The organism is Duganella margarita, from assembly GCF_009857535.1.
Taxonomy (GTDB): Bacteria; Pseudomonadota; Gammaproteobacteria; order Burkholderiales; family Burkholderiaceae_D; genus Rugamonas; species Rugamonas margarita.
In genome coordinates, this window is the sequence record NZ_WWCS01000003.1 from 1 (window position 1) to 227,343 (window position 227,343).

At 63.7% G+C, this 227,343-nt stretch carries 214 protein-coding genes, 1 pseudogene and 1 riboswitch (1 of these 216 only partly in view); of the genes and pseudogenes, 123 read left to right on the forward strand and 92 right to left on the reverse strand.

What is annotated here, in order from left to right:
- Window positions 1–194: 194 nt before the first annotated feature.
- The 6 genes from tal to zwf all read right to left on the reverse strand — a co-directional run bounded on the left by tal (window position 195) and on the right by zwf (window position 6,309).
- A complete protein-coding gene (gene tal, locus GTP55_RS04840; protein WP_161043852.1) occupies window positions 195–1,130 on the reverse strand; it encodes a transaldolase in 936 nt (311 codons plus the stop codon).
- Between the two features lie 72 nt (window positions 1,131–1,202).
- Window positions 1,203–2,066, reverse strand: coding sequence for an EamA family transporter (locus GTP55_RS04845; protein ID WP_161043853.1), 864 nt, complete (start codon window positions 2,064–2,066; stop codon window positions 1,203–1,205).
- Between the two features lie 3 nt (window positions 2,067–2,069).
- A complete protein-coding gene (locus GTP55_RS04850) occupies window positions 2,070–2,468 on the reverse strand; it encodes a response regulator (protein WP_229257750.1) in 399 nt (132 codons plus the stop codon).
- A 9-nt stretch (window positions 2,469–2,477) separates the two neighbouring features.
- Complete coding sequence (locus GTP55_RS04855) at window positions 2,478–3,914, reverse strand: ATPase domain-containing protein (RefSeq protein ID WP_229257751.1); 1,437 nt, start codon at window positions 3,912–3,914, stop codon at window positions 2,478–2,480.
- 62 nt (window positions 3,915–3,976) lie between these two features.
- Window positions 3,977–4,831 (reverse strand): SIS domain-containing protein, encoded by an 855-nt coding sequence (locus GTP55_RS04860; protein WP_110844686.1) that lies wholly within the window; start codon window positions 4,829–4,831, stop codon window positions 3,977–3,979.
- A gap of 5 nt (window positions 4,832–4,836) precedes the next feature.
- On the reverse strand, window positions 4,837–6,309 hold the full coding sequence (gene zwf, locus GTP55_RS04865; RefSeq protein ID WP_161043855.1) for a glucose-6-phosphate dehydrogenase: 1,473 nt from the start codon (window positions 6,307–6,309) through the stop codon (window positions 4,837–4,839).
- A gap of 411 nt (window positions 6,310–6,720) precedes the next feature.
- Here zwf and GTP55_RS04870 point away from each other — a divergent pair, with 411 nt between their 5' ends.
- Window positions 6,721–8,163 carry a methyl-accepting chemotaxis protein gene (locus tag GTP55_RS04870; protein ID WP_161043856.1) on the forward strand — a complete coding sequence of 481 codons (1,443 nt, stop codon included), beginning with the start codon at window positions 6,721–6,723 and terminating at the stop codon, window positions 8,161–8,163.
- A gap of 60 nt (window positions 8,164–8,223) precedes the next feature.
- On the opposite strand, the gene GTP55_RS04875 is transcribed toward GTP55_RS04870, so the two are convergent.
- A complete protein-coding gene (locus GTP55_RS04875) occupies window positions 8,224–9,120 on the reverse strand; it encodes an SMP-30/gluconolactonase/LRE family protein (RefSeq protein WP_161043857.1) in 897 nt (298 codons plus the stop codon).
- A 108-nt stretch (window positions 9,121–9,228) separates the two neighbouring features.
- On the reverse strand, window positions 9,229–10,881 hold the full coding sequence (gene pgi / locus GTP55_RS04880; protein WP_161043858.1) for a glucose-6-phosphate isomerase: 1,653 nt from the start codon (window positions 10,879–10,881) through the stop codon (window positions 9,229–9,231).
- Window positions 10,882–11,106: 225 nt separating this feature from the next.
- Between pgi and edd the strand changes: the two genes are divergently transcribed.
- Complete coding sequence (edd, locus tag GTP55_RS04885; protein ID WP_161043859.1) at window positions 11,107–13,032, forward strand: phosphogluconate dehydratase; 1,926 nt, start codon at window positions 11,107–11,109, stop codon at window positions 13,030–13,032.
- A gap of 2 nt (window positions 13,033–13,034) precedes the next feature.
- Window positions 13,035–13,658: a bifunctional 4-hydroxy-2-oxoglutarate aldolase/2-dehydro-3-deoxy-phosphogluconate aldolase gene (gene eda, locus GTP55_RS04890; protein WP_110844671.1), complete on the forward strand. Its 624-nt coding sequence runs from the start codon at window positions 13,035–13,037 to the stop codon at window positions 13,656–13,658.
- Window positions 13,659–13,715: 57 nt separating this feature from the next.
- On the opposite strand, the gene GTP55_RS04895 is transcribed toward eda, so the two are convergent.
- The 4 genes from GTP55_RS04895 to GTP55_RS04910 all read right to left on the reverse strand — a co-directional run bounded on the left by GTP55_RS04895 (window position 13,716) and on the right by GTP55_RS04910 (window position 16,042).
- Complete coding sequence (locus GTP55_RS04895; RefSeq protein WP_161043860.1) at window positions 13,716–14,027, reverse strand: hypothetical protein; 312 nt, start codon at window positions 14,025–14,027, stop codon at window positions 13,716–13,718.
- Between the two features lie 68 nt (window positions 14,028–14,095).
- The gene (locus tag GTP55_RS04900) at window positions 14,096–14,314 is read right to left on the reverse strand and encodes a BrnA antitoxin family protein (protein ID WP_161043861.1); all 219 of its coding nucleotides are present in this window, start codon (window positions 14,312–14,314) and stop codon (window positions 14,096–14,098) included.
- The gene (locus GTP55_RS04905; protein WP_161043862.1) at window positions 14,298–14,588 is read right to left on the reverse strand and encodes a BrnT family toxin; all 291 of its coding nucleotides are present in this window, start codon (window positions 14,586–14,588) and stop codon (window positions 14,298–14,300) included. The genes GTP55_RS04900 and GTP55_RS04905 overlap by 17 nt, the downstream gene beginning before the upstream one ends.
- A gap of 44 nt (window positions 14,589–14,632) precedes the next feature.
- A complete protein-coding gene (locus GTP55_RS04910; RefSeq protein ID WP_161043863.1) occupies window positions 14,633–16,042 on the reverse strand; it encodes a cytochrome P450 in 1,410 nt (469 codons plus the stop codon).
- A gap of 95 nt (window positions 16,043–16,137) precedes the next feature.
- Here GTP55_RS04910 and GTP55_RS04915 point away from each other — a divergent pair, with 95 nt between their 5' ends.
- Window positions 16,138–16,971 carry a helix-turn-helix domain-containing protein gene (locus GTP55_RS04915; RefSeq protein ID WP_229257752.1) on the forward strand — a complete coding sequence of 278 codons (834 nt, stop codon included), beginning with the start codon at window positions 16,138–16,140 and terminating at the stop codon, window positions 16,969–16,971.
- Here GTP55_RS04915 and GTP55_RS04920 read toward each other — a convergent pair.
- Genes GTP55_RS04920 through GTP55_RS04930 form a run of 3 tightly spaced genes read right to left on the reverse strand, consistent with a single transcriptional unit; the run spans window position 16,968 to window position 18,912 of the window.
- Entirely contained in the window at window positions 16,968–17,909 is a 942-nt protein-coding gene (locus tag GTP55_RS04920; RefSeq protein WP_161043864.1) for a sensor domain-containing diguanylate cyclase, read from the reverse strand. The two genes, GTP55_RS04915 and GTP55_RS04920, sit on opposite strands and share 4 nt — an antisense overlap.
- Window positions 17,906–18,538, reverse strand: a complete 633-nt coding sequence (locus GTP55_RS04925; protein WP_161043865.1) for a chemotaxis protein CheC — start codon at window positions 18,536–18,538, stop codon at window positions 17,906–17,908. The genes GTP55_RS04920 and GTP55_RS04925 overlap by 4 nt, the downstream gene beginning before the upstream one ends.
- A 2-nt stretch (window positions 18,539–18,540) precedes the next feature.
- On the reverse strand, window positions 18,541–18,912 hold the full coding sequence (locus tag GTP55_RS04930) for a response regulator (protein WP_161043866.1): 372 nt from the start codon (window positions 18,910–18,912) through the stop codon (window positions 18,541–18,543).
- A 187-nt stretch (window positions 18,913–19,099) separates the two neighbouring features.
- On the opposite strand from GTP55_RS04930, the gene rpiA reads away from it, so the two are divergent.
- The gene (gene rpiA / locus GTP55_RS04935) at window positions 19,100–19,777 is read left to right on the forward strand and encodes a ribose-5-phosphate isomerase RpiA (RefSeq protein ID WP_161043867.1); all 678 of its coding nucleotides are present in this window, start codon (window positions 19,100–19,102) and stop codon (window positions 19,775–19,777) included.
- A gap of 87 nt (window positions 19,778–19,864) precedes the next feature.
- Here the strand turns inward: rpiA and GTP55_RS04940 are convergent, their stop codons facing one another.
- Together GTP55_RS04940 and argA are read right to left on the reverse strand one after the other, a co-directional pair.
- Window positions 19,865–20,137 carry an oxidative damage protection protein gene (locus GTP55_RS04940; protein WP_161043868.1) on the reverse strand — a complete coding sequence of 91 codons (273 nt, stop codon included), beginning with the start codon at window positions 20,135–20,137 and terminating at the stop codon, window positions 19,865–19,867.
- 35 nt (window positions 20,138–20,172) lie between these two features.
- Window positions 20,173–21,483 (reverse strand): amino-acid N-acetyltransferase, encoded by a 1,311-nt coding sequence (gene argA / locus GTP55_RS04945; RefSeq protein WP_161043869.1) that lies wholly within the window; start codon window positions 21,481–21,483, stop codon window positions 20,173–20,175.
- Between the two features lie 56 nt (window positions 21,484–21,539).
- Here argA and hrpA point away from each other — a divergent pair, with 56 nt between their 5' ends.
- On the forward strand, window positions 21,540–25,688 hold the full coding sequence (gene hrpA, locus GTP55_RS04950) for an ATP-dependent RNA helicase HrpA (RefSeq protein WP_161043870.1): 4,149 nt from the start codon (window positions 21,540–21,542) through the stop codon (window positions 25,686–25,688).
- A gap of 64 nt (window positions 25,689–25,752) precedes the next feature.
- Window positions 25,753–26,877 (forward strand): extracellular catalytic domain type 1 short-chain-length polyhydroxyalkanoate depolymerase, encoded by a 1,125-nt coding sequence (locus tag GTP55_RS04955; RefSeq protein WP_202423562.1) that lies wholly within the window; start codon window positions 25,753–25,755, stop codon window positions 26,875–26,877.
- A 7-nt stretch (window positions 26,878–26,884) separates the two neighbouring features.
- On the opposite strand, the gene GTP55_RS04960 is transcribed toward GTP55_RS04955, so the two are convergent.
- Window positions 26,885–28,138 (reverse strand): putative Na+/H+ antiporter, encoded by a 1,254-nt coding sequence (locus GTP55_RS04960; protein WP_161043871.1) that lies wholly within the window; start codon window positions 28,136–28,138, stop codon window positions 26,885–26,887.
- A 116-nt stretch (window positions 28,139–28,254) separates the two neighbouring features.
- Here GTP55_RS04960 and imuA point away from each other — a divergent pair, with 116 nt between their 5' ends.
- From imuA to GTP55_RS04980, 4 genes are read left to right on the forward strand one after another with little or no spacing between them, the layout of a single operon-like run.
- Window positions 28,255–28,947 (forward strand): translesion DNA synthesis-associated protein ImuA, encoded by a 693-nt coding sequence (gene imuA / locus GTP55_RS04965; RefSeq protein WP_161043872.1) that lies wholly within the window; start codon window positions 28,255–28,257, stop codon window positions 28,945–28,947.
- Entirely contained in the window at window positions 28,877–30,355 is a 1,479-nt protein-coding gene (locus tag GTP55_RS04970) for a Y-family DNA polymerase (RefSeq protein ID WP_161043873.1), read from the forward strand. Before imuA ends, GTP55_RS04970 begins: the two co-directional genes overlap by 71 nt.
- Window positions 30,356–30,394: 39 nt before the next feature.
- Window positions 30,395–31,216: a TlpA disulfide reductase family protein gene (locus GTP55_RS04975; RefSeq protein ID WP_161043874.1), complete on the forward strand. Its 822-nt coding sequence runs from the start codon at window positions 30,395–30,397 to the stop codon at window positions 31,214–31,216.
- Between the two features lie 27 nt (window positions 31,217–31,243).
- Window positions 31,244–32,002: an alpha/beta hydrolase family protein gene (locus tag GTP55_RS04980; RefSeq protein WP_161043875.1), complete on the forward strand. Its 759-nt coding sequence runs from the start codon at window positions 31,244–31,246 to the stop codon at window positions 32,000–32,002.
- On the opposite strand, the gene GTP55_RS04985 is transcribed toward GTP55_RS04980, so the two are convergent.
- From GTP55_RS04985 to GTP55_RS04995, 3 genes are all read right to left on the reverse strand, one after another.
- Window positions 31,999–32,337, reverse strand: a complete 339-nt coding sequence (locus GTP55_RS04985) for a hypothetical protein (RefSeq protein WP_161043876.1) — start codon at window positions 32,335–32,337, stop codon at window positions 31,999–32,001. The two genes, GTP55_RS04980 and GTP55_RS04985, sit on opposite strands and share 4 nt — an antisense overlap.
- Before the next feature lie 27 nt (window positions 32,338–32,364).
- On the reverse strand, window positions 32,365–33,003 hold the full coding sequence (locus GTP55_RS04990; RefSeq protein ID WP_161043877.1) for a glutathione S-transferase family protein: 639 nt from the start codon (window positions 33,001–33,003) through the stop codon (window positions 32,365–32,367).
- An 82-nt stretch (window positions 33,004–33,085) separates the two neighbouring features.
- Entirely contained in the window at window positions 33,086–34,960 is a 1,875-nt protein-coding gene (locus GTP55_RS04995) for a M61 family metallopeptidase (protein ID WP_161043878.1), read from the reverse strand.
- 225 nt (window positions 34,961–35,185) lie between these two features.
- Between GTP55_RS04995 and GTP55_RS05000 the strand changes: the two genes are divergently transcribed.
- From GTP55_RS05000 to coaD, 5 genes are all read left to right on the forward strand, one after another.
- On the forward strand, window positions 35,186–35,641 hold the full coding sequence (locus tag GTP55_RS05000) for an Hsp20 family protein (RefSeq protein WP_161043879.1): 456 nt from the start codon (window positions 35,186–35,188) through the stop codon (window positions 35,639–35,641).
- 152 nt (window positions 35,642–35,793) lie between these two features.
- Window positions 35,794–37,287 (forward strand): Do family serine endopeptidase, encoded by a 1,494-nt coding sequence (locus tag GTP55_RS05005; RefSeq protein ID WP_161043880.1) that lies wholly within the window; start codon window positions 35,794–35,796, stop codon window positions 37,285–37,287.
- A gap of 49 nt (window positions 37,288–37,336) precedes the next feature.
- Window positions 37,337–37,996: a response regulator gene (locus GTP55_RS05010; protein ID WP_154359790.1), complete on the forward strand. Its 660-nt coding sequence runs from the start codon at window positions 37,337–37,339 to the stop codon at window positions 37,994–37,996.
- Window positions 37,997–38,004: 8 nt separating this feature from the next.
- Complete coding sequence (locus GTP55_RS05015; protein ID WP_229257754.1) at window positions 38,005–39,381, forward strand: ATP-binding protein; 1,377 nt, start codon at window positions 38,005–38,007, stop codon at window positions 39,379–39,381.
- Between the two features lie 32 nt (window positions 39,382–39,413).
- The gene (gene coaD, locus GTP55_RS05020; RefSeq protein WP_161043882.1) at window positions 39,414–40,562 is read left to right on the forward strand and encodes a pantetheine-phosphate adenylyltransferase; all 1,149 of its coding nucleotides are present in this window, start codon (window positions 39,414–39,416) and stop codon (window positions 40,560–40,562) included.
- Here the strand turns inward: coaD and GTP55_RS05025 are convergent, their stop codons facing one another.
- The 8 genes from GTP55_RS05025 to GTP55_RS05060 form a co-directional block, all read right to left on the reverse strand.
- Window positions 40,563–41,072 (reverse strand): hemerythrin domain-containing protein, encoded by a 510-nt coding sequence (locus GTP55_RS05025; protein WP_161043883.1) that lies wholly within the window; start codon window positions 41,070–41,072, stop codon window positions 40,563–40,565.
- Window positions 41,073–41,181: 109 nt separating this feature from the next.
- A complete protein-coding gene (locus GTP55_RS05030) occupies window positions 41,182–41,907 on the reverse strand; it encodes a tetratricopeptide repeat protein (protein WP_161043884.1) in 726 nt (241 codons plus the stop codon).
- A gap of 14 nt (window positions 41,908–41,921) precedes the next feature.
- A complete protein-coding gene (locus GTP55_RS05035) occupies window positions 41,922–44,039 on the reverse strand; it encodes a bifunctional 2',3'-cyclic-nucleotide 2'-phosphodiesterase/3'-nucleotidase (protein ID WP_161043885.1) in 2,118 nt (705 codons plus the stop codon).
- A 74-nt stretch (window positions 44,040–44,113) separates the two neighbouring features.
- Entirely contained in the window at window positions 44,114–45,826 is a 1,713-nt protein-coding gene (locus GTP55_RS05040; protein WP_161043886.1) for a DUF3443 family protein, read from the reverse strand.
- A 10-nt stretch (window positions 45,827–45,836) separates the two neighbouring features.
- Window positions 45,837–46,322 (reverse strand): DUF2844 domain-containing protein, encoded by a 486-nt coding sequence (locus tag GTP55_RS05045; RefSeq protein ID WP_161043887.1) that lies wholly within the window; start codon window positions 46,320–46,322, stop codon window positions 45,837–45,839.
- A gap of 83 nt (window positions 46,323–46,405) precedes the next feature.
- Window positions 46,406–46,768, reverse strand: coding sequence for a hypothetical protein (locus GTP55_RS05050; protein WP_161043888.1), 363 nt, complete (start codon window positions 46,766–46,768; stop codon window positions 46,406–46,408).
- A gap of 55 nt (window positions 46,769–46,823) precedes the next feature.
- Entirely contained in the window at window positions 46,824–49,220 is a 2,397-nt protein-coding gene (locus GTP55_RS05055; protein ID WP_371868285.1) for a TonB-dependent receptor plug domain-containing protein, read from the reverse strand.
- Between the two features lie 131 nt (window positions 49,221–49,351).
- Window positions 49,352–50,140, reverse strand: a complete 789-nt coding sequence (locus tag GTP55_RS05060) for a PhzF family phenazine biosynthesis protein (RefSeq protein WP_161043890.1) — start codon at window positions 50,138–50,140, stop codon at window positions 49,352–49,354.
- A gap of 89 nt (window positions 50,141–50,229) precedes the next feature.
- Between GTP55_RS05060 and GTP55_RS05065 the strand changes: the two genes are divergently transcribed.
- A complete protein-coding gene (locus GTP55_RS05065) occupies window positions 50,230–51,030 on the forward strand; it encodes an alpha/beta fold hydrolase (RefSeq protein ID WP_161043891.1) in 801 nt (266 codons plus the stop codon).
- A 56-nt stretch (window positions 51,031–51,086) separates the two neighbouring features.
- On the forward strand, window positions 51,087–54,242 hold the full coding sequence (locus GTP55_RS05070; RefSeq protein ID WP_161044233.1) for an error-prone DNA polymerase: 3,156 nt from the start codon (window positions 51,087–51,089) through the stop codon (window positions 54,240–54,242).
- Here GTP55_RS05070 and GTP55_RS05075 read toward each other — a convergent pair whose 3' ends face one another.
- Window positions 54,243–54,419 (reverse strand): hypothetical protein, encoded by a 177-nt coding sequence (locus GTP55_RS05075; RefSeq protein ID WP_161043892.1) that lies wholly within the window; start codon window positions 54,417–54,419, stop codon window positions 54,243–54,245.
- Entirely contained in the window at window positions 54,419–54,838 is a 420-nt protein-coding gene (locus GTP55_RS05080; RefSeq protein WP_161044234.1) for a PRC-barrel domain-containing protein, read from the reverse strand. The genes GTP55_RS05075 and GTP55_RS05080 overlap by 1 nt, the downstream gene beginning before the upstream one ends.
- Before the next feature lie 144 nt (window positions 54,839–54,982).
- Between GTP55_RS05080 and pyrG the strand changes: the two genes are divergently transcribed.
- From pyrG to GTP55_RS05135, 11 genes are all read left to right on the forward strand, one after another.
- Window positions 54,983–56,632, forward strand: a complete 1,650-nt coding sequence (pyrG, locus tag GTP55_RS05085; protein WP_161043893.1) for a CTP synthase — start codon at window positions 54,983–54,985, stop codon at window positions 56,630–56,632.
- Window positions 56,629–57,483, forward strand: a complete 855-nt coding sequence (gene kdsA / locus GTP55_RS05090) for a 3-deoxy-8-phosphooctulonate synthase (protein ID WP_110844633.1) — start codon at window positions 56,629–56,631, stop codon at window positions 57,481–57,483. Before pyrG ends, kdsA begins: the two co-directional genes overlap by 4 nt.
- Before the next feature lie 210 nt (window positions 57,484–57,693).
- Window positions 57,694–58,977, forward strand: a complete 1,284-nt coding sequence (gene eno, locus GTP55_RS05095; protein ID WP_161043894.1) for a phosphopyruvate hydratase — start codon at window positions 57,694–57,696, stop codon at window positions 58,975–58,977.
- Window positions 58,978–59,019: 42 nt separating this feature from the next.
- Window positions 59,020–59,355, forward strand: a complete 336-nt coding sequence (ftsB, locus tag GTP55_RS05100) for a cell division protein FtsB (protein WP_161043895.1) — start codon at window positions 59,020–59,022, stop codon at window positions 59,353–59,355.
- Between the two features lie 32 nt (window positions 59,356–59,387).
- On the forward strand, window positions 59,388–60,176 hold the full coding sequence (locus GTP55_RS05105; protein WP_229257755.1) for a transporter substrate-binding domain-containing protein: 789 nt from the start codon (window positions 59,388–59,390) through the stop codon (window positions 60,174–60,176).
- A gap of 3 nt (window positions 60,177–60,179) precedes the next feature.
- A complete protein-coding gene (locus GTP55_RS05110; protein WP_161043897.1) occupies window positions 60,180–60,560 on the forward strand; it encodes a VOC family protein in 381 nt (126 codons plus the stop codon).
- Between the two features lie 51 nt (window positions 60,561–60,611).
- Window positions 60,612–61,580, forward strand: a complete 969-nt coding sequence (locus GTP55_RS05115; RefSeq protein WP_229257756.1) for a L,D-transpeptidase family protein — start codon at window positions 60,612–60,614, stop codon at window positions 61,578–61,580.
- 30 nt (window positions 61,581–61,610) lie between these two features.
- Window positions 61,611–62,309: an aspartate/glutamate racemase family protein gene (locus tag GTP55_RS05120; RefSeq protein WP_161043898.1), complete on the forward strand. Its 699-nt coding sequence runs from the start codon at window positions 61,611–61,613 to the stop codon at window positions 62,307–62,309.
- A 63-nt stretch (window positions 62,310–62,372) separates the two neighbouring features.
- A complete protein-coding gene (locus tag GTP55_RS05125) occupies window positions 62,373–63,005 on the forward strand; it encodes a glutathione S-transferase (protein ID WP_161043899.1) in 633 nt (210 codons plus the stop codon).
- Between the two features lie 48 nt (window positions 63,006–63,053).
- A complete protein-coding gene (locus GTP55_RS05130) occupies window positions 63,054–63,836 on the forward strand; it encodes a transporter substrate-binding domain-containing protein (RefSeq protein ID WP_161043900.1) in 783 nt (260 codons plus the stop codon).
- A gap of 11 nt (window positions 63,837–63,847) precedes the next feature.
- Window positions 63,848–64,378: a gamma carbonic anhydrase family protein gene (locus tag GTP55_RS05135; protein ID WP_161043901.1), complete on the forward strand. Its 531-nt coding sequence runs from the start codon at window positions 63,848–63,850 to the stop codon at window positions 64,376–64,378.
- Here the strand turns inward: GTP55_RS05135 and GTP55_RS05140 are convergent, their stop codons facing one another.
- Entirely contained in the window at window positions 64,379–64,831 is a 453-nt protein-coding gene (locus GTP55_RS05140) for a hypothetical protein (protein WP_161043902.1), read from the reverse strand.
- A 137-nt stretch (window positions 64,832–64,968) separates the two neighbouring features.
- On the opposite strand from GTP55_RS05140, the gene GTP55_RS05145 reads away from it, so the two are divergent.
- Both GTP55_RS05145 and GTP55_RS05150 read left to right on the forward strand, forming a co-directional pair.
- A complete protein-coding gene (locus GTP55_RS05145; protein WP_161043903.1) occupies window positions 64,969–67,287 on the forward strand; it encodes a TonB-dependent hemoglobin/transferrin/lactoferrin family receptor in 2,319 nt (772 codons plus the stop codon).
- 10 nt (window positions 67,288–67,297) lie between these two features.
- A complete protein-coding gene (locus GTP55_RS05150) occupies window positions 67,298–68,467 on the forward strand; it encodes a hemin-degrading factor (protein ID WP_161043904.1) in 1,170 nt (389 codons plus the stop codon).
- Between the two features lie 17 nt (window positions 68,468–68,484).
- Here GTP55_RS05150 and GTP55_RS05155 read toward each other — a convergent pair whose 3' ends face one another.
- Window positions 68,485–69,687: a glycerophosphodiester phosphodiesterase gene (locus GTP55_RS05155; RefSeq protein ID WP_161043905.1), complete on the reverse strand. Its 1,203-nt coding sequence runs from the start codon at window positions 69,685–69,687 to the stop codon at window positions 68,485–68,487.
- Window positions 69,687–72,077 (reverse strand): TonB-dependent receptor, encoded by a 2,391-nt coding sequence (locus GTP55_RS05160; RefSeq protein ID WP_161043906.1) that lies wholly within the window; start codon window positions 72,075–72,077, stop codon window positions 69,687–69,689. Before GTP55_RS05160 ends, GTP55_RS05155 begins: the two co-directional genes overlap by 1 nt.
- A gap of 114 nt (window positions 72,078–72,191) precedes the next feature.
- On the opposite strand from GTP55_RS05160, the gene GTP55_RS05165 reads away from it, so the two are divergent.
- On the forward strand, window positions 72,192–72,503 hold the full coding sequence (locus tag GTP55_RS05165; RefSeq protein WP_161043907.1) for a hypothetical protein: 312 nt from the start codon (window positions 72,192–72,194) through the stop codon (window positions 72,501–72,503).
- Complete coding sequence (locus GTP55_RS05170; protein WP_161044236.1) at window positions 72,503–73,468, forward strand: bile acid:sodium symporter family protein; 966 nt, start codon at window positions 72,503–72,505, stop codon at window positions 73,466–73,468. The genes GTP55_RS05165 and GTP55_RS05170 overlap by 1 nt, the downstream gene beginning before the upstream one ends.
- A gap of 190 nt (window positions 73,469–73,658) precedes the next feature.
- Here the strand turns inward: GTP55_RS05170 and hslO are convergent, their stop codons facing one another.
- A complete protein-coding gene (gene hslO, locus GTP55_RS05175; RefSeq protein WP_161043908.1) occupies window positions 73,659–74,615 on the reverse strand; it encodes an Hsp33 family molecular chaperone HslO in 957 nt (318 codons plus the stop codon).
- 3 nt (window positions 74,616–74,618) lie between these two features.
- A complete protein-coding gene (locus GTP55_RS05180; RefSeq protein WP_161043909.1) occupies window positions 74,619–75,143 on the reverse strand; it encodes a gamma carbonic anhydrase family protein in 525 nt (174 codons plus the stop codon).
- A 145-nt stretch (window positions 75,144–75,288) separates the two neighbouring features.
- Here GTP55_RS05180 and GTP55_RS05185 point away from each other — a divergent pair, with 145 nt between their 5' ends.
- The 9 genes from GTP55_RS05185 (at window position 75,289) to bamC (ending at window position 83,439) form a co-directional block, all read left to right on the forward strand.
- On the forward strand, window positions 75,289–76,176 hold the full coding sequence (locus tag GTP55_RS05185; protein WP_161043910.1) for an alpha/beta fold hydrolase: 888 nt from the start codon (window positions 75,289–75,291) through the stop codon (window positions 76,174–76,176).
- Window positions 76,177–76,185: 9 nt separating this feature from the next.
- On the forward strand, window positions 76,186–77,025 hold the full coding sequence (locus tag GTP55_RS05190; RefSeq protein WP_161043911.1) for a 3',5'-nucleoside bisphosphate phosphatase: 840 nt from the start codon (window positions 76,186–76,188) through the stop codon (window positions 77,023–77,025).
- A 120-nt stretch (window positions 77,026–77,145) separates the two neighbouring features.
- Complete coding sequence (gene htpX, locus GTP55_RS05195) at window positions 77,146–78,021, forward strand: protease HtpX (RefSeq protein ID WP_161043912.1); 876 nt, start codon at window positions 77,146–77,148, stop codon at window positions 78,019–78,021.
- Between the two features lie 3 nt (window positions 78,022–78,024).
- On the forward strand, window positions 78,025–78,648 hold the full coding sequence (locus GTP55_RS05200) for an L-threonylcarbamoyladenylate synthase (RefSeq protein WP_110844612.1): 624 nt from the start codon (window positions 78,025–78,027) through the stop codon (window positions 78,646–78,648).
- 76 nt (window positions 78,649–78,724) lie between these two features.
- A complete protein-coding gene (locus tag GTP55_RS05205) occupies window positions 78,725–79,402 on the forward strand; it encodes a site-2 protease family protein (RefSeq protein WP_161043913.1) in 678 nt (225 codons plus the stop codon).
- Between the two features lie 2 nt (window positions 79,403–79,404).
- Window positions 79,405–80,607 carry a tryptophan--tRNA ligase gene (locus GTP55_RS05210; RefSeq protein ID WP_161043914.1) on the forward strand — a complete coding sequence of 401 codons (1,203 nt, stop codon included), beginning with the start codon at window positions 79,405–79,407 and terminating at the stop codon, window positions 80,605–80,607.
- Window positions 80,608–80,650: 43 nt separating this feature from the next.
- Window positions 80,651–81,199, forward strand: coding sequence for a class I SAM-dependent methyltransferase (locus tag GTP55_RS05215; protein WP_161043915.1), 549 nt, complete (start codon window positions 80,651–80,653; stop codon window positions 81,197–81,199).
- An 84-nt stretch (window positions 81,200–81,283) separates the two neighbouring features.
- Window positions 81,284–82,159 (forward strand): 4-hydroxy-tetrahydrodipicolinate synthase, encoded by an 876-nt coding sequence (dapA, locus tag GTP55_RS05220; RefSeq protein ID WP_161043916.1) that lies wholly within the window; start codon window positions 81,284–81,286, stop codon window positions 82,157–82,159.
- Window positions 82,160–82,239: 80 nt separating this feature from the next.
- Window positions 82,240–83,439 (forward strand): NlpB/DapX family lipoprotein, encoded by a 1,200-nt coding sequence (bamC, locus tag GTP55_RS05225; RefSeq protein WP_202423566.1) that lies wholly within the window; start codon window positions 82,240–82,242, stop codon window positions 83,437–83,439.
- A gap of 105 nt (window positions 83,440–83,544) precedes the next feature.
- Here bamC and GTP55_RS05230 read toward each other — a convergent pair whose 3' ends face one another.
- The 9 genes from GTP55_RS05230 to GTP55_RS05270 form a co-directional block, all read right to left on the reverse strand.
- A complete protein-coding gene (locus GTP55_RS05230) occupies window positions 83,545–83,781 on the reverse strand; it encodes a hypothetical protein (RefSeq protein ID WP_110844607.1) in 237 nt (78 codons plus the stop codon).
- Between the two features lie 274 nt (window positions 83,782–84,055).
- On the reverse strand, window positions 84,056–84,532 hold the full coding sequence (locus tag GTP55_RS05235) for a DUF7931 domain-containing protein (protein ID WP_161043917.1): 477 nt from the start codon (window positions 84,530–84,532) through the stop codon (window positions 84,056–84,058).
- A 16-nt stretch (window positions 84,533–84,548) separates the two neighbouring features.
- A complete protein-coding gene (locus GTP55_RS05240) occupies window positions 84,549–85,670 on the reverse strand; it encodes a cupin domain-containing protein (protein WP_161043918.1) in 1,122 nt (373 codons plus the stop codon).
- A 104-nt stretch (window positions 85,671–85,774) separates the two neighbouring features.
- The gene (locus tag GTP55_RS05245) at window positions 85,775–86,530 is read right to left on the reverse strand and encodes an ABC transporter permease (protein WP_202423568.1); all 756 of its coding nucleotides are present in this window, start codon (window positions 86,528–86,530) and stop codon (window positions 85,775–85,777) included.
- Complete coding sequence (locus GTP55_RS05250; RefSeq protein WP_161043919.1) at window positions 86,530–87,759, reverse strand: ABC transporter substrate-binding protein; 1,230 nt, start codon at window positions 87,757–87,759, stop codon at window positions 86,530–86,532. The genes GTP55_RS05245 and GTP55_RS05250 overlap by 1 nt, the downstream gene beginning before the upstream one ends.
- On the reverse strand, window positions 87,756–88,631 hold the full coding sequence (locus GTP55_RS05255) for an ABC transporter ATP-binding protein (RefSeq protein WP_161043920.1): 876 nt from the start codon (window positions 88,629–88,631) through the stop codon (window positions 87,756–87,758). The genes GTP55_RS05250 and GTP55_RS05255 overlap by 4 nt, the downstream gene beginning before the upstream one ends.
- The gene (locus tag GTP55_RS05260; RefSeq protein ID WP_161043921.1) at window positions 88,628–89,698 is read right to left on the reverse strand and encodes an acyl-CoA dehydrogenase family protein; all 1,071 of its coding nucleotides are present in this window, start codon (window positions 89,696–89,698) and stop codon (window positions 88,628–88,630) included. The genes GTP55_RS05255 and GTP55_RS05260 overlap by 4 nt, the downstream gene beginning before the upstream one ends.
- 2 nt (window positions 89,699–89,700) lie before the next feature.
- Window positions 89,701–90,255, reverse strand: coding sequence for a carboxymuconolactone decarboxylase family protein (locus GTP55_RS05265; protein WP_161043922.1), 555 nt, complete (start codon window positions 90,253–90,255; stop codon window positions 89,701–89,703).
- Window positions 90,256–90,348: 93 nt separating this feature from the next.
- Window positions 90,349–91,269, reverse strand: a complete 921-nt coding sequence (locus tag GTP55_RS05270; protein WP_161043923.1) for an AraC family transcriptional regulator — start codon at window positions 91,267–91,269, stop codon at window positions 90,349–90,351.
- A gap of 128 nt (window positions 91,270–91,397) precedes the next feature.
- Between GTP55_RS05270 and GTP55_RS05275 the strand changes: the two genes are divergently transcribed.
- Window positions 91,398–91,940: an FKBP-type peptidyl-prolyl cis-trans isomerase gene (locus GTP55_RS05275; protein WP_161043924.1), complete on the forward strand. Its 543-nt coding sequence runs from the start codon at window positions 91,398–91,400 to the stop codon at window positions 91,938–91,940.
- 13 nt (window positions 91,941–91,953) lie between these two features.
- Here GTP55_RS05275 and GTP55_RS05280 read toward each other — a convergent pair whose 3' ends face one another.
- The 3 genes from GTP55_RS05280 to GTP55_RS05290 form a co-directional block, all read right to left on the reverse strand.
- A complete protein-coding gene (locus tag GTP55_RS05280) occupies window positions 91,954–92,934 on the reverse strand; it encodes a hypothetical protein (protein WP_161043925.1) in 981 nt (326 codons plus the stop codon).
- Window positions 92,931–95,609: a DNA mismatch repair protein MutS gene (gene mutS / locus GTP55_RS05285; RefSeq protein ID WP_161043926.1), complete on the reverse strand. Its 2,679-nt coding sequence runs from the start codon at window positions 95,607–95,609 to the stop codon at window positions 92,931–92,933. The genes GTP55_RS05280 and mutS overlap by 4 nt, the downstream gene beginning before the upstream one ends.
- A 400-nt stretch (window positions 95,610–96,009) precedes the next feature.
- Complete coding sequence (locus GTP55_RS05290; RefSeq protein WP_161043927.1) at window positions 96,010–97,215, reverse strand: GAF domain-containing sensor histidine kinase; 1,206 nt, start codon at window positions 97,213–97,215, stop codon at window positions 96,010–96,012.
- A gap of 183 nt (window positions 97,216–97,398) precedes the next feature.
- On the opposite strand from GTP55_RS05290, the gene GTP55_RS05295 reads away from it, so the two are divergent.
- From GTP55_RS05295 to GTP55_RS05310, 4 genes are all read left to right on the forward strand, one after another.
- The gene (locus GTP55_RS05295; RefSeq protein WP_161043928.1) at window positions 97,399–98,073 is read left to right on the forward strand and encodes a type 1 glutamine amidotransferase domain-containing protein; all 675 of its coding nucleotides are present in this window, start codon (window positions 97,399–97,401) and stop codon (window positions 98,071–98,073) included.
- A gap of 2 nt (window positions 98,074–98,075) precedes the next feature.
- Window positions 98,076–98,378 carry a putative quinol monooxygenase gene (locus GTP55_RS05300; RefSeq protein ID WP_161043929.1) on the forward strand — a complete coding sequence of 101 codons (303 nt, stop codon included), beginning with the start codon at window positions 98,076–98,078 and terminating at the stop codon, window positions 98,376–98,378.
- Window positions 98,379–98,605: 227 nt separating this feature from the next.
- Window positions 98,606–99,469: a hypothetical protein gene (locus GTP55_RS05305; RefSeq protein WP_161043930.1), complete on the forward strand. Its 864-nt coding sequence runs from the start codon at window positions 98,606–98,608 to the stop codon at window positions 99,467–99,469.
- 425 nt (window positions 99,470–99,894) lie between these two features.
- On the forward strand, window positions 99,895–102,654 hold the full coding sequence (locus GTP55_RS05310; RefSeq protein ID WP_161043931.1) for a TonB-dependent receptor: 2,760 nt from the start codon (window positions 99,895–99,897) through the stop codon (window positions 102,652–102,654).
- Between the two features lie 54 nt (window positions 102,655–102,708).
- On the opposite strand, the gene GTP55_RS05315 is transcribed toward GTP55_RS05310, so the two are convergent.
- Complete coding sequence (locus tag GTP55_RS05315) at window positions 102,709–102,885, reverse strand: hypothetical protein (protein ID WP_161043932.1); 177 nt, start codon at window positions 102,883–102,885, stop codon at window positions 102,709–102,711.
- 10 nt (window positions 102,886–102,895) lie between these two features.
- Window positions 102,896–103,768: an ion transporter gene (locus GTP55_RS05320; protein ID WP_161043933.1), complete on the reverse strand. Its 873-nt coding sequence runs from the start codon at window positions 103,766–103,768 to the stop codon at window positions 102,896–102,898.
- Between the two features lie 111 nt (window positions 103,769–103,879).
- On the opposite strand from GTP55_RS05320, the gene GTP55_RS05325 reads away from it, so the two are divergent.
- Entirely contained in the window at window positions 103,880–104,887 is a 1,008-nt protein-coding gene (locus GTP55_RS05325) for a glycoside hydrolase family 53 protein (protein WP_161043934.1), read from the forward strand.
- On the opposite strand, the gene GTP55_RS05330 is transcribed toward GTP55_RS05325, so the two are convergent.
- Complete coding sequence (locus tag GTP55_RS05330; protein WP_161043935.1) at window positions 104,884–106,512, reverse strand: diguanylate cyclase domain-containing protein; 1,629 nt, start codon at window positions 106,510–106,512, stop codon at window positions 104,884–104,886. The genes GTP55_RS05325 and GTP55_RS05330 overlap by 4 nt on opposite strands.
- Before the next feature lie 221 nt (window positions 106,513–106,733).
- On the opposite strand from GTP55_RS05330, the gene GTP55_RS05335 reads away from it, so the two are divergent.
- The 3 genes from GTP55_RS05335 (at window position 106,734) to GTP55_RS05345 (ending at window position 110,977) form a co-directional block, all read left to right on the forward strand.
- Window positions 106,734–107,387, forward strand: a complete 654-nt coding sequence (locus tag GTP55_RS05335; protein WP_161043936.1) for a hydrolase — start codon at window positions 106,734–106,736, stop codon at window positions 107,385–107,387.
- A 100-nt stretch (window positions 107,388–107,487) separates the two neighbouring features.
- Window positions 107,488–109,038, forward strand: coding sequence for a sensor domain-containing diguanylate cyclase (locus GTP55_RS05340; RefSeq protein WP_161043937.1), 1,551 nt, complete (start codon window positions 107,488–107,490; stop codon window positions 109,036–109,038).
- A gap of 190 nt (window positions 109,039–109,228) precedes the next feature.
- A complete protein-coding gene (locus GTP55_RS05345) occupies window positions 109,229–110,977 on the forward strand; it encodes a methyl-accepting chemotaxis protein (RefSeq protein ID WP_161043938.1) in 1,749 nt (582 codons plus the stop codon).
- A 194-nt stretch (window positions 110,978–111,171) separates the two neighbouring features.
- Here the strand turns inward: GTP55_RS05345 and GTP55_RS05350 are convergent, their stop codons facing one another.
- From GTP55_RS05350 to GTP55_RS05365, 4 genes are all read right to left on the reverse strand, one after another.
- Window positions 111,172–111,657, reverse strand: coding sequence for a Dps family protein (locus tag GTP55_RS05350; RefSeq protein ID WP_371868288.1), 486 nt, complete (start codon window positions 111,655–111,657; stop codon window positions 111,172–111,174).
- A 161-nt stretch (window positions 111,658–111,818) separates the two neighbouring features.
- A complete protein-coding gene (locus GTP55_RS05355; protein WP_371868289.1) occupies window positions 111,819–113,240 on the reverse strand; it encodes an efflux transporter outer membrane subunit in 1,422 nt (473 codons plus the stop codon).
- Window positions 113,237–114,391 carry an efflux RND transporter periplasmic adaptor subunit gene (locus GTP55_RS05360; protein ID WP_161043939.1) on the reverse strand — a complete coding sequence of 385 codons (1,155 nt, stop codon included), beginning with the start codon at window positions 114,389–114,391 and terminating at the stop codon, window positions 113,237–113,239. Before GTP55_RS05360 ends, GTP55_RS05355 begins: the two co-directional genes overlap by 4 nt.
- Complete coding sequence (locus GTP55_RS05365) at window positions 114,381–117,605, reverse strand: efflux RND transporter permease subunit (RefSeq protein WP_161043940.1); 3,225 nt, start codon at window positions 117,603–117,605, stop codon at window positions 114,381–114,383. Before GTP55_RS05365 ends, GTP55_RS05360 begins: the two co-directional genes overlap by 11 nt.
- A gap of 342 nt (window positions 117,606–117,947) precedes the next feature.
- Here GTP55_RS05365 and GTP55_RS05370 point away from each other — a divergent pair, with 342 nt between their 5' ends.
- Window positions 117,948–118,682, forward strand: coding sequence for an alpha/beta fold hydrolase (locus GTP55_RS05370; protein WP_161043941.1), 735 nt, complete (start codon window positions 117,948–117,950; stop codon window positions 118,680–118,682).
- A 3-nt stretch (window positions 118,683–118,685) separates the two neighbouring features.
- Here GTP55_RS05370 and GTP55_RS05375 read toward each other — a convergent pair.
- The 4 genes and pseudogenes from GTP55_RS05375 to GTP55_RS05390 form a co-directional block, all read right to left on the reverse strand.
- Window positions 118,686–119,549: pseudogene (locus GTP55_RS05375) on the reverse strand (cyclase family protein); the annotation flags it as partial.
- Between the two features lie 120 nt (window positions 119,550–119,669).
- Window positions 119,670–121,016 carry a YncE family protein gene (locus tag GTP55_RS05380; RefSeq protein ID WP_161043942.1) on the reverse strand — a complete coding sequence of 449 codons (1,347 nt, stop codon included), beginning with the start codon at window positions 121,014–121,016 and terminating at the stop codon, window positions 119,670–119,672.
- Complete coding sequence (locus GTP55_RS05385; protein WP_371868290.1) at window positions 121,013–121,429, reverse strand: DUF305 domain-containing protein; 417 nt, start codon at window positions 121,427–121,429, stop codon at window positions 121,013–121,015. Before GTP55_RS05385 ends, GTP55_RS05380 begins: the two co-directional genes overlap by 4 nt.
- 4 nt (window positions 121,430–121,433) lie before the next feature.
- Window positions 121,434–121,760, reverse strand: a complete 327-nt coding sequence (locus GTP55_RS05390) for a CzcE family metal-binding protein (RefSeq protein WP_161043943.1) — start codon at window positions 121,758–121,760, stop codon at window positions 121,434–121,436.
- Between the two features lie 127 nt (window positions 121,761–121,887).
- Between GTP55_RS05390 and GTP55_RS05395 the strand changes: the two genes are divergently transcribed.
- The 6 genes from GTP55_RS05395 (at window position 121,888) to GTP55_RS05420 (ending at window position 127,028) form a co-directional block, all read left to right on the forward strand.
- On the forward strand, window positions 121,888–122,559 hold the full coding sequence (locus GTP55_RS05395) for a heavy metal response regulator transcription factor (protein WP_161043944.1): 672 nt from the start codon (window positions 121,888–121,890) through the stop codon (window positions 122,557–122,559).
- Window positions 122,556–123,983, forward strand: a complete 1,428-nt coding sequence (locus GTP55_RS05400; RefSeq protein WP_161043945.1) for a heavy metal sensor histidine kinase — start codon at window positions 122,556–122,558, stop codon at window positions 123,981–123,983. Before GTP55_RS05395 ends, GTP55_RS05400 begins: the two co-directional genes overlap by 4 nt.
- 76 nt (window positions 123,984–124,059) lie before the next feature.
- A complete protein-coding gene (locus tag GTP55_RS05405; protein ID WP_161043946.1) occupies window positions 124,060–124,500 on the forward strand; it encodes a VOC family protein in 441 nt (146 codons plus the stop codon).
- A 10-nt stretch (window positions 124,501–124,510) separates the two neighbouring features.
- The gene (locus GTP55_RS05410) at window positions 124,511–124,924 is read left to right on the forward strand and encodes a YciI family protein (RefSeq protein WP_161043947.1); all 414 of its coding nucleotides are present in this window, start codon (window positions 124,511–124,513) and stop codon (window positions 124,922–124,924) included.
- Between the two features lie 36 nt (window positions 124,925–124,960).
- The gene (locus tag GTP55_RS05415; protein ID WP_161043948.1) at window positions 124,961–125,773 is read left to right on the forward strand and encodes a YciI family protein; all 813 of its coding nucleotides are present in this window, start codon (window positions 124,961–124,963) and stop codon (window positions 125,771–125,773) included.
- Between the two features lie 31 nt (window positions 125,774–125,804).
- Window positions 125,805–127,028 (forward strand): RNA polymerase sigma factor, encoded by a 1,224-nt coding sequence (locus GTP55_RS05420; protein WP_161043949.1) that lies wholly within the window; start codon window positions 125,805–125,807, stop codon window positions 127,026–127,028.
- Here GTP55_RS05420 and msrC read toward each other — a convergent pair.
- Window positions 127,025–127,531 (reverse strand): free L-methionine (R)-S-oxide reductase MsrC, encoded by a 507-nt coding sequence (msrC, locus tag GTP55_RS05425; RefSeq protein WP_110844563.1) that lies wholly within the window; start codon window positions 127,529–127,531, stop codon window positions 127,025–127,027. The two genes, GTP55_RS05420 and msrC, sit on opposite strands and share 4 nt — an antisense overlap.
- Before the next feature lie 182 nt (window positions 127,532–127,713).
- On the opposite strand from msrC, the gene GTP55_RS05430 reads away from it, so the two are divergent.
- From GTP55_RS05430 to GTP55_RS05455, 6 genes are all read left to right on the forward strand, one after another.
- Complete coding sequence (locus tag GTP55_RS05430) at window positions 127,714–127,899, forward strand: hypothetical protein (protein WP_161043950.1); 186 nt, start codon at window positions 127,714–127,716, stop codon at window positions 127,897–127,899.
- 76 nt (window positions 127,900–127,975) lie between these two features.
- Entirely contained in the window at window positions 127,976–129,091 is a 1,116-nt protein-coding gene (locus tag GTP55_RS05435) for a ligase-associated DNA damage response exonuclease (protein WP_161043951.1), read from the forward strand.
- A complete protein-coding gene (locus tag GTP55_RS05440) occupies window positions 129,084–130,703 on the forward strand; it encodes an ATP-dependent DNA ligase (RefSeq protein WP_161044241.1) in 1,620 nt (539 codons plus the stop codon). Before GTP55_RS05435 ends, GTP55_RS05440 begins: the two co-directional genes overlap by 8 nt.
- On the forward strand, window positions 130,700–133,198 hold the full coding sequence (locus GTP55_RS05445) for a ligase-associated DNA damage response DEXH box helicase (protein WP_161043952.1): 2,499 nt from the start codon (window positions 130,700–130,702) through the stop codon (window positions 133,196–133,198). The genes GTP55_RS05440 and GTP55_RS05445 overlap by 4 nt, the downstream gene beginning before the upstream one ends.
- A complete protein-coding gene (pdeM, locus tag GTP55_RS05450) occupies window positions 133,195–133,836 on the forward strand; it encodes a ligase-associated DNA damage response endonuclease PdeM (protein WP_161043953.1) in 642 nt (213 codons plus the stop codon). Before GTP55_RS05445 ends, pdeM begins: the two co-directional genes overlap by 4 nt.
- A gap of 113 nt (window positions 133,837–133,949) precedes the next feature.
- Window positions 133,950–134,270: a KGG domain-containing protein gene (locus tag GTP55_RS05455; protein ID WP_161043954.1), complete on the forward strand. Its 321-nt coding sequence runs from the start codon at window positions 133,950–133,952 to the stop codon at window positions 134,268–134,270.
- Window positions 134,271–134,339: 69 nt separating this feature from the next.
- Here the strand turns inward: GTP55_RS05455 and GTP55_RS05460 are convergent, their stop codons facing one another.
- Window positions 134,340–134,837: a pyridoxamine 5'-phosphate oxidase family protein gene (locus GTP55_RS05460; RefSeq protein ID WP_161043955.1), complete on the reverse strand. Its 498-nt coding sequence runs from the start codon at window positions 134,835–134,837 to the stop codon at window positions 134,340–134,342.
- 151 nt (window positions 134,838–134,988) lie between these two features.
- On the opposite strand from GTP55_RS05460, the gene GTP55_RS05465 reads away from it, so the two are divergent.
- The 5 genes from GTP55_RS05465 to GTP55_RS05485 are packed head-to-tail and all read left to right on the forward strand — an operon-like array spanning window position 134,989 to window position 139,411.
- The gene (locus GTP55_RS05465) at window positions 134,989–135,636 is read left to right on the forward strand and encodes a PepSY-associated TM helix domain-containing protein (protein ID WP_161043956.1); all 648 of its coding nucleotides are present in this window, start codon (window positions 134,989–134,991) and stop codon (window positions 135,634–135,636) included.
- Between the two features lie 17 nt (window positions 135,637–135,653).
- A complete protein-coding gene (locus tag GTP55_RS05470) occupies window positions 135,654–136,163 on the forward strand; it encodes a DUF2271 domain-containing protein (protein ID WP_161043957.1) in 510 nt (169 codons plus the stop codon).
- 23 nt (window positions 136,164–136,186) lie between these two features.
- On the forward strand, window positions 136,187–137,014 hold the full coding sequence (locus tag GTP55_RS05475; protein WP_308494721.1) for a DUF4198 domain-containing protein: 828 nt from the start codon (window positions 136,187–136,189) through the stop codon (window positions 137,012–137,014).
- A 7-nt stretch (window positions 137,015–137,021) separates the two neighbouring features.
- Window positions 137,022–138,047, forward strand: a complete 1,026-nt coding sequence (locus GTP55_RS05480) for an FAD:protein FMN transferase (protein WP_161043959.1) — start codon at window positions 137,022–137,024, stop codon at window positions 138,045–138,047.
- The gene (locus tag GTP55_RS05485) at window positions 138,047–139,411 is read left to right on the forward strand and encodes a sulfite reductase subunit alpha (protein WP_161043960.1); all 1,365 of its coding nucleotides are present in this window, start codon (window positions 138,047–138,049) and stop codon (window positions 139,409–139,411) included. The genes GTP55_RS05480 and GTP55_RS05485 overlap by 1 nt, the downstream gene beginning before the upstream one ends.
- Window positions 139,412–139,421: 10 nt before the next feature.
- Here the strand turns inward: GTP55_RS05485 and GTP55_RS05490 are convergent, their stop codons facing one another.
- The 6 genes from GTP55_RS05490 to GTP55_RS05515 all read right to left on the reverse strand — a co-directional run bounded on the left by GTP55_RS05490 (window position 139,422) and on the right by GTP55_RS05515 (window position 143,771).
- A complete protein-coding gene (locus GTP55_RS05490) occupies window positions 139,422–140,726 on the reverse strand; it encodes a DUF2325 domain-containing protein (protein WP_161043961.1) in 1,305 nt (434 codons plus the stop codon).
- 15 nt (window positions 140,727–140,741) lie between these two features.
- Window positions 140,742–141,074, reverse strand: a complete 333-nt coding sequence (locus GTP55_RS05495; protein WP_161043962.1) for a hypothetical protein — start codon at window positions 141,072–141,074, stop codon at window positions 140,742–140,744.
- Window positions 141,075–141,184: 110 nt separating this feature from the next.
- Window positions 141,185–141,385, reverse strand: coding sequence for a hemin uptake protein HemP (gene hemP / locus GTP55_RS05500; protein ID WP_202423574.1), 201 nt, complete (start codon window positions 141,383–141,385; stop codon window positions 141,185–141,187).
- Between the two features lie 185 nt (window positions 141,386–141,570).
- The gene (locus tag GTP55_RS05505; RefSeq protein ID WP_161044243.1) at window positions 141,571–142,365 is read right to left on the reverse strand and encodes a Crp/Fnr family transcriptional regulator; all 795 of its coding nucleotides are present in this window, start codon (window positions 142,363–142,365) and stop codon (window positions 141,571–141,573) included.
- A gap of 203 nt (window positions 142,366–142,568) precedes the next feature.
- Window positions 142,569–143,213: a response regulator gene (locus GTP55_RS05510; RefSeq protein WP_110844552.1), complete on the reverse strand. Its 645-nt coding sequence runs from the start codon at window positions 143,211–143,213 to the stop codon at window positions 142,569–142,571.
- Window positions 143,214–143,303: 90 nt separating this feature from the next.
- Window positions 143,304–143,771, reverse strand: a complete 468-nt coding sequence (locus GTP55_RS05515) for a universal stress protein (protein WP_161043963.1) — start codon at window positions 143,769–143,771, stop codon at window positions 143,304–143,306.
- 267 nt (window positions 143,772–144,038) lie between these two features.
- Between GTP55_RS05515 and GTP55_RS05520 the strand changes: the two genes are divergently transcribed.
- The 20 genes from GTP55_RS05520 to GTP55_RS05615 all read left to right on the forward strand — a co-directional run bounded on the left by GTP55_RS05520 (window position 144,039) and on the right by GTP55_RS05615 (window position 166,306).
- Window positions 144,039–144,878: a protein phosphatase CheZ gene (locus GTP55_RS05520; protein ID WP_161043964.1), complete on the forward strand. Its 840-nt coding sequence runs from the start codon at window positions 144,039–144,041 to the stop codon at window positions 144,876–144,878.
- Window positions 144,878–146,791: a chemotaxis protein CheA gene (locus tag GTP55_RS05525; RefSeq protein ID WP_161043965.1), complete on the forward strand. Its 1,914-nt coding sequence runs from the start codon at window positions 144,878–144,880 to the stop codon at window positions 146,789–146,791. The genes GTP55_RS05520 and GTP55_RS05525 overlap by 1 nt, the downstream gene beginning before the upstream one ends.
- Before the next feature lie 187 nt (window positions 146,792–146,978).
- Window positions 146,979–148,382 carry a 3-isopropylmalate dehydratase large subunit gene (gene leuC / locus GTP55_RS05530; protein WP_161044244.1) on the forward strand — a complete coding sequence of 468 codons (1,404 nt, stop codon included), beginning with the start codon at window positions 146,979–146,981 and terminating at the stop codon, window positions 148,380–148,382.
- A 22-nt stretch (window positions 148,383–148,404) separates the two neighbouring features.
- Window positions 148,405–148,527 (forward strand): entericidin A/B family lipoprotein, encoded by a 123-nt coding sequence (locus GTP55_RS05535; RefSeq protein ID WP_161043966.1) that lies wholly within the window; start codon window positions 148,405–148,407, stop codon window positions 148,525–148,527.
- Window positions 148,528–148,635: 108 nt separating this feature from the next.
- Window positions 148,636–149,283: a 3-isopropylmalate dehydratase small subunit gene (gene leuD / locus GTP55_RS05540; RefSeq protein WP_161043967.1), complete on the forward strand. Its 648-nt coding sequence runs from the start codon at window positions 148,636–148,638 to the stop codon at window positions 149,281–149,283.
- Between the two features lie 11 nt (window positions 149,284–149,294).
- Entirely contained in the window at window positions 149,295–150,365 is a 1,071-nt protein-coding gene (gene leuB / locus GTP55_RS05545) for a 3-isopropylmalate dehydrogenase (RefSeq protein WP_161043968.1), read from the forward strand.
- Window positions 150,366–150,494: 129 nt separating this feature from the next.
- Complete coding sequence (asd, locus tag GTP55_RS05550) at window positions 150,495–151,622, forward strand: aspartate-semialdehyde dehydrogenase (protein WP_161043969.1); 1,128 nt, start codon at window positions 150,495–150,497, stop codon at window positions 151,620–151,622.
- Window positions 151,623–151,838: 216 nt separating this feature from the next.
- A complete protein-coding gene (locus GTP55_RS05555) occupies window positions 151,839–154,559 on the forward strand; it encodes a motility hub landmark protein FimV (protein ID WP_229257759.1) in 2,721 nt (906 codons plus the stop codon).
- 50 nt (window positions 154,560–154,609) lie between these two features.
- Window positions 154,610–155,413, forward strand: a complete 804-nt coding sequence (gene truA / locus GTP55_RS05560) for a tRNA pseudouridine(38-40) synthase TruA (RefSeq protein WP_161043971.1) — start codon at window positions 154,610–154,612, stop codon at window positions 155,411–155,413.
- Window positions 155,414–155,416: 3 nt separating this feature from the next.
- Window positions 155,417–156,130, forward strand: a complete 714-nt coding sequence (locus tag GTP55_RS05565; RefSeq protein WP_161043972.1) for a phosphoribosylanthranilate isomerase — start codon at window positions 155,417–155,419, stop codon at window positions 156,128–156,130.
- The gene (gene trpB / locus GTP55_RS05570) at window positions 156,096–157,328 is read left to right on the forward strand and encodes a tryptophan synthase subunit beta (protein WP_161043973.1); all 1,233 of its coding nucleotides are present in this window, start codon (window positions 156,096–156,098) and stop codon (window positions 157,326–157,328) included. Before GTP55_RS05565 ends, trpB begins: the two co-directional genes overlap by 35 nt.
- A gap of 11 nt (window positions 157,329–157,339) precedes the next feature.
- On the forward strand, window positions 157,340–158,137 hold the full coding sequence (gene trpA, locus GTP55_RS05575) for a tryptophan synthase subunit alpha (protein ID WP_161043974.1): 798 nt from the start codon (window positions 157,340–157,342) through the stop codon (window positions 158,135–158,137).
- Between the two features lie 69 nt (window positions 158,138–158,206).
- Entirely contained in the window at window positions 158,207–158,575 is a 369-nt protein-coding gene (locus GTP55_RS05580) for a hypothetical protein (RefSeq protein WP_161043975.1), read from the forward strand.
- Window positions 158,576–158,698: 123 nt separating this feature from the next.
- Complete coding sequence (accD, locus tag GTP55_RS05585) at window positions 158,699–159,571, forward strand: acetyl-CoA carboxylase, carboxyltransferase subunit beta (protein WP_110844538.1); 873 nt, start codon at window positions 158,699–158,701, stop codon at window positions 159,569–159,571.
- Between the two features lie 165 nt (window positions 159,572–159,736).
- Window positions 159,737–161,026, forward strand: a complete 1,290-nt coding sequence (gene folC / locus GTP55_RS05590; protein WP_161043976.1) for a bifunctional tetrahydrofolate synthase/dihydrofolate synthase — start codon at window positions 159,737–159,739, stop codon at window positions 161,024–161,026.
- A gap of 22 nt (window positions 161,027–161,048) precedes the next feature.
- Window positions 161,049–162,077 (forward strand): SPOR domain-containing protein, encoded by a 1,029-nt coding sequence (locus GTP55_RS05595; protein ID WP_161043977.1) that lies wholly within the window; start codon window positions 161,049–161,051, stop codon window positions 162,075–162,077.
- Between the two features lies 1 nt (window position 162,078).
- Complete coding sequence (locus GTP55_RS05600; RefSeq protein WP_161043978.1) at window positions 162,079–162,567, forward strand: CvpA family protein; 489 nt, start codon at window positions 162,079–162,081, stop codon at window positions 162,565–162,567.
- A gap of 50 nt (window positions 162,568–162,617) precedes the next feature.
- Window positions 162,618–164,144 carry an amidophosphoribosyltransferase gene (gene purF / locus GTP55_RS05605; protein ID WP_110844534.1) on the forward strand — a complete coding sequence of 509 codons (1,527 nt, stop codon included), beginning with the start codon at window positions 162,618–162,620 and terminating at the stop codon, window positions 164,142–164,144.
- Between the two features lie 2 nt (window positions 164,145–164,146).
- Window positions 164,147–165,391: a cystathionine gamma-synthase family protein gene (locus GTP55_RS05610; protein ID WP_161043979.1), complete on the forward strand. Its 1,245-nt coding sequence runs from the start codon at window positions 164,147–164,149 to the stop codon at window positions 165,389–165,391.
- A 123-nt stretch (window positions 165,392–165,514) separates the two neighbouring features.
- Window positions 165,515–166,306, forward strand: a complete 792-nt coding sequence (locus GTP55_RS05615; protein WP_161043980.1) for a tetratricopeptide repeat protein — start codon at window positions 165,515–165,517, stop codon at window positions 166,304–166,306.
- A gap of 192 nt (window positions 166,307–166,498) precedes the next feature.
- Here GTP55_RS05615 and lexA read toward each other — a convergent pair whose 3' ends face one another.
- From lexA to GTP55_RS05630, 3 genes are all read right to left on the reverse strand, one after another.
- Window positions 166,499–167,137, reverse strand: a complete 639-nt coding sequence (gene lexA, locus GTP55_RS05620; protein WP_110844531.1) for a transcriptional repressor LexA — start codon at window positions 167,135–167,137, stop codon at window positions 166,499–166,501.
- A 93-nt stretch (window positions 167,138–167,230) separates the two neighbouring features.
- Window positions 167,231–169,843, reverse strand: coding sequence for a DUF5695 domain-containing protein (locus GTP55_RS05625; RefSeq protein ID WP_202423578.1), 2,613 nt, complete (start codon window positions 169,841–169,843; stop codon window positions 167,231–167,233).
- Window positions 169,844–169,888: 45 nt separating this feature from the next.
- The gene (locus GTP55_RS05630; protein WP_161043981.1) at window positions 169,889–170,629 is read right to left on the reverse strand and encodes a DUF5695 domain-containing protein; all 741 of its coding nucleotides are present in this window, start codon (window positions 170,627–170,629) and stop codon (window positions 169,889–169,891) included.
- Window positions 170,630–170,786: 157 nt separating this feature from the next.
- On the opposite strand from GTP55_RS05630, the gene rpsF reads away from it, so the two are divergent.
- The 13 genes from rpsF (at window position 170,787) to GTP55_RS05695 (ending at window position 179,149) form a co-directional block, all read left to right on the forward strand.
- Complete coding sequence (gene rpsF, locus GTP55_RS05635) at window positions 170,787–171,173, forward strand: 30S ribosomal protein S6 (protein WP_110844529.1); 387 nt, start codon at window positions 170,787–170,789, stop codon at window positions 171,171–171,173.
- 21 nt (window positions 171,174–171,194) lie between these two features.
- Window positions 171,195–171,500, forward strand: coding sequence for a primosomal replication protein N (gene priB / locus GTP55_RS05640; RefSeq protein WP_161044245.1), 306 nt, complete (start codon window positions 171,195–171,197; stop codon window positions 171,498–171,500).
- Window positions 171,501–171,515: 15 nt separating this feature from the next.
- Window positions 171,516–171,806, forward strand: a complete 291-nt coding sequence (gene rpsR / locus GTP55_RS05645) for a 30S ribosomal protein S18 (RefSeq protein WP_090176193.1) — start codon at window positions 171,516–171,518, stop codon at window positions 171,804–171,806.
- 27 nt (window positions 171,807–171,833) lie between these two features.
- On the forward strand, window positions 171,834–172,286 hold the full coding sequence (rplI, locus tag GTP55_RS05650) for a 50S ribosomal protein L9 (protein ID WP_110844527.1): 453 nt from the start codon (window positions 171,834–171,836) through the stop codon (window positions 172,284–172,286).
- Between the two features lie 119 nt (window positions 172,287–172,405).
- Window positions 172,406–173,791, forward strand: a complete 1,386-nt coding sequence (locus tag GTP55_RS05655) for a replicative DNA helicase (protein ID WP_161043982.1) — start codon at window positions 172,406–172,408, stop codon at window positions 173,789–173,791.
- Window positions 173,792–173,856: 65 nt separating this feature from the next.
- Window positions 173,857–174,483: a DUF47 domain-containing protein gene (locus GTP55_RS05660; RefSeq protein WP_110844525.1), complete on the forward strand. Its 627-nt coding sequence runs from the start codon at window positions 173,857–173,859 to the stop codon at window positions 174,481–174,483.
- 10 nt (window positions 174,484–174,493) lie between these two features.
- Entirely contained in the window at window positions 174,494–175,504 is a 1,011-nt protein-coding gene (locus GTP55_RS05665) for an inorganic phosphate transporter (protein WP_110844524.1), read from the forward strand.
- A gap of 51 nt (window positions 175,505–175,555) precedes the next feature.
- Window positions 175,556–175,819, forward strand: coding sequence for an ORF6N domain-containing protein (locus GTP55_RS05670; protein WP_371868292.1), 264 nt, complete (start codon window positions 175,556–175,558; stop codon window positions 175,817–175,819).
- A gap of 84 nt (window positions 175,820–175,903) precedes the next feature.
- Window positions 175,904–176,287, forward strand: a complete 384-nt coding sequence (locus GTP55_RS05675) for a hypothetical protein (RefSeq protein ID WP_202423580.1) — start codon at window positions 175,904–175,906, stop codon at window positions 176,285–176,287.
- 171 nt (window positions 176,288–176,458) lie between these two features.
- A complete protein-coding gene (locus tag GTP55_RS05680) occupies window positions 176,459–177,160 on the forward strand; it encodes a metallophosphoesterase (protein WP_229257760.1) in 702 nt (233 codons plus the stop codon).
- A 9-nt stretch (window positions 177,161–177,169) separates the two neighbouring features.
- Window positions 177,170–177,628 carry a GNAT family N-acetyltransferase gene (locus GTP55_RS05685; RefSeq protein WP_202423582.1) on the forward strand — a complete coding sequence of 153 codons (459 nt, stop codon included), beginning with the start codon at window positions 177,170–177,172 and terminating at the stop codon, window positions 177,626–177,628.
- Entirely contained in the window at window positions 177,625–178,530 is a 906-nt protein-coding gene (locus GTP55_RS05690) for an alpha/beta hydrolase (RefSeq protein ID WP_161043984.1), read from the forward strand. Before GTP55_RS05685 ends, GTP55_RS05690 begins: the two co-directional genes overlap by 4 nt.
- A 70-nt stretch (window positions 178,531–178,600) precedes the next feature.
- The gene (locus GTP55_RS05695; RefSeq protein WP_161043985.1) at window positions 178,601–179,149 is read left to right on the forward strand and encodes a cyanophycin synthetase family protein; all 549 of its coding nucleotides are present in this window, start codon (window positions 178,601–178,603) and stop codon (window positions 179,147–179,149) included.
- On the opposite strand, the gene GTP55_RS05700 is transcribed toward GTP55_RS05695, so the two are convergent.
- Complete coding sequence (locus GTP55_RS05700) at window positions 179,141–180,037, reverse strand: MBL fold metallo-hydrolase (RefSeq protein WP_161043986.1); 897 nt, start codon at window positions 180,035–180,037, stop codon at window positions 179,141–179,143. The two genes, GTP55_RS05695 and GTP55_RS05700, sit on opposite strands and share 9 nt — an antisense overlap.
- A gap of 229 nt (window positions 180,038–180,266) precedes the next feature.
- Between GTP55_RS05700 and GTP55_RS05705 the strand changes: the two genes are divergently transcribed.
- From GTP55_RS05705 to GTP55_RS05750, 9 genes are all read left to right on the forward strand, one after another.
- Window positions 180,267–181,910, forward strand: a complete 1,644-nt coding sequence (locus tag GTP55_RS05705; protein ID WP_161043987.1) for an HD family phosphohydrolase — start codon at window positions 180,267–180,269, stop codon at window positions 181,908–181,910.
- A gap of 34 nt (window positions 181,911–181,944) precedes the next feature.
- Window positions 181,945–184,155, forward strand: coding sequence for a CHASE2 domain-containing protein (locus GTP55_RS05710; protein WP_161044248.1), 2,211 nt, complete (start codon window positions 181,945–181,947; stop codon window positions 184,153–184,155).
- 142 nt (window positions 184,156–184,297) lie between these two features.
- The gene (locus tag GTP55_RS05715; protein ID WP_161043988.1) at window positions 184,298–185,875 is read left to right on the forward strand and encodes a ShlB/FhaC/HecB family hemolysin secretion/activation protein; all 1,578 of its coding nucleotides are present in this window, start codon (window positions 184,298–184,300) and stop codon (window positions 185,873–185,875) included.
- Window positions 185,876–185,891: 16 nt separating this feature from the next.
- Entirely contained in the window at window positions 185,892–190,868 is a 4,977-nt protein-coding gene (locus GTP55_RS29775; RefSeq protein WP_229257761.1) for a beta strand repeat-containing protein, read from the forward strand.
- Entirely contained in the window at window positions 190,837–191,685 is an 849-nt protein-coding gene (locus GTP55_RS05730; RefSeq protein ID WP_161043989.1) for a FecR family protein, read from the forward strand. The genes GTP55_RS29775 and GTP55_RS05730 overlap by 32 nt, the downstream gene beginning before the upstream one ends.
- A 69-nt stretch (window positions 191,686–191,754) precedes the next feature.
- Entirely contained in the window at window positions 191,755–194,088 is a 2,334-nt protein-coding gene (locus GTP55_RS05735) for a heavy metal translocating P-type ATPase (protein ID WP_229257762.1), read from the forward strand.
- Window positions 194,085–194,471, forward strand: coding sequence for a Cu(I)-responsive transcriptional regulator (gene cueR / locus GTP55_RS05740; protein ID WP_161043990.1), 387 nt, complete (start codon window positions 194,085–194,087; stop codon window positions 194,469–194,471). Before GTP55_RS05735 ends, cueR begins: the two co-directional genes overlap by 4 nt.
- Before the next feature lie 19 nt (window positions 194,472–194,490).
- Window positions 194,491–194,709, forward strand: a riboswitch (cobalamin riboswitch).
- Between the two features lie 61 nt (window positions 194,710–194,770).
- Window positions 194,771–196,807, forward strand: a complete 2,037-nt coding sequence (locus GTP55_RS05745) for a TonB-dependent receptor (protein WP_161043991.1) — start codon at window positions 194,771–194,773, stop codon at window positions 196,805–196,807.
- A 41-nt stretch (window positions 196,808–196,848) separates the two neighbouring features.
- Window positions 196,849–197,571, forward strand: coding sequence for a glutathione S-transferase (locus tag GTP55_RS05750; RefSeq protein ID WP_161043992.1), 723 nt, complete (start codon window positions 196,849–196,851; stop codon window positions 197,569–197,571).
- Here the strand turns inward: GTP55_RS05750 and GTP55_RS05755 are convergent, their stop codons facing one another.
- Complete coding sequence (locus GTP55_RS05755) at window positions 197,572–197,772, reverse strand: heavy-metal-associated domain-containing protein (RefSeq protein ID WP_161044250.1); 201 nt, start codon at window positions 197,770–197,772, stop codon at window positions 197,572–197,574. It abuts the gene before it with no gap.
- An 84-nt stretch (window positions 197,773–197,856) separates the two neighbouring features.
- Between GTP55_RS05755 and GTP55_RS05760 the strand changes: the two genes are divergently transcribed.
- From GTP55_RS05760 to GTP55_RS05775, 4 genes are all read left to right on the forward strand, one after another.
- Window positions 197,857–198,282, forward strand: coding sequence for an HD domain-containing protein (locus GTP55_RS05760; RefSeq protein ID WP_161043993.1), 426 nt, complete (start codon window positions 197,857–197,859; stop codon window positions 198,280–198,282).
- A 160-nt stretch (window positions 198,283–198,442) separates the two neighbouring features.
- Window positions 198,443–198,898, forward strand: coding sequence for a hypothetical protein (locus tag GTP55_RS05765; RefSeq protein ID WP_161043994.1), 456 nt, complete (start codon window positions 198,443–198,445; stop codon window positions 198,896–198,898).
- A gap of 55 nt (window positions 198,899–198,953) precedes the next feature.
- Entirely contained in the window at window positions 198,954–199,145 is a 192-nt protein-coding gene (locus GTP55_RS05770) for a type II toxin-antitoxin system HicA family toxin (RefSeq protein ID WP_161043995.1), read from the forward strand.
- Entirely contained in the window at window positions 199,142–199,411 is a 270-nt protein-coding gene (locus tag GTP55_RS05775) for a type II toxin-antitoxin system HicB family antitoxin (RefSeq protein WP_229257763.1), read from the forward strand. The genes GTP55_RS05770 and GTP55_RS05775 overlap by 4 nt, the downstream gene beginning before the upstream one ends.
- Here the strand turns inward: GTP55_RS05775 and GTP55_RS05780 are convergent.
- Window positions 199,368–199,655 (reverse strand): type II toxin-antitoxin system HicB family antitoxin, encoded by a 288-nt coding sequence (locus GTP55_RS05780; protein WP_110844507.1) that lies wholly within the window; start codon window positions 199,653–199,655, stop codon window positions 199,368–199,370. The two genes, GTP55_RS05775 and GTP55_RS05780, sit on opposite strands and share 44 nt — an antisense overlap.
- 283 nt (window positions 199,656–199,938) lie before the next feature.
- Between GTP55_RS05780 and GTP55_RS05785 the strand changes: the two genes are divergently transcribed.
- A complete protein-coding gene (locus GTP55_RS05785; RefSeq protein ID WP_161043996.1) occupies window positions 199,939–200,583 on the forward strand; it encodes a CCXG family PEP-CTERM protein in 645 nt (214 codons plus the stop codon).
- Window positions 200,584–200,650: 67 nt separating this feature from the next.
- On the opposite strand, the gene GTP55_RS05790 is transcribed toward GTP55_RS05785, so the two are convergent.
- The 10 genes from GTP55_RS05790 to GTP55_RS05835 form a co-directional block, all read right to left on the reverse strand.
- Window positions 200,651–202,489 (reverse strand): PhoH family protein, encoded by a 1,839-nt coding sequence (locus tag GTP55_RS05790; protein WP_161043997.1) that lies wholly within the window; start codon window positions 202,487–202,489, stop codon window positions 200,651–200,653.
- Between the two features lie 247 nt (window positions 202,490–202,736).
- Window positions 202,737–203,192, reverse strand: coding sequence for a peroxiredoxin (locus GTP55_RS05795; RefSeq protein ID WP_161043998.1), 456 nt, complete (start codon window positions 203,190–203,192; stop codon window positions 202,737–202,739).
- 18 nt (window positions 203,193–203,210) lie between these two features.
- Window positions 203,211–204,158, reverse strand: coding sequence for a polysaccharide deacetylase family protein (locus GTP55_RS05800; protein WP_161044252.1), 948 nt, complete (start codon window positions 204,156–204,158; stop codon window positions 203,211–203,213).
- Between the two features lie 21 nt (window positions 204,159–204,179).
- Complete coding sequence (locus GTP55_RS05805) at window positions 204,180–205,232, reverse strand: bifunctional UDP-4-keto-pentose/UDP-xylose synthase (RefSeq protein ID WP_161043999.1); 1,053 nt, start codon at window positions 205,230–205,232, stop codon at window positions 204,180–204,182.
- Between the two features lie 37 nt (window positions 205,233–205,269).
- Window positions 205,270–206,214 (reverse strand): formyltransferase, encoded by a 945-nt coding sequence (locus GTP55_RS05810; RefSeq protein ID WP_161044000.1) that lies wholly within the window; start codon window positions 206,212–206,214, stop codon window positions 205,270–205,272.
- Complete coding sequence (locus GTP55_RS05815) at window positions 206,211–207,221, reverse strand: glycosyltransferase (protein WP_161044001.1); 1,011 nt, start codon at window positions 207,219–207,221, stop codon at window positions 206,211–206,213. The genes GTP55_RS05810 and GTP55_RS05815 overlap by 4 nt, the downstream gene beginning before the upstream one ends.
- Window positions 207,218–208,357, reverse strand: coding sequence for a DegT/DnrJ/EryC1/StrS family aminotransferase (locus GTP55_RS05820; protein ID WP_161044002.1), 1,140 nt, complete (start codon window positions 208,355–208,357; stop codon window positions 207,218–207,220). Before GTP55_RS05820 ends, GTP55_RS05815 begins: the two co-directional genes overlap by 4 nt.
- A 64-nt stretch (window positions 208,358–208,421) precedes the next feature.
- Window positions 208,422–208,793 carry an SMR family transporter gene (locus tag GTP55_RS05825; protein WP_161044003.1) on the reverse strand — a complete coding sequence of 124 codons (372 nt, stop codon included), beginning with the start codon at window positions 208,791–208,793 and terminating at the stop codon, window positions 208,422–208,424.
- Between the two features lie 15 nt (window positions 208,794–208,808).
- On the reverse strand, window positions 208,809–210,467 hold the full coding sequence (locus tag GTP55_RS05830; protein ID WP_161044004.1) for a glycosyltransferase family 39 protein: 1,659 nt from the start codon (window positions 210,465–210,467) through the stop codon (window positions 208,809–208,811).
- Window positions 210,467–210,859 (reverse strand): Mth938-like domain-containing protein, encoded by a 393-nt coding sequence (locus GTP55_RS05835; protein WP_161044005.1) that lies wholly within the window; start codon window positions 210,857–210,859, stop codon window positions 210,467–210,469. The genes GTP55_RS05830 and GTP55_RS05835 overlap by 1 nt, the downstream gene beginning before the upstream one ends.
- 199 nt (window positions 210,860–211,058) lie before the next feature.
- Between GTP55_RS05835 and GTP55_RS05840 the strand changes: the two genes are divergently transcribed.
- Together GTP55_RS05840 and GTP55_RS05845 are read left to right on the forward strand one after the other, a co-directional pair.
- Window positions 211,059–212,291, forward strand: coding sequence for a pyridoxal phosphate-dependent aminotransferase (locus GTP55_RS05840; RefSeq protein WP_161044006.1), 1,233 nt, complete (start codon window positions 211,059–211,061; stop codon window positions 212,289–212,291).
- A gap of 120 nt (window positions 212,292–212,411) precedes the next feature.
- Entirely contained in the window at window positions 212,412–213,734 is a 1,323-nt protein-coding gene (locus tag GTP55_RS05845) for a homoserine dehydrogenase (protein WP_161044007.1), read from the forward strand.
- A gap of 78 nt (window positions 213,735–213,812) precedes the next feature.
- On the opposite strand, the gene GTP55_RS05850 is transcribed toward GTP55_RS05845, so the two are convergent.
- The 9 genes from GTP55_RS05850 to GTP55_RS05890 form a co-directional block, all read right to left on the reverse strand.
- Window positions 213,813–214,145, reverse strand: coding sequence for a BON domain-containing protein (locus GTP55_RS05850; protein WP_161044008.1), 333 nt, complete (start codon window positions 214,143–214,145; stop codon window positions 213,813–213,815).
- Between the two features lie 198 nt (window positions 214,146–214,343).
- Window positions 214,344–215,765, reverse strand: coding sequence for a sigma 54-interacting transcriptional regulator (locus GTP55_RS05855; protein ID WP_161044009.1), 1,422 nt, complete (start codon window positions 215,763–215,765; stop codon window positions 214,344–214,346).
- The gene (locus tag GTP55_RS05860) at window positions 215,762–216,331 is read right to left on the reverse strand and encodes a hypothetical protein (protein ID WP_161044010.1); all 570 of its coding nucleotides are present in this window, start codon (window positions 216,329–216,331) and stop codon (window positions 215,762–215,764) included. Before GTP55_RS05860 ends, GTP55_RS05855 begins: the two co-directional genes overlap by 4 nt.
- Window positions 216,321–217,745, reverse strand: a complete 1,425-nt coding sequence (locus GTP55_RS05865) for a sensor histidine kinase (RefSeq protein WP_161044011.1) — start codon at window positions 217,743–217,745, stop codon at window positions 216,321–216,323. Before GTP55_RS05865 ends, GTP55_RS05860 begins: the two co-directional genes overlap by 11 nt.
- A gap of 83 nt (window positions 217,746–217,828) precedes the next feature.
- Window positions 217,829–218,170 carry a ribonuclease E inhibitor RraB gene (locus GTP55_RS05870; RefSeq protein WP_161044012.1) on the reverse strand — a complete coding sequence of 114 codons (342 nt, stop codon included), beginning with the start codon at window positions 218,168–218,170 and terminating at the stop codon, window positions 217,829–217,831.
- A 1-nt stretch (window position 218,171) separates the two neighbouring features.
- The gene (locus tag GTP55_RS05875; RefSeq protein WP_161044013.1) at window positions 218,172–218,501 is read right to left on the reverse strand and encodes a nucleotidyltransferase domain-containing protein; all 330 of its coding nucleotides are present in this window, start codon (window positions 218,499–218,501) and stop codon (window positions 218,172–218,174) included.
- Window positions 218,491–218,901, reverse strand: a complete 411-nt coding sequence (locus GTP55_RS05880) for a nucleotidyltransferase substrate binding protein (protein ID WP_161044014.1) — start codon at window positions 218,899–218,901, stop codon at window positions 218,491–218,493. The genes GTP55_RS05875 and GTP55_RS05880 overlap by 11 nt, the downstream gene beginning before the upstream one ends.
- Window positions 218,902–218,936: 35 nt before the next feature.
- Complete coding sequence (locus GTP55_RS05885) at window positions 218,937–220,418, reverse strand: sensor histidine kinase (protein WP_161044015.1); 1,482 nt, start codon at window positions 220,416–220,418, stop codon at window positions 218,937–218,939.
- A 5-nt stretch (window positions 220,419–220,423) separates the two neighbouring features.
- The gene (locus tag GTP55_RS05890) at window positions 220,424–221,128 is read right to left on the reverse strand and encodes a response regulator (RefSeq protein ID WP_161044016.1); all 705 of its coding nucleotides are present in this window, start codon (window positions 221,126–221,128) and stop codon (window positions 220,424–220,426) included.
- A 197-nt stretch (window positions 221,129–221,325) separates the two neighbouring features.
- On the opposite strand from GTP55_RS05890, the gene GTP55_RS05895 reads away from it, so the two are divergent.
- The 5 genes in view from GTP55_RS05895 to GTP55_RS05915 are tightly spaced (at most 25 nt apart) and all read left to right on the forward strand, a layout consistent with a single transcriptional unit that may run on beyond the window.
- Complete coding sequence (locus GTP55_RS05895) at window positions 221,326–222,387, forward strand: porin (RefSeq protein ID WP_161044017.1); 1,062 nt, start codon at window positions 221,326–221,328, stop codon at window positions 222,385–222,387.
- The gene (locus GTP55_RS05900; protein ID WP_202423584.1) at window positions 222,387–223,355 is read left to right on the forward strand and encodes a Bug family tripartite tricarboxylate transporter substrate binding protein; all 969 of its coding nucleotides are present in this window, start codon (window positions 222,387–222,389) and stop codon (window positions 223,353–223,355) included. The genes GTP55_RS05895 and GTP55_RS05900 overlap by 1 nt, the downstream gene beginning before the upstream one ends.
- Before the next feature lie 21 nt (window positions 223,356–223,376).
- Window positions 223,377–224,465, forward strand: coding sequence for an ABC transporter substrate-binding protein (locus GTP55_RS05905; RefSeq protein WP_161044018.1), 1,089 nt, complete (start codon window positions 223,377–223,379; stop codon window positions 224,463–224,465).
- Window positions 224,466–224,477: 12 nt separating this feature from the next.
- On the forward strand, window positions 224,478–226,259 hold the full coding sequence (locus GTP55_RS05910) for an ABC transporter permease (protein WP_161044019.1): 1,782 nt from the start codon (window positions 224,478–224,480) through the stop codon (window positions 226,257–226,259).
- A 25-nt stretch (window positions 226,260–226,284) separates the two neighbouring features.
- A protein-coding gene (locus GTP55_RS05915; RefSeq protein WP_161044020.1) for an ABC transporter ATP-binding protein crosses the window boundary here: on the forward strand, window positions 226,285–227,343 show its 5' portion. 18 nt of this gene lie beyond the right edge of the window; the window shows 1,059 of its 1,077 coding nt (coding positions 1–1,059); it begins with the start codon at window positions 226,285–226,287; its stop codon lies off the right edge, out of view.

The following is a 227,343-nucleotide window of genomic DNA, read 5'->3' on the forward strand; positions in this document are numbered from 1 at the left end:
CCTATCTGACCCACGGGCTTAATGGCCCACAGTCTGGTCGGCATCACCCTGCCTGACCGCTTCACCTTTCTGATTATCTGATGGCGACGCGGTACGTTCAATATACGAGGTCTCCCATTTCTACACGGCCTCAGCTTTAGCGCACGCCACAGCTGAGGCCGTGTAGAAATGGGAGACCTGACCCCGGATCTGGGTTAGCGCATGCCCGAGATGATTTGCTTCAGCTTGCCCGTGTCGGCGACGAAGGCGCGGATGCCTTCGGCGGTTTTCTCGGTTGCCATCGCGTCCTCGTTCACCATGAAGCGGAAGGTGGCTTCATCCATCGAGATTTTGCCGATGGTGGCGTTCTTGCCGCTGTCCGAACTCAGCTTGCGCTCGACCGGGGCCTCGCTGTCGGCCAGCTGTTGCAGCAGGTCCGGGCTGATGGTCAGCAGGTCGCAGCCGGCCAGTTCCAGGATCTGGCCGGTGTTGCGGAAGCTGGCGCCCATCACTTCGGTCTGGTAACCGAACTTGCGGTAGTAGTTGTAGATGCGCTTGACCGACTGCACGCCCGGATCTTCCGCGCCGGCGTAGTCGATGCCGGTCGACTTTTTGTACCAGTCGTAGATGCGGCCGACGAACGGCGAAATCAGCTGGGCGCCCGCTTCGGCGCAGGCGATCGCCTGCGGCAGCGAGAACAGCAGCGTCATATTGGTGTGGATGCCTTCTTTTTCCAGGATCTCGGCGGCCCGGATGCCCTCCCAAGTCGACGCCATTTTGATCAGGATGCGCTCGCGCTCGATGCCGTTCTTTTCATATAGCTTGATCAACTCGCGGCCCTTGGCCACCGAGCCGGCGGTGTTGAACGACAGCGCGGCGTCGATTTCGGTCGAGACGCGGCCCGGAATCACGCGCAGGATCTGCTTGCCGAACGCTACCAGCAGGTGGTCGATCACCTCGCCGGTGCTGGCGTCCAGATTGTCGCGCACGGCTTTTTCCAGCAGCGGCTTGTACTCGTCCTTCTGCACCGCCTTCAGGATCAGCGACGGATTGGTGGTGGCGTCGCGCGGCGTGTATTGCTGGATGGCCTGGAAATCGCCGGTGTCGGCAACTACGGTGGTGTATTGTTTGAGTTGTTCGAGTTGGTTCATAAGCACTGCCATTCTGATAAAGAAGTTGTTGTCCGTTTATTTTACTCCGAAGCCGCCGCGGTTCCGCTCAATTCAGCCCAGCCGCATGACAATTGCGCCACAGGCGATCAGGCTGACGGCGACAATCCGCCCCGGCGCCAGCCGTTCGCGCAGGAACAGGGCGGCAATGACGGCGGCAAACAGGATTGAGGTTTCGCGCAGCGCCGCCACCGCCGCCACCGGCGCCAGCGTCATGGCCCACAGCGCCAGCCCGTACGAGGCCAGCGTGCCGCCGCCGCCCAGCAGCAGCACGCGCGCATGGCGCCGCGCGTAGGCCGGCAGTTCGGCCCAGCGGTTGGTGGAGCACAAGAGCAGCAGCACGGCGGTCAGCACGAACAGCCACATGGTATAGCCGGCCGGGGCGCCCGAGCGCCGCACGCCGACCGCGTCGATCATGGTGTAGGCGGCGATGACGGCGGCGTTCAGCAGCGCATAACCGGTGGCGCGGCGGCGGGCGTCGCGGTTGGCGGCGGTGTCGGCGCCGGCCCGGGCGCCGCGCAGGATGGTCAGGGTCAGCACGCCGCCGCAGATCAGCATGACGGCGAGGTCCTGGCGCAGGTGCAGCCGTTCGCCCAGCAGCGGCATGCTGGCCAGCGCCACCAGCAGCGGCGCGGCGCCGCGCATCAGCGGATAGGCCTGGCTCATGTCGCCGTGGCGGTAGGCGGCCGCCAGCAGCCGGTAGTAGATCACCTGGCAGCACGCCGACGCCGCCAGCCACGGCCAGCTGTCGGCGTGCGGCAGGACCGCGAACGGCAGCAGCGGCAGCGCCACCAGCCCGGCGCCGCAGGCCACCAGCAGGGTGCTCAGATATTTGTCGGGGCCGGCCTTGACCAGCGCATTCCAGCTGGCGTGCAGCAGTGCGGCCAGCAGCACGACGGTGACGACTTCGCCCGCCATCGGCTAGTCCGGGCGCGCGATCAGTTGCTGGATGGCCGCCAGCAGGGTGTCGAACGACACCGGCTTGCGGAAGAACAGGTCGTACGGCGGCAGCAGGTCGCGCGGCAGGATGCCGGCGCTGGTGAGGATGAACGGGATCGCGGCCAGTGCCGGATCGGCGCGCCACGCCACGCACAGGTCGGCGCCGTTCATGACCGGCATCATGTAGTCGGACACCACGATGTCGGGCCGCTCGCGCCGCGCCACCGCCAGCGCTTCGGCGCCGTTGGCGGCGGTGCGCACGCGGAAGCCGCGAAAGTCAAACAGCATGGTGTAGGCCGACAGGACGTCGAATTCGTCGTCGACCACCAGAATGAGCTTGCCATCCGGGTTGCTGTCCATGAGGGCGGGGTGATCGCTCATGGCCGCAGGCTACCGGTTCGGCACGGGCGGCGCGGAGGGGGGCACGGGACCGTCAATGCTCATGCCCAGGTCGGAAATGAGCAGCACATGGTTGGCGGCGTCGTAGCCGTTTTCGCGCAGCTTGAGCACGCCGATCTGGCGCAGGTTGATGCCGGCCACGTCCACATAGCGCAGCAGAATGATGTTTTCGAACAGCATCGAGGCGGTGACCTCGCCCTGCACCGTGCCGGCGCCGAAATACGGCAGTTCCTGGGTGAAGAAGGTGGTGACGTTGCGCACCCGCAGTTCGTTGACCAGCGCCGCCAGGAATGAGCGCGAGCGGCCCTCGTGCATGACGATTTCGCGCAGGCCGTCGATGCCGTCGATCAGCAGCCGCGTCACGCCGCGCTGTTCGATATTGCGCAGCAGGCCGTTGGCCAGGCTGTCGACCAGCACTTCCAGCGGCGGATGCCAGATGATCTGCAACGCGCCGTTGTGGAAGTAGGTGGCCAGGTCGAGGCCGACGCTGCGGGCCTTTTCCAGCAGCCGCTGCGGCGACTCGTAGAAGCCGACAATCAGCGCCTGTTCACCGCGCTGCAGGCCGTCGTGGATGAAGTGCAGGCCCATCAGCGTCTTGCCGACCCCCGGATTGCCGAGCAGGGCGGTGGTCGAGCCACGCGCCACGCCGCCCTTGGTCAGGCCGTCCCAGCCGGGGATGCCGAAGCTGACCCGGCCCGCCGCCGCCGTCGGCATGGCCGGCGACAGGCTGCTGACCGCCTCCAGCCGCGGATAGATGGCGACGCCGTCCTCGCCCACCTCGAACACGTGGCGGCCCAGCAGATGCTTGCTGCCGCGCAGCTTGAACACCTTGATCTCGCGGATCAGTTGCAGGCCGTGTTCGTATTGGCTCAGTTCGATCAAGCCGTCGACCAGCGTGTTTTCGGAATCGGCCTGGTTGCCCTCGGTGGGCGAGAGCAGGAAGGTGGTGCATTCCATGGTGGACACCAGCGAATTGAGCGACAGCATGAATTCGGACAGCGCCACGTCCGATGGCTTGGCCTCGCGCACGGTGCGGAAACCGTCGATGATCATGATGTCCGGCTTTTGCTCGGCCAGCGTGGCGGCGATCGATTTGAGCAGTTCGCGCAGGCCGCCCTTGAGCAGATCGCTGTAGGCGCCAATGAAGACGATGCGCTCGCCCACCAGTTGTTCGTCGAAGAACGAGAAATTGCTCAGGTGATTCAGCATCTTGCCGTGGGTCTCGGCGATCAGCGTCAGGATCAGCACCTTCTTGCCCTGGTGCGCATGCTGGAAACCGATCTGGCACGCCAGTGTGGTCTTGCCGCTGCCCGCCAGGCCCTGGATCAGGTACAGGCTGTGCGCAGGAAAGCCGCCACCCAGGATGTCGTCAAGGCCGGGAATGTTGGTGCTGAGCAGGGGGATGCGCTGGGGAAGACGGTTGTGCATGGCGCAAAGTTGTAGATGCAGCAAATAATCCATGCACTGTAGCACACCCGCCGTAAAGCCGCCTAGCCGATAAAGGAATCGAACTGCAGGTCGAACTCCTGCAGGGCTTTCTGGGCGTTTTGCATTTTCTTGCGGAATTCCGGGCCGCGTTGCAGCGCCAGGCCGACCGCCAGCACATCGATCACCACCAGATAGGCCAGCCGCGCCGAAATCGGCGTGTACGGGTCGATGTTAAAGATCAGGTCGATCGGGATCAGCACCGTGGCCAGGTCGGCCAGCGGGGTGCCGGACGGCGCCAGCACGATCACCTCGGCGCCGCCGCGCTTGGCCAGCTTGACCGAGCGCACCAGCGACGGGCTGTTGCCGCGCTGCGAAATCGCCACCAGCGCGTCGCCGGTGCGCAGCAGCGCCGCGGCGATGCTGTGGATGTGCGGGTCGGCATAGGCCACGGTCGGCACGCCGGAGCGGAAGAACTTGTGCTGGGCGTCGGCGGCAACAATGCCGGACGTGCCCTGGCCGTAGAACTCGATCTTGTTGGCCTTGGACAGGATGTCCAGCGCCTTCTGAATCTGCTCCGGGTTCAGGTTGTTGCGCAGGTCCAGCAGGGTGTTGATCGAACGGCTGCAAATCTTGTTGACCAGGTCGGCCGCGAGGTCGTCCTGGGTCGGCTGTTCGTTCAGGCCCGGCAAGGCCAGCGCCAGGCCCTGCGCCAGCTTGAGCTTGAACTCATGCCAGCCGTCGTAGCCCAGCGTGCGGCAAAACCGCACCACGGTCGGTTCGGACACCTGGGCGTTCTTGGCCAGCGCAGTGATGTTCTGGTTGACCGTCTGCGTCGGGTGTTCGAGCACGGCCAGCGCCACCTTGCGCTCCGATTTGGAGAGCGAGTCGAGCTGGGTGCGGATGGAATCCAGCAGCATCTACATTAATCCTCAGGCAGCACTTCTTCGCGCCATTGCAGGCCGTCGCGGCCGATCAGCGCGGAGGCGGCAGCCGGACCCCAGGTGCCGGAGGCGTACGGCAGCGGGTAGCTGTCGTCCGATTCCCAGTTGTTGAGGATAGGCTCGACCCATTCCCACGCCGCTTCCAGCTCGTCGCCGCGCATGAACAGCGTCAGCTGGCCGCGCAGCACGTCGAGCAGCAGGCGCTCGTAGGCTTCCATGCGCGGCGATTTGAACTGCTCGCGGAAGTCCAGTTCCAGCTCGGCTTGTTTCAGGCGCATACCGTCGCCCGGCGTTTTCGCCATCAGGTTCATGCGCAGGCCTTCGTCCGGCTGCAGGCGGATCACCAGCGAATTGGGCTGGAAGCTGTTGGTCGGCTGGGCGAAGATCGAGTGCGGGATCTGCTTGAAGCGCACCACGATTTCCGCCAGGCCGTCGGCCATGCGCTTGCCGGTACGCAGGTAGAACGGCACGCCGGCCCAGCGCCAGGTGTCGATTTCCGCCTTCATGGCGACAAAGGTTTCGGTGCGCGAATGTTCCGGCGCATCCGGTTCGTCGCGGTAGCTCGGCACGGCCTTGCCGTCGACGTGGCCGGCGCGGTACTGGCCGCGCACGATGTTCTGCGCCAGCGTGGTCGGCGTGAATTTCTTCAGCGAGCGCAGCACTTGCAGCTTGGAGTCGCGCACGGCGTCCGGCGAAATCGAGGTCGGCGGTTCCATGGCGACGATACACAGCAGCTGCAACAGATGATTCTGCAGCATATCGCGCAGCGCGCCGGAGGTGTCGTAGTAGCCCAGGCGGTTGCCCACGCCCAGTTTCTCGGCGATGGTGATCTGCACGTCGGAGATCCATTCGCGGCGCCACAGCGGCTCGAACAGGATGTTGCCGAAGCGCAGGGCCAGCAGATTCTGCACGGTTTCCTTGCCGAGGTAATGGTCGATCCGGTAGATCTGCGATTCCTCGAACACCTTGCCGACTTCGGCGTTGATCTGCTTGGCCGAGGCCAGGTCGCGGCCCAGCGGTTTTTCCAGCACCACGCGCGAGTTCGGCGTGACCAGGCCGTTTTCCTTGAGCGCTTCGCAAATCTGCGAGAAGATCGCCGGCGGCGTGGCCAGGTAGTAGACCTTGGTGATGGCCTCGTCCTTGCGCAGCGCCTCCACCAGCGGCTTGTAGCTGCCGGCGTCGGTGGCGTTGAGCGAGACGTAGACGATGCGTTTGGTAAAGCGGTCCCAGTCGGCCGGCGTTACGGCCGGCGATTTGATCAGGGGCTTGGAGGTGGTCTCAACGGTTTGCAGGAATTCTTCCTGGCTGGCGTCCGCGCGGCCGACGCAGATGATGCGGGCGGTCGCAGGCAGGTCTTTGGCGACGTCGCGCGCGTACATTGCGGGCAGGAGTTTGCGCATCGCCAGATCGCCGCTGCCGCCAAACAGAACCAGATCAAAATCGGAAAGAGCCATAGTATGAAAATCGTCGCAAAAAAAGTGCCGAAGGAATGGCCGCGAGCTGGCTGCGGCCGCCAATGTAAATTTACTACTTATAAGAGCCGTTTGCAAGAAATTTTACTACATAAATGCGCCTCAGACGCGCGGCTCTCAACATGCTAGTGTTGCGCGCGTCCCGCATGTCGACCGCTTGAATTTCCATTGGGCAAAGGCACCTTTATAATGGTGGTTTCCCGCATGCGATCCCGCCCGCAGGGCCGCGCCTGATTGCGCGCACCGCGCCGGATCACGCAACGCATGCGCCGCCATTTCGCGGCACCGTCACCCATCGGCCTCGCCCCGCCGTCCGTCCCTTCGATAAATTATAAGCTGGCCCGGCATCGCGTGCAGTCGCGTTGTGCAGACTGGTCCGGCGTGGAGTGGTTCATGACCAAGCGATACGACCCTTTGCAGGCGATTGCCGTGCAAGCCGACAAGATGATGCTCTGCGTTCTATGGGCATTGCAGCTTTTCTCACTGGCGCTAGCGGGACTGCACGACACATGGCATCTGGCGCTGCTGATCGGCCTGCCGGCGGCCGGCGTGCCGAGCGCGCTGCACTACACGGCGCCCGGTTCGCTGCTGACACGCTGCGCGGTGTCGGTGGCGGTGATGGTGTTTGCGGCGCTGAACATCCATCAAGGCGCCGGCCTGACCGAGCTGCACTTCGGTATCTTCGTCTATCTTGCCTTCCTGCTGGCTTACCGCGACTGGCGGCCGATCGTGGTCGCGGCGGCGGTGATCGCCGTGCACCATCTGAGTTTTCACTATTTACAGGAATGGAACTATGGCGTGATGTGCTTCACCCGGCCGCAGCTGTCGACCGTGTTTATCCACGCAGCCTATGTGGTGGTGGAGTCGGCGGTGCTGATTTTCCTGGCCACGATATTGCGGCGCGCCGCCAACCAGGCGGCCGAGCTGGAAAGCATCGTCGCCGCGCTGGCCGCGATCGAGGGCCGCATCGACCTGTCGGCCACCGAGGCCAGGCCGCGCAGCCGCCTGGCGCGCTCGCTGCTGGAGATGCTGGTGACCATGCGCGACACCATCGCCGGCGTGCGTGATGGCGCGCATACCATCGCCGGGGCCTCGGGCGAGATCGCGCAGGGCAATGCTGAACTATCACGACGTACCGAGCGGCAGGCCGGCAGCATCGAACAGACGGCGGCGTCGATGGCGCGGCTGGCGGCCACGGTGCGCGCCAATAACGAAAGCGCGCGCCAGGCCAATGAGCTGGCGCAGAGTGCGTCCACCATCGCCGCCAAGGGCGGTGAAGCGGTGCGGCAGGTGGTCGATACCATGGGCGAGATCAACGCCTCGTCGCGGCAGATTGTCGACATCATCTCGGTGATCGACGGCATCGCCTTCCAGACCAATATCCTGGCCTTGAACGCGGCGGTGGAAGCGGCGCGCGCCGGCGAACAGGGCCGGGGCTTTGCGGTGGTGGCGTCGGAAGTGCGCAGCCTGGCGCACCGCTCGGCGGCGGCGGCCAAGGAAATCAAGGAGCTGATCAGCAATACCGTGCAGACGGTAGAAGGCGGCAACAAGCTGGTGGAAGAAGCCGGCGCCACCATGCTGGAAGTAGTGGACAGCGTGCAGCGGGTGACGGCCATCATGGGCGAGATGAGCAACGCCAACCAGGAACAGAACGAAGGCATCGAGCGCATCAATAGCGCGATTGTCGAGTTTGACGAGAACACGCAGCAGAACGCGGCGCTAGTGGAAGAGGATGCCACGGCAGCCGATGCGCTGGCGCAGGAAGCGCAGCATCTGACGCAACTGGTGTCGGCCTTCAAGCTGGAAGTAGGCGGCGCGCGGGCGCTACCGCGTTGACGGTGAATCATGCCGGTGAGAGGGCGGCCGGCCGCATTCCGCCCTCTGACGGACGATTATTTACTGCTTGTAGCTTGGCTCGACACGGCCGGCAACGTCCATCGGGATCGCCAGCAGCTTGCCGCTCAGCGGGTACTGTTGCAGCTCGGCCGCAGGACGGGCGCCGGCGCTGGTGACGTACAGTGTGCGCAGGTCGGCGCCGCCGAAGGCCGGCATGGTTGGGCAGCGTACCGGCAGCTTGATTTCGTCCAGCAGGTCACCTTGCGGCGACAGCTTGGCGATGCGGGCGCCTTCAAACATCGCGACCCAGTAATTGCCTTCGCTATCGACCGCTGCGCCGTCCGGACGGCCGCCGTAGTTGTTCTCCTTGTCTGCCGAGAACTGGTGCAGCACTTGCTGGTTGCTGACGGTGCCGGTGGCGACGTCGAAGTCGTAGCGCGAGACGCGGTGGGCGGCGGTGTCGGCGTGGTACATGGTCTGCTGGTCCGGGCTGAAGCCCAGGCCATTCGAGTTGGTCATGCCGCCGGCCCAGGCCTGGCGCAGCTTGCCCTGTTCCAGCACGTACATCTCGGCGGCCGGCTTGTCGCGCGGCTCGTAGATGGTGCCGACCCAGAAGCGGCCCGCAGGATCGACGTGGCCGTCGTTGAAACGGGTGATCGATTGATCGTATGGCGCCGCGATAATCTCGGTCAGTTTGACGTCGTCGCTGCTGGTGTCCAGATGCGCGAAACCGCTGCGCATGGCGACAACCAGGCCGCCCTGGTCGCTGATGGCCAGCGTGGCCGGCTCGCTGGCCAGCTTCCACGCACGGTGCGCGCCAGTGGCCGGATCGAGACGGTGCACCGTGAAGGCGGGAATGTCCACCCAGTATAGCGCCTGTTCCTGCGGATGCCACAGCGGGCATTCGCCCGTTTGCATGACGGCGTCGTACGCTACTGCGATGTGTGAATTGGGCATGTTAAGTAAGCTTAGATCCCCCGTCATTCCCGCGAACGCGGGAATCCATGCTGAGCGTCCTGTCGCGCTCTATGGATTCCCGCGAACGCGGGAATGACGAAGGTGGGGTTAAATGTGCTGCGCCGCTTTCGCCATGAAGATCAGGCCATTGGTCGAGCTGTCGTGACGTTCCGGTTTCACTTCACCGGTCAGTTCCGACTGGATGTTCTTGGCCAGGACTTTGCCCAGCTCCACGCCCCACTGGTCGAAGCTGTTGACGTCCCAGATCACGCCCTGCACAAAGGTCTTGTGCTCGTACAGCGCGATCAGGGCGCCCAGCGCGCCCGGCGTCAGCTGGTCCATCAAAATGGTGTTGGATGGGCGGTTGCCAGGGAAGGTCTTGTGCGGCACCAGCGCTTCGATCTGGTCGTCGCTGAGGTTCTGGCCGGCCAGGTCGGCGCGCACTTCGTCGGCGGTTTTACCGGTCATGAAGGCTTCCGACTGCGCGAAGCAGTTGGCCAGCAGCGCATCGTGATGGCCCGGCAGGTCATGCGTGGCGCGCAGTGCGGCGATGAAGTCGATCGGCACGATGTCGGTGCCCTGGTGCAGCAGCTGGAAGTACGCGTGCTGCGCGTTGGTGCCGCACTCGCCCCACACCACCGGGCAGGTGGGCGTATCCACTGCGGCGCCGTTGCGGGTCACGCGCTTGCCGTTGGATTCCATGTCCAGCTGTTGCAAGTAGGCGGCAAAGCGGTTCAGGTCCTGATGGTAGGGCGCGATCGACAGCGAGCCGCAGTCGAGGAACTGGCGGTTCCAGAAGCCGGTCATCGCCAGCAGCACCGGCATGTTCTGTTCCAGCGGCGCTTCGCGGAAGTGTTCATCCATGGCGTGCGCGCCGGCCAGGAAGTCGCTGAAGTAGCCGAAGCCTACCGCCAGCGCCACCGACAGGCCAATCGCCGACCACACCGAGTAGCGGCCGCCGACCCAGTCCCAGAACGGGAACATATTGGCGGTGTCGATGCCGAATTCCCCCACCGCCTTGGTGTTGGTGGAGACGGCCACGAAGTGCTTGGCCAGATTGTCCGCCGTGCCGCCGTTTTGCAGGAACCAGTCGCGCGCGCTGGTGGCGTTCAGCATGGTCTCGGCGGTGGTGAAGGTCTTCGACGCGATGATGAACAGCGTGGTTTCAGGATGCACCTGCGCCAGCGCCGCATCCATGTCATGGCCGTCGACGTTGGAGACGAAGTGCATCTTCAGGCGCGGATGCGCGTATGAGCGCAGCGCCAGCACCGCCATTTTCGGTCCCAGATCCGAGCCGCCGATGCCGACGTTGACGATGTCGGTGATCGGCTTGCCGCTGTAGCCCAGCCACTGGCCGTTGCGCACGCGGTCGGTAAATTCCTTGACGTGGTCCAGCACGGCGTGGACATCCGCGTTGACATCCTGGCCGTCAACCACCAGTGTCTTGCCGCGCGGCATGCGCAATGCGGTGTGCAGTACGGCCCGTTGTTCGGTAAGATTGATCTTCTCGCCCCGCAGCATGGCGTCGCGCTGGGCTTCCACGCCGCGCTCGCGGGCCAGATCCAGCAACAGGCCGACGGTGGTGGCGTCCAAGCGGTTCTTGGAATAATCCAGGAACAGGCCGGCGGCATCGACCGTCAGTTTCGGGAAACGTTGTGCGTCGCTGGCGAACAACTGGCGCAGTTGCCATTGTTTGGCGTCGACGGCGTGGGATGCGAGGGCTTGGAAGCTGGCAGTGGAAGTGAGTGCAGGCTGGCGCATAATGTTGGCAGATGGAGAAGGATGGTCGAATGATACAGGAAAAACAGGTAAATTCACTACGGTTTGCATACCGTGCCCGAATATTTACGCCTGTAAAACGGATGGTTACGCCGTGTTGCTGATCGCCAGCGCAAGCCAGCCGAAGCCCGTCAACTATATAGAAAGGGCGGCGGGTTTCAAGATTTTGTAGTAAAATTTCACGGAATCCATTCATAAGGAACGATCATGGCGTTGCATCCAGTCCTGGAAACTGTCACCAATCGCATTATTCAGCGTAGCAAACCTTCGCGCGGCGCGTATCTGGCGCATCTCGAAGCGGCCCGCGTCAAAGGCGGCCCGCAGCGCGGCACGCTGGCCTGTACCAATCTGGCGCACGGCTTTGCCGCTTTCCCCGCCAACGATAAATTGGTGCTGAAAGAGATCAAGAAGCCATCGGTGGCGATTATTTCGGCCTACAACGACATGCTGTCGGCGCACCAGCCGTTCGAGCGCTATCCAGAGATTATCAAACAAGCCGTGCGCGAAGTCGGTGCGGTGGCGCAGTTTGCCGGCGGTACGCCTGCCATGTGTGACGGCGTCACGCAGGGACAGCCGGGCATGGAATTGTCGCTGTTCTCGCGTGACGCGATTGCCATGTCGGCCGCCATCGCGCTGTCGCACAATATGTTCGATTCGGCGGTGTACCTGGGCGTGTGCGACAAGATCGTGCCGGGCCTGCTGATCGGCGCGCTGCACTTCGGCCACCTGCCGGCGGTGTTCGTGCCGGCCGGTCCGATGACCACCGGCCTGTCGAATTCCGAGAAAGCCAAGATCCGCCAGCTGTACGCGCAGGGCAAGGTTGGCCGCGCCGAACTGCTGGAAGGCGAGTCGCAGTCCTACCACGGCGCCGGCACCTGTACCTTCTACGGCACCGCCAACAGCAATCAGATGCTGATGGAAGTCATGGGCCTGCACCTGCCGGGCGCCGCTTTCATCACCCCGAACACGCCGCTGCGCGATGAGCTGACCAAGGCTGCCGCACAACGCGCCGCCGTCATTTCGGATCAGGGCAACGAATACATCCCGGTTGGCCATGTGGTCGATGAGAAGGCCATCGTCAACGCCATCGTCGCGCTGCTGGCCACCGGCGGCTCGACCAACCACACGCTGCACCTGCCGGCGATCGCCAAGGCAGCCGGCATCGTGATCGACTGGAACGACTTCGACGAGTTGTCGAAAGTGGTGCCGCTGCTGTGCCGCATCTACCCGAACGGCGAAGCGGACGTGAACCACTTCCACGCTGCCGGCAGCACCGGTTTCGTCATCCGCGAACTGCTGGCAGCCGGCCTGCTGCACGACGACGTCACCACCATCCTGGGCAAGGGCCTGAGCAAGCACTGCGCCGAGCCGTTCCTGGGCGAAAACGACAAAGGCGTGGTGTTCAAGCCATCGCCGGCGGAATCGGGCGACGAAAAAGTGCTGCGCAAGCACGACAATCCATTCTCGCCGGACGGCGGCATGGTGCTGGTGCAGGGTAACCTGGGCCGCGCCGTGATGAAGGTATCGGCCGTCAAGCCGCATCACCGCACGGTGGAAGCGCCGGCGCTGGTGTTCAATTCGCAGGAAGACTTCATGGACGCGTACAAGACCGGTCAGCTGGACCGCGACTTCGTGGCCGTGCTGCGCTTCCAGGGCCCGCGCGCCAACGGCATGCCGGAACTGCACGCGCTGACCCCGGCGCTGGCCAACCTGCAGGACGCCGGCCGCAAAGTGGCGCTGGTGACCGACGGCCGCATGTCCGGCGCGTCGGGCAAGGTGCCGGCGGCGATCCACGTGTCGCCTGAGATCCTGGCCGGTGGTCCACTGGGCCTGGTGCGCGACGGCGATATCATCAAGGTGTGCGCCGAAACCGGCACGCTGGAAGCGCTGGTCGATTCGGCCGTATGGCACGCGCGCTCGATGGCGCATGCCGATATGTCGATCAACCAGATCGGCATGGGCCGCGAATTGTTCTCGATGTTCCGCAACAGCGTATGCGAAGCCGAGAAGGGTGCGACCACGTTCCCGCTGCCGTCGCCGATTGGCACCACGGTGGGCCTGCATGACAAAGAACCGGTCGGTAACACCGTGCCGGGTTCCGACGAAGATTTCTCGACGAAGAAAGCAACCTAATCATGACCATGACTCTGCTCGACATTATGCGTACCTCGGCCGTGATCCCAGTGATCGCGATTGACGACCCTGAACATGCCGTGCCGCTGGCGAAAGCGCTGGTGGCCGGCGGCATCCGCGTGCTGGAAGTCACGCTACGCACCAAGCATGGCCTGGGCGCGATCAAGGCGATGAGCGCAGTGGAAGGCGCCATCGTCGGCGTCGGCACGCTGACGCAGCCGGAAGAATTTGCTGCCGCGCGCGATGCGGGTGCGGTGTTCGGCGTATCGCCGGGCCTGACGGCCGCGCTGATCGCCGCCGCCAAGAGCAGCGGTCTGCCGCTGCTGCCGGGCGTGATGACGCCGTCGGAAGTGATGGCGGCGCGTGAACAGGGCTTCCGTCAACTGAAGCTGTTCCCGGCGGTGCCGGCGGGCGGCGTCGGCATGCTGAGCGCGATCAACGGCCCGCTGCCGGACGTCACCTTCTGCCCGACCGGCGGCATCTCGCAAGAGACGGCGTCGCAGTTCCTGGCGCTGAAGAACGTCGCCTGCGTGGGCGGTTCGTGGCTGACGCCAAAAGACGCCATCGCCGCCGGCGACTGGGGCCGCATCACCGACCTGGCAAAAGCCGCCAGCGGCCTGCGTTAATTTGTAGTCAGGCCCACTCCAGGCCGAAGGGCAGTGCGGGTGGGCCGGTGGATCTTCTTAGCCACTCAGCTTGTTGTACAGCGTACCGGGCCAGCGTTGCGTGATGCGGCTACAGTGCATCTCGAACTCGTCGCCGTCCTTGGTTTTGGTGGCGTGGAAGTGGTTGATGGCGATGCGGGTCGCGTCCTGCAGCGCGCCGGCTTCTGTGATCTGCTTGGGCAGCGGTTCATCCCGGATGTGCAACAGGTACTCGACGCGTTTGGGATCGGTGTTTTCGTCATACCAGATCTCAACCCGAATGCTGTCGTAATCATGCTCGCTCTCGGCATGACATCGTCCATGCCGCTTGGTCTCAAATTTAAACCGCATCGCGCTCCTCCGTTGATACACGGGATCAGCGTAGCATGCTTACCGGGCACGCGAAATATGCTTGCAAATCAGTAGTGTTTAGATTCCTGGGGAGGTATCGCGCTGTGTTTCATCGTTTCTCTTAAAGCGTCGTTAATCAAGCCTTGATAACCACGTCCCTGTGCCTGTGCTTTGGTGCAGAAGAAGGCGTAGACGTCATCATCCAGCCAGATTGAGGTGTGGGTTTTTCCTTCTGTGGATAATACGGGACCGTGTTGTCCTTTGCTGAAATCATAATCTTTGCGCATAATATTGCTCCGCTTCGCCTTTGCTGGCCTTGCGCGCGGAAATCAGTCGAGTGCGTGTGCCGCGCGGTGTATGAATGACGATCAGAACTCTTCCACTGGCGTCAGCGCCGAGCGTTGAAAAGCGCTGCTCATTAGCGATCCGAGTGTCTTCGGTGGTAATGGCGAGTTGGTCGTATAGCGCTTGTTCGGCCTGAGCAAAACTGACCCGGTGCTTGCGCAGATTTGCTCGCTCTTTTCTCGGATCGAATTCGACGTCGTTGAATTGATTATGCATCGACTATCTATATAGTCAAGCGAAGCCCAGTATGTTGTGCTTGGTCAAAGCCGCATCTGCAAGCCGATTGGCGACATGGTAAAGCCGTCAAGTTCCTGTGGTTCCGCGCCGCTGGCGGTTGCTATCGACGCGATGTCGAAGCTCGATAGCAGCATCGCGCTGGCGAGTTTGATTTCCAGTAGCGCCAGATAACGTCCCGGACAGGTGCGCACGCCGGCGCCGAAGGGCATCGATACCTGTTTGTTCATCGGCTGTGCGGCGCCGGCCAGCCAGCGTTCGGGATGGAAGTCGGCGGCGTCGGCAACGAAGTTGTTCGATACGCTGTCGTTCCGCATCACGCACCATACCAGGCTGCCCTTCGGCACTTGCACATCGCCGACCACGCTGTCGCGCAGTGCTTCCAGCGGAATGAATGGCGCCACCGGTTTGAGGCGCATGGCTTCCTGCGCGCAGGCGTCGAGATAATCCAGGCCGTCCATCTGCTCGATGGTGAACGCGCGCGGATCGGGCGCCACGCGCAGCACTTCGTCGCGCGCCTTTTGCATCGCAGCGGGATTCTGCTGCAACAGATACAGCATCCACGCCAGCGTGTTGCTGGTGGTGTCCTCACCGGCCAGCAGCATGGTGGCGACGTTGCCGGCCACCGCCACGTCATCGACGCCGCTGCCGCCTTCATCTGCCGCGCAGATCATCGCTTCCAGCAGATTGGCCGGACGCACGCGCCGCTCCGGTTCCGCCGCCAGCCGCGCGCGGGCGGTGGCGATCAGGCCATCGATGGACTGGTTCAGCGCCATCAGGCTGGCGTCCAGCTGGCGGTCCTGCGGCAGTCTCACATAGCGCCAGTAAGGGAACAGCGCCATCGAACGGCGCGCCACGGCCGGCAGCACAATGTCCATATGACGCTGGATCACATCCTCGCCGCCGTCGATGGTATTGACGTCGCTGCCAAACGCCAGCCCGGCGATGATGTCGACGCTGAAGCGCTTCAAGTCCTCGGTCAGGTCGATGACGCGGCCGTCGCGAGCGGCCCGCTGCCAGTGCTGTTGCAGCCGCAGCCCCACCGCCACCAGCGACGGGAAATACGCCTTTACCGCATGCGGCGCCAGCGCCGTCATCACCATGCGCCGCTGGTCGCGCCACGCCGCGCCTTCGGCCAGGAACAAGCCGGGACGGCCACCCATTTCGTCCGACACGGTAGCGGTGATGGAGGGGCGGCGGAAGCCATCCGGCCGGTCGCGCAGCACCGCGCTCACCAGTTCATGCGACGCCACCACCAGCATTTGCGTGCGGCCAAAGCTGATCTTGAACAGCGGGCCGTATTGCCTGGCCCAGCCTTCCAGGTCCTGATGCAGTCGCGTGGGCGTTATCTGCGGCAGGTTGCCGGCCAGCGGCCATGGACGTGGTCCGGGCAGGTCGGCGATGTGGCGAAGTTCGGCTGCAATGGTGTTATACATGGCTGCTCCTTAGTTGACGATGGCCCAGTGTGCGCCTGACTACATTCGTTGTATTGAATGATTCCGACATCGGCTCCTGGTATAAACTGCCTGGCATGGAACCTACGACCCGACTGATTTTTCCGCGCAAATCGCTGGCATCGTGCGTGCGGGCGACCATCGTTCGCAGCACGGTGGAGACGCCGCTGGCCAGCGATGGCGACCGCCTCAATCACTATCCGGCCACGCCGCATTGCTGGGTGACGTTCTACATCGAAGGCGACACGGAAGTGCTGCTGCCAGAGGACGCGCCGCAGGAACGCTTCCGCGCCGTCTTCGGCGGACCGCAGACGCGACCGATCACCACCTACAATCCCGGCCCGGTGCGCATGCTGATGGTGATGTTTTATCCGCACGCGCTGCATGCGCTGTGCGGCATCGACGTGGCGGAGTGGGTGGACCGTTGGGATGACATCAAGGCGCTGGGTCCCGAGTGGCAGGCGCTGGCCGATGCGGTACTGGCCGCGCCGGACGATGCGGCGCGGCTGGCGCTGGTCGATAATTTCCTGGAGCCGCGCTGGCAGGCCGCGCGTCCCGGCGGCGCAGGCGCCATCGCCGGCGACTGGGTGCGCCATCTGGCCACCGAGGTTGCGGACACCGCGCTGGGACGCGGCGTGCGCAATATCGAGCGCCGCATCAAGGCCCGCGCCGGACAGCCGATGCGCAAGCTGCTGCGCCGCCAGCGCGCCGAGCACACCTTCTTCGAGGCGCGTGAGGATTACCTGTCCGGCAAAGCCGTATGGTCCGACATCGCCGCGCGCGGCGGCTATTCGGACCAGGCACATTTTTGCCGCGAAGCGCGCGAAATCACTGGCCGCACGCCGCTGGAACTGGCGCGCGTGCTGGCCTCCAGCGACGAAAGCTACTGGATTTACCGCGTCTGGACTTAGCCCGGCTGCACGGCGGCGACCAGGTTGCGGCCATTGCGCTTGGCCTGGTACAGCGCGCGGTCGGCGGCGCCGATCAGCGCTTCCACCTCCACTGGCGCGTCGCTTTTTTGCGTGGCGATGCCGATGCTGACCGTGATCTGCTGCGACGCATCGGTGGTGCGCTCGTGCGGTATCGCCAGCTCCTGCGCCCGCGCGCGGATCGACTCCGCCATCAGCAGCGCCTGATCGACGTCGGTATCCGGCAATATCATCGCAAACTCCTCGCCGCCGTAGCGCGCCATCAGGTCGCACGGGCGCTTGAGCATATCCGCCAGCGCTGCCGCCACCTGGATCAGGCACTGGTCGCCTTTCTGGTGGCCGTAGTGATCGTTGTAGGCCTTGAAGTGGTCGATGTCGATCATCAGCAGCGACAACGGCGTGCCGCCACGCTTGGCGCGCCGGTGTTCCTTCTCCATCGCCACGTCGAAGTGGCGGCGGTTGGCGATGCCGGTCAGGCCGTCGGCAAACGTCTGCGAGCGCAGCACCATGGCCTGCTCGCGCAGCAGCTTCTCGCGGGTTACCGCGATGCTGACATCGGTGACCTGGATCAGGCAGTGGCGCGGTGCGCCGTCCACTTCCACCGGCGTCACTTCCACCGCCTGCTGGATGCGTTCATCGCGCGCATACAGCGGGAACGGCGCCTTGTTCAGCGTCTGCGACAGCAGCGAAGGGAAGTTGTTGTATAGCGCGTACTGGATGGCGGCGTCCACGCGGCCGCCGCGCAGCTCCGGGCAGACGGCGAAGAAGTCGCGGCCCGCCACTTGTTCGTGCGCCAGTCCGGAATGTTTGATCATCCACGCATTCCACAATGCGATGCGGCGCTGGTGATCGAGCACGATGGCGCCCACGTTCACCGCGCAGAACACGCTTTCCAGCAGGGGCAGGCGCGAGCAGTTCATGTCTGCCCCATGACGCGTGCGATGTACAGGTTGATCTGGTCTTTCAGGTCGTGCAGCGCGGAGATGGCCAGCACAAAGGCGACGTAGCCGTGGATCTGGTGCCTCTCCAGCAGGAAGTCGATGTGCAGCATCAGCACCACGGTATCGGCCTGGCTGCCGCCGGTGGTGGCGGTGAGGATTTCGTCGCTGGTGCCGACGTGGTACTGCGGCAGCGATCCTTGCAATTCGCGCTGGAAGATATTGGCCAGCGTGCCGACGCAGGAGTTGAGCATGATGTTGCCGATCTCGCACATGGCTTCCTGCTCCATGTCGGTCAGCTCCTTCAGCGGCACCGCTTCGCCCACCATCAGGCGCACGATCTCCAGGCTTTTATCTTCGGGGAACATGAGAATGGCTTCGGTCTCGAAGGCGCCGGCGTAATGCTGGCTGACGCCGCAGATGCGCTCCGGCCCGGCATCGCCCGCACCGAGCAGCCGCGCCGCCTCGGCGCGCGCGATGAAGCTGATCGACGGCACCGACATGCGCACCGCTTCGTTGACGATGGCGCTCATCGACGCCGCCGCGTGGCCGACGCCGATGTTGAAGATCTCGATCAGTGCATCGTTTTCCAGTTCGCTCAGCGTGAACATGGTTACGCCGCTTCCAGCGTGGCCACCAGCTGCGCGATGCGCGCCTCGGTGATCGGCTTTTCAACGAAACCGATGCCCATGGCGGCGGCGCGCTCGCGCGTGGCGGTCTGCACGTTGGCGGTCAGCAGCGAGATCGGCACGGCGGGGAACTCCTGGCGCAACTGCTCGGCGGCGGCGATGCCGCCCATGCCGGGCATGTTGACGTCCATCAGGATCAGGTCGGGCGGGGCGCTGCGCGCCTTGAGCAGTGATTCCTCGCCGGTGCCGGCTTCCTCGACGATCCAGTCGGCGTGCATGCTGACGATGTACTGGCGCGCCATCATCCGCGAGACGCGGCTGTCGTCGACTATCAGAACAGTTTTGGTGCTGGTCATGTGCTTCCCCGGCAATCTTGTCATAGGCCTGCGCTGTAGCCATTCTCGCATACTCAATGGCCTGACTGACCACAGGTGTTGTTACGTTTATACGCTTATTGCACGGTGTTGTCCGTGCGCAATTTTTAAGCAAAAAACGGGATGGTAAAATAGCGCCATCCGATTTCCCCTCTCTTATGTATTTATCATGACCCAAGACGAACTGAAACAAGCCGTAGCCCGCACCGCCATCGACTATGTGGTGAAAAACCAGATCATCGGCGTCGGCACCGGCTCCACCGCCAACTTCTTCATCGACGAGCTGGCCAAGATCAAGGGCGACATCAAGGGCGCCGTGGCGTCGTCGGAGGCGACCGCCGCCCGCCTGCGCGCGCACGGCATCGAAGTGTTCGACCTGAACGACGTGCCGGAAATCGCCGTGTATATCGACGGCGCTGATGAAATCGACAACAGCGGCGCCATGATCAAGGGCGGCGGCGCGGCGCTGACGCGCGAGAAGATCGTCGCATCGGTGGCCAAACAGTTCGTCTGCATCGCCGACGGTTCCAAGCTGGTGGACGTGATGGGCAAGTTCCCGCTGCCGGTGGAAGTGATTCCGATGGCGCGCGCGGCAGTGGCGCGCGAGCTGGTCAAGCTGGGCGGCACGCCGAAACTGCGCCTGAAACCCGGCACGGACGAGGCGTTTGTGACCGATAACGGCGGTTATCTGCTGGATGTGGCGGGGCTGTCGGTTACCGATCCGAAGGCGCTGGAAGCGCAGATCAACCAGATCGTCGGCGTGATCGCGGTGGGCTTGTTTGCGGCGCGTGGCGCCAATGTCTGCCTGCTGGGCACGGCGGAAGGCGTGAAGACGCTGAAGTTCTGATGGCGTGTCGTTCCGGCGAAAGCCGGAATCCATAGAACGGCGGAATCGCCGCTCAGCATGGGTCCCCGCTTTCGCGGGGACGACGAATTAATCCGCAGGCGGCACGTAGCCTTGTGCCGCATCGGCGCCGTCGCCGAAGAAGTGCTTTTCCATCTGCGTGGCCAAGTATTTGCGTGCGCGCTGGTCGGCCAGGTTCAGGCGGTTTTCGTTGACCAGCATGGTCTGGTGCTTGAGCCATGCAGCCCAGGCTTCCTTGGACACCGACTCGTAAATCTTCTTACCCAGTTCACCCGGATACGGCGGGAAGTCCAAGCCCTCGGCTTCCTTGTTGAGTTTGATGCATTGAACGGTGCGGGCCATATGGGTTGCTCCTAAAGCTTTAAGTAAAAACGAGATTATAAGGTTTTAATCAGAACCTGGGATTTGCGCTGCCAGTTATACATGCGCTGGCGGTCCTTCGGCAGCGCATCGACGGTGGCCGGCGCGAAGCCGCGTTTGATGAACCAGTGCGAGGTGCGGGTGGTCAGGACGAACAGCTTGTTGACGCCCAGCGCGCGCGCACGGTTTTCCATGTGCTTGAGGATGCGGTCGCCGTCGCCCTGGCCCTGGACGTCGGGGTTGACGGTCAGGCATGCCATTTCGGCCATTTTCTGTTCCGGGAACGGATACAGCGCGGCGCAGCCGAAGATCACGCCATCATGCTCGATGACCGAGAACATCTCGATTTCGCGCTCGATCAGCTCGCGGCCGCGCTTGACCAGCGTGCCGTCGGCTTCGAGCGGTTCGATCAGCTTGATAATCCCGCCAACGTCCTCAATTGTGGCGGTGCGCAGCGATTCCAGGTTCTCGTGTGAGATCATGGTGCCCACGCCATCGTGGGTGAACAGTTCCAGCAGCGCCGAGCCGTCCATGTCGAACGAGACGATGTGCGAGCGTTCGACGCCGTTGTCGCAGGCCTTGACGCAATGTTTCAGGTAGAACGCGGTGGCGTCGGGCAGGAAGCCGGCCTGCAGCACGGCTTCGGCCTGGTGCGACGACAGCTCGCGAATCTCGAAGCCGCCGGCGTCGGTCATCAGCGGCGTTTCGGTGATGAAGATCAGTTTATCGGCGTGCAGCGCGATGGCGGTGGAGCAGGCCACGTCTTCCATGGTCAGGTTGAACGCCTCGCCGGTTGGCGAGAAGCCCAGCGGCGACAGCAGCACCAGACCGTCGGAGCCGAGAATGGAGTGGATGGTCTCGGCATCGACCTTGCGGGTGACGCCGGTCAGTTCCAGGTCGACGCCGTCGATCACGCCGAGCGGCTTGGCGGTGATGAAGTTGCCGGAAATGATACGGATCGCGGCGTTGGACATCGGCGTGTTCGGCAAGCCCTGGCTGAATGCGGCCTCGATGTCGAGGCGCAGTTCGCCGGCGGCTTCCTTGGCGCACTCCATGGCGGCGGTGTCGGTGATGCGCACGCCGTTGTGGAAGCGACCTTCGACGTTACGCAGCGCCAGTTGTTCGGCCACTTGCGGCCGTGAGCCGTAGACCACGGTGACGTTGATGTCGAGCGCGTGCAGCAGCGACAGGTCGTGGGCCAGCACCGGCAAGGCGCCGGCGGCCACCAGTTCACCTGGGAAGGCGACCACGAAGGTCTTGCCACGGAAAGCGTGGATGTAAGGCGCGACAGAGCGCAGCCATTGGACGAATTGGGTAGGATTTTCCATTAGCCGCATTATAATTCGGGGCGCGACGTCCGCGCCAAATACCTTTGTAAAAAACAATGTCAGAAGCCAGCAACAAGCCAAAAACCCCGACTCAACGGCCGCAAAACGCCCGATCCAGCCGCTCACAAGCACCACGCAAGCCGATCACCGTCGTTCCCGCGCAGGAGGGAACCCATGGTTCGCCGGAGGGGCGGCGTCCTATGGATTCCCGCCTGCGCGGGAATGACGGCGGATCGCGCGGCGACGGTCCGCGCCGCGATGCGCGGCCGCGTCTGACGCCGGAGGAGCAGGCGGCCCGCGAGGCCGAGCGCAATTTCCGCAACCCGCTGCCGCCGATTACCTTCCCGGAAGACCTGCCGGTCTCCGGCCGCCGCCAGGAAATCGCCGAAGCGCTGCAAAACAACCAGGTGGTCATCGTCTCCGGCGAAACCGGTTCCGGTAAAACCACCCAGCTGCCGAAGATCTGCCTGGAGCTGGGCCGTGGCCAAAAAGGCATGATCGGCCACACCCAGCCGCGCCGCATCGCTGCCTCGTCGACCGCCAAGCGCATCGCCGCGGAACTGGGCTCGCCGCTGGGCGAACACGTGGGCTTCAAAGTCCGCTTCGCCGACACGCTGCAAAAAGGCGCCTACGTCAAGCTGATGACCGACGGTATCCTGCTGACGGAAACGCAAAGCGACCCGCTGCTCAAGGCCTACGACACCATCATCATCGATGAAGCGCACGAACGCAGCCTGAACATCGACTTCCTGCTCGGCTACCTGAAACAGTTGCTGCCGCGCCGTCCGGACCTGAAGATCATCATCACTTCCGCGACCATCGACGCCGACCGCTTCGCGCGTCACTTCGGCACGCCGGAGAAGCCGGCGCCGGTGATCGAAGTCTCGGGCCGCCTGTATAAAGTGGAAGTGCGCTATCGCCCGATCGAAAGCGACGTAGTGGGTGGGGCAAATGCGCCGGCCGTGGCCAACGCCGATGGCAAGGGCGCGCGCACCGCCGCCGCCCGTGAAAAGCGCGACCTGATGGACGCCGTGATCGACGGCGTCGACGAAGTGGCGCGCATCGGTTCCGGCGACATCCTGGTGTTCCTGCCCGGCGAACGCGAAATCCGCGACGCCGCCGAAGCGCTGCGCAAGCACCATCCGCCGCACGTGGAAATCCTGCCGCTGTTCGCCCGCCTGTCGGCCGAGGAGCAGGAGCGCGTGTTCAAACTGACCAACGCGCGCCGCATCGTCCTGTCCACCAACGTGGCCGAGACCTCGCTGACCGTGCCCGGCATCCGCTACGTGGTGGACGCCGGCCTGGCGCGCGTGAAGCGCTACAGCTACCGCAACAAGGTCGAGCAATTGCAGATCGAGCCGATCGCGCAATCGGCCGCCAACCAGCGCGCCGGCCGATGCGGCCGCGTGGCCGATGGCGTCTGCATCCGCTTGTACGACGAGCAGGACTTCCTGCAACGGCCTAAATTTACCGAGCCGGAGATCCTGCGCTCGTCGCTGGCCTCCGTCATCCTGCGCATGAAGACCTTGCATCTGGCCGATGTGGAGACCTTCCCGTTCATCGAACCGCCGCTGGCGCGCGCCATCGCCGACGGCTACCAACTGCTGCAAGAGCTGGGCGCGGTCGATGAATACAACCAGATCACGCCGCTCGGCACCAAGCTGGCCAAGCTGCCGCTGGACCCGCGCGTCGGCCGCATGATTCTGGCGGCGCTGGACAACGTCTGCCTGACCGAAGTGCTGATCATCGCCTCGGCGCTGTCGGTGCAGGATCCGCGCGACCGGCCGATGGAACACCAGCAGGCCGCCGACGAAGCGCACAAGAAGTTCGCCGACGAGAAGTCCGAATTCCTCAGCTATATCAAGATCTGGCGCTGGTTTGAAAACGCGATTGAGCATAAGAAGACCAACCGCCAGTTGCAGGACAACTGCCGCACCAACTTCCTGTCGCAACTGCGCCTGCGCGAATGGCGCGACGTCCACTCGCAACTGCTCACCATCGTCAAGGAGCAGGGCTGGCGCCTGAACGAAGCGCCGGCGACCTACGAGAACCTGCACATGGCGCTGCTGACTGGCTTGCTGGGCAACGTCGGCTTCAAGATGGAAGACGATCCTGGCTTCCTCGGTGCGCGCGGCATCAAGTTCAATATCTGGCCGGGTTCTTCGCTGAGCAAAAAGCCGGGCAAATGGATCATGGCGGCGGAACTGGTGGATACCACCCGCCTGTACGCGCGCTGCATCGCGCAGATCCAGCCGGAGTGGCTGGAAAAGATCGGCGGCCACCTGCTGAAAAAATCGTGGGGCGAGCCGCGCTGGGAGAAACGGTCGGCACAGGTCACCGCATCCGAGCGCGCCACCTTGTACGGCCTGGTGGTGTACAGCCAGCGCCGCATCAACTACGGCTTGTTCAATCCTGCCGAGGCGCGCGAAATCTTCATTCGCGATGCGCTGGTCGGCGGCGATTACGAGACGCGTGCGCCGTTCTTCGCCCATAACCACAAGCTGATTAAAGAGATCGAGAACCTCGAACACAAGTCGCGCCGCCAGGACGTGCTGGTGGACGATGAACTGATCGCCGCCTTCTACGACAAGCTGCTGCCGGCCGATGTGGTCAATGGCGCCGGCTTCGAGAAGTGGCACAAGGACGTCACGGCGCAGGAGCCCAAGCTGCTGTTCCTCAACCGCGATGAGCTGATGCGCCACGAAGCGGCCGGCGTCACTACCGACCTTTTCCCGAAGAAGATGAGCGTCTCCGGCCTGGAGCTGGTGCTGACCTATCACTTCGAACCGGGCAGCGTGCGCGATGGCGTGACGCTGGCGGTGCCGCTGTATGCATTGAACCAGCTGTCGCGCGAACGCTGCGAATGGCTGGTGCCGGGCATGTTGAAGGAGAAGGTGCACCTGCTGCTGAAATCCCTGCCGCAGAAACTGCGCCGCCATTGCGTGCCGCTGCCGGATTACGCGGCCAGGTTCTGCGAGCGCGTGGAGGAGAAGCACGCCTTCGGCCGTGGCGAGTTGATTGACGCGATCATCGCCGATATTCGCAAGGAGATCACGGTAACGCCGCTGACCACCGACTTCAAGCCGGAGACGCTGCCGGCGCACCATTTCATGAACTTCAAGGTGATCGACGAGCATGGGCGCCAGCTGGACATGGGCCGCAACCTCGCCACTTTGCAGGCGGAATACGGCACGCAGGCGCGCGAGAGCTTCCAGAAGATGGCCGAGGCTTCTGGCCCGCAGTCGACGGTTGCGGCGCGCGCGGTGGTGCCAGCGAAGGCCGTCGCACCGGCGAAAGCCGGTGCCCATGCGACGCCTGACGCAGCCAAGTCCAGCACGACAGCCAGCAACATCACGCTGACCAACCTGACCTCGTGGACCTTCGGCGAACTGCCGGAGTTGCTGGAAATCGCCCAGGGCAAGCTGACGCTGATCGGTTTCCCGGCGCTGGTGGACAAGATTACCCACTGCGACCTGGAAGTCTTCGACGATCCAACGGTGGCGGCGCGTACGCACCGCGTCGGCCTGCGCCGTCTGTTTGCCTTGCAGATGAAGGACCAGATCAAGTTCATTGAAAAGAGCATCCCCAATTTGCAGCAAATGGGCATGCAGTTCATGAGCATGGGCACGCAGGAAGAACTGCGCGAGCAGATCATCAACAAGGCGCTGGACATCGCGTGTCTGCAAGACCCGCTGCCGATCGACGCCGCCAGTTTCGCCAAGCGCAAGGACGAAGGCAAATCGCGCCTGGTGCTGCTGGTGAACGAGATCGCGCGTCTGCTGTCGCAGGTGCTGACCGAGTTCCACGGCCTGCCGAAACGCCTGCAAGGCTTGTCGCAGCAGGCGGCGCAGGATATGCAGCAGCAGCTGCAAGGCCTGGTGCACAAGCGCTTTCTGCAGGAGAATGACTACAGCCAGCTGGCGCACTTCCCGCGCTATTTGAAGGCGATGAATGTGCGGATCGAAAAGCTGCGCGGCGATCCCGCGCGCGATACGAAGCTGATGGCGGAGTGGCAGCAGGCCGCAGCAGCCTACCTGCGCGCGAGCCGCGATAAATCGGCCGGCAAGAACACCGATCCGAAGATGGTGGAATTCCGCTGGATGCTGGAGGAGTTGCGCGTGTCGCTGTTTGCGCAGGAGTTGCGCACGCCGATGCCGGTATCGGCCAAGCGCTTGCTTAAAGTGTGGGAATCCATGCAGCGCTAAGCGGTTCTCCGCACGCTTGATGCGGCGGCTTTCAGGTAGACTGTGGCAACAGGGAGATGTTGCGATGGCCAAATCCGGAAAGCTGCTGCGTAGTCTGATCCGCGCCGGCACGCGCACAGCCAAGCTATTCGCCGCCATGGCGACGCCGCCGGCCACGCCCAAGCCCCGCCGACCACGCATAAAGCCGATCAGCGCCAAATCGCCCACCGCATCCGTCGCCAAACCTTCCGCCCCACGCTCCGCCGCCAAGACCCGAACATCGCGCACGACCGCGGCGCCGACGCTTCGCCCGTCCGCCGTCGCTCCCGGCAAATGGCTCGCCGCGCACGCGCTGACTGCCGCCGGGCAGCGCATGAGCTACTGGCTCTATCTGCCCAAGCATCTTCCCGAACGCGCCGAACGCCAGGGCATGCCGCTGGTCGTCATGCTGCACGGCTGCCAGCAGACCGCCACCCAGTTTGCGCAAGGCACGCGCATGAATCTATGGGCAGAGAAGAAGGGCTACGCTGTGCTCTATCCGCAGCAACTCGCCACCATTCAGCCGCAGCGCTGCTGGAAATGGTATGACCGCGCCACGCAGGAGGGCGGCGGCGATGTCCCGACCATCCTCACCATGATCCACCAGGTGCTGACGCAGTACGCCATCGACCGCTCGCGCATCTACGTGGCCGGCATATCGGCCGGCGCCGGCATGGCCAACATCCTGGCGCTGAACCACCCGCGATTATTCGCCGCCGTCGGTCTGCACTCCGGCCCCGTGTTCGGCGTCGGCCACAACACGCTCGGCGCGCTGGGCGTGATGAAGCACGGCGCCGGACTGCGGACCGACACCGCCGTCCACGAGCTCCTGCAACGCCAGCCGCAATTTCCTGGCATGCCCGCCATCCTGCTGCAAGGCGCTGGCGACAACGTGGTCCGCCCCATCAACCAGATCCAGCTGGCACGCCAGAGCATGCTGCTGAACCGTCTCGCCGGCCCGGCCAAAGTCACGTTCAAACCGAAAGGCCGCCACAACGCCCACCAGCTGCACGACCTGTACGTCGGCCGTAAACTGATGCTGCGCATCGCCCATATCGAACAACTGGAACACGCCTGGAGCGGCGGCGATCCCGCGCTTGCCTTTAACGCCAAAGCGGGCCCCGACGCCAGCAAAATGCTGCTGGAATTCTTCTCGCGCCACCAGCGCTAACGGTGACTTACAGCAGCAGGAAGGCCAGCGCCGCGATGGCGGTTGGGGCCAGAGCGCCGGCCAGCAGGCCGAGGGCGCCGATGGATTCGTCGCGGAAGCCGCGCCGCAGCAGCGAGGCGCCGGCCGGATTCGGCGCGTTGGCGATCACCGTCAGGCCGCCGCCAGTGACGGCGCCGGCCATCAGCATGTATTGCGCGTGCGGCGAGATGCCGTCGATCAGCGAGCCGAGATAGGTGAGGGCGGCGTTGTCGGTGATGGCCGTCAGGCTCATTGCACCGAAGAACAGCGCCAGCGGCGACAGGCTTTCGACGATCGGTTGCAGCCACCATTGCTGCATCCCGCCCAGCACCACCAGCCCCGCCAGGAAGAAGCCGACCAGCAAGCCTTCCTTGATGATCAGCGGACTCTGGTAACGCTGGTAGGCGCTGGTAAAGCCGAGGAACAGCATGAAGATGCCGAGGAACAGTTCGACATGGTGGCCCAGCACCACCACCGCCGCCAGAAAGCCCAGATGGATCAGCGTCACCGCCCATGGCACCGCAGGCGCAGTGTCGGCCGCGGCGTCCGGCGCCGGCGCCCGCAGATGCTTGCGCAGCATGAGGCTGATCACGGTGGCGTTGATCAGCACCGCGATTAGCGCCTTCCAGCCGAACTGCGACGCCATGTGGGCGGTGTCCCATTCCCAGGTGGCGGCCACCATCAGCACCGGCGGCGCGGCGTAGGAGGTCAGCAGGCCGCCGATGGAAATGTTCACGAACAGCGCGCCCAGCGCCGCATACTTCAGCCATTCCGGCATGCCGTCGCGGAAAATGAGCGGCGCCAGCATCAGCGCCGCCAGCGTCATCGCGGCCGGTTCGGTGATCAGCGAACCGGTCAGCGGCACCAGCGCCAGGCCGAACCACACCAGCGCCAGTTCGGCTGGCACCGGCAGCCATCGCGCCAGCGCCGACAGGACCCGCTGGACGAACGCCATCACCGGGCGCGAGGCCGCCACCACCATCACCACAAACACAAACAGCGGCTCGGTGTACTGGCGTGATTCGGCATAGGCGATGGCCGCCTGGCCGCCGTTGAGCAAGGCCAGCGCAATCATCAAAATAAACGCCCAGAAGCCGAACACCACCTCGACCTCGCCCAGCAGATGGAACAGCCCGGCATGCCGCGGATGGCGATGCGCCAGCTTCTCGAAAGACTTGGCGGCGAAGGTGTGAATCAGCGCCAGACCGAACAGGATTGCGCCTACTAGTTGTATCGTTTGCAAAGTGCTTCCTTTGATCATTTCTCCCGGGTACATGGTACAGCAAAGGTAAAAAAACCTTGTCAAACTAGGATGCAGATAGTACTGTGTATTTATACAGTATTTTGCGGTACAATCTCATGACCCTCCCGGAAACCCTGCATCCGTCGCTCTGGCGCGCGGACCAACTGGCGCACAGCGCCACGCGCTGCGCAGACACCGGCTTTGCCGCCTTGTCCGCGCAGTTGCCGGGAGGCGGCTGGCCGCTGGGCACCTTGATCGATCTGCTGGTGCAGCAACACGGTATCGGCGAGCTGCGCCTGTTGCAGCCGGCCTTGGCCGCGCTGGACAAGCGTCCCATCGTGCTGTTGCAACCGCCGCACTTGCCGCAGGCGCTGGCGCTGGCCGCGCTGGGGCTGGAGCCATCGCAACTGTTGTGGGTGCGCAGCGGCGCCAAGGCCAGCGATGCGCTGTGGGCAGCCGAACAAATCCTGCGCAGCGGCTGTTGCGGCGCGCTGCTGTTCTGGCAAAAGCAGGCGCGCGGCGAAACGCTGCGGCGGCTGCATCTGGCGGCGCAAAGCGGCGAGACCCTGTTCTGCATGGTGCGGCCGCTGGCGGCCGCGCAGGATGCGTCGCCGGCGCCGTTGCGGCTGTCGTTGAAACCGGCGGCGGGCGGAATCGACATCGGCTTTGTCAAACGGCGCGGACCGCAACGCGATACGCCCTTGTTCTTACCTTTAACACCTGCTTTGCTTCAACGCCATGCGCCTCTGGATCGCGATACACCTGCCACAGCTCCCGCTCGAAGTATTCTGCCCGCGCTGGTCAACTGACCAGGGCACGGTGGTGCTGGAGCAGGAGCGCGTGATCGCCCTGTCGGCGGCGGCGTATGAAGCCGGCGTGCGCCGGGGCTTGCGGCGCGGCGGCGCCATCATGCTGGCGCCGCACACGCAGTTCCAGCAGCGCTCATTGCCGCTGGAAGCGGAAGCATTGCAAGCCACCGCGCTGGCGCTGCTGCAATTTACGCCGCAACTGGCTGAGGCGGAAGAGGCCACACTGCTATTGGACGTCGGCGCCAGCCTGCGCCTGTTTGGCGGTATCCGCGCGCTGTGTCATCGGGTGGCGCAGAGCGTGCGGGCGCTGGGTTTCACCGGCACGCTCAGCTGCGCGCCGACCGCGCGCGGCGCCTGGATGCTGGCGCGCAGCAACGCCGGCCGCGCCTTGACGATGGCGTCGCTGGAGCGCCGTCTGGACAGCTTGCCGCCCGGCCTGCTGCCGCCGGCGCGCGCCTATCTGGACTGGCTGGAAGGCATCGGCTGCCTGACCATCGGCCAACTGCGTCGCCTGCCGCGTCCCGGCTTGCAGCGCCGTTGCGGCCGCGCCTTGCTGGACATGCTGGACGACGCCCATGGCGCCCGTCCGGAGATGCACCAATGGCTGGCGGCGCCGGCCAGTTTCCACGCCAAGCTGGAACTGTTCGACCGCGTGGAAAATGCCGAAGCGCTGCTGTTCGGCGCGCACCGGCTGGTGCTGCAACTGACCGGCTGGCTCAGCGCGCACCAGTTGGCGGTGGAGCGCATCCAGCTGTTGCTGGAACACGAGCGCGGCCGCGTCGCCGGCCCGCCGACGGTGGTGGAAATCATGCTGGCCGAACCGACCTGGAAAGACACGCATCTGGTGCGCCTGCTGAAGGAGCGGCTGGCCAAGCTGGCGTTGCCGGCGCCGGTCATCGGCCTGTGCCTGGAAGCGCCGCAGGTGCAGCCGATGGCGCCGCCCAGCGAATCGCTGTTCCCCGAACCGGGCGGCAGCAAGGAAGACTGGCAGCGCCTGCTGGAACTGCTGGCCGCGCGGCTGGGGGCGGACAACGTGCTGCAAGCCGCACCCAACGCCGACTACCGGCCCGAGCACGCCAACAGCTGGGTCAGCATCCAGACAAAAATTCGCCCGGCCGAGGCGCGCGCGCAACTGCCGTCGGACATCGGCAGCCTGCCGCGTCCGACCTGGCTGCTGCCCAAGCCGATTGCGTTGATGATGCGCGACCATCGTCCGTACTACGGTTCGCCGCTGCGCATCCGCTCCACCGGCGAGCGCATCGAATCGGGCTGGTGGGGCGCGATGCAGACCCGCGATTACTTCATGGCGCAAGGAGAGGACAACGCACACTACTGGCTGTTCAAGGAGCGCGACAGCGGCGCCACGGAGCCCGAAACGCGCTGGTATCTGCATGGATTGTTTGGATAGCACGTATCATGCGCTTTTTGCTTCCACTTAATCGACGCCATGAAGATAGGCCCGCTGTTATTGCCGTACACCGCGCTGTTGCTGTTGATCGTGGTAACCATCAGCTTTGCGATCGCCCGCTATTTCGACCGCCGCAACGAGCGCAAGATCGAGACGTCGATCACCATCATGTTTATTGCGGCGGTGCTGGTGGCGCGGCTGGGGTTTGTGTTGCGCTACCATTCCTTGTACCTGAACCATCCCTTGACCATGCTCGACATCCGCGATGGCGGCTGGGACGCGCAAAGCGGCGTGATTGCCGCCTGGGTGGTTGCATTGGTGATATGGCAGCGCGACCGCGCCATCCGCAAGGCTGTCGCGGTGACGGTCGGCACGGCCAGCGTGCTGTGGCTGGCAGGCTCGGTGCTATTGTTCATCAACCCGTCGGCGCAGGGCAGCATGCCCGGCAACGCCTTGCGCAACCTGAACGGCCAGCAAGTGACGCTGTCGGATTTTCACGGCAAACCGACCGTCATCAATTTCTGGGCGACCTGGTGTCCGCCGTGTCAAAAGGAAATGCCGGCCATGGCGCACGTCCAGGCACAGCGGCCGGACGTGAACTTTGTGTTCGTCAACCAGGGCGAATCGCCGCAAGTGATCCAGCAATTCCTGGCGGCGGGGCGGCTGGCGCTGAACAACGTGCTGCTGGACCCGACGCAAGCGACCGCGCGCGGGTTTTCGGTGATGGGCTATCCCACCACCTTGTTCTTCGATGCCTCCGGCAAGCTGGTGTATCAGCACATGGGGCCGTTGTCGGAAGCGGCGCTGCTCCATCGTTTGGATGAGACGGGCACCCAAGGCGGCGGAAGTTTGGTTAAATAGGCGCAGACATTCTTTTCAGGAAAACCGATGCAATCTCAGCGACAGGAATTTATCGGCGCGCACGGCCACAAGCTGGCGGCGCGGCTGGATGGGCCGGACGGCGCGGTCAAGGCCTACGCGCTGTTTGCGCACTGCTTTACCTGCGGCAAGGATGTGTTTGCCGCCAGCCGGGTGGCGCAGGCCTTGACCGAACACGGCATCGCCGTGCTGCGCTTTGACTTTACCGGCCTGGGCGCCAGTGAAGGAGAGTTCGCCAACACCAACTTCTCGTCCAACCTGGCCGATCTGGTGGCGGCCGCCGATTTCATGCGCCAGACCTACCAGGCGCCGCAGCTGCTGATCGGCCACAGCCTGGGCGGCGCGGCGGTGCTGGCGTCGGCCGATCAGATGCCGGAAGTAAAGGCGGTGGTGACGATTGCCGCGCCGAGCGATCCGGTATCGGTCACCGGCCTGTTCAGCCAGCATCTGGACGAGATCGCGCGCGACGGCGAGGCGCTGGTGCAACTGGCCGGCCGGCCGTTCCGCATCCAGCAGCAATTTGTCGAAGATGCGGGCGGGCACAATTTGAAGTTGAAGATCGCGGCCCTGCGGCGGGCCTTGCTGGTGATGCATGCGCCGGGCGACGACACGGTCGGTCTCAGCAATGCGATGGAGATTTTCACCGCCGCCAGGCATCCGAAAAGTTTCATCTCGCTGGACAGCGCCGACCACCTGCTGACACGGCGGGACGACGCCGTGTATGTGGCCAATGTGATCGCGGTCTGGGCCGACCGCTATCTGTTTTAGAAGTCTTCCGACAGGTCTTTCCAGCCTTTGCTGACGGCAAAGGCGGTGAACTCGTCCGGTGCTTCCAGCACCAGCAGACGGCCTTCCTGCAACACCGGATCGCCGGCGGTCAGGTCCGGGCCCTTGTAGCCGACGGTGCGCAGTTGCGCCACCACGGCAGCAATCAGCGCCTTGTCTTTGTGCAGGCCGCTGATCGGCGCTTTGAAGTCGACGTAGACGTCGATGGCGCCATAGCCTTCGTCAAAAATACGAATCGCGCTGGCGTCGTGGGCACGGCCGGAGCCGTCGGAGGCCTTGAACGGGCCGCTGAGTTGGATGTCGGTATCTTGTGTCATAGGATGAGCATACACGCCAGAAACGGCTTAGTCCACTTTCGGCAGCGCCATGCCGCGCTGCACCGCCGGCCGGGCGCCGATCATGGTGAGCCAGCGCTGCAGGTTGGGCTTGCTGTCGAGCTTGTCGCCCAGCGCCGGTTTCAGCTTGTCCAGCACGCCAACCGCCCACGGGTAGCAGGCGATGTCGGCAATGCTGTAGTGGGTGCCGGCGATATAGACGTTGTCGGCCAGTTGCCTGTCCATCACGCCCAGCAGCCGGTCCGCTTCCTCGACGAAATGCTGGATCGCCAGTTCGGACTTTTCTTCCGCGCGGATGGCGAAAAAGCCGACCTGGCCCAGCATCGGGCCCAGGCCGCCGATCTGCCAGTGCAGCCACTCCAGCACCTTGTAGCGCGCCGGGCCGGCGGCGGGCAGCAGCTTGCCGGTCTTCTCGGCCAGGTAGGTGAGGATGGCGCCGCTTTCAAAGATGCTGACGGTGCCGCCATCCACATCGGTATCGACGATGGCGGGGATTTTGTTATTGGGGGAAAGGGCCAGGAACGCGGGCGTGAACTGTTCGCCCTTGCCGATGTTGACCGGCTCGATGGCGTACTGCAGGCCCAGTTCCTCCAGCATGATGGGGATTTTGCGGCCGTTGGGCGTGGTCCAGGTGTACAGGGTCAGCATGGTGGTCCTCGGGATGGATTTCCGTAACGATAATCCATCCCGCCATAACGCCGCGCCCTGTAGTAACCTCCCGGGTTTGAGCTTACTTCAGTGGTTGCAGGATGGCGTCCAGGCGGTCCGGCGTGCCTTCGATGCGTTCCAGGCGCGGGTACTTCAGGCCGCCGTGGTAGTCGAGCGAGACGGTCTGGTACAGATTGCCTTTCTTTACCAGCAGACTGATCGGCTCTTTGCCGTCCTTGGCCGCCGTCACTGCCGCGCGCAGCAGTTCGGCCTTGTAGGCGCGGCCGTTGACGGCCAGCAGCGTGGTGCCGCCCGACAGGCCAGCCTTGAAGCCGACGCCGTCCCACTGGAACGCTTCCAGCTTGCCGTCCGCCCCCACCGAGAAGCCCAGCGAGTACTGGAAGTTGGCCGATTTGCTCAAGTCTTCCTGCGCCTTGAGGAACTCGGTCGGCTTGTCGCTGTAAGCCAGTTTCCAGCCGGCGCGCGCCAGGCCGTCCAGCGGCGCGCCCGGGCCGTGGCCGTCCAGGCGGGTACGCAGGAATTTGGCCCACTCGTACGGCTGTACCGCGTTGAGGGCTTTGACCACGTCGTCGAAGGTGTACGGCTTGGCGACGTTGACGCCGTCATCCACGCCGAAGAAGGCTTTGGCGAAATCGTTCAGCGATTTCTTGTCGCCCGACAGTTCGCGGATCTTGGTGTCGGCATCCAGCCAGATCAGTTCGCCTTCCGAGTAGTAATCCTCGGCACGCTGCCAGTTGTTCCAGCCTTGCGGGCGGCGGGCGTTGATGATCGGGTCGTTGACGGTGTCCTGCACCGCGCGCCAGTCGCGGCCCTTGACGTTGTCGTAGCGGGCGGCGGTGGCGGCGATCAGGTCGCGCGTGTGTTCCGGCTTGATCAGGCCCGAGCGCGCGGCCAAGACGGCGCCCCAGTACTGGGTCTGGCCTTCGTACACCCACAGCAGTTCATTTTGCAGCGGAGTGTTGAAGTCGGCCACGGCCTGGCCGGCTGGACGGCGGAATTTGCCGTTCCAAGAGTGCGTGAATTCATGCGGCAGCAGTTCGCGGCGCGCTTCGTATTTCTTCCATTCGGCGAAGTAGCCCAGCTTGACGCCGTTCTCGCTCGACTGGTGGTGCTCACGGCCGATGCCGCCGAATTCGTCGCTGATGGCGAACAGGAAATCGTAGTGCTTGTAGTGCTGCGAGTTGAACAGTTTGTAGGCTTGCTGGATCAGTTCGCGGTGCGGTGCGATCTGTTCCGGCGTGGCGTCCAGTTGTTCGGCCGAGTCGGCCACGACGTTCAGGTGCACCGGAATTTTCGCGCCCGGATCGAGGTCGATGCGGCGGAAGTAGCGGCCGGCGAACAGCGGCGAATCGACCAGCGTTTCCAGGTCGGTTGGTTTGAAGGCGATCTGGTCGCCAGTACGGGTCTGCTGCTCCAGCGCGCTGCCGAACTGCCAGCCGGCCGGCACGGTCAGGTTGGGCTGCACCGTGATCTTGTTGCTGGCGTAGCCGGCCGGATACAGCGCCACCGATTGCCATTGCACGCCCAGGATGTCGTTGGTCATGGTGGTGCGGCCCTGGTTGGCTTCCACCGGCGACAGGTATTCGAATTCGACCTCGACGCTATTGGCGCCTTTCGGCACGGTGAGGTGGAAGGCGTAGACGTTGACCGGGTCGCGCGTCCATTCCACCGGCTGGCCGTTGGCGCTGACCTTGAGGCCGGCGAACTGGTTCAGCGCGCCGCTCGGGCCGTGATTGCCAGGGATCCACTGCGGATACAGTAGCGTCAGCTTGCCGGCCTTGGCCGGGATGCTTTCGCGCACGCGGAAGATCTGCTGGGCGGTGTTGGTGGCGTCCACTTTCAGAACGATGGTGCCTGGATAAGGCTGGTCGGAAGCGGCTTGGGCGCTGAAGGCGGTAGCCAGCACGGCGGCAAGTACGGCACGGGTCAAGGTCATAGTTGGCACACGAAACGGTTGAACAAGAGAAAGAGTGTAGCACGCGCTGAACTTGCAAATCTCGCAAAACGCGTGCCGCAATGCAGCGAAAAAAAATTCGCACAAAAACTCTTGAAAGCCGTGCGGCACGACGCATATGGGAATCAGCGGTTGCCCAGATGGGGACCGTGAGAGGGGATGTTCCCCGGTTTAACCATATCGCTTATTTTGACAAGGATATCTATCATGCGTACTTTTGACCTCGCCCCACTGTACCGTTCCGCCATTGGCTTCGATCGTCTGGCACAACTGCTGAACGACGCCCAACGCAGCGAGACCCCTAGCTATCCCCCATACAACATCGAGCTGGTATCGGATGACCAGTACCGCATCGTCATGGCCCTGGCCGGTTTCGACCGTTCGGAAATCGACATCACCTTCGAGCGTGACGCGCTGACCGTGGTCGGCCGCAAACAGAAGGACGCCACCGAGCGCACCTATCTGCATCGCGGCATCGCCGCCCGTGACTTCGAGCAGCGCTTCCAGCTGGCCAACCACGTCAAAGTGACCGGCGCCAGCTTCGACAACGGCATGCTCACCATTGAACTGGTGCGGGAAATTCCGGAAGCGCTGAAACCACGCAAAATCGTCATCGACGGCGGCGAAAACGTCACCGCGCTGGAGCAGCGTCAGGCCGCTTGATGCGCGCTTAATCACGCTTTAATGCAGTAGTTGCAACTGGCCGGTATATCCGGCCAGTTTTGCGTTTTCAGCCGCTTTTTGGTTAAGTAGGGCCTAAGTTTTTAGCGTCATATTGGATACATCTAAAGTTTTCACTCATTAGGAGAACCGTTATGTCCACCACTACTTTGAAACGCGCTGCCGTCGCTGTCGCCGTGCTGGGCGTGATCGGCGTCGGCGGTGCGGTCGCTGTCAAACAGAGCGCCGCCGTTGCCGCCGCCACCGTGCCGGTCGCTGCCGTCGCTGCCAGCGCCGCGCCGGCGCCGGTCGGCGCGCCCGCCATCTCCCTGCCTGATTTCAGCAGCATCGTGACCCAGAACGGCCCGGCCGTGGTCAATATCAACGTCACCGGCAGCACCAAGACCGCCTTCGATCCGGACGCTCAGCAGGGCCGCGGCGATCCGTATGCGGACGATCCGTTCTACGAATTCTTCCGCCGCTTCCAGGGTCAGCAGCGCGGCCAGCAGCGCCAGGCGCCGAGCCATGGCCTCGGCTCCGGCTTCATCATCAGCCCGGATGGCATTATCCTGACCAACGCCCACGTGGTGCGTGACGCCAGCGAGGTGGTGGTCAAGCTGACTGACCGCCGCGAATTCCGCGCCAAGGTACTCGGCTCCGATCCGCAAAGCGATGTCGCCGTGCTGAAAATCGACGCCAAGAACTTGCCGGTGGTGCCGCTGGCCAAGGGCAACGACCTGAAAGTGGGCGAATGGGTGCTGGCCATCGGTTCGCCATACGGCCTGGATAACACTGTGACCGCCGGCGTGGTCAGCGCCAAGGGCCGCTCGCTGCCGGACGGTAACGTGCCCTTCATCCAGACCGACGTCGCGGTCAATCCGGGTAACTCCGGCGGCCCGCTGTTCAATACACGCGGCGAGGTGGTCGGCATCAACTCGCAGATTTATAGCCAGACCGGCGGCTATCAGGGCTTGTCGTTCGCCATCCCGATCGACGTCGCCAACAAGATCAAGAACCAGATCGTTTCTACTGGCAAGGTGGTACACGCCAAGCTGGGCGTGGAAGTGCAGGAAGTGAATCAGGGCTTTGCCGATTCCTTTAACCTTGCCACGCCGGAAGGCGCGCTGATCGCCAATGTGGAACGCGGCGGCCCGGCGGATAAAGCCGGCTTAAAGGCGGGCGATGTGATCCGTTCGGTCAACGGCCAGAAGATCATCAGTTCGGTCGACCTGCCGTCCATGGTCGGTTTGTCGACGCCGGGCGAGAAGATTACGCTGGAGATCTGGCGCCAGGGTAAGCCGGTGCAGATTGTCGCCACGCTGGGTAACGCGACGGACAAGGTGGCCAAGGGCGATGCGCCTGGGGCGGACCAGCCCGGCGCCAAGCTGCGCCTGGGCTTGTCGCTGCGTCCGCTGGAGCCGGCCGAACGGCGTGATTCCGGCATCGCCGGCGGCCTGCTGATCCAGGATGCGGGCGGCGCGGCGGCCGATGCCGGCGTGCAGCCGGGCGATGTGCTGTTGTCGGTCAACGGCCGTCCGGTCAACAGCGTCGACCAGGTGCGCGAGGTGGTGGGCAAGTCGTCCAAGTCGGTGGCATTGCTGATCCAGCGCGGGGACGATAAAATCTTCATTCCGGTGCGCCTGGGATAAGATGCGTCGCATCGGCAGAACGCTTCAACAAAAATAGAAAGGAAATAACATGCGACTTCTGCTGGTGGAAGACGACACGATGATCGGCGAGGTAGTGCTGGACCTGTTACGGGCCGAGCACTACGCGGTCGACTGGGTCAAGGACGGCGCGATGGCCGACACCGCGCTGCAAACCCAGACCTACGATCTGGTGCTGCTGGACCTGGGCCTGCCGCGCAAGGACGGCCTCGACGTGCTGCGCTCGATGCGCCTGCGCAAGGAACTGACCCCGGTGCTGATCGCCACCGCGCGTGACGCCAAGGAACAGCGCATTGCCGGCCTGGACGCCGGCGCCGACGATTACGTGCTCAAGCCTTACGACCTGGACGAGCTGCTGGCCCGCATCCGCGCGCTGCTGCGCCGGTCGGCCGGCCGCGCCGAGCCGGTGTTCGAGCACGGCAACGTCACCGTCAATCCGCAAACCCGCGAAGTGATCGCCGACGGCAAGCCGGTCAGCCTGTCGGCGCGCGAATGGGCGGTGCTGGAAGCGCTGATCGCGCGGCCGGGCATCGTGCTGTCGCGCCACCAGCTGGAAGAAAAGCTGTACAGCTGGAAGGATGAAGTCAATAGCAACGCGGTGGAAGTCTACATCCACGGCCTGCGCAAGAAACTCGGCGCGGAACTGATCCAGAACGTGCGCGGCCTCGGCTACATGGTGCCGAAACTATGAAGGTAAGGATGCCGCCGCTGCCGCGCGTGCCGGTGGTGACCCACTCGCTGCGCGGCCGTTTGTTGTGGTTCCTGCTGGCCGCCATCACCATGGCGGCCTTTGCGCAAGCGATGATCGCCTACCGCAGCGCGCTGAGCGACGCCGACCAGATCTTCGACTATCACATGCAGCAGATGGCGATGTCGCTGCGCTCCAGCGCCACGCTGACCAACAAGGCGGCCGACACCGCGGCCGATCCGGAAAACGACGATCTGGTGGTGCAGGTGTGGACCCCGGACGGCGCGCAGGTGTTCCGCTCGCTGTCGCGCGCGGCCTTGCCGCAGCGGGCGGTGCTGGGCTTTTCCAATGTGCGCGTCAACAAGACCACCTACCGGGTGTTCTCGGTGCAGACCTCCAACCAGACGGTGCAGATCGCGCAGGACATGGCGGTGCGCCAGCGCATGGCCGGCACGCTGGCCTTGCGCACGGTCGGCCCGATCGCCGTCATGGCGCCGGTGCTGATGCTGGTGGTGTGGTGGGTGGTGTCAGGTTCGCTGGCGCCGGTGTCGCGCGTCAAGCGGCAGGTGGCCGCGCGCCAGGCCGAGGATTTGTCGCCGGTGTCGGAAAACGATTTGCCGGATGAAGTGCTGCCGCTGGTGCAGGAGCTCAATTTGCTGTTTGTCCGGGTGCGCACGGCGTTCGACGCCCAGCAGCACTTTGTGGCCGACGCCGCGCACGAACTGCGCACGCCGCTGGCGGCGCTCAAGTTGCAGGTGCTGAGCCTGGAGCGGGCGCAGGACGAGGCGGCGCGCAAGCTGGCAGTGTCGCGCGTTACGGCCGGCATCGAGCGCGCCACGCGGCTGGTGGAGCAGTTGTTGGTGCTGGCGCGGCAGGAGGGCGCCAGCGAGGAGATCAAGTCGGAGCCGGTCAACCTGGGCGACGTGGTCAAGCGCGTGCTGGGCGACATGAACGGGCTGGCGCAGGCGCGCCAGATCGACCTCGGCCTGCATCATAACGAGGATGTGGTGGTGGCCGGTCATCCGGATGCGCTGCTGATCCTGCTGCGCAACCTGGTCGACAACGCCATCAAGTACACGCCGGCCGGCGGCACCGTCGATATCGACCTGCAGCGTAGCGTGGCCGCCACAAAAAATGCCCGGCCGCGGATTGTGCTGAGCGTCGAGGATTCCGGCCCCGGCATCCCGGCCGAGGAGCGCGAACGGGTGTTCAGCCGCTTCTACCGCGTGCCGGGCAGTCCGGCTGGCGGCAGCGGCCTGGGCATGGCGATCGTGCAGTCGATTGCCGAGCGCCACGGCGCCGTGCTGTCGCTCGGCCAGTCCGACCGTTTGGGCGGTCTGAAGGTGAATGTCGATTTTCCCGAGACTAGCAAGCCCACTCCGGTCTAAAATGCCGTTTTGACACGGTGTTGGAGTGGTGCATGAACAAAATCGGATTTTCGGGAACCCTGGACCCGATCACCAACGGCCATATGTGGGTGATCAACGAAGCCCGCTCGCTGGCGGACGAGGTAGTGGTCTTCCTGTCTGAAAATCCGGCCAAGAAGCCCAAGTTTTCGGCCGAGGAGCGCAAGAGCATCATCTCGCTTAGCTGCACGGAGCAGGGCTGGGACAATGTCTCGGTGGTGATCGTGCGCGGCGACTACACGGCGCGCGCGGCCAAGAAGCAGGGCGTCGAGTGCCTGATCCGCGGCATCCGCACCACCGCCGACTTCGATTACGAGAATCTGATCCAGCAGACCAATGTGGACGTGCTGCAAGGCGCGAAGACGGTGTTCGTGATGCCGCCGCGCGACCTGGGTTCGGTCAGTTCGTCGTTCGTCAAGGCGCTGGAAGGGCCGATTGGCTGGAACTGGATCATGAAGAAATTCGTGCCCGGTCCGGCGTATCACGCCTGGGTGCTGAGCTGGCTGCGCAGGGAATGGGAAACCTTGTGGGATTACGAGCACCGCGACGCCACCGCGATCGCCCATGCGGACGACTGGTTCGCGCGGCTGACCGGCCCCGATTGCTACGGCGGTTCAGCGCGCTACTATCACAACCTCGACCATCTGGTGCATGGCCTGTGCGAGATCCGCGTGTGGGCCGGCAATATGCGGCCGGAGCCGGCCGATGTCGACATCATCAAGCAGGCGTTCTGGTTTCACGATGCCGAGTATGGCCACACCGGCGACCCGGCGGCGCCGACCAACGAGGAAGCCAGCGCGCAGATGTGGCTGGGCAGCCATCTGGGGCAGGAAATGGACGACGCGGCCGAACTGATACGCGCCACTGATCATTTCCAGGAAGCGGCGATTACGCACCGGTTAAAAGACGTGCTGCTGAGTGTGGATCTGGCGATTCTGGGCCAGGATGATGAGGTCTACCAGAATTACGCGCGCGCCATCCGCCAGGAGTACAGCCACATGGCGGACGACGTTTATCGCGAACAGCGCGGCGCGGCGCTGGCGCACCTGTGCCGCAAGGCGCAGCAAGGGCTGCTGTTCGGCAACGCCTACTTCGCCGAACAGTACAACGAGCGCGCCATCGACAACATGCAGCGCGAGATGGCGCGGCTGGCGGCCGCTTAATCAGGCGGTCGGCGGCAGTTCGACTTGTTCCTTGCGAATGGCGATGGCTTCGCCCAGCGCCATCAGGTCCAGCTTGGCCTTGCGCGCCTTGGGGAACATTTCCTCTTCTTCTTCCTTGACGTGGTGGTCGATCAGCTCGCCCAGCACCTTGACCTTGGCGTCGTACAGGTCGTCGGTCGGCTCCATGCTGATGATCTGCGCGATCAGGTCTTTGGCCGAGGCGTGTTCAACCACGGCTTCGTCCACCAGGTCTTCTTCCTTGGTGGCTTTGCGCACGGCCGGGTAGAAAATCTCTTCTTCCGCCGTCGCATGCTTGGTCAGCTCTTCGCAGATCTGCAATGCCAGCTTGTGTTTGCTGACGTGCGCGCGGTCGCCCAGCTCTTCATATTGCTCGAACATCGACTTGACGTGCTCGTGGTCTTCGGTGAGCAGCGTGATCGCATCCTGCGGTTCGGTGGCGGTGGGAATAGGCTTTGGAATCTTATCCTGCGATGGGGTAGTGGTTCTCATGTCGGCTCCTTGCGTGGCTAATGAACGTGCGGGGACTGCCAAGCCAGTCTAGGAGCCGCCCCCGCACTGGTCTGTGCGCCGCACCACGCTAATGACCCGACGTTGTTGCTTAGAACCTATTCCAGTTATTGCGGCGGTGTTCGCTGGCCTCCTTCATCAGCTCGCCGGCGCGGCGTTCGTCCCTGGCCGACAAGGCGTCACCCAGCTGAACGGTCATCGCCAGTTCCTGCAGCGCCGGTGGATATTCGTGCTCGGCCGCTTCTTCCAGCCAGGTGCGGGCCTTGGCCGTATCTTGCGCCACGCCTTCACCTGAACGGTAGATGTTGGAGAGCAGGAACATCGCATGCGCATTGCCCAACTCAGCCGCCTGAGTCAACAGGCGCGCTGCCCGTGCCGCATCGCGCGGCACGCCATTGCCGTTCTTGACCATCAGGCCCAGCGCCAGCGCCGCCTTGGCGTGCTGATGCTGGGCCGCCAGCGCGTACCACGGCGCTGCCGCCGCTGGTGCAGCCGGCACGCCCAGCACGCCGACCCGCAGCATTTCGCCCAGCTGGAAGGCGGCTTCGACATCGCCCCCTCGCGCCGCCTGCTCAAACAGCTTGAGCGCGTCGGCGCGTTGCTCGGGGCGCGACTGGTAGAGTATCGCCAGTTCACGCTGCGCCACCGGCAGGTTCTGCTCCGACCAGGCGATCAGCTTACGCTCGGCGTGCGCGTCCGCTTCCTGCTTGGCCTTCATGCCGATGACTTCGATTTGCGCCGAGGTCGGTTTTTCGTGCTGCATCTGGCAGCCGAACAGCAAAACCGAACTCAGCAACGCTGCGGTCAGGGTGCGCATGGTCTTTCCTCGGCTTATTTGCTCAGGTCGATGGTGTACTTGGCGAAGCCGCTGGCGTCCAGGCCGCCTTCAGCCGTTACCGCCGTCAGGCCGCTGCCTTTGGCGACCGACAGGTGGCCCGGCGCCGAACGCAGGATCACCGGACCGGCGGTCGTCACCTTGACGAAACTCCAGCTGCGCGCGCTGCCGTTGCCGCTCAGCGTGACCTTGCCGCTGGCCGCGCCTTGCGCCGTCAGGTAGTTGCTGACCACGGTCTGGTTGGCGTCCGGCGACTTGATGATGGTCTTGCTGCCGTCGATGCCAGGCACCGCGCCACCGCCGCCTGCACGGTAGTCGTTGGTGGCGACGATGAAGTCATCGCCATCCGCGACGGCCTTGCCCAGGTAGGTCAGGTTGACGATGCGGCTGCCGGCCGGCTTGGTCACATCGATCTGGTAGGTCAGCGCGTTGTTCTCGGCGTAGAACACGTCGTAGTTGTAGATCGTGCTGTAGCTCGGCACCAGATCCTGCTCGGCGGTCTTGGCCGGGTCGATCTGGCCGAACTGCTTGGCGGCGGTTTCCAGCCAGGCTTTCAGGTCCGAACCCTTGATTTTGACCGCTTGCAGGTTGTTGTTCGAGTACAGGTACAGATCGCCAGGGTTACGCACTTGCAGGCCGATCGGCGCGGTCGGCGAGGCGCCCGGCGCCACATCGGTAAAGTCCGAAGGACCGTTGCGGCCGGCCTTGAACGGCGCGCTGCACGAAATCACCGGAATGTTCTTGTAGCCGGCCAGCGTGGCGTCGGTGCTGGTGGCGATGAAGTTCTTCACATACGCCAGCTGTGCCTGGTTGACCAGCTGAATCGCGCTGACGTCGCCGGCCAGCGAGAAGTAGGAAGACATCTCGAAGTCGGTGGTCACGCCCAACGGCTGCTTGGCGTAGGCGATGGTGGCGGCGTGCTCGCTGGCCACCAGCGGCGCGACGCTGCTGTCGGCGGCGATGTTGGTGGTGCCGTCGGTGTACTTGAAGCCGCGCGATTCCACCGTGGTCTTTGCTGGCTGCACCACCCATTTGCCGCCGGTGTAGGCCAGGGTCAGCTTGATGATGCCCAGACGGCGGCCCCAGCTTTGCGCCATGACGGTTGGCACGCCGTTGACGAAGCCGTTGACAGCGTCGATGTTGGCGCTGGCCGGGAAGGCGGCGAACGATGGATCCAGTGCCGCCGCGCCGGTCTCTTTGCCTTTCGGGAAGATCAGGTGCGAGTGGCCGATCAGCAGCGCGTCGATGCCGGTGCTGGTCAGGTGGTAGGAACCGTTTTCCATTTTCGGGCTGTAGGCGCTCGGGTCGAGGCCGCCGTGCGACAGCGCCACCACCAGGTCGGCGCCTTTGGTGCGCATTTCCGGCACGTATTGCTTGGCGGCTTCCTGCACACCGGTGATGGCGACTTTGCCAGCCAGGTTTTTCTGGTCCCATTCGAGGATCTGCGGCGGCACGAAGCTCATGATGCCGATGTTCATTTTCACATCCAGCTTGCTGCCGTCCGGCTTGGTGGCCGAGAAGGTGCGCGGCAGCAGCGTGTATGGCTGGACGATCGGTTTGCCGCTGGCCACGCCGGTGACGTTGGTCAGCACCAGCGGGAAGGCCGGCGCGCCGCAGGTGCCGCTCGGCTTGGTCACGCCCGGAATGCCGAAGTCGGTATTGGTGACCTGGCTCAGGAATGGCAGGCCGTAGTTGAATTCGTGGTTGCCGAAACCGCCGCCGTCGAACTTCATGGCGTTCATGACTTTGTGCACGGCCAGTGTGTCGGTGCAGGCGATCGGCTTGGTGACGGCTTGCAGGTCGCCCAGCAGCGTACCCTGGATGGTGTCGCCGTCGTCCAGCAGGACGTTGTTCGGGTTCTCGCTGCGCGCAGCCTTGACCAGCGACGACGTGCGCTCCAGGCCCAGGCTGGTGTCCTCGGCCAGCGAGTAGTAGTTGTAGCTCATCACGTTGGCGTGGATGTCGGTGGTCTCCAACAATGCCACGGTGACGGTGGTGCCTTCCGGGATCGCCGGCGCGGCGGGTGGGGTTACTGCCACAGGATTGTTATCGCCGCCGCATGCTACCAGGCCGGCTGCCGTCATGGCAGCCAGCATCACCAGATTCAATTTCATCACTACCTCGAAGGGGAAAATTCAAGGTTGCGACTTTAGCTATTTATCGTGACAACACTATGACATTGCGCAAATCAATATGCCCAGTACGGTCCGGCTTTGCCGGCGACGGTGTTGTTCTCCATCACCACGAACACCCGCCGGCCATAGAAGAACGGCAGGCCCCAGTCGAAATAGTTGCTGGAAGCGTTGCTGCTGCCGACCGTGCCGCCGACCTGCGCCGCGTTGACGGTCGAGGCCAGGTTGACCAGATTGACGACGTTGAAGTTGACCGCGCCGCTGGCGCTGCCATCGGACGCGGTGTTGGTGGCGCTGAGCGACAAGGTCGAGGCCGGGCAGTAGAAGTCGCCGCCCGAGCATTGGCGGATGCTGCTGTCGGCGAAGAAGTAGCCGTTCGAGCCGCTGTCGATGAAGCTGGCGCTGTAGGCCTTGCCGTTGTAGGTGGTGGTGAAGTCGCCGCTGCTGTTGGCCTTGAAGATGGTCTCGCTGGCGATGGTGTTGTTGCTCTGCGTGTTGACGCCGAACACCAACGTGCCGCTGACCGAGGTCAGGCCGGCCGTACCGACGCTGGGCATGGTGATCAGCAGGCCGTTGTTGTTGACCGAAAAGGAGGACACCGGATTGCTGATCTGCCTGGCCAGCGGCATGGCGCTGGCGCTGCAACTGCCGCTGGCGCAGGCGTAATAGACGCCGCTGATGGCGGCGTTGGCGCACGAACTGCCGCAATCCTGCTTGAACATGCCGACGCCGAGAATGCCCTTGGCGCCCAGCGCCGACAGCGTGCCCATATTGCTGCCGGCGCTGCTGCAACTCGATGGCGTGCTGGTGTAGCTGCTGCCAGTGTCGCCGATGACCTGGATCGAAATGGCGGAGGCCACTTCATCGGCCATCTTGACGTCGGCCTGGCGCACCGCGCCCCAGGTGTAGCCGCTGATGAATTTGCCGCATTCGCCGGCATCGGCGCCGCTGGCGGTGCTCACGGCCGGCAGCGCCAGCGTCGAACTGAGCTGGCTGGCCAGCAGGCGCAGGCCGTAGGAACCGGTGTCCAGCAGCACGTGGTCGATGGTCTGGCAGGTGGTGGTGCCGGGACGGCAGACGGTGACGCTGACATACGGCACATTGATCACGCCGCTGACGCCGCTCGGGCCGCTGTCGACCAGGATGGCGGTGCTGTTGCTCAGCGCTGCGGTGACGCTGAGCGCGGTGCTGGCGTCGGCACTGCCGCCGTCGCCGCTGCAGGTCATGCTATAGGTGAAGCTGCCGACGGCGGTCGGGGTGATGGTCATCGAACCGGAAGTGGCTTTGCTGCCGCTCCAGGCGCCGCTGGCGGTGCAACTGGTGGCGTTGGCCGACGACCAGCTGAGCGTGGTGCTCTGGGCGGTGGTAATGTTGGCCGGCGCCAGCGTCAGGCTGACGGTGGGCGAGGGCGGCGGCGTGGCCACGGTCACCACGGCGGTGTTGCTGACGCTGCCGCAGGTCAGCGTGTAATTGGCGGTACCTGCCGCGCCGGCGGTGACGGTCTGGGTGCCGCTGGTGGCCAGCGTGCCGCTCCAGGCGCCGGAGGCGGTGCAGCTGCTGCCGGTTGGATTGGCGACGCTCCAGGTCAGCGTGACGACCTGGCCGGTGGTAGTGGCGGTCGGCGTGGCGCTGATGCTGACGACCGGTGTGGCAGCGGCCATCGATTCGGTGGTGCTGGTGGTGGTCGCGGTGGACGACGAACTGCCGCCACCGCCGCAGGCGGCCAGCGCCAGGCACAGCAAGGCGCCTGCCAGATGAGCAAATTTCATGCAGACTCCCTTATTCTATGGTGGTGGTGTCGAAGCCGGCCGGCAGTGCGCTGGGAATCCAGGCCTGGCCGGAGTACGCGCGCATGTGGCCGCTGGAGACGATGACCACGTCGGACTGGTCGATCGCCAGTTGCGAGTGACCGGCCTTGGGTCGCTTGGCAGCGTTGCTGGTCATGACGGTGAATTTAGCGCCGAGCAGCGTGCGCAGGTCCGGCAGGGTCGGGCCGGTCCAGCTGACGGCAAATACCACGCCGCTGGCGTCGGTGTATTCGCGCACGATGGTTCCGCTGTCGAGCGTGCTTTGGCTGATGGTGTAGACCGCCGTGGTGGTGGCGCTGTTGGTGCTACTGGTGCTGGTGGCCGCCAGGCTGCGCGCCGCCATGCGGATTTGGGTGGTGTTACCGCCGAAGTCGGACGGCGAGCCGCCCAGTGCTGCCCAGGCGAGTGCGCCTTGGAGCATGGACAGGAATAACATCAGGGTGAGTGCGCGGCGCATACTTGCTCCATTGCCGAAAATAAAGACAATGGTAGTCTAGAATGCTCGCGTGTTCAGTTAGGTTAGCGATATGTAATAAAACGTTACATGCGCGGCGCGGCAGCCGCAGGAGCAACCGGCGCCGGCTGAGTGTAGATCACCACCGGCGGCAGAGGCGCCGGCGGCGGCGTTTTGGGCACCGCATTGTTGAGCACGAAAGTAATAACGACGATGCCGGTGCCGCCCAACACAATGGCAGTGCCGACGATCCACTTAATCATATCGGCAAAACCTTTGTGCATTTCGGCTCGTAACGCTTCGAGGTCGGACTTAGTGGCGCACTGGTCCAGGCGGGTCTCTATTTTCACCAGCCTTTGCTTGGTGTCTATAGCGAATTCTTCCAGCTTCACCAATCTTTCCTTGGCGTCGGCTGCGAATTCTTCGAGCTTTGCGATCCTGGTTTCCATACCAGGATCGTATTCCCCGTCACTGCCGCCGTCAAACGCGCACCATTGAGCTAGCTCAGAACTTCACGTAGAGCCTGCCGAAGTAGGAGGCGCCGTTCAGGCCGAACTGTACCGACTCGTACTTGAAACCATTGTCGGTCTCATCCGGATTCTGCGTGGTCGGATGCACGTTGAAGATGTTGTTGCCGCCAAACGTGAACTTCATGTTCTTGTTGATGGTGTACGTGAAGCTCAGGTCGGCAGAAGCCTTGGCGTCATAGTGCTGGTTGGCCACGCCGGCGGCGGTGCCGCTGTAGGTGCCCAGCGTTTGCGGGCCGAAGTAGATCAGCTTGAGATCGGTTTCCCAGGCGCTGTGGACGTAATCGAAGCCCAGCGTGGCCTTCGAGCGCGGCGCGCCTTGTTCGATGTACAGGCGTTCTTTCTCCGACAGCAGCACATCTTCATAACCCTTCAGCGACGCCGGCGCGTGGATGCCGGTCACTTCAGTCTTGCTGACGTTGAGCGCCAGGAAGGTGGTCAGCTTGTCGGCGCCAAAGGTGGCCTTGTGCGACGCGGTCAGATCCAGGCCCTTGGTCTTGGTGTCGACCGAGTTGACGAAGAACTGCGCCTGGCCCACGCCCAGGGTCGCCAGCTTGCTCGCCAGGTCCGGGTAGTTGCTGTCGTCAAAGCGGCCGGACAGCACGATCCGGTCCTTGATCTTGATCTGGTACAGGTCGGCGGTCACCGACACGGCTTGTGTCGGTGTCCAGGTCGAGCCCAGCGTGAAGCTGGTGGATTTCTCTTCCTTCAGCTTGGGAATGCCGGCCAGATTGGTCACCGCGCTATTGTTCGGCGCCAGCACCACGTCGGTCGGCACGCCGCCGATGAAGTCGGTGAAGGTCGACGAGAAATACATCTGCTGCAGCGACGGCGCGCGGAAACCGGTCGACGCCGAACCGCGCAACAGCACGGTCGGGGCCACGCGCCAGCTACCGGCCAGCTTGCCGGTGGTGGTCGAGCCGAAGTCGCTGTACTTCTCGTAGCGCACTGCACCCTGAGCTTTGACGGTGTCGGTCAGGTCGGCTTCCAGATCGAGGTACGCAGCGACGTTGTGGCGGTTGGCGTCGACCTGATCGGCCGGCTGGAAGCCGGGGAAGCCCTGGCTGCCGGCAGCTCCGCCGATGCCCACGCCGTCGGCGTCGATGTACGAGCCGGTTTCGCCGGCGTAAATCTTGTAGTTCTCGTGACGGTACTCGGCGCCGAAGGCGACGTTCAGGCCACGGCCCATGACGCCGTCGAAGTAGCGGTTGAAGTCGAGGTTGGTGGTCAGCTGCTCGAACGAGAAGCCGCCGGCGTTGAAGCTGGTCGGGCTGATGCCCTTGCCGCCGGCCAGCAGGTCCTTGTTGGCGATCGACGCATTCAGCGTGTTGCTGATGTCGTAGATCATCTTGTTGTAGCCGTACGTCTGCGACAGGTCCATATTCCATTCGCCGACCTGGTTGCGGTGGCCGATGGTAGCGTAGCGGTCGTCGATGGTGGCGTTGATGAACGGCACGAAACCGTTCGGGTACATGGCGGCCGAGTTGCGCGACGGGATGTCGTCGCTGTCGATGCCGCCGCGTGCCCAGGCGCCGGACGAAGCGTCGCGGGTTTGTGCACCGGCGGTCAGGTACAGGCGGCCAGTGCCGACGGTTGGCAGTTCGCCGTTCAGGTACAGCGTCTGGTTCTTGGTCTTGCTGTCGCCGATGGTGCGCGGGTTGCCGTCTTCGGCGCGGTTGGAACGGCCACGGTCTAGGTATTCGCCGGTGATGCCGAGCACGCCGCCGTTGCCGATGTCAACGCCACAGTAGGCCGAGGCCAGGTAGTTTTTGCCGTCGCGGCGCGAGTATTCGCTGAAGCCGGCGACCGCTTCGCAGCCCTTGGATTTCTTCAGGCCGATATCCAGCACGCCGGCGATCGCGTCCGAGCCGTACTGGGCGGCGGCGCCGTCCCGCAGCACCTGCACGTCCTTGATGGCCAGCATCGGGATGGCGTTCATGTCGGTGCCGGTGTTGCCGCGGTTGCGCGCGCCAAACAGGTTGACCAGCGCGGTGGTGTGGCGGCGCTTGCCGTTGACCAGCACCAGAGTCTGGTCCGAGCCCAGGCCGCGCAGCGCGGCGGAGTCGACCAGGTCGGCGCCGTCGGAGCCGGTCTGGCGGGTCGAGTTGAACGATGGCGAAATATAGGTCAGCGTTTGCGCCAGGTCGAACTGGCCGCCCGATTCGCTGATCTTGCTCAGCGGAATCACATCAACCGGCACCACGGTATCGGTGGCCGAGCTGGTGGCGCGGCGCGAACCGATCACGCTGACCGATTGCATGGAGGGATCTGTTTGCGCCGAGGTTTGCGCATGAGTAAGCGGGGTGACTGCGACCGCGCTGGCGCCGTACAGGCTGATCAGCACGGCTTTACGTAAGGTTTTTGTTTTGAACACGTCGTCATCTCCCATGAAAATTTAATTCTATGCAAATATTTCATATCGATAGACGATTTCGTATCATTTGACGCGCAAACATTATTTTGTGTTGTATGCACGCGCCACTCGCGTCTTCACTCTACGTAGCACTACGCAAATTCGGTTTTCCCACCGATTAAAATACTTTCATCGAGGAACTCTGCGCGCAGCTGGCAGGGCGTGCCGAGGTTGGCGCCCTGGTAGACCGTAACGCTGCTTTTGAGCAACACAGCGAGCGCACCAGCGGCCACGCCAGTGGCGCCGTCTTCCGCTGCCGGGTCCAGATGGTTGAAGCTGCGGCCCTCCAGCGCGCCGTCGGGGCGGCGGCACCAGACATACGCGCCGCTGACGCCGTGCTGCTTGCCCCAGTCGGCGATGCCTTGCAGATCGGGCGTCAGCGCTTGCAGCGTGGCGCTGTCCGCTACCTCCAGCAGCAGCTTGGGGCTGCCGACCGAGGCGATCGCCGGTGGCGAGGCCAGAAGGATGCCGGGCGCGGCCAGCAGTTGCTGCTCCAGTCCGTCGGGCAGGGCCACCTGCGGGGCTGGTTGAGGCGACAGTTGCAGGAACACTTCGCCGCCTTGCAGGATCAACGTCAGCGGCTGGCCATGCATGGCGGTGCGCACTGCCAATCGTGGCCGCTCGGCCGACAGCAGCACGCGCGCCGCCGCCAGCGTCGCGTGCGAACAGAGCGGGCTGCGCCTATGCGGATAGAAAAAATCCAGCACGATGCTGCCATCGGTCGCCGTATCGATAAACACGCAGGCAGGCTTGTTGCGTTCCCTGGCGAACTGCTGGCGCTGATCAGCGCTGGATTGGTCGTGCTGAACCACCAGCGCCGCATTGCCGCTGCCCGGCGTAACGCCAAAACAAAGCAATTCTCGTACTTGTGAATTTTGCATTCTGAGTCTCCGTATCTGCGTTTCATCGCATTCTCCGCGCTTGGGAGCGCGCAGTCTGGAAAAATGCAATTTTCGTTAGGGATGGCATTATGATAAAACGTACCGTGATGTGCCTGGCGGGCTTGCTGTTGACTAGTCCGGTGCTGGCGGCCACCGTCACCACTCAACTGATCGACGGCCGCAAGGTGGAGCTGGTAGCGGTGAAAAATCCGGCAGCCTCAGCCACAGTGGTTTTTGAAAACGGCTCACGCGCGACTGTGGACAAATGGGACAAGGTCATCGACGGCATCGCGCCGCAGGCCTCGGTGTTTGCCTACAACCGTCCCGGCTATGGTAGCAGCGCCTCTACCGACACGCCGCGCGACGGTCTGACCATCGTCGAAGAACTACGCCGCAACCTCCAGCATGAAGGCTTGGCGCCGCCGTACATCCTGGTCGGTCACTCGCTGGGCGGCTTGTACATGCAGCTGTTCGCCAAGCGCCATCCGGACGAGGTAGCCGGCATCGTGCTGGTCGATGCGCTCTATCCGCGCGTCATCAAGAAGCCGGAAGACTTTCCGCTGATGACGCGGGCCGGCGAATGGCTGTTCTTCTCCAGCATGGTGCGCAAGGAAATCGGCAGCATCTACGAGACAGGAGAGCAGGTGCTAGCCCAAGGCAATATCGACGACAAGCCGATGATCCGCCTGATCAACCAGCCCAAAGGTGCAACCGCCGTTCCGGTCGATTTCGGCGTCATCAACAGAGACCCGCAAACCATTGCCTTCGTGCGCGCCATGTACCCGCAAGCCAAAACCATCGTGGTAGATTCCGACCACCAGATGCAAACCGCCTCGCCCCAATTCATCATCGACGCCATCCAGCAAATGATGGCCGCGCAACGGAAATAGTTCCTAATATTAGGTAGTGTAAAATACTGTATAAAAACACAGTATTCATTATGAGCATGCTACCCGCCCTGGGACTGCCGGCCTATGCCGAGCTGTTCTGTTTGTCCAATTTTTCGTTTCTGCAAGGCGCTTCGCATGCCGAGGAGCTGGTTGCGCGCGCGGTGCAGCTGGACTATGCGGCGCTGGCCATCACTGATGAATGCTCACTGGCGGGCGTAGTGCGTGCTCACGCCGAGGCCAAGGAGACGAAGTTTCCGCTGATTATCGGCAGCTATTTCCGGCTGACGAATCCGGATGGCACGCCTGCGCTGTCCTTCATAGCGCTGGCGAAAAACAAAGAGGGATACGGCAATCTGTGCGAGCTGATTACGATCGCGCGCAACCGCGTGGCCAAGGGCAGCTATCTGCTGACGCCGTCGGACCTGACTGCACCACCGCCGGAGTTTGCGCATCTGAAAGGGTTGCCGGATTGCCTGCTGATCCTGCTGCCGGAATATCCGGCGCACCGGCCCGGCGATGTGGACCGGCTGCACGCGCAGGCGGCGTGGATGGAATCGACCTTTCCCGGCCGCGTCTGGATGGGGCTGAATCTGCTGCTGCGCTCGTTTGATGAGGCGCACCGGCTCAGCATTGCCGAGGTAGCGTCGCAGCATCAGATGGCGGTGGTGGCGGTGGGGCAGGTCTGCATGCACGTGCGTTCGCGCAAGCCGTTGCAGGATACGCTGACGGCGATCCGCGTGGGCAAGCCGGTGAGCGAGTGCGGCTACGCGCTGGCGCAGAACGCTGAGCAGCATCTGCGCGCCCGCGTGCAGCTGGCCAATCTTTATCCGCCGGCGGCGCTGGCGGAAACGCTGAACATCGCCGCGCAGTGCCGCTTCAATCTGCAGGAGCTGCGCTACGAATATCCGCACGAATTGATTCCACCCGGCCACACCTCGGCCAGCTATCTGCGGCAGGAGGTTTACGCCGGCACGTTGCGGCGCTGGGCCAATGGTCCATCCGACAAGGTGCGCGCGCAAATCGAGAAGGAACTGGAGCTGATTGCCGAGTTGAAGTACGAGCCGTATTTCCTGACGGTGTATGACATCGTCCGCTTCGCCCGCTCGCAGGAGATCCTGTGCCAGGGCCGGGGCTCGGCGGCCAACTCGGTGGTGTGCTACTGCCTGGGCGTGACGGAGGTCGATCCGGAGCGCAGCAATATGCTGACTGGCCGCTTCATCTCGAAGGAGCGCAACGAGCCGCCGGACATTGATGTGGACTTCGAGCACCAGCGGCGCGAAGAAGTGATTCAATACATCTACAAAAAATATGGCCGTGACCGGGCCGCACTGGCGGCGGTGGTGATCAGCTACCGTCCCAAGAGCGCGTTGCGCGACAGCGGCAAGGCGCTGGGCGTCGATCTGGCGATTGTCGAAAAGGTCTGCAAGTCGCAACGCTGGTTCGACAGCCGTCACGATCTGGTGGCGCGGCTGGAGGAGTGCGGTCTCGATCCCGAGTCTCAGGTTGCGCAGCAGTGGGCGGCGCTGGCCTTTGCGCTATTGAGTTTTCCTCGCCATTTATCCCAGCACCCCGGTGGCTTTGTGATTTCGCATCACAAGCTGACGCGGCTGGTGCCGGTCGAGAAGGCAACCATGGAAGATCGCTATGTCATCCAGTGGGACAAGGATGATCTGGAAGAACTGGGACTGATGAAAGTGGATGTGCTGGCGCTGGGCATGTTGTCTGCACTGCGCCGGTCGCTGACGCTGCTGAGCGCAAAGTATGGCCGGCCATTGCTGCTGCAAGACATCCCCAAGGAAGATCCTGCAACCTACGACATGCTATGCGAAGCCGATACGATTGGCGTTTTCCAGGTCGAGTCGCGGGCGCAAATGAGCATGCTGCCGCGCCTGCGGCCCCGGGTATTTTACGATCTGGTGATCGAAGTCGCGATCGTCAGGCCCGGGCCGATACAAGGCGGGATGGTCCATCCTTATCTGCAGCGACGCATAAAGAACGAAAAGTATTGTCCTCCGGGACTGGAGGCGGCGCTGGAGCGCACCTTGGGCGTGCCGATCTTCCAGGAGCAAGTCATGCAGATTGCGCAAATCGCTGCCGGCTTTACCGAGGGCGAGGCAGACCAGTTGCGCCGTGCCATGGCGGCATGGAAGCGCAAGGGTGGCGTGGAGAAATATCAGAAAAAAATCATCGATGGCATGACGGCACGTGGCTACGATCTAAAATTTGCCGAAGCGATTTGCGAGCAAATCAAGGGCTTCGGTGAATACGGATTTCCGGAATCGCACTCGGCCAGCTTCGCGCTGCTGACGTATTTCAGTTCCTGGATCAAATGCCACGAGCCGGCGGCGTTTCTGTGCGCGCTGCTGAACAGCCAGCCGATGGGCTTTTACAGCCCGTCGCAACTGGTGCAGGACGCCAAGCGCCACGGCGTGGTGGTGCGCGAAATCGATGTGACCATCAGCGGCTGGGAGACGTCGCTGGAGGAGCCGGCCGGCCAGCGCGGGCAGCCGGCCGTGCGGCTGGGGCTGAACATGCTGAAGGGCATGCGCGAGGACACCGCATTGCGCATCGAAGCCGCGCGCGCCGCCGGTCCGTTTGTCAGCGTGGCCGATCTGGCACGGCGTGCCGATCTCGACCGCCATGCGCTGCAAGTGCTGGCCGGCGGCGATGCGCTGAGCCGGCTCTCCGGCCATCGGCGTCAGGCCTTATGGCAAGCGGTCGGCGCGGTGCCGGACAAGGATTTGCTGCGTCCCACCATGCCGGTCGAGGAAACGCCGGCGCTAGAAGCGCCCAGCGAAGGCGAAGACATCCTCGGCGACTACCGCTCGCACGGCCTGACACTGCGCCGCCATCCGGTGGCGCTGCTGCGCGCAACGCTGCTCAAGCACCGCTTCATGCCGGCGGAGATCCTCAACAGCTACACCAACAACATGGTGGCGCGCGCCTGCGGCATGGTCACGGTACGGCAACGTCCCGGCACCGCCAAGGGCGTGATTTTCATGACACTGGAAGATGAAACCGGCAGCGTCAACGTCATTATCTGGCCAACGCTGTTGGAGCAGCAGCGGCGCGAAGTGCTGAGTGCGCCGCTGCTGGGAGTGTATGGAGTGTGGCAACAGGAGGGCATGGTGCGCCACCTGGTTGCCAAGCGGCTGGTCGACATGTCCCACCTGCTGGGCAGGCTGCCGACCACCAGCCGCGATTTTTGCTAATTAACGGTTTCTACGCCGCAAATGTACCGCCACCATGGATTCCTGCCCGTCGTCCCAACTGCTAAGCATGACGGGACTGCTGCCCCGCAGCCGCTTTGGGCGGCCCAGGTAGTTGCGATACAGCCAGTGACCGGCCACGCCGGCAATGCCGGCCAGCACCAGGATGGCGGCAAACATTAGCGCACCCCTGGACGGGTATCCCCGCCGATGCCGTAGTAGTTGTGGACCTGGCTGGCCCAGGTCTGGTTGGCCATGTCGGGCCAGTTGTCTTTGTCAAAGCCCGGCGCCGCCTCGATGCGTTCCTTGTCGAGGTTGAGCGTGAAGCGTTTGTTGACGGTGTCCAGCGTCAGTGCTTCCCACGGCACGGCAAACAGTTTTTCGCCGATGGTCAGCACGCCGCCCGAGGACATCACCGCGTAGGCGATTTTACCGGTGCGCATGTCGAGCATGATTTCCTTGATCTCGCCCAGGTGCTCGTTTTGCAGGTTGTGGACATGGTCGCCGATCAACGTGTCAGCGCCCATCAGTTCAGGGCCAGGACCCTTATGGCCGTTGTCCACATACATGCCATATTGATCACGATCTTCGTAGCTCATCATGAATCTCCTTTAACTATTGAGCGTTCAGTTTGTGCTTTTTGACATGCCGAGTCTGTACGCTGATGCACATGGAAGATGAAGAATCGGGGGTTTTGGTGTATAATTTCAATTTCCCGCATGTGCCGTTCGGCACCATCCGCAATGACCAAATTTGTCTTCGTCACCGGTGGCGTTGTGTCCTCCCTTGGTAAAGGGATTGCCGCCGCCTCCCTCGCCGCGATCCTCGAATCGCGCGGCCTCAAAGTCACCATGCTCAAGCTCGATCCGTACATCAACGTCGATCCGGGCACCATGTCGCCTATGCAACACGGCGAAGTGTTCGTCACCGATGACGGCGCCGAAACCGATCTGGACCTGGGCCACTACGAGCGTTTCATTTCCACCCGCATGAAAAAGGTGAACAACTTCACCACCGGCCAGATCTACGAATCGGTGATCCGCAAGGAACGCCGCGGCGAGTACCTGGGCAAGACCGTGCAGGTGATTCCACACATCACCAATGAAATCCAGGACTACATCCGTCGCGGCGCCGAAGGCTACGACGTGGCCCTGTGCGAAATCGGCGGCACCGTCGGCGATATCGAATCGCTGCCGTTCCTGGAAGCCGCGCGTCAACTGAGCCTGCGCGCTGGCCGCAAGAACACCGCCTTCGTGCACCTGACGCTGGTGCCGTTCATCGCCTCCGCCGGCGAACTGAAAACCAAGCCGACCCAGCACTCGGTACAGAAACTGCGTGAAATCGGCATCTCGCCGAACGCGCTGCTGTGCCGCGCCGACCGGCCGATCCCGGACGACGAACGCGCCAAGATCTCGCTGTTCTCCAACATCGAAGAGCAGGCCGTCATTTCCGTATGGGACGTCGACACCATCTACAAAGTGCCGCAAATGCTGCACGACCAGGGCCTGGACGCGATCATCTGCGAAGCGCTGGACCTCAACCCGGCGCCGGCCGACCTGTCGGTCTGGAGCCGGTTGATCTACACGCTGGAACATCCGAAGACCGAAGTGTCGATCGGCATGGTCGGCAAGTACGTGGAACTGACCGAGTCGTACAAATCGCTGACCGAAGCGCTGCGTCACGCCGGCATCCACAACGAGTCCAAGGTCAACATCGAGTACATCGACTCGGAAGAGATCGAAACCACCGGTTGCGACAACCTGGCCAAGTACGACGCCATCCTGGTGCCGGGCGGCTTCGGCAAGCGCGGCGTGGAAGGCAAGATCATGGCGGCGCAGTTCGCCCGTGAAAACAAGATTCCTTACCTGGGCATCTGCCTCGGCATGCAGGTGGCGCTGATCGAATACGCGCGCCACAAGGCCGGCCTGACCGAAGCGAACTCGACCGAGTTCGACCTCGACACCGCCCAGCCCGTCGTCGCCCTGATCGACGAATGGCAAGGCCAGGACGGCAAGGTTGAAAAACGCGACGAGAATTCCGACCTGGGCGGCACCATGCGCCTGGGCGCGCAAACCTGCGCCATCAAGCCAGGCACGCTGGCGTCGGAAATCTACGGCGCGGTGGTGACCGAGCGTCACCGTCACCGTTACGAAGCCAACAACCACTACCTGCCGCGCGTGGAAGCGGCCGGCCTGGTGGTGGCGGCCCGTACGCCCACCGAAGACCTGTGCGAAATCATGGAACTGCCCCGTACCGGCGACAATTCGCACCCATGGTATATGGGCGTGCAGTACCACCCGGAATTCAAATCGACCCCGCGTGACGGCCATCCGCTGTTCACGTCTTACATCAAGGCAGCGCTGGCCCACAAGGCAGCAGGAGAGGCAGCATGAAACTGTGCGGATTTGACGTCGGCCTGGACAAGCCGTTCTTCCTGATTTCCGGCAACTGCGTGGTGGAATCGCGCCAGATGGCGTTCGATACCGCCGGCACGCTGAAGGACATCACCACCGAACTGGGCATTCCATTCATCTTCAAGGCCTCGTTCGACAAGGCCAACCGCTCGTCGGGCAAATCCTACCGCGGCCCAGGCCGCGAGCAGGGCCTGGAGATCCTGGCCGCCGTCAAACGCGAACTGGGCGTGCCGGTGCTGACCGACGTCCACTCGATCGAAGACATCGAAGTGGCCTCGAAAGTGGTGGACGTGTTGCAGACCCCGGCCTTCCTGTGCCGCCAGACCGACTTCATCGTCGCCTGCGCGCAGTCCGGCCTGCCGGTCAACATCAAGAAGGGCCAGTTCCTGGCCCCGCACGACATGAAGAACGTGATCGACAAGGCGCGCGCTGCCGCCAAGGAAGCCGGTCTGCCTGACGACAACTTCATGGCCTGCGAACGCGGCGCCTCGTTCGGCTACAACAACCTGGTGTCGGACATGCGCTCGCTGGCGATCATGCGCGAAACCGGCGCACCGGTCGTGTTCGACGCCACCCACTCGGTGCAACTGCCGGGCGGCAATGGCACTTCCTCGGGCGGCATGCGCGAGATGGTGCCGGTGCTGTCGCGCGCGGCCGTGGCGGTGGGCGTCGATGGCCTGTTCATGGAAACCCATCCCAACCCTGCAGAAGCCCTGTCGGACGGCCCCAACGCCGTACCGCTGGGCCGCATGAAGGACCTGCTGTCCGTTCTGATCGAACTGGACCGCGCTACCAAAAAAGCTGGCTTCCTGGAGAACAGCTTCAACTAAGCAGTTCGTCATTCCCGCGCTGGCGGGAATCCATGCCGCGCGGCCCGTCTTGCGAAGTATGGATTCCCGCTGTTGCGGGAATGACGCGGAGTTCCGGTGTGAAGAATTTAGCAATCTTGTCTGCACCGGGTACAATTCCCGTTATCCTTGACCTCGCAACGCGCGTAAAGACGCGGCGCGACTTCGTATCGCCTAACTTTGGAGAATGACATGAGTGCTATCGTTGATATTATCGGCCGTGAAGTAATCGATTCGCGCGGCAATCCAACCGTCGAATGCGACGTCCTGCTGGAATCGGGCGTGATGGGCCGCGCCGCCGTGCCGTCCGGCGCCTCGACCGGTTCGCGAGAAGCGATCGAACTGCGTGACGGCGATCCGAAGCGTTACTTCGGCAAGGGCGTGCTGAAAGCCTGCGAAAACATCAACACCGAAATCTCGGAAGCCATCATGGGCCTGGACGCCAATGAACAGGCCTTCCTGGACCGCACTCTGATCGACCTGGACGGTACCGAAAACAAGGCACGCCTGGGCGCCAACGCCATGCTGGCGGTGTCGATGGCGGTGGCCAAGGCCGCTGCTGAAGAAGCCGGCCTGCCGCTGTACCGCTACTTCGGCGGTTCGGGCGCGATGCAACTGCCAGTGCCGATGATGAACGTGATCAACGGCGGCGCGCACGCCGACAACAACCTGGACATCCAGGAATTCATGATCATTCCAGTCGGTGCACCGTCGTTCAAGGAAGCGGTGCGTTACGGCGCGGAAGTGTTCCACACGCTGAAAAAGATCCTGCACAAGAAGGGTCTGAACACCAACGTCGGCGACGAAGGCGGCTTTGCGCCTTCGCTGGCCAACCACGAAGAAGCGATCAAGCTGATCATCGAAGCGATCGAGCAGGCCGGCTACGAGCCAGGCACCCAGATCGCCATCGGCCTGGACTGCGCGGCGTCGGAATTCTACAAAGACGGCAAATACGAACTGGCCGGCGAAGGCCTGTCGCTGACCGCGACCGAATTCACCAACCTGCTGGCGACCTGGTGCGACAAGTACCCGATCATCTCGATCGAAGACGCGATGCACGAAGGCGACTGGGACGGCTGGGCGATCCTGACCCGCGAACTGGGCAAGAAAGTCCAGCTGGTGGGCGACGACCTGTACGTCACCAACACCAAGATCCTGAAAGAAGGCATCTCGAAAGGCATCGCCAACTCGATCCTGATCAAGATCAACCAGATCGGCACCCTGACCGAAACCTTCGCCGCCATCGAAATGGCCAAGCGCGCCGGTTATACCGCCGTGATCTCGCACCGTTCGGGCGAAACCGAGGATTCGACCATCGCCGATATCGCGGTGGGCATGAACGCGCTGCAAATCAAGACCGGCTCGATGTCGCGTTCGGACCGCATGGCGAAATACAATCAGCTGCTGCGCATTGAGGAAGATCTGGGCGATATCGCTTCCTACCCAGGCCGCGATGCGTTCTATAATCTGAAGTAATTAAGCAAGCGCGGCCGGAGCAAGTCCGGCCGCATTCACCTCATGCGCCTGATTACGCTCGGACTGGCTTTCCTGCTGCTGTTGATCCAGTACCCGCTATGGCTGGGGAAGGGCGGCTGGCTGCGCGTCAAGGATTTCGAGACGCAGGTCGACGCGGCGCACAAGAAGAACGCCGAACTGCTGGCGCGTAACGCCAAGCTCGACTCCGAAGTGCGCGACCTGAAGGACGGCACCGGCGCGGTCGAAGAACGGGCCCGCTACGAGCTCAGCATGATCAAGCAGAACGAGATCTTCATCCAGATCGTCGGCAAGGACCAGGCTGCGGCACTCGCACCGCTGGCGCCCAAGCCGGCGGCATCCACTCCTCCTCATCCCTGACCCCAATGACGCTGCGCGCTGGCATATCGTTGATGTTGCTTGCCGCTGTGGCTGCTACCGCTATCATGGCCGCGCCGCTGGTGCGGGCGGCTGATTGCATTCCCATCCGTGTCGGCTATATGGACCAGAACCGTCCGCCATACTGGCTGGGCGACGGCGACAAGGTGCCCGATCCGCCCGGCGCGGCGGTCGACCTGATTCACGACGCCGTGCTGGGCGCCGGCTTCGGCTGCACGCCGGTGTGGGTGCGGCTGCCGGCGGCTCGCATCAAGGTGGCGCTGGCGGCCGGCGATATCGACCTGGCGCCGCTGGGCGAGATGAGCTTTTATCCGGCCGAAATCGCCATCCCCCGCGACAAGGCCGGCAATATCGATTTGAACCGTGCGCTGCACAATCAGGTGCTGGTGCTGGTGCGCGCGCGCGACAAGGTGCCGCCCAGCACCAACCCGATGCAATACTTCAAGGACAAGACGCTCGGCATCCCGATGGGCAACAGCTACGCGCCGCGCCTGCGCGAGGCCGGCCTGAGGCTGGACGACGGCGCCCGCGATCTCGACCGCAATATCGAAAAACTGCGGCTGGGGCGGGTGGACGGCGTGGTGGTGGCGGCGGTGACGCCGAAACACCTCAAGCAGACGCTGGCCAAGTACAAAGGCGAGATCGTGCAACTGCCGCAGGCGCTGCTCAACATCCGCCTGTGGCTGGCGTTCAACGACAGCTTCTACCACGCCCATCCGCAGCAGGCCGAAGCCTTGTGGACCTGGCTGGACACCAATCGCGGCCGCCTCGGCTACGTCATGCAACGCTACCAGAAGGACTAAGCCATGCAGCACATTAGCGCGATCAGCTTGTTTGTGGAAGACCTGCCCGCCGCCAGGGCGTTTTACCTGGATGTGTTTGGCGTGCCGGTTGAATACGAGGACGACCACTGCACCGTCGTCAAATTCGACAACGTGCTGATCAACCTGCTGCAGATCGCCCATGCGCCGGAGATCGTGGCGCCGGCCGTCGTCGCCACGCGCGATACCGGCTCGCGCTTCCAGCTCAGCATCTGGGTGGCGGATGTGCAGGCGGTTTTCGAGCGCCTGCAACAGCGTGGCATTGCACTCAACGGCCCGCTCGATCGGCCATGGGGCCTGCGCACCATCAACTTTACCGACCCCGCCGGCCACAGCTGGGAAGTCGGCCAGCAATTGGAACGCTGATCGCTCGTCCTGTCGGATAGAATAAGCTCCCTGGTTTGATCCGAGTCTGGTTTGAGAGTCTTATTTTTTGTCGCCATGCTGGCGCTGTCCAGCGCAAACGCCGCCGAGCCGGCGCTGTCCGCCGCCGATACCCTGAATGCCACGCAACGCGCCAAGCCGGTGACGCCGCAGACCGGCGGCCCGAATGTGCTGCGCGCGCAGGTGTTGCTGGACCGCGCGCACTTTTCTCCCGGCGAGATGGACGCGTCCTACGGCAGCAATATGCACCAGGCAATACGCGGCTTCCAGAAGCTGCACCAATTACCACTGACCGGCAACGTCGACGCCGCCACCTGGCAGGCGCTGGAGCGCGATGACGCGCCGGTGCTGGCGGTCTACACACTGACCGCGCAGGATGTCGCCGGGCCATATGTGCCGGTGCCGTCCGACATGGCCGGCAAAGCCAAACTGCCGGCGCTGGGTTACGCCAATCTGGCTGAAGCGCTGGGCGAGCGCTTCCACTGCAGCCCGGAGCTGCTGCGCCGCCTCAATCCCGGCAAGAAGCTGAACAAGGTGGGCGAACAACTGCTGGTGCCCAATGTCGCCATCATCAAGCCGCTGCCGAAAGCCGCCTCGATCCTGGTCGATGCGAAAGAGGGCACGCTGACCCTGCTCGATGCCGGCGGCATGCCATTCGCGCAATTCCCGGCCAGCACCGGCAGCCAGCACGATCCGCTGCCGGAAGGCCGCTGGCAAGTGCGCGGCGTGGCCACCAATCCCGAATACCGCTACAACCCCAAACTGTTCTGGGACGCCAAGGCCGGCGACACCAAGGCCCGCATCGCGGCCGGACCCAACAACCCGGTCGGCCTGGCCTGGATTGACCTGAGCAAAGAGCACTACGGCATCCACGGCACGCCCGAGCCGGGCAAGATCGGCAAGACCCAGTCGCACGGGTGCATCCGCCTGACCAACTGGGACGTGATGCAAGTGGTGCGCGCCGTGGCGCGCGGCGCCGCCGTGCTGCTGCAGGCCGGGTGATATATTGTTTTCCTCAGTGAAGGAGAACATGTGAAAACCATAGGACTGATAGGCGGCATGAGCTGGGAATCCACGGTGCCGTACTACCGCGAGGTCAACCAGACCATCAAGCGCGAACTGGGTGGACTGCATTCCGCCAGGGTGGTGCTGTACAGCGTCGACTTCCATGAGGTCGAACGCTTGCAGCATGCCGGCGACTGGGTCGCGGCCGGCGCCATGATGGCCGACGCCGCGCGTCGCGTGCAGGCGGCCGGCGCGGACTTCATCGTATTGTGTACCAACACCATGCACAAGGTCGCGCCGGCGATCGAGGCGGCGGTGGACATACCGTTGTTCCACATCGCCGACCCGACTGCGCAGGCGATCAAGGACGCCGGCCTGCGCAAGGTTGGCCTGCTCGGCACGCGCTTCACCATGGAGCAGCCGTTCTACAAGGAGCGCCTGCAGGCGCTGCACGGCCTTGACGTGGTGGTGCCGACACCAGCGGACCGGGAGACCGTTCATCGCATTATCTACGACGAACTGTGCCTCGGCTCCATCGTCGACGCTTCGCGCGATGCATACCGCCGCATCATCGCCGGGCTGGTGGCCCAAGGCGCGCAAGCGGTCATCCTCGGCTGCACCGAAATCTCGCTGCTGGTGACGCAGCAGGACGCCAGCGTGCCGCTGTTTGACACCACCGCGATCCACGCCCACGGCGCCGCCTTGTGGGTGCTCGCGCAAGCTTGAAACGCAGGCGGCTGGCCGTCGCCGTTATACTCTGCATTTAAGCCTCACCACTATGGAGTCAACATGAAACTGATCGGTATGCTGGATTCACCTTACGTCCGCCGCGTGGCGGTGTCCTTGCAGTTGCTGGGACTGAAGTTCGAGCATCAGTCGCTGTCGGTGTTCAGCACGTTCGAGCAGTTTCGGCAGATTAATCCGGTGGTCAAGGCGCCGACCCTGCTCGATGAGGAAGGCAATGCGTTGATGGACTCCACGCTGATCCTGCAATATGCCGAATCCATCGCCCGCCCGTCGGCACGCCGCACGCCGTCCATGCCGACCGAACTGATGCGCTCGCAGCGCCTGCTGGGCCTGGCGCTGGCGGCCTGCGACAAGGCGGTGCAGCTGGTCTACGAACGCCAGCTGCGTCCGGCGGAGAAGCTGCACCAGCCGTGGGCCGACCGCGTCATCCTGCAACTGCGCGCGGCGCTGGACGTGCTGGAAACCGAACAGCAGCAGCAACCATTGGAAGCCACCAGCGCCGCCATGCCGCCGCCCGGCGTGATGCAGGCCATCACCTGGCACTTCATCCAGCAGATGCTGCCGGACGTGGTGTCGGCCGCCGATTACCCGGCCTTGGCTGCGTATTCGCGCGAGGCGGAAGCGCTGCCGGAGTTCCGCGCCGCGCCGCACGGCGACAGCACTTACCAAGGCTGACTTGTCACACGTATAATGACGTTTTCGTCACGAGTCTTGTCCTGGTTTATGCTGCGCCTTTCGCTTGTCTTTGCCTTGCTGGCCACCTCCGGCGTCCAGGCCGCCTGTCCGCCGGTACGCATCGGCTATATGGACCAGGACCGGCCGCCTTACTGGCTGGGCAAGGGCGCCGAGGTGCCGGACCCGCCCGGCGTGGCAGTCGATTACCTGCGCGCTGCTGCTGCCGCCGCGATTCCATGCCCGGTGCAGTTCGTGCGCCTGCCGGCCAACCGCCTGCGCATCGCGCTGCAAACCGGCGCCATCGACTATTTGCCGATCGAAGAACGCGCCGAGCTGCCGACCGAAGTGACGCTGCCGCGTGACCGTAACGGCGTGCTGGACCGCAGCCGCGCAGTCCATACCAGCATCATCGTGCTGGTGCGCGCCGCCGACCAGCTGCCGGCCGATACCGTTACGCCACGTTATTTCCAGGGCCGCGTGATTGGCGTGCCGTACGGGGCACCGTACGCCGATACGCTGCGCGACGCCGGCATCAAGGTCGACGAGGGCGGACGCGACCTGGAAAGCAATGTCGGCAAGCTCAAGCTCAAGCGCGTGGACGGCGTGGCGCTGACGGTCGGCGCGGTCAGCGATATGGACCAGGCGATCGCCGAGCGTTACGGCACTGACGTGGTGCGCCTGCGCGTGCCGCTGTTCAGCAGCAATATCTGGCTGGCCACCAATCCGGCCTACTACACCGCTCACCGCGATCAGGTGGAAGCCGTCTGGACCTGGATGGCTACCCACCAGCAGGAGCTGAACAGTATGATGGCGAAATACTCCCGCAAATAAGGATTTACCGCATGGCAGTCACTTCCTACCTGAACACCACGCCGCAGCTGGGCGAGGGCCTGTATCTGCATCCATCGGCGCAAGTGATTGGCGACGTCAGCGTCGGCAAGGATTGCTCGATCTGGTGCAACACGGTGCTGCGTGGCGACGTCAACCGCATCGTCATCGGCAATTGCACCAATGTGCAGGATTTCGCCATGGGCCACGTGTCGCACAAGAACGACAAGAAGCCGGACGGCTCGCCGCTGATCATCGGCGACTATGTCACCATCGGTCACCAGGCCATGCTGCACGGCTGCACCATCGGCAACCAAGTGCTGATCGGCATGGCCGCCATCATCATGGACGACGTGGTGGTGCAGGACCAGGTGATGGTCGGCGCCGGCAGCCTGGTATCGCCGGGCAAAGTGCTGGAGAGCGGCCACTTGTACGTCGGCCGGCCGGCGGTGAAGGTGAGGGCGCTGACGCCGGAAGAAATCGCCTATCTGAAGTATTCTGCCGAGCACTACGTGCGCGTCAAGAACAACTACCTGGCGGGCTGATCAAAGACGATACGCCGTCAACCACTGGCTGGCCGCCGCGCAGGCGGCCTGGCTGTCCGCAGCCGAGTGCATCGGCAAAAACACCGCCGCGCCTTTCAGCGTGCCACGGCCGGTCTGCACACTGAGTCCGCCCTCGATGGCGCGCACTTCCAATATCTCCGTCCATTTATAGCGCGTTACCTGGCTGTCCTGGCCATCCTGGCCGGGCACCTGTACGTAGCGCAGGCCGTCTTCGTCGGCTGAAAAATATTCCACTTCCCGTTCCAGCGGCTGTGTATGCATCAGCCAGCCGCACGCCAGCGCGCCGGCCAGACTGATGGCCAGCGGCCAGATGGCGGTCAACCCCAGCGCTAGCACCGCGCCGCCAATCGCCACCAGCGCGCTGGCGGCCGGCGCCCAGCTCGGGCAGGTTGCGGCGGCCGTATTGGGCGTGGTCAAAGAAAGGCGTTCCATGCATCGATTGTAGCGGATTCATCAAGATTGATTGTCATTCCACTTGTAAATGAGAATCATTATTGTTAGGATGTCTGCTTTGCCAGCAATCGTCCATCTTCCGAGAGCCAGCCGTTCAACTTCTCTCTTGGAAAACTATGATCGCTACCCCTACGGGCGCTCGGCATCGGGCCGCGCCACTGTCTCTTCACGTCCGCTCGGCCCTGCTGGTGATGCTGGGCGCCGCCATCCTGCCGGCGGTAGCGCAGGACGCGCCGGCCAAGTCCGCTTCCGAATTGTCGGAGATCCTGGTCAAGGCCAGGCGCGACGACGTCAACTCCACCAAGAACGGCAGCACCACCGTGCTGACCGCGCGCCAGCTGGAGCAGAACAACGCCATCGACATGGCCAATATCGCCCGCTACTCGCCATTGGTGGCGGTGCCGTCGGCGGCCAGCGGCGGCGGCAATATCTGGGACGGCGCGGGCAACACCGGCATCAACATCCGCGGCGTTGAAGGCAACCGCATCAGCCTGGAAGTGGACGGCATTTCGCTGCCGGATGCGGCCTCGCGTCCGGACGGCACCTCGAACAGCTCGTTCGGCATCGGCCGCGACTACTTCGATCCGGAAACCTTCCGCGAAGTGCGCATCGGTTCCGGCGCCAGCCCGACCGGCGGCGGCACGCCGGGTCTGGGCGGCTCGGTCTCCTTCATGACCAAGGACCCGGAAGACTACCTGGACGGTACCCGCAAGGTCTACGGCGAATACAAGTTCGGCCACACGTCTGACCACGGCATGCGCCTGCATGCGGTGACCGGCGCCGCCGAAATCAGCCCGGGCCTGAAAGCCCTGATCGTGGTGGCGCACCGCACCGGCGACCAAGCGCTGATCAACAGCACCGCGCCGTCCAATCCGGACGACTGGGATTCGACCGCCGTGCTGGCCAAGCTGAACTGGACCATCGCCAAAGGCCAGAAACTGGGCTTCACCATCGACAGCTACAAGAACGAGCACAAGCGCGAATTTGACAACAAGGTCGGCGCCTCGTATCCGGATGGCGCGACGCAGAATTCCAACACCAAGCGCAACCGCTTCAGCGTCGAGCATCAGTGGACCCCAGGCGGCATCGCGCTGTTCGACACGCTGGACACCAAACTGTTCACGCAAAAAGCCGAAGTGGTCGACCTGACCCATGCCGACTACATCACCGGCGCGCAACCGTACGTACGTGACATCAACACCGGCTACTTCAACGACAGCAAAGGCATCGCCACCGACGCCACCAAGCAGCTGGCTCCCGGCAATCTGTTGAGCTACGGCGTCAGCTACGAGCAGCAGCAAACCCGCCGTCCATGGAGCGAAGACCGCGTGGTGGTCAGGACCGGCGTGCACCAGTACACGCTGAAGAACCGCATGGCCGACATGGACACCGACAAATTCGTCGCCTATGTGCGCGACGAGATCGGCTTCACGCTGGGCGGCAAGCAAGCCACGCTGACACCGGGCCTGCGCGGCGAACAGCGCAAGCTGACGCCGAAGAATCTGCAAAGCTACATCGTCGCCGTGCCGAGCGCGGCCAAGGAAATCAAGGAAGAAACCGATTCCTTCCTGACGCCATCGCTGAACCTGTCGGTGGAAGTGGCGCCCAACTTCAACGCCTTTGCGCAATACTCGCGCGGCACGCGCCTGCCGTCGGCGGCCGAGCGCACCGGCACCTACGACTCGTTCAGCTACACCGGCGCCGGCAACGGATACGCCGTGCTGGGCAATCCCAACCTGCAAAAGGAAACCAGCAACGCCTTTGAAGTGGGCCTGAAAGGCGCGCCGACGCCGGGCGTGGAATTCAGCGCCTCGGTATTCGATACCCGTTACAGCAACTTCATCGAATACGCCACGCAGGCGCCGGACCCGGTCAACTACCCGACCATCACCTTCGGCCTGTACCGTCCGGAGAACATCGGCAAGGCCAATATTTACGGCGTGGAATTCAGCTCGAACTTCCAGCTGGGCCAGTGGCTGCCGGCGATGAAAGGCTACAGCGTCAACGTTGCGGCCGGCGCCTCCAAAGGCAGCTCGGAAAACACCGCCACCGGCAAGAAAGCCGACCTGCCATCGGTGCAGCCGTACAAAGCCAACGCCACCTTCGCCTATGACGATCCGGCCCTGCGCGGCGGTGCGGCACTGACCGCCAGCACCGCGCGCGGCAAGCGTGCCGTCGGCGACGTGCTGACCGGCAGCGCCACCACCTTGTTCGATGTGCCCGGCTACAGCGTGCTGGACTTGACGGCGTACTGGAACATCAACCAGCACGTCACCCTCAGCGGTGGCGTCTACAACCTGGGCGACAAGAAATACTGGGACTACGCGTCGTCGCGCAGCCTGCCGGCCGGCACCACGGCCGCCACGCTGGCCGACATCGAACGCCAGACCCGTCCGGGTCGCAACTACGCATTCAACCTCAAAGTGATTTACTAAGGAGCTCGCCATGAAACCCCACCATCGATTTGCCCTGGCGCTGACCGGCGCGTTGCTGATCTCGTCCGTGCCGGCGGCTGCAGCCAGTCTGGCCGAACGCTACGACGCGCTGCGCGCCGACCAGCCGAAGCTGGCGCTGCGCGACGCCGCCGCCAGGCTGAACGTCTCGGAAGCCGAACTGCTGGCCACCACCGGCCTCGGCAAGACCGTCACGCGCTTGCAGGAAGGCGATAACGTGCCGCGCGAAATCATGCGCCGCGCGCTCGACCTGGGTACCGTGATGGCGCTGACACGCAATGAAAACGGCGTCATCGAACGCACCGGCGTCGCCACGCGCCTCAAGCCGCAGGAAGAAATCGCCGGCCTCGATGCCGACAAAGAGAAAGAGCGAGAAGCACGCCTGCGCAACATCGCCGGCGGCTACCTGGGCGGCGAGATCGACCTGCGCTTCACCTTTAAAAACTGGAAGTACGCGTTTGCAGTGGTACAGCCTGGCAAGGACGGCGCCGTCACGCGCAGCCTGCAATTCTTCGACCAGAGCGGCAACGCCGCGCACAAGCTGTACGTCAAGAGCGACGCCGGCGTGGCGGTGTTTGACAAGATCGTGGCCGACTTCCGCAATCCGGTGCAAAGCGCCGACCTGAAAGTGGAGGCAGCGCCGCTCAAGCCTGCCGTCAAGCCGGACAGTGCGATCGACGTCAAGGAATACCAGCTGGCGTGGAATGAACTGAACGATGTGCACCAGTTCAACCGTCTGGTGACCGAGTTCGGCATGTCGCGGGAACAGGCGCTGCGCCTGGGGCCGGTGGACAAGGTGCAGCCGATCACGCCGCAGGCAGTGCGCCAGTTGCTGGAAGAGTCGGCCAGGCAGAAGCTGGACATCATGGCCTTCCTCGGCAATGACGCCACGATCCAGATCTACAGCGGCAAGATCGTCAAGGTGCAGGAAGCCGGCGGCTTCTTCAACGTGCTCGATCCGGCGTTTAATTTGCACCTGCGCGACAGTGCCTTCCACAGCGGCTACGTCATCAAGCGCGCCGGCGTGACGTCGGTGGAATTCTTTGACAAGAATGGCGACCTGGTAGTCAGCTTCTTCGGCGTCCGCGAGCGCAACAAGCCGCAGCCGCAAAGCTGGGTCGACATGACCGCAGCCCTGCCAAAAGCCGACGCCAGCCGCTAACAAAAACCCCGGGTTGGTTAGGCGAGGGCGGCGCGGCCCAGCGCGGGGTCGTCGGTGAAGAAGCCGTCGATGCCGGTGGCGATGTAGCGTTTGATTTCGGCGATCGAGCCGGCTTCGTTGCGGACGGCGTCGCCGGCGCTGTTGCGGAAGTCGGCGGCCAGGAAGTGGTTCTCCGGACGGAAAGTCCATGGCTCCACCCGCAGGCCGGCTTTGTGCGCATCTTCTACCAGCGACGATGGCGCATCCAGCGAGCCGTCTTTTTTCAGCGGGATGATGCTGCGCGTCGGCGGCGCCACCACGTCGGCGTACTGGGCGATGTCGCGCAGGCCGGCCGGCGTGCACATCTGTGCGAAGGTCAGCGTGCCGCCGGCGGCCGCCACGTCCATCGGCCGCACATTCTCGCCGATCACCAGCTGCATCAGGCGCAGGTTGGCACGGCGGCCCAGCTTGCCGCGCAGGTATTTCAGGTTGGCCACTTCAAACGACTGGATCTCGATCGGGTTGCGGCGCGTGTAGTCGTGCGCGGCAATGATCGCCAGGAAGCGGTCTTCCAGCGGCAGGCCGACGCTGGCGAAGTAGGTCGAGTGCTTCAGCTCCGGCACGATGCCGACGATGCGGCCGCGCGCCGCCGATTCGGCCGCGACGAAGTCGATGATTTCCTCAAACGTCGCCACCTGGAACATGCCGTTGTACTGCGCGCTGCCCGGACGGTATTGCGGAATCCGCTCCACCGCGCGCAGCGTTTTCAGTTCGGCCAGTGTGAAGTCATCGACGAACCAGCCTTCGTGGGTTTCGCCGTCGATGGTTTTGCGGGTCTTGCGGCTGGCAAATTCCGGATGGCTGCTGACGTCGGTGGTCTCGCTCAGGAACGCTTCGTGGCGCGCCACCAGCACGCCGTCTTTGGTGCTCACCAGGTCCGGCTCGACATAGTCGGCGCCGTCGGCGATCGCCTTGGCGTACGAGGCCAGCGTGTGTTCGGGACGCAGCGCGCTGGCGCCGCGGTGGCCGAAGATCAGCGGACGCGGCTGCGCGACGCCGACCGGACCAATGCCCGGCATGCCGGACAGGTCCGGCGTGGCGAACGGGCCCGGCGTCAGCATGCTGGCGGCGTGCGCCAGGCCCGGCAGCAGCAGGGCGGCGCCGGCCGCGCCGGTCGCCACTGCCGCAGTCTGGATGAAGCCGCGACGCGACAAGCGCGGAGGCAAATAAAGTTTAGTCATCAGAAGTCCGCCATCAAAGTCAGGAAGCCCTGACGAGGTGCAATTGGGAAGGTATTGTACGTGCCGCTGGCCGCGCCGACCACCACGTTGAGGTCCCCCTCGCGATTGGCCAGGTTGGTCACGTTCAGGCGGTAGCGCGCGTTCTTGACCCAGCCGCCGTTCAGGAATGGCAGCTTGCCCGACACGCCCAGGCTCATCAGGAAGTAGCTTTTGACGGACAGGTCGTTGGTGAAGGTGGCGTAGCGCTTGCCGACGTAGTCGCCGATCAGCTGGAACTCGGTGTCGGCGACGGTCAGCGTGGCGACGGTCTTGTTCATCCACTCCGGGCTGCCTGGCACTTTTTTGCCGGCGGTTTGCACGGTGGCGGTGCCGTTCAGGTAGTTGTCGTCGTACTTGGAGTCGTTGTACGACAGCGCGTTGTACAGTGAGAAGGTGCGGCCGAAGTGGGCGGTGGCCGACAGGTCGATGCCGTTGGTCTTGACGCTGCCGACGTTAGTCAGCACGGCCAGGTTGCCGCCGATAATCGACGAGATCACCGAGGTCGGGCTGATCTGCAGCAGGCGGTCCTTGAAGTCGACGTGGTAGACGTTGACCTGGCCGTCGATCGCGCTCAGCGCGCCCCAGTTCAGCTGGTGGCTGCTGCGCAGGCCGGCTTCGTAGGTGATCGAGGTTTCCGGCCTGGCGGTCTGTTTGAACAGGTCAAACGCGGCCTGGCTTGACAAGCTCCATGGCGATGCGCCGCCACCGCCGTAGGTAACGAACTGGCGCATGTTCTTCTGCACGTTGAAGAAGGCCTGGTCTTGCGCGGTGATATCCCAGCGGCCGCCGATTTGCGGCAGGAACCATTTCTTGGTGTCGATATTACCGACTGGCAGGGCGGTCGAGCCGGCGATCGCGCCGTTCTTCGGCTGCACCGGGAACTGGCCATCGGCAAATTGCAGGCTGGATTTGAAGCCGGCCAGCAAGGTCACGTCCGGACGCACACGCCATTCGTCTTGCAGGCTCAGCTGGGCGACCTTGTTGTCGATCTCGCTGCCGTACTGGGTGATTAGCGGATTGCTTGGACGGTCGTACGGCGAGCTTGGATTGTTCACATCCAGCGCGTACCAGCGGCGGTAGGCCGACGAGCGGTTGTGTTCGAACCACAGGCTGGCTTGCAGGTTGTGGTCGCCGAGTTCGGTCTTGAAATTCGACAGCCAGCCGCTGCGGTTGATCGCGTATTCGGTGGTGCGGGTTGCGTAGCCGGAGTTGCCGAATACTTGCTTCAGGTTCTGGCCCGGGAAGTAGACCGCGAACAGCGCCGGCAGGCCTGCGACGCCGATCGGACCGGCCACCACGCCGACGCCGTCGTCGTTATGGTAGTAGATCTGGTTCGACCAGGTGGTGCTGTCGTTAATGTTCCAGTCGTACTTGGCGTAGGTCAGGTAGTCGGTACGCTGCGCATCGCTGTAGTAGTTGCGGTAGTTGTTGCCTTCCGCCGCCGGGGTGCCGCCGGTGGCCGACAGGTAGTTCACCGCCTGCTGGAAGTTCGGGTACATGAACGGACGGGTGTACGGCTGGTATTTTTCGGTAGCCGAGCGGACGGTGCTGTCTTCGTTGGGCTCGATCTTGTCCGAGTACGCGAAGTACAGGGTCAGCTTGCCGTTATTGCCGTTGTTGATGAACTTGGCGTTGACCTGGTCGCCGCCCTGGCGGCCGTTGAAGTCCCAGGCTTTCTGCTCGTGGTGCACGGCCGAGATGTAGGCGCTGTTGCCGTCGCCGAAGTTGCCGGTGTCGTAGCGGACGAAGGTGCGCGAAGTCTTGTAGCTGCCCACGGTCTGCTGCACGGCGATGTTCTGGTTGGCCAGCGGGTTGCTGGAGAAGGTCTCGATGGTGCCGCCCAGGTTGCTGGTCGAGGCGGTCGACAGGTCGCCGGCGCCCGACGACAGAATCACGCTGCCGACGTTTTCGCTGGTGATGGCGCGCTGCGGCGACAGGCCGTTGTAATTGCCGTATTGTTGGTCGCCCAGCGGCACGCCGTCCAGCGTATAGCCCAGCTGCGAACCGCTGAAGCCGTGGATGAACAGCGACAGATTCTGCTCGTTGTTGCCCCATGGGTCGGCGGTCTGGAAGCTGACGCCCGGCAGGGTTTGCAGCGCCTTCAGCGGGTTAATGCCCGGCAGGATTTTCTGCATGTCGCTTTTGCTCAGGTCGACCGACGAACGGGTCTTGCGGGTGGCCACTTCGACGGTGGCGATCGGGCCAGCGGCGGCGGCCTCGGCCTCCGAAGCAGTTTCGACGGCGGCAGGAGTATCAGCCATTTCGGCAACGGCGGCGGCAACGTTGGCTGCCATCGCCAGCATAGGCAGGCTCAGCACGGCGAAGCAAACTACGGAGAATTTCTTGTTCATGAATTGTCCAGATTAAGGGATGAATAACGCTGCGCATCATAGGGGGCAAGTGTGACCGGATCATGACGCACACATTGCGTTACACTGCTGGCTGGAAATAAGGAGATCACTACGATGCGCAGAATTTTGTGGGCAGCGCTGCCACTGGTGTTGGCAGCCTGTTCAATCGACCAGTCGCGGCTGGGCCATTTCGTCACCCAGACCGTGCAGCCCGGCATGCCGATGGAGCAGGCGCTGGTGCGCATGCAGGCGGAGGGCTTTTACTGCAACGCCGGCAGCGGCGCCGAAGCGGTGATCAGCTGCACCCGGACCTACGAGCGGCTGGTGCAGAAGAACTGCCTGGAACGCGTCGACCTGGTGCGCAGCGCCTCGTCCGCTAAAACCGTGGGCGCCATCGATGTGCTGGAAGTGAAGTGCCCCAAATGATCAAGCGTCCCCGTTTTTTGCCGGATAACTTTACGCTGGCGATGATCGCGACCGTGATCGCCGCCAGTGTCTTCCCCTGCCATGGCCAGGGCGAAATCATCTTCAATAACATCACCCATGTGGCGGTATCGCTGCTGTTCTTCCTGCACGGCGCCAAGCTGTCGCGCGAGGCGGTGGTGGCCGGCATTACGCACTGGCGCCTGCATCTGCTGGTGATGCTGTGCACCTTCGCGCTGTTCCCCTTGCTGGGGCTGCTGCTGAAGCCGGTGCTGACGCCGCTGGTGACGCCGGACCTGTACCTGGGCATCCTCTTCCTGTGCATGCTGCCATCGACCGTGCAGTCCTCGATCGCTTTCACGGCGGCGGCGCGCGGCAATGTGCCGGCGGCGATTTGCAGCGCGTCGGCGTCCAACCTGTTCGGGATTTTCCTCACGCCGCTGCTGGTCGGCTTGCTGACCTCGGCGCAGATGGCGGGCGGTTCGCCGCTGGACTCGGCCTTGCAGATCGCCCTGCAGCTGCTGCTGCCGTTCATTGCCGGCCAGATCGCGCGGCGCTGGATCGGCGCCTGGGTCGAGCGCAACAAGGCGCTGACGCGGCTGGTGGATCAGGGTTCGATTCTGCTGGTGGTGTACACCGCGTTCAGCGAAGCGGTCGGGCAGGGCCTGTGGCACGAGCTGTCGTGGGCCACGCTGGCCGGGCTGATGGTGGTGAATGCGCTGCTGCTGGGATTGGTGATGTTCATCAGCGCGCAGGCGGCGCGGCGGCTGGGCTTCAATCGCGAGGACCGGATTGCGATTGTGTTCTGCGGTTCCAAGAAGAGCCTGGCCAGCGGCGTGCCGATGGCCAAGGTTCTGTTCGCGGGCGGCGCGCTGGGCGCCGTGGTGTTGCCGCTGATGCTGTTCCACCAGTTGCAGCTGATGGTGTGCGCTGTGCTGGCACAGCGCTACGCGAAAGAAGTCGATTAAATTGGATCCCCGCGTTCGCGGGGAAGACGGCTGCAACGTTGCGTCATTCCGGCGAACGCGGGGAGACGGCTGCAACGTTGCGTCATTCCGGCGAATGCGGGGAAGACGGCTGCAACGTTGCGTCATTCCGGCGAACGAGGGGAAGACGGCTGCAATGTTCCGTCATTCCCGCGAACGCGGGAATCCATACTCAGTGCTTGACTTCGCCGGCCGGTAACAAGGCTGCGACCGGATCGTCGGTGACAAACAACTGCGCGCAATCGACCTTGTCGTACTCGTAGTGCTGGCCGCAGAAATCGCAGTTGACGCCGACATGGCCCAGCTCGGCGATCACGCTTTCCACTTCCTCGCGGCCCAGCATCTTCAGCATATTGCCGACCTTTTCGCGGGTGCAGCTGCAATGGAACTGCGGATGCTGCGGATCGAACACGCGGATGGTCTCTTCCCAGAACAGGCGCTGCATCAGCACGTCGATGCCGGTGTCCAGCAGCTCCTGTTCCTTCAGCGTGGAGCCCAGCATGACCGCGCGGTTCCAGGTTTCCAGCGCATCTTCTTCGCTGACCGGCGTTGCTTCCGCCTTGCCGCCGTGATGCGGCAGCTTTTGCAGCAGCAGGCCGCGCGAGACGTTGTCGTCCGCAGCCAGCCACAGCTTGGTATCCAGCTGTTCCGAACGCAGCATGTAGTTTTCAATCACCGTTGCGACGTCGTCGCCGTCCAGCGGCACCACGCCCTGGTACGGCTGCTGGCCCGGCATCTTGTCCAGCGGATCGAGCGTGATGATGAAGCGGCCGTTGCCGTGCTGGTTCAGCAGCGTGGTCAGGTTGGCGTCGTCGGCGATCGCCAGATCCGGGTTCAGCTTGGCGGTGGCGCGCAGGCGCAACTCGGCGTCGCATTCGACCACCAACAGGCGCACCGGACCGTCACCATGAATCTGCATGATGATCGAGCCGTTGAACTTCAGGTTGGCCGACAGCAGCGCCGCCGCCGCCGTCATCTGGCCCAGCAGCTTTTTGACCGCGACCGGGTATTCGTGACGCGACAGCACTTCGCGCCAGGTGCCGGAAATGTCGATCAGCTCGCCGCGCACGGCAGCGTTATCGAAGATGAATTTTTGCAGGGTGTCCTGGCCGGTGATGGTAATGCTCATTATTTATCCGATCTTTTTGAGTTGCGTCTTGAACAGTTGACCGCGTTTGACATAGCTGTCGGCGCTGCCTTGCAGGGCGGCGACTTCTTCCGCCGATAGCTGGCGCGCCACCTTGGCCGGCGCGCCGATGATCAGCGAATGGTCGGGGAAGGTCTTGCCTTCGGTGACCAAGGCGCCGGCGCCAACCAGGCAGCCTTTGCCGATCACCGCGCCATTCAGGATCACGGCCTGGATGCCGACCAGCGAGCCGTCGCCGATGGTGCAGCCGTGCAGCATGGCTTGGTGGCCGATGGTCACGTTGCGGCCCACGCTCAAAGGGTAGCCCATGTCGGTGTGCATCACCGTGCCTTCCTGGACGTTGCTGTTTTCACCGATGGTGATACGCTCGTTGTCGCCGCGCAGCGTCGCACCGAACCACACCGAGGTGTGGTCGTGCAGGCTGACCTTGCCAATCACAGTGGCAGAATCGGCAACAAATGACGATGCAGCTATCTCGGGCGTGTGATCGCCCAGTTGATATATAGACATTGGAACCTGGTTGAGTGCGGTGGGATGGCGCTATTTTACGCTTGCTTTTTGTTTTCAAAGCGAGCGAACGGTCGTGCTATTATTTTGTTTTGCGGCAGTAAGCATCCGATATGGCGCTGTCGTCCCTAATTTCAAGGTCCACGCAATGAGCATTCACACTCCGTCCCGTTCCGAATTCCTGACCATCCGCGGCCTGCGCTGCCACGTGCGCCACTGGGGCCGCGAAGGCGCACCCAAGCTGTTCATGATGCACGGCTGGATGGATGTGGGCGCCTCGTTCCAGTTCGTCGTGGACGCGCTGAAGGGCGACTGGCATGTGATCGCGCCTGACTGGCGCGGCTTCGGGCTGTCGCAGCGCAACGGTCTGGACACCTACTGGTTCCCCGACTATCTGGCCGACCTGGACGCCATCCTGCGCCATTACTCGCCGGACCAGGCGGTTTATCTGCTGGGCCATAGCATGGGCGGCAACATCGTCGGCCTGTATGCGGGCGCGCGGCCGGAGCGCATCCGCAAGCTGATCAACCTGGAAGGCGCCGGTCTGCGCAGCGCCAGGCCGGAGCAAACGCCCGGCCGCTACGCCAAGTGGATGGACAGCCTGCTGGAACAGCCGGAGATGCGCACCTATCCAAACCAGGCCGCCGTCGCCGCGCGCCTGCAAAAGACCAATCCGCGCCTGAGCGACGAGCGCGCCGCCTTCCTGGCGCAGCACTGGTCGGCGCAGAACGAGGCCGGCGAATGGGAAATCCTCGGCGACCCGGTGCACAAGCAGGCCGGTCCGCTGCCGTATCACGTGGACGACGTCATGGCCTGCTGGCAGGCGATCACGGCGCCGGTGCTGTGGGTCGAGGCCGACCAGACCAATATGTGGGACTGGATGGGCGCCAAGCCGGCCGGGCGCGTGGAACTGGAGCGCCGCCTGGCCCATCTGCGCGACGTTACCAGCAAGATGGTCTACGATGCGGGCCATATGCTGCACCATGATCAGCCTCAAGCGCTAGCGGAAATGATAGAGGAATTCCTCGCCGGCTAACGTTGTACAATGCCTGTTATGAAAGTTGATCTGCATTGTCATTCCAACGTCTCCGATGGCGTTCTGGCGCCGGCTGCCGTGGCGGAAACCGCGCGCAAGGCCGGCGTCGACGTCTGGGCGCTGACCGACCACGATGAGGTGAGCGGGATTCCGGCCGCGCGCGCCGCTGCGGCCGCGCACGGCATGCGCTTTGTCACCGGCGTGGAGATTTCGATTACCTGGGCCAACGAGACGGTGCACATCGTCGGCCTGCAAATCGATGAGAAGAACCAGGCGCTGGTGGATGGCCTGGCCTGCACCCGTTCCGGCCGCGACAACCGTGGCCGCGAGATCGCCAAGCAGCTGGAACTGATCGGCATCGAGGGCGCCTACGAAGGCGCGCTGAAATATGTCGGCAATCCGGACCTGATGTCGCGCACCCATTTTGCGCGCTACCTGGTCGAGATCGGCGCCTGCGCCAATACCGGCGAAGTGTTCAAGAAATACCTGTCCGAAGGCAAGCCGGGCTATGTGCCGCATTGCTGGGCCTCGCTGAAGCAGTCGGTCGACTGGATACGCGGCGCCGGCGGCATCGCCGTGATCGCCCATCCGGGCCGCTACCGTTTCACCCAACTGGCGCAGGGTCAGTTGTTCGACGAATTCAAGCAGCTGGGCGGCGCCGCCATCGAAGTGGTGACCGGCAGCCACACGCCGGACCAGTATCCGGAATACGCGCAGTTGGCAAATTACTACGGCTTTCTGGCCTCGCGCGGCACCGATTTTCACGCGCCGGGCGAATCCCGCGTGGACTTCGCCGCCTTGCCGCCGCTGCCCGCCAACGTCACGCCGGTCTGGCACGACTGGTTCTAAGCCTCGCGGTGAAATCGCTGCAAGATTACCGGCGCCATCTGGCCGCCGGGCTCTTGATTTTGCGCCCGCCCGGTCTTACCTTATTATTTCGGCAAACTGTCCGTCCCGGAGATTCCTGATATGAAACGCATTGTCCTGTTTATCGCTACCAACCTCGCTGTGATGGTGGTGCTGTCCATCGTCCTGTCGCTGCTGGGGATCGGCCGTCCGGGCTCGGGCAGCACGCTGCAGCTGGGCAGCCTGCTGGCGTTTTCGCTGGTGGTCGGCTTTACCGGCGCCATCTTCTCGCTGCTGATTTCCAAGCCGATGGCCAAATGGTCGACCGGCGCCCGCGTGATCGACAACCCGTCCAATTCCACCGAGCTGTGGCTGGTGAACACCGTCAAGGCGCTGGCCGAGCGCGCCGGCATCGGCATGCCGGAAGTGGCCGTGTACCCGGGCGAGGCCAACGCCTTCGCCACCGGCGCCTTCAAGAATTCGGCATTGGTGGCGGTTTCCACCGGCCTGCTGGAAAGCATGAACCGCGACGAAGTCGAAGCCGTGCTGGGCCACGAGGTGGCGCACATCGCCAACGGCGACATGGTGACCATGACCCTGATCCAGGGCGTGACCAATACCTTTGTGGTGTTCCTGGCCCGTATCGTCGGTTTCTTTGTCGACAACATGCTGAACAAGAACGAAGAGCGCCGTGGTCCGGGCATCGGCTACATGGTTACGGTGTTCGTCTGCGAAATCGTGTTCGGCCTGCTGGCTTCGCTGATCGTGGCCTGGTTCTCGCGCCAGCGCGAATTCCGCGCCGACGCCGGCTCGGCCAAGCTGCTGGGCAGCACGGTGCCGATGCAGCACGCGCTGGCGCGCCTGAACGGCATCGAGCCGGGCGCGCTGCCGCAGTCGTTCGCGGCCTCGGGCATCACCGGTGGCGGCGGCTGGGGCGCACTGTTCTCGACCCATCCTCCTTTCGAGCAGCGTATCGCCGCGCTGCGTGCAGTACAATAAGGCATGAGCCAATTTTTCCAGGTCCATCCCGTCAATCCGCAAGCCCGCCTGATCAAGCAGGCGGCGCAGATCATCCATGACGGCGGCATCGTCGCCGTGCCGACCGACTCCAGCTATGCGCTGGTCTGCCATCTGGACGACAAGGGCGCCGTCGAGCGCTTGCGCCGCATCCGTGGCATTGACGAAAAGCACCATCTGACCCTGCTGTGCCGCGATTTGAGCGAGCTGGGCGTCTACGCCCGCGTCGACAACCGCCAGTTCCGCCTGCTGAAGGCGGCCACGCCGGGGCCGTTCACCTTTATTCTTGAAGCCACCAAGGTGGTGCCGCGCCGTCTCAGCCATCCTTCGCGCAAGACCATCGGCCTGCGGGTGCCGGAAGATAACATCGTCAACGCGCTGCTGGCCGAGCTTGACCAGCCGCTGCTGGGCAGCACCCTGATCATGCCGGGCGAGACCGAGGCGCTGAACGATGCCGACGTCATCTGCGACCGGCTGGGCAAGCAGCTGGAGCTGATCATCGACGGCGGCGCCTGCTGCATGGAGCCGACCACCGTCATCGACCTGACCGGTCCCGAGGCTGTGCTGGTGCGCCAGGGCCGCGGCGACGCCAGCGCATTCGGACTCTGATTCCACATTAGGCGAGGGCGCCGGCCTTTGACGGCGCCGCAAGTAGGCAATCCAGCCTCTGGTAAAATCCCGCTCCATGAACGACATCGATAGTATTGTCCAGGCCATCGCGGTGGCCTTGATTCCCATCCTTTTTGCCATTTCGCTGCATGAGGCCGCCCACGGTTTCGTCGCCCGTTATTTCGGCGATCCGACCGCCGCCAACGAGGGCCGCCTGACCGCCAACCCGCTCAAGCACATCGACCCGTTCGGCACCGTGCTGCTGCCGCTGATGCTGGCGCTGGCGACGCTGCCGCCGCTGGGCTACGCCAAGCCGGTGCCGGTGGACTACGGCCGCTTGCGCAATCCGAAGAAACAGATGGCGTTTGTCGCCGCCGCCGGCCCTGCCGCCAACTTCGCCATGGGCTTCGGCTGGATGGTGCTGTGGGTAGTGCTGGTGCAGGGCCTGAGTTTCGACAGGCACGACTTCTTCGTGCAGATGGCGCGCATGGGCGTGCTGGTCAATTGCTCGATGTGCGTGTTTAACCTGATTCCCTTGCCGCCGCTCGATGGCGGCCGTATCGTCACCGGGCTGCTGCCGATGGCCATCGCGCGCCACTACGCCAAGATTGAGCGTTACAGCCTGATCGTGTTCATCGGCCTGATTGCGATGGTCTACTACGGCATGCTGAGCGGCTACATGAACGGCGGCATCTCGATCATGCAATACATCTACGGCATTCTGGTCAAGCCCCTCCTTATCCTGTTGAGTTGACTATGTATCCCGATCGCGTTGTCTCCGGCATGCGTCCTACCGGCGCCATGCATCTGGGCCACTACCACGGCGCACTGAAAAACTGGATCAGGCTGCAGAGCGAACTGCCGTGCCTGTTCTTCGTGGCCGACTGGCACGCGCTGACCACGCACTACGACGACCCCACCGTCATCGAGCGCAGCACCTGGGACATGCTGGTGGACTGGCTGGCCGCCGGCGTCGACCCGTCGCAATCGACGCTGTTCATCCAGTCGCGCGTGCCGGAGCACGCCGAGCTGCACCTGCTGCTGTCGATGGCCACGCCGCTGGGCTGGCTCGAGCGGGTGCCCACCTACAAGGATCAGATCGAAAATCTGGCCACCAAAGACCTCGCAACCTACGGCTTCCTCGGCTATCCGCTGCTGCAGGCGGCGGACGTGCTGATTTACCGCGCCAGCCAGGTGCCGGTCGGTGAAGACCAGGTGCCGCACATTGAAATGATGCGCGAGATTGCGCGCCGTTTTAATCATCTGTACGGCAAAGAAAAAGGTTTCGAGGAGAAGGCGCAGGATGCCGTTAAAAAGCTGGGCAGCAAGCGCGCCAAGCTGTACAACGAACTGCGCACCGAATACCAGCAGGACGGCAAGGACGAGGCGCTGGAACAGGCCAAGGCCATGCTGGACGACGCCCAGAGCCTGTCGATGGGCGACCGCGAACGCCTGTTCGGCTACTTGGAAGGCAGCCGCAAGCTGATCCTGGTCGAGCCGCAGGCCCGCCTGACCGAGGCGGCGCGGCTGCCAGGGCTGGACGGCCGCAAGATGTCCAAGAGCTACGGCAACGCCATCGCGCTGCGCGAGGACAAGGACTCGGTCAGCAAGAAAATCAAGACCATGCCAACCGACCCGGCGCGGGTACGTCGCACCGACGCCGGCGATCCCGAGCGTTGCCCGGTGTGGCAGTTCCACCAGGTGTATTCCGATACCGCCACTAAAGAATGGGTGGTCAAGGGCTGCAAGTCGGCCGGCATCGGCTGTATTGAATGCAAACAGCCGGTCATCGACGCCATCATCAAGGAACAGGAACCGATGCACGAGCGCGCCCAGCCGTATCTGGACGATCCGTCGCTGGTGCGCGCCATCGTCGCCGACGGCAACGATGTGGCCCGCAAAATGGCGCAGGAAACCATGCGCGATGTGCGCGAGGCCATGGGCCTGGTCTATACGTAAAAGCAAGTAAAATCAAATGAGTCAAATGAGTCAAATGAGTCAAATGAGCGATCAAATCTCGCCCTGGGTGCAGCGTTATGCCCCCCTGGTCCCGGGCGGCGCCGTGCTGGACCTGGCATGCGGCAGTGGCCGCCACTCGCGCCATCTGGCGGCGCTGGGTCACGAAGTGGTGGCGGTCGACCGCGACCCGGCGGCGCTGGCGGCCACCTGCGGCCCCGGCATTACCACCAGCGCCATCGATCTGGAGGAAGAGGGCGCCGTCTGGCCTTTCGGTCCGCAGCGATTTGCCGGCATCGTGGTCACAAACTACCTGCATCGCCCGCTAATTGCCGATATGCTGGGCAGCCTGGCCCCGAATGGCGTGCTGATCTATGAAACCTTCGCCGATGGCAATGCGCAGTTCGGCAAGCCGTCGAATCCGGCGTTTTTATTGCAGCCGGGTGAGTTGCTCGCGCTAGCCGCCGCCCACGGATTGCGGGTGGTGGCCTTTGAAGACGGCGTCATCGACAGCCCAAAAGCTGCCATGGTGCAACGACTCTGCGCCGTCAAGCCGGATTTTCCCCGCGAAGCGGCGCTCTTACCGCCATTTTGAGCGTTGATTTGTCCCGCCGAATGCACCACAGGCCCGACCTATCGACTACAATCGTTGTTTTAATACTTTTAGCAGTGGTTTCCTATGATTAAGGGCAGCATCGTAGCAATCGTCACCCCGATGCACGCAGACGGCAGTCTGGACTTTGAGGGTTTGAACAAGCTGATCGACTGGCACATCGCCGAAGGTACGGACAGCATCGTCATCGCCGGCACCACCGGTGAATCGGCTACCGTTAGCGTGGAAGAGCATTGCGCGCTGATCAAGGCGACGGTTGCCCACGCCAAGGGCCGCATCCCGATCATCGCCGGCGCCGGCGCCAACTCGACCGCCGAAGCGATCAAGCTGACCCGTTACGCCAAGGAAGCCGGTGCCGACGCCACGCTGCAAGTGGTGCCGTACTACAACCGTCCTACCCAGGAAGGCATGTACCAGCACTTCAAGGCCATCGCCGAAGCGGTGGACCTGCCCGTGATCCTGTACAACGTGCCGGGCCGCACCGTGGCCGACATGAGCAACGACACCATTCTGCGCCTGGCCGCCATCCCGAACATCGTCGGGGTGAAAGACGCGACCGGCAACATCGGCCGTGGCTACGACCTGCTGCGCCTGGCGCCGAAATCGTTCGCTGTCTACTCGGGCGACGATCCGACCGCCATGGCCCTGATGCTGGCCGGTGGCGCCGGCAATATCTCGGTGACCGCCAATGTGGCGCCGCGCGCGATGGCCGATATGTGCCGCGCCGCCATCGCCGGCGACGTCGCCAAGGCGCTGGAGCTGAACAATAAAGTCTTCCCGCTGCACCAGAAACTGTTCATTGAGCCGAATCCGGTCCCAGTGAAATGGGCGCTGGCCGAAATGGGCAAGATGCCTGCCGGCATCCGCCTGCCGCTGGTACCGCTGGCGGACGGTTATCATGCGTCCGTTCGCGACGCCCTGCGCGAAGCCGGCATTCTGTAAAACCCGTAGCAACGAGCAACGAGCCCCGACCTGGTCGGATCATATTTTGCTGCACCTCAGCTTCTTAAAACAGTAACGACATGACTATTCGCAAGACAGCTTTTATTTCCTCGCAGCGCGCGCTGGTAGTGGGCGCCGTGGTAGCCACCGTGACCAGCCTGAGCGGCTGCGGCATGATCAGCTCGGTGGTGGGCAACGACAAGGTGGACTACAAGTCCGCCAAGAAAGCCAGTACGCTGGACGTGCCGCCGGATCTGACCCAGTTGCAAAAAGATAACCGCTATTCGCTGCCGGATTCGAGCAATGGCGTGGCCACCGCTTCCGGCTACAACGCCTCGAAAGCGGCGCAATCGGGCGCGCTGAACCAGGGCGCCGTGATCGTGCCGGGCCAGCCGGCCGCCGGCACCGTGGCGCAGGTCAGCCTGAATGACATCAAGGTGGAGCGCGACGGCAACCAGCGTTGGCTGATCGTCAAGCAGACGCCGGAGCAACTGTGGCCGCAGCTGAAACAGTTCTGGGAAGATTCGGGCTTCACCCTGTCGGAAGAGCTGCCGGCCTCGGGCATCATGGAAACCGAATGGAACGAAAACCGCGCCAAGATTCCGCAGGATTTCATCCGCAATACCATCGGCAAGGTGTTTGACTCGGTGTATTCGAGCGGCGAGCGCGACAAGTTCCGCACCCGCATCGAGCGCCGCGCCGACGGTTCCAGCGAGATTTACATCAGCCATCGCGGCGTGCAGGAAGTCGCCACCGGTTCCGACAAGGAAACCACCAAGTGGATGCCGCGTCCGAACGACCCCGGTCTGGAAGCCGAATTCCTGGCGCGCATGATGAACAAGCTGGGCAACGGCGGCGAACAGCTGGCGTCGGCCAAGACGGCAGTGGAAGGCGCAATCGTGCAGCCTCAGCACGCGTCGCTGGTGGGTGCAGGCGCCGACCGTGCGGTGCAGGTAGACGAGGGCTTCGACCGCGCCTGGCGCCGCGTCGGCCTGGCGCTGGACCGTGCCGGCTTCACCGTGGAAGACCGCGACCGTACCCAGGGCGTTTACTTCGTGCGTTATATCAACGATGCGACCGAAACCAAAGGTTTCTTCAGCAAGCTGTTTAGCTGGGGTTCGTCGGATGAGGCGGATAAAGAAGCGCAACGCTACCGTATTTCGGTCAAGGCCAGCGAAGGCAATACCAGCATCGTTAAGGTGCTGAACAATTCGGGCCAGCCGGAAACCAGTCCAGTCGGCGAAAAGATCGTGACGCTGCTACATGAACAGTTGAAGTAATAAAAACCAGCCGGCGCAAGCCGGCTTTTTTATGCTCCGGTTTTATTTATAAAACGCGGAACGAAAAAAAACCGGCCGAAGCCGGTTTTTTTACTCAAGCTGATATTACTTCGAAGCAGCTGGAGCAGCAGCGGCTGGAGCAGCAGCAGCGTCCGAAGCAGCAGGAGCAGCAGCAGCTGGAGCAGCAGCGTCAGCTGGAGCTGGTGCTGGAGCTGGTGCTGGTGCAGCGGCTTCTGGAGCAGCTACTGGAGCTGGGGTAACGGTGGTGGTTTCTTCTTTTTTCGAGCAAGCGGTCAGAGCAACAACGGCCAGCAGGGAAGCGATCAGCAGGGATTTTTTCATGGATTTTCCTTAGTTAATTCAAAATTAAACACAGTGTTGCGATTAATAATTACCGGTAATTATCGCTCAATTAGGTCGTCTTCGAAGGCTTTCGTACCTGAAAGGTGCCTACTAGACAACGGAAACTTCCTAGCCGAATATTATAGCGATTTTTAGTGCATCGCAATAGTTCAATAGACCTAACGCATAACTATTTTGCGATATCGCAACATTTCGTTTTGGACCTAATTGCCACGCTAACTACCGTGTTGGCAGTATTTTACTCCTAAGCCGCTCATAATCCAGCGAAGTTTGCTACCAAAGCGGGGGTAGATTCTATCCAAATTGTAAGGAAACGTTCCAGGCTGGTTTGCAGGTCTTGCGGCGCGTTAAATGAGGCTTCCCCGCGGAAATGATCGGCATGAAAACGGCGCACCATATCGCGCTGGTCGGCGATGCAGAACGAGTCGGTTAATTGGCGCAATTGGGGGCTGGTGCGGCGCAATTCGATCAGGTGGCCGTAGTCCTTCAGCAGGCGCAGGAAACGCGGCGCCTCACGCTCGATCAGGCGGCCGTCGTGCGCCACCAGTTGCAACTTGCCGCCGGCGTGCAGGAAACGCCGCAGCTCGGCCTCGGTGGCGCTGCTGCCCAGCTGCCAGATGCTGTAGTCCGGATCGAACATCTGTAGCGTGTGCCGGGCGCCCGAGAGGCAAGTGGCCAGGTGCTGCTGAAATTCCGCCCGCGTAGTGAAGGGAATGACCTGTCTGTCCATCTTGCCGTCTCCGTAATTAACCTAACTCGACCCAGCCGTCCTGGTACCAGGTGTAGAGCGCTTCCAGCACGTCGTCCGAGGCGGCGGCAAACTCCGCGCCTTCCAGCCGGCGGTTGTTGGCCAGCAGTTCCAGCGTGGCCTTGTCCTGCTTGCCGACGCCGAACGATTCGCCGTTGATGAAGACGTTTTTACCGCGATACAGCATCTGCGTCTTGCGCGACAGGACCAGGCCTTTCTTGGCGACCGCCTCGCCGAACTTGCCGACGGTGAGCGGCTTGGCCGGGCCGGTGAAGAACACATTGTGCTTCGGCTCGGACATGTATTCGCCGAAGAAGATGGCGATGTCTTCCTCGGTAAAGCGGACCTTGTTCAGTTCTTCGGTCAGCGCGGCCAGCATCTGGCGCGGGATCTCGGCCGGCTTGCTGGTGGCTTCCAGATCCGGGTCGGCATAGCGGCCCGGCAGGTCGATCGAATCGGCCATGAATTGCAGGAAGTTCTCGCCCAGCTCCTGGTACGACGGCGAGCGGAAGCCGATCGAATAAGTCTGGCAGTCGCCGATGGCGATGCCGTCGTGCGCGTAATGCGGCGGCAGGTATAGCATGTCGCCCGGGTTCAGGACGAATTCTTCATCCGGCGTGAAGTTGGCCAGGATTTTCAGCGGCAGGCCGTCGATCAGCGACAGGTCTTTCTGCGGGCCGATGCTCCAGCGGCGCTGGCCTTGGGCCTGCAGCAGGAACACGTCGTAGGAGTCGAAATGCGGACCGACGCCGCCGCCGTCGGTGGCGAAGCTGACCATCAGGTCGTCGAGGCGGGCGTCGGGCAGGAAGCGGAACTGGCGCAGCAGTGCGTCGGCCTTGGCGTCGAACAGGTTGACGCCCTGGACCAGCATGGTCCATTCGCGCTGGTCGCGCGGCGGCAGGGTTTCCAGCGGGCCGTGCTGCATGGCCCATTCGCCGTTAAAGCCGGTGACGAGGCGCGATTCGGCGTGGTTGGTGGACGCCAGTTTGGTCAGGGCGTCAAAGCTCAGCAGCGGCTTGAAGCCTGGGATGGCATTGCGGATCAGCAGTGGCTTTTTATGCCAGTAGTCGCGCAGGAACTGGGCTGGCGTGATGTCGCCGAGGAGAGGTAATTTTTTCATACCGCGATTATAACCTCGCCCCACGTCGTTCCCGCGGAAGCAGGGACCCATGCTGAGCAGACCGGCAAGCGGCTTATGGATTCCCGCCTGCGCGGGAATGACGTTCAGCGGCCTGTGTGCAGCCACCTTGCATGGGCGGCGCGGGCCAGCCAGTCGAGCGCGAAACCGAGAATGCCGATCAATACAATCGCCGCCATCAATTCGTTATACGCCAGCCGGTCGCGCGCATCGAGGATGAAGTAGCCCAGCCCCGCCGACACGCCCAGCATCTCCGCCGGCACCAGCACAATCCAGATGATGCCGATCGCCAGCCGTACCCCGGTCAGGATGTCGGCCGTAATCCCCGGCAGCACCACCTTGAACACCGTCTCGCTGCGCGTGGCCGACAGACTGCGCGCCAGCAGAAGCCAGTTGGGATCGAGCCGCGCCACGCCGCTGGCGGTGTTGAGCAAAATCGGCCACACCGCCGCAAACGCCAGCAGGAAGTACACCGGCGCGTCGCCCACGCCCAGGGTCATCACCGCCAGCGGCATCCACGACAGCGGCGACACCATGCGCAGCAGCTGAAACAGCGGCATGGCAGCCGCCGCGAAGCGCTTCGAACTGCCTACCAGGACACCCAGCGGCACGCCGATCAGCACCGCCGCCAGCAAGCCATACCCAACGCGCCGAAGACTCAAACCGATATCGTGCCAGATCTCCGGCCCTTGCAGCATCTGCGCCAGCGCCAGCGCGGCCTGCTGCGGCGCGAAGGCGGCGGCGATCGGCGTATCCTTCTCCAGCGCCGTCACGCCGGCCTGCCACAGCACCAGCGCCACCGCAAAGCCCAGCAGCGGCAGGCCCAGTCGTTTCAGCAGCATCAGATGGCCAGCGCTTCAGTGCGCATCAGGTTGGCCGGCAGGCCAAAGGCTTGCGGGCCGCCGACGGCGGTAATCGCCTTGCGCACGAAGCGGTCGTCCACCAGATCCCTGGCCACAAAGGCGGGATCGAGTTTTTGCAGGAAGCCGGTGTCGCCTTCCAGGCGGACCTTCTGCAAGGCGCGCACCATGTGCTCGGTGTACGAGGCAAACGGGTAAGGCTGGAAGTCGATGCGGCGCTGGTTCCAGTCCTTGTGGACGATGATGCCGCTCTTTTCATAGTCGGCATAATCGGTCACTGTCAGCACCTTGGACAGCACTTGCAGCGCGTGCGGCGTGTATTTGTGGCTGTCGCCGTTGGACAGCAGACGCGCGGTGTCGAGCTGGTTGGAGCGCGTCCACAGCTGCGCCTTGACGATGGCGTTGGTGACGCGCTGCGCCCATTCGGGACGGGTAGTGATGTCGCGCTCCGACAGGAAGGTGACGCAGCAGGCGTGGTTCTTCCACACGTCGCCGGAGAAACGCAGCACCTTGCCGACGCCGGCGGTTTCGGCCAGCGCGTTGAAGGGTTCGGCGACAATGAAGCCGGCGATCGACTTGCTGGCCAGCGCCGACACCATCTCGGCCGGCGCCAGCACAATCAGGTTGACTTCCTTCGGCCCGATGCTGCCGTCGCGGCCCTTGCTCACTACCGACAGACCGTTCTTGGCCAGGATCTCCTGCAGCAGCACGTTGTGGATCGAGTACCAGAACGGAATCGCCACTGTCTTGCCACCGAGGTCGGTGACCTTGTTGATGTCCTTGGCGACCGTCAGTGCCGAGCCGTTGATGTGGTTCCACGCCACCACCTTGGCCGGGAACCTGGCGCCGTAACGCACCGACATGGTGGCCGGCGACAGCAGGTGAATCACGTTGACCTGGCCGGAGACGAAGGCCTCGATGATTTGCGCCCAGCTGCGGAACAGGCGTGGCGTTTCCGCTTGCAGGCCTTCTGCTTCAAACAGTTTGCGGCCGTGCGCCACCAGCAGCGGCGTGGCGTCGGTGATCGGCAGGTAGCCGATCTTGACCGGCTGGTCGTCGCCTTTCGGACCTTGCTGGGCCATGGCGTCGCCGGCGAACAGCAGCGGCGCGGCGACGCTGGCGGTGCCCAGTGCGGACACGCGCAGGAAGTCGCGGCGGGTCATGCCGCAGTCGCAGTCGGAGGATACGCAGATGTGAGGTGCTTGGGTCATATGGTGCTTTCTGTCGTAGTGGTAGCGGTGGTGCGTTGGCCTTGCAGCGCGGCCAGGATGTCGAGCCGCAGCGCGGCGACGGCGGCGCCGTCGGCAAAGCGCGGGCGGGGCAGGTCGACCGTCCATTCGCGGACGATGGCGCCGGGACGGCCGCCCATCAGCACGATGCGGTCGGCGACCAGGATCGCTTCGTCGATGTCGTGGGTGACCAGCAGCACGGCGGTGTGCCAGCGGTGGACCACGTCGACCAGCAGGGTTTGCATTTCGGCGCGGGTGATGGCGTCCAGCGCGGAGAAGGGTTCGTCGGCGAACAGCAGTTCCGGCTGGCGCGCCAGTGCCCGGGCCAGTGCCACGCGCTGCGCCATGCCGCCGGACAGCGCGGCCGGATAGCGTTTCTCGCTGCCGGACAGGCCGACGGCGTCAATGGCGTCCTGCACGCGCTGTGTGTGCTCCGCGGCGGCGATCGTCGGCTGGCGCGCAAAGTCCAGGCCAAAGCCGACGTTGGAGGTGACGTTTAACCAGGGCAGCAGGCTGGCCTGCTGGAATACCAGCGCGCTGCGTGGACTCGGCTCGGTCAGCGGCGCGTCGAGGAACTGCACGCTACCGGTGCTGGGCGGCTGCAAACCGGCCAGCACGCGCAGCAGCGTGGATTTGCCGCAGCCGCTGCCGCCCAGCAGCGCCACAATCTCGCGCGGCCGCACGCCGAGCGAGATGTCTTTAAACGTAGGCTTGCCACCGGCGTAGGCAAATGTCAGGCCGTCGGCGCGCAGCGCCCAGCCGTCTGCCGCCGCGTCGCGTGTCGTGCGCACGCCGCCGCTTGGCTCGCCGGCCTGTGCTGCGCCGCTGGTCGCTCGCTCGCCGTCGCGGCTCATTGCGTCGCCGCCGCGTGCTTGGCCAGCGCTGCCTGCAGTTGTGTGATGCTCGGCGTGATCACCGGGATGAACGCCGATTCGCGCCAGCGGCGCGCAAACCCGTCTTCCTCCTGCACCAGATAGGCGTGACCGCCCTTGGCTTGCAATTCCAGCGTGAGCGCCTGCTGCACCAGTTCCGCCAGCGCGATGCGCAGCTTGAACATCGACGGCGCAGCGGTGACGAAGCGGCCATCGGCCACGCCGTCCAGCAGTTGCGCGGTCAGCGCAGCCAATGCCTGCTGCGCGGCGGCGATCTGCTCACCTAGCTGGCCGCGCGCGGCTGCCGCTACCTGCGACGCCTTGTCCAGCGATGCCGCAGCGAGGCCGATCGACATCCCGCACTGCATGCCGAGGAAGGCCGGCCGCACGCGCGCCAGCCACTCCGGCGCCTGCGTTGCGATGACGTAGTCGGCCGGCGCCGCCACATTCTCCAGCCGCACCGCAGCCGTGTGACTGCCGCGCATGGCGATCAGTTGCAGATTATCGCTGCGCTGCACGCCATCGTCACCGCTGGCGAACATCGCCACCAGCGGCGTCGAACCGTCAGCCGGCGCCACGGCCGCCGCCGCGACAAAACGCTGCGGCCGCAGATTAGTAATCCATGCCAGCTTGCCGTTCAAGCGCCAGCCATCGCCATCGGCCGTACCCTGCACCGATAACGGCTCCATGCCAGACAAGAATTTCATCGCATTGGACAAACCGGTGGCGCCGGCCAGCGAACCATCCAGCAGCGCTGGCAGCAAGCGGTCGCGCAGCGCCGTGTTGGAACTTTGCAGCAGATACTCGATAAAGCTGCGCTGGCCCCAATACACAAAGGCCGCCGTCACCGAGCAGCGTGCCACGTCGGCGATGCCGAGGATGGCGTCGCGCACATCGCCATATTCGCCCGGCTCACCGCCGAGCGCCAGCGGCACGCCGGCGCGGAAGCTGCCATGCGCGGCCAGCGCCGGCATGACGTCATCGCTGAGCGATTCCGATTGATCGAGCGTGTCGGCGTTCTGCGTCAGCCAATCGTGCAGGGTCGCCATGCTTACACCGCGCCGGGCAGGTAAGGCTGCAACTGCGGATTGACCGGCGTGCCGGCCAGGCTGTTGGCGAAGTTGCACAGCGTCGCCAGGCTGATGCCCAGCACCACTTCCAGCGCCTGCTGCTGGTTGTAGCCGGCCGCCAGGAAGGCTTGCAGGTCGGCGTCGGCGACGGCGCCACGGCGTGCGATGACGGCGGTCGCAAACGCGGCGACGGCGTCCAGTTTTGCGTCGCCGGTCGGCGCACCCTCGTGCAGCGCGCGCACCGCTTCGGCGGATTGGCCGGCTTTCTTCAGCCAGATGGCGGTATGGCCGGCGACGCAGAAGTCGCAGCCGTGAATGCGCGCGGCGGTGATCTGCACCACTTCGCGTTCGGCCAGCGACAGGCTGGCGCGCGCGTTGATGCCGGAAACGGTCAGGTAGGTTTCCAGCGCCACCGGCGCGTTGGCCAGCACGCCGATCAGGTTAGGCAGGTAGCCGTTGTTGGCGATGGCTTTTTCGACGAACTGGCGGCTGTCTTCAGGCGCGGTGTCGAGGGTGTGCAGGGTCAGACGGGACATGGTGGGCTTTCATAAACATTGACGACATATTATCAGCGCGCCACGGATTTGACACCATGTCCAAAAGTCGCGGTTTTGTGTTCAAACGTCTTTTTATGCGGCGGCGCGCAGTTGGCGGCGGTAGGCGCCGGGCTGCTCGCCGACGATGCGTTTGAAGGCGCGCGTGAATGCGGCATGCGATTGGTAGCCGACGTGGCTGGCTGCCTGCTCGACCGAGTCGCCGGCGTTCAGCCGCTGGGTGGCCAGCCGCATGCGCAGGTGCAGCAGGAACTGCGCCGGCGTGACGCCGCCGGCGCCGGTGAAGTGCTTGCAGAAGGCCGCCCGCGACATGTGCGCGGCCGCCGCCATGCGCGCGATTGACCAGTCTTCGCCTGGACTTTGCAGCATCTGGTCCAGTAACGCCATGAACTCGCCGCGCTGTGCCAACGCCAGCAGCCCGGCGCCCAGCGCCTCGCGCTGGCTGGCGTGGCGGATCAAATAGAAGAACAGCAGCTCCACCAGCCGCGCAATCAGCGGCGATGGCTTGTCCGGATCGCCGCCGGTTTCGGCCAGGATCATGTCGAACAGCGCGGCGGTGCGGCCCAGCGCAGCGTCGCCGCTGCGGCATACCAGGTAAGCGGGGAACGACGCCACCACCAGCGGACTCAAAGCGCCGCTGAAGCGGAAGAAGCCGCAGGCCAGGCCCGCGCTGTCCGGCTCCGCCGCCCCGCCCAGCGGCCGCATGGCGGGGCGCTGTAGCGGGATGGCCGGATCGGCCGAAGGGCTGAGAAAGTGCGGCACGTCGCTCATCAGGAACACCCCATCGCGCGCCTGCAGGTGCACGGGCGGCTGGCCGTCGATGTGCAGATAGCAGTCGCCCTCCAGCACCAGGTGGAAACTGGCCAGCGCCTTGCCGGCCGTGGAGGCGCGCCATGGGCCGCAATAGCGGCCCACGTGCAGCGCGGCGGCGTCCAGCTCGATGCTGTTCAACAGCCATTGGGCGAGTTTGTCGGAGGTGGCGGCTTGCATGGCCATGATTGTAAAACGTGTGGCGTGCTGCGGCCAGAACGGATTCGGCATATCCTTATGCGGCCAGCGTGGCAAAGCGGCCCGGCGCCGATCCAAGGTATAATCTGGGGCTAATTATAGAAAGGATGCATAACATGAAGATTGCCAAGAATACAGTCGTGACTGTGAATTACAAACTGTCCGATGCCCAGGACAATCTGATCGAAGACGGCCGTCAGCCTATGGTCTACCTGCACGGTGGCTACGAGAACACCCTGCCGAAGATCGAAGAAGAGCTGGATGGCAAGGAAGTCGGCTACTCGTCGATTATCCAGATCGAACCGGAAGATGCGTTCGGCGATTACGACGCAGCGCTGGTCAAGGTCGAGGCGCGCAACCGCCTGCCGGAACCGCTGGAAGTGGGCATGCAGTTTGAAGGCATGCCGGACGGCGAAGGCGACGATGAGGCCATGATCTTCACCGTGACCGATATCGCTGACGACAAAGTGGTCCTGGACGGCAATCACCCGCTGGCCGGCATGGCGCTGCGTTTCTCGCTGAACGTCGCTGACGTGCGCGAAGCCACCGACGAAGAAATCGCCCACGGTCACGTGCACGGCGCCCACGGCCACCACCACGGTGACGAGGACGACGAAGGCGAAGAGGGCGACCACGTCGCCATCCACCCGATTCACTAATCGGTTGTAGCGCTTAGTCGCTTGCCGCGGCGCTGCCGCCCTTGATGGAGAACAGGGCGGCGGCGCCCGGCGTCACATGCACTTCGGCCCAGTCCGAGGTCATGGTCACATGCCCGACGTTGCCGCGCCACTGGATGGCCGGTTCGGGATGCGCCCCCGGCGCTACCGGCTGGGCATCAATCAGCAATACCGTCCCCTTGTATTTTTCCGCCATGCCGCGAATCTGTTTGCGCGCTTCGGCGAAGCCATCCTGTTTGGTCCTGAAACTGGACAGCAGCGAGAAACCTTCTTCCGCCGTGACGCCGGCATCGCCATCCGAGAACAGCACCAGGCCATGCATCTTTTCGCGTTCGGCCAGCGTGAACAGCCGATGCAGCCACGCGCGGTTGGCCACCAGGCGATCTTCGAACTCGCTGTTGCGGCCCGCTTCCGGACGATAGTGGTTGTTATTGGCCGGAAGGTTGATGGTGGCGAATAGCACCTTGCCGTATTCCCAGTGCGCGTTCTCCGCATAGCTGCGGAACTTGGCGGTGGCCGACAAGCGGGTTACCTGCAGGCGGCGCGCGCCGAGCGATTCGGCATCGACGTAAAACACTTCGCGCAGGCGGTTCAGGCGTTCGATCGCGTTGGAGCGGCCGGCCGAATTGAGGCACGCGCTCCAGTCGCTGCCAGCCAGCGACACGACCATCGGCACAGACGATTCATTCAGCAGCTCGCGGCGCTGGGCGTACAGCTTGTCGCTGCATGGCTCGGTAATGGACTTGATGCCGGTGGCGACCACGAAGGCCGGATTGGCTTGCGCCGCTTCGGCAATGGCGCGCTTCAGCGCCGCTTCGTCGCGGCCGTGTTGCAGCGGATGGCCGATGACGCCGAATTCGAAGTTGCGCGGCGCTACCGGCGGCGATGCCGGCGCGGCGTGAGTTACATGCGCCGCCATCACCGCCAGCACCATCAAGGCGGTTGGCAGCGTGCGGCGGCGCATGCGCGGCGTCATGCTTGCGCCGACTCCGTCAGGCGCTTCAGCTGGTACAGGCGCTCCAGCGCTTCGCGCGGCGTCAACGCGTCCGGGTCCAGATCGTACAGCGCGTCGAGCAGTTCGCGCATCGCCGGGCTGGCGGCGGCGGCCGGCGCATCGACTTCTTCATCATTGGCATCGACCGACGGCGCGGCAAACAAATCCAGCTGCGGCGTGGCGTCCAGCGCCTGTGCTTCCAGTCGCGCCAGATGCTTGCGCGCGGCCTTGATCACCGGCTGCGGCACGCCAGCCAGTTGCGCCACCTGCAAACCGTAGCTCTGCGAGGCCGGGCCATCCTGCACCGCGTGCAGGAACACGATGGTGTCCTTGTGTTCCACCGCCGACAGGTGCACATTGCTGGCGGTGGGATGGCTGTCCGGCAGCTGCGTCAGTTCGAAGTAGTGAGTGGCGAACAGCGAGAAGCTGCGGCTGGTTTCGATCAGATGGCGCGCAATCGCCCACGCCAGCGCCAGGCCGTCGAAGGTCGAGGTGCCGCGGCCGATTTCGTCCATCAGCACCAGCGAGTTTTCGGTGGCGCCGTTCAGAATCGCGGCCGCTTCGGTCATCTCCACCATGAAGGTCGAACGGCCGCCGGCCAGATCGTCGGTGGCGCCGATGCGGGTGAAGATGCGGTCGATCGGGCCGATCACGGCACTTTGCGCCGGCACGTAGCTGCCCATGTAGGCCAGCAGCGTAATCAGCGCCACCTGGCGCATGAAGGTCGATTTACCGCCCATGTTAGGACCGGTAATCAGCAGCAGGCGGCGTTCGTCGACGAAGCGGCAATCGTTGGCGATGAAGCGTTCGATCTGATTCTCCACCACCGGATGGCGGCCTTCCTTGATGTTGATGCACGGCGTGGCCACCAGCTCCGGCGCGCACCAGTTGTGGCGCAGCGCGTGGTCGGTGAGGGCGGTCAGCGTGTCCAGCTGCGCCAGCGCGCGGGCGATGGTTTGCAGCACGCCGATGAACGGCGCCAGGTCGCCCAGCAGCTGGTCGTACAGCATCTTCTCGCGCGCCAGTGCGCGGTCCTGCGCCGACAGCGCCTTGTCTTCAAACGCCTTCAGCTCCGGCGTGATGTAACGCTCGCAGTTCTTCAGCGTCTGGCGGCGACGGTAATCGTCCGGCACCTTGGTGGCCTGGCCGTTGGTGACTTCGATGTAGAAGCCGTGCACCTTGTTGTACTCCACGCGCAGGTTGGCGATGCCGGTGCGCGCGCGTTCGCGCGTCTCCAGATCGACCAGGTATTGGCCGGCGTTTTCCGACAGGCCGCGCAGTTCGTCCAGCTCGGCGTCGAAGCCGCGCGCGATCACGCCGCCGTCGCGCACCATCACCGCCGGTTCCGGCATCACCGCGCGTCGCAGCAGATCGAGGCAGGATTCCGGCGTGGCCAGGTCGGCGTGGATGGCGGCCAGCAGGCCTTGCGCATCGGTCAGCGCGCGCTGCATGCCGTGGCGCAGCGCCGGCAGTTGCACCAGGCCGTCGCGCAGGCTGGCCAGGTCACGCGGACGCGCCGACAGCAGGGCGATGCGGGTGGTGATGCGTTCAATGTCCGGCACCTGCGCCAGCGTGTGCGACAGCGAACCGGTGGCGTCGGCCTGCGCCAGCGCGGCGATGGCCTGGTGACGCGAACGCGCCATATTCTGGTCGCGGCGCGCGTGGTGCAGCCAGTGGCGCAGCAGGCGCGACCCCATCGTCGTGCGGCAGTGGTCCAGCAGCGAGAACAGCGTCGGCGATTCCTGGCCGCGGATGGTTTCGGTCAGCTCCAGGTTGCGGCGGGTGGCGGCATCGAGACCGATGAACTCATTTTCGGTTTCGGTGGTCAGCGTGCGCACGTGCTGCAGGCCGCGGCCTTGCGTCGACTGCGCGTAACGCAGCAGCGCGCCGGCCGCGCCGAAGGCCGCGCCCAGGCCATCGGCGCCGAAGCCGGTCAGCGTGGCTACCGCCAGTTGATCCAGCAGCGCCTTGTGGCCGCTGACGACGTCGAAGTGCCACTCGGGCACGCGGTTGACGTGGCAGGCGGTGTACTCTTCAAACAGCTCGCCGTTATCGCCGCGCAGCAGCTCGGCCGGGGCGATGCGTTCCAGCTCCTGCTGGATGCGGGTGTTGACCGTGTGCGCGTCGCCCGAGAACTCCATCAGGCGCAGCGCGCCGCTGGCCAGCGACAGCCACGCCAGGCCGGCGGTGGCCACCTTGCGCTGGCTGATGATGCACAGGGCCAGCAGTGGACGTTCCGATTTTTCCGGCAGCAGGTCGGCGTCGGTCAGCGTGCCTGGCGTAACCACGCGCATCACCTTGCGCTCGACCGGGCCTTTGCTGGTGGCCGGATCGCCGATCTGTTCGCAGATGGCGCACGACTCGCCGATCTTGACCAGCTTGGCCAGATAGCCTTCCAGCGAGTGGAACGGCACGCCGCACATCTTGATCGGCTGGCCACCCGACGAGCCGCGCGCCGTCAGCGTAATGCCGAGAATGCGCGACGCCTTTTCCGCGTCTTCATGGAACAGTTCATAGAAATCGCCCATGCGATAAAACACCAGCATGTCGGGATGCTGGTTTTTGATGCCCATGTACTGCTGCATCATCGGCGTGAGCTTTTCGGTAGGACTGTTCTTGACGGCGGCGGCGTTGATTTCGTTCGGGACGGTGGTCATTGGTTCTTTAGACGATGCGATAAATCTGGTGTTGCGGGAGCGCAAATCGCTCCCGTGCGTAACCCGTCATTCTACCGCTTTCGGTCGCGCTACTGGTGAAATCGCGCCGTCGTCATGTCAGCCAGCCGGAAATGCGGCAGCCGCGGGCTTCTCAAGCTCCCACCGGCTTGGTGAGGTGGGCATCGAACCTCCACCAGGCGCTGCGCCACCGATTCGGGATCGTTTGCCAGTTCGCCCATCAACGCCATCATCGCAGCATTTTCCGCCTGAGGGTTAGGGGCTTTCGACGGCCGCTGCTAAAGCAAGTGGGTGTGTATCACCTGGCCGGCGCTGCAGTGTAGGTCAACCGCTGGTAATGCGTGACCCAATGTTGGAGCCACTGCATTCTCCACGGGGCGCCTCACTCCCGGGCCAGGACGCGCCGCTCGACAAACGACGCAGTCTTGTAACGGTAGATGAACGAGGTGGTGGTATCGGACGACACCACATCCAGCGTGCCGCCGTGCGACTTGGCGATTTCGGCGACGATAAACAGTCCCAGGCCCAGGCCCTCGCTCGGGCTTTGGCCCTGTGCCCGCCAAAACGGCTTGAACAGTTTCGCCACGATTTCCTTGCTGATCGGGCTGCCCTGGTTCGACACCGCGAGCTCAAAGATGCCGTTGACCTGGCCCACCCTGACGTGCACAGGCTCCGACTGGCTGCCGTGGACGAGGGCATTTTTCAGCAAGTTCGACAGCAGCTGCCCCATGCGCGCCGCATCACACAGCAGCGCAATATCCGGCGGCAGCACGGCGCTGATGTAGCGGTCCGGGTGCGCCGCCCGCAGTTCCTCCACCACCTGCGCCAGCGTCAGATGCAGGGCTTTCTCGTGACGCATATTGAGCGAGATGCCGCCGCCCATGCGGCCGCGCGTAAAGTCCAGCACATCGTCGATCAGGCCGGCGATGCGGGCAATACTGCGGCGCATGCGATTTAGCACTGGGCCCGCTGCTGGTGTTGAATGGTGGGCCAATAATTCGGTGCCGTTCAGCAACGCGCCGAGCGGCGTGCGCAGGTCGTGACCCAGCACGGCGATGAATTGCTCGCGCAGCTGCGAGGTTTCCAGCGCATCGCTCAGCGCCGATTCGGACGCAGTGATGCGGACTTCGTTGACCAATTGACGCGAAATGAGTTCGGCGAACAGCATCAGGGTGTTCTGAATCGACGGCGTGGTCAGCGCCGCCGGCTTGGGATCGAGGCCGCACAGGGTGCCGAAATATTCGCCATCGGGCCGATACAAAGGAATCGAGAAATAGCTTTGGAAGCCATACATGCGCGGCGTGTGGTGATCACGGTATTGGTCGTTCTCCGGCACGTTGTCGATGATGACGGCGGCATTGTTGTCGCGGACTTCTTCGCAGATGGTGGTGGTGACGTCAAGGCTGTCACCGACGTTCAAGCCGAATTCCAGCTGGTCCAGCACGGCGCACGTGTGCCAGCTATCCTGCGTGACGCGGGCGACGCAGACGAAGCCCAGTCCGGTCAGTTCTGCCACCGCCTTCAGGATGGTCGGCACCGAGCCAATGCTCTGAATGGAGGCGATATCTGTCTGTAAGCTGGAGGTCATGGGGTGAGATGGTATCACCGTTTAGGTATCTCAACCGTGCGCGCAGCCGGTCAATGGCGCTGCCAGTGAGTGGCAGTCATAGGATAACAACACGCCTTCTTGTGCGCGTCATGTCGCCCTAAAGTGACGTCAGAGCAGTTCTGAACCGGGCACTTTGCCTGACCACACTTTTTGGAGAACATCATGAGCGTTAAACACGTACTGTTTGTCCTGACCAACACCCCGGAAATCGGCCCTCAGCATCGTCCGACCGGCTACTTCTTCGCCGAGGTGGCCCATCCTTACGAGGTCTTCGACCGGGCCGGCATCGCCATCGAGTACGCGTCGCCGCTGGGCGGCACGCCGCCGGAAGACGGCTACGACGGCAGCGATCCGGTCCAGGCGGCCTTCCGCGACAGCGCCGCCATCCGCCGCATGGGCCGCAGCCGCAAACTGTCCGAAGTCGATGTGCTCGACTACGACGCCGTGTTCTTCCCGGGCGGACTGGGCCCGATGATGGACATCGCTGTCGATCCCGAGGTCAAGCGGGTGGTGGCGCGGGCCTGGGAGGCCGGCAAGATCGTCGCCGCCGTCTGCCATGGCCCGGCGGCTTTCCTTGGCGTGACGTTGTCCGACGGCACCCGCCTGATTGAAAACCGCAAGTTGACCTCATTCTCCAACGCGGAGGAAGCTGGCTACGCCCAGGCGGACGTGCCGTTCCTGCTGGAAGACGCGCTGCGTGCCGAAGGCGCCGACTACGTGGAAACTGCCGTCTGGCAGCCCAAAGTGGTGATCGATGGCCGTCTGTTCACCGGCCAGAATCCGGCCTCGGCCGGCCCGCTGGCCGAAGCCATCGTTGAAGCAATGAAAGGAGAATGAGCATGGACGCCACCACCCCAATCACCATCGTGGCCCGCTGGCTGCCGGCCGACGGTGCGTATGAGCAGGTCAAGGCCGTCATTGACGAACTCCGTCCGCAGTCGCTGGCGGAACCGGGCTGCCTCGGCTACCAGGTGTTCGACAGCGCCGACGCCCCGCGCACCATCCTGATCCTGGAGCATTACCGCGATGCGCAGGCGCTGGAGGACCACAAGCAGTCGCCGCATTACCAGGCGCTGGTGGTGGGCCGCGTGCTGCCCCTGCTGGCCGAGCGCAAGGTCGAGGTGCTGCAGGCGCGCGGGTAGCGGCAGGGTCCGGGCCGGCGCTGCTGTCCTGCCGGCCCGGATCACCCGCTGACGCGCGCGGCGGATGCGCCGTCGCGGGTGCCGAAAAACGCCACAGTTCCTATCCTCCATTTGGGGGCCGCTTGCACTATCGCACTCGCGCTGCGGAACTGGTACGCTTCCGGCTAGCGCGTGCCGTCTCCGGCACATCGCCACTTTTGTGGAAACCTGATTATTTACTACGTCCCATGCGCAAAATCCTGATCCAGACCACCATTGAAACGGCCGTTGAAGACTGGTCGATCCAGCGCTTTTCCCTGCTGGCGCAACTGCTGCGCGACCAGCGCGATGCCGGCGGCGCGCCGCTGTTCGAGGTGCTGGCGCGCGACCGCGCAGTCAGCGGCCAGCCCGATCCGGTGCTGGCCGGTCTGGATCACAGCGATATCGACGTGCTATGGCTGCTGGCGGTGGATGTCGGCAACGGCCTCCACCCCGAGGAATGCCGGGCCATCGAACGCTTCCGCCAGCGCGGCGGCGGCGTGCTGGTGGCGCGCGATCACATGGACCTGGGATCGTCGGTATGCGGCCTGGCCGATATCGGCGTCGCGCATCATTTCCATACGCACAACCCGGAGCAGGATGCGCGCCGCCGCGTCAACGACGACACCGGCACGCCGGCGATTCTGTGGCCGAATTATCACTCCGGCCGCAACGGCGACTACCAGCCGGTGACCATCTGCGCGCCGCTGCATCCGGTGCTGGCCGATCCGGCCTCGCCAACCGGCGCGATCCGCTGGTTCCCGGCCCATCCGCATGAAGGCGCGGTCAGCGCGCCGGCCGGTCAGGACGCGCGCGTCATCGCCCAGGGCCGCAGCATGATCAGCGGCGAGATGTTCAACCTGGCCGTGGCGTTTGAAGGCGAGGGCGGCCGTGGTCGCGCGATTGCCGAAAGCACCTTCCACCATTTCGCCGACTACAACTGGGACGCGCAACAGGGCTGCCCCGGCTTTGTCAGCGAAGCGCCGGGCGACGGCATGCACACCCACCCGGCCGCGCTGGCCGACATCCACCGTTACGTGGTGAATGCGGCGCACTGGCTGTCACGCGCGTAATCTGTTGTATCGAGACAACTTTATCCAAGTTTCATGCCTGTTGCAGGAAAAGTATGCTAACTTCCCAAGAGAGTTTCGTATCAAGTGTAACAAGATGTTCTCAAAACTATCTGACTGACAACATTCGTCCGCAGCACGCCGCCCGGTGCGCTGCTGCATGAACAGACTTTATTTGGCTTTTCAATAGTTTACTAGTGAAAAAACTGGTAAATCCCCGTAAAGAAACTTTACTCCCCCATCATTCTTAAGATCGCCTTAATGCTGCGGTCTTTTTACACATCCGTCCGGCAAGTGACGCATTTTGTCCACGCTGTCATTGGTGAAATCTTTCCCACGTGTTGTCATATGACCCGACCTTGACCACTCCTATCAAGGTCCCGCCCATGAAGTCTCAAAGACTCACACAACAAATCGGGAATTTTTATATGACCAAAGAAACTGTTATCTCGCGCTCGCTGCGCCTGATGTTCTCCGGCACCGTGGCCTTTGGCGCGATCGCCGGTGCGCATGCCCAAACCGCGCCGGAAGCGCCGATCGCCCGCGTGGAAATCACCGGTTCGTCCATCAAGCGCGCGCAGGTGGAAGGCGCGCTGCCGGTACAGACCGTCACCCGCGAAGACATCGCCAAGACCGGCGCCACCAGCACCGAAGCGCTGCTGGCCAGCATCACCGCCAATACCGCCGTTGGCGGCACCGTGAGCGCCCAGGGCGCCGGCGCCTCGACCTACGGCCTGGCCGCCGCCTCGCTGCGCGGCCTCGGCTCGAACAAAACCCTGGTGCTGGTCAATGGCCGCCGCCTGGCCAACTTCGCCACCGACGGTACCTCGGTCGACATCAACTCGATCCCGCTGGCCGCTGTGGACCACGTGGAAATCCTCAAGGACGGCGCCTCCGGCGTGTACGGTTCCGACGCCATCGGCGGCGTGATCAACTTCATCCTGCGCAACAACTACAACGGCGTGGAAGTGACCGGCTACGGCAGCGGCACCAAGGACGGCGGCGGCCGCAACACCAAGGCGTCGATCATCGCCGGCTTCGGCGACTACGACGAAGACCGCTACAACTTCACCGTGTCGGCGGACGTCGGCAAGGAACAAGCGATCTACGGACGCCAGCGCGGCTACGCCCGCGAATCGTGGAACAACAACGGTCTGCGCGACGCCTCGGCCACCCCAAGCGGCAACCTGAGCACCTTCAATCCGACCACCACGCCCAACGCCAACGGCGTGATCCCGAATTCGCTGGCCTCGCTGGGCTCTGGCCTGGGCAACCCGCTGAATGGCGGCGATTGCACCGCCAACGGCAGCCAGTTCGACGCCAACACCGGTTCGTGCCGCTTCAACTCGGCCGGCGCCGTGCCGCTGTTCCCGGACGTGACCCGCGCCAACGTCTCGGCCAACTTCCGCTTCAAGCTGAACGAGCAGAACGAATTCTTCATGGAAGGCTTCCACTCGGAACAGAAGACCACGACCAATGAACAGTCGTCGCCGTACAGCGCCTCGTTCCTGTCGACCGACAACGCCTTCGCCAGCGCCAATGTGTACCCGGCCATCATCCTGTCGCCAAGCAGCCCGTACTATCCAGCGTCCTACCTGGCCGCCAACTACCCAACGGTCAATGGCCAGCCGGTGACCGTCAGCTACCGCGCGTTTGACGGTGGCGGCCGTTCGCACGACGACCATGCCAAGATGAGCCATCTGGTGATGGGCTTCCGCGGCACCGTCAAGGGTTACGACTACGATGTGGCCTATACCCACAACTCCAGCAACGTCAGCGAAGACACCATCTCCGGCTACCAGTCGCAGCTGGCGCTGGTCAAACTGCTGAGCAACAACAACGCCTTCAACCCGTTCGCAGCGACCCAGTCGCCAGCGCTGGCCCAGCAGATCTACGCCACCAACTACGTTGGCAACATGATCAACTCGACGCTGAGCAATGACTCGCTGAACGCGCGCATCTCGGGCGACCTGTACCAGCTGCCGGCCGGTATGGCCAAGTTCGCCGTGGGCGCGTCGATGACCGACGAGAAGCTGGACCTGAATCCGTCGGCTGCTTACCAGTCGGGCGATATTTCGGGCTATGGCGGCCAGACGCTGCCGCTGTCGGCATCGCGTAACTCGTCGGCGATCTTCGCCGAGCTGAACGCACCAATCCTGAAAAACCTGGAAGCCGACCTGGCCGTGCGTACCGACCGTTATCCAAACGCGACCGCGACCAATCCGAAGGTCAGCTTCCGCTATCAGCCGCTGCAACAAGTGCTGGTGCGCGCTTCCTACGGCCGTGGCTTCCGCGAAGCGGCGCTGCCTGAGCTGAACAACCCGCAAACCCTGGGCACCAGCGCCAGCTTCACCGATCCGAAGACCAACACCTTCGGTCAGTTCAACGTGCTGACCGGCGGCAACCCGAACCTGAAACCGGAGAAATCGGAACAGACCTCGGTCGGCTTCGTGATCGATCCGGTGCCAGGCGCCTCGATCGCGATCGACTACTGGAAAATCAACGTCAACAACCTGGTGACGTCGCTGAGCCCTGAGTTCATCGTCGACCACGAGAACATCCCAGCCTACGGCTCGCTGGTGCAACGTGACTCGGCCGGCAACATCACCCAGATCACCAGCACCAACCTGAACGCTGGCGGCCTGAAAACCGCCGGTATCGATCTGGATGCCCGCTGGACCATCGCCAAGACCGCCAACTACGGCACCTTCGCGACCCGTCTGAACGGCACCTACGTCACCAAGTACGACATGACCCTGCCGGACGGTACCGTGCAGCAGAGCGTGGCGCGCACCGTTGATGAAACCGGTTCGCCACTGAACGCGGTCGCCAACGGCGGCATCATCCTGCGCTGGAAGCATCAGCTGGCGTTTGACTGGAAATACCAGAACTGGGGCGTCAACCTGACTCAGAACTTCCAGTCGGGCTACCACGACGCAACCCGCGCGGATGAAGACCTGGAAAAATCGGTGACGCCAGTACGTGTTGGCGCGTTCTCGACCTGGGATTCGCAAGTGTCGTACACCGGCGTGAAAAACCTGACCGTACGTGTTGGCGTGAAGAACCTGTTCAACCGTCAGCCACCTGAGATCATCGGTCTGGGCAATTACTTCCAGGCGGGCTACGATCCAACCTACTACGATGCACACGGCGCCACTGGCTACGTGTCGGCTAGCTACAAGTTCTAAGCTTTAGCACTCCGTAGGATCAAAAGCCCTCGGCAGCAATGCTGGGGGCTTTTTTTATTGGGCCAGCAGATAGTCGATCAGCACGCGCACCCGCATCGGCACGCGGCGGCCGGCTGCGTAGACGATGCAGCTGTGTAGGTCGAGGTCGGACAGCTGGGCCGGCGTGCCATGCACCGCCAGATGGTCGCCGATGATGACGAGATTGCATCTCGCCCGACGGCCGCAAGGCAATCCTGACGGCTTAGGAAGGCAGCGCCGTGCCGCAGTCCTTGCAGTAGCGGGCGTCCGGTTCGTGGCCGGTGCTGCGGCAGTTGGGGCAGACGCGCATCGACAGCAAGCGCTGGCCGCGCTGGTGCGTGATCTCGGAACTGATGATGCCGGTCGGCACGGCCAGGATGCCCCAGCCGAGCAGCATCATGAACGAGGCGATGGTGCGGCCGATGTCGGTCTTGGGCACCAGGTCGCCGAAGCCGACCGTGGTCATGGTCGAGATGGCCCAGTAGACGGCGGTGGGGATGCTGGTGTAGCCGTTTTCCGGGCCTTCCACCACGTACATCACGCTGCCCAGCAAAAACACGATCAGGAACACCACCGACAAAAACACGAAGATCTTGCGGCGGCTGGCCAGCAGGGCGTCGCCCAGCATGCTGTATTCCTGGATGTACAAGGTCAGCTTGAGAATACGGAAGATCCGCAGCAGCCGCAAAATCCGCACGCCCAGCACCACGTGCGCGGCCGGCACAAACAGCGAAATGTAGGCGGGCAGGATGGACAGCAGGTCGATCACGCCGAAGAAGCTGCGCGCGTACAGCACCGGCCGCTGCACGCACAGGCAGCGCGCCGCATATTCAATCGTGAACAGCACGGTGAAGAACCATTCGCCGGCGTGCAGCCAGTCGCCATACTGGTCGGCGATCGGCTTGACGCTGGTCAGCACCACCACCAGCACGCTGAGCAGGATGGCGCCGATCAGCGCCAGGTCGAAGGCGCGGCCTTTCGGCGTGTCGGATTCGAAGATGATGGCGTACAGCGCCGCGCGCCAGCCGCCGGCCGGCTTGCCGAGGCGCTGGTGGGGATCGGAGGTGAGGACGGGTGGGTGGTCTTGAGTGGGCATGGTGTTGCTATCTTACTGGCAAACGCCACTGCGGCGCGCCATATCGAAAGGGCATGGATTCTGCCATTTTCCGCATGCCTGCGCGCGCTGCCTTTGGGCTAGCATACGCGCATGAAAAAAATCCTGATCGCACTCATGATGGCTGCTGCCATTACTGCCCACGCCGAACCATTCGTCAAAGGCGCCGATGTCGGCTGGCTGCCGCAGATGGAAGCCACCGGCTACAAATTCTATAACCGCCAGGGCAAGCAGGAAGACCTGCTGCAGATCCTCAAGGAGGACGGCATCAATACCATCCGCCTGCGCACCTGGGTCAATCCGTCCAGCGACCGCGCCAGCGGCCACAACAGCAAGGACGAAACCGTCGCCATGGCGGTGCGCGCGCAGAAGATGGGCATGCGTGTGATGATCAATTTCCACTACAGCGACAGCTGGGCCGATCCGCAGCAGCAGCGCAAGCCGGCCGCCTGGATCGGTCACGATTTCCCGCAACTGCTGAAGGACGTTTACAGCTACACGCATGAGGTGATGAGCGCGCTGAAGCAGGCCGGTGTCACGCCCGAGTGGGTGCAAGTAGGTAATGAAACGCCGACCGGCATGATTTATCCGGAAGGTCACACCGACAACTGGCCGCAACTGGCGCAGCTGATCAACCAGGGCTATGACGCCATCAAGGCCGTCAGCCCCACGTCCAAGGTGGTGCTGCATCTGGATCGCGGCAACGACAGCCAGCGCTTCCGCACCTGGTTCGACAACGCCAGGGCCAACGGCGCCAAGTATGACGTGATCGGCATGTCCTACTATCCCTACTGGCTGGACGGCCGGCCCGACTACACGGCCTCGATCAACGACCTGGCCGCCAACATGAACGACATGGCGGCGCGCTACGGCAAGGAAGTGATGGTGGTGGAAGTCGGCGGCGAAGATACGCAGCCGCAAAATACCTACGACATGCTGGTGGCCGTGCAACGCAAGGTGAAAGCGGTGCCGGACCACAAGGGGCTGGGCGTGATCTACTGGGAGCCGCAAGGCGCGCGTAGCTGGAGCCACTACGAGCTGAGCGCATGGGGCGCCGATGGCCGTCCGACCAAGGCGATGGAAGCCTTCCGCGCCGACTAACTGCGGCCGCGCACGAGCGCCACGCGCTCGGCGCCGACGGTATTGATGGCGAAGCTGTTGCGGCCGGCGGTCTTGACGCCGTACAAGGCCTGGTCGGCGGCACGCATCAGTTCCTCCACATCGACGCCGGCGCTGTGGGTGACGGCGATGCCGATGCTGGCTTGCACCACGCGCTGCACGCTGCCCAGCGTAAATGGCGCGTGCATGGCTTCCAGGATGCGCTTGCCCAGCACGTGCATCTCGGCGGGGCAGGACAGCTGCTCGAACACAATCACGAACTCATCGCCCGCCAGCCGCGCCACGGTGTCGCTGGCGCGCACCGCCGCCGACAGCCGGCGCGCAAATTCCACCAATACCTGATCGCCGGCGGCGTGGCCCAGCGTGTCGTTGATGTCCTTGAAGTGGTCGACGTCCAGAATGGCCAAGGCCACCGGCTGGCCGGAGCGGGCCGCGCGCGCCAGCGCCTGCGGCAGGAAGGCATCGAACAGGCGGCGGTTGTTGAGGCCGGTCAGGACGTCGGTGGTGGCCAGGTGGTGCAGTTCCTGCTCCGCCTGCTCGCGGCGCTGCGACAGGCCGTAGAAGGCGCGGCTCAGGTCGCCGAACTCGTCGCGCCGGGCGACGTCGAACACAGTGATATCGGCGCGGCCGGCGCTGATGTCTTCCACATGCTCATGCAGCTTCGCCAGCGGACGCAGCAGCTTCTTGGTGATGGCCCAGCCGAACAGGCCGGCGCAGGCGGTCAGCACGGCCGCGCCCAGCAGCGCCCGCAGCCGCACGCTTTGCATCGAGGCAAACGCGCTGCGCAGCGGGTAGGACAGGGCGATGGTCCAGTCCACTTCGCGCAGGTGCTTGTGCACCAGCAGCACCGGCACGCCGTCGTCGAGCAGGCCGTCTTCCCAGCCTTCCGGTGTGCGCAGCGCGGCGTCCAGCACCGTGCCGGGTGCGTCGTCGCCCTTTTCCAGGATGCGCGTCTTGTCCGGATGGTGCACGGTGACGCCGTTGCCGGCGACGATGAACAGGTAGCCGTCGGCGCCCGAACGCAGCGCGTCCAGCTGGGCCGAGAACGACGGCCGCAGTAGGTCGATGGCGCCCAGCACGATGCCGATCAGCTGGCCATCGGCGTCGCGCAGTGGCTGGGTAATCACCACCACCGGCTGGCCGGACAGCGCGCTCTTGATCGGCTGCGAGACCACGCCTTCCTGCAGCCGCAGCGTGTCCTGGAAATATTTGCGCTCGGCGATATTGATGCGCCTGGCGTTGCGGTCACGCAGGCTGGCGACCAGGTTGCCGGACAGGTCGAAGGCATTGACGTTGAAGAAGGTGTCGCGTAGCGTTTCGTGGGCTTCCAGCAGGGACTGGAGGTCGGAGAGCGGCAGGCCGCGGTCGTTGATTTCTTCGCTCAGCGCTTTCAGTAGCTGGCGCTTGTTTTGCAGGTCGTTGTCGATGAAGGCGGCGGCGCCGGTCAGCAGCGACAGTTCCTGGCGGGCGATGACTTCGCGCAGTTCGGATTCTGCAATCAGCAGCGAAATGCCGCCGGCGCCGATGCCGGCGAACAGCAGCAGCGCCACGACCAACGCGCTGATCTTGAACTTGAAGCTGAAGAAGAAGCGGGAAAGCGGCTGCATCGTGGCTCCTGACCTGCACCGCGCAATAGGGAGGCCAGTATAGCCCGGTCACCCCAAAGGCCGCGTTCGGATGACTTTCGAAAATTTCGATAATAGAGCGGTAACTTTTCCGCTTTTTGATTGGGGGTGGCTACCGCATAATTCATCCCATCAGCGCGGCACACAGCAGGACGCAGCGCTAAACACCACATCGAAATTTTTGAATCTTAGGAGAATACATTATGCCAACCGCCATCGCCAAACCAGGTCAAACCCTGCTGAGCCCAAGCAACCACGCCCTGATCCTGATCGATCACCAGTCGCAGATGTCGTTTGCCACCAAGTCGATCGACCCGGTCCTGCTGCGCAACAACGTGGCGCTGGTGTCGAAGGCGGCCAAGGAATTCAAGGTGCCGACCATCCTGACCACGGTGGCGGAAAAATCGTTCTCCGGCCCGATCTTCAACGAAATCAAGGACGTGTTCCCGGACCAAGTGGCGATTGACCGCACCACCATGAACACCTGGGAAGACCCGCGCATCGCCGAGCGCGTGAACGCCATCGGCAAGGACAAAATCGTGCTGGCCGGTCTGTGGACCTCGGTCTGCATCGTTGGCCCGGCGCTGTCGGCGCTCGACCAGGGCTTTGAAGTCTACGTCATCACCGACGCCAGCGGCGACGTTTCGGACGAAGCGCATGAACGTGCCGTGGCCCGCATGATCCAGGCTGGCGCCCGTCCGATGACCTCGCTGCAATACCTGCTGGAACTGCAACGCGACTGGGCCCGTGGCGAGACCTACAACGAAACCGTCGCCACCTCGATCGCCCACGGCGGCGGCTACGGCCTGGGCCTGATCTACGCCAAGACCATGTTCAACGCGGCTGAAGGTCACTGATCGCGGCCCGCCGGGCGCCCGCCGGCAGCGCCCCTGCCCACCCCACTTTATTGTAAAATTGCAACTTAAAATGCAACGATACGAATAAGGTGGGGTTGGCATGCTGCGCTTGACACTGGAATATACGCCATCGATACGCTTCAAACTGATGCTGCTGGTGCTGGCCTGCATCCTGCCCGCAGCCTTGCTGGCGGCGCTGCTGATTGACTACGATTACCAGCTCACCTACGACAACTTCACCCGCAGCGCCATGGCCACCGCGCGCGCCAACGCCATGGAAGTCGACAAGGAACTGGCCATCGTCGAGTCGGCGCTGGTCGGCCTGTCCACCTCGCCCGATTTGCGGCTGGGCGATCTGCAGGCGTTCGACGCGCAGGCGCGCCAGCTGGGTGCGCGCCAGAATATGTTCAATGTGGTGCTGGAAGATGCTTCCGGCCAGCAGCTGATGAATACCTTCCGTCCGTATGGCGTGCCGCTGCCGCGTGAGCCAGACTCGGCCTCGCTGAAGTTCATGCGCGAGCGCGACGCCACGTTTATCTCCAGCCTGTTCGTCGGCCCGGTGGCGCAGCGGCCGATGGTGGCGCTGGGCATTCCGCTGCGCTCGCGCGAAGGGATTTGGTGCGCGCTGACGGCCAGCATTGCGGTTGAGCGCTTCGGCGGCATCCTGCGCCAGCAGCATTATCCGGAACACTGGATCACCAGCATCATCGACCGTGGCGGCCGCATCGTGGCGCGCACGGCGGACATGCAGCGCTTCGTCGGCACGCAGGCGCTGCCGCAGGTGCGCGAACGCATGCACCAGCAGGCCGAGGGCGCGTTTGAAACCCGGACCTTGGATGGCACGCCGATCCTGGCGGTGATGTCGCGCGCCGTCAACTCGGGGTGGACGGTGGCGATCGGCATTCCGCTGGAAAATCTCAAGAGCGAGATGCGCCGCAAGCTGTGGTCGCTGGTGCTGGCTACCATCGGCCTGCTGGGCGCCGGCCTGCTGATCGCGTGGCGCATCGGCACCCGCATCCGCCGCGCCATGCATGACCTGATCGCGCCGGCGCTGGCGCTGGGCGCCGGCGAGCAGCTGGCGCCGGTCTCCTACGGCGTGAGTGAAGCGGACGAGGTCGGCGATGCGCTGGTCAAGGCTTCGGCCATGTTGTTGCGGGCCCAGCATCAGGCCAACCACGACGTGCTGACCGGCATCGCCAACCGTGCCATGTTTCACGAGGTGCTGGCGCGCCAGCTGGCGATCTGCCAGCGCAGCCACGGCAAGCTGGCGGTGCTGTACCTCGACCTCGATCACTTCAAGGCCATCAATGACACCCACGGCCATGCGGCCGGCGACCAGTTGCTGATCGAGGCCTCGGTGCGGCTGCGCTCGCAGTTGCGCAAGGCCGACCTGGCGGCGCGCCTTGGCGGTGATGAATTTGCGGTGATGCTGGCCGATGTCGGCGCAGCCGAGACCGCGCACGTGGTCGACAAGCTCACTGCGCTGATGGCGCAGCCATACCAGATCGACGGCCTGACGCTGACCGCCGCCGCCAGCATCGGCGTGGCGCTGTATCCGGCCGCCGGCGAAAGCCTGGCGGTGCTGCTGGCAGCGGCCGACCAGGCCATGTACCAGGCCAAGGCGGCGCGCCGGCTCGGCCCTAGGGGATAGCCATGGATACCACTTGTTATATAGAAAGTATTCCGCTAAGCTGATCACACTCTATTCTCCGCCGCCATGCCACCCCCGCCGGGCGTGCGTCATTATTTATTACGGCCCCATCCCCGCCGTGTCCGAATTCTTAGCGATCTCAATGCCCTCATAGGGCAGCTATCGATTTTCTTTCGATTGGAAAAATATTATGTTTGCTAACCTGACTATTCGTACCCGGCTGATCGGCACCATGACGTTGCTCGGGCTTCTCATCATTTTCATCGGCGTGCGGGGCATTATGGCGTTGCATACTTCCAACAACGTGTTGAAAGATGTCAACAGCAATGCCATGGTGTCGATGAAGGCCATTTACGAGGCGCAGATCCAGATCGACCGCGCGCGCCTGTCGCTGGACCGGGTCGCCCTGGCGCCGGACGCGGCCAATGTGCCGGAGACGCTGAAACGCACCCAGGACTTCATCGACAACAGCGACAAGCTGTGGAAGACCTACTATTCGCTGCCGTTCGGCGAGGGCGAGAAGGCCCTGGCCGACCAGGTGGCGGCGCAGCGCGAGGCGCTGATCAAGGATGGCCTGCGGGTGGCGATCAAGGCCATCACCGAGAAGAACAAACCCGAGATCGACCGCCTGATGCTGAGCGAGGTCACCCGCCTGTTCCGCCTGTACACCGACAGTTCGGAAAAGCTCACTACCTATCAGCTGAAGTCGACCACCGAGCAGTACGAGGCCAGCCAGGCCGACTATCAGCGCAACCTGACGCTGGCGATCGCCGCCATCGTGATCGGCATCGCGCTGGCGGCGTTCTCCGGCTTGCTGTTGCTGCGTGCGGTGATGGGGCCGCTGAACCAGGCGCTGACCCTGTTCCATGCGATGGCCGACGGCAATCTGTCGAACCGCATCGAGCATGGCCGCAAGGATGAGATGGGGGCGATGATGGAAGGCCTGGGCGCGATGCAGGAGCGGCTGGCCGACACCGTGCGCAGCGTGCGCGAAGGCAGCGATGCGATCGCCACCGCATCCAGCGAAATCGCCGCCGGCAATCTCGACCTGTCGCGCCGCACCGAGCAGCAGGCCGCCAGCCTGGAAGAAACCGCTTCGTCGCTGGAAGAACTGACCTCGACCGTGCGGCAGAATTCCGACAACGCCCGTCAGGCCAATACGCTGGCGGCGTCGGCGTCGGACATCGCCGTCAAGGGTGGCGAGCTGGTCAGCCGCGTGATCGGCACCATGGGCTCGATTACCGAATCGTCCGACAAGATCGCCGACATCATCGGCGTGATCGACGGCATCGCCTTCCAGACCAACATCCTGGCGCTGAACGCGGCCGTGGAAGCGGCCCGCGCCGGTGAGCAGGGCCGCGGCTTCGCGGTGGTCGCCACCGAGGTGCGCAACCTGGCGCAGCGCTCGGCCGCCGCCGCCAAGGACATCAAGGCGCTGATTACCGATTCGGTGGAGAAGGTCGGCAGCGGCAGCGCGCTGGTCAACGAGGCCGGCACCACGATGGAAGAGATCGTCACCAGCGTCAAGCGCGTGACCGACATCATCAGCGAGATCAGCTCGGCCGGCCGCGAACAGGAAATCGGCATCGAACAGATCAACACGGCGGTGGCCGAGATGGATACCGTGACGCAGCAGAATGCGGCGCTGGTGGAAGAAGCGGCAGCGGCATCGCAGGCGATGCAGGAACAGGCCGTCAAGCTGGCCGAGATGGTAGCGGTGTTCCAGGTGGAAGGCGGCAATATCGCAGCGCGCAAGACCTCCACCGCCCGGCCGGCGGCCCGCACCGCAGCGGTGGCCCCGGCTGCGGCGCCACGCAAGCCGGCGCTGAAGCTGGCGCCCAAGCCGGCATCCAAACCTGCGGCCAAGCCGGCCGCGCCGGCCTCGTCGGCGCCGCGCAAGGCACCGGTCGATAACAGCCAGGAGTGGGAAGAGTTCTAAACGAAATAAAGGGGCCGCATGCGGTAATGCCGTCCAGTTAAGCTGACATTTCACACTGTCATTCCCGCGGAAGCGGGAATCCATAGGACGACTGCCGGGCAAACGCGGCATGGGTTCCCGCTTGCGCGGGAACGACGTTGCTTAACTGAACGGCATTGGGCCGCATGCGGCCCCTTTTGCTATGCAGCGAGTGCTTATTCTTCCAGCAGGCTGCGCAGCATCCACGCGGTTTTCTCGTGCACGTCCAGACGCTGCGTCAGCAGGTCGGCGGTCGGCTGGTCGTCGCACTCGTCAACCACCGGCAGCAGCTTGCGCGCGGTGCGGGCGGTGGCTTCCTGCGCTTCGACCAGGTGACGCACCATGTCCAGCGCCACCGGCACGCCGTCGACTTCCTTGATGGTGGCCAGCTTGGCGAACTGGGCGTAGGTGCCCGGCGCCGGATAGCCCAGCGCGCGGATGCGCTCGGCGATCTGGTCCAGCGCCGCCCATTGTTCGGTGTACTGCGTCATGAACATCTGGTGCAGCGAGTTGAACATCGGACCCTTGACGTTCCAGTGGAAGTTGTGGGTCATCAGGTACAGCGTGTAGCTGTCGGCCAGCAGGCCGGACAGGCCAGCCGCGATTTTCGCGCGGCTTTTATCGGACAGGCCGATATCGATCTTCATTGCTTTCGCCATCATGGAGCTCCTTGAGTAGTCTTTGACTCAGCCATTGTAGCGCCATGACGGCGATCTTGCCTGCCCCGCTTGCCATAGCCGCCCCGTCGTTCCCGCACAGGCGGGAACCCATGCACCGCGGTCCTGCTTGCGTGGCATGGATTCCCGCCTGCGCGGGAATGACGTTAGCCGGCGGTCCAGCCGCCGCCGATGGCCTTGACCAGCTGCACGCCGGCCTGGCGGTAGCGGGTGGTCAGGTCCAGCTCGCTGCGCGCCGATTGCAGGTAGGCGGTCTGCGCCGTCACCACCTCCAGATAGCTGGCCGCACCTTCGTCGTAACGCTTCTTGGCCAGGTCCAGCGCGCGTTGGGCGGCCGCTGCCGCCAGGTGGTCGGACTTGGACGCCTCCTCATAGTTGGTCAGCAGCGACAGCTGGTCTTCGACCTGCTGGAAGGCGGTCAGCACCACCGCGCGGTAGCGCGCGCCGGCTTCATCCAGCTGCGCTTCGGCGTTGGCGATCTGCGCCTTGCGGCGGCCGCCGTCCAGCAGGCTGACGGCCAGCGTCGGACCGACCGCCCAGAACAGGTTGGAGGCCTGGGCAAAGCGGCCGAAGTCGCTCGACTGGAAACCACCGGACGCGTTCAGCGTCAGCGACGGGAACAGCGCGGTGCGCGCCACGCCGACCTGGTCGCTGGCGGCAGCCACGCGCAGCGCGGCGGCGGCGATGTCGGGACGGCGTTGCAGCAACTGCGACGGCAGGCCGACCGGCAGCGCCGGCGTCACGAAGCTGACGTCGCTTTGCGCCAGCGTGAAGCTGGCGGCGTTGGCGCCGACCAGCGCGGCAATCGCGTGTTCCTGCACATTGCGCTGGGCCTGGCGCTGGCGCAGCAGCGAGCGGGTCGACTCCAGCTGGGTCTCGGCGCGCGCCAGGTCCAGGCCGGAGGCGCTGCCGCCTTCATGGCGGCGGTTGATCAGGTCGGCCTGGCGCTTGTAGGCCACTTCGGTCTCGCGCAACAGCTTGAGGTCGGCATCGGCGCCGCGCAGGGCCAGCAGCGTGTCGGCCAGCTGGATCTGCAGCGACAGGCGGGCCGCCGCCAGGTCGGCATTGGCGGCGCGTTCCTGCGCCACGCCGGCGCGGACCTGCTTGCTGATGCGGCCCCACAGGTCGACTTCGTAGCCGAGGTCGAATTGCAGCGTGCCGCTGTTATATTCGGCCGGCGAGGTGGCGCCGCGCAGCGGCTTGAGGTCGGACTGGCGGTCGCGCTGGCCGTTGAGCGAGGCGCCCAGGGTCGGCGATTGCGCCGCCCGCAGCGTGCTGGTGGCGGCCTGCGCCTGCTGGTAGCGCGCCAGCGCGCTGGCCAGGTCGGGGCTGTTATCGAGCAGCTGCTGCTGCAGCTGGTCGAGCTGGGGGTCGCCGTACATTTTCCACCAGTCGGCGGGCAGTTGCGGCGCCTTGGCGTTGGCGTCGGCCCAGCCGGGCGGCAGGTCGCGGAAGGCGTCGGCCAGCGGCACTGCCGGCGGCGCCTGGACCGGGGCGTCGGCGCAGGCGCTCAGGGCCAGCGCCAGCGTCACGGCCAAAGCGAGGGGAGCGGGATTGAAGATCTTCACGGCTTGGCCTTGGCATTGGTGGTGGCGGCGGCAACGCGGACCACATCGCCGGTAGCGACGCCGTCCGGCGGATTGGCGATCACCTGGTCGTTGCTATCGAGGCCGGAGGCGATTTCCAACACATTGCCGAGGTCGCGGCCGACGGTGATGGTTTTCACCACCACGTGGTTATCCTTGCCCAGCGTCGCCACCTGGGTGCCGGCCTTGTTGAAGATCAGCGCGCTTGGCGGGATGCTCAGCGCGTTGCTGGTCAGCGGCGCGTCGAAGTGCAGCGAAGCGTAACCGCCCGGCAGCAGGTCATGGCTGTCGTTCTGCACACTCAGCTGCACCAGCATCGCGCCGGAGCTGACATTGATCGATTGCGACAGCGACTGCACGGTGGCGACGAAGGTCTTGCCCGGACGTTCCGGCACGGTCAGCTCGGCCTTGTCGCCGACCTTGATGGCGGCGATCTGGCGCTGCGGCACGTTGACGTAGACGCGCAGGCGGCTGATGTCGGACACCACGAACAGTTCGGTGCCCGGCGCGCCGCCGACGCTGATCAGCGCGCCGACATCGGTGTTGCGGGTGGTGACCACGCCGTCGAACGGCGCCACCAGGCGGGTGTAGCGCTGCAGCGACTGCACGCGGTCGACGTTGGCCTGCATGGCGCTGACGGCGGCCTGCTTGGCGGCCAGGTCGCCGGCTTTTTCGTCGGCTTCCTGGCGCGACACGGCGTCCGCCGTCAGCAGGCCCTGCCAGCGCTTGGCGGTGCTGGCCGCCAGCGTCAGGTTGCTGCGCGCGCTGGCCAGTTCGGCCTTGGCCTGCAGCAGTTGCTGGTCGAGGTCGGGCGTTTCGATATCGGCCAGCTGCTGGCCCGCCTTGACCGGCGCGCCGATGTCGACGCTCCAGCTTTTCAGGTAGCCGCTGACGCGGGCATAGATCGGCGCGCGTTGCCACGCTTCGATGCGGGCCGGCAGTTCCAGCGGCGCTCCGGTGATCGGTTTGACGGCCAGCACGCTGACCATCGGCACCAGCGGCGCGCTGGCTTCGTTGACTTGTTCGGCGACCGAACGGCGGCTGATCACGCCGGCCGCCACCAGGGCGACGGCGAGCACGATCAGACCCACGGCCAGCGGCTTGTGCCCCATACGGGTTGGTTTAGTTTGCATGGACAGGTGCTCCGGAAATAGGTTGGTCGTTGGATTGGGATTTCGGCGCATGCTTTTTGTGCACCAGGCTGAACACCACAGGCACGAACAGCAGCGTGGCGGTGGTCGCGAAGATCAGGCCGCCGATCACGGCGCGGCCCAGCGGCGCATTCTGCTCGCCGCCATCGCCCAGGCCGAGGGCCATCGGCAGCATGCCGATGATCATCGACAGCGCCGTCATCAGCACCGGACGGAAGCGGACCGAGCCGGCTTCCAGCGCGGCGGCGGTGGCGTCGCCCAGTTCTTCCAGGCGTTCACGCGCAAACGAGATCACCAGCACCGAGTTGGCGGTAGCCACACCCATACACATGATGGCGCCGGTCAGCGCCGGCACCGACAGCGTGGTATTGGTGGCGAACAGCATCCAGACGATGCCCGCTAGTGCGGCCGGCAGCGCCGAAACGATCACGGCCGGGTCCAGCCACGACTGGAAGTTGACCACGATCAGGAAGTAAATCAGCACCACGGCGCCAAGCAGGCCGAACAGCAGGCCGGAGAAGGCGCGGTCCATGGTTTTTACCTGGCCCAGCATCTGCGCCGACGAACCCTTCGGCAGTTCGGCCTTGGTTTCTTCCAGTATCTTGTTGATGTCCTTGGCGACGGCGCCGAGGTCACGGTCCTGGGTGGTGGCGTAGATCTGCACCATCGGCGAGATGTCGTACTGGCTGACCAGCGCCGACGCGGTGCCGCGCTGGAAGCGGGCCACGCCGCCCAGGGTGGCGGTGCCGGTGGAGGTGCCGTTACCGACCGGCAGGTTGGCCAGCGCCGTCAGCGAATCGAGCTGCGGTTGCGGAGTCTGCATGACGATCGGATAGCTGACGCCGTTGGCTGGATTGAGCCAGAAGGTCGGCGCCACCTGCGACGAACCGGCCAGGTTGACCACCATGCTGTTGGTGATGTCGCGCGTGTTCAGGCCCAGTTGCTGCGCCTGGGTACGGTCGAGGTCGACGTTGAATACCGGCGCCTTGTTCGACTGCTGGATGCGGGCATCGGCCACGCCCTTGATGGCGCGGATGCGTTTCAGCAGCTTGTCGGCGTAGACGTAGTTGTCCTCGATCTTGGCGCCGCGGATCTGGATATCGATCGGCGCCGGCGAACCGAAGTTCAGGATCTGGCCGACGATGTCGGCGGGCGGGAACGAGAAGGTGGTGTCCGGGAACTCTTCCGGCAGCACCTTGCGCAGCTTGCGCACATATTCGGCGGTCGGCGCATGGTCTTCGCCCAGCGCGATCTGGAAGTCGCCGTCCTGGCTGCCCATCATGCCGGTGTTGTTGTACACCGTGTTGATCGAGCTGGCCGGCATGCCGATGTTGTCGGTCATGGTGACGATTTCCTTGGACGGGATCACGCGGCGGATGGCTTGCTCGATGTGAGCGAAGCGGGCCGCGGTTTCTTCGATCCGGGTACCGACCGGCACGCGCACGTGCAGCAGCACCTGGCCGGAGTCGACCGACGGGAAGAAGTTACTGCCCAGGAAAGGCACCAGCGCAAACGACGCCAGCACCACCACCATGAAGCCGATGATGAACTTCGGACGGCTGCCGATGGCCGATTCCAGGATGCCATAGTAGCCGGCGCGCAGGCGCTCGAAGCGCGCTTCGAAGGCGCGCTGGAAGTTGACCAGCGGATTGCTCGACGGCGGCAGCGTGGCCGCGCCGTGGTGACCGTGGGCATGGCCTTCGCCGGTGTCGTGCGCTTTCAGCAGGTAGTTGGCCATGGTTGGCACCAGCGTACGCGACAGCAGGAACGAGAAGATCATCGCGAAGATCACCGCCTCGGCCATCGGCACGAACAGGAAGCGCGACACGCCGTCCAGGAAGAACATCGGCACGAACACGATACAGATACACAGCAGCGAGACAAAAGCCGGGGTGGCGATCTGCGCCGCGCCGTCCATGATCGAGGTTTCTACCGGCTTGCCCTGTTCCAGATGCCAGTTGATGTTTTCGATGGTCACGGTGGCGTCATCGACCAGGATACCCACCGCCAGCGCCAGGCCGCCCAGGGTCATCAGGTTGAGCGACTCGCCGATCGCCGACAGCGCGATGATGGAACCGAGAATCGACAGCGGAATCGATACTGCAATAATAATGGTCGAGCGCCAGCTGCCGAGGAACAGCAGGATCATCAGGCTGGTCAGCGCGGCGGCGATCACGCCTTCCGACGCCACGCCTTTGATGGCGGCGCGCACGAACACCGACTGGTCATTGATCGGCGTGACTTTCAGCGCTTCCGGCCAGCCGGATTTGAGCGTGTCGATCTTGTTGCGGATGCCGTCGACAATTGCCAGCGTCGAGGTCGAACCATTTTTCAGCACCGACATCAGCACTGAACGGCTGCCGTCGACGTGCACCACGTTGGTTTGCGGCGCATTGCCGTCGTGGACGTTGGCGATGTCGCCCAGGTAGATGGTGGCGCCGTTGACCACTTTCACCGGCAGGCGCGCCAGGTCGGCGATGGCCGTTGGCGCGCTGTTGAGCTGGATGGTGTATTCGAGCGAATCGATTTTCTGCGTGCCGACCGGGGTCAGCACGTTTTGTGCCGCCAGCGCGTTGGCGATGTCCTGCGCCGACAGGCCGCGCGCCTGCAACAGCGCCGGATCGACATCAATCTGCACCTGGCGCTGCTTGCCGCCGTACGGCAGCGGAATCGCCGCGCCCGGCACGCTGACCAGCGGCGTACGGACGGTGTTGGTGCCGAGGTCGGACAGCTGCTGTTCCGTCAGGCCTTTGCCCGACAGCGCCACTTGCAGAATCGGCACAGTAGCCGCATTGTAGTTAATGATCAGCGGGGGGGTGATACCGGCCGGCATCTGCTTGAGCAGCGCCTGCGAGATCGCCGTCACCTGGGCATTGGCTACCGCCACGTTGACGCCGGGCTGGAAGAAGATCTTGACGATGGACACGCCGGTGAAGGTATTGGCCTCGATGTGTTCGATGTCGTTGACGGTGGTGGTCAGCGCGCGCTGGAACAGCGTCGAGACACGGCCGGCCATCTGGTCGGGCGGCTGGCCGGTGTACTGCCATGCCACCGCGATCACCGGGATGCGGATGTCGGGGAAGATGTCGGTCGGCGTGCGCATTGCTGCCAGCGGACCGATGATCAGCAGCAGCAAGGCCATGACCACAAATGTATAGGGGCGCCGGAGCGCCACACGGACGATTTCAATTAACACACAAATTACCCCCAGGGACAGACTGACCGGACAATATAGCGCGGTGCAGCATTTTGAATAATGCGGCGGAATCGCATGACCTTATGAGCCAGGCTAATCAATGCCAAGGTGATGCTGATGATGCTGCGCTTATGCAGCAGAGATACCAACTATTGCTACATTAGTGAATAATTTTATCGTCTTAATCGTTATGGTTGACTTAAGAATTGTTTCTGGCATGTATCAACAGGCCCATACGCTGTATTCCACGCCGGAATGTAATCTGTTTGTAATCCAGCTGTCACCTTGCCGTCAGGGAGGGATTTTTATACTGGTTTCATTCTCACCACGGAAGGAACCATCATGAACAAGCTGTTACTGGCCGGCGCATTCGCCGCACTGTTTTCCGGCGCCGCTTCGGCAGAAGTCAATAATATCGTGTTAGTGCATGGCGCGTATGCCGACGGCTCGTGCTGGAATGACGTGATCGCCAAATTGCAGAAAGCCGGCAAGCACGTCACCTCGGTGCAGAACCCGCTGACCTCGCTGGCGGACGACGCCGACGCCACCCGCCGCGTGCTGGCGCTGCAGGACGGGCCGGTGGTGCTGGTGGGCCATTCGTGGGCCGGCACGGTGATCAGCGAGACTGGCGGCGATGCCAAGGTCAAGGCGCTGGTGTATGTGGCGGCGCGGGCGCCGGAGGCCGGCGAAGATTACGGCGCGCTGGCGGCCAGGTTCCCGGCGCCGCCGGCCAGCGCCGGTCTGGTCAAGTCGGCGGACGGTTTTGCGCAGTTGAGCGAGGAAGCGTTTGTGCGCGACTTCGGCGGCGACCTGGACCCGGCGCGCGCGCGCGTGCTGTACGCCGGCCAGGGCCGCATCGCGCAGACCCTGTTCAGCGCCCGCACCACGCAGGCGGCGTGGAAGGTCAAGCCGACCTATTACGCGGTGTCGACCAACGACCGCACCACCTCGCCGGACCTGGAACGTTTCCTGGCCAAGCGCATGGGCGCCAGGACCATCGAACTGGCGTCGAGTCACCTGTCGATGATCTCGCACGCGGACGAGATCGCCAACCTGATCCTGGAAGCAGCGAAGTAACGATCAGGCGATTGCGACCGGATTGATGTTGACCTGGGTCGAGCCGACGTACAGCGGCTGGCCCAGCACAAACAGGAATTCAAAGACGCCGTCGCGCAGCAGCGCCCGCGTGTCGATCAACTCCAGGTTGTAGATGCCGCGCTGGGCCAGCATGAACTGGTTGACCGGGAATTCTTCCCCGGTCGGGTTCGGATAGACCTCCGAGGCCCAGGTGTCGCCGCCGAAAGCGACGATATCGCGCTCGGCCAGTCACTTTGCGGCCTCGATGTCGATGCCCGGCTCGACTTCCAGGAATTGCTTGTCGTCCTTGCCGATCAGCTCCAGCCAGCCGGTATTGAACAGCACCACGTCGCCAGCCTCGATGGCTATGCCCTGGCGCGCCAGCGTGGCCTCAATGTCCGCCACGGTGATTGTAGTGCCGCCCGGCACGATATCCACGCCGAAATGCACCGCCATATCCAGCACCACGCCGCGCGCCACCAGCGGCGGCACTTTCTCCACGCCCAGCTTTTTCACGCCCTCGACAGTGACGAAGTCTTTGGCGTCATTACCGTTGTAATACACATGATTGATGCCGATATGGCCGATGCCGTTGAGTTGCGTGCCGACGCCGGTCCACGCCACCGCCAGTTCGTCGTTGAAGGTGAACTGGTTCGGGCCCGTGGTTTTGCCGGCCTGTTCGCCGGGCTGGATGTTGTACAGTTTGAAGCTGCGGTGGCGGAAGGCCGGCAGGTCTTTGCTGACCGGCACCGCCAATGGATAGGTGCGGCCCGTCTTGATCAGCGCCGCCGCCTTCAACACCCGCTCGGGCGTGATGAGGTTGGCGGCGCCGATTTCATCTTCCGCGCCAAAGCGCGACGGATACCAGCTTGGCTTGTTTTGCATTGTGTCTCCTGAGATGGGGTAGAGCCCCAGTCTCAGTGGCACGGTAAGAAGCGGCAAGCACCGCACGGTAAAAAGAGATTTGAGGGCGGCTCAACAATCCTCTTACTTATGACATAGGGAGGTCAGCACCGTGGCGCCGCCGGCCTGCTTGACGGTGATGGCGCCATCGGCGTGGCCGGGACCGATCATGGTGCCATTCGCCATGCCCATGGCGTTGGTGCGGAAGCTGCCGACTGGCGCCGCGCCGGTGCCGGCATAGACGTCATATTGCGTATCCGGCTTGAGCTTGTACAGGAAGGCCTCGATCGACTCCACCACGCCCAGGCTGCGCACCACCACAAATCCCTTGGCTTCACCTGCGACCGGCTTCAGCTGGATATTCACCGAATCCTGATTCACGCGCGGCACCAGGTTGGCCGCGTCGGTAGCCGATGGCGCCACGTTTGACAGATACACCAGCGCCTGCGGCGCTTGTCCGCCGCCCATGCTGGCAATCACTTTATTGGTGGCGGTGTCGATCACCTGGACGCCATCGCCGTTTTCCAGGCCGATGTAGACGCGGCTGTTGTCGTCCGAGGTCCAGGCGCCATGCGGCAGCGCGCCGGTCGGAATGGTGGCCAGCAGCTTGGCTTGCGGGCCGGTGCTGTACACCTTGACCACGTTTTCGCCGCCGATCGTCACATAAGCGCGCACTTCGCCGCCGACCTTGGCAAACGCCAGATGGTTGGTGATGAAGCCGGTGTCGATCACGCCGGTCACTTCCAGCGTTTTGGTGCTGATGCGCGTGACCTTGCCGACATCCTTGTGGGTCATCCAGATTTCGCTGTAGTCCGGGGTGAATTGCAGGAACGGCGAGAACGGGCTGACCACGCTGATGCGCTTGATGATGGTGTGCGTCGCCACGTCGATGATGTCGACGGTTGGCGTAAAGCTGGAGACGGCAAACGCCAGCTTGCCATCCGGATGGAACTGCACCATGCCCGGTCCCAGTTCGGTCTGGATGCGGTGGGTTTCCCTGAAGGTCACCGGGTCGATCACCGAAATATAGTCTTCGCCGCGCACCACCACCCACACTTCCTTGCCATCGGCGCTGAAGAAGCCTTCATGCGGCGAACGGCCGACGTAGGTTTTGCCCTTGACCTTGTTGGTGGCGGTATCGATAAAGGTGACCGAATTGGAGCCGTTGGAAATCGCAATCAGCGTCTTGTGGTCCGGCGAAAAGCCCAGGCCGTGCACATTGATCTCGCCTTTGTACAGCGGCGACAGCACGTCCGGCCGCTGGTTGCCCAGCTTGATCTGGCCGAGCAGGGTGTTGGTCGCCGGGCTGAAGACCGAGACGGTATTGGTATTCTGGTCGGCGGTATAGACCCGGTCCAGCGGCGAGATGGCGGCTTCGGCGTGAACGCTGAAGGCCATGCCGATGGCGGCGGCGAATGCGAGTTGCTTCATTTGGTGGTCTCCTTGGTGGGGTGGTGTTGTAGCCAGGCCTGCATGACCTGGATTTCGACTTGCTGCTCGGCGATGATGCCGAGCGCCAGGTTGCGGATCTCGGGATCTTGTGTGGATAGCAGCACTGCTTTTGCCATGTCGACAGCGCCCTGGTGATGGGGCATCATCATGGTGACGAAGTCGTGGTTGGGATTGCCGTTCATCGGCGCCTGGCGCATGCCAGCCTCCATGACGGCCATGGCGTCGTCCATCAGCGCGCTGAACGGCTTGGCGCTGCTGGCGACGAAGACGGGAGCCGCTGCCGACGCCGGGGGCATCGAGGCGGCCTCGCCATGATGATGGTGCTCCTGCGCGCTGGCCGCTGCCGCTGCGAGCGACAGGGCGGCCAGGCCGGCGATGAGGGCGGCGCGCACCAGCTTAGCCTCGGTACAGCGGGTTGCTGCCGACGTAGACCGTTACGTTGCCGGTATCCACGCCAGCTGGCGCGATTTTGGACAGGCTGAAGGCTTCTTCGGCGTGCAGCGTGTCAAAATGCCAGGTGAAGGTCTTGCCGTTGACGTTGAAGGCCACGGTGTCGCCGTTGTTGACGTTGACCGATTTGGTGTTGGCGTTGATGGTTACCTGATTGTCGGCGTTGTCGTTGCTGGTGGCCATGCCGAATTGCGGATGCGGATTGACCGCAGCGTGGGCGGCGCCGGTGAGGAAGGCGGCGGCGATGATGGTGGTGCGCAGGGCGTTAAACATGATGTTTCCTTTCGGTGTGGAGTGAAGATGTAGCCAGTCTAGGCAATGGGCACTGACAGGAAGATGACGCTCAAATGACAGATTTGTAATCCCCACGGCGGCGCAAACAGCCGACAATTCAGCCATCATGAAAATACTTATTGTTGAAGACGAGCCCAAAGCGGGCGACTATCTGGTCAAGGGCCTGCAGGAATCGGGCTACGTGGCCGACCTGGCGCGCAACGGCGTCGACGGCCTGGCGCTGGCGCTGGAGATCGATTACGACCTGATCGTGCTGGACGTGATGCTGCCGCAGATGGATGGCTGGCAAGTGCTGGCCAAGCTGCGTGAGCGCAAGGAAACACCGGTGCTGTTCCTGACCGCCCGCGACGATGTGGCCGATCGCGTCAAGGGACTGGAGCTGGGCGCCGATGATTACCTGGTCAAGCCGTTTGCGTTTGCCGAGTTTCTGGCGCGGGTCAAGACACTGATGCGGCGCGGCCCGGTGCGCGAAGCGGAAGTGATCCGCGTGGCCGATCTGGAAATCGATGTGCTGCGGCGGCGCGTGTCGCGCGGCGGCCAGCGCATCGAGCTCACCGCCAAGGAATTCGCCCTGCTGCACCTGCTGGCCAAGCGCCAGGGCGAGGTGCTGTCGCGCACGCAGATCGCCTCCATGGTATGGGACATGAATTTCGATTCCGACACCAATGTGGTGGACGTGGCGATCCGCCGCCTGCGCGTCAAGCTGGACGACCCGTATCCGCTCAAGCTGGTACAGACGGTGCGCGGCATGGGCTATCTGCTGGAAGCGCGTTCGTGAAGCGCCGACCGTTGTCGCTGACGTTGCGCGTGGCCTTGCTGCTGTCGGCGGTGGCGGTGGCGACTTTCCTGGCCGTCGGCGCCTACCTGTATCACACCTTGCAGCGGCAGATGGCCTATCGCGATGATGTCGAGCTGATTGCCAAGGTCAGCCAGATCCGCCGCGTGCTGGCCGAGTTACCGTCGGTGTCGGCCATGGTGCAGAACGCCCGGCCGCTGACCGACACGCTGTACGGCCACAACGACTTCATGCTGAGGGTGAATGGCGCCGACGGCAAGCCGCTGGTGCAGACCTCCGTCACCTCGCGGCCGCTGCCGGCAGTGGACAGCGTGCCGGCGCAGCGCGCGCCGACCATGGACGACGTGCACGACTGGCAACCGGCCGTGGGCCGCGGCCGCATGGTGCGCGCCACCGGGCTGGTGGGCGTCAACCCGGCGGCCGGCGACGCCGGGGAGCCGGTGCAGATCACGCTGGCGCGGGAACGGTCGGACCGCTTGCAGCTGCTGCGTGCCTATGTCGCCGATCTGCTGGTGGCGCTGTGCGGCGGCGCCCTGCTGGCCACCGCGCTCGGTTATGCGGTGGTGCGCTACAGCATGCGGCAGTTCCGGTCGGTGATCGCCAAGGCTGGCGATATCAACGCCAGCCGTCTGAATACGCGCTTGTCGGTGGAAGATGCGCCGGTGGAGTTGCGGCAGATGGGCGAAGCCTTCAATGCCATGCTGGACCGGCTGGAGGACGGCGTGCAGCGCCTGTCCGGCTTTGCCGCCGACCTGGCGCACGATATGCGCACGCCGGTCAACACGCTGATGGTGGAAACCCAGGTGGCGCTGTCGCGTTCGCGCACGCCGGAGGAATACCAGGCGCTGCTGGCGTCCAACTCGGAGGAATACGAGCGACTGGCGCGCATGATCGAAAACACGCTGTTCCTGGCGCGGGTCGACAATGCCCAACTGGCGCTGCGGCGCGAGTCGCTGGACTTGCAGGTGGAATTGCAGCGCATTCACGAGTATTTCGAGATCCTGGCGGATGACGGCGGCGTGCGCCTGACCGTGGAGGCCGAGCCGCTGCGCGCCGACATCGACCCGGTGCTGTTGCAGCGTGCCGTCAACAACCTGGTGTCGAACGCGATCCGCTACACGCCGGCCGGTGGCGAAGTGCATCTGTCGGCGCGCGCAGTGGAAGAGGGCGTACAACTGGCGGTCAGCAATACCGGTCCCGGCATCGCGCCCGAGCATTTACCGCATATCTTCGACCGCTACTACCGGGCCGACCAGGCGCGTTCGGATCAAGCCCATTCGGCCGGACTGGGCCTGTCGATCGTCCGCGCCATCATGAATTTACATGGCGGAAAGATTTCCGTGGATAGTCAGCCGGGCGCCAGCACCACGTTTTTCCTGTTGTTCAAAAAAGCCAAAAATAGTTAAAAAATCGTGTCGATTCATGTGGTGCTGGTGCGTCGTAGGGGTAGAGTGAGCTACTCGTCAACCCAAGGAGACCATCATGACCACCACCGTGATTCCACATCTGGTATGCGAAGGCGCCGCCGACGCTATCGAGTTCTATAAAAAAGCTTTCAACGCCGTCGAGCAGATGCGCATGCCCGGCGATAACGGCCGCATCATGCATGCCGCCCTCACCATCGGCGACTCCACCATCATGCTGGCCGATGACTTTCCCGAATACGGCGGCCTCGGGCCGAAGGCGCTGAAAGGCAGCCCGGTCACGCTGCATATGGTTGTGCCGGACGTGGACGCCTCGTTCCAGCAGGCGGTGGACGCCGGCGCCTCGGTGCGCATGGCGCCGGCCGACATGTTCTGGGGAGACCGCTATGGCCAAGTGACCGATCCGTTCGGCCATCACTGGTCCATCGCCACCCACATCAAGGACATGACGCCTGAAGAAATGATGGCAGCGATGAAACAGCAGACCGAATGCCAATAAGGAGCGCCGCATGCGATTCATGATTCTGGTAAAAGCCACTGCCGACTCCGAAGCTGGCAAGCTGCCCAGCACCGAGCTGATGACCGCCATGGGCAAGTTCAACGAAGAACTGGTCAACGCCGGCGTGCTGCTGGCGGGCGAGGGCCTGCATCCGAGCGCCAGGGGCGCGCGCATCCATTTCGATGGCGCCAGCCGCACCGTGACCGACGGCCCATTCTCCGAAACCAGGGAGCTGGTCGCCGGTTTCTGGCTGATCCAGGTGAAATCGAAGGAAGAGGCGATTGAGTGGATGAAGCGCTGCCCGAATCCATTCGACGTGCCGTCGGACATCGAAATCCGTCAAGTGTATGAAATGAGCGACTTTGGCGAGGCCGCCACGCCGGAAGTGGTGGCCCGGGAGGAGGCTTTACGGGCGCGCCTGTGATACCTTTATGCCTAAGTCAATCTGGAGCTCGATGTAATGGAATTCATGGTACTGCGCCGCGCCAATCAAAGCACGGAACGAGGGATACAGCCGCCGGCGCTGGAGCCGGGCATTTTCCTGCGCCCCAGCGTGGAGGCGGTGCGCTTGCAGCGCCGGGGCGGCGAATGGGTCGAGCTCAACGGCCCGTTTCCGCCGAAGGAGCTGATCGCCGGTTTCGTGCTGCTGGAGGCGGCGTCGCGCGAGGACATCGTCGAGCAGGTGCGCTGGTGGCCCCTGTTCGACAGCGGCGCAGTGTATGAAATCCGCGACGCCGGCTGCCCCGGCAACTGCGTCGGCTTCGATGAACGCGGCACGGCGGCCGGCACCATCCCAAAGCGCAATGACGCGCTGAAGCGTTACGTGATTTTCCTGCGTTCGGACCAGGACGCGGAAGCCAATGCCGAACCGCCGCCGGAAGTCATCGACATGATGAATGCGTTTAATGAAAGCGGCGTGCAGCAAGGCGTGCTGCTGGCCGGCGAGGGACTGAAGGGCACCGACACCGCTGCCCGTGTCCACTATGCCAATTCGCGCACCTCGGTGGTGGACGGGCCGTTCACCGAAGTGAAGGAGCTGATCGCCGGCTACTGGATGATCCAGGCCGCCTCACGCGAGGACGCGATTGCCTGGGCCAAGACGTATCCGTATCCGCAACCGGGCGACCTGACGCTGGAAATCCGCGAGGCCTGCGAGCGCATCGACCGTCAGGAGTTCACGCCGGAAATGGTCAAAGCCGAAGAACGGCTGCGCGCCGAACTGCTGGAAGCGGGGCTGCGCAACGCCTTCAGTAAAGCGGCCCGTGGCGGCTGACGTCCACAAAATCGTTGAAGCAGTGTGGCGGATGGAGTCCGCCAAAATCATCGCCGTGCTGGCGCGCATGCTGCGCGATGTCGGCCAGGCCGAGGAACTGGCGCAGGACGCGCTGGTGCTGGCGCTGGAGCGCTGGCCGGACAGCGGCGTACCGGAACAGCCGGCCGCCTGGCTGGCTACCGTCGCCAGGAACCGCGCTTTGGATGCGCTGCGCCGCCGCCAGCTGCATCAGGAAAAAGAACCGCAACTGAGCTACGAAATCGACCTGCAGCTGCAGGACGCCGCCCCCGATCTGGAGCACGCGGTAGCCGATGCGCTGGAAAACGACATCGGCGACGATGTGCTGCGGCTGGTGTTTGTGGCCTGCCATCCGGTGCTGCCGACCGATGGCCGCGTGGCGCTGACCTTGCGCATGCTGGGCGGCTTGAGCACCGAGGAAATCGCCCGCGCCTTCCTGGTGCCGGAGAAGACCGTGGCGCAGCGCATCGTGCGCGCCAAGCGCACGCTGGCCGAGGCCAAGGTGCCGTTCGAGGCGCCGCGCGCGCATGAGTTGCGGGAGCGGTTGGCGTCGGTGCTGCAAGTGATCTACCTGATTTATAACGAAGGCTATTCCGCCAGCGCCGGCGCCGACTGGATGCGGCCCGCGCTGTGCGAAGAGGCGCTGCGGCTGGGACGCGTGCTGGCCGGCTTGCAGCCGGACGAGCCGGAAGTGCATGGGCTGGTGGCGCTGATGGAAATCCAGTCGTCGCGCGCCCGCGCCCGCGTGGGACCGGCAGGGGAACCGATCCTGTTGCTGGAGCAGGATCGCGCGCGCTGGGACCAGTTGCTGATCCGGCGCGGGCTGGCGGCGCTGGCACGCGCCGAGCAGAACGGCCATGGCCTCGGGCCGTATGGCCTGCAAGCGGCCATCGCCGCTTGTCACGCGCGCGCCCGGCAGGCGCAGGATACCGACTGGCCGCGCATCGCCGCGCTGTATGACGCGCTGGCGCAGCTGTCGCCGTCACCGATCGTCGAACTGAATCGCGCCGTGGCGCTGTCGATGGCGTACGGTCCGCAGGCGGGACTGGAGGTGGTGGATGGTTTGCTGGCAGCGCCGGCGTTGAAGCACTACCATTTGCTGCCCAGCGTGCGCGGCGACTTGCTGGCCAGGCTGGGACGCCACGACGAAGCGCGCCTGGAATTCGGCCGCGCCGCATCGCTGACACAGAACGAGCGCGAACGCCAGCTGCTGCTGGCGCGCGCCCAGGCGCATTAAGCCAGCGTGGCTTCCAGCAGCTTGACCAGTGCTTCGATGCCGTCAGCATCGGTCTGGTCGAAGCGGTTCGGCAACGGGCTATCGAGGTCGAACACGCCGACGATCGCGCCGTCCGGGCCGCGCACCGGCACCACCAGCTCCGAACGCGAATTGACGTCGCAGGCGATGTGGCCCGGGAAGGCATGCACGTCCGGCACGACGATGGCTTTGCCTTCCACCACGGTGGTGCCGCAGACGCCGCGGCCTTTCTTGATGCGGATGCAGGCCGGCTTGCCCTGGAACGGGCCGAGCACCAGTTCATCGCCCTTGAGGAAGTAGAAGCCGGCCCAGTTCAGGCCCGGCATGGTGTTGAACACCAGCGAGCTGAAATTGGCGGTGTTGGCGATCAAATCGGTCTCGCCGTGCAGCAGGCCTTGCAGCTGCGGGCGCAGATCGTTGTACATGGCATTTTTGGCGTCGGCGCTGTCGGTGCCGTAAGCGTTGTCGCTGAGGGTAAAGGTCATGATGTGCGGTTCAGTAGTGTTGTTTGGCAGATAAGCGCGCAGGCGCGCCAAGGCCTCTATGGTAGCCCATCCGGCCAAATTACGAAGACTTCCTACCCTTTTTGTAGGCAGTATCTGATAGCGGAACGGTCCTGTGCAGGATACTCTGGTGGGCAGCGCTTTACTCACCAAGCGGGGAAATTATGTCCACCAGAAAAAAGAACGCTGAGCCGCCGCGTCACAACAAGCCAAAACAAGTTGAGCCGCCACCACCACGCCCCACCATCGATATCGACGCCTTGCTGATGGTCGGCGAGGAGCGCGTGCATATCGTCTATGAAGAGGACGATAACGTGACCTTCATGGCGGAAGTGATCGATACCCGCTAGCCTCGGTGCGTTCTCTCACAGACGGGAGCGCTGCCGGGCGTGACAATCGGCTATCTTCAGAAAATGAAAGCCGTTTATGTCCGCAGATATGGTGATCGTACGCAAAGAAGGGCTGTATTGCGTGCCCGGCCAGTTTTACATCGACCCGTGGCGGCCGGTGGAGCGGGCTGTCATCACGCACGCGCACGGCGACCATGCACGCGGCGGCCATCAGCACTATCTGACGGCGGCGCCGGGCGTGAACGTAATGAAGTCGCGGCTGGGGCCGATCAATATCACCGGGCTGGCGTATGGCGAGCAGGTGGTGCACAACGGCGTAACGGTGTCGCTGCATCCGGCCGGCCATGTGCTGGGATCGGCGCAGGTGCGCATGGAGTATCGCGGCGAGGTGTGGGTGGCCTCGGGCGACTACAAGGTCGAGGCGGACCGCACCTGCACGCCGTTCGAGCCGGTGCGCTGCGACACCTTCATCACCGAATCCACCTTTGGCCTGCCGATTTACCGCTGGCAGCCGGAACAGCAAATCTTTGATGACGTCAATGACTGGTGGGCCGGCAACGCGGCGCAGGGCCGGGCCAGCGTGCTGCTGGGCTATAGCTTCGGCAAGGCGCAGCGCCTGTTGAGCGGGCTGGACGCGTCCAATGGCCCGATCATCTGCCACGGCGCGGTGCAGACCCTGAACCAGGTGTATCGCGACGAGGGGGTGTGGTTGCCGTCCACCGTGATGGTGGCCGACGTGCCCAAGAGCGAAATCAGCAGGTCGATTGTGCTGGCGCCGCCGTCGGCTGCGGGATCGCCGTGGATCAAGCGCTTTGGCGATTACAGCGATGCGTTTGCCAGCGGCTGGATGCAGCTGCGCGGCGCGCGGCGCCGGCGGGGCGTTGACCGCGGCTTTGTCATGTCCGATCATGCCGACTGGCCGGGGTTGCTGGAGGCGATCAGCGCCACCGGCGCGCAGCGCGTGATCGTGACCCATGGCTCGATTGCGGTGCTGGTGCGCTGGCTACAGGCGCAAGGCTTGCAGGCCAGCGGCTTCGATACCGAATACGGCGACGACGAGGCCGACGATGCTGCGACCGCTGACAGCGCCGCAGCGCCGGCCGATGGCGCCGACCGCGCTGGCGACCCGGCTGCTGCGGCCGGTCCCGGCCTCCCTGCGTTCCCGGCCGCCGAAGGAGCCGAGCATGCGTGACTTCGCCCGCCTGTACGCCGAACTGGACGAGACCACCTCCACCAACCGCAAGCTGGCGGCGCTGCAAACCTATTTCACCGCCGCTGCGCCGCAAGACGCCGCCTGGGCCGTCTACTTCCTCGCTGGCGGCAAGCCGCGCCAGGCAGTGCCGACCAAGCTGTTGCGCCAGTACGCGATGGAATTCGCCGGCCTCGACGAGTGGCTGTTCGACGAGTGTTACCACTCGGTCGGCGACCTGGCTGAAACCATTGCGCTGGTGCTGCCGCCGCCCACCCATCCGAGCGAAATCGGCCTGGCCGACTGGATCGAACTCGGCATCGCTCCGTTGCGCGGCGCACCGCCGGAAACCGTGCGCGCCGCACTGTTCACCTACTGGGATCAACTTGACACCCGCGAACGCTTCCTGCTGACCAAGCTGATCGGCGGGGGCTTCCGCGTCGGCGTCTCACGGCTGCTGGTCACGCGCGCGCTGAGCGCCATTGCCGGCCTCGACAGCAAACTGATCGCGCAACGCCTGATGGGCTGGACCGACGGCAGCGTCAGCCCGACCGCCGCCGGCTTCAAACAATTGACCGCAGCCCACGCGCCGGAAGAACTGGCGCAGCGGGGCGGCCAGCCGTACCCGTTCTTCCTGGCGCACCAGCTGGAACGCGAACCGTCCACTTTGGGCGAACTGAGCAGCTGGCAGGTCGAATGGAAATACGACGGCATGCGTGCGCAGCTGGTGCGGCGCGAAGGCAAGAACTGGCTCTGGTCGCGCGGCGAAGACCTGATCACCGAGCGCTTCCCCGAGCTGGCGGCGCTGCGCATTCCGGACGGCGTGGTGCTGGACGGCGAAATCCTGATCTGGCACGGCGGCACGGCGCCAGCGCCGTTTGCCGACCTGCAAAAACGCATGGGCCGCAAACAGGTCTCGGCGCGCCTGCTGGGCGAACTGCCCGCAGTGATGGTGGCCTACGACCTGCTGGAACTGGACGGCCGCGACCTGCGCGATCTGCCGCAGGCGGAGCGCCGCATGTTGCTGGAACAGTTTATCGGCAGCCTGCAAGGCACGCCGCAACTGCGCCTGGCGCCGCTGATCGTGGCGGACAGCTGGAAGCATCTGGCCGCCATTCGCACCGAATCGCGCGAACGCGGCGTGGAAGGCATGATGCTCAAGGCGGTCGATGCGCGCTATGGCGTCGGCCGCACCAAGAGCGTCGGCACCTGGTGGAAGTGGAAAATCGATCCCTACAGCGTGGATGCGGTGCTGATATACGCGCAGGCGGGGCATGGCCGCCGCGCCTCGCTGTACACCGACTATACCTTTGCCGTCTGGGATCAGGAGCGCAACCTGGTGCCGTTCGCCAAGGCGTATTCCGGCCTGACGGATGTGGAGATTGCGCAGGTGGACCAGGCGATCCGCAAGACCACCATCGAGAAATTCGGCCCGGTGCGCAGCGTGACGCCGAGCATGGTGTTTGAAATCGGCTTTGAAGGCATCGCCAGTTCGCCGCGCCACAAGTCCGGCATTGCGGTGCGCTTCCCGCGCATCCTGCGGCGGCGCGAAGATAAAACAGTGGACGAAGCCGACACGCTGGAGTCGCTGAGAAGCCTGCTTGTGGCGTCATGAAGGCGGAAGCCTGGTTCGCCGCGCGCGGCTGGACGGTATTTCCGTTTCAGCGCGCCGTGTGGGACGCCGCCGCGCAAGGCCACTCCGGCCTGCTGCACGCCACCACCGGTTCCGGCAAGACCTATGCCGTGTGGTTCGCCGCCTTGCAGCGCGCCGGCTATGGTGAGCGCTTGCTTGGCCGCGCCAACGCCCTGCGTTCTCGCACGCGCCGCATGCCTGCTGACGTCAGCGACACTGCGCGCAGCACGCCAAAGACCGGCCTGCGCGTGCTGTGGATCACGCCGATGCGCGCTCTCGCCGCCGACACCTTGCGCGCCCTGCAGGAAGCGGCGCCGGACTGGCAAGTGGAAGCCCGCACCGGCGATACCAGCTCGGCGCAGCGCGCGCGCCAGAACAAGCGCTTGCCCGACGCCCTGATCACCACGCCGGAAAGCCTGACGCTGCTGCTCAGCCATCCGGACGCCGCCGACCGCTTCAAGTCGCTGCAAATGATTATCATCGATGAATGGCATGAGTTGATGGGCAACAAGCGCGGCGTGCAAACCCAGCTGGCGCTGGCGCGCTTGCGGCAGTGGAATCCGTCGCTGCTGGTGTGGGGCTTGTCGGCCACGCTGGGCAACCTGGAACGGGCGCGCGACGTGCTGATGCCGGAGGGGGTGATCATCGAAGGCCATGTCAGCAAAGAGCTGCTGGTGGACACGCTGATCCCGGAAAATCCGTCGCGCTTCCCGTGGGGCGGCCATCTGGGCGTGCAGATGTTGCAGCCGGTGATACGCGAAATCGAACAGGCGTCCACCACGCTGGTGTTCACCAACACCCGTTCGCAGGCCGAGCTGTGGTACCAGCACATGCTGGACGCGCGTCCCGACTGGGCCGGCCTGATCGCACTACATCATGGCTCGCTCGACAAGGAAGTGCGCGAGTGGGTGGAGCAGGGGCTCAAACAGGGGCAGCTGAAAGCCGTGGTGTGCACTTCCAGCCTCGACCTCGGCGTCGATTTTTTGCCGGTCGAGCGCGTGCTGCAGATCGGCAGCGCCAAGGGCATCGCCCGGCTGTTGCAGCGCGCCGGCCGCAGCGGCCACGCGCCGGGCCGCATCTCGCGCCTGACGCTGGTGCCGACGCAAAGCATGGAACTGCTGGAAGCGGCCGGCGCCATCCACGCCGTCGCCGCGCGCGACATCGAAGCGCGGCCGGTGCCGGACAAGCCGCTGGACGTGCTGGTGCAGCATCTGGTGACGATCGCGCTGGGCGGCGGCTTCCTCCCAGACGAACTGTTGGCTGAAGTGCGTACTGCCTGGTCGTTCCGCCACCTGAGCGACGAGGAGTGGCAGTGGGCGCTGGACTTCGTCGCGCGCGGCGGCCAGACGCTGATCGCGTACCCGGAATACCGGCGCGTGCTGCCGGACGAGCAGGGCGTCTACCGCGTGCCCGACGCGGCGATAGGCCGTCGCCATCGCATGGGCATCGGCACCATCGTTTCCGACTCGTCGTTGCAGGTGAAATACGTCAGCGGCGGCCGGCTGGGCAGCGTGGAGGAATCGTTCATCGCGCGCTTGCGCAAGGGCGACCATTTCCTGTTCGCCGGCCGCATCCTGGAATTCGTCCGGCTGCACGAGATGACCGCCTACGTACGCCGCGCCACCGGCGCCAAGGGCGCTGTGCCGCGCTGGCAGGGCGGCCGCATGCCGATGTCGTCCGAGCTGGCGCATGCGGCGCTGGAGCAATTGCGGCTGGCCACGCTGGACCGCTACGAAGGGCCGGAAATGCAGGCGCTCAAGCCCTTGCTGGAGATTCAGCAGCGCTGGTCGTCGTTGCCGACGCCGGACGCCACCGTCATCGAAACCATGAACAGCCGCGAGGGCCGTCATCTGTTCATGTTTCCGTTTGCCGGGCGCTCGGTACACGTCGGGCTGGCGTCGCTGCTGGCGTACCGCGTCGGCCGCATGTCGCCGGTGACGTTTTCGATTGCCGTCAACGACTACGGCTTCGAGCTGCTGTCGGCACAGGAACTGGAGTGGGCACCGCTGCTGGACGCCGCCCACGGCGCCGATGTCGACCTGTTCACCACCGAGCATCTGCTGGAAGACGTGCTGGCCAGCCTCAACGCCACCGAAATGTCGCAGCGCCGCTTTCGCGAAATCGCCCGCATCGCCGGCCTGGTGTTCCAGGGCTATCCGGGGCAGGGCAAGAGCGCGCGCCAGTTGCAGGCGTCGTCGTCCTTGTTCTTTGCGGTCTTCCGCCAGCATGACGCCAACAACCTGTTGCTGACACAGGCCCAGCGCGAAGTGCTGGAGCAGGAGCTGGAACTTGGCCGCCTGCGCGCCACGCTGCTGGAATTGCAGGCGCGCCGGGTGCAGTTCCATGCAATCAAACGCGCCACACCATTCGGGTTCGCCTTGATGGTCGAGCGCTTCCGTGAAAAACTATCGACTGAAAAACTGTCGGACCGCGTAGCCCGTCTGGTGCGCGAACTCGAAAAGGCTGCCGGACCATGATGCTGACTTTGGCCAATGAACAACTGCTGCTGTTGCCGCAAAAGGCCGCCTACTGGCCGCGCGAGGGCATGCTGATCATCGCCGACATCCACTTCGGCAAGGCCGCCTCGTTCCGCGCGCTGGGCGTGCCGGTGCCGGCCGGCACCACCCGTGCCAATCTGCTGGGACTGGACGCGCTGCTGGCGCAACTGGAGGTGCGGCATGTCATGTTCCTCGGCGACTTCCTGCACGCGCGGGCGGCCCATGCGCCGGCCACGCTGGCGGCCATGCAGGCGTGGCGCGAATGTCATCCCGGCCTGCGCTTGACGGTGGTGCGCGGCAACCACGACGCGCATGCGGGCGATCCGCCGCCCGCGCTGGCGATTGAGATGGTGGACGAGCCGCACGTGATCGGACCGTTCGCGTTTTGCCATCACCCGGATGTGCTGGTGCCATCGTATGTGCTGGCGGGGCACGTGCATCCGGTGTACCGGCTGCGCTCGGGCTGGGAGTCGCTGTTGCTGCCGTGCTTCCTGGTGGGGCCGCAGCGCATGGTGCTGCCGTCGTTTGGCGCGTTCACCGGCGGTCATCCGGTCGTCGCGCAGCCGGACGAGCGGCTGTATGTCAGCAGCGGCGAGGCGGTGTTGTCGATTCCTTGATGCGGACCGCTCCTACATCGGCAATTGTCGGCGTCCTACATCGCTCGGAATGGCCGTGAACTAGGATGACTGCTCCTGTGCTGCACGCAGGAGTTTTATCTCAGGAGATGATCATGGCAACCAACGACAAAGGCAACAAGCAGAGCGACAACACCAGCAAACGCGGGTTCGCTTCCATGGACCCGGAACAGCAGCGCGAAATCGCTGCGGAAGGCGGCCGCGCCGCGCATGAAAAGGGCACGGCGCATGAATTCACGTCGGAAGAGGCGCGCAAAGCCGGCGCGATGAGTCACAAGAATGATCCGGGACGCAGCAAGCAGAGCTCCAACCCGGGCAACAAGGGCAGCGCCAAGTCCGGTGAGGAGGAAGACGAAGGCGAGGATGTGGAGCAGAATAACGGCAAGGGCGGGCGCGGCGGCAGCCGGTCGAAATAGCATGCTGGCACCCCGCACACCGCTATGCCGGGGTCTGACCCCATGGGGTCAGACCCCTTTGTATGGGGGTTATAAGCAGATCGTGTGATGCTTGCCCATATCCACCGCCGCGCGGCCGGTGACGGCCGCCTTGGCTAGCTGCACCAACTGCTTCATCTTGCTGGCGCTGGCATCCCAGTACTCGGCGGTCTGGATGCGTACCCGTATCATGGCCAGATGCGGGTCATCCAGGCCGCCGGGGAACCATGCCCGCACTAGCGGACTCCACAATTCCCGCGCCTTGGCCCGGTCCTTCAGCAAATACGCCTGTCCGGTCACCGACAGATACAGTTGCTCGTCCGGATTGGAAAAACTCACGTTCACCTCAGGATGCCGCGCCAGATCGTGCGTAAACGCCGCCTCATCCGAGGTGAAGAACCACATATTGCCTTCGTTATCGATCTGCTGCGTGGTCAGCGGACGGCTGCTCAGCACGTTATCGCCATCGACCGTGGTGAACATACCAAACTTCACATGCTTGATCTTGGCGGCGATGGTGTTGATTTGTTCTTGCGAATAGAGCGGCATGATGCGCCTCCATGATAAAGGTGTCGTTGCGTCCACCTTAACCCGCTTCCCGCCCGCACAATGTGCGCAACTTTACATAGCAGATACACAATCGGCTTGACCCATCAAATGATAATCATTATCATTTATGTTTTTCGTCGAGGGAATTCCCGTGAGCGTACAAGGCGCCAGTTCCGCCCGCAATGCCAGCCGCGCCGTCTGGCTGAAGCAGTTGCACCAGTGGCATTGGATCAGTTCGGCCATGTGCCTGCTGTGCATGTTCCTGTTTTCGGTCACCGGCATTACGCTGAACCACGCGTCGCAGATCGAAGCCAAACCGGTCATCACCCGCCAGCAGGCGCAGTTGCCGGCGCCGCTGACGACCCAGTTGCGCAGCTACGCCGAGCAGCACGACGGCGCCAAGGAGCCGCTGCCGGCGCCGGTTGAGCAATGGCTGAAGGACACCTTTAAAGTGCAGCCGGGCGGCCGCAACGCGGAGTGGGCCACCGACGAAGTCTATCTGGCGATGCCGAAAGCCGGCGGCGACGCCTGGGTGCGCATCGGCCTTGAAGACGGCGCGACCGAATTCGAAAACACCGACTGCGGCTGGATCTCGTGGCTGAACGATGTTCACAAGGGCCGCAACACCGGCCCGGCGTGGAACTGGTTCATCGACATCTTCGCCGTGCTGTGCCTGGTGTTCTGCATCACCGGTTTATTGATTTTGAAGTTCCATGCGGCGAATCGGCCGTTCACCTGGCCGATGGTGGGCCTGGGCGTGTTGATTCCCATCGTAATTGCACTGCTGTTTATCCATTAATCCCACACAGGACTTCCATGAAATTACGCTACTCCATCGCGCTTGGTCTGCCACTCGCCAGTGCTTCGGCCATGGCCGCCGATCTGGCCCTCAAACTCGACGTGCCGCAGCTGAACGTGGCGGAATACCATCGTCCTTACATCGCTGCGTGGCTGGAAAACGCCGACCAGCAAGTGGTGGCCAACCTGGCCGTGCTGTACGACACCAAGAAAAAGGACAACGCCGGCACCAAGTGGCTCAAGGACATGCGCACGTGGTGGCGCAAGACCGGCCGTGAAGTGACGATGCCGCTGGATGGCGTGTCGGGCGCGACCAAGGCGCCGGGCGAGTTCACGCTGAATGCCCCGAAAGGCGCGCTGGACAAGCTGCCGGCCGGCCAGTACACCGTGATGGTGGAAGCGGCGCGCGAAGCCGGTGGCCGTGAAGTGGTCAAGGTACCGCTGCAATGGCCGCCGAAGTCGGCACAGAACGTCAACGGCCAGGGCAAGGAAGAACTCGGTGCGGTCGTTGTGCAAGTCAAACCATAAGAACGGACGGGGATATGTCGAAAATGAATAAGTCGTTGATCGCACTGGCGCTGGCCGGCCTGTCCGTCGTCTCGCTGAATGCGCAGGCGCACAAGCCGTACATCCTGCCGTCGACCACGGAAGTGGAGCCGGCGCGGGACGGTTCGGCCTGGGTGACGTTTGACGCCGCCGTGGCCGAGAACCTGTTTACCATCGACTTCACGCTGAAGCTGGATGGCCTGAGCATTACCGCGCCGGACGGCAGCGCCTTGCAGCCGCAGAACGTCAACAACGGCAAGCTGCGCAGCACCTTTGACCTGAACCTGCCGAAGCCGGGCACCTACAAAGTCGCGCTGGTCAACGCCGCCGTGATGGGCAGCTACAAGGACAAGGAAGGCAATATGAAGCGCTTCCGCGCCACCGAGGAAACGCTGGCGAAAGAAGTGCCGGCCGACGCCACCGAGGTGAAAATCTCGCGTCAGGAAACCCGCCTGGAAACTTTTGTCTCCACCGGCAAGCCGGACATGAATGTGTTCAAGCCGACCGGCAAGGGCCTGGAAATGGTGCCGGCCACCAATCCAACCGAGCTGCACGCGGGCGACAAAGTGACCTGGCGCTTCCTGGTGGACGGCAAACCGGCCGCCAACCAGGGGGTGAGCCTGTTCCAGGGCGGCGTCAAGTTCCGCGGCACGCTGGGCGAAATCCGCCAGACCACCAACGACAAGGGCGAACTGACGTTGACGCTGCCGGCCGCCGGCCAGTACATGATCAGCAGCAGCTGGCCGGAAATCAAACGTGTCGAAGGCCAGCCGCCGCAGATGGCGCCGCGCCGCGTCAGCTACTCGGCCGTGGTCGAGATCTTGCCGGAATAAGGCGGGCATGCGCCGGGTTCTTCTGCCACACGATGTTTCCGACGACCCGGCGCCAGCAGGCGGCGTGATCCGCGACTACGCTGGCCGCAGCATGGGCACCAGTTGGTCGGTGCGGCTGGTGGCCGCAGCGGACGCCGTCGGCACGCATTTGCAGGATGGGCTGCAACAGCAGCTCGATTCCATCGTGGCGGAAATGAGCCACTGGGAAACCGAATCCGACCTGGGCCGTTTCAACCGCGCGCCCGCCGACAGCTGGCACGTGTTGCCGCCGGCATTTTTTGATGTATTGTCGTTCGCGATGGACGTGGCGCGCGCTTCCGGCGGCGCCTACGATCCGACCGCCGGCACGCTGGTCAACCTGTGGGGCTTCGGTCCTTGGGGGCGCTACGACCAGCCGGATTTTGTGCCGCCTTCCAATGATGAAATCACCATCGCCCGCAGCCAGTTGGCGGCGCGGCCGGTGCGCTTGCAGCGCGATGGCCGCCAGGCCTGGCAGCCGGGCGGCGTGCAGCTCGATTTGTCGGCCGTGGCCAAGGGCTACAGCGTCGACCGGCTGTCTTATTACCTGAAAACGCAGGGCTTCGCGCACCACCTGGTCGAGGTGGGCGGCGAGTTGCGCGGCGCCGGCGTCAAGCCGGACGGCCAGCCATGGTGGGTGATGCTGGAGCAGGTGACCGACATTGCACCGGGCGCCGCCGCGCCGGACGAGCTGGTGCTGGCCTTGCATGGGCTGGCGGTCGCCACCTCGGGCGACTACCGCCGTTATTTCGAGCTGGACGGCAAGCGCTACTCCCACACCGTCGATCCGCGCAGCGGCATGCCGATCGCCAACGACCTGGCCTCGGTCACGGTGGTGCACGCGCAGTGCATGGCGGCCGACGCCTGGTCCACCGCGCTGACCGTGCTGGGCTGGCGGGACGGCCTGCATCTGGCCGAACTGCACGGGCTGGCCGCGCGTTTTGTCGTGCGCCAGCCGGATGGCGGTTTCGCCGAATACCTGAGCTCCCATTTACGCAGCATGTTAGACGAATAATGATCTGGACCAACGACCCTTCCCGGCTGATGATGGTGGCAGGCATGAGCGTGGGCTACGCGCTGGTGTGCCTGGCGCCGTACCTGCGCACGCGCCGCAAGCGCCTGGCCGCTGCGCGCGCCAGGGCGGAGGCGGCGGCCTCGCCCGGCTGGATCGTCACCTACGCCAGCCAGACCGGCAATGCCGATGAGCTGGCGCAGCAAACTGCCGCGACGCTGAAGCTGGCCGGCATTCCGGCCCGGCTGTGCGAATTGTCCGAACTGGACGCGCAGGATTTGCAGGATGCCGAGCGCATCCTGTTCCTGGTCAGCACCTATGGCGAGGGCGACGCGCCGGATGCGGCGGCCGGCTTTGCAGGCCGTCTGATGACCACTTCTCTGCCGTTGCCGCAACTGCATTACGCGGTGCTGGCGCTGGGTGACAGCGCCTATACCCAGTTCTGCGGCTTCGGCCGTGCGCTGGATCACTGGCTGCAGGCGCAGGGCGCGCAAACGCTGTTCCCGCGGGTGGAAGTGAACCGCAGTTCGGAACAGGCGATCGGGCAATGGCGACAGCAACTGAGCCATCTGGCCGGCACCAGCGACGCGCCGGACTGGAGTGCGCCGGCGTTTGACGCATGGCGTCTGAGCGAGCGGGTGCAGCTAAATGCCGGCAGCGCCGGTGCGCCGGTGTATCACCTGGAACTGGAGCCGCTGAGCGGCGCGCTGCCGGACTGGCAGTCGGGCGACCTGGTGCAGGTCGCGGCGCCGGCCGATCCGGCGCGCGCGCGGGAATATTCGATTGCCTCGATTCCGGCCGATGGCCGCGTCCATTTGCTGGTGCGTCTGCATACGCACGAGGATGGCAGCCACGGCGTGGCCTCCGGCTGGCTGACGCAGCAGGCGTCGCTGGGCGAGACGGTGCAATTGCGTCTGCGCCCGCATCGGCGCTTCCGCCTGGAAGGCAATGCCGAGCGGCCGCTGGTCCTGATCGGCAACGGCAGCGGTATCGCCGGCCTGCGCGGCCACCTGAAAGCGCGCGCGCTGGCCGGGCAGGGCCGCAACTGGTTGCTGTTTGGCGAACGCAATGCCGCCTACGACTACCACTACCGCGCCGAACTGGACGGCTGGCAGCGCGACGGCATGCTGGAAAAACTGGACTTGGTGTTTTCGCGCGACCAGGCCGAACGGCGCTACGTGCAGGACCGCCTGGCCGAGCAGGCGGAATTGGTGCGTAACTGGATCGCCGAAGGCGCCGCCATCTACATCTGCGGCAGTCTTGACGGCATGGCCGCCGGCGTCGACGCCGCACTGGCAGCCGCGCTAGGCCGCGACGGCCTGGACGCACTAGCCGCCGCCGGCCGCTACCGCCGCGACGTTTACTAAAACTCCGGGATTAATCGGCGCTGGCTTGTTCCAGGCCGCGGGCCAGGCTGGAGATGGAGGGGTTGTCGATGAACACGCAGCGCTTGCCGTTGCGCTTGCAGTAGTCTTTCACCCGCCAGTACGCGCTGTGGCTGATGCAGCCGGTCTGGCAGATGACCAGGTCGGCCGCCGCCAGGCTCGCTTCCAGGCGGTTGGCGTTGTCTTCCAGACCGCCGTCGTGGTGGCTGAATTGCGCGCCTTCGCGTTCGATCAGCTCGCGGTAGCTGGCGACGTTGCCGTTGCGCCCGCCGACACACAGCACCGCGCGTTCACGCAGGCTCAGCGGCATTTTTATGACGTGCTCGACCACCTGGCGCGCCGCTTCCTGTACCGGCGCCGGCGCCACGGACGCGTCGTTGGCGCGCGCCAGGTCCAGTTTCAGCTCGGCGATCTGGTGGCGCATGGCGCGTTCGCGTTCTTCCATCTGGCCCAGACGTTCGGCCAGCTTGGCGCGCGACTCCAGGCCGGGAATCGATTCGCGCAATTGGTCCAGCTCTGCTTTGATCGAGTCGATCATGCTGTCCTTACCCACCACCTGCGCGCGCAATTGCATCAGCTGCGCGGCATGCTTGTCGGCGTCGCTGGTTTTCTCGGCCATCAGCGCGGCAGCGCGTTGCTGGGCTTTGGCCAGCTCGTGCGTCAGGCGCTTGTTTTCTTCCAGCGTAGCGTTGAATTTGCTGATGTCGGCGCGCACGCACGCGCCCGCCTGGTGCTGCACCATGTGCAGGTCGCGGCACATCTGTTCTTCCAGTTCGGAATTGCAGCGCGGATGCGTCAGGCCGGCCCAGAAGGCGCCGGCGACGTCGCCGTTGTTGACGGCGGCGCGCCACAGTTCGGCCACCTGTCCGGTGGTCTTGGCGTGGCGGAAACGCAGCAGCACGGCAGCGTAGCGACGTTCCAGTTCTTTTTGCAGCGCTTCCGACAGGCGGTTGCGGCTGGCGCATTCGGTCACGGCGCCGACGTGCACTTCGTAATCGTCGGCCACTACTTTACCGCTGGTGACCTTATCGACCAGCTTGCGTAGCACGCCCAGCGGGAAGCCGACCCCGACCAGCGGGCAGTGGCAGGCATGGCCCAGTTCCCACAGCCGGCGCCGGCGCGAAGCCTGCGCTTCCGGTTCCTTGCCCAGCACGCTAAAGACGTTGTTGATGGCCGGCTTGATGACTTGCCGGGCGTTCTGCTCGGCCGCACGCGGACCCGGCTGGGCTACCGGCCCGGCCACCTGCGGCATGGCGGCGGCGATGATGGCCGCCAGGGGATCGTGTTTCTCGCACATGGTCAACGGCTCCGCTCAGGCGACCGACGGCGCGGTGCGCGCGCGGGCCATGATGCGGCTCAGGAAGTTGGTCTTTTCCTGTTCGTGCATGTTGCGCTCCACCTCGCTTGCCCACTGTTCCGACAACTGGGCGCAGGTCGCGCTCAGCACCGGCGCCAGCTCCGGCAGGCTGGCCAGCGCTTTGAGATGCCGCTCGATCACCGAGGCCAGCTTGACGCAGCCACCGGCATCGTCGCTGCCGGCGGTGTAGTGCGACATCAGATGCAGCACGGCCGACAGCATCAGTTCGGGATTGTGGCCGCCATGCGAGGCGGCGAGGAAAATCGGGTTGCTATGTTCGATGGCCATCAGACGCTCCAGGTGTGGAAACAGAGGGTGGCTGGCGGCGGCTGGCTACTCAAGGGGGAGATGGGGCGCGGCGGCGCCCTTTAACGCACAGTTACTCGGTACGGCACCAATCAGGCAGTGAGGATCAGCTTGTTCAACTGGGTGATGCGCAGGCGGTAGATGCGGCCGCCGTGTTCGATTTCCAGTTCGCGGCCGCCGTCCATCAGGCCGGCGCTGCTGACACGTTTGACCGGCTTGACCGCCTGGGCGGCAGCAACGGCGACAGGGTGGGCCGCTACAACAGGGGCCATCGCAGGGGTAGTCGTGATCATCTTCGCTTCTCCTTAATAAGAATGATTCGTATTTGCATTCATTATTGAGGAAGACGCGGCGGAATGCAAGCGTTTTTGCAGTCTTTTCGTTACCAAGACGATAAAAAAGGGCCCGGTCAACAACCGGGCCCAAGGCTGGGTAATGCGGGAGGTAGTACTTGAATCACTAACGTTTCACTGCGGTGCTACAAGGCCGCCAGCAACTGGCCGGACGGTACGGTTTCGCCACCTTTGACCTTGCCGGTGGCGGGCTTGCTGCGCGTGCGCGAGGGCGGCAGGCGGCGCAAGGTTTTCAGGGCTTCGGGATCTTTAATGCCGATGGTGCGCTGGTCGACGCTGATCAGGCCGATCTCGTTGAAGGCGGACAGGGTGCGGCTGACGGTTTCCAGCGTCAGGCCCAGGTAGCTGCCGATTTCGTGGCGCGTCATGCGTAGGTTGAACAGCTTGCTGGAATACCCCATCTGAGCGAAGCGGTCCGCCAGCGCCACCAGGAAGCGCGCCACCCGCGCCTCGGCGCTGAGCGCGCCCAGCATGCCGATCATGGCCTGTTCGCGCACCAGCTCGCGGCTCATGACGCCGTACATCATGTTTTCCAGCTCCAGGTGGATGCGGCCGAGCGCGGTCAGCTTCTTGAACGGCAGCAGGATCAGGTCGCAATCCGACAGCGCCACCGCCTCCGACGAGTAGTGGCGGGTGTGGATGCCGTCGACACCCAGCATGTCGCCCTTCATCGGGAAGCTGAGTACCTGCTCGTTGCCGTATTCGTCGATCAGCACGGTTTTGAGGAAGCCGGAATTGACGATGTACAGCGTGTCGAACGGCTGGCCGATGGTGTGGATGCGCTGGCCGGTTTTGAACTGCACGTGCTGGAACAGCAATTCCTCGTTGGCCATCGAGCTGGCGGCCGGAATGTGCAGCAGGTCGCAGACTTCTTTGAGGTTCGACCAGAGCCGCCCCTGCCGCTGGCGGCCGGCTTCCATCGACGACGATTGCAGCGCCGTCGTGGCCGGGCGAATTTCGGACGTTTGCGTGGACAGCATGGTGGTCTCCTGTAGACAGGTATCTGAACGGTATGGTTTCAGTATGCCAACACGAAGGTCGGATAGATATCAGCAATGGCTGAATCTACGGGTAGGAGTCGGGCTAAAGTTTGTAGGAGTCGTCCTACGGATGAGCTGGGCTGTCAGGTTTTGAAGGGCGACAACAGGCGATGCGCGACGGCGTACTGCACCATTTCCGCCAATGAACTCATGCCCATTTTTTGCATGATGCGGGTCTTGTGGGTGCTGACGGTCTTCACGCTCAGATGCAGGCTGTTGGCGATCTCGGTGATCGAGCGGCCCGCCACCAGCAGCGAGAACACCTCGAATTCGCGGTCGGACAGTTGTTTATGCAATAGCGATTCGTGCGGCATCATGATGTTGAGCGCCAGCTGTTCGGCCACTTCGGTGCTGATGTACGGGCGCCCGGAGGCCACCTTGCGGATCGCCCCTACCAGCTGGGTGCCGGCGCTTTCCTTGGTCAGGTAGCCCTGGGCGCCGGCGCGGATGGCGCGCACCGCGTACTGCTCTTCCTCGTGCATGGTGAGGATCAGGATGGCCAGCTTGGGCGCCTCGGCCTTGACCTGGCGGATCAGGTCGACGCCGCTGCGGCCCGGCATCGACAAGTCCAGCAGCAGCAGGTCGAAGCCGCCCTGGCGGACATGGCCGAGCACCTCGAAGCCGTCGATGGCCTCGCCCACGATGTCGATATCCGGCGCGCCATCAAGGATGCGCTTGAGCCCCTCGCGCATGATGGTGTGGTCGTCGGCAATCACTATACGGATCATGGGGAATGTAGCTAAAAAATGATTAATAGTAAGTGTTGTTACTCTTGAATCAAGTTGATCATATTACTACAGACTGTGGGCGCCGGCTGCTTATTTGCTACCGGGTTCCTTGATCAGGCGGTGCACCAGCACCGGAATCGTGGAATGTTGCAACACCTTGTTGGTAACGCTTCCAAGCAAGAGCTGCCCCCAGCCGCTGCGGCCGTGCGATCCCATGAAGATCAGGTCGCAGCCGTGGTGTTGCGCTACGTCGACGATTTTCAGCGCCGCGCTCTCGTGGAAGGCGGTCAGCGTGGCGCAGGGCACGCCCCGTTTGGCGCAGGATTCGGCCACGTCGCGCGTGTGGTCGGCGCCGGCGCGCTCCATGGCGGCGCGGTATTCGGCTTCGCTGGGATAGCTGGGCGGGATGATTTCGACGTAGATCGGGTAGTGGTATTCGGGGGCCACAAACAGCGCCAGCACTTCGGCGCCGAGCTGCTCGGCAAACTGCACGCCGGCGCAGGCGGTCTTGCTGGACACGGCCGAGCCGTCGGTGGTGATCAGGATTTTGCGGTACATGACAAACCTCCTTTTATGCATCAACTCACAAGATGATTGTAGCGCCGATTTACATTATTGACAGTATGGAAAGACTTGATGTTTATCAAATAAAATCGCTTTATACTGTGGTGCAGGGTGTGGGCTTTTATGCGTCTGACACGATTTTTTTGCACTAAAGCACTACTTTTGTGTCCTGCGGCATACCTCGACGATCTTTCCAATGTTAGTATCTCCAAATACAGCTAGTTTAGGCAGTAAATTTATCAATATGGAGAAGCAGGGATTATGACTAACGCCGCTGACGATTTCGACGCCTTATTTGAAGAAGTGTCCGCTCAGAGCAAGACAGCAGCGCCCGCTCCAGCGCCTGCGCCAGCCCCGGCCGCCAGCGCAGAAGACGACCTGGAAAGCCTGTTTGAAGAAGTCGCCGCGGCCCGTCCGGCCGAGGCCGCCCCCGCCCCCGCCGCCGTTGCTGCACCCGCTGCGCCTGTTGCCCCGGCCGCCGCAGCCGAAGGCGCGCCGGTCGAAGACAAGGCCATGTTCGAACGCCTGGGCGGCATCGTGCGTCTGCTGCACGATTCGCTGCGCGAACTGGGCTACGACAAGGCGCTGACCGAAGCGTCGAGCCAGATCAACGACGCCCAGGACCGCCTCGAATACGTCGCCACGCTGACCGAGCAGGCCGCCAACAAGGTGCTCAACACCCTGGACGAGGGCATGCCGGAGCAGGATACGCTGTCGAAGCGATCGAAAGACATGGAAAACCGCTGGGCCGACCTGTTTGCGGGCAAGCTCAGCCTGGAACAGTTCAAGCAGCTGGCCGGCGACTCGCAGCAGTTCGCGATTGCCGTCTCGGCCGCCACTGAAGCTGAAAAAGCGCGCCTGCTGGAAATCATGATGGCCCAGGACTTCCAGGACATCACCGGTCAATTGATCAAGAAAGTGGTGACTATCACGAAAACTGTCGAGAGTGAATTGGCCACGCTGCTGCGCGACAATGCGCCGCCGGCGGTCAAGGAGAAGATTGCACAGAAAGAAGTGTCCCTGATGTCCGGTCCGTCCGCTCCGACCGTGGCGCTGAATCAGGACAGCGTTGATGATCTTCTTGCCGATCTGGGGTTCTAATGGACGATATGCTGAAGGATTTCGTCGTTGAGGCGATGGATCTGGCGGTCAACGTGGAGGAGCACCTGCTGCGCCTCGAACGCGACCCCGAGAACAAGGAAACGCTGAACGCGGTGTTCCGTTCTTTCCACACCATCAAGGGCGGCGCCGGTTTCATGGGCCTGCCAGCGATGGTGACGGCCTGCCACCTGACCGAAAATCTGTTTGACGCCCTGCGTACCGGCGCCGCGCCGGTCACGCCGTTGTCGATCGAGGCGGCGCTGCAAGCGTCGGGCTTTGTCGCCGACCAACTGGCCGAACTGAACGACGGCGCCGAGCCGAGCAGCCTGCCGGCCCTGCCGGGCGACCTGGAACAGCTGCTCAACGACGCCATCGCCGGCAAGTCCAGCGCGCCGGCCAAGCCTGCTGCTGCTGCTGCACCGGCACCGGCAGTGGCCGCCGCGCCCGTCGCAGCCGTTGCTGCGCCGGCCGCCGCGCCATCGGCTGATGGCCTGGACTGGGAAGGCATGTATGAAACCGTCATGCCTGCCGGTAGCTACACCCGTTCGGCACCGGCCCCGGTGGCGGTGGCCGCGCCGGTGGAAGCCGTTGCTGCGCCTGCCGCGGCAGCCGCTTCCGCGCCGCCAAGCGCTGCGGAAATCGCCGCCGTCGCCGCCGAAGTCAAGGCCGCGCCGGGCGCGCGCCGCGAAGTCGCCGACAAGAAAGACGAACGCCAGCACGCCGCGCCGGCCAAGGAAGAATCGATCCGGATCGACGCCGTCAAGCTGGACGCGCTGCTGGAAGTGGCCGGCGAATCGGTGCAGGCCGCCAATCAGGCCGCCGTGCTGCTGGAGCGCCTGATGCAGTTCAAGTTCGAAGGCCAGGCGCAGACGCTGATGTCGACGCTGGCCGAAACGCTGGAACGCGCCTCGCGCTACTCGACCGAACTGCAGCGCGCCACGCTGGCGACCCGCATGCAGCCGGTCGGCCGCCTGTTCCAGAAGTTCCCGCGCCTGGTGCGCGAGTTGGCCAAGGACCTGGGCAAGGAAGTCGATCTGAACATCGAAGGCGCGGAGACCGAAGTCGACCGCGTGGTGGTGGATTCGCTGTACGATCCGCTGGTGCACATGCTGCGCAACGCGCTGGACCACGGCGTCGAGACGCCGGAAGAGCGCGCCGCAGTCGGCAAGCCGCTGCGCTCGTTCATCCAGCTGAAAGCGTGGCAGGAGGCCAACAGCGTCATGATCGTGCTGCAGGATGACGGCAAGGGCATGGACCCGGTCAAGCTGCGCCAGATCGCCTTGCGCAAGGGTTTGATCTCGGAATCGGCGCAGTTGACCGCCGACGATTGCTATCAGCTGGTATTCTTGCCGGGTTTCTCGACCAAGGAAGTGGCGTCCAGCGTCTCCGGCCGCGGCGTCGGCATGGACGTGGTGAAAACTGCCGTGGAGAAGAACCGCGGCGCGATCCACATCGAGTCCGAGCTGGGCAAGGGCACCAAGTTCTCGATCCGCCTGCCGATCGAGCTGTCGATCGTGCCGACCATGCTGGTATCGACCTCGGGCGCCGCACTGGCGCTGCCGATGGCCGTGGTGCAGCGCGTGGTCGAGCTGCCGGAAGTATTCATGGAAGTGGGCGGCGCGCCGGTGCTGAAGGACCAGGGCCGTCCGCTGCCGGTGCGGTCGCTGGCCGACTCGCTGGGCTACGAAAGCTGCCGCGAGAAGGTGGGCATTGTTGTCTCGGCACCACAGCCGTACATCCTGGCCGTGGAAGCGGTGGATGGCACTGCCGACCTGGTGATCAAGCCGATGACCGCGATTACCGTCGAGGGCATTACCGGCACGGCGCGCTCCGCCGAGGGCGAGCTGGTGCTAGTGGTGGGCCTATCGTTCCTAATGGACGGTTGCAGGGGTAGTGTACGCATGGCGGCTTGATTCACGGATCAAGCCAGTAAAACCAAAAGCCTGCGTCCACACGCAGGCTTTTTTTATTTTTGGGGTCATACCACGTGGCGCGGTAGGCAGAAGGCGTCGGGCTCAAGAGGCTGGACAGCGGTGGCTGCTATTGCATTGCACAATATGGCATAATCAAGTTGGATAATAGTAGCAGTACCATAAAGACATCATGAAGACGCTTTACGACAAACTGTGGGAATCCCACGTGGTCCGTACCGAAGACGACGGCACCACCATCCTCTATATTGACCGCCACCTGGTGCACGAAGTGACCAGCCCGCAAGCATTCGACGGCCTGCGCGCCGCCAACCGCCAGCCGTGGCGCCTGTCGGCCAACCTGGCCGTGGCCGACCACAACGTGCCGACCACCTCGCGCGCCGACGGCATCGCCGACCCGGTCTCGCGCCTGCAGGTAGAAACGCTGGACAATAACGCCAGGTCCTACGGCCTGACCTACTTCAACATGAACGACAAGCGCCAGGGCATCGTCCACGTGATCGGGCCGGAGCAGGGCGCCACCCTGCCGGGCATGACCGTGGTCTGCGGCGACTCGCACACCTCGACCCACGGCGCCTTTGGCGCGCTGGCGCACGGCATCGGCACCTCGGAAGTGGAGCACGTGCTGGCCACCCAGACCCTGCTGCAGAAAAAATCCAAGGCGATGCTGGTGCAGGTGGACGGCGCGTTGCCGGCCGGCGTCACCTCCAAGGACATCGTGCTGGCCATCATCGGCAAGATCGGCACCGCCGGCGGCAATGGCTACTGTATCGAGTTCGGCGGTTCGACCATCCGCGCGCTGTCGATGGAAGGCCGGATGACGGTCTGCAATATGGCGATCGAGGCGGGCGCGCGCGCCGGCATCATCGGCGTCGACGACACCACCATCAACTACGTCAAGGGCCGTCCATTCTCGCCGGCCGGTCCGCACTGGGACCAGGCCGTGAGCTACTGGCGCACGCTGCACACCGATCCGGGCGCCAGGTTCGACCTGGTGGTGACGCTGAACGCGGCCGAGATCAAGCCGCAGGTCACCTGGGGCACTTCGCCGGAAATGGTGGTGGCGATCGACGGCCGGGTGCCGGACCCGGACCACGAAAAGGACAGCGTCAAGCGCGGCGCCATCGAAAAAGCCCTGGTCTACATGGACCTCAAGCCGAATACCGCCATCGAGGACATCCGCATCGACAAGGTATTCATCGGTTCCTGCACCAACTCGCGCATTGAAGATCTGCGCGCGGCGGCAGCGGTGGTGCGCGGCAAGCAGCGCGCCTCCAACGTCAAGCTGGCGCTGGTGGTGCCGGGCTCGGGACTGGTCAAGGAGCAAGCCGAACGCGAAGGCCTGGACCGTATCTTCAAGGAGGCCGGTTTCGAATGGCGCGAACCGGGCTGCTCGATGTGCCTGGCGATGAACGCCGACCGCCTGGAACCGGGCGAGCGCTGCGCCTCGACTTCCAACCGTAATTTTGAAGGACGCCAAGGCCAGGGCGGACGCACCCATCTGGTGTCTCCCGCCATGGCGGCGGCAGCCGGTATCGCCGGCCATTTTGTTGACGTGCGCGCACTGCACTAATTTCCACTTACTGAGAACTCCCATGAAAAAACTGATCGCCCTGACCTTCCTCGCCATCGCTATCACCGGCTGCAACACCATTGCCGGCATGGGCAAGGATGTACAGAAGGCCGGCCAGGCGGTGCAAGGCGCCGCCGGGCATTGACGAACCGACGCCACTCCGTCGTCCCCGCGCAGGCGGGGATTCATGCTGAGTATGGATTCCCGCCTGCGCGGGAATGACCGCGGTGGCTGTACCTTAAGAATAATGATTATGGAAAAATTTACGATTTATGAAGGCCTGGTCGCGCCGCTGGACCGCGCCAACGTCGATACCGACGCCATCATCCCGAAGCAGTTCCTGAAGTCCATCCACCGCACCGGCTTCGGCCCCAATCTGTTTGACGAGTGGCGCTATCTCGATCACGGCGAGCCGGGCATGGACAACAGCCAGCGTCCGCTGAATCCGGACTTCGTGCTCAACGAGCCGCGCTACCAGGGAGCCTCGATCCTGCTGACCCGCAAGAACTTCGGCTGCGGCTCGTCGCGCGAGCACGCGCCGTGGGCGCTGGACCAGTACGGCTTCCGCGCCGTGGTCGCGCCATCGTTCGCCGACATCTTCTTCAACAACTGTTTCAAGAGCGGCTTGCTGCCCATCGTATTAACTGAAGCGCAGATCGATCATCTGTTCAACGAAGTCAAGGCTTTCCCCGGATACAAACTGGTGGTCGACCTTGAGCAGCAGCGCATTTCCACCAGCAATGGCAGCGTCTCCTATCCCTTCGAGATCGACGCCTTCCGCAAATACTGCCTGATGAACGGCCTCGACGATATCGGCCTGACGCTGCGTCACGCCGACACCATCCGTGAATACGAAGCGCGTCATCTGGCAAACCAACCCTGGTTGGCTAACGTCATCTAAAGATCAAAGACATGAAAATCGCAATCCTCCCGGGCGATGGCATCGGCCCGGAAATCGTCACCCAAGCGGTCAAGGTACTGAACGCGCTGGGCGAGCAGTTTGAACTGGAAACCGCCCCGGTCGGCGGCGCCGGCTACGAAGCCAGCGGCCATCCGCTGCCGGACGCCACGCTGCAACTGGCCAAGGACGCCGACGCCGTGCTGTTCGGCGCCGTCGGCGACTGGAAGTACGATACGCTGGACCGCCCGCTGCGTCCCGAGCAGGCGATCCTGGGCCTGCGCAAGAACCTGGGCCTGTTCGGCAACCTGCGTCCGGCCATCCTGTACCCTGAGCTGGCCAACGCCTCGACGCTGAAGCCGGAAATCGTCTCCGGCCTGGACATCCTGATCGTGCGCGAACTGACCGGCGACATCTACTTCGGCCAGCCGCGCGGCGTGCGCGAGTGCCCGGACGGTCCGTTCAAGGGCCAGCGCGAGGGCTTCGACACCATGCGCTATGCGGAAGGCGAAATCCGCCGCATCGCCCACGTGGCGTTCCAGGCCGCGCAAAAGCGCGACAAGCGCCTGACCTCGGTGGACAAGGCCAACGTGCTGGAGACGTTCCAGTTCTGGAAAGACATCGTCACCGACGTGCACAAGGAATATCCGGACGTCGCGCTCGACCACATGTATGTCGACAACGCCGCCATGCAGCTGGTGCGCGCGCCGAAGAAATTCGACGTCATCGTCACCGGCAATATGTTCGGCGACATTTTGAGCGACGCGGCAGCGATGCTGACCGGTTCGATCGGCATGCTGCCATCGGCGTCGCTGGACGCCAACAACAAGGGCCTGTATGAGCCGTCGCACGGCTCGGCGCCGGACATCGCCGGCAAGGGCATCGCCAATCCGCTGGCGACGATTCTGTCGGCCGCGATGATGCTGCGCTTCTCGCTGAACAAGGAAGAGCAGGCCGACCGCATCGAAAACGCCGTCAAGAAAGTGCTGGCCCAGGGCCTGCGCACAGCCGACATCTACGAAGCCGGCACCACCAAGGTGGGCACGGAAGAGATGGGCAACGCGGTCGTCAAAGCACTCGGCTGACGCCGTCATTCCGGCGCACGCCGGAATCCATAGAACGCACGCTCAGCATGGGTCCCGGCTTTCGCCGGGAGTCATTTCGCCCAATGGGCGGAATGACGCGGGGATAAATAATTTATAAGGAAGAGCAAAATGAAACTCGTAGGTCTGGTAGGTTGGCGCGGTATGGTGGGCTCGGTCCTGATGCAGCGCATGCAGGAAGAGGGCGATTTCGCCCATATCGAGCCGGTATTCTTCACCACCTCGAATCCGGGCGGTAACGCGCCGGCGATGGCCAGGAACGAAACCAAGCTGAAAAGCGCAACCGACATCGACGAACTGAAAAAGTGCGAGATCATCATCTCGTGCCAGGGCGGCGATTACACCACCGAAGTGTTCCCGAAACTGCGTGCAGCCGGCTGGAACGGCTACTGGATCGATGCGGCATCGACGCTGCGCATGGAAAAAGACGCGGTGATCGTGCTGGATCCGGTCAATATGCACGTCATCAAGGATGCGCTGGGCAAGGGCGTGAAGAACTTCATCGGCGGTAACTGCACCGTGTCGTGCATGCTGATCGGCCTGGGCGGTCTGTTCCAGCACGGTCTGGTCGACTGGATGACGTCGATGACGTATCAGGCGGCATCGGGCGGCGGCGCACAGCACATGCGTGAACTGCTGACCCAGTTCGGCACCATCAACGGCGCCGTCAAGCCGCTGCTGGATGATCCGGCGTCGGCGATCCTGGAAATCGACCGTCAGGTACTGGCCACCCAGCACGGCCTGTCGGCGGACGAGATCAAGCAGTTCGGCGCGCCGCTGGCCGGCAACCTGATCCCGTGGATCGACAAGGATCTGGGCAACGGCCAGTCGAAGGAAGAGTGGAAAGCCGGCGCCGAGACCAACAAGATTTTGGGTCTGGGTGCGGACTTCGGTTCCAGGGCGATTCCGGTGGACGGCCTGTGCGTGCGTATCGGCGCCATGCGTTGCCACTCGCAAGCGCTGACCATCAAGCTGAACAAGGATGTGCCGCTGGACGAAATCACCGACATCATCGCTGCCGCCAACCAGTGGGCGAAAGTGGTGCCGAACACCCGTGAAGCGTCGGTCAAGGATCTGTCGCCAGCCGCGGTGACCGGCAGCCTGACGATTCCGGTCGGCCGTCTGCGCAAGATGAGCATGGGTCCTGAGTATCTGTCGGCCTTCACGGTCGGCGACCAGCTGCTGTGGGGCGCGGCCGAACCGCTGCGCCGCATGCTGCGCATCGTGCTCGATCAGTAAAATTCACACAGCGACATCGTTGTAAGAGAAGGGGTTTTTCCTATGTGTTCTCATAGGGGAAATCCCTTTTTGTCGTTTAAAGTGGTGCAAAGCTTGCACGCTCCTGTGCATGATGTTATGTTGATATATCTGGGAAAGTAACATTTTCCAACTGACAACCATAAGAATCGCCCCACTATGCCTGTACAAAATTGCCCCCGCATTGTTTCGTTTGCGTTGAAAACGCTCACCAGCGCTGTTGCCAGCGCGGTGCTAGTGGCCGCCACGGCCAATGCGGCAGGGTTAGGCAAGTTGACGGTGCTATCGTCGCTGGGCCAGCCGCTGCGGGCGGAAATCGAATTGACCTCGGTCTCGGCCGAGGAGGCCGGCGCGCTGGTGGCCAGGCTGGCGCCGACGGAAGCCTTCCGCAGCGCCAATATCGACTTCAACCCAGCGCTCAGTTCGCTGCGGTTTGACGTCGAGCCGCGCAATGGCCGGCAGGTTATCAAGGTCAGCTCCAGCCAGGCCATCAACGAGCCGTTCGTCGACATGCTGCTGGAACTGACGTGGAACGGCGGGCGCATGGTGCGCGAGTACACCTTCCTGCTCGACCCGCCGGACCTGCGCGCCGCCCAGGCACCGCAAGTGACCGCGCCGGTGGATGTCAGCAACCGCGCGGCGCAGGCGCCAGCTGCCGCACCAGCGCAGACGCCTGCCGCTGCGCAGCCAGCCGCTGCCGCAGCCGCTGCTGCGCCGGCGCGCGCCGAGCCAGCACGTCCGCAGCCAGCCGCGAAGCCTGCTGCCAAGCCGTCCGCCGCCGATTACACGGTCAAGCAAGGCGACAACCTGACCCGCATCGCCAACCAGGTCAAACCGGTCGACGTATCGCTGGACACCATGCTGGTGGCGCTGTACCGCGCCAATCCGGAAGCCTTCGCCGGCAAGAACATGAACCGCCTGAAATCCGGCCAGATCCTGGCGGTGCCGGATGCCGAGCAGATCCGCGCTGTCGGCGGTGAAGGCGAAGCGCATGGCGTGGTGGTCGCCCACGCGGCCGACTTCAACGCCTACCGCGCCAAGCTGGCCGGCCAGGTCGCCGCCAGTTCGGCTGCCAAGGAAACCGAACCGGGCAAGATCGCGTCGGGCAAAGTCACCGCCAAGGTGGAAGAGAAACCCAACGCCACCAATACCGCCCAAGACAAGCTGACGCTGTCCAAGGCCACCAACGAGAAGCCGCAAGCCGGCAAGACCGGCGTGGCCGCGGAAGAAGACAAGATCGCCAAGCAGAAGCAGGTGGACGAAGCCGCCGCCCGCGTCAAGGAGCTGGAAAAAAACGTCAACGATCTGGAAAAGTTGATGGCCTTGAAGAGCAAGACCGCTGCCGATGTGAAAGCGCCTGCGGCCTCCGCCTCCGCAGCGGCGTCCGCGCCCGCCGTGGCCGAAGTCAAGCCGAAGCGCACGCTGGTGCTGCCGCCGAAGTTCGCCGAGCCGAGCCTGTTCGAAACGCTGATGGAGAATATCACCTACGTCGGCCTGGCCGCCGTGGCGGTGCTGGCTGGCGCGCTGGGCATCATGGCGTCGCGCCGCCGCAAGAAATTCGTGGTGCCGCAGGACGAGCCATCGATCCTCGGCGACACCGCGCCGCCGCCACCGCAGCCGCTGATCGCCGACGCCGGCGGCCAGAGCATCGACACCAACAACAGCGTGTTCAACTCGAACTTCGCGCCGTCGGCCAGCCAGCTGGACACCAATGAAGTCGATCCGGTAGCGGAAGCCGACGTCTACATCGCCTACGGCCGCGACGCCCAGGCGGAAGAGATTCTGAAAGAAGCGCTGCGCACCCATCCGGAACGCCACGCCGTACGCCTGAAACTGCTGGAAATCTACGCCGCCCGCAAGGATGCGCGCGCGTTTGAAACCCAGGCCTCCGAGCTGTACGCGCAGACCCGCGGCCAGGGCGACGAGTGGGATCACGCCGCCGGCATGGGCAAGGCGCTCGATCCGTCCAACCCGCTGTACACCGCCGGCAAGGAGGAGGGGGGCTTTGCCGCCGCGCCGCTGGCTGCCGGCGCGGCTGGCATTGCCGCCGGCGCCGCCGCTTATGAGGCGCCGGACTTCGGCAGCGACTTCGGTAACACGTTTGCCGCCGAAGAGCCGGCGCCTGCCGCCGCCGCAGCATCGCCGCTGGACTTCGACCTGAGCCAGGACGCGATGCGTTCCGCGCCGATCTCGCACAGCCCGGACTTTGGCGCCGAGTTCGCTGCAGACGACATGGAAACCGCATTGCCGCAAGCAGCCGATGCCGCGGTCTCGCCAGCCTCGGTGGCGGCGGAACACGACAACCTGATGGACTTCGACCTGGACGGCCTGAACTTCGAGCCGGTCGCCGCGCCAGCGCCGGCGATTGAAATGCCGGCCCCGGCCGCCGAACCACCAGCGCCGGCGCCGGCCGACGACATGGGCATGGATTTCGGCTTCGACCTGCCGTCGCCGGCCGCCGCGCCGGTCGCGGCGCCAGCGCCGGAAGCGCGCGACCTGACCACCGTCGATCCGCTCGACCTGGACCTGGCCGGTTTCGATATTCCGGAAGTGCGGGCGTTGACCGAGCCGCCGCAGGAACCGGCGCCGCTGGACTTTGACGCCGCGCTGGACCTGCCGGCCGAGGTGGAAACCATCACGCCGGCCCCGGCCCCGGCAGCGCCGGAATTCGACTTGTCGAACATCGACCTGGACCTGGGCAGCTTCCACAACGACACCGCTGCTCCTGCCGCTGCTTCGGCCAGTAACGAACCGCTGTCGGCGCTGCAGATGGAGATGGACACCAAGCTGGACCTGGCGGTCGCCTATCAGGAAATCGGCGACAAGGAAGGCGCGCGCGAGCTGCTGGACGAGGTGCTGCGCGGCGGCAGCGACGAGCAGGTCGCCAAGGCCAACGCCATGAAGGCCCAGCTGGGATAAAAGCCCGGCGTTATATAATGGCTGACTCAGACATTTAGATTGGGCAGCAATTGAAACGGATCGCAATCGGGCTCCAGTACGACGGCCAGGCCTGGCAGGGTTACCAGAAACAGGTTCACGGCCTCACCGTGCAGGACAAGCTGGAACATGCGCTGCTGGAGTTTACCAAGGCGCCGCTGGCCACCACGTGCGCCGGCCGCACCGATGCCGGCGTGCACGCCAGCGAGCAGGTGGTGCATTTCGATACCGATCTCGACCGCGTGCCGTACGCCTGGCTGCGCGGCATCAACGCCTTTCTGCCGCCGTCCATCGCCGTGCGCTGGGTCAAGGAACTGGAAGGCGATCCGGGCGTGCTCGATTTCTTTCACGCCCGCTTCAGCGCCCAGGCGCGCACCTATCACTACGTGTTGTACAACAATCCGACCCGTTCGCCGCTGCTGGTCGGCCGCGCCGGCTTCTACCATCGCCCGCTGGACGTCGAGCGCATGCAGGCGGCGGTGGCGCCGTTGCTGGGCTGGCACGACTTCAGCACCTTCCGCGCCGCCCAATGCCAGGCCAAGTCGCCGGTCAAGCTGATGCACGATATCCAGATCCGCCGCCATGGCGAGCTGATCGTGTTCACCCTGAAAGCCAACGCCTTCCTGCACCATATGGTGCGCAACCTGGTCGGCTCGCTGGTCTACATCGGCCAGGGCCGCGAAGAGGTCAGCTGGCTGGGCGAATTGCTGGAATCGAAAAATCGCGGGCTGGCCGCGCCGACCTTCATGCCGGACGGCCTGTACCTGGCGAAAATCGACTACGATGAAAAGTGGGCACTGCCGCAGGAAGCCACCAGCGCGCTGCCCTGGTTTTAAAGGATGAGCATGCGCACCCGTATCAAGATCTGCGGCCTGACCCGCGAAGAAGACGTGCAAGCCGTGGTGGCTGCCGGCGCCGATGCGATCGGTTTCGTGTTCTATCCGAACAGCCCGCGCTACGTCACGCCCGAGCGTGCCGCCGAACTGATCCGTAGCGTGCCGCCGTTTATCACCACTGTCGGCCTGTTCGTCAACGCCACGCCGGACGAGGTGGCGGCGATTGTGCGCGTCGCCCCGGTGTCGATGATTCAATTGCACGGCGACGAAACCGTGGCAGCGGCGGCTGCCATTGCGGCAGCGGCGGGGCGGCAGTACATGAAAGTGTTCCGCGTCAAACCTGACACGCTTTCGCATGAACTGCTAGAATATGCGCAGGCAAACCGCGCCGCCAGTCCCTTGTTCACCAGCTTGTTGCTGGATACCTATGTGGACGCCTACGGTGGCGCAGGAAAGGGTTTTGATTGGTCTCTCATTCCAAAAGATCTCGCGCCTCGGGTCGTTTTAAGTGGTGGCTTGAGCGTACACAACGCGACTGACGCGGTGGTCGGTGTACGTCCCTATGCAGTCGACATCAGTTCCGGTGTCGAGGCGGCCAAGGGAATCAAGGATGCCCGCAAGATCGCCGACTTTGTCGCGGCGGTGCGGGCCGGAGATGCCATTTTAGAAAGCCAAGCCCATCATGAATCCTCAAGCGAAGCCACTGTTCCACGCTAAAGAATACGATTTACCCAACGCCAAAGGTCACTTTGGCCCCTACGGCGGCAGCTTCGTCGCCGAAACCCTGACCTACGCGCTGGCTGAGCTCAACGCCGCCTATGAGCGCTACAGCCAGGATCAGGAATTCCTCGAAGAATTCCGCTACGAGCTCAAGCACTTTGTCGGCCGTCCGTCGCCGATTTATCACGCCAAGCGCTGGTCCGAAATGGCCGGCGGCGCGCAGATCTACTTCAAACGCGAAGACCTGAACCACACCGGCGCCCACAAGATCAATAACGTGATCGGCCAGGCATTGCTGGCCAGGCGCATGGGCAAGCCGCGCATCATCGCCGAGACCGGCGCTGGCCAGCACGGCGTGGCCACCGCCACCATCTGCGCGCGCTTCGGCCTGGAATGCGTGGTCTACATGGGCAGCGAAGACGTCAAGCGCCAGGCGCAGAATGTCTACCGCATGAAGCTGCTGGGGGCGACGGTTGTGCCGGTCGAGTCCGGCTCCAAGACGCTGAAGGACGCGCTCAACGAAGCGATGCGCGACTGGGTCACCAATATTGAAAACACCTTCTACATCATCGGCACCGTGGCCGGTCCGCACCCGTACCCGATGCTGGTGCGCGACTTCCAGTCGGTGATCGGCGAGGAATGCCTGGTGCAGATGCCGGAAATGACCGGCCGCCAGCCGGACTACGTGGTGGCCTGCATCGGCGGCGGTTCCAACGCCATGGGCATTTTCTATCCATATATCGATGAAAAGAATACCCGGCTGATCGGTGTGGAAGCGGCAGGCGAGGGGCTGGATGGCGACAAGCATGCGGCGTCGCTGACCAAGGGCTATCCGGGCGTGCTGCACGGTAACCGCACCTATCTGCTGCAGGACCAGAACGGCCAGATCATCGAGACCCATTCGGTGTCGGCCGGCCTGGATTATCCGGGCGTCGGTCCCGAGCATGCTTACCTGAAGGATAGCGGCCGTGCCGAGTACGTCTCGATCACGGACGAGGAGGCGCTGCAGGCCTTCCATGATTGCTGCCACATCGAGGGCATCATTCCGGCGCTGGAGTCGTCGCACGCTTTGGCCTATGCGGCCAAGCTGGCGGCCACGCTGCCGAAAGATAAGATTGTATTGGCCAACCTGTCGGGCCGCGGTGACAAGGACATGCATACGGTCGCAGAGCGTATGGGTCTGAACTTCAACTAAGGAAACCGACCATGTCCAACATCGCAGCAACCTTCAGCGCTTTGAAAGCGCAAAACAAGACCGCGCTCGTCACCTTCATCACCGCCGGCGATCCTGGCAGGGAGTCCACCGTGCCGCTGATGCATGCCCTGGTGGCCGGCGGCGCCGACATCATCGAGCTGGGCGTGCCGTTTTCCGATCCGATGGCCGAAGGCCCGGTGATCCAGCGCGCCTGCGAGCGGGCGCTGGCCAACGGCGTCGGCATTCACGACGTGTTTGATTACGTGGCCGAGTTCCGCAAGACCAACCAGACCACGCCGGTGGTGCTGATGGGCTATGCCAACCCGATCGAGCGCATCGGCGCCGCCGAGTTCATTGCGCGTTCGACGGCGGTGGGGGCGGATGGCGCGATCGTGGTCGACTATCCGCCGGAAGAGTGTGAGGAGTTCGCCGCCGCCATGCGCGCGGCCGGGCTGGACCTGATCTTCCTGCTGGCGCCGACCTCGACCGGGCAGCGCATCGAGCAGGTGGCCAAGGTCGGTGGCGGCTTCAGCTACTATGTCTCACTGAAAGGCGTGACCGGCGCCGGCAATATCGATGTGGCCGATGTGGCGCAGCGGCTGACGGCGATCCGCCAGCACGTCAAGTTGCCGATCGGCGTAGGTTTCGGCATCCGCGACGGCGCCACCGCGCGCGCCGTGGCCGAGGTGGCGGACGCCGTCGTCATCGGCAGCCGCATTATCCAGGAAATCGAAACCGCCGGCAAAGACGGCGCGGTGGCCGCCGTACAAGCCTTCACCACCTCCATCCGCACCGCCCTCGACGCCTGACGTCCCGCAAATCCCGACTGCTCACCTTGATACATAGTTAAGTATTCGCTATGTTGAAAGGGAGCGGTCGTGCGCTTCACCTGGGATCCCCGCAAGGCAAAAGCTAACCTGCGCAAGCACGGCGGAGTGACAAGGCGCGGCGCTTGGCTGTCATTCATTGTTATCGTCAAGGCGGCTTTGTACGAATTATTTCTGCTAGAAAAATTTCTTATTGAAAGGGCTAGTATGCGTAAGGTGATCCCCAATCCGTACTTCGAAAGTCTGAGTAAAGAAATAACATTCCGTCTCGATTTTCATTCGATCGATTATTACAAGAAGCTGGGCGAGCCCTATGGCTTGTCGGCGGAGGAGATGATTTATCGTTATCTGCGGTACATTGCTGGCAGCGGTTATACAATTGACATTAACGAACCAACGCTTGCGGAACGGCAGACGTAGTGGTTTCCCTCTAAACGCCCGGCTTTTTCATGACGGACGCGCAAAATTAATGTAATGCAATGTTCGACAGGTCTGCGAGAAACCGCTACACTTCGGCCCACGAGTAAGCTGCAAGGAGAATTTATGAGTTGGCTGGAAAAACTGCTGCCCCCCCGAATCCAGCGTTCCGACGCTGCCGCGCGCAAGACCATGCCGGAAGGCCTGTGGGTCAAATGCCCATCGTGCGAAGCCGTCCTGTACCGCACCGATCTGGAATCCAACCTGCACGTCTGCCCGAAATGCGACCACCACATGCGCATTCGCGCCCGCGAACGCCTCGATAGCCTGTTCGATGCCGGCGGTCGTTATGAAATCGGCATGGACACGCTGCCGGTCGATACGCTGAAGTTCAAGGACAGCAAGAAATACCCGGACCGCCTCAAGCAAGCCATGGAAGCCACCGGCGAGACCGATGCGCTGATCGTCATGGGCGGCTCCATCATGAGCCTGCCGGTCGTGGTGGCGTGCTTCGAATTCGAATTCATGGGCGGCTCGATGGGCTCCGTGGTGGGCGAGCGCTTCGTGCGCGGCGCGCAACAGGCGCTGGAACAGAAAGTGCCGTTCATTTGCATCACCGCCACCGGCGGCGCCCGCATGCAGGAAGGTCTGCTGTCGCTGATGCAGATGGCCAAGACCACTGCCATGCTGACCAAGTTGTCAGAAAAGAAACTGCCGTTCATCAGCGTGCTGACCGACCCGACCATGGGCGGCGTGTCGGCTTCGTTCGCCTTCATGGGCGACGTGGTCATCGCCGAGCCAAAAGCGCTGATCGGCTTCGCCGGCCCGCGCGTGATCGAGAACACCGTGCGCGAGAAACTGCCGGAAGGCTTCCAGCGCGCCGAGTTCCTGGTGACCAAAGGCGCGGTGGACATGATCGTCGACCGCCGCAAGATGCGCGAAGAAATCGCCCGTCTGCTGGCCTTGCTGCAAAATCAACCGGTAGAGGTTCTGGCTTAATTTCCGTCGTTCCCGCGCCGGCGGCAACCCATGGCGTGCTGAACGGCTAACTCAGCATGGATTCCCGCCTGCGCGGGAATGACGGTTTTGGGCCATCGCCACACACTGCGGCGCGCAATCGGATATCATCCGGCCTGCGCGCCGTTTCCATTTCAGAGTCCCATCATGTCGAACCTCCCAACTACTTTGCCCGCCTGGCTTGCGCTGCTTGAATCGCGCCATGCCGAAACCGTCATCAACATGGGCCTGGACCGTGTTCTCGCCGTCAAGGAACGTTTGCAACTGAGCTTCAGCTGCCCGGTCATCATGGTGGCCGGCACCAACGGCAAGGGCTCGACCTGCTCAATGCTGGAATCGATCCTGCTGCGCGCCGGCTATAAAGTCGGCCTGTACATCAAGCCGCATTTCCTCGATTTCAACGAGCGCGCCCGCGTCAACGGCGACCTGGCCAGCGATGCCGTGCTGGTGGCGGCCTTCAACGAGGTCGAAGCCGCCCGTGGCGACACCACGCTGACCTACTTTGAATTCACCACGCTGGCCATCATGAAGCTGCTGTCGCAAGCCGGCATGGACGTGGTGATCCTGGAAGTGGGCCTGGGCGGACGCCTGGATGCGGTCAACATCGTTGACGCCGATGTCTCCATCGTCACCAGCGTCGATATCGACCACACCGACTACCTGGGCGACACCCGCGAGAAAATCGGCTTCGAGAAGGCCGGCATCTTCCGCGCCGGCAAAACCGCGATCTGCTCCGACCCGGTGCCGCCGCAGTCGCTGATCGACCACGCCGCAGCCATCGGCGCCGACCTGTGGCTGATGGGCCGCGATTTCAATTACTCCGGCGACAAGCAGCAGTGGAGCTACGGCGGTCGCAACCAGCGCCGCAATTCGCTGGCCTACCCGAGCCTGCGTGGCGCCAACCAGATTCTCAACGCCTGCGCCGCGCTGGCTGCGCTGGAAGCGCTCAAGCTGGAATTGCCGGTCGGCGCGCAGGAAGTGCGCACCGGGCTGGTGACGGTGGAATTGCCGGGCCGCTTCCAGGTGTTGCCGGGCCGTCCGACCACCATCCTCGACGTCGCCCACAATCCGCACGCCGCCGCCGCACTGAATCAGAACCTCGGCAACATGGGTTTCCACCGCTACACCTACGCGGTGTTCGGCTCGATGCAGGACAAGGATATTGACGGCGTGATCGCCGCCATGTCCGAGCACGTCGACCACTGGTGCCTGGCGACGCTGCCGTCGCCGCGTTCGGCCAGTGCCGCCGAGCTGGCCGCCAAGGTGCTGGTGGTGCAGCCGGAGCGCGACGAACGCACCATCAATGTGTTCGATGATCCGGCTGCCGCGTACGCAAATGCCGTCAGCCGGGCCGGTGAGGATGATAGAATTGTGGTCTTTGGATCGTTCCTGACCGTGGCCGGTGTCATGGCGGCACGAAAATCCTCACTCCACTGAACGCACAGGACTGAAATCACGCATGGGCTTGTTCTCGAAATCCGGTAAAAACAAGCAAGACGCTGGCCAGGACAGCGGCTATTACACCAGCGCCGATGACCAGGCGGCAACGGAACGCGCCCGCTCCAAGCGCGCGTCGTCAGCCGATGGTCCCAAGCGCCGCTCGCGCGACCGCGAAGAGAACGATCCGGTGTTGCCGGAAAAGAAACGCGCGCGCCGCCGCCTGGTCGGCGCCATCATGCTGGCGCTGGGCGTCGCGGTCGGCCTGCCGATGCTGCTCGATTCCGAGCCCAAGCAGATGGCGTCCGATATCGAAATTAAAATTCCGTCCAAGGACAAGCCGGCCGAGGTTGCAGCCGCGCCCGCGCCTGCCGCCAGCGTGCTGGCCAACGCCGCGCTGGACAGCCGGGAAGAAATCGTCGAGGACGTCAAGCCGGCCGCCAAGCCAGCCGCCGCGCCCGTAGCTGCCGCCGCCGCGCCGGTGGTGGCCGCCGTCGACACCACCAAACAGGACGCCGCCAGGCTGGAAGCCAAGGCCAAGGCGGACGCCCGCGCGGAACTCATGGCCAAGGCGCAAGCCGACGCCAAGGCGGAACGCGAGCTCAAAGCCCGCCAGGACGCCGACACCAGGCAGGAACAGGAACGCAAGCAGGCTGAGGCCAAAGCGGAAGCCAGGCTGAAAGCCGACAAGGAGGCCGAACGCAAGCTGGCCGAAGCCAAAGCCGCCAAGGCCGCCGAAGCCAAGCCGGCCGCCGCGCCGTCCAAGTCCGACGACGCCCGCGCGCTGGCCATCCTGGAAGGCAAGGGCGCCGCGCCGGCGGCCGAAGGCGGCCAGAAATTCGTGCTGCAAGTGGCCGCGTTGAGCGACCAGGGCAAGGCGGACGAGCTGCGCGCCAAACTGAAAAACGCCGGCATCAGCTCGTTTACGCAGAAAACGCCGTCGGGCATCACCCGCGTGCGGGTCGGCCCGTTCAGCAGCAAGGAAGAGGCCGAGAAGGTCAAGGCCAAGCTGACCAGCATGGGCCTGGACGGCCGCCTGGAAACCGTCTGACGTGACGCTCTTCGACTACCTGGTGATCTTCGTGCTGGCCACGTCGGTCATCATTGGGCTGGTGCGCGGACTGGTGAAGGAAGTGCTGTCGCTGCTGAGCTGGATCGTCGCGTTCGTGGTGGCCAATGCCTACGCCGCGCCGCTGGCGCAGATGCTGCCGGCGGCGGTGCCGGGCGAAGTGCTGCGGCTGATCGTGGCCTTTATCGCACTGTTTATCGGTGCGCGGATTTTAATGAGCCTGTTGTCGCTGGCGCTGGACGCCTTGCTTGACGCGGGCGGCCTGAGCTTCATCGACCGCGTGCTCGGCGCCGCGTTCGGCGTGGCCCGTGGGCTTGTAATTGTGCTGGCCGCCGTCATCTTGAGTGGGATGACCTCGCTGCCGCAACAGGATTTTTGGAAGCATGCGATGTTGAGTCCCTACGCGGAAGAAGGCGTACGGATCGCCAAGCCCTATCTTCCCGCTGCCATCGCGCAGCATGTAAATTTTTGAATTCTTAAATCTGCGTTTTTAAATCTGTAGTCCAGTCCAGGAGCACCATCATGTGTGGCATTGTCGGCGTCGTTTCCCATCAACCTGTCAACCAAATGCTGTATGACGCCTTGCTGCTGTTGCAGCACCGCGGTCAGGATGCGGCAGGTATCGCGACCAATCACAGCAGCATGTTCGCCATGCACAAGGCCAACGGCCTGGTGCGCGACGTTTTCCGTACGCGTAACATGCGTACGCTGCAAGGCAACTCCGGTATCGGCCACTGCCGCTACCCAACCGCCGGCTCGTCGAGCGAGGAAGAGGCGCAACCGTTCTACGTCAATGCCCCGTTCGGCATCACGCTGGCCCACAATGGCAACCTGACCAACTGGGAACAGCTCAAAAAAGAGATGTTCGAGAATGATCGCCGCCACATCAACACCGATTCCGATTCGGAAGTGCTGCTGAACGTGCTGGCGCACGAAATCGAAAAAGCCACGGTCGGCATTTCGATCGACGCCAACACCATCTTCAACGCGGTGACCGTGCTGCACCGCCGCGTGCGCGGCGGTTATGCGGCCGTGGCGCAGATCGCCGGCGTCGGCCTGCTGGCGTTCCGCGATCCGTTCGGCATCCGTCCGCTGTGCCTGGGCATTAATGAAACCGCCGAAGGCACCGAATACCTGATCGCCTCGGAATCGGTGGCGCTGGAAGGCATGGGCTTCCGCTTTGTGCGCGACATCGCGCCGGGCGAAGCGGTCTTCATCGACACCAACAAGCAGCTGCATTCGCGCCAGTGCGCCGACAATCCGTCGCTGAACCCATGCGTGTTCGAGTTCGTCTACCTGGCCCGTCCGGATTCGGTGATCGACGGCGCCTCGGTGTACGCCACCCGCCTGAAAATGGGCGAGTACCTGGCCGAAAAGATCAAGCGCGAGCTGAAAGACATGAAGATCGACGTCGTCATGCCTATCCCGGACTCGTCGCGTCCGGCCGCGATCCAGCTGGCGCTGGCGCTGAACGTGGAATACCGCGAAGGCTTCATCAAGAACCGCTACATCGGCCGGACCTTCATCATGCCGGGCCAGGCCGCGCGCAAGAAATCGGTGCGCCAGAAGCTGAACGCGATTCCGGACGAATTCAAGGGCAAGGTCGTGCTGCTGGTCGATGACTCGATCGTGCGCGGCACCACCAGCCGCGAGATCGTGCAGATGGCGCGCGACTCCGGCGCCACCAAGGTGATCTTCGCGTCGGCGGCGCCACCGGTGATCTACCCGAACGTGTACGGCATCGACATGCCGACCCGCGACGAGCTGATCGCCCACGGCCGCACGGTGGAAGAAGTCTGCCGCGAAATCACCGCCGACGCCCTGGTGTACCAGGACATCGATGCGCTGAAACGCGCGATTTCGGATGTCAATCCGGCGCTGACCAATTTCGAAGCATCGTGCTTCGACGGCGTCTACGTGACCGGCGACGTGACCCGCGAGTATCTGGATAAACTGGAATACGAGCGTCACCACCCGACCAAGGCCGCCGCGCCGGAAGATGCGGGCCGTTCGCAGCTGAACCTGAACCTGGCAGCCAGCGAAGCGTAACCATGAGTGACAAGAAGAACTACGGCTTCACCACCACCATCCTGCACGGCGACCGCCAGAAGGGCATCGAACACGGTTCGCTGCACAAGCCGATCCATACCTCGGTGGCCTTCGGCTACGCCGATGCGCGCCAGCTGGCCTCGGTCTTCCAGGGCAAGGAAGCGGGCTTCCGCTACGGCCGCCAGGGCAATCCGACCATCTCGGCGCTGGAAGACAAGGTCAACAAGATGGAGCAGGGCGTGGGCACGATCTGCTTCGCCACCGGCATGGGGGCGATCGGCGCCGTGGTGCAGGCGCTGCTGCGGACGGGTGATCATGTGGTGTCGTCGGCCTTCTTGTTCGGTAACACCAACAGCCTGTGGCAGACCGCCATGAGCCAGGGCATCGGTGTGTCCTTCGTCGACGCGACCGATGTGGCGAATGTCGAAGCGGCCATCACCGAGAACACCCGCGTGGTGTTCGTCGAGACCATCGCCAATCCGCGCACGCAAGTGGCGGACCTGAAGCGCATCGGCGAACTGTGCCAGGCGCGCGGCATCCTGTACGTGGTAGATAACACCATGACCACGCCGTACCTGTTCCTGCCGAAAGCGGTGGGGGCGGGCCTGGTGGTCAACGCGCTGACCAAGTCGATCGGTGGCCACGGCAATGCGCTGGGCGGCAGCCTGACCGATACCGGCGCCTACGACTGGACCCGCTTCCCGAATATCTACGAGAATTACAAGAAAGCCGCGCCGCTGCAATGGGGGCTGGCCCAGATCCGCGCCAAGGCGCTGCGCGACTTCGGTTCCTCGCTGGCGCCGGACGCCGCGCACCATATCGCGGTCGGCGCTGAAACGCTGGCCTTGCGCATGCAGCGCACCACGGCCAACGCGATGGCGCTGGCCGAGTTGCTGGAGAAGGATGAGCGCGTCGCCGCGGTCTACTATCCGGGGCTGAAGTCGCACCCGCAGCACGCCATCAGTGGGGAACTGTTCCGCGCGCATGGCTCGCTGCTGAGCTTTGAGCTGAAGGACGGCCTGGATTGCTTCGACTTCCTGAACCGCCTGAAGCTGGCGATTCCGGCCTCCAACCTGGGCGACAACCGCACGCTGATCATCCCGGTCGCGCACACCATCTTCTACGAGATGGGGGCCGAACGCCGCGCCTCAATGGGCATTGCCGAATCGCTGATCCGCGTTTCGGTCGGCATCGAAGATACCGCCGACCTGCTGGACGACTTCTGCACCGCGCTGGAAGGTTGCTGATCACCCAGGCTGGGTGTTGCGGTTTTGTCGCAAGGTTGCGAACCTGATACTAAATTAATGCGATGGCAAAATCCTTGAGGTACACTGGATTTTGCTGTTTCGATAATTAAATCAGGGGTTGAGATGAAAACACGTCAATTGCTGGGCCTGGGGTTTGTACTGTTCTGTGGCGCTGCCGTAGCGGATGAACTGGCGGATGCCGACCGCTTCGTGGCGGCCAAGGAGTACGCGCGCGCATTGCCGATCTACGCCAAGCTGGCGGCCAGCGGCAACGCCGTGGCGCAATTCCATCTGGGTGAACTGTACTGGTATGGCGAAGGCACGCCGGCCGACACGGCCAAGGCCGACGAACTGTTCCGCAAAGCCGCCGATGCCGGTGTCGCCGATGCGCGCCAGGCCTTGCAGCTGACGCCGCAGCGCGCGGCCAATCAGGCCAAGATCGATTACTACGTCAAGCAGTACGACGGCGCCGATGTCCGCCTGAACAAGTTCAATTGCGTCAAGCCGGCCATTCCGGTGCTCTCCACCACGGCCGAAGACATCAAGAAGGTGACGGCCGGCATCGACGGCTGGCAGCACTGCTACAAGGGCTTCGTCAGCAACCTGACCACCTTGCTGCCGGTCGGCAAAGCCATTCCAGCCGACTTGCAGAATGTGATGACGGACGAGGAAATTACCGCTGCCGTGGCGCTCCTGGACAAGGCGTATGCCAGTGCCGCCGGCGACGCCAAGGTGGAAGCGGATGCGATGCTGGCGGCGCAGGATGCGTGGCGCGAACGGACCAACAGCCATGTGGTCAGCGCCAACGCCAAGACGGCCTCCGACCTGGCGCTGATGCGCGCGCAAGATGAGAAGGTGCGGGCGATCAACCGCGACAAGGGTGTCGGCTTCACCTCGCCAGGAGGCGCGCGCTAACGCCGGCTCCGGAAGTAACACAGCCCGCAACTGCAGAATGCAGTTTAGTTGAACAACGTCGTTCCCGCGAAAGCGGGGACCGATGCCGCGCTTGCCCGGCAGACGTACTATGGATTCCCGCTTGCGCGGGAATGACAATGTGAAATTTCAGCTTAACTTCACGGCATCACCGTGAGTGCGGCCTGTCTGGTTTTAGTGCCAGGTGCGCATCAGGCCGACCGCCAGGCCTTCCAGCGCAAACTCGTCCGCTTCCGGATCGACGGTGATGATCTTGAAGTCCGGGTTTTCCGGCAGCAGCTCGATCAGTCCGCCGGTCTTGCGGTAGCGCTTGACCGTGACGTCGTTGCCGATGCGGGCGACGACGATCTGGCCATTCTTGGCGCTATCGACTTTTTTCACGGCCAGCAAATCGCCGTCCATGATGCCGGCGTCGCGCATCGATTCTCCGCGTACTTTCAGCAGATAGTCCGGCTTGGCGGCGAACATGGCCGGGTCGACGTTGTAGTTGGTTTCCAGGTTCTCTTGCGCCAGGATCGGCGAGCCGGCGGCCACGCGGCCGATCAGCGGCAGCGACATCATCAGCGCGGCCGGGATTTTCGACGCGGCCGGTTCGGCGTGCACGCCCAGCAGGCGGATGCCGCGCGAGGTGCCGGCGGCGATTTCAATTGCACCCTTGCGGGCCAGCGCCTGCAAGTGTTCCTCGGCGGCGTTGGCGGACTTGAAGCCCAGTTCATTGGCGATCTCGGCGCGCGTCGGTGGGAAACCGGTGTTTTCGATCGCGTCCTTGATCAGATTCAGGATTTGTTCCTGGCGGGCGGTGAGCTTAAGCATGGGGTACGGTGAGCCTGTGTATATAGACAGTCTGTATTTTTGTACAGTATGCCTTGAAATGCAAGAGAATTTGTTGCCTCGCACGAAATAAATTCACTCGCCGCGCCAGGTGGTGCCGCCCTCTGCCAGCGTCACCAGCGACTCGCTGCGCTTGCCGTTGCGCTCGACGATCACGCGCGCGGTCGGCGTCGAGGCCGTCCGCGGCGCCAGTTGCAGCGTGATGGCGCCGCTGCGGGTGTCGATGTCGGCGCTGTCGATCTTGCCGGCTTCCAGCGTGATCCAGGTGCGGGTCGAGGCCACGAACAGGCGGCTGCGCGCGCTGTCCCTGGGCGTGACGTGCAATATGGCGCCGTGATGGCGCAGGTTGGCGCCGAAGGCCAGCCAGCCGAATAGCGGATCGTTGAGCACGTAGGTGGCGGTGGCGTAGGCGTGGCCGTAGAAGCCCATGCCATAGTCGCCGCTGTAGGCGTCCCAGCGCATCATGTCCGGCCACGCGTGGAAGGCGGCCGAGGCAAAGCCTTGCTGGTCGATATTGGTGATGCCGCCTAGCAGACCGCCGTACGCCACGCGCAGCAGATGCAGGTCGGACGGGTTGGCGCGATAGGCGGCAAACAGCGGCACCGCGTTCAGCGTCGAGCCGTAGTGGTGCAGCTGGCGTTCGATGCGGCGCGTCTTGCCGCCGTACAGGAAGTCCCAGTAGCGGCGGGCGTTGCCGTTGTAGCCCCAGCTGGGCAGCGCCGGGTCATAGCCGAGGATGACTTCGCGCGTGATGTCGGCCTGCTTCTGATAGCCGAAGTAGCGCATCCACGCGTAGACCTCGGCCTGGCCGGTCGAGTCCCACGCCATCTCGCTGCCGAACGGATAGGCCAGCGAGCGCCAGTGGTCGGCGCGCTGCTTCATCAGGCGTTCCATGTTGGCCGCTTCGGCTTGCAGGCCTTCGCGCTGCAGGTCTTGCAGGATGTCGACGAAGACGTCGCCTTCCATCAGGCCGAACTGCGCGTACTCCGGCGCGTCGCGTTCCATCGCCACCACGGTCTGGTAGGCGTGCTGCAGATACCAGCGCCAGTCGTGCGCGGTGACCAGGCCGCTGTGGTTGCGCGCCAGCCGGTACAGCACCCAGTGGCCGATCGCCACGTGCGGATAGTTGTAGGCGCGGCCGAGGTCGCCGGCGTCCTTCTTGCTCCACGAGGTCCAGGTCTTCCAGTCTTGCGTGGCATCGTAATAGGCAGGGAAGGCTTGCGGATCGTAGTAAAACAGGCTCTTGCGCACGGCGCCGGCCTGCGGACCGTCCGCCACTTGCAGCTTGCCGACGATGGTCTCGTTGACCAGGCGTTCCAGCTTGGCCACTTCGGCCGCATCCGGGTTGTCGAGCTGCTTCATGATGGCGGCCACCCAGCTGCCGGCGCCGCCTTCATCGCTCATGCCGGAGATCCACACGCGGGTGTCGTCGGTGACGATGCGTTTGGCGTCGTTGTCGTAGGTCAGGATGGCCGGCGCGCGCTGGAATGGATCGGTCTTGTCATCAAACCATTGCTGGGTGGTGCTGAAGCGGCCGAGGTCGGCCACGGCCTGTTCCAGCGGCTTGGTAATGAAGTAGCTGATGGTCTGCACGCTGTGGTCGGCGTAGGTGATGTTCAGGCGCGCCGGTCCCCAGCCCTGGCTCTTGATGGTGTAGCGCAGCCAGCCTTTGGCGGCGGCGCTGGCCGGCGCTGTCGTCGGCGTGGCAGTCAGCGCGCCGGCCGGTTCGGCGTCGATGCGCGCTATCTTTTGCGGGTTGTGCAGGAACAGCGTGGCATCCAGGTCGGTCGGCACCACGTAGCCGGGGATGCCGATCGCCACCGGCCGCTGTTGCGCCACCAGCGTCTGTTCGATGGCGCGGATGGTCGGCGCGGTGACGAAGCGCACTCCGATCTCGCGCCGTTCGCCCGCCTGCAGCGTCAGGCTGGTGGGGGTGTTCCATTGCTGGCCGGCGTTTTTCCAGTCGGTTTCCGCGTAGGCCCTGCTGGCGACGGTCCAGTCGTAAAAGCCTTCGGCGGTCTGCGCGCGCTTGCTGTTGTCCTCGATCGGGCGCCAGGCTTCCAGCGGCGTGTGACCATCCGGCAGCACCAGCAGCGCCGGGCCCTGGCCGTTGAGGCGCGTCACCTGCACATAGCCGGCGTCGCGGCCGATGTAGGGATCGGCGAAGCTGGCACTGGCGTGGGCCTGCTCCAGCGTACGGTCGGTGATGATGTTGTCGAACACCATCGGCATGCCGAGGCCGCCGATTTCCACCGGCTGGGTCGAGCGGTTGATCAGCGTGAAGCGCAGCACCAGTGCGCCTTTGTCGTTGAGCCAGCGCCGTTCCACCGTCAGCGGCAGGCCGGCGCCGAACGTGGCGCTGATGTCGGCGGCCGCCAGCGCGCGGCCGGCCGCCAGCACGCGCACCGGTTTTCGATCTTTGGACGACGAATAGTCCTGCCAGGCGCCGTCGCCGCTGCGTAGCCGCAGATTGAGGTCGCCGATGTGGGCGTAGCCGTTGCCGCGCCGTTCCTGTTCCCGCGTGCCGGGCGTGAAATCGAAGCCGGGATCGCTGACCGGCGTCAGCCGCGCCAGCGTTTGCGTGTCGGCGCGCAGGGCCAGCAGCAGTTGCGGCGTGCTGTAGGCCTGGTTTGCGGCGAGGGAGGGAAGGGCGACAACGAGGGCGGCAGCGGCGAACAAGGATTTCATGTGCATTCCTGAGGGCAATGCACACATTCTAACCAACTCGCAGGTTTAGCGGACCACGAAGCGCAGGCCGATGTCGCGCCGGGCGCCGGGTTTCAGCATGAAGCCGCCAGTGACCCAGCTGGGGTGGTTTTCACCGGTTGCGCGTTGTTCCACCGGCGGCTGCCAGCTGTTGAGTGGTGTGCGGCCATCCGGCTGAATCCTTAGCGTTGGCCGCTGGCCGTCCGGCCGTCTGACTTCCACCACGCCCTGGTCGCCGGGGCGCGCCTTGACGCCGCCGCTCTGGTCGACAATCAGCGGCATGCCGGCCTCGGCCACTTCCACCGGCTGTTTGCTGCGGTTGATCAGCGTGTAGCGCAGCACCAGCGTGCCCTTGTCGTTGATCCAGCGCCGTTCCACTGTTAGCGGCAGGCCGGCGCCGAAGCTGGCGCTGATGTCGGCCGTCGCCAAGGCGCGCACCGCCGGCAGCACGCGGATCGGCTGACGCGCGGTGTACGAGGTGTAGTCCTGCCAGGCGCCGCCGCCCTGGCGCAACTTCAGCGTCAGGTCGCCGATGTGGCGGTAGCCGTCGAACTGGCGTTCTTGCTCGCGCGGGCCGAGCGTGAAATCGTGGCTGGGGTCGGCGACCGGCGTCAGCCGCGCCAGCGTCTGGGTGTCGGTGCGCAGCGCGAACAGCAGTTGCGGCGTGCTGTAGGCCTTGGTCTGGATGGCCGGATAGTCGGCGGCGAGGGCAGGGGAGGCGGCCAGTACGGCCACCGGCAGCAGCCAGGCGGAGAAATGTGACGTCATGGCAATCCTGTTTGAACGACAATAAGACGCACTGTAACACCGGCATGGCCGGGCTGGCGTTTCGCCTGAAAAGCTGGTATAGTCGCGGGCTTACCTCTTCCCACACCTGTCTTGACGCCAGGGTGGGCTCATTTTCAAGTCCTTAAGGGAGTTATACATGCGTCACTACGAAATCGTATTTATCGTCCACCCGGACCAGAGCGAGCAAGTGCCCGCCATGATCGAACGTTACAAAGCAACCGTAACGACTCGCGGCGGCTCCGTGCACCGCGTGGAAGATTGGGGCCGCCGCCAAATGGCTTACCCAATCCAGAAACTGGCCAAAGCGCACTACATCTGCCTGAACATCGAAGCAGACAACGAAACCCTGGTTGAGCTGGAAACCGCATTCAAATTCAATGATGCCGTTCTGCGTCACCTGACCGTCAAGCTGAAGAAAGCCGAAACCGCTCCTTCGCCAATGATGAAGTCGGTACAACGCGAAGATGCAGCGAAATCGCATCGCACCGAAGCCCCAGCCGCTGCTGCTCCAGCCGCTGCTTAATTGGTCTGAGAAGGAACCGCGCTGAACCAGCTCCAGTTCATCGCCCTCATCGCCGAACGGGATGCAATCCGTTACACCCCGGCCGGTATGCCGATCGTCAATGCTGTACTCCAGCACCGGTCGCAGCAGATGGAGGCGGGCATCGCCCGATTGAGCGAGTTTGAAGTGTCCGCGATTGCCGCGGGCGAGATTTCAGGCCGCTTCAGTCAGACGCCGCTGGCAGGGCTGTATCAGTTCACCGGTTTTCTCAACAAGAAAAGCCGCAATAGCAAAAGCCTGGTGTTTCACATCATTGATTTTAGTGCTGTCCAAGACAGCGCAATTTAAATACAGGAGCCTAAAATGGCATTCGGTAAAAAGTTCGACAAAAACAAGCTCAAGCTGAAAGAAAAGCGCAAGCAACAAAACCCACTGTTCAAGCGCAAGAAGTTCTGCCGCTTCACCGCCGCTGGCGTTGAGCAAGTAGACTACAAAGACGTAGACACCCTGAAAGACTTCGTCCAGGAAAACGGCAAAATCATGCCAGCACGTCTGACCGGTACCAAGGCGCACTACCAGCGTCAAGTTGACACCGCCATCAAGCGCGCTCGCTATCTGGCCCTGCTGCCGTACACCGATCTGCACAACGCTTAATCGCGGCAGAGTAACTGGAGAAGAACTATGCAAATCATTCTGTTGGAAAAAGTTGTCAATCTGGGCAACCTGGGTGAAGTCGTTAAAGTTAAAGACGGCTACGCACGTAACTTCCTGATCCCGCAAAAAATGGCCCGTCGTGCAACCACGTCGGCTATCGCGGAATTCGAAGCCAAACGCGCTGAACTGGAAAAAGCTGCTGCCGCTAAACTGGCTGCTGCCCAAGCCCAAGGCGAGAAACTGAACGGCATGACCGTGACCGTTTCGCAAAAAGCTGGTGTGGACGGCCGTCTGTTCGGCTCGGTCACCAACTTCGACATCGCTGAAGCGCTGAGCAAAGCTGGCTTCGCAGTGGAAAAAGCTGCTGTGCGCCTGCCAACCGGTCCGCTGAAGACCGTCGGCGAGTTCCCAGTCACCGTTTCGCTGCACACCGATGTGCTGGCGGAAGTGACCGTTGCCGTAGTCGGCGAAGCTGCCTAAGACTGGACCGGGCGGCAACGCCTGTCTGGTTTGCAACACCCTTAAAAAAGCCGGGCTTTGCCCCGGCTTTTTTCTCGTCATAATTTTGTAGTACGGCACAAGCAGGTATAATTCGCGCCATGAACGCCCCCTCCGATCCGCAAGTCGATTCGCTCCGCGTCCCGCCGCACTCCATCGAAGCAGAACAGTCCGTCATCGGCGGCCTGCTGCGCGATAACGCGTCTTTCGACCGTATCGCCGACATGATGCATCCGGAAGACTTCTACCGCTACGACCACCGCATCATCTTCGAGCAGATCGTCAAGATGATCAACGGCTCGCGGCCGGCTGACGTCATCACCGTGTTCGAGACCCTGACCCAGCTCGGCAAAGCCGACGATGTCGGCGGCCTGACCTATCTGAACGCGATGGCGCAGAACACGCCGTCCGCCGCGAATATCCGCCGCTACGCCGAGATCGTGCGCGACCGCTCGGTGCTGCGCCAGCTGATCACCGTGGCCGACGATATCTCCGGCCAGGCGTTCAGCCCGCAGGGCAAGGAAACCAAGGAAATCCTCGACGAGGCCGAGTCGCGCATTTTCGCGATTGCCGAGCAGGGCGCCCGCGGTTCCGCCGGCTGGCTGGCGGTGCAGCCGCTGCTGACCCAGGTGGTCGAGCGCATCGATGAGCTGTACTCGCGCGAGAACCAGTCGGAAATCACTGGCGTGCCGACCGGCTTCATCGACCTCGACCGCATGACCTCGGGTCTGCAGGGCGGCGACCTGGTCATCGTGGCCGGCCGTCCGTCGATGGGTAAAACCGCATTTTCGGTCAACATCGGTGAAAACGTCGCCATCGAAGCCGGTTTGCCGGTGGCGATTTTCTCGATGGAGATGGGCGGCACCCAGCTGGCGATGCGTATGCTCGGTTCGGTCGGCCAGCTCGACCAGCACCGCCTGCGCACCGGCCGCCTGAACGATGAGGATTGGCCGCGCCTGACGCACGCCATCCAGAAGATGAACGACGCCCAGGTGTTCATCGACGAAACCCCGGCGCTGAATCCGATCGAGATGCGCGCGCGCGCGCGCCGCCTGGCGCGCCAGTGCGGCAAGCTCGGTCTGATCATCGTCGACTACCTGCAACTGATGCAGGGTTCCAAGCCGGGCGACAACCGCGCCTCCGAGATTTCGGAAATCTCGCGTTCGCTCAAAGGCCTGGCCAAGGAGCTGGGCTGTCCGGTGATCGCGCTGTCGCAGCTGAACCGTTCGCTGGAGCAACGCCCCAACAAACGGCCCGTCATGTCCGACTTGCGCGAATCCGGCGCTATCGAGCAGGATGCGGACGTCATCATCTTCCTGTATCGCGACGAGGTCTACAATCCCGACTCGCCCGATAAGGGCACGGCCGAAATCATTATCGGTAAGCAGCGTAACGGCCCGATCGGCGCGGTGCGTCTGACCTGGATCGGCCAGTACACCAAATTTGGCAATTACTCTGGTAGCTTGGGTGTGTACCAGGGTGACTAATCCTTTGCGCCGGCGCCTCATCCAAGAGACCGGCGATCTGCAGTAGTAATAAAACGGAGAAAAATATGTTTGGACGTTTGATGCCCACCGAGGGCAAATTCTTTGACCTGTTTAATCAGCACGCCGAGCTGTGCGTCAAAGGCGCTAAAGAAATGGTGGGCCTGATGTCCAACTTCGATGACCTGGAAAACCGCGTGCACGCGATCGAGAGCATCGAGAAACAGGCCGACAAGATCACCTACCAGACCGTCGACCTGCTGCACAAAACCTTCATCACGCCGATCGACCGCGACGACATCCACAAGCTGATCACGCGCCAGGACGACATCCTCGACCTGCTGGAAGACGCAGCCCAGACCGTATCGCTGTACGACCTGCATTCCGTCACGCCGGAAGCCAAGCGCCTGGCCGAGCTGGTGCTGGCCTGCGCCGAGAAGGTCAAGGAAGCCGTGTCGCTGCTGCATAACATGGACAATTCGCGCCAGATCGTCGCCATCTGCGAAGAGATCGACCGCCTGGAGTCGGACGCCGACCATGTGATGCGCGCCGCCATGTCCAAGCTGTTCCGCGATGAACCGGACGTGCGCAACCTGATCAAGATGAAGGCCATTTACGAAATCCTCGAAACGGTGACCGACCGTTGCGAAGATGTGGCCAACATCATCGAAGGCATCATCGTCGAAAACGCTTAAGAATAACAACATGCATACCATACAAATCAGTCTCTACGTGCTGATCCTGCTGATCGGGCTGGCGCTGATATTTGACTTCATGAACGGCTTCCACGACGCCGCCAACGCGATCGCCACGGTGGTCTCGACCGGCGTGCTGAAGCCGCAAACGGCGGTGGCCATGGCCGCGCTGTTCAACTTCGTGGCGATCTTCGTGGTCGGCCTGCACGTGGCCGGCACGGTGGGCAAGGGCACCATCGACCCCGGCATCGTCGACCAGTACGTCATCTTTGGCGCGTTGGTGGGCGCCATCGTCTGGAACCTGTTTACCTGGTACTACGGCATTCCATCGTCGTCGTCGCACGCGCTGATCGGCGGCCTGGTGGGCGCGGCGGTGGCCAAGTCCGGCACCAGCGCGCTGGTCGGCGGCGGCCTGTGGAAGACCGTGCAGTGGATCATCCTGTCGCCGCTGATGGGCTTTGTGTTTGGCTCCATCATCATGCTGATTGTCTCGTGGATTTTCGTGCGCTCGACGCCGCGCCGGGTCGACAAATGGTTCCGCCGCCTGCAACTGATCTCGGCCGCTTCGTACAGCCTGGGCCACGGCGGCAACGACGCGCAGAAGACCATCGGCATCATCTGGATGCTGCTGATCGCGGTCGGCCAGGTGCCGGCCGGTGGCGAAACGCCGCCGCTGTGGGTGATCGTGTCGTGCTACGGCGCGATCTCGTTCGGCACGCTGTTCGGCGGCTGGCGCATCGTCAAGACCATGGGCCAGAAGATCACCAAGCTCAAGCCGGTCGGCGGTTTCTGCGCCGAGAGCGGCGGCGCCATCACCTTGCTGATCGCTTCGCACTTCGGCGTGCCGGTGTCGACCACGCACACGATTACCGGCGCGATTGTCGGCGTCGGCTCGGCGCAGAAGATGTCGGCGGTGCGCTGGGGCGTGGCGGGCAACATCGTCTGGGCCTGGATCTTCACCATCCCCGCCTCGGCCTTCGTGGCCGCGCTGGCTTGGTGGGTCGGACACCACATCATGTAACACCAAGGGAGCCGCGGCTCCCTTTTTTGTTCGATAGCGCAACGGATACTGGTGCTGCGTGGTCAAAAGGTGTTGCTGGATGCTGATTTGGCTGATTTGTATGGCGTTGATACGCGCAGGTTGAACGAACAGGTGCGCCGCAATCGTGAGCGCTTCCCGGTTGACTTCATTTTCGAACTCAGTGTGGATGAAATCGGCATCTTGAAGTCGCAATTTGCGACTTCAAGTTGGGGAGGGAAGCGCAAGACGCCGTTGGCTTTTACCGAACATGGTGCCATTATGGCGGCTGCTCACGGCCATCCCGCAGCCTGCTGAAAAGCGACCGATTGGTTTCCTCGCTCACGAGGAAAAGAAACTTTAGGTATAGTGACTGCTGGCCGTATTCTAGTGAACAAAAGAATGTTTATCGATTTCGCAAACCTGAAGCGGATGGCGGAGCAGTCCGCTGCTGTGACGCAACCTTGCAACTGCAACGATGCGCAGGCACTGGCCTGGCAGCAGATCCCGCTGACGCTGGAGCTGGATCAGTTCGCGGAAGTAGGCTCGCTGGTGGAAAACGCGTATGACGAGCCGACGTTCAAGGAATACCATCCGGCCGGCACGCGCCTGCAAAGCGACGACGCTCCGATCGCGCCACGCTATTACCCGGCCAATCTCAGCCACGTAGTGCGCTGCGTGAAATGCCAGCGCCTGTATCTGCGCTACACCGAAGCCGGCGGCTATTTCACTGAACTCCGTTTGCGCGCACTGCGCCCGCAATTGCTGGTCGACGTGCCGTTGTAGGCACCGCCTGGCGGCCGCCAGCCATGCCCGCCGCCAGTTAGGCTATGATGCCGGGTTTTCCGCTTTCCTGGCCGCCTTCATGTCCGCTCCGCGTAACAAACGCTATTCCCCACGCCGCACCACCACGGAAGCCTGGCTGAACGCTGCCTTGCTGGGCGGCCGGGTGGCGGCGTGGAGTTATCGGCTGGGGCTGCACGGCCGGCTCGGCGTCACCCGCCACAGCGTGACGTTGCCGGCCCGCCGACCCATCCGGCCATCTTCGACGATCTGTTCGCCCAGATCGCCATCGAGCAGCCGCATGTGCTGCTGCTGGGCGGCGATTACGTCTCCGGTCCGGCGCACTACGCCGAGGTGCTGATGCCACGGCTGGCAGCCTGCCGTCCGCCGTTCGGCAAGTTCGCCGTGTTCGGCAACCACGACCTGTCCACCGATGACATGCAGCTGACGCAGATGTTCAGCCGGGCTAGCGTGCACACGCTGGTCAACCGCGCGCTGATGTTGCCGGCGCCATTCGACAGCGTCTCCATCTGCGGCATGGACGATCCGTGGACCGGCGCGCCCGATGCCGCCGCCACGTTCGCCGGTGCTGCGGTGACGCGCATATTGCTGATGCACGCGCCCGACGGTTTGCTGGTGCTGGACCGGCAGCGCTACGACATCGGCTTCGCCGGCCACACGCATGGCGGCCAGATCGCCTTGCCCAACGGCACGCCAGTGCTGATGCCCCAAGGTCCGCTGTCGCGGCCGTTTTACTACGGCCGCTTCCCGGTGCCGGATAACGGCGACCTGATCGTCAGCCGCGGCGTTGGCTGCGGCAATATTCCGGTGCGCATCAACGCCGATCCGGAACTGGTGATCTGCACTGTGCAATAATTAGCCACCATGCACACCATCCACCTGATTGAAGAAGATCCGACCGCGCCCGAGTCCGTTCTGCTGATGGCGGAATTGTCGACCGCGCTGGAAGCCATTACCGGCGACAGCGGCAAGGCCTCGTTCGACCCCGACGACGTGCGCGGCCCGGCCGCCTGCTTTGTCGTGGCGCGCAGCGACAGCGGCGCGGCGCTCGGCTGCGGCGCCTTCCGCCCGCTGGAACCCGGCGTGGCCGAGATCAAGCGCATGTACGCGCGCCACGGCACCAGCGGCGTCGGCAGCGCCGTGCTGCGCTATCTGGAAGGCGAGGCGCAGGCGCTGGGCTACCAGGCCGTCTGGCTGGAAACGCGGCTGGTCAACCGCCGCGCCATGGACTTCTACGAAGCGCGCGGCTACCAGCGCATCGACAACTACGGCAAGTACATCGGCAACCCGCTGGCGGTGTGCTTCGAAAAGCAGCTGCCATGAGGCGCCACGCCGCCCTTGCCGCACTGCTGATGCTGGCGCTGGGCGCGCCGGCCGCCGGCCCGCTGAGCGAGCGCCTGGCGGCGTTGCAGGATGGAATGGAAGAGGGTGGCGCCGCGCCGTTTGCCCTGCCTGACGGTGTGCGGCTGCTGGCCGACCAGGCTTACGGCGAGCATCGCCTGCAGCGCTACGACGTGTATTTGCCGCGCAACGCCCACCGCGCGCCGGTGATCTTCATGGTCCACGGCGGCGCCTGGCGCACCGGCGACAAGGCCAGCGCGCAGGTAGTGCAGAACAAGGTCAGGCGCTGGACCACGCGCGGCATCATCGTGGTGTCGGTCAACTATCGCCTGCTGCCCGGCGCCAGCGTGGCGACCCAAGCGGCCGACATCGCTGCCGCACTGGCGGCGGCACAGGCCGGCGCGGCCGGCTGGGGCGGCGACCGCAGCAAGTTCGTGCTGATGGGGCATTCGGCCGGCGCCCACTTGGTGGCGCTGCTGGCGTCGGCGCCGCCGCCGCAGGGCGTCACGCCGTGGCTGGGCGCGGTGGCGCTCGACAGTGCCGCCATGGACCTGCCGGCGCTGATGGCGCAGCGCCATTTCCCGTTCTATGACCGCGTCTTCGGCAGCGATGCCGCTTACTGGCGCAGCGTCTCGCCGGCGGCACAGCTGAAACCGGGCGCCTTGCCGCTGCTGGCGGTATGCTCGTCGCGGCGTCAGGATTCCTGTCCGCAAGCCGAGGCCTACGCCAGCCGCGCCCGCGCGCAGGGGATGCGCGTGCAGGTGCTGGCGCAGCCGCTGAGTCACATGGAGATCAACGCCACGCTCGGCCTGCCCGGCGCCTATACTAGTTCTGTAGAAACTTTCCTTGCCGAGCTGGATCCCGCCTTAGCGGCGCCGATGTAAGTATTGTCTTACAAGGCGCCGCGCCCGTTGCCGCTACCGCGCCGACCTGACAACGGGCACAATGCTGCTCATGAAAATCATTGACCAACGCTATCTGGAGAGCGGCAACCGTTACTCCACCCAAACTTGCCTGCTGAGCATCCTCGAACTGGACGCTGTGAGCGAAGAAGCAACTGAAAAATTGCAGGAACGCCTGTACGCCGCTTTACCGGGCCTGGCCCGTTTGCGCGGCCTGGTCGGCAAGCGCGCCGACGCTGTGCCGCCGGTGGTGGAGCTGGTGCAGCAGACTGCCCTCGAATTGCGCCGTCTGGCGCTGAATGAAGTGACGGTCGGTTTTGTCGACGTGGTGCCGCGCATGCAGGGCCGCTATCGCATGGTGCTGCCGTACAGCGCGAAAAGCGCCGCCGCGCCGGCGCTGAAGATGGCCACGCAGCTGGTCAACGCCATGCTGGCCGGCCGCTCCTTCAACGTCAAGGCCGGCCTGGCCCGTCTGCGCGCGCTGGCCGACCGCCGCAGCAAACCGCGCGGTTCGCTGATGCAGACCGCGCGCACCATCCTGATGTCGGTCATACCCAAGCAACCGCTGGCGATGCTGCTGCCGGCGCACCGCCTAGGCTAACGTCACTTCCATCCCCTCGTAAGCCAGCACCACCTTCAGGTCACCCAGCAGCGGCGCATGGCGCGCCATGACTTCGGCGAACACGGCTTCCAGCTCATCGTCGCTGCGGGTCGGCTCGTGGTGGGTGCAGAACAGCGTTTTGGCGCCAGTGCGCAGCGCCAGCGCAAACGCCGAGTCGAAGGTGCCGTGGCCCCAGCCTCGCTTGGCGGGATACTCCTCCCGCGTGTACGAACAATCGACGATCAAGGCATCGACGCCGCGCACCGTGGCGTCGATGGCGGCGTTGCGCTCGGCCATCCACATCTCGTAGGCCGCATGCTCCGGGTGACCGGCCGGATGAATGTTGTAGTGCGGCTCATGGTCGCCGGTGAAGAACAGCGAGCGGCCGTTACACTCGACCCGGTAGCCCAGGTCCGTCACCGGATGGTTCATCACCACATTGCTGACCGTGGCGTCGCCCACGCTGACCGGCTGGTCCACTTCCAGCGTCCGGTATTCAATGGTCGCGTCCATCTGCGTTTCGCTGACCGGGAAATAGCTGTTCTGTAGCTGCACCCCCATCACATGCTCAATGCCGTTGCCGGTGACCGGATCGGTCACGCCATGCAGCCGCACCCGGCTGTCGCGAATGAACAGCGGCGTAAAGAACGGCAGGCCGTGGATGTGATCCCAGTGACTATGGGTAATGAAAATGTTCGCGTGGATAGGACGGGTCTTTTGCTGGATCAGTGACTGCGCCAGCGAAAAAAGGCCGGTACCGCCGTCGAGAATGATCAGGGTGTCATCGTCGGTGCGCACTTCGATGCAGGTGGTGTTGCCACCATAGCGCGCCGTCCGCGGACCGGGGGAGGGAATCGAACCGCGCACTCCCCAAAATTTGAATTTCATACGCAAAATCCCTGGTGTACTTTTTTGTTCTTGCTATTTGGTGTGTTGCCGCATTACCTACAGCCGATGATAGCTTTTTTTTCCCGCGACAGGGAAAAAGCCGGTGCAATTTCATCGGTTCTGGCTATTTCCCGATGTACAACAGCTTGCGCTAGAGATACACTTCCACCCTGAGCCTGCTCGTTGTACGGCCGCTGCCACTTCTTCCACAGGTATCTAAAAAACAACCATGCAAGAGTTGAATCAATCGCAAATCGCCGAGCGGCTGGATCAGCTGACAGAACTCAACGTTCAGCTGGGCAGCAGCCACGATACCGACGCCTTGCTGGAGCGCATACTGGTCGTCGCCAAGCGCATGACCAATGCCGACGGCGGCACGCTGTACCGCCCGAGCGACGACAAGCGGCAGCTGAATTTCCACATCCTCATCAACGACACGCTGCAAATCCACCAGGGCGGCTCCAGCGGCCAGCCGGTGACGGCCGGCAGCGTGCCGCTGTACAACGACGACGGCGAGAAAAACCTCTCGGCGGTGGCGGCCTATGCCGCGCACTTCGGCCTGTCGGTCAACATCGAGGATGTGTACAAGGCCGATGTGTTCAACTTTTCCGGCATGGTCAAGTTCGACCAGCTGCGCAACTACCATTCGCAATCCTTCCTGACGGTGCCGATGAGCGACCACGAAGGCGAACTGGTGGGTGTGCTGCAACTGATCAACTCCAAGGACACCGAAAGCGGCGAGATCCGCGCCTTCACCCAGACCGACCAGCGTTTCATCGAAGCGCTGGCGGCGCAGGCGGCGGTGGCGCTGACCCACCAGCGCCTGATCGCGCAACTGGAAGAACTGCTGGAAGCGCTGGTCAACCTGATCAATATCGGCATCGACGAAAAGTCGCCGTACACCGGCCGTCACTGCCAGTTCGTGCCCGAGCTGACCATGATGCTGGCCGAGGCCGTGCATAACACGGAGACCGGCCCGCTGGCCGATTTCCAGATGAACGACGCCGACCGCAAGGAGTTGTGGCTGGCCGGCCTGCTGCACGACTGCGGCAAGATCACAACGCCGGTCCACGTGGTCGACAAGGCCACCAAGCTGGAAACCATTTTCGACCGCATCGCGCTGGTGGACACGCGCTTTGAAGTGCTGCTGCGCGACGCCGAAATCGCCGCCCTCAAGCGCAAGCTGGAGGTTGGCACCGGCGCGGGCGCCGACCATGCCGCCATCGATGCTGAGCTGGCGCAGCAACAGGCCGCGCTGCGCGAAGAGCGCGACTTCATCCGCTATGCCAACGTCGGCGGCGAGGGCATGCAAGCGGCAGACCAGGCGCGCGTGCGCCAGATCGGCCAGCGCCGCTGGACCGGCCCGGACGGCGCCGAGCAAGCCTTCCTCAGCGACGATGAGCTGACCAACCTGACCATCAAGTTCGGCACGCTCACCGAGCCGGAGCGCAAGGAAATCAACAACCACATCTCGATGACCATCAAGATGCTGGAGGCGCTGCCATGGCCCAAGCACCTGAAGAACGTGCCCGAATACGCCGGCGGCCACCACGAGCGCATGGACGGCAAGGGCTATCCGCGCGGCCTGACCAAGGACCAGATGTCGGTGCAGGCGCGGGTGATGGCGATTGCCGACATTTTCGAGGCGCTGACCGCCAGGGACCGGCCGTACAAGAAGGGCAAGATGCTGTCGGAGTCGCTGCGCATCCTCGGCCATTTCGCGCTGAACGGCCACATCGACCCCGACCTGTTCGACATTTTCATCCGCAACAAGATCTACCTGGAATTCGCCCACAAGAACATGGACGAGAAACAGATCGACGCCATCGACGAATCGCAGATTCCTGGTTATCGTGCGGATCAAAATACTTAAAAAGTATGGCCTGCGCTGGGTATTGGGCCTGCTGATGACCGCGCTGGCGGTGTTGCAGGTGTCGGGCGCGCTGCGCATCGACGCCGTCGAGCGCATGGACACCTTCTTTGCCGACCTGCGCATGCGGCTGGTCAAGCCGGTGCTGGACCCGCGCATCGTGGTGGTCGATATCGATGAAAAAAGCATCGCCGAAGTCGGCCACTTTCCGTGGAACCGCAAGATCGTCGCCCAGCTGGTCACGCAGCTGACCGGGCATTACGGCGTGGCGGCGGCCGGCTTCGACATCGTGTTCGCCGAGGCCGACAACACCTCCGGCTACGACGTGCTGGAGCAACTGGCGCAGCGCGAGCTGAAGGACGTCGGCGGCTTCGGCGCCCGCGTCGCCGGCCTGAAAGAACAGCTGGACTACGACGGCCTGCTGGTCAAGGCGCTGGAGGACCAGCCGGTGGTGCTGGGCTACAACGTGGCCGAGCACCAGCGCAAGGGCAAGCTGCCCGATCCCTTCTTCAACACCGATACGCTGAACGGCCGCGCGCTGCCGGCCATCACCTACAACGGCTACCTGGCCAACCTCGACCGCCTGCAGGACGCGGCGGCCACCGGCGGCATCTTCACCGCCTTGCCGGACCCGGACGGCATCCTGCGCCACACGGCGCTGCTGATGCGCATCGGTGACGGCTTTTATCCGACCTTGTCGCTGGCGACGGCGGCGGTGGCCCTGCAGGCGCGCGCCATCACGCCGCTGTGGGAAACCAATGTGGCCGAGCTGTCGGCCCGCCAGCGCGCCAACGGCGGGCTCGACACGCTGCTGATGTTCGTCGGCCAGAAAAAGGCGCCGATGCGCATTCCGGTCGGCGAGAACCTGTCCAACCTGATCGAGTTTCGCGGCGCCGGCGGGCCGAACGGCGGCGCCTTCCCGTACGTGTCGGCGGCCGACGTGCTGGCCGGCCGCGTCAGGAAAGAGGTGCTGGCCGACCGCATCGTCCTGATCGGCACCACCGCACCGGGCCTGCTGGACCTGCGCGCAACCCCGGTCAACAGCGCCTATCCCGGCGTGGAGGTGCACGCCAACATGATCAAGTCCATCCTCGACGGCCGCTTCAAGGTGCGGCCGGATTACGCCGACGGCATCGAGGCGCTCCAGGTGCTGGTGGCGGGCGGCGTGCTGGCGCTCGCGCTCGGGGTGCTGGCGCCGCTGCCGTCGATGCTGCTGGCGGCGGCCATGGCGGGCGCCGTGTTCGGCTTCAACTACTGGAGCTACACCGAGATGGACGCGGTGCTGAAGATGGCGATGACGCTGGTGCTGATCGCCGCCGTGTTCGTGCTGAACCTGGCCTGGGGCTATTTCTTTGAAGTGCGGCGCAATCGCGGGCTGGTCTCGCGCTTCGGCGAATATGTGGCGCCGGAACTGGTGGCGCAGATGGCCGAGAATCCCGCCCGGTACAACATGGACGGCGAAAGCCGCGAGCTGACCGTGATGTTCGTTGACGTGCGCGGCTTTACCACCATCTCGGAAGGGCTGACGCCGAAACAGCTGCGCGAATACATCAACCTGTACCTGACGGCGATGTCGGAAGACATCCGCAGCGCGCACCAGGGCACGCTGGACAAATACATCGGCGACGCCGTGATGGCGTTCTGGGGCGCGCCGGTGCATTTCAGCGACCACGCGCGGCGCGCGGTGGCCACCGCGCTGCTGATGCAGGCCAGCGCGCGCCGGCTGAATGATGACTTCATCGCGCGCGGCTGGCCGGCACTGAAGATCGGCATCGGCCTCAATTCCGGCCTGATGCACGTGGGCGACATGGGCTCCAACATCCGCCGCGCCTATACGGTGATGGGTGACGCCGTCAATCTCGGTTCGCGGCTGGAGGGCATTACCAAGGTGTATGGCGTCGGCATCGCGGTGGGCGAGGCCACGCGCGCGGCGGCGCCGGAATTCTGCTACCGCGAGCTGGACCTGGTGCGGGTCAAGGGCAAGAACGAGCCGGTAGCGATTTTCGAGCCGCTGGCGCTGGATGCCGAGGTGGATGACGCCACCCGCGCCGAACTGGCCAGCTGGCATGCAGCCCTGGCCGCCGTTCGCGCGCAGCACTGGGACGAGGCCGAAACGCAGCTTGCCGCATTGCAAGCACTGTCGCCGCAGCGCGGCCTGTACCAGTTGTACCGCGACCGCATCGTCCACTACCGCGCCCATCCCCCGGGCGACCGCTGGGACGGCGTTACCACCTACGACACAAAATAATACCTAAAAAGTAACAATCGACAGAATTACATGGCTAACCCGGCCAAGGCAGTTTACACTTCAATAAAATGTTTCCTCAGGGCTATTTTTGGGCCCGCATCTTACCCTCATAAATCGAATGTCATCCGTCATGCGTCACAACATGAAATATCAAATCACGCGCCTGCTTGCAGCGTCCCTTCTGGTCGCCGCAGTGGCATCGGCATGGGGCGCGGCCGATGACGGCATCATCCGCTTTGAGATTTCCCGCTTCGACGTCAAGGGCAACACCTTGTTGCCGCAGACCGAAATCGACGCCGTGCTGGCCGGCTACAGCGGCAAACAGCGCGACTTCGGCGACGTGCAGCGCGCGCTGGAGGCACTGGAAGCGCGCTATCACCAGCACGGCTACAACATCGTCACCATCGAGCTGCCGGAACAGGAACTGAATGGCGGCGTGGTGACCCTGCGCGTGGTGGAGACCAAAATCGGCCGCGTGACGGTCAAGAACAACCGCTATTTCGACGAGGCCAACATCCGCCGCAGCCTGCCGGCCTTGCAGCCGGGCCGCTCGCCGGACCTGAATGCCGTGTCGGCCAACCTGAAACAGGGCAACGAGAATCCGTCCAAACAGGTGGCAATGAAACTGCAAGGCGGCGAGCGCGACGATGAGGTCGACGCGCTGCTGGACGTCAAGGACGAGTCGCCGTGGAAGGTCATGGCCAACGCCGACAATACCGGCAGCGAGGGCACCGGCAAGACCCACGTCGGCGTGGTGCTGCAAAACGCCAACCTGTTCGGGCGCGACCATGTGGGCTCGCTGCAATACACCACCTCGGCCGAGGAACCGGGGCGGGTCAAGGTGTATGGCGCCGGCTACCATATCCCGCTGTATGAGCTGGGCGACTCGCTGGACTTGTTCGCCAGCTATTCCAACGTCGATTCCGGCACCGTCAGCGCCGGCTTGCTCAACCTGGCCGTCAGCGGCAAGGGCGCGGTGTACGGCGCGCGCTACAACCAGGCGCTGGCCAAGCGCGGCGAGACCGAGTCGCGGCTGTCCTACGGCGTGGATGTCAAAGCGTTCAAGAACAGCGTGCAGTACGACGGCGTTGAGCTGGGCAACAATGTGACGGTGCACCCGGTCAGCGTCAGCTACCAGCTGAATGCGCCGATCCCGCAGGGCGAGATCGGCGGCCAGCTGACGCTGCTGCGCAATCTCTCCGGCGGTTCCAATGGCGATCAGCGCGCCTTCACCGCTGCGCGCGTGGACGCCAAAGCGGACTACACCGTGCTGCGCTTCGCCGGCAGCGTCACCCGCGCGCTGGCCAGCGACTGGCAGCTGCGCGCCATCGTCAACGGCCAGTACACGCGCGACGCGCTGATTCCCGGCGAACAGTTTGGCGCTGGCGGCGCCACCTCGGTGCGCGGCTTCATCGAGCGCGAAATTTCCAACGATACCGGCGTCAGCCTCAACCTGGAGGCGTACACGCCCAACCTGTGCCCGCGCGGCGGCTGGAATTGCCGCCTGCTGGGCTTCTACGACACCGCCTACGTCAGCCGCAACAATGCGCAGCCGGGCGACCTCGATACCACCACCATCGCCAGCGCCGGCCTCGGCGCGCGCCTGGTGCTGTCGACCTATGTGAATCTGCAACTGGACTATGGCCATGTGACCAAGGCCGGCGTCACCACCCGCGCTGACGCCAATCGTCTGCACCTGCGCCTGGGCCTGGCTTACTAAGTAAAGAAGAGACAAGATGAAACCGACCCCCCGTTTTAACTTGCGCCGCAAAGCCCTCGCCGTGATGGTGGCGGCCTGTTACGCCGGCGCCCAGGCGGCGCCCGTCAATCCGACCGTGGTGGCGGGGCAGGCGAGCTTCAGCCAGCAGGGCAAGACCTTTACGATTACCAATACGCCGAACGCCATCATCAACTGGCAGGGTTTTTCGATCGGCGCCGACGAGATCACCCGCTTCATCCAGCAAAGCAGCGACAGCAAGGTGCTGAACCGGGTGACCGGCGTGGACCCGAGCCTGATCCTCGGTTCGCTGCAATCGAACGGCAAGGTGTTCCTGATTAATCCGAACGGCGTGGTGTTTGGCGCCGGTGCGCGCGTGGACGTCAACGGGTTGGTGGCGTCCAGCCTGAATATTTCCAACGCCGATTTCCTGGCGGGTAAAAACACCTTCACAGCCGGCGACGTCGCGGGCAAGGTCAGCAACCAGGGCACGATTACCACGCCGTCCGGCGGCCAGATCTTTCTGATCGCGCCGTCGGTGGAAAACAGCGGCGTCGTCACCGCGCCGAATGGCGATGTGGTGCTGGCGGCCGGTCACAGCGTGCAGCTGTTCGATTCCAAAGATCCGAATGTGCAGGTGGTGGTGTCGGCGCCGGCCGACCAGGCGCTGAACCTGGGCAGCATCGTGGCGCAGGGCGGCCGCGTGGGCGTGTATGGCGCGCTGGTCAATCAGCGCGGCGCGATCAACGCCAACAGCGCGGTGCGCGGCGAGAACGGCAAGATCGTGCTCAAGGCCAGCGGCACCACGCTGGTGGAGGCAGGCAGCGTGACCAGCGCCACCGGCAGCGACCAGAATACCGGCGGCGATATCCTGCTGCTGGGCCGGCAGGTCGGCGTGACCGGCAATGCGGTGGTGGACGCCAGCGGCGCGGCCGGCGGCGGCAAAGTTTTGGTCGGCGGTGATTACCAGGGCAAGAACGCGGCGGTGGTCAACGCCGAGTCGACCTTCGTCGGCAAGGACGTGGTCATCAGCGCCGACGCCACGCAGAGCGGCAACGGCGGCACGGTGGTGGTGTGGAGCCAGGATGCGACGCGCATGTATGGTGCGCTCTACGCGCGCGGCGGCGCGCAGGGCGGCAACGGCGGCCAGGTGGAAACCTCGGGCGATTACCTGGACGTGGCCGGCGCGCGGGTGAATACCGGCGCGGCTAACGGCAAGACCGGCAGCTGGCTGCTCGATCCGCTGGATATCGAGGTGGTTGGCGGCACAACGCTCACGCAGCTGAGCGACGTTGCCACCTTTGGCGTCAGTCTGCTTACAGACCTGACGTCTATCGGCGCCGGCTTGATTACGCAATCCTCCTCCAACGTCGTGCTGCAAGCCAAGCGCGACGTCACGATCAGCAGCGCTATTTTGAACGACTCCAGCGCCTCGCTGACGGTACAGGCCGGTAATGACATCAAGGTCAACGCGCCGATCTACATGGGCGGCGGCGTGACGCTGACCGCGAACGACGCGGCCAGCGGCAGCGCCTCCGGCATCGGCGGCGTTACGCTGGCCAGTGCCGCCAACAACGCTTACATCCTGCGCACCGGCGGCAAGAACGCGACGCTGACGGGCGCCTACGTCAACATCGACGGCAAGGTGGATCTGGCCGGCGGCAACCTTGACGCGCGCGCCAACGTGGCCGGCGGCGCCATCACGTTGGGCGCCAACAGCAGTGTGGCGACCAGCGCCAGCAGCGCGGCGGTGCTGTCGTTCGTGGCCGACAATATCGTCCTGAACGGCGCCAGTGGCACCGTCGGCAGCGGCGCCAGCGATGGCAACGATTCTGTCTCGTTTGCGGCCTACACGGCCGGCCGCGGCATCACGCTCGGCGGCAGCAATGCCAACACGCTGAACCTGAGCGCAGCCGGGCTTGGCTCGGTGTCGACCGGTACGCTCACCATTGGTAATGGCGCCGCTGGCGCGGTGACGGTGGCTGGTCCTATCGACCTGAGCGGCAGCAGCAGCAGTGGTCAGTTGAACCTCACCGGCGCCTCGATCGCGGTCAACGACACACTGACGGTGGCGCGGGGGCTGAATCTGAATGCGACGAATAGCGTCAGCGGCACCGGCGCGATTACCGCCGGCAGCTTGAGTGCCAACGGCGCCAGCGTCGCCCTGACCGGCGCCAATAATGTCGACAATATCTCCGGCTCTGCGCGTACCGCGGGTTTCAGCTTCAACAGCCTGGGCGATATGAATATTAGCGGCGACATTTCGGCCGTCACCGGTATCACTCTCAATTCCGGCGGCGGCATTCAGCAGACCGGTTACTCTGCACTGACAGCAAACTCGTTGGCGGTGATGGCGGCCGGCGCGGCGCGGCTTAACGGCTCCTCCAACCAAATCGCGGCGCTGGGCGCGACCAGTGTCGGCTCCTTGTCCTTCAGTAACAGCGCCAGCCAGCTGCTGACGCTGAATGCCATCACGTTGACCGGCAATTATGGCGACGGCGCCATCAGCGTCCACACCAATGGCGATCTGCTGGTGTCCGGCGCGTTGAATGCCAAGACGCAGAGTGTGACGCTGATGGGCGCCAACATCACTGGCAGCGGCGTGATCACTGCCAGCTACCTGAACGTCATTGCGGACAGCAGTGTCGGCCTGAGCGGCGCCAACCTGGTCGATCGCGTCACCGGTAGCTCCAATGGCAACTTCGGGTATAGCGGTGCCGGCGATTACGTTGTGAGCAATATCGACGCCGGTCAGAACAATATCGCGCTGGCGGGGCCCGGCAACATTTCCCAGACTGTCGATGATGGCGCACTCCGCGCGCTGTCGCTGAGTGTAAGCACGCCAGGCGAGGTGAGCCTGCTGGGGAATAATCACATTACTGCGCTTAGCGCCAACAATGTCGGCTCGCTGTCGTTCAACAACGGTCAGGCGCTGACGCTGGGCAATGTTGCGCTGAGCAGCAGCGCATCGACCGGCGCGATCAACGTGGAGGCGACTGGCATCACGGTGAGCGGTACCTTGAACGGCCGCGCACAGAAGGTGTCGTTGTCGGGCGGCTCCGTGGTGGTGAATCAGGCCGGCTCGGCCGGCACCTTCGAGATCGGCGCCGATGCACTGACGCTGGCGGCGGACTTGACATCCAGCTACGCGATTGTGCATCCGTACAGTAGCGACTACAAAATGGTGATTGGTGCGAACACTGGCTGCGGAGGCGATTGCCTCGCGGTGAGCAATCTGTGGCATCTGTCAGCGCCCAGCGTGACGATGGGTTCGACCGATGCCACGCTCAACGTCGGCAATATCACGGTGGCCGGCATCATCGGCGGTAACGGCGGCACGCTGGCCACCCGCAACGCCGCGACCACTCGCATTGCGTTGTTCAGCAATGGCGGCAACATTACCCAGACCGGCGCCATCGCTGTGCCGGATCTGGCGTTGCAGACGTCCGGCAACATCATGCTGACCAGTCCGGGTAATTCGGTCAGTAACCTGGCGGTGGCGCAGACTGGAAGCGGGCACCTGCATTTTGCCAACACCGGGACGCTGGCGATTGCGCAGCTTGATGACATCGATGGTGTGAGCAGCAATGGCGACGTGTTGCTGTCGGTGACGGGCGGTGGCGTGGTGCGCGGCAGCGGCACGGCGCTGACGGCGGATGCACTGACGTTGAACACGACCGGCGGTGTGGGCGCCAGTGATGCCCCGCTGGTGACCGAGGTGTCTGAGCTGACGGTGACCAACACCGCCGGCAGCGGCAGCACGGCGGGGATTTATATCGCCAACACCAATCACAATACGCAGATGATGACGGTGCATGACGTTAAGCAGGTGGCCACCGTCGGCGGCAATGGCGGCGCCATCAGCATCGATAATACCGGCGGCATGAAGATCGCCGGCGCGGTGGCGACCAGCACCGGCGCGATCACGTTGCAAACGCATAGCCCACTGGAGATTGACGGTTCCGTTACGTCGGACAGCGGCAATATCACGCTGGCGGCGGGCACGGGCTATGACGTCAGCAATACGATTACGCTCGGCGGTGGTGCTCTGGTGAAGTCGATTAGCGGGCATGTGTCCGTGACGGCGACGGGTTATTCAGCCGGGGTCGGTCAGGTGTTGGACGTGGGCGGGGAGGTGATTGCGACGCTGGTGCCTGCACCGACGCCGACGCCGACGCCGACGCCGACGCCGACGCCGACGCCAACGCCGACGCCAACGCCAACGCCGACGCCAACGCCAACGCCAACGCCAACGCCAACGCCAACGCCAACGCCAACGCCAACGCCTGTCCCGACGCCGGTACCTACGCCAACGCCGGTACCTACTCCGGTACCTACTCCGGTGCCAACGCCGGTGCCGACTCCAGTGCCAACGCCGGTGCCGACTCCAGTGCCAACGCCGGTGCCGACTCCAGTGCCAACGCCGGTGCCGACCCCAGTGCCAACGCCGGTGCCGACTCCAGTGCCAACTCCAGTGCCAACGCCGGTGCCGACTCCAGTGCCGACTCCAGTGCCAACGCCGGTGCCGACTCCAGTGCCAACGCCGGTGCCGACTCCAGTGCCAACGCCGGTGCCGACCCCAGTGCCAACGCCGGTGCCAACCCCAGTGCCAACGCCGGTGCCGACCCCGGTGCCGACCCCGGTGCCAACGCCAGTACCGACGCCTGTACCTACTCCGGTGCCAACGCCTACACCAACGCCGCCGCCATCGGCCGACATCTGCACCATCGCGCCGAATTCGGCGTTGTGCCAGGTACTGTCGCCGCCAACCGCTTCTGAGCCTGTCAAGCCAGTCCAACAGGCCTCCAACGAGGTCATTAAAACCTTGGCGAGCAGCGAAGGTACGCCAGGCGGCAGTTCGTCCGGCGGCTCGAGCGCGGGCGGTACCACGACCTCGTCCACGCCTGAAGACAGCAAAAAGGGCGACAAGGTAGCAGTAACAAACGACCAGACCGGAACGAAAAATGAACCAATCAAAAAGACTTACTGCAATTAGGGCCTGGCTGGCGTTGATGCTGTTCTGGGTGGCCGGCGCCAGCTGGGCGGGCCAAGTAGCAGGCACCATCGTGCAGTTAAGCGGACCGCTGATGGCCAAGCGCGCCGACGGCGCGGTGCGCATCCTGTCGATGAAATCCGAAGTGGAAAGCGGCGACACGCTGGTGACCGAAAAGAACACCTACGCCATGGTCAAGTTCATCGACAACAGCGAGATCACGCTGAAGCCGTCGACCACCTTCAAGGTGGAGAATTTCGCCTACGATGCCGACAAGCCCGATGGCGACAACGCTTCCTTCAACCTGGTCAAGGGCGGCTTGCGCTCGGTGACCGGCCTGCTGGGCAAGCGCAACAAGGAAAAGTTCTCGCTGAAGACGCCAAGCGCCACCATCGGCATCCGCGGCACCACCTTTGTCGCCGAGTGGGTGGAACCGACCGAGCAGGCGGTGGCATACGCCGCTGCCCAACGGCAGGCTTGGCTGATGGCCAGCACTGCCGGCTTGGAAGACACCTATCCGCTGCAGCCGCTGCTGCTGGCGCAAGCCGCCATTCCAGCGCCAGGCACGTCCGCGCTGCCGCCGGGACTGTACGTTCAGGTGATCGACGGAATGATCAACCTGACCAATAAGGGCGGGGCGCAGAACTTTACCGCCGGCCAGTTCGGCTACACGGCGAGCCCGACGCAGCCGCCGGTGATCGTACCGAAGAACCCTGGCCTTCAATTCACGCTGCCGCCGGCCTTTGCGCAGCCGGCTGCCCCGGCTGGCGGGTCCACCACGCCACCCAAGTCCAATACAGTGGATTGCGAAGTCCGCTAAAAAAACCTTGACCTTCCAATCGTGGGATACTTGATGCTGTAGCTATGTAAATACAGTATCGGGTGGCCCATGAATCAGCAAGCGATCAAAATTGACGGGATGAGCTGCGCCTCCTGCGTTGGCAGGGTGGAGCGGGTGTTGGCGGCCGTGCCGGGCGTCGATAAAGTCAGTGTCAACCTCGCCACCGAAATGGCGCGCGTGGAGTCGGCCCAGCCGGTCGATTTTGCCGCGCTGGCGCTGGCGATCGACAAGGCGGGCTACCAGGCCTCGCTGCCGCCGCCGGAGCCGGGCGCCGCGCCTGTCATCGACGCAGCGGCTGTTGCGGGCGACGGCGTTGCGCCGACTGCGCGCGGCTTCCTCGCAGCCCTCACGCCGACCGGCGGCACGGCCGTCCTGCTGGCCGCGCTGTTTTCCCTTCCCCTGGTTTTTCCCATGCTGCTGGAATTGGCCGGCATCCACTGGATGCTGGATGGCCGCCTCCAATGGCTGCTCGCCACGCCGGTGCAGTTCTGGCTGGGCGCGCGCTTCTATCGCGCCGGCTGGCTGGCGGTGCGCGCGCGCAGCGGCAATATGGACTTGCTGGTCGCCCTTGGCACCACTGCGGCATATGGCCTGAGCGTGTATCAGCTGCTGTCTGCCGGCGCCATGCCGCATCTGTATTTTGAAGCGTCGGCGGTGGTGATTACGCTGGTCTTGCTGGGCAAGTGGCTGGAAGCGCGCGCCAAGCGTCAGACCGCTCAGGCGATCCGCGCGCTGCAAACCTTGCGGCCTGAGTCGGCGCGCGTGCGTCGTGGCGGGCAGGATGTGGATGTCGCCATTCATGAGGTGCGCGTGGATGACGTCATCGTCGTGCGTCCCGGTGAGCGCATCGCTGCCGATGGTGTGGTCAGCGAAGGCGCCAGCCATGTGGACGAGGCGCTGATTACCGGCGAGAGCCTGCCGGTGGCCCGTCACGCCGGCGAGCGCGTGACGGGTGGCGCCATCAATGGCGAAGGTTTGCTGCTGGTGCGCGTGACGGCGGTGGGGGCGGAAAGCACGCTGTCGCGCATCATCCGGCTGGTGGAGGACGCGCAGGCGGCCAAGGCGCCGGTGCAGCATCTGGTGGACCGCGTCAGCGCGGTGTTCGTGCCGGTGGTGCTGGTGCTGGCGCTGCTGACCTTTGGCGGCTGGTGGCTCTATGCCGGCGACGCCGAGCAGGCCATCATCAATGCGGTGGCGGTGCTGGTGATTGCGTGCCCGTGTGCGCTGGGGCTGGCGACGCCGGCCGCCATCATGGCCGGCACCGGCGTGGCGGCGCGCTACGGGATTCTGATCAAGGACGCAGAGGCACTGGAACTGGCGCACCGCATCACCACCGTGGCCTTCGACAAGACCGGCACGCTGACCGAAGGCCAGCCGTCGCTGGCCATGCTGGCTCCCGCGCCGGGCGTCGACGAAGCGCACCTGCTGCAACTGGCGGCCGCCGTGCAGCGCGGCAGCGAACACGCGCTGGCCCGCGCCGTCCAGCAGGCCGCCGCGCAAGCTACCGCCACCGGCGACGAGCACACGGCAGCCGCGCCTATTGCCTTCCAATCCGCCCAAGCCGCCGGCGTCACGACTGCCACCGCGACGGACGTTTCCGCGCCCGCCGCCGCTCCACTGCTGGCGTCCGACATCAGCGCCTTGCCTGGACGCGGCGTGATGGCCACCGTGGCTGGCGCCCGGCTGCTGCTGGGCAGCACGCGCCTGATGCAAGAACAGGGCATCTCACTCCAAACGCTATCCGTCCGCGCCGAAGAACTTGAACGCAGCGGCCACACCATCTCCTGGCTGGCCGACGCCACCACCCACCAGCTACTCGGCCTGCTGGCCTTCGGCGACCGCATCAAGCCCCAATCCCAAGCCGCCATCGCCGCGCTGCACGCGATGGGCATCCACACCGTGCTGCTCACCGGCGACAATCAGGGCAGCGCCAACGCCGTCGGCCAACAGCTCGGTGTGCAGCGCATCGTCGCCAACATGCTGCCGGCCGATAAAGCCAGCACCATCGCCGCCCTCAAACTGGAAGGCGGCACCATCGCCATGGTCGGCGACGGCATCAATGACGCGCCCGCGCTGGCCGCCGCCGATGTCGGCATCGCCATGTCGAGCGGCACCGACGTCGCCATGCACGCCGCCGGCATCACATTGATGCGCGGCGATCCGGCATTGGTGGCCGCCGCCATCTCCATCTCGCGCCGCAGCTACAGCAAGATCCGCCAGAACCTGTTCTGGGCCTTTATTTATAACCTGATCGGCATCCCGCTGGCCGCCTTCGGCCTGCTCAACCCCATGGTGGCCGGCGGTGCGATGGCACTCAGCTCGGTCAGCGTGATCAGCAACGCGCTGTTGCTGCGCCGCTGGAAACCGGAGGACCGCACATGAATATCGGACAAGCCGCAACGGCCACCGGCGTCTCGGCCAAGATGATCCGCTACTACGAAAGCATCGCCCTGATCCCTGCCGGCAAGCGCAGCGACGCCGGCTACCGCATCTATGCCGACAGCGACCTGCACACGCTGCGCTTCGTCAAACGCGCGCGCCTGCTGGGCTTCTCGCTGGAGCAGATCCGCGGCCTGCTCTCGCTATGGCAGAACAAGGAGCGCGCCAGCGCCGACGTCAAGACCATCGCCATGGGCCACGTGGCCGAACTCAATCAGCGCATCGCCGAGCTGACCGAAATGCGCGACACCCTGCAAACCATGGCCAGCTGCTGCCACGGCGACCAGCGTCCTGATTGCCCCATCCTGCAAAGCCTGGGCGATTGACGGCCCTGCCGAAGCACGTATAATCCCGGCACGTTTTGGTGCTCGCGCGTCTGTCCGGATGCGCAGTTAAACGGGAAACAGGAAGCCGTCAACGGCCTGCCTGTGCTGCCCCCGCAACGGTCAACAAGCGTCGTCGCAGGACGACACTCCGCCTCGCAATACCACTGTGCTTCATGCATGGGAAGGTCAGGCGGATTTGCTTGCCAGCCCGGATACCGGCCAAACAGGGGGAAATGCCGCAGGCATTTCTATTCAATCCGCTCACGGGGAGGTGAGTGGCTTGCTTCTGAAAGACCTCAATGATCTACAAATCGATTGTCGCGTTGGCGACTGTCCTGCCTTGCGCCGTCCATGCCGACCCCACCGACAACACAGTTCAGGTGCGCGGCCATTACGATAACGGCGTCGGCACCTCCAGCGCCGCCAGCCAGGGCGCGGTAACGGCGGAGCTGATTGCCAACCGTCCCGCCTTGCGGCCGGGAGAATTGCTGGAGTTTGTGCCCGGCGTGATCGTCACGCAGCACAGCGGCGACGGCAAGGCCAATCAATACTTCCTGCGCGGCTTTAACCTCGACCACGGCACCGACTTCGCCACCTTCGTTGACGGCATGCCGGTCAACATGCGCACCCACGCGCACGGCCAGGGCTACACGGATCTGAACTTCCTGATCCCGGAACTGGTCGATCGCATCAACTACAAAAAAGGCCCTTACTACGCGGACGAAGGTGACTTCGCATCCGCCGGCGCGGCGCATCTGACGCTGGCGAACAAGCTGCGCGAAAACACCGCCAGCCTGTCGTTGGGCGAGAACCAGTATTACCGCTCGGTGGTCACCGGCTCGACGCCGCTGGGCGCCGGCAATCTGGTCTACGGTTTAGAACTGGGCCACAACAACGGCCCATGGGTGGAGCCGGAAGCGTTCCACAAAAGCCTGGGCGTGCTGCGTTACGCGCAAGGCGCCAGCGATGACCAGTTCAGCGTGACCGGCATGTTCTACAAGGGCGCCTGGCATGCGAGCAATCAGATCCCGCTGCGCGCGGTGCAGAGCGGCCAGATCGATCCGTTCGGCGCGATCGATCCGACCGACGGCGGCGAGACCTCGCGTTACAGTCTTTCCGCCACCATGCGCAAGCGCACCAGCGACACGCTGTTCCAGGCGAATGCCTACGTGGTGCAATCGAGTCTGACGCTGTACAACGACTTCACCTACTTTCTTGATGATCCGGTCAACGGCGACCAGTCGCGCCAGACCGAGAAGCGCCGCATGGCAGGCTTCGACGTCGGCCAGACGTGGTTCGGCCAATGGGGCGGCCTGGATGTCAGCAACAAGGTTGGTTTGCAGGGCCGCTATGACGACATCTCGCCGCTGGGCCTCTACAAGACGGCGCACCAGCAAACGCTGGGCGTGGTCACCGAATCGAAAGTGAAGGAAGCCAGCGCCGGCGCCTATGTCGAGAACACCGTGCAGTGGCTGCCGTGGATGCGCACCACGGCCGGCCTGCGTTACGACCGGTACCGCTTTGACGTAGATAGCAATATCGCCGAGAACTCGGGCAACGTCAGTGCCGGTACCACGTCGCCGAAATTCTCGGTGGTGCTGGGGCCGTGGGCCAAGACCGAATTCTTCGTCAACTACGGCGAGGGCTTCCACAGCAACGACGCGCGCGGCACCACCGTGCATCTGACGCCGAAGGAGCGTGAGCCGATCGACCCGGTCAAGCCGCTGGTAAAAACGCGCGGCGCGGAAATCGGCGCGCGCACCGAATTTCTCCCTGGCCTGCAAAGCTCGATGGCGTTGTGGAAGTTGCGTTCCGACTCGGAGCTGGTGTTTTCCGGCGACGCCGGCGATACCTCGCCGAGCCGCGGTAGCTACCGTTCCGGCATCGAGTGGAATAACCATTACATCGCTAATTCCTGGCTGCTGTTCGATCTGGACATGGCGTATTCCCGCAGCCACTACACCGAGCATGATCCGGTGGGCGATTACATTCCCGGCGCGATCGGCAAGGTGGCGTCGTTTGGCGCCACCATCATGGATCTGGGGCCGTGGTCGGGCGCTTTCCAGATGCGCTACTTCGGACCGCGTCCGCTGATCGAAGATAACAGTCAGCGTTCGGCCAGCACGGCGATCGCGTATGCGCGTGTGGGCTATCAATTCAACCGCCGCTGGACGGTGCAGCTGGACGCCTTCAACCTGTTCGACCGCAAAGCCAGCGATGTGGACTACTACTACGCCTCGCGCCTGCCGGGCGAGCCGGCGCAAGGTGTGGACGACATCCACTACCATCCGGCCGAACGCCGCACCTTCCGCCTGACGGTCAAGACCAAGTTCTGAATCGGGCTACGCCATGGTGGCGCCGGTGCTACCATGGCTGCATGACGACTCCATACCAACTTTATTATTGGGACGGTCTCCAGGGCCGCGGTGAATTTGTGCGGCTGGCGCTGGAGGAAGCCGGCGTGCCGTATGTGGACGTGGCGCGCAAGAAGGGCGGCATGTCCGCGCTGAATGCGAGCCTGGATGGCGAGCAGGTGGCGCATCCATCGTTTGCACCGCCGGTGCTGCGGGTCGGCGACATGCTGATCGGGCAGACCGCCAATATCCTGCTGTATTTAGGTGCGAAGCATGGACTGGCGCCGCGTTCGCAGGACGGGCGCTTGTGGGCCAACCAGCTACAGCTGACCATCGCCGATATCGTCGCCGAGGCGCACGATACGCATCATCCGGTTTCTTCCAGCGCGTACTACGAGGACCAGAAGAAGGAAGCCAAGACGCGCGCCAAGGATTTCCGCGAGAAGCGCATACCGAAGTTCCTCGATTATTTTGAAGGCGTCATCGAGCGTAATCCGGGGCGCGGCGGTTACGCGGTTGGCTCGCGGCTGTCGTATGTGGATTTGTCGCTGTTCCAGCTGCTCGATGGGCTGGCGTATGCCTTTCCCAATACGATGGCGAAACTGGCGCCATCGTATCCCGGCCTGTTTGCACTGCACGCCAAGGTAGCGCAGCGTCCCAACGTTGCAGCCTACCTCAACTCGAAGCGCCGGATTCCGAATAACGAGACCGACATCTTCCGCCACTATCCGGAGCTGGATAAATAATTACGCTGCGCTGGTGACCGGGTAGCCGGCGTCAGCGATGGCGGATTTCAGCGGGGCGAGCGGGGTGGTGCTGTCGATCATGACGGATTTGGTGGCCAGGTCGATCTCGACTTTGGCGCCGGCGTCGATAGCTTGCACGGCCTTGGTGACGGCGCCCACGCAGTGGCCGCAGCTCATGTTTTCTACTTGCAGCTGATACATCGCATACTCCTTAAACAGTTTCATTACCTGTACTTTAATCCTTCCTGCCATGGGAAGGTCAAGCGTTCATTTGGGAGGGTTGGCATGGCAACTTTGGAGCGGGCGATTGCCATCGCCGCAGCGGCGCACGCGGGGCAGGTGGACAAGGCGGGCCAGCCGTATATCCTGCATCCGCTGCGCGTGATGCTGCGTGTCGCCACCGAGCATGAACGGATGGCGGCGGTGCTGCATGATGTGGTGGAGGATACCGATGTGACGCTGCACGCGCTGGCGGCGGAAGGCTTTGCACCTGAGGTCATCGCGGCAGTGGAGGCGCTGACCAAGCGTCCGGGCGAGTCGCGCATGCAGGCCGCCGAGCGCGCCGCTGCCAATCCGATCGCGCGCGTGGTCAAGCTGGCGGACAACGCCGAAAACATGGACCTGAGCCGCATCGCCAACCCCTCCGCCACGGATTACGCGCGGCTGGAGGAATACAAACTGGTACGCGAAGCGCTGCTCCGCGCCGGCTAGTGCGGCAGCGATCAGGGCGGTGTATGATTGCTAAATTCTCAACTCGCCGTGATGATCGATGAACATACCCCGTTTGGTGCTTTTATTTGTAGTGGCATGCTGCTGTGGTTATCGAGCATGCGCTGCGGCTGATCTGCAATCCAATCCGGAATTGCGGGCGATGAATAAGGCGGATGCCGCAGACCGGGAGCCGGATAAGATCGACTGGGCGGTGGTCAACGCCAAGGATGCACAGCGGCGCCAGCGGGTGTCCGAGATGCTGGCGCATGGCGAGATCCGGACGGCGGAAGATTTCTACTTCGCCGGCATGATCTATCAGCATGGCGAGGGGCCGGAAGATATCCGGCTGGCGCAGGCGTTTGCCACCATCGCATCCAAGCTGGAGCCGGAACATCCCGCGCCCAAGTGGCTCATCGCCGCATCATGGGACCGCTATCTGATGTGGAAGAAATTACCGCAGTGGTATGGCACGCAGTACCAGGTCTCCAAAGAGGGCGTGCGCACGCTCTACCCAGTCGATCCCACCGCGGTCACCGACGCCGAACGCGCCGCCTTCCACGTCCCCTCGCTGGCCGAGGCCATGGCGGAGGTGAACAGCGAAGCGTCTCATGACTGAGGCTGTGTTGAGATTGCGCATTGGGTGGCGCGCCGGAACGCGCTAGCCTCTTTGAATGACTAGCGAAGAACTCATCAAGTTGCTCAAGTTGAATGGCTGGCGTCACGTTTCGACGCACGGTAGCCACCATAAGTTCGTTCATGCTGAGACGGGTAAAAGTGTTGTCGTGCCACATCCAAAAAAGCATTTGGCAGTTGGGACGGTGCGCGCTATCTTGAGACAGGCGAATTTGAAGGGGAGGGGATGATGCTTTATCCGCTTTATGTGTGGAAGGATGAAGACAGCGCTTATGGCGGCTGCTTTCCTGACTTGCCGGGGGTGTTTACAGCGGCCGACGAGCTGACTGATTTGCCGCTGATGGCGCAAGAGGCTGTGCTGGCGCATGGGGAACCGATCCCCGCCGCCACCACCATCGATCATTGGCGCAACGATGCGCAATTCCATGGCGGCTTCTGGATGCTGGTGGAGATTAATCCTGCGGCGGGTCGTCCAGGCGAGCCAGGTCGAGGCTGACCAGGGCCCAGATGCCGCCGGCGTAGTCGGGTTCCTGCGACAGGGTTTCCACTTCCGACGGCCGGATTTCGAAGGCCTTGCCTTGTTCCACCAGCTGGCCCACGTGGCCGTAGATGGCCTTGGTGGCGTTGCTCATGGCGGTGCCCACCGTGTCGCCCGTGGTCACGCAGCCGGGAATGTCCGGCACCGTTACGCCGTACTTTTTGGCGCCGATGGTTTTCTGGATCAGGATAGGGATGTCCATGATGACTGACCTCTGTAGGACGCGAAATCCGGGCAAAATCAATAACTTGGAATCTTAGTGTCATACAGGATGCAGACGGTTTCAAGCACTTTTTCAGACAAGTGTTTACCCCGCTATTCGTGGTTTTTGCGCGATTGACATCGCCTGTTGCCTCAGATAACATTCTGTTCATGCATTAAAGAATTTAAAAGTGTATAAAAGAAACACCAATTCGCCAAGGTCCCACACCCCCGTACCTGGTTAAGCCTCACCGCTTCTCAACCATTTACCTACAGGGACCATCATGAAATACGCCAAACTCGCCGCACTCGCCGTTGCACTCGCTTACGGTAGCGCAGACGCCGCTGTCATCACTTTCCAGACCGGTACGTCGAACGCCGGTGCGCAAACCACCGCCAACGCTTATCGCGATATCGTCGATGCCGCTGTTGCCAATTCGTCGCATTCAACCGTACTGAAGAACTACGATATCGTCTCCAACCAGTCGCTGTTCGGCGCCGGCGCCACCAATATCGCCTTCAAGTCGACCATCAACTTCGGCCTGAGCGCGGCTGGTACCTATTCGTTCCGTGCCGGCGTTGACTTCGGCAACGGCGGTGCGGTGTTCCTGGATGGCCAGGCGGTCGATCTGAAGACCGGCGACCTGTGGTGGGCGCATGACTACGCCAACACCAACTCGGTGTTCAGCGTCAGCAACAAGGCGCTGACGGCCGGCAACCACACGCTGACGATCTACGGCCTGGAAGGCTGCTGCGACGGCGGCCAGCAGGTGCAGTATTCGGCCAACGGCGCCGCGTTCCAGAGCTTCAGCGCCAGCACCCTGCAAATGGCCCCTGTGCCTGAGCCGGAAACCTACGCCATGATGCTGGGCGGCCTGGGCGTGGTCGGCGCCATCGCCCGCCGCCGCCGCGCGAAACAGCAGGCGTAAAAAAACTCAGCCCCGCCGGCATTGCTGCGGGCGGGGCTGAGCGGATCGAACTAAACGATTTATACCATTACAGGACTTCGCTGGCATGATCCGCCAGACGCGAACGTTCGCCGCGCGCCAGCGTCACGTGACCGCTGTGCGACCAGCCCTTGAAGCGATCGACCACATATGTCAGGCCGCTCGAACCTTCGGTCAGGTATGGCGTGTCGATCTGTGCGATATTGCCCAGGCAGATAATCTTGGTGCCCGGACCGGCGCGCGTCACCAGCGTCTTGACCTGTTTCGGCGTCAAGTTCTGCGCTTCGTCGATGATCAGGAACTTGTTGACGAAGGTACGGCCACGCATGAAGTTCAGCGACTTGATCTTGATGCGCGAACGGATCAAGTCCTGCGTTGCCGCGCGGCCCCACTCGCCGCCATCCGAATCGGACTTGTTGAGCACTTCCAGGTTGTCGTCAAAGGCGCCCATCCACGGCGACATTTTCTCTTCCTCGGTGCCCGGCAGGAAACCGATGTCTTCGCCGACCGGCACCGTCACGCGGGTAACGATGATTTCGTTGTAGAGCTTGGTTTCCAGCACTTGCGCCAAGCCGGCGGCCAGGGCCAGCAGGGTTTTACCCGTACCGGCCTGGCCCAGCAGCGTGACGAAGTCGCATTCCGGATTCATCAGCAGGTTGAGCGCGAAGTTCTGTTCGCGGTTGCGCGCGGTCACGCCCCACACGTTGTTCTTGTTGTGGCTGAAGTCGCGCAGGGTTTGCAGCACGGCGGTCTTGCCGTTGATCTGCTTGACCTGGCCATAGAACGGCGCTTCGCCATTCTTTGGCTCCAGGAACACGAACTGGTTGACCAGCATCGACGGCACGAACGGCCCGGTCACGCGGTAGAACGTGGCGCTCTGGCCGTTCTTGTTCTCCTGCCACGACTCCAGGTCCTTGGCGTGCTTGTTCCAGAAGTCTTCCGGCAGTTGCAGGATGCCCGAGTACAGCAGGTCGGTATCTTCCAGCACGTGGTCGTTGAAGTAGTCTTCCGCCGGCAGGCCCAGTGCGCGCGCCTTGATGCGCATGTTGATGTCTTTCGACACCAGCACGATGGCGCGGCCTTCCTGCTCCGATTCCAGCGAACGCACCACCGACAGGATCTGGTTGTCGGCTTTGCCCGACGGCAGGCCGACCGGCAGTTCGGCCGTTTGCAGACGGGTCTGGAAGTACAGGCGGCCCTTGGCGTCCTTGTTGCCCAGCTTGGACAGTGGGATGCCGTTCTCGATGGCGTCGTCGTCGGTGTTGGAGACCAGCGCGTCCAGCGTGCGCGAGACCTGGCGTGCATTGCGCGCCACCTCGGTCATGCCTTTCTTGTGGTTGTCCAGCTCTTCCAGCGTCATCATCGGCAGGTAGACGTCGTGCTCTTCAAAGCGGAACAGCGACGATGGATCGTGCATCAGCACGTTGGTGTCCAGCACGAACATCTTGGTGGCGCCGGTCTGGTCGGCATTGCGGCTGGTGGACGACTTGATCGCCACCTCATGGGCCTTGTGCTTGGCCGGATGCGGCGCTTCGGCGTTGATCGGCGTGACCTTGCCGCGCGGCGATGGCTTGCCCTTGGCTTCGACGGCGTCAGCCGCCGCTTGCAACACGGCCGGCGCGGCTTTCAGCACGGCGGCCACGGCTTTGGATTTGGCTGGGGCAGGCGCTGGCGCCGGCGTTGCCACGGCGGCGGGCGCTTTGGCGGCCACCGGTTTTTTTGCTACAGGAACGGCTTTGACGGTCGCCGCTTTCTTCGGCGCTGGTGCTGGCTCGGGCGCGATATCGGCCACTGCCGCGAGGGCAGGGGTAGCGCGGCCGGTGGCCTTGGGGTAATCTTTTGCCAACAGTATAGTCGCTGGCTTACTTGGTATTTTTGGCAGTGGCATCAGGATCTCAATCGAAAGATATCTGGAGGAATCCGCCCACAGGGAGTCGTCCCGATGGGGTGGATGCTGGGTAAAAGGGAAAAGGAGACTGCCGACGGGCACGCAGGGCGCCCGGTGAAAGTACCGCGTGGTGGCCGGCTGGCCACCATGTAGGGTGGGAAGAAGTACAGTGCTGACTCAAAATAACTGGATACGCTCGGTTCTGCTACGGTTGAGCAAACTGGAAGCTGCAACGCATCCCTACAACTTAAGCCTGGCGCGTGACAAATTCCAGCACTTCATCGACGTGACCCGCTACCTTCACGCCTCTCCATTCTTTCACCAATTGACCAGTAGCGTCAATCACAAACGTGCTGCGTTCGATGCCACGGACGGTCTTACCGTACATTTGCTTCATCTTCATGACGCCGAACTGTTCGCAGACTTTTTCTTCCGGGTCGGAAATCAGTTCAAACGGCAGGCCGAGCTTGGCGCGGAAGCCTTCGTGCGAACGCAGCGAGTCGCGGCTGATGCCGTAGATTTCGGTCCCGGCCGCCTGGAATTGCGGGTACAGGTCGCGGAAGGCCACGTTTTCGGTGGTGCAGCCTGGGGTGTTGTCCTTGGGGTAGAAGAACAGCACGGTATAACGCGCCGGGCGGCCGGACAACTGGAAGGTCTGGCCGCTGGTCATCGGCGCGGAGAAATCGGTTACTACATCAGCCACAGGCGTCTCCTGGAAGGGTTATTCGGCGCGGGCGGGGCCCTGAATGATCAGCTGGCCCGAACGTCCCGGCAGCTCGCCCCAGGTGATGGGGCAAACCGGCATCGGCAGGTCTTGTATCTTCTGATGGTAGTCAGCCATGGACGCCAGTTGGTATCCCTGTGCTTGCCACCCTGCCAATAGCTGCTCGAATATGGGGGCGAGTTTCTGTCCTTCAAGCTCGGCGTGCAAAGTATAGACGTGGTCGCGCGTGGCGCCTTCGGTCAGCTTGAGCAGGAAGGGGGCGATATTGCCGGTGCCGATGGTCACGCCGTCGATCTCGCAGCCCAGCACTTCGTCCAGCGTCGGCAGCGTGGTCGGCATCTGGATGTGTTTCAGCACCTGCGCGCCGTCGGACAAACGGTGCGGACCGTCGGCCGGATTGGCCAGCTGGCCGTTTGCCTTCAGCACGCAGCGGCCGTCGGAGGCGTAGGCGTAGCCGGCGCTGTCGTGTTCGTGGAAGGCGGCGTTGTTCATCTGCCAGCCGGCGGCGCCGTGGGTGCGCGGCGCCTGGCCGAACACCTGGGTGAAGCGGCTGGCGGCCTTGCGCATCATGCTGGTGGCCCAGCCGGCGTCGCGCCTGGCGACGTTGTCCTGCCACAGTACGTGGTCCCAGGTGTGGATGCCGCATTCAAAGCCGGCGTCCTGCACCGCGCGCATGTCGGCGGCACAGTCCTTGCCGATGTCCGGGCCGGGCAGCAGCACGCCGTACATCAGCGTCTTGAAGCCGTAGTGCTCCACCACCGACGTGCGCGACACCTTGCTGAAGAAGCCCGGACGCAGCGCGCGCCGCATCGCCCAGCCGGTGTGATCCGGCCCGAGCGAAAACAGGAATGTGGCGCCGGCGTTGTGCGCCTTCAGCATGCGGACCAGGTTGGGTACGCCCTCACGGGTGCCGCGGTAGGTGTCGACGTCGATCTTCAACACCATCAATGGTTGTTGATTCAATGCTTAGTCCATCAGTTTCTGTGCTTCGGCCACCTGGCTGCGGTAGGCGTCGAAGATTTTCTTCAGCGCGTCGGCCATGGTGGTGGTCGGTTTCCAGTTCAGTTCTTCGCAGGTGTTGGTGATTTTCGGCACGCGGTTCTGCACGTCCTGGTAGCCGGTGCCGTAGTAGGCGCCCGAGGTGGTTTCGACGATCTTGACCTTGGCCGCGCCTTCGGCGTACTCAGGGTATTGCGGCGCCAGTTCCAGCATCATGTTGGCTAGTTCGCGGATCGAGAAATTGTTGACCGGGTTGCCGATGTTGTAGATCTTGCCGGTGGCGGCGCCGTCTTTGTTCTCGATGATTTTCATCAGCGCGTCGATGCCGTCGTCGATGTCGGTGAAGGCGCGTTTCTGCGCGCCGCCGTCGACCAGCGAGATGTTCTCGCCACGCACGATGTGGCCGAAGAACTGGGTCACCACGCGCGACGAGCCTTCTTTCGGCGTGTGGATCGAATCGAGGCCGGCGCCGATCCAGTTGAATGGACGGAACAGCGTGAAGTTCAGGCCTTCCATGCCGTAACCCCAGATCACGCGGTCCATCAGCTGCTTGGCGTTGGAGTAGATCCAGCGCGGCTTGTTGATCGGGCCGCAGATCAGTTCCGAGTTCTCAGGGTCGAACTCTTCGTCGTGGCACATGCCATACACTTCCGAGGTCGACGGGAACACCAGGTGCTTGCCGTACTTGGCGGCGGAACGCACGATCGGCAGGTTGGCTTCAAAGTCCAGCTCGAACACGCGCAGCGGCGCCTTGACGTAGGTCGATGGCGTGGCGATCGCCACCAGCGGCAGGATCACGTCGCACTTCTTGACGTGGTACTCGACCCATTCCTTGTTGATGGTGATGTCGCCTTCAAAGAAGTGCATGCGCGACTTGTAAGCCTCATTCTCCAGCACGTCGGTGATGCGGTCGGTGCTCATGTCCATGCCGTACACGTGCCAGTCGGTGGTTTCCAGAATGCGCTTCGACAGGTGATGGCCGATAAAGCCATTGACGCCGAGGATGAGAACTTTTTTCATGTCAGTAGGTCCAGGTAATGTTTAGTGCTGCCGCCGCTTACGTGCGCGCGGCCAGGCGAATAGCGAGCTGCTCCGCCGTGATCGGTTCACCATCGGCGGTCAATGCGGAAATCGTCAGCATGCGGCCATCGCCGCAAACGCCAAAGATGCAATTATCTACTACTGTCAAGCCCGGTGGCAAACTGAGGGATACAACATTGCCAAAGTTGCCATGCCCGGTGCCGGTAATGCGGGCGCGCTGGATCACGTAGCGTACCCCGTCGATGTCGGTAAAGGCGCCCGGATACGGCGGCGCCACCGCGCGGTGCAGGTTGTAGACGTGCTGGGCCGGCCAGAACCAGTCGATGCGGCCGTCTTCCGGCTTGCGGCCGCCGAAGTAGCCGCCCTTGCTCAGGTCGTTGTGCAGGCGCGGCGCGGTGCCGTCCAGCAGCGACGGCAGCACGCGCCACAGCGCCTGTTCGGCCGCCACCTGCACCTTGCCGAACACTTCGTGCGCAGTGTCGTCCGGCAGGATCGGCACTTCCATCTGCGCAACGATGGCGCCGGCGTCCGGCTTGACGGTCATTTCGTGCAGCGTGGCGCCGGTCACGGTGGCGCCGTGCAGCACCGCCCAGTTGACCGGCGCGCGGCCGCGGTATTCCGGCAACAGCGAGCCGTGCATGTTGAATGCCGGCGCCACCGCCAGCAGTTCGGCCGGCAGCATGTTGCGGTAGTAAAAGCTGAACATCAGGTCCGGCTTGGCGGCCTGCACCTGCGCCAGCAGCTCGGGCGACCTGGCGTCGGCCGGCGTGATGTAGGGGATACCTTCGGTCTCGCACAGCGAAATCACCGACTCGAACCAGATGTTTTCGCTGGCGCTGTCTTCGTGCGTGACCACCAGCGCGACGTCGACGCCGCCGGCCAGCAGCACTTTCAGGCAGCGCACGCCGACATTGTGATAGCCGAAGACGACGGCGCGCTTGCGCGGTTCCAGGTCGCTCATGATGCGCGGCCCACGGTGCGCTTCTCGACGCCGGGCGGCGGCAGCGGCTGGCCGTTGTCGTCGCGCTGTTGCAGAATGGTCTGCACCACGTAGCGCGGACGGGCCCGCACCTGCTGGAAAATGCGGCCGACATATTCGCCCAGCAGACCGATGCCGAACAGGATGATGCCCATGAAGAAGAAGGTGATCGCAAACAGCGTGAACACGCCTTCCGCTTCCGCGCCCAGGAACAGGCGGCGCGCCACCAGCACCACCACCAGCAGCGCCGACAGCAGCGACATCAGCATGCCCATCATCGAGTAGAACTGCAGCGGGATCAGCGAGAAGCCGGTGACCAGGTCGAAGTTCAGCCGGATCAGGCTGTACAGCGAGTATTTCGATTCGCCGGCCGAGCGCTCTTCGTGCTCGACCACGATTTCGGTCGGGTTGCGGGCGAAGCGGTAGGCCAGCGCCGGCACGAAGGTATTCACTTCCGCGCACTGGTTCATCAGGTCGACGATGTTACGGCCGTAGGCGCGCAGCATATTGCCCTGGTCGGTGATCTTGATGTTGGTGATGCGTTCGCGCAGGCGGTTCATGGCCTTGGAGGCGTAGGTGCGCCATGCCGAGTCCTGGCGCTTGCGGCGGATCGAGCCGACGTAGTCGTAGCCTTCACGCATCTTGGCCACCAGGTTGCCGATTTCTTCCGGCGGATTTTGCAGGTCGGCGTCCAGCGTCACCATGATCTCGCCGCGCGAGGCTTCAAAGCCGGCCAGGATCGCCATGTGCTGGCCGTAGTTGCCGTTGAAGAGCACCACGCGGGTCACGTCCGGCCGCTGGCGGAACTGCTCGGCCAGGATCGACACCGAGTTGTCGCGACTGCCGTCGTTGACGAACACGATTTCGTAGCTGGCGCCCAGCTTGTCGAGCGCCGGGTACAGGCGCGCGAACAGGGCGGCCAGGCCGGCCTGTTCGTTGTAGATCGGGATGACGACGGAGATTTCCGGTTTGGTCAGGGAGACGGTCATTTGATCAGGATCGCTTTCACGGCTGCGACGGCGCGATCGACGTCGGCGACGGTCATGGCGTAGAACATCGGCAGGGTCACGGTCAGGTAGCCGAGTTTTTCGGAGACCGGGAACATGCCTTCCTTGAAGCCGCGCTCGCGGTACAGGCTGAACAAATGGATCGGCGAGTAGTGGTAGCCGGTGCCGACGTTGAAGCGGTCCTTCATGGCGGTCATGAAATCGGCGCGCGTGGTCGGGCCGTTGTCCGGCAGGATGATCTGGAACAAATGGTAGTTGCTGGAGTCAAAGGCTTGCAGCGGCAGCTGCGCGCCGGACTGCGCTTCAAAGTCGGGGCCAAACGCCTCGTAATAGCGGTGCGCCAATGCGCGGCGGTGGGCGGTGATCTGCTCGATATTGGCGAACTGGCCCAGGCCGATGGCGGCCATGATGTCGCTCATATTGTATTTGCCGCCGAGGACATCGACATCGATGCCGTCGACGCCGCTGCGGGTCACGCCCTGCAGGCGGTACTTCTCGGCGATTTTTGCTTCTTCCAGGTTGTTCAGCACCAGCGCGCCGCCTTCGCCGGTGGTCAGGTTCTTGTTGGCCTGGAAGCTGAACGAGACAAAGTCGCCGAACGAACCGATGCGCTTGCCTTTCCACTCGGAACCGAAGGCCTGCGCCGCATCTTCCACCACGCGCAGATTGTGTTTTTTGGCGATGGCGTACAGGCGGTCCATGTCGACCGGCAGGCCGGACAGGTAGACCGGAATGATGGCCTTGGTGCGCGGCGTGATCGCGGCTTCGACTTTATCGAGGTCGATATTGCGGGTGATCGGGTCGATGTCGGCAAATACCGGCGTGGCGCCGACTTCGATGATGACGTTGGCGGTGGCGACCCACGAAATCGGCGTGGTGATCACTTCGTCGCCGGGACCGATGCCGGCGATGCGCAACGCGATTTCCATCGTGCAAGTGCCGGAATTGAAGGTGCGCACCGGGCGGCCGCCGAAGTACTCGGACATCTGGGCTTCGAACGCCGCCACTTTCGGGCCGCTGGTGATCCAGCCGGAACGCAGGACTTCGCCGACGGCGGCAATGGTGGCCTCGTCTATCGTAGGCTTGGAAAAGGGCAGGAAGGGCTGATCAGCACTCATGAGGTGGTTTGCTCTCTTAATCTATTTTTATGTATGACGTCTGGCCGTCATTCTAAATTGTTCATCAGGTACGCGCCAGCCACGCCACCCCGACCAGGATGACGAAAATGGCAAGCAGGCGCTGCACCGACAGCGCTTCGCCGAACAGGTACCAGGCGCCGATGGCGGTCACCACATAGCCCAGCGACAGCATCGGATAGGCGATGGAAACATCAACGCGTGACAGCGCGATAATCCACAGCACCACCGACAACACGTAGCAAGTAAGCCCGCCAATGATGGGCAACTGCGTGGCGACGCGCCAGCCGACGCTGAACAGATTGTTCAGCGTCAGGTGGATTTCGCCGACATTGCGGGCGCCGGCCTTGAGCAGCAGCTGTGCCACTGCATTCAGCAGCACGCCGGTGATGATGAAGCTAAACGTTGCAATATTCATTTATGGTTTTGTTCATTACAGATTGGTAATGACCAGCCGGCGGCTGTCTTCCGCGATCACGCGCATGGTCACCCCCTTGGTTTTCAAATCCCGATAGGCGTCGTCGCTGACGATGGCCATGGCCTTGACCTTTTGCGCCGTATGCTCCTGCCAGCGGGCAATAAAACCATCCACGGTCGGAATCGACAGCTCCGGCTGCTGCGTCAGGCCGAAGGTGAATTCATCCCAGTAGTTGACCAGGATCACCGTGCGGCGCAGGTAGAAGGTCATCGATTGTTCGTAGGTCGATACCGAATAGATCTTGGTGTCGGCCTGCAGCTCGGGCAGCATCTTCAGCGCCAGTTGCTTGCCGGCGCGCAGGTTGCCGTACGGCTCGAAGCCGGTCAGGATCAGCTGTACCGACACGAAACCGGCGATGGCCAGCGTCAGCACCGTCAGGTCGCGGCGCAGCTGGCGGGCGTGGAAGATCGCCAGCGCGCCGCCGGCGGCGGCCACGATGGCGGCGCTCAGCACCCACGGCTGGTAGGCTTCCAGCAGCGCGCGCTCGTCCGGATGCCGCGGCGCCGAGCCGATCCAGTGCGGCAGCGCCACCAGTCCGGCCACGCCGAGCAGCAGCAGCAGGCCGGCCGCCAGCATGCGGTTCAGGCGCGAGGCGCTTTCCAGGTAGCTGGCGATCAGCATGGCCAGCGCCGGAAACACCGGCAGGATGTAACCCGGCAGCTTGGAGCTGGAGTAGCTGAAGAAGAAGGTGATGAACACGGCCCAGATCACCAGCAGCAGCTTGGGCTGGAACACGCCGGGCGCCCGCCTGACGCCCTGGACCAGCGCCTGCGGCAGCAGGCCGAACCATGGCATCACGCCGGGGATCAGCAGCAGCAGGAAGTAATACCAGGCGCCTTCGCGGTGGTGGGTCTTGAGGAAAAAGCGTTCCCAGTGTTCGTGGATGAAGAAGAAGTGCGGCTGTTCCGGGTTTTGCAGCGCCACCAGCACAAACCATGGCGTGGCGATGGCGAAGAACAGCAGCAGCCCTTTGCCCAGATGCAGGCGTTTCCAAATGGCAATGTCACGCGATAGCAGGGTGTACAGCACCAGCACCGCGCCCGGCAGCACCACGCCGATCAGGCCCTTGGCCAGCACCGCCAGCGCCATGCCGGCCCAGCACAGCAGCATCCAGTTGCGCTGCTCGGCCGGGGTGGCGGCGTCGCGCTGCGCGATCAGCAGGCTGCACAGGGCGACCGTCATCATGCCCGACAGGCCCATGTCCAGCGAATCGATCTGGCCGCCCGCTACCCAGTACAGCGTGGAACCCAGCGCCAGCGCGGCGTAGAAGCCGGTGCGCTGCCCAAACAGGCGGTGTGCGGTGTAGCTGGTGAGCAGTACGCCGCCGAGGCCGCACAGCCCGGTCCACAGGCGCGCCTGCCACTCGCCCAGGCCGAACAGGCCGAACGAGAGCGCGTTCATCCAGGTTTGCAGCGGCGGCTTTTCAAAATACTTGATGCCGTTCAGGCGGGTAGTGATCCAGTCGCCGGTGGCCCACATCTCGCGCGCCATTTCGGCGTAGCGGCCCTCGTCGGGCGGCACCAGCGTGCGCACGCCCAGCACGTACAGCCAGACAATGACGAACGCCGCCAGCAGTCCCCATACGACTTTCTTAGAGTTATAGAGGTCGTTCATCAGGCGCTTTTGCCCTCGTCGCCGTCGATGATCAGGGCCAGCGCGACCTTGCGGCCTTCGCCCATCAGGATGTTGTAGGTACGGCAGGCGGCCTGGCTGTCCATGCACTCGACGCCGATGCGGCGCAGCGTCAGCGCGGCGGTCAGCCTGGGATGGATGAAGCGCTGGCGGGCGCCGGTGCCGAGGATCACCACGTCCGGATTTTCGGCGCCGATCAGGTCGAAATGTGCGGCGGTGATCGACTCGAAGGTCGGCGCGTTCCAGGCGCGCGGCGCCACTTCCGGCAGCACGATCAGGCTGTAGTTGTAGCGCTCAGCATTGATTTCGACGCCGGTTTCGTCGTAGCCGGTAACGGTCTGGTATTTTTGGGTATCGCTTTGGTGGAGCTTCATGTCGGAAATCGTGGATGGAATCGGGTGTATAAAGCGCAAAAGAAGTTGTCATTGTAGCGTTTTCAAGGGGCGTCCGGCCTGAAAGGTTGATTAAATCGGCCCCTTTCGGCAGAATGGTCCTCTTTGCATTGCAGCATGGGCCGGCCCCGGCATTTTTGGCAGGTCATGGAAGTTTGCCTCACATAAACAGGATTTTATTTTGCGACCGATTCAAAAATCGAACAAACTGGCGGAAGTCTGCTACGAGATCCGCGGCCCGGTGCCGGAAAAAGCCCGGCAAATGGAGGAGGAAGGCCACAAGATCACGAAGTTAAATATCGGCAACCTCGCCGTGTTCGGCTTCGATCCGCCGGACGAGATCGTGCAGGACATGAAGATCAACCTGTCGAATGCGGCCGGCTATACCGACTCCAAGGGCATGTTTGCGCCGCGCAAGGCGGTGATGCACTACACCCAGGGCAAGAATATCGCCGGCGTCAGCATCGACGATATCTACCTGGGCAATGGCGCGTCCGAGCTGATCGTGATGTCGATGAACGCGCTGCTCAACAACGGCGACGAGGTGCTGGTGCCGGCGCCGGACTATCCGCTGTGGACGGCGGCGGTGTCGCTGTCGGGCGGCACGCCGGTGCACTATGTGTGCGACGAGCAGCAGGAGTGGTATCCGGATATCGAGGACATGCGCCGCAAGATCACGCCCAACACGCGCGCCATCGTCGTCATCAATCCCAACAATCCGACCGGCGCGCTGTATCCGGTCGAGCTGCTGCTGCAGATCATCGAGCTGGCGCGCCAGCACGACCTGATTATTTACGCCGATGAAATCTACGACAAGGTGCTGTACGACGGCGCCGAGCACGTGTCGATCGCCTCGCTGGCGGACGACCTGCTGTTCGTCACCTTCAACGGCCTGTCGAAGAATTACCGCGCCTGCGGCTACCGCTCCGGCTGGATGGTGGTGTCGGGCGAAAAGGCGCACGCAAAAGATTATATCGAAGGCCTCAACATGCTGGCCTCAATGCGCTTGTGCGCCAACGCTCCGGGGCAGTTTGCGATCCAGACTGCGCTCGGCGGCTACCAGTCTATCGACGACCTGGTCGGCCCGGGCGGGCGCCTGTTGAAGCAACGCGATCTGGCCTACAAACTGCTGACGGATATTCCCGGCGTCACTTGTGTCAAGCCGAAAGCGGCGCTGTACATGTTCCCCCGCCTCGATCCGAAGATCTATCCGATCGCGGACGACCAGCAGTTTGCTTACGAGCTGCTGGCCGAAACCAAAGTGCTGATCGTCCAGGGCAGCGGCTTTAACTGGATCGCGCCGGATCACTTCCGCGTCGTGTTCCTGCCGAACTCGGACGATATGGTGGAAGCCTTCGGCCGCATGGCCAAGTTCATGGAAAGCTACCGCAAGCGCCACGGCGCCAGCTTTTAACGCCGTCCTGCCGCCCATTGACGGCATGACTTCCGGCGCAGGCCGGAATCTATAGAACGCAAGCTCAGCATGGATTCCGGCGTTCGCCGGAATGACGATTGAGAGATCTTTGGAATTTATATGAAACCAATCAAAGTAGGCTTATTAGGCGTCGGCAATGTCGGCGGCGGCACGTTCGACGTGCTGGAACGCAATCAGGAAGAAATCCGCCGCCGCGCCGGCCGCAGCATCGAGATCGTGGCCGTGTCGGCACGCAACCTGGAACGCGCCAAAACCCGCACCGGCGGCAAGGTCAAGGTGGTGGCCAGCCCGTTCGACATCGTCAACGATCCGGAAATCGACATCGTCGTCGAACTGATCGGCGGCTACGACCAGGCGCGCGAGCTGGTGCTCAAGGCGATTGACAACGGCAAGCACGTGGTCACCGCCAACAAGGCGCTGCTGGCCGTACACGGCAACGAGATTTTCGCCGCAGCGCAAGCCAAGGGCGTCATGGTGGCGTTTGAAGCGGCGGTGGCCGGCGGCATCCCGATCATCAAGGCGCTGCGCGAAGGGCTGACCGCCAACCGCATCGACTGGCTGGCCGGCATCATCAACGGCACCACCAACTTCATCCTGTCCGAAATGCGGGACAAGGGCCTGGACTTCGCCACCGTGCTGAAGCAGGCGCAGGAACTGGGCTATGCGGAAGCCGACCCGACCTTCGACATCGAAGGCGTGGACGCCGCGCACAAAGCCACCATCATGTCGGCGATCGCCTTCGGCATTCCGGTGCAGTTCGACAAAGCGCACGTGGAAGGCATTTCCAAGCTGAACGCCATCGACATCCGCTACGCCGAGCAACTGGGCTACCGCATCAAGCTGCTGGGCATCGCCAAGCGCGCCAAGGTCAACGGCAAGGAGGGCGTGGAGCTGCGCGTGCACCCGACCCTGATTCCGTCCAAGCGCCTGATCGCCAATGTGGAAGGGGCGATGAATGCGGTGCTGGTGCAGGGCGACGCCGTCGGCGCCACGCTGTACTACGGCAAGGGCGCCGGTTCCGAGCCGACCGCCTCGGCGGTGATCGCCGACCTGGTGGACATCACCCGCCTGGCCACGGCCGATCCGGAACACCGCGTGCCGCACCTGGCGTTCCAGCCGAATGCCATGACCAACATCGAGATCCTGCCGATGTCGGAAGTGACCACCAGCTATTACCTGCGCATGGATGTGAGCGATGAGCCGGGCGTGCTGGCCGACCTGACCCGCATCCTTGCCGATGCCGGCATTTCGATCGACGCCATGCTGCAAAAAGAGCCGGCGGAAGGCGAGACCCGCACCGACATCATCTTCCTGACGCACCAGACGCAGGAAAAGCATGTGACGGCGGCGATTGCCAAGATGGAAGCCTTGTCGACGGTTGGGGGCAGTGTGACCAAGATCCGTCTGGAAAACCTGAGCTAAATAAAAAAATCCGGCCAGCGTCTACGCACGCTGACCGGAAAAGGGTTCTCTCTCTACAGGGTAAATCCGCTTACATCTTTACTTCGAAGCGACAGTCAGTTCGCTTTTGACTTCTTTCACGCCTGGTACGGCCGATGCAACCTGGATGGCTTTGGTGCCGACATCGGTACTGGCAACGCTACCCGACAGGGTGACCACGCCGTCTGCAGTGGTCACGCCGATTTGCTTTTGATCTGCCAGCGAAGCCTTGATTTTGCTGGTGATGGCCTCGTCATTGGTGGCGGTGCCGGCTTTCGCGGCGCCAGCCAGCGCTGCATCCTGTTGGCCAGCGGCGAAGGCGGTGCCGGTTGCGGCAGCAGCGGTCAGAGCGGTTGCTACCATCAGGCGGGCGATCAGTTTGTTGGTCATCATGATTTGCTTCCTTTATCGAGTTTGAGGATAAGACGTCAGTGACGTTACCCACTCCTTTGCAAACCCCGTGCCAGCTCTGATTTTCTATTTGAATTCAACGACTTAGATGGATTTTTCTGCGTGGAAACTTTGTCGGAATGGATTATCTGGCCAGATTTGTCGGGAAACGGCGACATGACCCGGCTTCCCTATGCCAAGTCATTGATTTTTAAGCGTTTCGTCTTGTCGCTCTTCGGCGACATCACTGCGGAACAGGCTGGCGTCCAGATTGTGCTTTTGCAGCAGGCGGTAGAATTCCGTGCGGTTGCGCTCGGCCAGACGGGCGGCGTCGGCGACGTTGCCATCGGCCAGTTTCAACAGCTGGACCAGGTAATTGCGCTCGAAGCGCAGGCGCGCCTCGGTGTAGCTCAGCACCTCCAGCGACGGCACCCGCAGCGCCCGTTGCACCAGCGACAGGGGCACCAGCGGCGCGGTGGCCAGCGCGCACACATGCTCGACCACGTTATATAGCTGTCGCACATTGCCGGGCCAGGACGACATGGTCAGCGCCTCCAGCGCGTCCGGCGCAAAGCCGCGCACCGTCTTGCCGTATTTGGCGGCCAGCGTTTGCAGGAACTGGTTGGCCATCGGCGCCACGTCCTCGCGCCGCTGCGCCAGCGGCGGCAAGGTCAGGGCGATGACGTTGAGGCGGTAATACAAGTCCTCGCGGAACTGGCCTTCGCGCATGGCGACGTCCAGATCGCGGTGGGTGGCGGACAGGATGCGCACGTCGACCGGCCTGGCCACGTCCGAACCCAGCTGGCGCACCACGCGCTCCTGTAACACCCGCAGCAGCTTGACCTGCAGCAACAGCGGCATGTCGCCGATCTCGTCGAGGAACAGGGTGCCGCCATCGGCCGCCTGCAGCAGACCTTCGCGCGCGGCCACGGCGCCGGTATAGGCGCCCTTGACGTGGCCGAACAGTTCCGACTCCAGCAAGGCCTCCGGGATCGCGCCGCAGTTGACGGCGATGAAGGGCGCCTTGGCGCGCCGGCTGGCGCGGTGGATGGCTTGCGCCAGCAGCTCCTTGCCGGTGCCGCTCTCGCCGCGTATCAGCACGCTGGCGTCGGAGGCCGCGACCAGGCGGGCTTCGGCCAGCAGCTCGTCCATGCACTGGCTGCGGCTGATGATGGCGGCGCGCCAGTCCTCGCCCGCTTCAGTGGCGCTGGCCGCCGGCGCCGACAGGCTGAGCGCCTGGGCAATGCGTTCCAGCAGCATCCTGGCGTCGAACGGCTTGGTCAGGTAGGCGTAGGCGCCCAGCGTGGTGGCTTCCACCGCGTCCGGAATGGTGCCGTGCGCGGTCAGCAGAATCACCGGCAACGCCGGGTAGCTGCGGCGGATTTCCTGGAACAGCCACATGCCGTCGCGGTCGGGGAGGCGGATGTCGCTGATCACCAGACGTGGCAGCTCCATCGATAGCCGCGTGACGGCCGCTTCGGCGCTGCCGACGGCAGTCACGCGGTAGCCGTTGGCGGTGAGCCGCATTGACAGCAGGCGCAGCAGGTCGTCGTCGTCATCGACCAGCAGCAGGTGGGCGCCCTGGCCCTGGGGGGCGGTGGTAGGGGGGGTAGGGGTGGTCATTTGGTCACCTGTGCTCCTGGCGCCGGGCGGGCCGGCAGCGTGCGTTCGATGGTTTTCAGGCCTTCCAGCATGTCGCTCAATTGATCGATGCGGCGCTGGTTTTCTTTTTGCTGCACGGCCAGCTTGTCGGCGTGGTCGTACAGGCGGCGCGTTTCCGCGCAGTTGCTGGACAACAGTTGCGCCAGCGGCCGCAACGGCGCGGCGTCCACATCGGCCGAGGTGGCCACGCTGTCGAGCAGCGCCTGCGCTTTCGCCAGATCGCCGTTGCCGCGCGTCAGCATCAGCGCCATGCCCATCTGGATCGCCACGCGCGGGCTGCGCCGTTGCAGGCCGAGGCCGCTCAGTTCCTTGACCAGCTCGCCCTGGCTCATGCGCCGCAGCGACTGGTGATAGCTCAGCAGCGGCCCGACCTCGTCCGGCGGCGGCACGGGCGCCGCCACCAGTTCGATCACCGGCGGCGGGGTCGGCGCCGGCGGCGGTTCGGCCGGCAGCGGCGAGTTGAGCGTGCAGGCGGCCAGCGACAGGCAGGCCAGCACGGTCAGGATCAGGGGGAGCTTAGGATTCATAGGGTAATTCAATGCGGAAGTGGGCGCCGCCTTGCGACGGCAGCAGTTGGAGAATGCCGCCATGCGCGGCCACGTATTCATGCACGATCGACAGCCCGATGCCGTTGCCGTGCCGGGCGCCGGGCGGCTGGCGCCGGCCCTGATAAAACGGTTCGAAGATGTGGGCGGCGTCCTCCGGCGCCACGCCGGGCCCCTGGTCGCGGCAATCGAGCAGCAGGGTGCCGTCCAGTTCGCCCAGGCGGAACGAGATCAGGCCGTCCGGCGGGCTGAAACGCACGGCGTTCGACAGCAGGTTGCCGACCGCGATCGCCATCTTGTCGGTATCGATGGCGATGCTGCGCGCCTTGCCCTCGGTGGCCACGGTCAGGCGCGCCGCCTGCCACTGCAGGCGCTGGCTGTCGATCGCCTGCGCCAGCAGGTCGCCCAGGTCGGCCGGCTGGCGGTGCAGGTGCTGGGCGTCGAAGGTGGCGGTGTTGTAGCGCAGCAGCGCTTCGATCTGCGATTGCAGCGCTGCGGTATTCTGGTTGAGGATGCCGGCGATCTCGCGCTGGTTGGGCGAAAGCGCGCCGGCCACGCCGTCTTCCAGCAGCGCCACGCCTTCGCGCAGCGCCGCCAGCGGCGTTTTCAGCTCATGCGAAATGTGGCGCAGAAAGCGCGCCTTGTCGGCTTCCAGGTCGGCCAGGCGCTGGCGCAGCCAGTTCAGCTGCTGGCCCACGCGTTGCAGGTCGCTGGGGCCGCGCACCACCACCGCCTGGTCGTAGTGGCTTTCGCCCAATGTATCGATGGCCTGCTCGATCTGCGCCAGCGGCCGCGACAGCCAAAAACCGAAGCCGGACGCCAGCAGTGCGGCCAGCACGATCGAGCCGAGTACCTGCCCCTTCAGCACCGCGCGCCGCTGGTCGAGCTCGGCCAGCAGTTCGGCGTTGCGGCGTTCGACCTCCTGTTTGACTTCCTCGGCCAACTGCTCGTTGACAGCCGGCAGCGGAGCGAGCGCTTTTTCCAGCGCCTGCTGGCGCGCGCTGCTGCGCGCGCGGGACGGCATTTGCAGGATGTCCCACGCCTGTGCGCCGGCCTGGCGCCAGCGCTCGAACAGCGCCTCGGGCGCATTCGGCAGGGCGGTGGCCACGGCGTCGAGCGCCAGGCGGGCGTCGCGCCAGGCGTCGGCGTAGCGTTTGCGGAAGGCCGGGTCGTCCAGCACCAGGTACTGGCGGGCGCTGCGCGTCATGGCGACGCTGCGTTCGGCCAGCTGTTGGGTATTTTCAGTGAGCGCCAGCGCGTGGTGTCCGCTGTCGCGGCTGTGGGCCGCCAGGCGGTCCAGCGTCCACAAAGCGTGCAGCGAGGCGGCGCTCAGCAACACGGCTATCAGCAAAAAGACACCCAGCAGCAGCTGGCGAAACGAGAGTTTCGAGAGCATCGCGGGTTAGAAAGTGGCTATATTACAGAAATAATAAGGCCAAACTGCCGCGATAGCCTGTTCGATTGGGGGGCTGCGGCGAGTCAGGAGGCCGGGCCGACGTCCATGCCGTCGTAGGATTCCAGCTGTTGTTCTTCGGCGAACTTGTAAAATTCCTGGTTGCGGGCGTGCAGCGTGTCGACCGTGTGCTTCTCGACTTTTTCGATATGCAGCCACCACAGCGCCGGGCTGTCGCCGTCCGGCTTGGAGTCGTAGATGCCGACCACCTGATAGCCCTTGGCTTTCAACAGCGCCTGCGCGGCTTCCAGCTTGGCCTTGTCGGCGTCGGCGAAGAAGTAGCCCCACAACAGCGGCTTGCTGAGATCCCACGGGGCGTTCTGTTTCATGTCGTCGAACAGCGCGACCATTTCTTCTTTGGTAATCATGTTATTCCTTGTTGCTGCGCCGGTAAAAATCGGTTCCGACGCGATTGATATGGGATAGTAATTCGGTATTGTCGATGTGATCGCGGATCGACAGGTCTATTTTGTAAGGTAGCAGAAGGTCGTCCAGCGCAGTATCTATCTTCAGCAGAGTAGGCATCGACAAGCCGTCGCCGACCAGGCACAGGTCAATATCGGACCCGCGCTTGAAATTACCCTTGGCCCGCGAGCCATACAGTATAACTTGCCCCACCTCGGGGAAGCGCGCGAACACTTCATTCATCTGCGCGATAACGGTTGGCTTCAGCCCGAATTCCAGTGCTTCAGAGTCCATGCGAGAGCTCCGACATCTTCGCTTCCAGCGCGACGAACAAGTCAAAATAGCACGCAACGATCAAGCCGCCGATTTCGTCCGCAGTTTCCTTGTTATAGGTATGCGCAGACTGGTTACGGCTTTTGATCATGCCCATCCAGGCCTCGCCTTCTGCAATCAGGTTATGCTGAAAAGCCTCGCGCGTCGCGTCGCGGGAGCCGCTGATGCTGCTGTTTCCCTGATATTCGAAGTAGTCCTTCAAAACGTTCCACGCCAGCTCGTGGGTGAATTCGAATGCCTTGATCAGGCCCTGTTGCTCAAGTTCGTTCAAATCGCCCTTGTCGATAAATTTCTTCAACTGTGACAAGGCGCGTCGATAGTTCGACAAGCGTTGTAGCCAGCGGATATCCTGCTCGCTCATGATGCACACCTTTGATTCGCGTGGATCGCAGTATTTTACCGCGCCGGGAACTGGATGCGGACTTTCAGGCCTTGGCCGCTGCTGGCGTCGTCGAGGGTGATGGCGGCGGCGTGCAGGGTGGCGATGTCGCGCACGATGGCCAGGCCGAGCCCATGGCCGCCGGGATTGCGCTCCAGCGTGGCGGCGGCCCGGTAGAAGGGGGCGAACACGCGCTCACGCTCGGCGGCGGCGATGCCGGGGCCGTTGTCTTCCACTTCCAGCGTGACGCCGTCCGTGCTCTCGCTGACGCGCAGGGTGACGGCGCCGCCCGCCGGCGTGTAGCGCAGCGCATTGTCGACCAGGTTGGCCAGCATTTCGTGCAGCAGCAAGGCCTGGCCTGACACCACGCAGTCCTGCTGCGCCTCCAGCGCCAGGTCGATGTTCTTGGCCACCGCCGCCATCGCCAGTTCCAGCCCGACCTGGCGCGCGGTGTCGCGCAGCGAGATGGGCGTGGTGCTGTCGGTGCTCTGGTCGCGGTGTTCAATGCGCGCCAACGTCAGCAGGCGGTTGGCCAGGTTGACGGTGGAGTCGGTGGTGGCGGCCATGCTGTACACAATCTCGCGCAGCGCCGCCTTGCTCAGTTCCGGATCGGCGCCGGGCCGGTCGCATTCGCGCAGCGCCAGTTCGGCCTGGGTTTTCAGCACCGTCAGCGGGGTGCGCAACTGGTGCGAGGCGTCGGCGATGAAGCGCCGCTGGCTGTTGATCAGCATGTGCATGCGCGAGCGGGAACTGTTCAGCGCCGCCACCAGCGGCCGCACTTCCTTGTGCACCAGCGTTGGGTCGACATCGGAAGCGTCGTTCAGGCCACGCGTCTCGACCGCGCTTTTCAGCTGCATCAATGGCCGCAGCACCAGCCGCACCGCAAACCATACCAGCAGCGCCACCGCCGCCAGCAACAGCGCCTGCCATTTCAGCGTGTCGAACAGGATCTGGTTGGACAGCACGCGCCGCGCCTCCAGCGTTTCGCCGACCTGGATCAGGGCGATGCCGCGCATCGAGTCGTCATACACCGGTTGCAGCAGCGCGGCGATGCGCACCGGCTGGCCATTGTACTGGGCGTGATAGAAGCGCACCAGCGCCGGATAGGCCTCCGAGCGCGGCACGTCGGCCGGCACCGCCGGCAGGTCGCCGTAGCCGGACACGGTCTCGCCGCGAATCCCGGTGACCTTGTAGTAGATGCGGCCCAGCGTATCGGTCTCAAAACTGTCCAGCGCCACGTAGGGCACATCGGCCACTACCTTGCCATCCACCACCGATACCCGTTCCGCCAGCGCGCGGGTGGAGGCCAGCAGCGAACGGTCGTAGGCCACGTCGGCCGCGTCCTTGGCGTTGCGGTAGACCGAGATGGTGTTCAGCGCCACCAGCACTAGCAATGGCCCCAGCAGCCAGCGCAGCAACTGGCCGCGCAGGCTGCCCAGCATGTCGCCGGCGCGGGGCGCTGGTGCGGCCGGTGTCGCTGCTGCGGGCGGCGCGCTCATGCCGGTCAGGCCGGCGCGCCGGTGGCGGCGCGTGGTTGCAGCAGGTAGCCGATGCCGCGCAGCGTGGTGATGACGGCGGCGTCCGGGCCGGGCATGTCAAGCTTCTTGCGCACGCGGTGGATGTACAGGTCAATCGCGTCGATGCCGGCGTCATCGGCCAGCGCGAAGACTTCGTCGAACAGCTTTTCCTTGGAGACCGCGCGGCCGGTGCGGGTAATCAAAGTCTCCAGCACCGCATGCTCGCGCGGCGTCAGCGCCAGCGGATTGCCGGCGTAGCTGAACATGCGGGTGACGGTGTCGAAACTGAGCGCGCCGCATCGATGGACCAGTGCCTCGTTGCCGACGCTGCGGCGCAGCAGCGCCTTGACGCGCGCCTCCAGTTCCGCCAGTTCGAACGGCTTGCCCAGGTAATCGTCGGCGCCGAGATTGAGCCCTTGCACGCGGTCTTCCAGGCCGCCGCGCGCGGTCAGGATCAGCACCGGCGTCTTGGCGCGCGCGCCGCCGCGGGCACGCAGGCGCTTGAGCACATCCAGGCCATCCATGCGCGGCAAGGTCAGGTCGAGGATGACCAGTGCGTAGTCCTGGGTATGCAGCAGCGCGTCGGCGTCGGCGCCGTTGTCGGCGCATTCCACCGTCAGATGGGCGTCGCGCAGCGCCTTGGCCAGCCAGTGCTGCAACTCGGTGTGGTCTTCAACTAACAATATGCGCATGGGGTCTTGCCAGTTCGCTTAAATAAGTGCAGGGTAAGGCCAGCATCATGGCGCGCCGGCGCTTAAAAGTGAAGTGTCTCCGGCGATTGTGGCGATGAGGAGACATTGAAAGGCAATTGAAAGATTGACGCTCCTATAGTGGACACCTGATCGCAAAAGATCAGAGAACACATATAACTATATCTGGAGACAATTTGATGAAGAAATCCCCGTTGACCCTCGCGGTCCTGGCGCTGTCTGCGGCCGCCGGCGGCGCGCAGGCGCAATCCAACGTTCAGGTGTACGGCCTGCTGGACGTTGGCATGGAAACCGCCACCAATCAAACGCCGGCCGGCGGCAGCATGACCCGCGTGATTTCCGGCGGCATGAATACTTCCCGCTGGGGGCTGCGCGGCAGCGAAGATTTGGGTGGCGGCCTCAAAGCCGTGTTCAACCTCGAAGGCGGCATCCTGATGGACACCGGCGCGCAGGATGGCGCGCTGTTCAAGCGCCAGGCCAATGTCGGCCTGGAAGGCGCCTTCGGCCGCGTGGTGGTGGGCCGCTCGTTTACCACCGTGTACGACACCGTGATCGGCTTCGATCCGATGGGCTTTGCGCCTTACTATTCGTGGGCCACCTCCGGCCCGGCCACCGGCCCGGCAAAATACGGCTTCACCACCCAGTACGATAACATCATCAAATATGCCGGCACTTTCGGTGACTGGCGGGTTGGCGCCAACTACGCCGCCGGCGAACAGGCCACCGGCGCGCAGGACAGCGCCAAGACCGGCTTTAGCACCGTCTACAAACTGGGCGAGGTCAATCTGATGGCAACCTGGGAACGCAACAACGGCAACACCGTGCCGGCCACCGGCAACCGTGACCGAAACACCGTCTGGCACGTCGGCGGCAACTACGAAACCGGCCCATTCAAGGCCTGGGCCGTGCTGCGCGATTACAAACTGGCGGCCGGCAAGGCGCTGACCGCCGATGTCGACGCCACCACCACCTGGGCCGGTCTCGCCTACCGCACCGGCACCACCACGCTGACGGGCGCCATCTATCACATCAACGTCAAGAACGTCGCCGCCGGCAAGGACGCCGATCCGACCATGTACGTGGCGCGCTACCGCTACGCGCTGTCCAAGCGTACCGACCTGCACGTGACGGCCGCCTATGCAAAGGCGAAGAATGGCCAGCTCACCGGCCTGTCGCGTGACGACCCTGGCTACGGCACCAGTCAGCGCGGCCTGACCGTCGGCATGCAGCACCGCTACTGATGAAAACCCTGCTGGCACTGATCTGCGCCTTGCTGTTCGGCGCGGCGGCCCAGGCGGCAGGCCTGGAGTGCATCGTGCCGTCCAAACCGGGCGGCGCGATGGACCTGACCTGCAAGCTGGCGCAGAAAGGCCTGTATGGGCTGCGCGAGGCGCCGGACCCGCCGCCGTCCGACATGCACATCACCTATCTGCCGGGCGGCATCGGCGCGGTGGCCTGGCATTCGCTGGTGTCGGGCCGCCGCACCGAACCGAATACGCTGGTGGCGTTTTCCGGCGGCTCGCTGCTCAACCTCGCGCAGGGCAAGTTCGGCAAGGTGAAGTCTTCCGATGTACGCTGGGTGGCGGCGCTGGGTGCGGACTACGGCATGATCGCGGTGCGCGCGGACTCGCCCTACAAGACGCTGCGCGATCTGGTGGCGGCGTTGCAGGCCAATCCGCAGAAGGTGCTGATCGGCGTTTCCGGCACCATCGGCAGCCAGGACTGGCTGAAGATGGCGCTGCTGGCGCGCACCAGTGGCATCGATCCAAAGGCGCTGCGCTTCGTCGCGCTGGAGGGCGGCGGCGAAGCCTTCACCGCGATGCACGCCAACTACGTGCATGTAGTGTCGGGCGACGCCAGCGAAGCGTCGCTGTACGCGGCGAGCGGCAACACCCGCGTGCTGGCGGTGCTGTCCGAACAGCGCCTGCCCGGCGTGCTGGCCAACGTGCCGACCGCGCGCGAGCAGGGCTTCGATGTGGTGTGGCCGATCATCCGCGGCGTGTGGATGGGGCCTCACGCGTCGGACGCCGAGTACCGGCAATGGGTGGCGTACTTCGACCGCGTGCTGGCCAGCCCGCAGTTTGCGCAGATGCGTGCTGCATCAGGCTTATACCCCTTCGGGCTGACCGGCGATGCGCTGGCGGTCTACATCAAGAAAGCCGTGGACGACTACGGCAGGCGCGCCGCCGAACTGGGACTGGTGCGCTGAATTTAAACCAATGGAGATGACATGATGTTGAAAACGACTTTGGCCGCCGCATGCGCCACGCTGTTTGCCGGTTCCGCACTGGCGCAGGTTCCGGCCGGCTATCCGGCCGACTACCAGAAGCTGATCGACGCCGCCAAAAAAGAGGGCAAGCTGGTGATCTACGGCGCCACCGACAGCAAGGCCACGCAGCCGCTGATCAAGGACTTCAGCGCGCTGTATCCGGGCATTACGGTGGAATACAACGACATGAATTCCACCGAGGTGTATAACCGCTTCATCTCCGAAGTGGCGGCCGGCGGCAATACCGCTGACGCCATGTGGTCGTCGGCGATGGACCTGCAAATGCGCCTGGCCTCGGACGGCTACGCGCTGGCCTACAAATCGGTGGAAGCGTCGAAGATCCCCGGCTGGGCGGTGTGGGACGACAAGGCTTACGGCACCACCTTCGAGCCGGCCGCCATCGTCTACAACAAGCGCCTGGTCGACGCCAGGGAAGTGCCGCAGACGCACGCCGACTTCACCAGACTGATACAGCAGCCCAAGTTCAAGGACAAGGTCACCACCTACGACATCGAGAAATCCGGCGTCGGCTTCATGTTCATGACCCAGGACGCGCGCGAGAATCCGAAGTTTCAGGATCTGGAAAACGCCTTCGGCGTGGCCAAGGTGCGGGTACAGTCGTCCACCGGCACCATGATGGAACGCATCTCGTCCGGCGAGAACCTGATCGGCTACAACGTGCTCGGTTCCTACGCGCTGGTGCGCGCCAAGGCCGATCCGTCGATCGGCGTGGTGCTGCCGAAGGATTACACGCTGGTGATGTCACGCGTGTTCTTCATCAACAAAGGCGCGAAAAACGTCAACGCCGCCAAGCTGTGGCTGGACTACATGCTGTCGCATCGCGGCCAGACCATCATCGCCAACGAATCGAAGCTGTTTGCGATCCGCGCCGACGTCACCGGCGAAACCACATCGGCAGAGCTGATCAAGCAGATCGGCAAGGACAACATCAAGCCGGTGCCGGTACATCCTATCCTGCTGCAGTTCCTCGGGCCGGCCAAGCGCATGGCCTTCCTCAATCAGTGGAAAGCCACCGCTGGCAAGAAGTAAGGATCAACTTCCATGAACACACTTGCTCACTCCGTCCGGCCAGGACGCTGGTCCGGCATCAACTGGCCGCGCGGCGTGGTGGTGACGTTGGCCGTCTGCGCCATCTTCCTGCCGCTGTTCCTGATTTTCTACCAGAGCTTCCTGGACGCGCCGTTCTTCATGCCGGTCAAGAACCTGGGGCTGGACGCCTACCGCTTCATTTTTGAAGATCCCGATTTCGCCATCGCCTTCAAGAATGCGTTCTGGCTGGCGTCCGGTCTGGCGATCATCGCCGTGCCGCTGGGCGGCATGCTGGCCTTCCTGATGATACGCACCAACCTGCCGGGCAAGGGCTTCATCGCGCCGATGCTGCTGGTGCCGATCTTCGTCTCGCCGATGGTGATGGGCTTCGGCTACGTGGTGTCGATGGGGCCCGTGGGCTTTTATTCGCTGTGGGCCAAGGACATCCTCGGCTTTATCCCGTGGAATATCTACTCGTTCAGCAGCATCGTCATCATCGCCGGCCTGACGCACGTGCCGCACGTCTACCTGTACGCATCGTCGGCGCTGAAGAGCCTCGGCTCGGACGTGGAGGAGGCGGCGCGCGTGGCCGGCGCCTCGCCGTTGCAGGTGATGTTCAACGTTTCGCTGCCGATGATCACGCCGGCGCTGGCGTATGCCGGCGTGCTGGTGTTCTTCCTCGGCTTTGAAGTCTTCGGCCTGGTGTTGGTGCTGGGCGATCCGGAAGGGCACATGGTGCTGGCCACCTATCTGTACAAACTGACCAATAAACTGGGCACGCCTTCCTACCACCTGATGGCCGCCGTCGCCGTCTGCCTGGTGATGGTGACCATGCCGCTGGTGATGGTGCAGCGCTGGCTGCTCAAGTCGGCCAACAAGTTCGTCTCGATCAAAGGCAAGGGCGCGCGTTCCAAGGCCATGCCGCTGGGCCGCTGGAAGTGGCTGGCGTTCGCGCTGATCTTCGGCTGGCTGATGTTCACCATCATCATGCCGATGTCCGGCATCGTGCTGCGCTCCTTCGTCCAGTACTGGGGCGAGGGCGTCAACCTGGCCGACGTGCTGACCTTGCAACACTTCCGCGAAATCATGGAACAGCCGGCGCTGATGCGCGGCATCCTGAACACGGTGCTGATCGGCGTGATCGGCGGCGCTTGTGCCGTGATCTGCTACTGCGCCATCGCGCTGGCCATGCACCGCAAGCCGGACATGATCACCCGCTTCCTCGACTACAGCGTGCTGGTGCCGCGCGCCGTGCCCGGGTTGCTGGCCGGCCTGTCGTTCCTGTGGGTGTTCCTGTTCGTCCCGAGCTGGCTGGATGGCGCCTTGAAAGGCATGGACAACGGCGCCGCGCTGTGGCTCAGCGAGCATGCGATTCCGTTGCTGCGCTCGATGCGTTCGACCATCTTCGCCTTGTGGCTGGCGTATTCGGTGGTGTGGCTGGCGTACGGCATGCGTTTGATCTCGACCGCGCTGCTGCAAGTGGGGCCGGAGCTGGAAGAGGCGGCGCGCGCAGTCGGCGCCACGCGCGGCCGTGTAACGCGCGACGTGACCGTCCCGCTGATCAAATACGGCCTGCTGGGTGCGTGGCTGATGGTGTTCCTGATCTTCGAGCGCGAATATTCGACCGGCGTGTATCTGCTGTCGCCAGGCACCGAGGTGATAGGCGCGCTGCTGGTGTCGCTGTGGGCGACCGGTTCCACCGACCTGGTGGCGGCGCTATCGTTCATCAACATTGCGCTGGTGGCGATAGGCCTCGGCGTCGCGCTGCGCTTCGGCGTCAAGCTGCATAACTGAGAACATCCATATGAAACGAGACATCATGACCAATGAACTGACCGTCAACGAGCTGCACCTGGACTACGGCAGCGGCGCCAGCGCCAATCCGATCCTTAAGGGCGTCTCCATGCACCTGCAAAAAGGCGAAGTGGTGGCGCTGCTCGGCCCTTCGGGCAGCGGCAAGACCACGCTGCTGCGCGCGGTGGCGGGGCTGGAAAGCCCGAAGGCCGGCGCGATCAACATCGGCGACCGTAATGTGTTCGACGGCGCCAAAGGCTTCGAGATGCCGGCCGAGCAGCGCAATCTCGGGCTGGTGTTCCAGTCGTATGCATTGTGGCCGCACAAGACGGTGTTCGACAATGTCGCTTATGGCCTTAAGCTGCGCAAGCTGGGCGCCAGCGAAATCAAGGACAAGGTCAACGACGTGTTGAAGAACCTGGGCCTGGGACATCTGGGCGAACGCTATCCGCACCAGTTGTCCGGCGGCCAGCAGCAGCGGGTGGCGATAGCGCGCGCACTGGTCTACAACCCGCCGGTGATTTTGCTGGACGAACCCTTGTCCAACCTGGACGCCAAGCTGCGCGAAGAGGCGCGCGCCTTCCTGCGTGAGTTGATTGTGCGGCTTGGCCTGTCGGCGCTGATGGTCACGCACGACCAGGCGGAGGCGATGGCGATCTCGGACCGCATCCTGCTGCTCAATAATGGCAAGATCGAGCAACAAGGCACGCCGCAAGGCATGTACGAAACACCGGACACCTTGTTCACCGCCGAATTCATGGGCAGTAACAACCGCCTGCCGGCGCGCGTGGTGCAGCGCGATGGCAAGCAGGTGCAGCTCGATATCAACGGCACGCGCTTGCAGGCCACCGCGCGCGGCGCCGGCGCTGAGGGCGAGGGCGTCACCATCATCCGCGTCGAGGAAGTGCGGATCAGCGCCACGCCTGCCGACAACGCCATCGAACTGCCGCTGCTGACCTGCATGTATCTCGGCGACCGCTTCGAGTGCCTGTTCAAGGGCGAGGGCGGCACGGAGATCAGCCTGCGTGCTTATTCCAAGTACCGGCTGGAGCCTGGCCGCTACTGGTTGCAACTGCCGGCGGAC

Bases quoted from the DNA above. Each gene is read 5' to 3' on its own strand.
- GTP55_RS05050 (WP_161043888.1), bottom strand. From the start codon at position 46,768: ATGGAAACCAGGATCGCAAAGCTCGAAGAATTCGCAGCCGACGCCAAG.
- GTP55_RS05160 (WP_161043906.1), bottom strand. From the start codon at position 72,077: ATGAACAAGAAATTCTCCGTAGTTTGCTTCGCCGTGCTGAGCCTGCCT.
- GTP55_RS05820 (WP_161044002.1), bottom strand. From the start codon at position 208,357: ATGAGTGCTGATCAGCCCTTCCTGCCCTTTTCCAAGCCTACGATAGAC.
- GTP55_RS05000 (WP_161043879.1), top strand. From the start codon at position 35,186: ATGCGTACTTTTGACCTCGCCCCACTGTACCGTTCCGCCATTGGCTTC.
- GTP55_RS05310 (WP_161043931.1), top strand. From the start codon at position 99,895: ATGACCAAAGAAACTGTTATCTCGCGCTCGCTGCGCCTGATGTTCTCC.
- GTP55_RS04860 (WP_110844686.1), bottom strand. From the start codon at position 4,831: ATGCTGCTGGATTCCATCCGCACCCAGCTCGACTCGCTCTCCAAATCG.
- GTP55_RS04920 (WP_161043864.1), bottom strand. From the start codon at position 17,909: ATGAACTGCTCGCGCCTGCCCCTGCTGGAAAGCGTGTTCTGCGCGGTG.
- GTP55_RS05335 (WP_161043936.1), top strand. From the start codon at position 106,734: ATGCCAACCGCCATCGCCAAACCAGGTCAAACCCTGCTGAGCCCAAGC.
- coaD (WP_161043882.1), top strand. From the start codon at position 39,414: ATGAACAAAATCGGATTTTCGGGAACCCTGGACCCGATCACCAACGGC.
- pyrG (WP_161043893.1), top strand. From the start codon at position 54,983: ATGACCAAATTTGTCTTCGTCACCGGTGGCGTTGTGTCCTCCCTTGGT.
- GTP55_RS05075 (WP_161043892.1), bottom strand. From the start codon at position 54,419: ATGTTTGCCGCCATCCTGGTGCTGGCCGGCATTGCCGGCGTGGCCGGT.
- GTP55_RS05415 (WP_161043948.1), top strand. From the start codon at position 124,961: ATGGAATTCATGGTACTGCGCCGCGCCAATCAAAGCACGGAACGAGGG.
- GTP55_RS05695 (WP_161043985.1), top strand. From the start codon at position 178,601: ATGAAAATCATTGACCAACGCTATCTGGAGAGCGGCAACCGTTACTCC.
- GTP55_RS05800 (WP_161044252.1), bottom strand. From the start codon at position 204,158: ATGGTGTTGAAGATCGACGTCGACACCTACCGCGGCACCCGTGAGGGC.
- GTP55_RS04975 (WP_161043874.1), top strand. From the start codon at position 30,395: ATGAAGATAGGCCCGCTGTTATTGCCGTACACCGCGCTGTTGCTGTTG.
- msrC (WP_110844563.1), bottom strand. From the start codon at position 127,531: ATGACCTTTACCCTCAGCGACAACGCTTACGGCACCGACAGCGCCGAC.
- GTP55_RS05145 (WP_161043903.1), top strand. From the start codon at position 64,969: ATGATCGCTACCCCTACGGGCGCTCGGCATCGGGCCGCGCCACTGTCT.
- GTP55_RS05330 (WP_161043935.1), bottom strand. From the start codon at position 106,512: ATGCAGCCGCTTTCCCGCTTCTTCTTCAGCTTCAAGTTCAAGATCAGC.
- GTP55_RS05230 (WP_110844607.1), bottom strand. From the start codon at position 83,781: ATGAAAAAATCCCTGCTGATCGCTTCCCTGCTGGCCGTTGTTGCTCTG.
- GTP55_RS29775 (WP_229257761.1), top strand. From the start codon at position 185,892: ATGAAACCGACCCCCCGTTTTAACTTGCGCCGCAAAGCCCTCGCCGTG.
- GTP55_RS05515 (WP_161043963.1), bottom strand. From the start codon at position 143,771: ATGTACCGCAAAATCCTGATCACCACCGACGGCTCGGCCGTGTCCAGC.
- GTP55_RS05240 (WP_161043918.1), bottom strand. From the start codon at position 85,670: ATGAAAAAATTACCTCTCCTCGGCGACATCACGCCAGCCCAGTTCCTG.
- GTP55_RS05410 (WP_161043947.1), top strand. From the start codon at position 124,511: ATGCGATTCATGATTCTGGTAAAAGCCACTGCCGACTCCGAAGCTGGC.
- eda (WP_110844671.1), top strand. From the start codon at position 13,035: ATGACCATGACTCTGCTCGACATTATGCGTACCTCGGCCGTGATCCCA.
- GTP55_RS05300 (WP_161043929.1), top strand. From the start codon at position 98,076: ATGGACGCCACCACCCCAATCACCATCGTGGCCCGCTGGCTGCCGGCC.
- GTP55_RS04955 (WP_202423562.1), top strand. From the start codon at position 25,753: ATGGCCAAATCCGGAAAGCTGCTGCGTAGTCTGATCCGCGCCGGCACG.
- GTP55_RS05360 (WP_161043939.1), bottom strand. From the start codon at position 114,391: ATGCAAACTAAACCAACCCGTATGGGGCACAAGCCGCTGGCCGTGGGT.
- lexA (WP_110844531.1), bottom strand. From the start codon at position 167,137: ATGCTTAAGCTCACCGCCCGCCAGGAACAAATCCTGAATCTGATCAAG.
- kdsA (WP_110844633.1), top strand. From the start codon at position 56,629: ATGAAACTGTGCGGATTTGACGTCGGCCTGGACAAGCCGTTCTTCCTG.
- GTP55_RS05275 (WP_161043924.1), top strand. From the start codon at position 91,398: ATGAAGATTGCCAAGAATACAGTCGTGACTGTGAATTACAAACTGTCC.
- GTP55_RS05895 (WP_161044017.1), top strand. From the start codon at position 221,326: ATGAAGAAATCCCCGTTGACCCTCGCGGTCCTGGCGCTGTCTGCGGCC.
- GTP55_RS05035 (WP_161043885.1), bottom strand. From the start codon at position 44,039: ATGAAATTGAATCTGGTGATGCTGGCTGCCATGACGGCAGCCGGCCTG.
- GTP55_RS05750 (WP_161043992.1), top strand. From the start codon at position 196,849: ATGACGACTCCATACCAACTTTATTATTGGGACGGTCTCCAGGGCCGC.
- GTP55_RS05190 (WP_161043911.1), top strand. From the start codon at position 76,186: ATGCCTGTTATGAAAGTTGATCTGCATTGTCATTCCAACGTCTCCGAT.
- GTP55_RS05130 (WP_161043900.1), top strand. From the start codon at position 63,054: ATGCTGCGCCTTTCGCTTGTCTTTGCCTTGCTGGCCACCTCCGGCGTC.
- mutS (WP_161043926.1), bottom strand. From the start codon at position 95,609: ATGACCACCGTCCCGAACGAAATCAACGCCGCCGCCGTCAAGAACAGT.
- eno (WP_161043894.1), top strand. From the start codon at position 57,694: ATGAGTGCTATCGTTGATATTATCGGCCGTGAAGTAATCGATTCGCGC.
- GTP55_RS05615 (WP_161043980.1), top strand. From the start codon at position 165,515: ATGAAAACACGTCAATTGCTGGGCCTGGGGTTTGTACTGTTCTGTGGC.
- GTP55_RS05340 (WP_161043937.1), top strand. From the start codon at position 107,488: ATGCTGCGCTTGACACTGGAATATACGCCATCGATACGCTTCAAACTG.
- GTP55_RS05445 (WP_161043952.1), top strand. From the start codon at position 130,700: ATGAAGGCGGAAGCCTGGTTCGCCGCGCGCGGCTGGACGGTATTTCCG.
- GTP55_RS04855 (WP_229257751.1), bottom strand. From the start codon at position 3,914: ATGCACAACCGTCTTCCCCAGCGCATCCCCCTGCTCAGCACCAACATT.
- GTP55_RS04995 (WP_161043878.1), bottom strand. From the start codon at position 34,960: ATGACCTTGACCCGTGCCGTACTTGCCGCCGTGCTGGCTACCGCCTTC.
- GTP55_RS04895 (WP_161043860.1), bottom strand. From the start codon at position 14,027: ATGCGGTTTAAATTTGAGACCAAGCGGCATGGACGATGTCATGCCGAG.
- leuB (WP_161043968.1), top strand. From the start codon at position 149,295: ATGAAAATCGCAATCCTCCCGGGCGATGGCATCGGCCCGGAAATCGTC.
- imuA (WP_161043872.1), top strand. From the start codon at position 28,255: ATGACCCTCCCGGAAACCCTGCATCCGTCGCTCTGGCGCGCGGACCAA.
- GTP55_RS05015 (WP_229257754.1), top strand. From the start codon at position 38,005: ATGCCGCCGCTGCCGCGCGTGCCGGTGGTGACCCACTCGCTGCGCGGC.
- hslO (WP_161043908.1), bottom strand. From the start codon at position 74,615: ATGAGCATTACCATCACCGGCCAGGACACCCTGCAAAAATTCATCTTC.
- GTP55_RS05845 (WP_161044007.1), top strand. From the start codon at position 212,412: ATGAAACCAATCAAAGTAGGCTTATTAGGCGTCGGCAATGTCGGCGGC.
- pdeM (WP_161043953.1), top strand. From the start codon at position 133,195: ATGATGCTGACTTTGGCCAATGAACAACTGCTGCTGTTGCCGCAAAAG.
- GTP55_RS05675 (WP_202423580.1), top strand. From the start codon at position 175,904: ATGTTTATCGATTTCGCAAACCTGAAGCGGATGGCGGAGCAGTCCGCT.
- GTP55_RS05490 (WP_161043961.1), bottom strand. From the start codon at position 140,726: ATGTGCGAGAAACACGATCCCCTGGCGGCCATCATCGCCGCCGCCATG.
- GTP55_RS05140 (WP_161043902.1), bottom strand. From the start codon at position 64,831: ATGGAACGCCTTTCTTTGACCACGCCCAATACGGCCGCCGCAACCTGC.
- GTP55_RS05010 (WP_154359790.1), top strand. From the start codon at position 37,337: ATGCGACTTCTGCTGGTGGAAGACGACACGATGATCGGCGAGGTAGTG.
- GTP55_RS05485 (WP_161043960.1), top strand. From the start codon at position 138,047: ATGATCTGGACCAACGACCCTTCCCGGCTGATGATGGTGGCAGGCATG.
- GTP55_RS05655 (WP_161043982.1), top strand. From the start codon at position 172,406: ATGAACGCCCCCTCCGATCCGCAAGTCGATTCGCTCCGCGTCCCGCCG.
- asd (WP_161043969.1), top strand. From the start codon at position 150,495: ATGAAACTCGTAGGTCTGGTAGGTTGGCGCGGTATGGTGGGCTCGGTC.
- GTP55_RS05080 (WP_161044234.1), bottom strand. From the start codon at position 54,838: ATGAGCTACGAAGATCGTGATCAATATGGCATGTATGTGGACAACGGC.
- GTP55_RS05215 (WP_161043915.1), top strand. From the start codon at position 80,651: ATGAGCGATCAAATCTCGCCCTGGGTGCAGCGTTATGCCCCCCTGGTC.
- GTP55_RS05660 (WP_110844525.1), top strand. From the start codon at position 173,857: ATGTTTGGACGTTTGATGCCCACCGAGGGCAAATTCTTTGACCTGTTT.
- GTP55_RS05815 (WP_161044001.1), bottom strand. From the start codon at position 207,221: ATGACCGTCTCCCTGACCAAACCGGAAATCTCCGTCGTCATCCCGATC.
- GTP55_RS05430 (WP_161043950.1), top strand. From the start codon at position 127,714: ATGTCCACCAGAAAAAAGAACGCTGAGCCGCCGCGTCACAACAAGCCA.
- GTP55_RS05710 (WP_161044248.1), top strand. From the start codon at position 181,945: ATGACCGCGCTGGCGGTGTTGCAGGTGTCGGGCGCGCTGCGCATCGAC.
- trpA (WP_161043974.1), top strand. From the start codon at position 157,340: ATGTCCAACATCGCAGCAACCTTCAGCGCTTTGAAAGCGCAAAACAAG.
- GTP55_RS05495 (WP_161043962.1), bottom strand. From the start codon at position 141,074: ATGGCCATCGAACATAGCAACCCGATTTTCCTCGCCGCCTCGCATGGC.
- GTP55_RS05870 (WP_161044012.1), bottom strand. From the start codon at position 218,170: ATGATTACCAAAGAAGAAATGGTCGCGCTGTTCGACGACATGAAACAG.
- GTP55_RS04980 (WP_161043875.1), top strand. From the start codon at position 31,244: ATGCAATCTCAGCGACAGGAATTTATCGGCGCGCACGGCCACAAGCTG.
- GTP55_RS04905 (WP_161043862.1), bottom strand. From the start codon at position 14,588: ATGCATAATCAATTCAACGACGTCGAATTCGATCCGAGAAAAGAGCGA.
- purF (WP_110844534.1), top strand. From the start codon at position 162,618: ATGTGTGGCATTGTCGGCGTCGTTTCCCATCAACCTGTCAACCAAATG.
- GTP55_RS04845 (WP_161043853.1), bottom strand. From the start codon at position 2,066: ATGGCGGGCGAAGTCGTCACCGTCGTGCTGCTGGCCGCACTGCTGCAC.
- GTP55_RS05250 (WP_161043919.1), bottom strand. From the start codon at position 87,759: ATGACCCAAGCACCTCACATCTGCGTATCCTCCGACTGCGACTGCGGC.
- GTP55_RS05245 (WP_202423568.1), bottom strand. From the start codon at position 86,530: ATGCTGCTGAAACGACTGGGCCTGCCGCTGCTGGGCTTTGCGGTGGCG.
- rpsF (WP_110844529.1), top strand. From the start codon at position 170,787: ATGCGTCACTACGAAATCGTATTTATCGTCCACCCGGACCAGAGCGAG.
- GTP55_RS04850 (WP_229257750.1), bottom strand. From the start codon at position 2,468: ATGAGCGATCACCCCGCCCTCATGGACAGCAACCCGGATGGCAAGCTC.
- GTP55_RS05260 (WP_161043921.1), bottom strand. From the start codon at position 89,698: ATGGCGACCCTGCACGATTGGCTGACGCAGAACGCCGACACGCTCGAT.
- GTP55_RS05290 (WP_161043927.1), bottom strand. From the start codon at position 97,215: ATGACCTCCAGCTTACAGACAGATATCGCCTCCATTCAGAGCATTGGC.
- GTP55_RS04925 (WP_161043865.1), bottom strand. From the start codon at position 18,538: ATGTTCACGCTGAGCGAACTGGAAAACGATGCACTGATCGAGATCTTC.
- GTP55_RS05860 (WP_161044010.1), bottom strand. From the start codon at position 216,331: ATGAATCCTAAGCTCCCCCTGATCCTGACCGTGCTGGCCTGCCTGTCG.
- GTP55_RS05040 (WP_161043886.1), bottom strand. From the start codon at position 45,826: ATGAAATTTGCTCATCTGGCAGGCGCCTTGCTGTGCCTGGCGCTGGCC.
- GTP55_RS05350 (WP_371868288.1), bottom strand. From the start codon at position 111,657: ATGATGGCGAAAGCAATGAAGATCGATATCGGCCTGTCCGATAAAAGC.
- GTP55_RS05770 (WP_161043995.1), top strand. From the start codon at position 198,954: ATGACTAGCGAAGAACTCATCAAGTTGCTCAAGTTGAATGGCTGGCGT.
- GTP55_RS05070 (WP_161044233.1), top strand. From the start codon at position 51,087: ATGCTACCCGCCCTGGGACTGCCGGCCTATGCCGAGCTGTTCTGTTTG.
- GTP55_RS05850 (WP_161044008.1), bottom strand. From the start codon at position 214,145: ATGATGACCAACAAACTGATCGCCCGCCTGATGGTAGCAACCGCTCTG.
- GTP55_RS05405 (WP_161043946.1), top strand. From the start codon at position 124,060: ATGACCACCACCGTGATTCCACATCTGGTATGCGAAGGCGCCGCCGAC.
- GTP55_RS05455 (WP_161043954.1), top strand. From the start codon at position 133,950: ATGGCAACCAACGACAAAGGCAACAAGCAGAGCGACAACACCAGCAAA.
- GTP55_RS05630 (WP_161043981.1), bottom strand. From the start codon at position 170,629: ATGACGTCACATTTCTCCGCCTGGCTGCTGCCGGTGGCCGTACTGGCC.
- GTP55_RS05420 (WP_161043949.1), top strand. From the start codon at position 125,805: ATGGAGTCCGCCAAAATCATCGCCGTGCTGGCGCGCATGCTGCGCGAT.
- GTP55_RS04930 (WP_161043866.1), bottom strand. From the start codon at position 18,912: ATGACCAGCACCAAAACTGTTCTGATAGTCGACGACAGCCGCGTCTCG.
- GTP55_RS05030 (WP_161043884.1), bottom strand. From the start codon at position 41,907: ATGCGCACCCTGACCGCAGCGTTGCTGAGTTCGGTTTTGCTGTTCGGC.
- GTP55_RS05665 (WP_110844524.1), top strand. From the start codon at position 174,494: ATGCATACCATACAAATCAGTCTCTACGTGCTGATCCTGCTGATCGGG.
- GTP55_RS05395 (WP_161043944.1), top strand. From the start codon at position 121,888: ATGAAAATACTTATTGTTGAAGACGAGCCCAAAGCGGGCGACTATCTG.
- GTP55_RS04910 (WP_161043863.1), bottom strand. From the start codon at position 16,042: ATGTATAACACCATTGCAGCCGAACTTCGCCACATCGCCGACCTGCCC.
- GTP55_RS05730 (WP_161043989.1), top strand. From the start codon at position 190,837: ATGAACCAATCAAAAAGACTTACTGCAATTAGGGCCTGGCTGGCGTTG.
- GTP55_RS05755 (WP_161044250.1), bottom strand. From the start codon at position 197,772: ATGTATCAGCTGCAAGTAGAAAACATGAGCTGCGGCCACTGCGTGGGC.
- GTP55_RS05785 (WP_161043996.1), top strand. From the start codon at position 199,939: ATGAAATACGCCAAACTCGCCGCACTCGCCGTTGCACTCGCTTACGGT.
- GTP55_RS05025 (WP_161043883.1), bottom strand. From the start codon at position 41,072: ATGAGAACCACTACCCCATCGCAGGATAAGATTCCAAAGCCTATTCCC.
- GTP55_RS04900 (WP_161043861.1), bottom strand. From the start codon at position 14,314: ATGCGCAAAGATTATGATTTCAGCAAAGGACAACACGGTCCCGTATTA.
- trpB (WP_161043973.1), top strand. From the start codon at position 156,096: ATGAATCCTCAAGCGAAGCCACTGTTCCACGCTAAAGAATACGATTTA.
- GTP55_RS05685 (WP_202423582.1), top strand. From the start codon at position 177,170: ATGCACACCATCCACCTGATTGAAGAAGATCCGACCGCGCCCGAGTCC.
- GTP55_RS05390 (WP_161043943.1), bottom strand. From the start codon at position 121,760: ATGTTTAACGCCCTGCGCACCACCATCATCGCCGCCGCCTTCCTCACC.
- GTP55_RS05830 (WP_161044004.1), bottom strand. From the start codon at position 210,467: ATGAACGACCTCTATAACTCTAAGAAAGTCGTATGGGGACTGCTGGCG.
- GTP55_RS05440 (WP_161044241.1), top strand. From the start codon at position 129,084: ATGCGTGACTTCGCCCGCCTGTACGCCGAACTGGACGAGACCACCTCC.
- GTP55_RS05460 (WP_161043955.1), bottom strand. From the start codon at position 134,837: ATGCCGCTCTATTCGCAAGAACAAATCAACACCATCGCCGCCAAGATC.
- GTP55_RS05180 (WP_161043909.1), bottom strand. From the start codon at position 75,143: ATGTCTATATATCAACTGGGCGATCACACGCCCGAGATAGCTGCATCG.
- htpX (WP_161043912.1), top strand. From the start codon at position 77,146: ATGAAACGCATTGTCCTGTTTATCGCTACCAACCTCGCTGTGATGGTG.
- edd (WP_161043859.1), top strand. From the start codon at position 11,107: ATGGCGTTGCATCCAGTCCTGGAAACTGTCACCAATCGCATTATTCAG.
- zwf (WP_161043855.1), bottom strand. From the start codon at position 6,309: ATGGCTCTTTCCGATTTTGATCTGGTTCTGTTTGGCGGCAGCGGCGAT.
- GTP55_RS05510 (WP_110844552.1), bottom strand. From the start codon at position 143,213: ATGATCCGTATAGTGATTGCCGACGACCACACCATCATGCGCGAGGGG.
- GTP55_RS05765 (WP_161043994.1), top strand. From the start codon at position 198,443: ATGAATAAGGCGGATGCCGCAGACCGGGAGCCGGATAAGATCGACTGG.
- GTP55_RS05265 (WP_161043922.1), bottom strand. From the start codon at position 90,255: ATGTCCCGTCTGACCCTGCACACCCTCGACACCGCGCCTGAAGACAGC.
- GTP55_RS05690 (WP_161043984.1), top strand. From the start codon at position 177,625: ATGAGGCGCCACGCCGCCCTTGCCGCACTGCTGATGCTGGCGCTGGGC.
- GTP55_RS05775 (WP_229257763.1), top strand. From the start codon at position 199,142: ATGATGCTTTATCCGCTTTATGTGTGGAAGGATGAAGACAGCGCTTAT.
- argA (WP_161043869.1), bottom strand. From the start codon at position 21,483: ATGGAAAATCCTACCCAATTCGTCCAATGGCTGCGCTCTGTCGCGCCT.
- GTP55_RS05625 (WP_202423578.1), bottom strand. From the start codon at position 169,843: ATGAAATCCTTGTTCGCCGCTGCCGCCCTCGTTGTCGCCCTTCCCTCC.
- GTP55_RS05505 (WP_161044243.1), bottom strand. From the start codon at position 142,365: ATGGAAGCCGGCCGCCAGCGGCAGGGGCGGCTCTGGTCGAACCTCAAA.
- accD (WP_110844538.1), top strand. From the start codon at position 158,699: ATGAGTTGGCTGGAAAAACTGCTGCCCCCCCGAATCCAGCGTTCCGAC.
- GTP55_RS04875 (WP_161043857.1), bottom strand. From the start codon at position 9,120: ATGCCCAATTCACACATCGCAGTAGCGTACGACGCCGTCATGCAAACG.
- GTP55_RS05110 (WP_161043897.1), top strand. From the start codon at position 60,180: ATGCAGCACATTAGCGCGATCAGCTTGTTTGTGGAAGACCTGCCCGCC.
- GTP55_RS05905 (WP_161044018.1), top strand. From the start codon at position 223,377: ATGATGTTGAAAACGACTTTGGCCGCCGCATGCGCCACGCTGTTTGCC.
- GTP55_RS05255 (WP_161043920.1), bottom strand. From the start codon at position 88,631: ATGAGCCGCGACGGCGAGCGAGCGACCAGCGGCGCAGCACAGGCCGGC.
- rpiA (WP_161043867.1), top strand. From the start codon at position 19,100: ATGACCCAAGACGAACTGAAACAAGCCGTAGCCCGCACCGCCATCGAC.
- ftsB (WP_161043895.1), top strand. From the start codon at position 59,020: ATGCGCCTGATTACGCTCGGACTGGCTTTCCTGCTGCTGTTGATCCAG.
- GTP55_RS05865 (WP_161044011.1), bottom strand. From the start codon at position 217,745: ATGCTCTCGAAACTCTCGTTTCGCCAGCTGCTGCTGGGTGTCTTTTTG.
- GTP55_RS05210 (WP_161043914.1), top strand. From the start codon at position 79,405: ATGTATCCCGATCGCGTTGTCTCCGGCATGCGTCCTACCGGCGCCATG.
- GTP55_RS05890 (WP_161044016.1), bottom strand. From the start codon at position 221,128: ATGCGCATATTGTTAGTTGAAGACCACACCGAGTTGCAGCACTGGCTG.
- GTP55_RS05065 (WP_161043891.1), top strand. From the start codon at position 50,230: ATGATAAAACGTACCGTGATGTGCCTGGCGGGCTTGCTGTTGACTAGT.
- GTP55_RS05900 (WP_202423584.1), top strand. From the start codon at position 222,387: ATGAAAACCCTGCTGGCACTGATCTGCGCCTTGCTGTTCGGCGCGGCG.
- cueR (WP_161043990.1), top strand. From the start codon at position 194,085: ATGAATATCGGACAAGCCGCAACGGCCACCGGCGTCTCGGCCAAGATG.
- GTP55_RS05835 (WP_161044005.1), bottom strand. From the start codon at position 210,859: ATGAAGCTCCACCAAAGCGATACCCAAAAATACCAGACCGTTACCGGC.
- GTP55_RS05715 (WP_161043988.1), top strand. From the start codon at position 184,298: ATGAAATATCAAATCACGCGCCTGCTTGCAGCGTCCCTTCTGGTCGCC.
- GTP55_RS05370 (WP_161043941.1), top strand. From the start codon at position 117,948: ATGAACAAGCTGTTACTGGCCGGCGCATTCGCCGCACTGTTTTCCGGC.
- GTP55_RS05880 (WP_161044014.1), bottom strand. From the start codon at position 218,901: ATGAGCGAGCAGGATATCCGCTGGCTACAACGCTTGTCGAACTATCGA.
- GTP55_RS05790 (WP_161043997.1), bottom strand. From the start codon at position 202,489: ATGCCACTGCCAAAAATACCAAGTAAGCCAGCGACTATACTGTTGGCA.
- GTP55_RS05520 (WP_161043964.1), top strand. From the start codon at position 144,039: ATGACTAACGCCGCTGACGATTTCGACGCCTTATTTGAAGAAGTGTCC.
- GTP55_RS05435 (WP_161043951.1), top strand. From the start codon at position 127,976: ATGTCCGCAGATATGGTGATCGTACGCAAAGAAGGGCTGTATTGCGTG.
- GTP55_RS05760 (WP_161043993.1), top strand. From the start codon at position 197,857: ATGGCAACTTTGGAGCGGGCGATTGCCATCGCCGCAGCGGCGCACGCG.
- GTP55_RS05205 (WP_161043913.1), top strand. From the start codon at position 78,725: ATGAACGACATCGATAGTATTGTCCAGGCCATCGCGGTGGCCTTGATT.
- GTP55_RS05535 (WP_161043966.1), top strand. From the start codon at position 148,405: ATGAAAAAACTGATCGCCCTGACCTTCCTCGCCATCGCTATCACCGGC.
- folC (WP_161043976.1), top strand. From the start codon at position 159,737: ATGTCGAACCTCCCAACTACTTTGCCCGCCTGGCTTGCGCTGCTTGAA.
- GTP55_RS05305 (WP_161043930.1), top strand. From the start codon at position 98,606: ATGCGCAAAATCCTGATCCAGACCACCATTGAAACGGCCGTTGAAGAC.
- GTP55_RS05200 (WP_110844612.1), top strand. From the start codon at position 78,025: ATGAGCCAATTTTTCCAGGTCCATCCCGTCAATCCGCAAGCCCGCCTG.
- GTP55_RS05325 (WP_161043934.1), top strand. From the start codon at position 103,880: ATGAAAAAAATCCTGATCGCACTCATGATGGCTGCTGCCATTACTGCC.
- pgi (WP_161043858.1), bottom strand. From the start codon at position 10,881: ATGCGCCAGCCTGCACTCACTTCCACTGCCAGCTTCCAAGCCCTCGCA.
- GTP55_RS05045 (WP_161043887.1), bottom strand. From the start codon at position 46,322: ATGCGCCGCGCACTCACCCTGATGTTATTCCTGTCCATGCTCCAAGGC.
- GTP55_RS05705 (WP_161043987.1), top strand. From the start codon at position 180,267: ATGCAAGAGTTGAATCAATCGCAAATCGCCGAGCGGCTGGATCAGCTG.
- GTP55_RS05235 (WP_161043917.1), bottom strand. From the start codon at position 84,532: ATGGACAGACAGGTCATTCCCTTCACTACGCGGGCGGAATTTCAGCAG.
- GTP55_RS04870 (WP_161043856.1), top strand. From the start codon at position 6,721: ATGACCAAGCGATACGACCCTTTGCAGGCGATTGCCGTGCAAGCCGAC.
- GTP55_RS05320 (WP_161043933.1), bottom strand. From the start codon at position 103,768: ATGCCCACTCAAGACCACCCACCCGTCCTCACCTCCGATCCCCACCAG.
- bamC (WP_202423566.1), top strand. From the start codon at position 82,240: ATGACTATTCGCAAGACAGCTTTTATTTCCTCGCAGCGCGCGCTGGTA.
- GTP55_RS05165 (WP_161043907.1), top strand. From the start codon at position 72,192: ATGCGCAGAATTTTGTGGGCAGCGCTGCCACTGGTGTTGGCAGCCTGT.
- GTP55_RS05875 (WP_161044013.1), bottom strand. From the start codon at position 218,501: ATGGACTCTGAAGCACTGGAATTCGGGCTGAAGCCAACCGTTATCGCG.
- GTP55_RS05125 (WP_161043899.1), top strand. From the start codon at position 62,373: ATGAAACTGATCGGTATGCTGGATTCACCTTACGTCCGCCGCGTGGCG.
- leuD (WP_161043967.1), top strand. From the start codon at position 148,636: ATGGAAAAATTTACGATTTATGAAGGCCTGGTCGCGCCGCTGGACCGC.
- GTP55_RS05155 (WP_161043905.1), bottom strand. From the start codon at position 69,687: ATGACTAAACTTTATTTGCCTCCGCGCTTGTCGCGTCGCGGCTTCATC.
- GTP55_RS05745 (WP_161043991.1), top strand. From the start codon at position 194,771: ATGATCTACAAATCGATTGTCGCGTTGGCGACTGTCCTGCCTTGCGCC.
- GTP55_RS05910 (WP_161044019.1), top strand. From the start codon at position 224,478: ATGAACACACTTGCTCACTCCGTCCGGCCAGGACGCTGGTCCGGCATC.
- GTP55_RS05380 (WP_161043942.1), bottom strand. From the start codon at position 121,016: ATGAAGCAACTCGCATTCGCCGCCGCCATCGGCATGGCCTTCAGCGTT.
- GTP55_RS05780 (WP_110844507.1), bottom strand. From the start codon at position 199,655: ATGGACATCCCTATCCTGATCCAGAAAACCATCGGCGCCAAAAAGTAC.
- GTP55_RS04940 (WP_161043868.1), bottom strand. From the start codon at position 20,137: ATGGCCCGCACCGTTCAATGCATCAAACTCAACAAGGAAGCCGAGGGC.
- rpsR (WP_090176193.1), top strand. From the start codon at position 171,516: ATGGCATTCGGTAAAAAGTTCGACAAAAACAAGCTCAAGCTGAAAGAA.
- GTP55_RS05700 (WP_161043986.1), bottom strand. From the start codon at position 180,037: ATGAAATTCAAATTTTGGGGAGTGCGCGGTTCGATTCCCTCCCCCGGT.
- GTP55_RS05280 (WP_161043925.1), bottom strand. From the start codon at position 92,934: ATGACGCCGCGCATGCGCCGCCGCACGCTGCCAACCGCCTTGATGGTG.
- GTP55_RS04970 (WP_161043873.1), top strand. From the start codon at position 28,877: ATGCGCCTCTGGATCGCGATACACCTGCCACAGCTCCCGCTCGAAGTA.
- GTP55_RS05005 (WP_161043880.1), top strand. From the start codon at position 35,794: ATGTCCACCACTACTTTGAAACGCGCTGCCGTCGCTGTCGCCGTGCTG.
- GTP55_RS05135 (WP_161043901.1), top strand. From the start codon at position 63,848: ATGGCAGTCACTTCCTACCTGAACACCACGCCGCAGCTGGGCGAGGGC.
- GTP55_RS05150 (WP_161043904.1), top strand. From the start codon at position 67,298: ATGAAACCCCACCATCGATTTGCCCTGGCGCTGACCGGCGCGTTGCTG.
- GTP55_RS05610 (WP_161043979.1), top strand. From the start codon at position 164,147: ATGAGTGACAAGAAGAACTACGGCTTCACCACCACCATCCTGCACGGC.
- GTP55_RS04985 (WP_161043876.1), bottom strand. From the start codon at position 32,337: ATGACACAAGATACCGACATCCAACTCAGCGGCCCGTTCAAGGCCTCC.
- GTP55_RS05810 (WP_161044000.1), bottom strand. From the start codon at position 206,214: ATGAGCGACCTGGAACCGCGCAAGCGCGCCGTCGTCTTCGGCTATCAC.
- GTP55_RS05345 (WP_161043938.1), top strand. From the start codon at position 109,229: ATGTTTGCTAACCTGACTATTCGTACCCGGCTGATCGGCACCATGACG.
- GTP55_RS05805 (WP_161043999.1), bottom strand. From the start codon at position 205,232: ATGAAAAAAGTTCTCATCCTCGGCGTCAATGGCTTTATCGGCCATCAC.
- hrpA (WP_161043870.1), top strand. From the start codon at position 21,540: ATGTCAGAAGCCAGCAACAAGCCAAAAACCCCGACTCAACGGCCGCAA.
- dapA (WP_161043916.1), top strand. From the start codon at position 81,284: ATGATTAAGGGCAGCATCGTAGCAATCGTCACCCCGATGCACGCAGAC.
- GTP55_RS04990 (WP_161043877.1), bottom strand. From the start codon at position 33,003: ATGCTGACCCTGTACACCTGGACCACGCCCAACGGCCGCAAAATCCCC.
- GTP55_RS04915 (WP_229257752.1), top strand. From the start codon at position 16,138: ATGGAACCTACGACCCGACTGATTTTTCCGCGCAAATCGCTGGCATCG.
- GTP55_RS05185 (WP_161043910.1), top strand. From the start codon at position 75,289: ATGAGCATTCACACTCCGTCCCGTTCCGAATTCCTGACCATCCGCGGC.
- GTP55_RS05825 (WP_161044003.1), bottom strand. From the start codon at position 208,793: ATGAATATTGCAACGTTTAGCTTCATCATCACCGGCGTGCTGCTGAAT.
- GTP55_RS05295 (WP_161043928.1), top strand. From the start codon at position 97,399: ATGAGCGTTAAACACGTACTGTTTGTCCTGACCAACACCCCGGAAATC.
- GTP55_RS05595 (WP_161043977.1), top strand. From the start codon at position 161,049: ATGGGCTTGTTCTCGAAATCCGGTAAAAACAAGCAAGACGCTGGCCAG.
- GTP55_RS05855 (WP_161044009.1), bottom strand. From the start codon at position 215,765: ATGACCACCCCTACCCCCCCTACCACCGCCCCCCAGGGCCAGGGCGCC.
- GTP55_RS05475 (WP_308494721.1), top strand. From the start codon at position 136,187: ATGAATAAGTCGTTGATCGCACTGGCGCTGGCCGGCCTGTCCGTCGTC.
- GTP55_RS05885 (WP_161044015.1), bottom strand. From the start codon at position 220,418: ATGAGCGCGCCGCCCGCAGCAGCGACACCGGCCGCACCAGCGCCCCGC.
- rplI (WP_110844527.1), top strand. From the start codon at position 171,834: ATGCAAATCATTCTGTTGGAAAAAGTTGTCAATCTGGGCAACCTGGGT.
- GTP55_RS05565 (WP_161043972.1), top strand. From the start codon at position 155,417: ATGAGCATGCGCACCCGTATCAAGATCTGCGGCCTGACCCGCGAAGAA.
- GTP55_RS05060 (WP_161043890.1), bottom strand. From the start codon at position 50,140: ATGCAAAATTCACAAGTACGAGAATTGCTTTGTTTTGGCGTTACGCCG.
- GTP55_RS05470 (WP_161043957.1), top strand. From the start codon at position 135,654: ATGAAATTACGCTACTCCATCGCGCTTGGTCTGCCACTCGCCAGTGCT.
- GTP55_RS05525 (WP_161043965.1), top strand. From the start codon at position 144,878: ATGGACGATATGCTGAAGGATTTCGTCGTTGAGGCGATGGATCTGGCG.
- GTP55_RS05105 (WP_229257755.1), top strand. From the start codon at position 59,388: ATGTTGCTTGCCGCTGTGGCTGCTACCGCTATCATGGCCGCGCCGCTG.
- GTP55_RS05735 (WP_229257762.1), top strand. From the start codon at position 191,755: ATGAATCAGCAAGCGATCAAAATTGACGGGATGAGCTGCGCCTCCTGC.
- tal (WP_161043852.1), bottom strand. From the start codon at position 1,130: ATGAACCAACTCGAACAACTCAAACAATACACCACCGTAGTTGCCGAC.
- GTP55_RS05480 (WP_161043959.1), top strand. From the start codon at position 137,022: ATGCGCCGGGTTCTTCTGCCACACGATGTTTCCGACGACCCGGCGCCA.
- hemP (WP_202423574.1), bottom strand. From the start codon at position 141,385: ATGATCACGACTACCCCTGCGATGGCCCCTGTTGTAGCGGCCCACCCT.
- GTP55_RS05270 (WP_161043923.1), bottom strand. From the start codon at position 91,269: ATGGCCATGCAAGCCGCCACCTCCGACAAACTCGCCCAATGGCTGTTG.